This window comes from Roseomonas haemaphysalidis (assembly GCF_017355405.1).
In the GTDB taxonomy this organism is placed as follows: Bacteria; Pseudomonadota; Alphaproteobacteria; order Acetobacterales; family Acetobacteraceae; genus Pseudoroseomonas; species Pseudoroseomonas haemaphysalidis.
The window spans coordinates 2,287,363-2,517,085 of record NZ_CP061177.1; the positions used below are offsets into that span (position 1 = coordinate 2,287,363).

Here is a 229,723-nt window from a genome sequence, read left to right on the forward strand (position 1 = left end):
GACCTGCGGGCCCTGCGTGACGCGGGCGGCGACTGGATGGCTGGCCGCAGCGCTAACACACGCCAGCAGGTCCGCCGTTCGCTGCGGGCCTATGGCATGCCGGTGCTGCACCGGGCCGGCAGCGTGCCGGAAGCTTTGGACTGGCTGCAGGCACTGATCGCATTGCACACCGCCAGCTGGCAGGCGCGCGGCCGCCCTGGCGCCTTCGCGACGCCCTTTCTGCTGCGCTTCCATCAGGCACTGGTGGCAGCGGCCCTGCCACGTGGCGAGCTTGACCTGCTGCGCATCGCGGCCGAGGGGCAAGATATCGGCTATCTCTATAACTTTCGCCTGCGGGGCCACGTGTTGGCCTACCAGAGCGGCTTTCGGCCGGGTGGCGACGACGCGCAGCGCCGGCCGGGGCTGACCAGCCACGCGCTGGCGATCGCCCATGCGCTGGCGCGGGGCGACGACGTCTATGATTTCCTGGGCGGCGACGACCGCTACAAGCGCAGCCTGTCCGATGGCGCCTGTCCGCTGCACTGGGCGCAACTGGTGCCCCGTTGGTCGGCCTGGGGCATCGCCGCACGGCTTCGCGCGCGGCTGCACCACCACTGAAGCCAGAATCATTGCGTGAACCGCGCCACGACACGGGGGAGCAGGTCCTGTTCCGGCGGCGCCGGGGGCAGGGCGCGCATGCGGCGCACCGCCAGCGTGGCGAAGGGATCACGCCACCAGCGGGGGTTGTGCGATGCCGGTATCGCCTGCAACCAGTCCAGCGTCGCCTGATCCGCCTGCGGTGGCATGGCGGCAAAGCCACCCTGGTAGATGGCGCCCTTGACGGGATGCCATTGCAGCCGGCCGCGCGCCTGCTGCACCAGCCGGCGCAGCTGCCGCCGCGCGTCGCGCCAGCGCCACAGCCGCAGCGTCGGCGCGGTCCAGGTGGCGCGGGGTTCCACCACCATCCATTGGTGCTGCCAGTCGCCGCTTTGCGCATCGAGGTCATGCAGCACCAGCGAGCTGATCAGACCATCCCCGCGATAGAAGTTCAGCGGCAACCGGACATTCTGCCCGGCGATCCGGTCCAGAAAAGCGTCGCGCATCGCGAAGAGCGAGCCATGGATGGACGGGACTTCCAGCATCTGGTCACGCAGGTGGCGGGCACTGCGGCCACTGCTGGGCACCGCCGCCGCGGCATGCGCCAGGGGCGCGTTCCTCAGGGCCTGGAGCAACAGCGACAGCGCATCGGGCGCCACCGTGGCATAGGCATCGACGAACACATGCACCGGTGCCGCGACCCGCAGCCGATAGACATATTGGTTGAAGGCGTTGGACTTGTCCGCGTAGGCAATCTGGCAGACGCGGCCGCGCAACCCGGTTTCCCGCATCGCCGCCGTGGCGACCTCGGCCGAGCGATCCGTGCTGCCGTTGACGACCACCGTCACATCCATGCGAAGCCCACGCCCGGCCACCGCCAGCGCCCGCAGGCAGTCGCGCAGGTGCGCGGCCTCATTGTAGGCCGAAACGGCGACGGCCAGATCCAAGGCCGCCGTATCCGCTCCGGCCTGCTGGTGGCTCGCAGCCGCCATGCTCAGTTCTTCCATGTCAGCATCCCGGGCGGGGGCAACCCCGTCCGGCGGCTCCGATGTGTTGCGCCGCTCCCGCGCCGCGATCCGGACAGCACCGCGCGGCGCGAAGCCCGTCGTGCTGTCTGGCATCATGGTGTCAGGCGTCGACCGTGCGAGATTCGCGGACATGCTGGGGCGTGCTGCCGGCCTCGTTGGCCAGAAAGCCCTCCAGCACCAGAAGCTGCCAGATGGCCTGCGCATGGTCATGCCGGCCCGATGCATGGCGGTCCACCATGGCGGCCAGCCCGCCGGCGTCGAACAGCCCGGAATCCAGCATCGCGCCGCCCAGCAGGCGTTGCTTCACCAGCGGCGCCTGCGCCCGAAGCTGCGCGCCGATCGAGGCGGCGAAGCCCTGCTTCGGTCCATGGAGCACGCGCTCCGGCAGCAGCGGCGCCACCGCTTGGCGCAGGATATGCTTGCCTTCGCCGCCCTTCAGCTTCAGCGCCGTGGGCAGCGCCATGCCCCATTCCACCAGCGTGTGGTCCAAGATCGGCGGCCGCACTTCCAGCGACACCGCCATGCTGGTGCGGTCCACCTTGGTGAGGATGTCGCCCGGCAGCCAGGTGGCGAGGTCGGCATACTGCGCCTGCAGCAGGGTCTCGTCCGGGTCGCATTCGGCCATCAGTCCGGCGAAGCGGTCGCCGGGGTCGTAGTCGCCCAATTCGCTGCGCAGCGAGGCCGACAGCAGTGCGCGGCGGTTGTCCCGGTGCAGCTTGCAGACGGTGCGGTAGTAGCCCAGCGCGCTGTCCAGGCTGATCTCGGTCAGCGTGTGCTTGGCGCGCAGCCAGCGCGGCGCGGCATCGAGCTTCGGGTAGATGCGCGCCAGCGGCCCGAGCACATGCCGGCGGGCGGAGGCGGGCACATAGGCCCGCACCGCCTCGGCCATCTGGTGCCAGCGGTAGCGGCGATAGCCTGCGAAGACCTCGTCGCCGCCATCGCCGGACAGGGCCACCGTCACATGCTTGCGGGCCAGCGCGCAGACGGCCAGCGTGGGCACGGAGGAATGATCGCCGAACGGTTCGTGGAACAGGGCCACCTGGCTGCGCGCGGCATCCAGGTAATCGGGCTCCGAGGTTTCCGAGCGGTGCGTGGTGCCGAACATCGCGGCCATGCCGGCGGCGGCCGGACGTTCGTCCGACGTGCCGGGGAAGCCGATCGTGAAGCTCTGCATGGTGGAAGCGTTGCGGGCCGCGATGCCGGTGATAGCGCCGGAATCGACGCCACCCGACAGAAAGGAACCCAGCGGCACGTCCGACATCAGTCGCAGCCGCACCGATTCCTCCAGACGCGCGGACAGCTCCGCGGCGGCATCGGCGGCCGTCGCGGCGATGGTCGTGGTCGGCGGCTGCCAGTAGCGTGTCGGCCGGGGCAGGGTGGCGATGCCGGGGCGGCGCAGCATCAGGTGGTGGCCCGGCGGCAGCCGATGGATGCCGGCATAGATCGTATGCGGATCCGGCACGTAGCCGAGCGACAGAAAGTCCTCCAGCGCGCGGGGGTCGATGCGCCGTGCGATGCCGGGCAGCGTCAGCAGCGCACCTAGTTCCGACGCGAAGGCCACGGTGCCGTCCGGCAGCTGCGCATAGTGCAGCGGCTTCTCGCCCAGACGGTCACGCGCCAGGAACAGGGCGCCGGCGCTGCGGTCCCAGATGGCGAAGGCGAACATGCCGTTCATGCGCTGCAGGCAGCCCGGGCCCCATTCGCGCCAGGCATGCAGGATGGCCTCGGTGTCGGAGCGGGTGCGGAAGTGGTGTCCGGCGGCTTCCAGCTCGCGCCGCAGCACCTCGTGGTTGTAGATCTCGCCGTTGAAGGTGACGATCAGCTCGCCATCGGGGCTGGCCATCGGCTGCACGCCGCCGGCTAGATCGACGATCGCCAGCCGGCGGTGGCCGAGCGCCACGCCGGGCTCGGCATGCAAGCCCTCGCCATCCGGTCCGCGATGGTGCATCGCGTCCGTCATGCGGCGGAGCAGCGCCTGATCGGGGACCCGGGCACCGGAGAAGTGGAATAGTCCTGCCAGACCGCACATGCGATGCTTATCCTGCTGACATGCGCCGCCCGAGGGGCGCCGCTGCGGTGAGGTTCGGGGGAAGGGCGAATGAATGCTGCCTGACGGACGGGACGACGATCCCGGGGATGACCCCGCAACGCCGCGCTGGTCCTGGCCGGCCGCGGCGCTGGCGATCCTGCTGGCGTCGCTGCTGGGCTGGACGGCCTTCGCCGCCCTGCTGCGCTGGCTCCTGCGCTAGGCAGCGCCTCGTCATGCGCTGAAGGCCGGAACCGGGCTGGCCTTTTGCGACAAGCCCGGCCGGCCGGCGGCGAGCCAAGCCAGCGTCTCGGCCAGCCCGTCGCGCAACGTCACGGGCGGCGCCTCGGCCAGGCCCGCGATCGGGCTGGGGCGGCCGAGGGAGTCGCGGATCTCGCCGGCCCGTGGCGTGTCGTAGCGGATCCGCGCATCCTGGCCGCACAGCGCGGCAATGGTCTGCGCCAGCTGCAGCACCGAGGTGGGCTGACCCGTGCAGACATTGAACACCGGCGCCGCGGTGCTGGCGGCGGGCAGCGCGGCCAGCAGACGGCGCACCACGTCGCCCACGTAAACAAAGTCGCGCGTTTGGCCACCGTCGCCAAACACGACGACTTCGCGCCCGGCGGCCAGCCGGTCGCAGAAGATGGAGATCACGCCGGAATAGGGCGAACGCGGGTCCTGGCGGGGGCCATAGACATTGAAGAAGCGCAGGCCGGCCGTGCGAACGCCGTGCGTGTGCCCGGCAACACGGGCATGCTGCTCGCAACCCAGCTTGTCGGCTCCGTAGGCGGATAACGGACGGGTGGCCGTGGTGTCGGCCAGCGGCAGGTCCGTGGCATCGCCGTACACGGCGGCGGAGGACGCATAAACCACGGGCGCACCCTGGTGCCGGGCCGCGTCCAGCACCGCGACGGTGGCGGACAGGTTCACGCAATGCGTGCCATAGGGGTCCTGCACGCCGCGCTCCACCGAGGCCACGGCGGCCAGATGGAACACCGCGTCCACCCCGACCATCGCTTGACGCACGGTGTCGGGCCGCGCCACGTCGCCGATCATCAGCGAGGCGCCGGGGGCGAGGTTGGATTCGGACCCGGTCGACAGGTCATCGAGCACACGCACGCGGTCGCCGCGCGCCAGCAGTGCCACGCAAAGGTGGGATCCGATGAACCCGCATCCGCCGGTGACTAGAATGGTCGCCATGATCGTAAGGCCTTCCGACATCGTGCTCGACGGGTGAAAGAATATCCAAGTATCCGCCCGACACAAAGTGTAAAATTTGGCATAACGCACGTTTACATTTGAAGTATTAAAATTGAACTAGGTGTAAAATTCTCTGACTACAATGAAAATTCGAGTATATTCGTCAGATTATACTGTCAAAACGGGAGCGGCGCGATAGGATAACGCAGTGCGGCATGCCATTGCTCCCATGCGTGTTGCCGCTGTGACAGCAGGAGCGATGTGTTGACGTTCAGTGTTTCCGGCCCGGCCGATGGCCTCGTCCCGGTTCTGCTTCAATCTGGGCGAACTGGCACAACATACCATCCCAGCTGTTGCAATCTGATGACCATGCCAGCCCTTCAGGAGGGCTGCTGATGCTTTCCACTGATCTGGGCATCAGCGTCATCGTGCCGGTGTTCAATCGCGCCGACCTGCTGCCCGCGACACTGGACGCCATTCTCGGCCAGACGTTGCCGCCCCTGGAAGTGATCGTCGTTGACGATGGCTCCACCGACGCGACGCCCGCCGTGCTGCACCGCTATGAGCCCCGCATCCGCGTGCTGCGGGTGCCCAATGGCGGCGACTTGGCGGCACGCAACGCCGGCATGGCCCTGGCCCGCGGCCAGTTGCTGGCGTTTTGCGACAGCGACGACCTGTGGCAGCCGGACTATCTCGCCACCATGCAGCGGATGTGGGTCGAGGAACCGAGGTTGCGTTGCGCCTTTGGCGATTTCGTCGTGGTACGGGACGGTGTCTGGGAAAGCACCCGGAAGTTTGCCGCCGCGCCGGCGGGGTTCTGGGACGGCTTGCGGAGCGTGGCGCCGGACATGTCGGTATTCGATGCGCCGATCCAAGACCGGCTGCTGGATTTCCAGCCGTTCTTTCCATCCTGTCTCGTCGCGGACCGCCACTTCATGCTGTCGATCGGCGGCTGGGACGAATCGGTAGGCCGCCGTGTCGGTTCCGACTTCGCGACGGCCCTGCGGTTGGCAGAGCACGCACCCTTCGGTGTGATGCACCGGGCGCTGGTGGGTATCCGCAAACACGGCGGGAATTTCTCCGGCGACGTGCAGGCCATGAATCTGGGGGATGCCTGGATCCTCGACCACGTGCTGGCCACGCGGCCGGCCGCGGCCCGGCACGCCGCCGCCTTTCGCGCGAGCGCCGCGTCGCGGCGGCGCCAAGCACTGGATACTGCCTTTGCCCGTGGCGACTTCGCGGCAGTGCGCCAGATCGCGGCGCTGCTGCCGCCTCAGGGGCAATCCGCCCGTCTCCGCCTCAAGATACGGATCGCCGGCTGGCCGTCATGGCCCCGAAGGCTGGCGGGGCAGGGACTGGCGCTGCTCGGCACCCTGATATCGGCAACCCGTGGGCGAGCCGGCTGAGGCCGGCCCGCACATGATGCGCTAGCAACGCGGCCCGGCCGTTTTCGGCACGATGTTGAAGATCGGGTCGCGCCGATAGTCCTGCTGGCGGGTGAACGGTGCTCCGGCGCCAGACAGCCAGGCGTAAGCGTTGCGCGCTTCGGTGGTGCCGGTGAGGTCCACCAGGGCGGCAAGAGATTGCAAGGCTAACTGGGCGTAGTCGCCCTGCGTCTTGGCCCACCCGTCGCCATTCGACATGTCCTTGCGCCGGGTTGTCTGCCCGGTTTCGGCCCATGTCCGGAGTGGGCGGGTTTCATTGCTGTTCTCTTGGCTGGCAATCAGATATGCGGCGCCATCGCGTGGCGAGAAGCCTTTGCTGCCAGCAAGGAACCGGCCGGCCAGAAAGTTTTCCATCCAGCGCAGCACCGCCAATGCCTCGCCATTGCCGCGCCGTGCTGCGGCGGCCGCCGTGGAAGCGAAGTAATCCTGCTGCCACGGGGGCAGGGCTCCATTCGCGCCATAGACACCGGGGATACAGCCGTGCAGCTCACCCTGTTCCTGCGTCCACTTCGGAATGTTGCTGCGGATCCAGGCCCAGTTGCCAGCCGACGCCACGCGGAAGTATTCACGATTCGGATCATTGTCCGGTGCGGTCCAGGCCGCATTGTCCAGTTGACGAAGCGACCACGCCGCGCCGCGCACCTGATTGCCACGGACCACGTTGACCGACTCGCCGCCCGGCGTTTCGCGCACTGCCGGCCATTGCGAGATTACGCTCCATGCGGCCTGCGCCTGCAAACCATCAAGAAATGCCCGCCGCCCGGTTAGCAGGTAGGGCACGTAACCAAGGTCCGGCTGATGGGCACTATCGACCTCCCAGCCCGTATCCGAGGCGATGTTTTGCGTCAGCCCGCCCGGCGGCGGCCCGCCGCGCCCGTCCGTCCAAAGCCGGGGCCACCGCAGCGTGTCCAACCAGCCGCCAGGACCAGGACGGTTGCGACCGCCCGCCGCGGAGCCGCCGGCCGGGTCCCAGAAGTGCCACGGAACGCTGCCCGCCGCCTCTGCTTGGCCGATCGCATAGGCAGCGGCCCGGCGGTCTCCGGTCATCAGCCATACGGTCTGCGGCTGGGTTGCCGGGCCGATATCCCCCCGTCCCCCGGTCTGGTGCATGTTCTGAGTGATGCTGCGCGCGGTGAGCGGCGTTGCCCAGTTTCGATCAGCCATGACCCGGCTCATCTCGCCCAGCACGGCATCATCGACACCGGTCCGCAGATCATAGCGCGCGACGGCGCCGGCATCCGCCAGATAGGCAGCGTCGTGCAGCACGCGGGGCGCATTGCCCGCCGTCTGGCCACGCGCCACGGCCAGACGGCCCCAGGCGGTGTACTGCCAATGCCGCCCAATCTCGAAGCGCCCGGCTTCCTGCCCGTCGAGCAGGAAGGCGGCGGTGTAGCGGGCGGTTCCGCCCCCGTCGCGCATGGCGATATCGTTGCGCAGCCACGCGTCCATGCGCAGCGTGCCGTCCGAGTGTACCGCCACGTCCGCGACCAGCCGCAGCGATGACACGCGCCCAGCGACTTCTGACGGCACCGCCGCCTCGATCCGCCCCTGCACCGCAAGCGGCCCTGACTGCCAGGCGCGGCCACGCTCCAATGCTGCCGGCAGCAGCGGCATCAATTCCAGTCGCCAGCTGCGGTTGTTGTCGCCCGTGACCTGCACCGCCGCCTGTCGCTGAGCCCAGGCCGAGGCCGCCAGGGGCTGGGACTGCGAGGCTGGTCCCGCCGACAACAGCACGCCCGCCATCTGTCCATTTGCCAGGGCCGGTGCCGCAATCGCCACGCCGGCGGTCCGCACCGAGCCATCCGGGTGGGTGTTGCGAACGTCCACCTGCACCGGCAGGGATTGGCCGTCGGTCAGCCGCGCCTGCAGGGACCTGCCGGCCGGCAGGTCGCCGGGGCGGAATGCCTGCCCGAAAGTGGCGACGCTGCCAGCCGGTCCGCCGCCGCCTTCCAGCAGCAGCCCGACGATGTCGCCGGGGCGGCTGGGGCAGGGGAAGGACGGACGGTTGGCCGCCAGCGCGGCGCCTGGGCGCAGCAGGCCTGCCCCCAGGCCGGTGGCCGCCAGCCCAAAGGCGAAGGCCCGGCGGCCGAAAGCCGGTGCGCCGTCGTCGCGACCGGCGGTCATGCCGCTGTGCTCCGGCACAGTGTGGTGCAGATCCGGCTCATGGGTTCGGCGAAGCGGGGCATGGAATGGCTCTTTCGCGTCGACAGGTTGGCCGTGCGACCGGCAAACGGGCCAGGGACAGCACCTGTTCCTTGAATGGGGACAACGGGTGTCTCGGCCTCAGCGCCGGCGTCGCGATCCGGATGGAAGGTCACGGCGGGTCCGCCAGGATGCTACCGGGCGCCGTTCGGGCTGGCCCGCCGCCGCTTCCGCGGCAGCGACATCCACCCGGCGTGGCTGCATGCGCTGCCGCCAGGATGCGGCGGCGTTGGTGCGTGCGGAAGCCGGGCGGGGCGCCACGGCCTCGGCAATGCGTGCCACCACCGGCTTCTTAGGAACGGGCTGAGCCTCGGCTTCCGACTTCGAGGCATCGGTGGCCGCCACGTCGAAGGGCGAGACGAAAGGTAGCCCGTCCGGCAGCGCCGTCCAAAGCGCAAGCCAGGCGATGCCAACGATCATGGCCACGAAATACAGGCTATCCAACGTCGTCGTCCTTCGGTGACGGGGGAAGCATGGTGGTGATGGTCATGCGCGGACGCTTTGCCCAAGGGCCGGGCGCCTTCCGACGGAGGCGCGCTGGCGCCAGCCGCCGAGGGCTACCGCCGCCGCCGGCGTGAGGGTGGATGCGGGTTGCTGTGCCAGTTCGCGCTTGGCAATCACCAGCGCGGAGCCGATCACGACCAGCAAGGTCCAGTAATAGTCCCAGTAAGACAAAGACAGGAACGTGCCGCTGACCAAGTAAGCAACGATCGAGACCTGTCCCATGCGGCCCAGATCATGCGCCCAGCGGAGATCCTCGCGGTCCCGGGTGATGCGGGCGAGGCGGATGGCGCTGAACATGCCCGCCACCGTCAACCCGACCCAGACGAAGAACGTCGGAAACCCTTGCTCGCCTAGCAATTCAAACCAGATTGAGTGCACGGCGCGAGCCGGCCCGCCGGGGGCCACCGTATCGACCACGGCGCGGTTGTAGGGGCCGGTGAAACCGGACCCCACAAGCGGGCGCGCGGCGGCCAGCTTGGCCGAGATCTGCCAAAGCACGAGACGTTCGCTGGCGGATTCATCCTGCTGATAGCTGCCGATGCTTTCCATGCGGCCGCCCCAGTCACCGGGCATGAAGGCGATGGCCCCCGCCAGCCCCGCCACCATGACCACGGCCGATACCACCTTCTGCTTGCTGCGCAGCCACATCATGAAGGATACGGCCAGCAAGCCCAGCAAGGCGCCACGGGAATAGCTGCCGACGACGGCTAGCAGGGTCAGCACCATGGCCACAAGCAGGCCTTGGCGCACCAGCTTGTGGCTGGATTGCAGCCGCAGGTAGTGCATCAGTGGCAGGCTGACCAGCAGCGCTGCGGCAAGGTGGTTGTTGTCATTGATCATGGTCTGCTCGGGACCCCAAACGCGGTAGCTGCCCCCGTTCAGGATCGTGAAGCCGCCGCCGCGCACGCCGTAGTAGCCCAGCGAAATGACCATGACCCAGACCAGCGCATGCACCCGCCGGCGCTCGGTCAAAAGTGCCGCCGTCAGCATCAGACCGGTCAGAACCTTGATCACCTGGCTCCACTTGGCCCAGACGGCGTCGGGCATGCCCTGCGCGGTCAGGGACGTGATGGTGAAACATACCATCAGCGCCAGGACCAGGAGGTTGACCGGGTTGACCTGAATCCGCTTCGGTTCCCGGGCGATCAGGCAACCCAGCAGCGTCGCGGCGAAGACGGCCATGGCCCAGGGCATTTCCGACGCCGCGCCCCACACCAACCGGTGCGGATTCATGAAGGAAATCCAGGACCACAGCAGGATGCCGACAAACGGCCGGAAGATGACGATGGGCAGCAGCCCGACCATCGCCAGCATGAAGACGGCGTCACGCATCGGTCAGCGACCGCCGCGCAGGGTGGCGAGCAGCTTCACGGCGTCCGCCCGCTGCGGAAAAGCCGCGTTGCCGGCCAGCGCCGGCTCCAGCGCCGCAAGGGCCTCCTGCTTGGCGCCGGTGGCGTTGAGCGCGTAGGACAGGCGATAGGCGGCCGCGGGGTCGGGCGTGCCACGCTGAGCGGCGGCCTGCTTCAGCAAAGGCACGGCGGCGGCGGCATCGCCGGTGCGGGCCATGATCCAGCCCAGCGTATCGGCCGTTTCGGGGTTGGGCGACAGCACGTAGGCGCGTTCGGCCAGGGCGCGTGCATCCGGCAGCCCGCGCTCACCGGCGACCCAGGCCAGGTTGTTGACCACCGCGACATCCTGCGGCGCGAGCGCGATCGCGGCGCGCAACCGGCGTTCGGCATCCGCCAGGCGGTTGGCCTGGATGTCCAGGTCGGACATCACGATCAGCGCCGCGGTGTCATTGGGCGTGCGGCCCAGCCAGTCGTTTAGCACAGCGCCGCCTTCGGCCGGCTTGCCGGCGGTCCGCCAGGCAATGGCTTGGCGTATTGCCAGATCGCCGGACGGGGTTTCGCGATACGCCGTCACGTAGCGGCGGGCTGCATCCTCGGGACGCTTGGCGGACATCAGCAGGTCGCCGGGCAGGCTGCGGGACGCCGGCTGGGCGCTCGCCTGCTTGGACAGCCGGTCGGCCAGTGCCGACGCAGGCTCAAAACCCTGCGACTGCAGCACGACCGTGAGCAGGCTTTGCTGCAAGGCCGCGTCCGCGGGTTGCATGCGCAGGCCCTGCTGCAACAGCAGCTCAGCGCCCTTGGCATCGCCGTTGTGCACCAGGATGCTTGCCAGCTGCCGCCGGGCGACGATCGAATCCGGGGCTTCCGCCAGGGCCTGACGGCTGGCCGCTTCGGCCTCCGTCCACTGGCCGGCAGCAGCCTGCGCCTCGGCCCGCGCGATGGACAGGGCGGGGTTCATCTTGGCGCGCAGCGGCGCGCTGCTCAGCAGCTCCACGGCCTTGGGGGCTTCGTCGGCGCGCAGCAAGACGTTGGCCAGCGTCAGCGCCAGGGCGGGCTCGGCCGGGTTGGCCGCCTGCACTTCCTCCAAGGCCTTGCGCGCTTCAGCGGCGCGCGGCGCACCGGGCATCGCGGCGGCGGCGAGCTGCGCCATCGCTTCGGCGTGGTTCGGCTGTTGCTTCAGCACGGCGGACAGCAAGGCCTCGGCCTCAGCCGGCTTGTTTTCCATCGCCGCGACGCGGGCGAGGCCGACGCGCGCGGGGTTGGACGCCGGCGCGGCCTTCAACGCCGCCTCAAAGGCGGCACGGGCGGCCGGGAGGTCGCGCTGCATCATCTGCAGCGTGGCATCCAGCATCAGGCCGGCTTCATTGCCACGCTGCTCCGGGGGCAGCTTCGCGATCTCGGCCTTGGCGGTCGCGATATCACCACGGGACAAGGCAGCGAAGGCCAGGAGCTGGCGGTTTTCCGGACCCGTGGCGCCAAGCTGGATGGCACGGTTGGCGGCTTCCACCACGCCATCCGGATCACCGGCCGCCATGCGGGCGGCGGCGAGGCGGGTCTGGATGCCGGCATTGTCGGGGGCCAGCGCGGCAGCGGCCTTCAGCGTCTCCGCCGCATCGCGCGGGCGGCCCTGGCTGGTTTGCACGCGCGCCAGCAGGTCCAGGGCCTCGGCATCGGCGGTGCCGCGGGCCTTCAGGGTTTCCAGCGTCGCCGCCGCGTCATCCGGGCGGTTGGCGGACAGGGCAATGGCGGCCAGCAGCTTGGCGCCGCGTGGGTCGGTGGGCTGGCGTGCCACGTGGCGGCGCGCGGCATCTTCCGCCTGTGCCATCTGGCCCAGGCCCCGCTTGACCGTGGCTTGCACGAGGTAGCCGTCCGGGAAGTTGCCGAGTTGCGGGCCGAGCTTCTGCAGCTCGGCATCGGCCGCCTGCCAGTTCTCTGTGCGCGCCAGCAACAGGGCGTTCAGGTAGATGCCCGGGGTGCTGCCGGGGAGCACCTTCAGCGCCGCATCGATGTCGGCCCGCGCGGCGGCCTGCTGGTTTTGCTGCAACAGGGCTTCGCCGCGACGCAGCAGCGCCGCGACATTGCCGGGCGACTGGGCGATGACCTTGCCGAAGCTGGCAGTGGCGGCCGTCAGGTCACGACGCTCGAACTGCAGGCCACCCTTGCGCAACAGCGCTTCGGCGTTGTTCGGCTCGCGCGCCAGCACCCGGTCCAGCAGGGCCTCCGCGCCAGCGCGGTCGCCACCCACCAGTGCCACGCCGCTGGCTGCCAGCAAGGCATCGGTAGAACCGGGCGCCAGGCGCTCGGCCAGCGCGGCGGAGGCTGCGGCGGCATCCTTCTGGCCCAGCGCCAGCTGCGCCTGGGCGCGGACGGCGGCGCGCTGCGCGGCCTGGTCGGCCGGGGCTTCGATTTCCGGAAAGTCCCGCAACAGGGCCTCGTACCGGGCCGAGGCCAGAAAGCTGCGGTACAGCAGCGCATTGCCCGCCAAGGGGTTGAAACCCTGCTGCAGGGCGGCGCGGGCTTCCCGCTCGGCGAGGTCGATGTCGCCGATCTCCAGGCTGGTACGGGCCAGCGCCGCATGCGCCTCCGCCGAATCCGGCGTGGTGCGCACGACATTGCGCCATTCGGCCTGCGCCGCGCGGATGTCGCCCCGCGCCTCGGCGGCCTGGGCGGCCTCCATCGGCCCGGCGGCGATGGCGGGGGCCATCGGCAGGGCCAGCGCCAGCGCCAGCGCGCCGGACAGCATCAGCGGCGAACGGATGTGGCGAAGCATCGGGGGGGTGCGGCGCATGGGAGGTGTGTCCTGCTCAGCTCGTCTTGCCGGATACGGGATCGACTGCTTGATCCGCGGCGACCGGCGCTGCCACGGCCGGCTCCGGCGGGTTGTGGTTGGGCGACAGGCGATGCGTTTCCAGCAGGCCGTAGATGGTCGGCCGGCTGACGCCCAACAAGCGTGCCGCAGCAGCCAGGCTGCCGTTGCTGCGTGCCAGCGCCCGCTCAATGGTCGAGCGCTCGGCCCGCAGGCGGGCGGCACGCAGGTCCAGGTCGTTCTCGGCCGGTGCGTCCGGCGCGGTCAGTTCCAGATCGGTGGCCGAGATCGTCTGGCCCTCGGTCATCAGCGCGGCGCGACGGACCCTGTTGCCCAGCTCGCGCACGTTGCCCGGCCAGCGATACGCCGAGATCGCCTCGGCGGCGGAAGCATCCAGGCCGCGCAGCCGCCGGCCGAACTCGCGGGCGTAGCGGGCCAGGAACCAGCGGGCCAGCAGCAGCGAATCCTCGCCGCGCTCGCGCAGGGGGGGGATGCGGATGGTCAGCGAGTTCAGGCGATACAGCAGGTCGGCGCGGAAGCGCCCGGCCTCGGCCTGCTCTTCCAGCGGCTGGTTGGTCGCCGACACCACGCGCACGTCCACGCGAATCAGGCTGCGGCCGCCGATGCGCTCGATCACCTGTTCCTGCAGGAAGCGCAGCAGCTTGGCCTGCAACCCGGGCGGCAGGTCGCCGATCTCGTCCAGGAACAGGGTGCCGCCGTTGGCCGCCTCGATCTTGCCGACCACCTGCTTCACCGCGCCGGTGAAGGCGCCGCGCTCGTGGCCGAACAACTCGCTTTCCAGCAGCGGCTCGGGGATGGCGGCGCAGTTGATGGCGACAAAGGGCTTGCGGGCGCGCGGGCCCATGTCGTGCAGCGCGCGGGCCAGCGCCTCCTTGCCCGTGCCGCTTTCGCCCAGCAGCAGCACCGGCACCGTCACCTGGCTCAGCCGCTCCACGGTGTGGCAGATGCGCAGCATCGCCTCGTCGGCCGTGACGATGTCGCGGATCGGGCTGGGGCGCGGCATGGCGGCGAGGCGGAGGTTCTCCTCCTCCAGCGCGCGCAGGCGCAGGGCGCGGTCCACGATGGTGCGCAGCACGGCGAGGTCCACCGGCTTCTCGCAGAAGTCGTAGGCGCCGAGCGAGATTGCCCGCAGCGTGTTCTCGCGCTGGCCCTGGCCGCTGGCGACCACGATGGGCATGCCGGGGCACAGCTTGGTCAGCGCCGCGAGCGTCGCGAAGCCTTCCGTCACGCCTTCCGCGTCGGGCGGCAGGCCGAGGTCGAGCAGCGCCGCCGTGGGCTGCTCGGCGCGGGCCACCTGTTCGGCTTGTTTGCGGTCGCTGGCGAGCAAAACGCGGCAGTCGGGAAATGCCCAGCGATACTGGGCGCACAATCCAGCATCATCCTCGACGATCAGCAGCTTAGGGCGACTCATGGGTACACGGCTTCCGGGCAGGCCTGGGGGATGGCGGGAAAGGGGGCTGCTTTGGGGGATATGGCCTGGGGGGAGGCCGAGGAAACGGCTCCGTCCGGCGCCGTGGCGGGCGTGGACAGGGCAGGAAAGGTCAGGCGCATGGTCGTGCCCTGGCCGGGCCGGCTGAAGACCTCAAGGTCCGCCCCGGCACGGCGCAGCAGTTCACGGGCCTGCCAGGCCCCGATGCCGCTGCCCAGCGGTTTCTGCGTCGCCAGCGGGCGGAACAGTTGGTCGCGGACGAATTCTGCGGTCATGCCTATTCCTTGGTCGGCGATGTCGATCACCACGCGGTGCTGCCCATGGCGAACCCGTACCTGAACCGCCTGCCCGGGGGATGAGGCTTCGGCGGCATTGTTCAGCAGATGGGTCAGCGCGGCATCGAACGGCTCCGCACCCATCGCCACCCGCAGCGCCGGGCGGCCGTCGTCCTGCAGTTCCACGGCGCGGTCGGCCGTCAGTTGGCGCAGCCGCTGCAGCGGCTCGATGGCATCATCCGCCGCGGCCTCCTCTTCCGGCTGACGCAGCCGGGCGATCAAGGTGTTGATCCGCGTCGCGGAAGCGCGGACGGTCAGCAGCATGTCGCGCTGGAACTCCGGGTCATGAATATTGGCGTCGGCGTTGGACAACAACATGGTCAGCTGGCTGGCGACCGTTTTCACGTCATGGGCCACAAAGGCGAAGCGCTGCGCGTGGTCCTGCAATTGCTGCTGCTCGGCCAGCCGCTCCGCGCTGCGGCGTTCGGCCAGGAACATCGCCACCTCGCGGCCCAGGCTGCGCAGCAGGTCGAACACCTCGCCGTCCAGCGGCAGCGGCGCGCGGGGCGGGGCCAGCAGCACGATGCCCAGCAGGCCGTCGCGGTGGTGCATCAGCGGCACGGCCAGCCACAGCGGGCCGCAGGCGCCGCGCAGCGCGGCCGCCTCTTCGGGCGCCACCTCGGAAATCCAGTCGCCTTCGCGCAGCCGCTTCACCAAGGGGTGGGTGGCGGCCAGCGACAAGGGGGCTTCCGGGCTGTTCCAGGAGCCGGCCCATTCGAAGTCGCCGTTCACGGCGGCGGGCTCGCGCATCAGAAGCATGCCGGCGGGGCTGTCGGCCGGGTCTGCCACGGCGCGGATGGCGCGCAGCGGGGCGGTCAGTTCGGGCGCCGACAGGGTGGCGACGCAGCGCAGCCATTCCTGCCGGTAGTCGTAGCGGGCGGTGAAGAAGTGGTCGACCAGCGAGCGGCGCAGGCGCGAGCGGAAGGAGCGGGCGGTGGTGGCCAGCGCCAGCGCCACCACGGTGCCGGACCACAGCACCAGCTCGGCGGGCCGTGCCCAGTCCTCGCTCAGATGCTGCAGTGCCTCGCCCACCGCGCCGACGGCCAGCAGGAAGCTGCCGGCCACCAGCAGCGTCGCGCCATGGAACACCACCTGCCGCGATACTGGCGGGTTGCGCCGCCAGCGGCGGTCGCGCACCGCGCCCAGCGCCAGCAGCGGCATGACCAGGGCGGTCAGCACCGCCCGCGCATCGGCCAGGGCGGGGGAAGGGGCGCGGGTCAGCGCCGCGTGAGCGTAAAGAATGACGTCAAACGCGGCCAGGCCGCCGAGCGCGATGCAGGGCAGCACCACATGCCAGCGGGCGGCGTCATCCGCGTTGCGGTACAGGTTCTCGGCCAGCAGCATCACCAGCAGCACCAGCGTCAGCCGCGCCAGCACGGAAGGCGAGCCAAGCGCGGCGACGCTGAGCAGGCCGACCACGTCCGGAAACAAGGTGGACAACGCCAACAGCATCACCACCGCGCCGGCCAGCGCGAAGCGACGCAGCAGCGGCCAGGCGGCCGCCCCCCCGACGCGATGCCCCACGGCCACCAGCAGCGCGAAGCCGGTGCCGACGCGCAGGATCTCCAGCCCCCCCGAAAGCCCGCCTGTCGGGTCCGCCGGCGCCAGGGCGACCGAGGCGGCCCAGGCAGCGGCGACCAGGCAGGCCGCAGCCGGCCACAACGCCCGCCGGCCGCGACCGCTGACCAGGGCCATCAGGCCCCAGGCCAAGCACGCCGCGGCGCAGCCGGTGTACAGCAGCGGGGAGGCCGCGTCGGTCACCGCGCCCCTTCCTGCAACAGCACGACGCGCACGGTGGCCACCAGGATCAGCAGATCCAGGAACAGGCTGCGGCGCCGCACATAATAAAGGTCGTAGGCCAGCTTCATGCGGGCATCTTCCACGGAAGCGCCGTAGGGATAGTTAACCTGTGCCCAGCCGGTGATGCCAGGCTTCACGCAGGCGCGGTCATCGTAATGCGGGATGATCCGGCCCAGCTCGGCCACAAAGGCCGGGCGCTCGGGGCGGGGGCCCACGAAGGCCATGTCACCGCGCAGCACGTTGAGGATCTGCGGCAGCTCGTCGATCCGGGTCAGGCGCATGAAGCGGCCGAAGCGGGTGACGCGGGAGTCCCGCTTGGTGGCCCACTTGGCCACGCCGCCGACCTCGGCATCCACGACCATGCTGCGGAACTTGGTGAGCGTGAAGACCTTGCCGTTCAGCCCGACACGCTCCTGTCGGTAAAACACCGGCCCCTTGCTGTCCAGCTTCACGATCAGCGCGGCCACCAGCATCACCGGCAGTGTCACCAGCAGAAGGGCCAGAGACACCGTGATGTCGAACGCTCGGCGCAGGAAGGACTGCAGGCGGCCGTCCGAGCGCCCGGTGCGCTGCAGCCAGTCGGGTGCCAGCTGATCCGTGGCAACCCGGTTGTGGCGGCATTCCTGGAACTCGGCATCGTTCAGCAGGCGGATGCCGGCGGCGTCAAAAGCGCGCCGGGTCTGGTCGTCCTGCAGGGCGGCGGGGGCCACCACGGCCCAGATGCGACGGGCGCGCAGCTGTTCCGGATTGCGCAGCAGGGCCGCGGGGTCCTCGGACACCGGCAGGCGGGACACGTCGAAGACGCTGTTGCCGGCCTCGGGCTCCACATTGTTTCTGTCCGCGTCGGGCAGGATCAGGATGCGCCGGCGCATGAAGCCGCGCCGGAGCAGCAGGGTGAAGGCCAGACGCGTCACGATGACGGCGGCGATGCAGCCGAGCAGCATCTCCAGCAGAAAGCCGGGATACAGCGCACGGAGCGACGCGGGCGTCAGCAGCATCAGCGTCAGCCAGGTGGCCATCGCCAGCAGCAGCGCCGCAAGGCCGGTGCCGATCAGCAGCCGGCGCATGCCGGACAGCAGCTGCGGCTGGTAAAGCCCGCTGGCGCTGCACACCACGCCGGACGACAGCGCCAGCAGGCCCGCGACCAAGGCCGCGCGGCTGTGATCCACCGGATAGCCGGCCGGCATTCCGGCCGCCATCAGGAGATAGGCGGCCAGAAAGACCGCCAAAAATTCCGATAGATAGAGAAATACTAGTTCGGAACGAATGTTATGGCCGAACATGCTCGTCATCGCCGACCTCGTCTGCAGAGCCTCTGGGGCTTCGGTAACGCAGCGTTAGCACTAAAGGCCGGAGTTTTGGAAGGGATTCGTCAATAATTCTCATTTGCGTACTATGAAAATCTCAGTAATCAAGACGAAAAAAAATGCATAAATTGATGTAAATTTCCGTTCTGTCTGAAATGACAAACATTGAAAGCGTCATTTTTCATAACTGTTCTTCCAGCCAAGGTGTAAATTTCTCATTGCAGCTGGAGCGGCTTCTGTTAACGTCCGGGCCAGTAGCGGAGGCAGGTTCGCCGGCCAACCGGTGCGCTCCATCCCTCGACCCGATTGCGAAGCAGGACCCCGCCGATGACCGGTCGTTTCGTCAGAATATCGTCCAGCATCCTTTGTGTGCTGGCGCTGTCCGCATGTGCGGGCCAGCCAACCACGCCGCCGCCGGCGATCAGTGCCCCCGAGGCGGCGTCTGATTACCTGCTGGGCCCGGGCGACACGTTGAATGTGTTCGTGTACCGCGCGCCCGAGCTGAGCCAGAGCGACCTGCCGGTCCGCCCGGACGGCCGGATCTCCCTGCCGCTGGTGCCCGACATCGATGCCGCGGGCCTGACGCCCACCCGGCTGGCCCGGGTGATCGAGGGTCGCCTCAAGGAATATGTGCGCGACCCGAACGTCACCGTCATGGTGCGCTCCTTTGTCGGCCCGTCCAGCCGTCAGGTGCGGGTGATCGGCGAAGCCGCCCAGCCGATGTCGATGCCCTACCGCGATGGCCAGACCGTGCTGGACGTGATGATCGCCACCCGCGGCCTGACGCGCTACGCCTCCGGCAACCGCGCCGAGATCGTCCGCCGCACCAGCCCGAACGGGCCGGCGCAGGTGATCCCGGTGCGGCTGGCCGACCTGCTGCGTGACGGTGACATTTCCCAGGACATCCCGATGCAGCCGGGCGATACGCTGGTCATTCCGCAGGGTTGGTTCTGAGTCATGGATCTTCGCACTTTCTCTCGGCGGCAGCTCGCTGCCGGCTGGCGGCACCGCTGGAAGGCGCTGATGGTCGGCTGGCTGGTCTGCCTGCTCGGCTGGGCCGGTGTCTACACCATCCCGAATCAGTTCGATTCGAGCGCCCGGATCTACGCTGATGCCGACGCCATCCTGGGCACGCTGCTGAGAGGGATTGCGATCGACAGCTCGCCGGCCAGCCAGGTGGAGGTGCTGCAGCGGACGCTGCTGAGCGCCCCGAACCTGGAAAAGGTGATTGTCAACACGGAGCTGGACAAGCGCGTCAACGGCTCGACCGAGCGGTCGCAGCTGGTGGCGCGCTTGGCCAGGGAGATCCGTATCTCCCCGCAAACGCGCAACCTGTTCACCATCGAGTACCGTGACCGCGACCCGCGCGTGGCGCAGCAGGTGGTGCAGGCGACGCTGACCCTGTTCCTGGAAGCGGCCACCAACACCGACCGGCAGCAGATGGAAGGCGCGCGCTCCTTTATCCAGCAGCAGATCGCCTCCTACGAGGTGCAGCTGCGGCAGGCGGAGCGCCGCCGCGCCGATTTCCAGGCCCGCTACATCGACCTGCTGCCCAATGCGGCGCTGGGTGGTGCGTCCCGCCTGGAATCCGCCCGGTCCCGCCTGGTGCAGGTGCAGGGTGAGCTGGAAGACGCCCAGATGCGCCGCCGGATCACCCAGCAGCAGCTGGATGCCGCGCCGCCGCAGCTGGCTCAGCCGGAAGTCCGCATCGGTGGCGGCGGCGACCCGGCGGTGGAGGCCGCGCAGCGCAACCTGCGCGACCTGCAGCTGCGCTTCACCGACCAGCACCCCGACGTGATCGCGGCCCGCCGCGCCCTGGCCGCCGCCCGCAGCGGCGGTGGCGGTGGTGGCAGCAGCCGCGTCCTCGGCTCGTCCTCCGCGCCGCGCGCCAATCCCCTGTACGAGGAGCTGAAGGTGCGGCTGGTCGATGTCGACACGCATATCAGCTCGCTGCAGCGGCAGGAGCGGGCAGGGCGCGAAGAAGTCGAGCGGCTGGACGGCGTTGCCCGTGCCGAGCCGGAACTGCAGGCGCAGTTCCTGAACCTCGACCGCGACTACAACGTGCTGCGCAAGAATTACGAAGAGCTGCTGGCCCGTCGCGAGGCGCTGACCATCGCCGGCGCGGCGCGCGACAGCTCGGACCGCGTGCGGCTTGAGGTGATCGACCCGCCGACGCTGGCGACCCGCCCGGCCTCGCCCAACCGCCCGCTGCTGCTGACCGGCGTGCTGGTCGCAGGCCTCGGCGCCGGTGCCTTCATCGCGCTGGTGATGTCGCAGCTGGATCAGGGCTTCTACACGGCACAGGATCTGCGCAAGCTTGGCCTTCCCGTGCTAGGAAGCATCTCTGCCACCCGGCGTCCGCGCCAGACGGGGGCGGCCGTGGGCTTCGCCTTCGGTGTCGTGGCCCTGCTGGTGGCCTTCGGCGCGGTCATGGCCGGAATACCCGGTCTCGTCTTGAGGATGCTCGCATGAGCCTGCCCCGTGGTCGTGCCCATCTCGTCGAACGTGCCGTGGAGGCACTGGCCGAGACCGATGGCCGCCTTCCTCGTCCCATCGCGCCGGCGCCGCTGACCCCGGCGCCGGCGGCGCCTGCGGCACAGCCGCAAGGGGCACCGGCGGCAGCGGTGGCTGCCCCCGCGTCGGCCCCCGTTTCGGCCCCCGCTCAGGCGCGTGAGCCGGAGCAGCGGCCGGTCATCTCCACGGACACCTTGGTGTCCGCCGGCATGGTCGCGGCCCCCCTCGGCACGGTGCGCAGCCGGGTGATGGAGGAAATGAACCTGGTGCAGCAGCAGATCCTGCGCGCCATGGATGAGGCGGGCAATGGCCGCAACCGCGTGGTGCTGGTCAGCAGCGCCCGGCCGGGCGAAGGCAAGTCCTTTGTGTCGTTGAACGTGGCGGCCTGCATGGCCAGCAACAGCACCCGCAACGTGGTGCTGGTGGATGCCGATGGCCGCCGCGGCGCGATCAGCGAGGCGCTGGGCGCCGGCCAGGCGCCAGGCCTGTGCGGCCTGACCGCGGCGCCGCAGGAGCGCCGCGCGCCCCTGATGGCCACCGCCATCAAGCGCCTGTTCTTTCTGCCCTTCGGTCAGATCACGCCGGGCGCCGGCTCGCGTCCGTCCGGTGCGGCGCTGGCGGATGCCATCACCCGCATGGCACGGGCGATGCCCGACCATGTGATGGTCCTGGACACGCCCCCCAGCCTGTCCACCAGCGATGCCAACGCGCTGTCGGCCATTGCCGGCGTGGTGGTGGTGGTGGTCGATGCCGAGCGCACGCAGCGCAACGAGGTCGAGGCGGCGCTGGACATGATGGAAGCCTGCCCGTCGCTGCAGCTTCTGCTCAACCGCACCACGCTGACGGCGAATGACAGCTTCGGCGCCTATGGTGATTACGGTGCCGCTCATGCGGGCTGAACTGATGCGCGGCACGTCCCTGGCCGCCGCCGCCACCTGGCTCGCCCTGGCAAGCCCCGCGCATGCCCAGCCCCGGCCCCTGTCGGGCAGCGGCTCCTCGGGCCTCGGGTCGGGATCAATTAGCCGCCCGGGCATCCTGAGCGGCAGCGACGTGGCAGAAGGTGCCTCGGGCGGTGCCGATTCCAGCCCGGTCCGGCTGGGCGATTTCGGCCTGCCCTTCGGCTCTGCGGTCGATACTGGGGCGGATGCCGGGCAGCAGCGTGGCTGGAACATCGTGCCCAGCCTCGGCATCTCGCAGCTGGCGACCGACAACATCAACCAGACCCGGCGCAACAAGCAGGCCGAGTTCGTGACCTCGATCACGCCCGGGGTGCTGGTGACGATGGATACGGCGCGGGCGCAGGGCGTGGTCAGCTATGACCCGAGCTACCGCTACTATGCCAACGGCACCTCGCAATCCGGCGTCGATCACAACTTCAACGGTCAGGTGCTGCTGACCCTGGTGCCGGAATTCCTGTTCCTGGACCTGCGTGGCAGCGCGTCCCGGCAGGCGGCGGGTGGCGGCTACAACCAGGGTGGCGAGAACACCACCTCGCGCGACAACACCATCCAGACCACCAGCTTCCAGATCTCGCCCTATATCCTGCAGCGCTTCGGCGGCACCGCCAACCTGCAGCTCGGCTACGCGTTCCAGTCCGTGACGCAGGACAGCCGCGACAACACCGTCCTGCTGGGCCCGAACGGGCTGCCGTACTTCCAGGACCAGGACTTCACGGCGCATGAGTTCTACGCCGTGGTCCGCAGCGGCGAGGAGTTCGGCCGGCTGGCTTTGGAAGGCCGCCTGATCTCCACCGATTATATCGGCACCGGCGTGCTGGATGGCGCTTATCGCCGCACCGCCGCGGTGGAAGGGCGTTATGCCATCAACCGGTTCGTATCCGCCCTGGGTGAGATCGGCTTCGAGGAGCAGCGCTACTCGGGCCTGCCGCCGTTTGAATTGTCAGAAGCCATCTGGTCAGTCGGCACACGGCTGACCTTCTCCGAAGACAGCTGGGTGACGGTACGCTACGGGCACCATGACGGCTTCAACTCGGTGCAGGCCGAGGGCACCGTCGGGCTGGGCGTCCGCACCCGGCTTTACGGCAGCTACGGCGAGCGGATCGGCACGGGCGCGCAGCGCGCCGCCGACCTGTTGACCAACACCACGCTGGACGATCTCGGCAACCCGGTGGACCGCAACACGGGCGGCCCCATCGTGCAGCCTTTCGCCAACTCGCTGCTGGGCGTGCAAAGCAGCGTCATGCGCACGCGCACCGGCACCGCGACGATCAGCCAGGGCTGGGACCGCGACACCTTCAGCCTGACGCTGTTGCGCGAGGAGCGGACGCCGGTATCGGTCGATCCCGGCACCTTCACCGAGCCGACCAGCGGCAACTCCGCCAGCTTCACCTGGAGCCACTCGCTGAGCCCGTCGACCTCGACCAGCCTGTCGCTGCAATACGGCACCTACGAGTCCGCGCGCTTCGGCGATGGCAACGTGTATTCGGTGCAGGCCTCACTGTTCAGCGAGTTGAAGCCCGGGCTGGTGGGCTCGCTGCAGCTGATCAGCAGCAGCCGGTCCAACCAGGCATCCTTCGACCGCTCGCGCTTTGATCGGTTCGGGGACAACTCTTCCGGCCGCGCGCTGCAGAACACCATTATCGCCGGCCTGCGGCAGACTTTCTGAGAGGCGCCCGGATGCAGCTCGACCATTACGGGTTCCGCGAACCCCCGTTCCAGATGACGCCGGATGCGCGGCTGTTCTTCGACAGCAGCGTGCACCACAGGGCTTATGCGCACCTGATGTACGGCCTGGCGCAACGCGAAGGCTTCGTGGTCGTCACCGGCGAGGTTGGTGCCGGCAAGACCACGCTGGTCGAGCGGCTGTGTGGGGAACTCGACCCGGCCGGGTTCGTGATCGCCCGCATCGCCACCACCCAGGTGTCGGGCGACGACGTGCTGCGGCTGGTCGCCGATGCCTTCGGCGTGTCGCCGGACGGCAGCAAGGCGGCGCTGCTGCTCGGCATCACCCGCGCCTTGAGCGAAAGCGGCCGCCGCCACCTGCTGATCGTCGATGAGGCGCAGGCGCTGCCATTGTCGGCGTTGGAAGAACTGCGGATGATTTCCAACGTCACCACCAGCGGGCAGGCGCCGCTGCAAACCATCCTGCTCGGCCAGCCGCAGCTGCGGCGCATCATGGCCAGCCCCGACTTGGCGCAGCTCCGGCAGCGCGTGCTGGCGTCCTACCACCTGGGTGCCTTGTCGCGTGAGGAAACGCACGCCTATGTGGAGCACCGCATGCGCGCGGTGGGCTGGGACGGGTATCCGGCCTGGGGCGAGGGTGCGCTGGACATGGTGCATAGCCATTCCGGCGGCATCCCGCGCCGCATCAACCGCCTGTGCTCCCGCGTGCTGCTCGGCGGGGCGCTGGAAAGCGCCGAGGTGCTGACCGCCGAGGCGGTGGAGGCCACCGCCCTGGAGCTGGAAGACGACCTCGCCGGCCTGCCGGACGACAGCACCCCGCCCGCCCTGGCATCGCTCGCGATGGTGATGAACGAGGACACGATCGACGACCTCACCAACCGGGTGGAGGCGCTGGAGCGCCTGATGGCGCGGCGCGAGCGGGTGTTCAACCGCATGACGGAGCTGTTCGCCCTGGGCGAAAGGGCGCGCCGGTGATGCGCAATGCCATGAGCGTGGATGTCGAGGACTGGTTCCAGGTCCAGGCCTTCGCCAAGACCATCGCGCGGGCCGACTGGGATTCCCTTGAATCCCGCGTGGTGGCCAATACCGAGCGGGTGCTGGACCAGATGGCGGCGCAGAACACCCGCGCCACCTATTTCACGCTGGGCTGGGTGGCGGAGCGCCACCCCGCGCTGATCCGCCGCATCGTCGCCGAGGGGCATGAGCTGGCCAGCCACGGCCATGGGCATGAGCAGGTCAGCGCGATCGGCGAGGCTGCCTTTCGCGCCGACATCCGCCGGGCCAAGCAGGCGCTGGAAGATGCCGGCGGGGTGCGGGTGCGCGGCTACCGCGCGCCTACCTTTTCCATCAGCGCCACCGCGACCCCCTGGGCGCATCAGGTGCTGCAAGAGGAGGGGCACGACTACAGCTCCTCTGTTTTTCCGATCCGCCATGACCTTTACGGCTCGCCGGACGCGCCACGCGACCCGCATCGCCCGCACCCCGACGGTGTGGTGGAGATCCCCATGACGACGCTGCGCGCCCTGGGGCGCAATTTTCCCGTGTCCGGCGGCGGCTGGTTCCGGTTGATCCCCTACGCCGTGTTCCGCACCGCGTTGAAGCGCGTCAACGGTGCCGACCGGCGCCCCTGCGTGTTCTACTTCCACCCCTGGGAGGTCGATCCCGGCCAACCGCGGCTGGACCACGCCGGGCGGCTGTCGAAGTTCCGCCACTACACCGGGCTGGATACCATGCACCACCGTGTCGGCCAGCTGCTGCGCGACTTCTCCTGGGACCGCATGGACGAGGTCTTCGCCGGGGCCATCGGTCCCGAGCCGGCCCGCCAGGGAGTGGCGGCATGAGCCTGCGCCTGCGCCCGCTGGACGATGCCAGCGTTTCCGCCTGGGACGCCTTTGTGGCCAGCCAGCCGGAAGCCACCTTCTTTCACCGCGCTGCCTGGCGCGGCATCATCGAGCGGTCGTTCGGCCACAGCACGCACTACATGCTGGCGGAGCAGGACGGTGCCATTGTGGGCATTCTTCCGCTCGCGCGCATGCGCACGCGGCTGTTCGGCGACGCGCTGATCTCCACGCCCTTCTGCGTCTACGGGGGGCCCGTGGCCGTCGATGCCGCGGTTGCCACGGCGTTGGAGGAGCATGCGCGCGACCTGCTGAAGAAGACCGGCGCGGACCATCTGGAATTTCGCCAGCGCGATGCGGTCTATCCCGGTTGGCCGGAGCGGCCGCCGTTGCACTACACCTTCCGCAAAGCCATCACCGGCGATGCCGAGGCCGACATGAAGGCCATCCCACGCAAGCAGCGGGCGATGGTGCGCAAGGGCATCCAGAACGGCCTGACCTCGATCAGCAACAGCGACACGGACATGTTGCACCGGGTTTATGCCGAGAGCGTGCACAACCTCGGCACGCCGGTCTTCCCGCGCAAGTATTTCCGTGAACTGGCCCAGGCCTTCCCGGGCGAGCATGACGTCACCACCATCCTGCAGGGCGACACCCCCGTCGCCTCGGTGCTGAACTTCCACTTCCGCGACGAGGTGCTGCCCTATTACGGCGGCGGCACCACGCTGGCGCGCAAGGTGGCCGGCAATGACTTCATGTATTGGGAGGTCATGCGCAGGGCAGGGGCCGAGCGCGGCGCGCGCATCTATGATTTCGGTCGCAGCAAGTCCGGCACCGGCGCTTTTGACTTCAAGAAGAACTGGGGCTTCGAGGCAGCGCCGCTGCACTACAGCTATCAGCTGAAGCCCGGTGGCACGCTGTCCGAGCACAATCCATCGAACCCCAAGTACCAGATGATGATCAAGGCATGGCGCAAGCTGCCCCTGCCTGTCGCCAACCTTTTGGGCCCGCCGATCGTGCGCGGCCTGGGCTAAGGGCTATCGCCATGCGCCGCCTGTTGTTTCTGTGCCATCGTATTCCTTATCCGCCCGAGAAGGGTGAGAAGATCCGTGCCTGGCACATGATCGAACATCTGGCACGGGACTGGGAGGTCGATCTCGGCTGCCTGATCGACGACCCGGCGGACCTGCAGCACATGGCGGCGCTGCACGGCCCTTGCGCCGCGGTGCGGGCGGAGCAGACCGGGCCGCGCTGGCAGGTGGCAGCCCGGGCCTTGTTGCAGGCCCGCCCCGGCCAGCCGCTCACCACCGGCTGGTTCCACAACGCCAAGCTGCGCGCCTGGGTGGAACAGGGGCTGGAGGCCGGGCGCTACGACGCCGTCTTCGCGTATTCCGCCGCCATGGCGCCGTATCTCAGCAGCGCCGCCGCGCACCGGCCCGGCGTGCGGCGGGTGCTGGACATGGTGGATGTCGATTCCGAGAAGTGGCGGGCTTACGTGCCCAGTGCCAAGCCGCCGATGAAGCAGGTCTGGGCGCGCGAAGCCCGCACCTTGCTGGAGTTCGAGCGCCGCGCCGCGGTGGATTTCGACCGCTGCCTGTTCGTGTCGCACCAGGAAGCCGCGCGCTTCGCCGAGTTGGCGCCGGAAACCGCGCCGCACCTGGACTGGGTGGAGAACGGCGTCGACATGTCCGTGTTCGATGCGGAGCAACGCTATCCTTCGCCCTACCGGACCGAGGCGCCCGTCGCCGTCTTCACCGGCACGATGGACTACCGCCCGAATGTCGAGGCGGTGTGCTGGTTTGCCCGCGAGGTGCTGCCCAAGCTCCGCGCCACGCTGAACCCGGCGCCGGAATTCTTTATCGTCGGTGCCAACCCGTCGCCGGTGGTCAAGGCGCTGGGCGCGCTGGATGGCGTGACGGTGACGGGCTCGGTGCCCGACGTGCGGCCCTACCTGGTGCATGCCAGCGTGGCCGTGGCGCCGCTGCGGATTGCCCGCGGCATCCAGAACAAGGTGCTGGAGGCGATGGCCCTGGGCCGTCCGGTGGTCGCCTCGTCGCCCGCCTTCGAGGGCATCCATGCGACGCCGGGCCAGGATCTCCTGGTGGGCGATGGCACGGCGCGCACGGTGGCGCTGGTCAGCGAAGTGCTGGCGGGGGCGCACCCGGGTCTGGGTGAGCGCGCCAAGCGCGCCGTGCGGACCGGCCACGACTGGGGCGCGACGTTGAGCAAGCTGGACAGCATCCTGGCGCCGGGCACCGATGCGCCGGTCATTCCAGGCTTCGGGGCCGCCGCATGAGCATCGCCACGCAGTCTGCCGGCGCGTTGGCCAAACCCCGTCTGGCCGCCTGGCCCCTGGCGATGCTGGTGCTGGCCATCGGCCTTGCCGCCCTTGGCTACGCCTTCCGGCTGGAAGCCGTGACGGCGGTGCAGACCTGGGAATCCTCCACGGCCTACAACCACTGCTGGCTCGTGCTGCCGGTCGCATTGTGGCTGGGCTGGTCGCGCCGGCACCGGCTCATCGGCACTCTGCCGCGGCCGTCCCTGCTGGCGGCGATCGCCGCTGCCGGCCCCGCCCTGGCATGGCTGTTGGCCGAGCGCCTGGGAATCATGGAAGGCCGGCAGCTCGCGGCGCTGTCCATGGTACTGTGCCTCGTGGTGGCGGTGCTGGGCTGGCAGTTCGCCCGCGCCATGGCGGCGCCGCTGCTGTACCTGTTCTTTCTGGTGCCGTTCGGCGCTTTTCTGGTTCCGGCGCTTCAGCGGGTGACGGCGTGGTTCATCACCTCCGGCCTGCAGGTGCTGCAGATTCCCTACGTGGCCGACGACTTGGTGATCGAGATTCCCGCCGGCGCGTTTCTGGTGGCGGAAGCCTGTGCCGGCCTGCGCTTCATCATCGCGGCGCTGGCGTTTGGCGCGCTCTATGCGGTGGTGATGTTCCGCAGCCCGTCGCGCCGTCTCGTCGTGCTCGCGCTGGCGATCATCGTGCCGATCGTGGCCAACGGCTTTCGCGCGCTGGGCATCGTGCTGATGGGCCACTGGTTGGGTAGCGCCGAAGCCGCTGCGGCCGACCACGTGGTTTACGGCTGGGCCTTCTTCTCGCTGGTGATCCTGCTGCTGGTGGCGGCTGGCTTGCCGTTCCGCCAGGACGGCACGGTGCCGGCCGCGCCGCCGCCCGCGCCGTCCACCCGGCGGCCGGGCATGCCGATGCTGCTTGCGGCCGCCGTGCTGAGCTGCGTGCTGAGCCTGTCGGCGCCGGCGGTGGCGGCAGCGCTCGATCAGGCGGGCGGCACGGCGCCCATGGCGCTGCGGCCGCGCATCGTCATCCCGCCCGGCTGCAGCCCGATGGATGCGCAAGGCGTCTTGCGCTGTGGCGGTGGCACGTTGCAGGCGCAGCTGCTTGTGTTCCCCCAGCGCAGCACCTGGGGGCAGATTTCCGCCGCCCGCACGCGGCTGTCGGCGGCCGATGACGAGGCGCTGACCTATGGGGTGCATGGCGAGGGCATGGCCTGGCAGGTGCGGCAAACCCGCGATGCCGACACCACCACGGCCGTCGCCACCTGGCTGGACGGTGCGGCCGCCGGTGGCGGGCTGCGCAGCCGCATGCAGCAGGGCTGGAACAGCGTGACCGGCGCGGGCGGGCACCCGGTGGTGCTGGCCTTCGTGTGGCGCCCCACGCCGCCGCCGCAAAGCGTTGCGATGGGACAGCATGAGCGGCAGTGGCTGCGACAGGCCCTGGAAGCCCAGGCTGGCGGGGCGGCCGAACAGGCCGCCGAGCTATCGCGCCGCTGAATGCCATGCGCGACGGGTGGCATTCTGACAGGCGCCACCCGTCCCGTGGATGTGCTATCGCCTGACCGGAAACCCGTCTCGTGGCGATGAAGCGTCGAGAACCTCTTCGTAATGATGGATTAACGACGGTCCGCGATGGCGACGGGAACAGTCGGTAGTTTTTACGACTGTCCGCAAAGAAGCGCTCAATCCCTGACAAGTACCTGATTCATCTATCCCGCGCGGATTGGCACGGGAAATGCACAGGTGTTGTGCGGCCGGCCATCGGGTCGTCGTCCATGTTGTCAGAGGATCCCCCCATGCGCTTTTCCATGCTCGCCGCCGCGGCGGTTCTCGGCCTTGCCGGTGTGTCCGTGCAGGCCGAAGCCGCAGTGCTGTCCGCCCGGGTCTACGAGGGCAATGTCCTTCAGGCTTTGACCGGAACCAGCACCACGGGCGCGCTGACGCTGAATGGCGCTACCACGAACTTCAGTTCCATCTCGATCAACGCATTCGGAACTCCCTTTACTCCGGAGCCGTCGCTGATCGCGCAGAACACCACCATCTCGACCAACACTGGCTTCAGCAGCCCCACGACCATCAGGATCGAGCTGACGCAGACCGACCTGAGCAGCGCCAGCGCCCGCGCCGGCGGCCTGCTGGCGCAGTTCGTGACGACCTTCACGGCCAACATGCTGGTGAACGGCGCCAGCATCAGCGACATCACGCTCTCGACCTATGCCGACGCCACCAACGTCGCCTACGGCACCACCAACCTGCTGGCCACCACGACCTATGGCACGGGCTCCCCGGCGGCCACCCCGGCCATCATGCGCAATGTGGCGTTGGGCAACGCGCTGTTCTCGGAGACGCTGGTCATCTCCGCCACCTTCAACGCCGGCGCCGCCGGCTTGAACACCTCGACGCAGATCACCGCGTCGCCGGCCCCCGTGGCGGTGCCGGAGCCTGCGTCCATCGCCTTGTTCAGCACCGGCCTCCTCGCCGTCGGCATGCTGTCCCGCCGTCGCCGCCAGGGCTGATCCTGGCGCGAAGGGCAGAGCGGGGTCCAACACCTGCTCTGCCGCCGGGCCATCGAAGCCCAGCCGTCCCCCGGCTCCCCATCGATAGCCCGCGTGCCTGATGGCCGCCCCGCCCCCCGGCGGGGCGGCCTTTCTTTATCGCCCGGGCCGCCATGAAAAAGGGCCCGGAGAGCAATCCCCGGACCCTTTCAGCGGCGTGCGGCGCGAGCGGCGCGTTAGTGTGCGCTGCCCTTGGCATGGGGTTCGCCATCCGTCGGCCGGCCGTGCTGACCGGCGCCGAAGCGGCGGTGGGTCGCCTCGCGCATCCGCTGGAACACCACGTAGAGCATCGGGATCAGGAAGATGCCGATGGTGGAGGCGGCGATCATGCCGGCGAAGACCGGGGTGGACACCGCGCGCCGCGCCAGCATCGCCGCGCCCGATGCCCAGACCAGTGGGACCAGGCCGAGGATGAAGGCGATGGACGTCATCATCACGGCGCGGAACCGCAGCCGCGCGCCTTGCTCGGCGGCTTCCACGATGGAATGCCCGGCTTCACGCTGCTCCTTGGCGAACTCGATGATCAGAATGCCGTTCTTGGCGGCCAGCGCGATCAGCACCACCAACCCGATCTGGGCGTAGAGGTCCATCGACAGGCCCGACAGCCAGATGCCGCCCACCGCCGCCAGAACGCCGACGATGACCGACAGCAACACCGGGATGGGGATCACCCAGCTCTCATACAGCGCCACCAGGAACAGGAAGGCGAACAGCACGGCAAGCGCCAGAATATAAGCCGTCTGTCCCTGGGCCTGCCGTTCCTGATAGGCGGTGCCCGTCCATTCAAAGGTGTAGCCGGCCGGCAGGGTGTTGCGCGATACCTCCTCCATCGCCGCCAGTGCCGCGCCCGACGAGATGCCCGCGCCCGGATTGCCGTTGATCGTGATGGACCGGTAGTTGTTGTAGCGCGTGATGGTCTGCGGGCCGACCACGGTGCGGACGCTGGCGATGGCACGCAGCGGCACCATGGCGCCACGCGTGTTGCGGATCTGGATCTTCCACAGATCCTCCTCGCTCCGGCGGTCCTCCGCCTCGCCCTGCACCAGCACCTGCCAAGTGCGGCCATACAGGTTGAAGTTGTTCACGAAGGCGCTGCCCAGCGTCGCCTGCAGCGCGGAAAACACGTCCCCCATGCCGAGACCGAGCGCCTGCGCCTTGTCGCGGTCGATATCCAGGTAGAGCGAGGGCGCGCGGGCGGAGAAGGTGGAAAACACCTGGGCCAGCCGCGGGTCCTGGTTGGCGGCGCCGACCAGCCCCTGCATCACCTGGCCGATCGAGGCGGGGTCCGCGCCTTCCAGGCTTTCCAGCTGGTATTCGAAGCCGCCGCCGGTGGACAGGCCGATGATGGGCGGCAGGTTGATCGCGATGATCTGCGCGTTGCGGATCCCCGCGCTTTCCTGGAACACGCGGCCGATCAGCGCCTGCACGTTGTCGCCCGGGTTCGGCCGCTCCGAGAATTCCTTCAGCTGCACGAACATGGTGCCGGAGGAGGAGGAGGCGCCACCATCCAGCAGCGAGAAGCCGATGATGGAAACCGCATCGCGCACCTGCGGCATCTGCTTCAGCCGCTCTTCCATCTGCGCCACCACGGCGCTGGTGCGGGGCAGGGCGGCGCCGTCCGGCAGCTGGAAGGCGATGATAAAGGCGCCCTGGTCCTCAGACGGCAGGAAGCCGGCCGGTACGCGGCTGGCGATGGTGAAGGCGCCGAAGCCGAAGGCCGCCACCAGCACCAGCGCCACCAGGGACAGGCGCACCAGCCGCCGCACGAGGCCCGCATAGCCGTCGCGCACGTTGTCGATGCGGCGGCTCACCCAGCCCATGATGCCGCGCCGCTCGCCCTTGTGGCGCAGGAACAGCACGCACAGGGCGGGGGAAAGCGACAGCGCGTTGATGGCCGAGATCACCATGGCCACCGAGATGGTCACCGCGAACTGGCGGAACAGCACGCCCGACAGGCCGGGGATGAAGCCGATCGGCACGAAGACCGACAGCAGCACCAGGGTGATGGCGATGATCGGCGCGGTGATCTGCGCCATGGCCTTCTTGACGGCGGCGCCGGGGCTGATCTCCGGCTCTTCCTCCATCACGCGCTCGACGTTCTCGACCACCACGATGGCGTCGTCCACCACGATGCCGATGGCCAGCACCATGGCCAGCAGCGACACGGTGTTGGCCGAGTAGCCCATGACTAGCAGCACCGCGAAGGTGGTGATCAGGCTGACCGGCACGGCGATGATCGGGATCAGCGTGGCGCGGAGGGAGCCGAGGAACAGGAACACCACGACCGCGACGAGCACGAAGGCTTCCAGAAGGGTCTTGATGACCTCATGGATCGTGTCGTTGACGAAGATGGTGGTGTCGAACACCGGACGGACGTTCAGCCCGTGCGGCATGCGCGAGCGCACGCGGTCCAGCGTTGCGTCGACGCCCGCGGCCGTCTGCACGGCGTTGGCGCCGGGCGCGAGGTAGATGGCGAGGCCGACGCCATCCTGGCCGTTCAGGCGGGTCTTGGAGTCGAGGTTCTGCGCGCCGAGCTCGACGCGCGCCACGTCCCGCACCCGCAGCACGGAGCCGTCGGGGTTGGCGCGGATCAGGATGTTGCCGAACTGCTCGGGCGTGGACAGGCGGCCCTGGGTGCGGACGTTCATCTGCATCGCCTGGTCGTCCGGCACCGGCTGGGCGCCGATGCGGCCGGCCGGGGCCTGCACGTTCTGCGCCCGGATGGCGTTGGTGACGTCCGACGGCGCGAGGCCGAGGCTGACCAGCCGTTCCGTGTCGAACCAGATGCGCATGGCGTAGTTCTGGCGCGAGAACAGCGTGGCCGAGCCGACGCCCCGGGTGCGGGACAACTCGTCCAGCAGGTTGAGGGTGGCGTAGTTGGTCATGAACAGCGGGTCGAACTCGCCCGGCTGGTCGGGATACAGGAACAGCACCTGCAGGATGGCCGAGGACTGCTTGCGGACCTGGATGCCCTGCTGCTGCACCTCGGTCGGCATCAGCGACAGCGCGGCCTGCACGCGGTTGTTGACGTTGACGGTGTTGATGTCGGCGTTGGTGCCCAGCGTGAAGGAGACGTTCAGCGTGTAGCTGCCGTCGCTGCCGCTGTTGCTCTTCATGTAGATGGAGTTCTCGACGCCCACCACCTGAGCTTCGAGCGGCTGGGCGACGGCCTGCTCCACCACCTCGGCCGAGGCGCCGGGGTAGTTGGCCGTGACCTGCACCTGCGGCGGCACGATGTCGGGGAACTGCGAAACGGGAATGCGGGTCAGCGACAACGCGCCCGCGATCGTCATCACGATGGCGATGACGATCGCGAGGCGCGGGCGGTCGACGAAGATGGAAGAGATCATGGTTCAGCCACCCTGGCGGGCGGCGCCGCCCTGCGGCGAGGCGCCGGGGGCGGGCGAGGGCGGGGCGCTGGGACGCGGCGGCGTTGCCGCGGCGGGGGCCGCCGCACCGGCCGGCGCGGCTTGGCCGCCCGCCGCCGGGGCGTTGCCACCCGCGGGGGCCGGCGAAACCGGGGCGCCCGGGCGCACGCGCTGCAAGCCCTCGACGATCACCTGCTCGCCTTCCTTCAGCCCGTCGGCGATCACCGCCAGCTCCGGCGTTGACTGCGCGCCGATGCGGATGCCACGGCGCTCGGGCTTGTTCTCGGCGCCGATCACGTAAACGTAGTCGCCGCGCTGGTCGGTCATCACGGCGGCGCGCGGCACGGTGATCAGCTGCACGGGCTGCACCGCTTCCAGCACCACGGTGACGAACTGGTTGGCCACCAGCTCACGCCCGCCACCCTGGCCGGCGGGCAGCGGCGGGTTGGGCATGGTGCCGCGCAGGGCGATGCTGTCCGTGTCGCGGCCGACATCGATGTCGATGAAGCCCAGCTTGCCCGTCTGGCCGTACATGCGGCCGTTGCCCAGGCGCAGCTTCACGACCACGGCATCCATGCCGCCGCGATCGGCGTAACGGTCGCGCAGTTCCAACAGCGTCCGGTTCGGCACGGTGAAGGACACGTACATGGGGTCCTGGCTGACGATGGTGGCCAGCGCGCCGGAGGAGGGCGTGACCACGTTGCCCGGCGTCACCGCGGCGCGGCCGATGCGGCCGGCGACGGGAGCCCGGATCTCGGTGTAATCGAGATTGATCTGCGCCTGCCGCTCCTGGGCCTGAGCGGACAGCAGCTGCGCCTGGGCGGTGCGGGCGGCGGCGGTCGCCGTGTCCACGGTGGAACGCTGGCCGGCCACCGTGTTCAGCAGGGACTGGGCGCGCCCCAGGGTGATGTTGGCGTTCTGCAGCTGCGCCTGGGCCTCGGCCACGCCGGCACGGGCCTGCGCCAGCGTCGCCTCGAAGGGCGCACGCTCCAGCCGGAACAGCAGGTCGCCCTTCTGCACGTCGGCGCCTTCGTCGAACAGGCGTTCCTGCAGGAACGCCGTGACGCGGGACTGCAGCTCGACGCGATCCACCGCCTCGATACGCCCGATGAATTCGTTGGTTTCGGTCACTGCTCGCCGCGCGGCGGGGGCGACGCCGACTGCCGGAGGCGGGCCGCCGGGTGCCTGGGCGAAGGCAGCGCCGGCCGGTGCTGCCAGCAGTGCCAGAACACCAAGGCGGGCCGCCAGGGAGGCGGCCGCGCGACGGGGGGGGAACGGCATGCAGCCTCCAGGAAAATCGGTTGCCCACGGCGCCGCAGGCTTGAATATATACGTTCGCGTATGTATATAAATGCGATGGCTTGAGACGCAAGAGGCTAGATGGCGCGGCGCACAAAACAAGAGGCCGACGAAACCCGCGAGGCCTTGTTGAACGCCGCGGAGCTGGTGTTCCTGGAACGCGGCGTGGCGCGTGCGTCGCTCGATGAGATCGCCAGGGCCGCCGGCTGTTCGCGCGGGGCCGTGCACTGGCATTTCGGCGACAAGCTGGGGCTTTTCCTGGCGCTTGACGAGCGCCTGCTGCTTTTCCAGGACGAGGCCTGCGAGCTGCTGGCGGACAAGGATGATTGCCGCCTGCTGTCCTCCATGCGTGGCAACATCGTGGACGCGATGCTGCGCCTGGAACAGGACCCGCACCGCCGCCGCCTGCTGACCGTGATGCTGCAGCGCTGCGAATACGTGGACGAGATGGCGCCCGCGCTGGAACGCCGGCTGAAGGCCGACGCCACCATGCGCAGCGTCTTGCGCCGCCGCTTTGAAGCCGCCGTCGCGCATGGCGAGATGGCCTGCGCGTGGTCGCCGGAACAGGCGGCGACCTTTTTGCACAGCTTGATTGGCGGCCTGATCAACGACTGGCTGCGCGCCGATGGTGCCTTTTCCCTGTCACATGACATCGACCAGGCGCTTGAGGTCTTCTTCGCCTGCCTGGGCGTGGCGACGCCGCAGGCCGTGAGCACCCATGCCTGAGAGAATGTTCCGATGCCGCTGCGCTCCATGATGCCGCCCCGCCGCCTGCTGCCGGTTGCCGGGGTGCTGTTGCTGCTGCCGGCCCTGGCGGCCTGCGGCAGCTCCACCTCGGCTGGCGATCGTGTGCTGGGTGCCAAGGGCTCGGTGGTGGACTCCGTGCGCGGCTCCGCGGCGGGCGCCGACGTGCTGCGGCCGGAGCCGGGCAACATCTGGTCGGAAGGGCTGGAGCCGGCGCGGGTTCCGCCCGGCCGCTGAACCACGCAACTTCAAGCTATCGGGCCGCTGCGCGGCAGGGGGCGCCGCCTGGGTGCGGCCGCTGAGGGGAAGACTACCAATGATGAAGAGTGTCTCGGCGTCGGTGATGCTGGTGATGATGCTGGGTGGTGTGGCGCGGGGTCAGACGCTGCAGGACGCGTTGTCGGCGGCGTATGCCAACAACCCGACGCTGCAAACGTCGCGGGCGCAGCTGCGGGTGGTGGACGAGAACGTGCCGCAGGCGCTGGCGGGGTGGCGGCCGAGCGTGACGCTGTCGGGCAGCGCGGGGTACAACCAGGGCACGGCGCGGTCGCGGGGCATTTACGGCGACACGGACCGCCAGATTGGCAGCGGCACGGCGACGGTGACGCAGCCGCTGTACAACGGCGGCCGCACGGTGGCTGGCACGCGGCGGGCGGAGAACCAGGTGCTGGCGCAGCGGGCGCGGCTGCTCGCCACCGAGCAGCAGGTGCTGTCGGACACGGTGCAGGCCTATGTGGCGGTGATCCGCGACCAGGAAACGCTGCGGCTGAACGTCAACAACGTGCAGGTGCTGCAGCGGCAGCTGGATGCCACCAACGAACGCTTCCGGGTGGGCGAGATCACGCGCACCGACGTGGCGCAGGCGGAAAGCCGGCTGGCGGGCGCGCGGGCGACGCGGGCCAATGCGGAAGGCACGCTGCAAACCAGCCGGGCGACGTTTGCGCGGCTGGTGGGGGTGGCGCCGGAGCGGCTGGTGGCGCCGCAGCCGCTGGCAGCCCCGGTGCGCAGCGCGCGCGAGGCGGCGGAGCTGGCGTCGGTGAACGCGCCGGCGGTGGTGGCGACGCTGTTTGACGAGGCGGCGGGGCGCGAGCAGATCGACGTGCAGTTCGCGACCTTGCTGCCGCAGGTGTCGCTGCAGGCGCAGACCTACCGATCGGACAACACGCAGTCGCCGCACACGCGGGCGACGGGCGAGCAGATCACGGCGACGCTGTCGGTGCCGCTGTACCAGGGTGGCGCGGAATACGCGGCGGTGCGGCAGGCGCGGCAGGACGCGCAGCGGCTGCGGCAGGTGGTGGACGACCAGCGGCGGGCGGCGATGCAGCAGGCGACGCAGGCGTGGGAAACGCTGGTGGCGGCGCGGGCGCAGGTGGACAGCGTGCGATCGCAGATCCGGGCGGCGGAGATTGCGCTGGACGGGGTGCAGCGCGAGGCGGTGGTGGGCAGCCGGACGACGCTGGACGTGCTGAACGCGGAGCAGGAGCTGCTGAACGCGCGGGTGACGCTGGTGCAGGCGCTGGCCAACGTGGTGACCAACAGCTACGCGCTGGCCGGCGCCGTGGGGCGGCTGACCGCCAAGGACCTCGCCCTGCCCGTGCCCCTCTACGACATGGAGGCCTACTACCGCGCCGTCCGCAACAAATGGTTCGGCACCAGCGACCTCTCGCAGGTTAACAACCCTTCGGCACCCTGAGGATGGCCGGCGCCACGGCGCCGGCTTTTCGCCTGTCGCGAGAATATCGGGCGGGTCCATGAAAACCCGTGCCTTTTGTCGGATGATCGGTCAAAAGGCGGCCTCGCCGCTGATTGCCGGCCTGCGGATCGTCGTTGCCGGCTCCGGGTCAGCCAGACCCGGGGCCTGAACCACCGCTGTCGTGGACTTCGAAGGAACGTGCGAGTGGTCTCGATCCGTCACGGTTTTGCCTGGATGGCCATGGCCCAGGGCAGCCTGTTTGTTCTGCAGTTCGTCATCTCCATCCTGGTCGCGCGCCTGCTCGGCCCCTACGAGATGGGCATCTTCGCGATCGCGCTGTCCATTGTCGGCCTGCTGTCCATCATCCGGTCCTTCGGCCTTGGTTCCTATCTGATCCGTGCCCCGGAGCTGACCCGCTCCGTGGTCGCCACGGTATTCACCATCAATGCCGGCCTGGCCATCATGGTCGCCCTGGCCATCGTTGCCTTCAGCCTGCTGGGCGGCACCCTGCTCAAGGAACCCGGCGTGCGGGACCTCCTGATGGTCATGGCCATCATGCCGCTGCTCGGCATCTTCGATATGATCCCCTTCGCGGTCATCGAGCGGCGGGGCGATTTTCGGACGGTCGCGATCGTCAACATCGTCCGCTACAGCGTGGCGAACCTCAGCACCCTGGCCTTCGCCTATGCCGGGCACAGTTACATGAGCCTCGGCTACGGGCAGGTGATCGGCAGCGCCATCGCGGTGGTGCTGAACAACCTCGTTGTCCGGCGCTCGGTCTCGATCCGCCTTGGCCTGGAGAACTGGCGCGACGTCATGAAGTTCGGCACGCAGATGCTCACCATCTCGGCGATCGCCGGGCTGCAGGGGCGCATCGCGGACCTCGTCCTCGCCAAGGCGCTCGGCCTGGCCGCCTTCGGCATCTTTTCGCGCGCGAGCAGCCTGACCGGCGTGGTTTGGGAAAACTTCCAAGTGGTCGTGCTGCGCGTGCTGTTCACCGACTTTGCCGAGCAGCGGCGGCAGAAGCGCTCGCTGCGTCACAGCTACCTGCGGCTGACCGAAGTGCTGACCGGCCTGCTGTGGCCGGCCTTTATCGGCATCAGCGTGGTGTCGGGACCCCTGGTGATGGCCCTGTTCGGCCAGGACTGGCTGGGCGCGGTGGTGCCGCTGAGCATCCTGGCGGTTTCCACCGCCATCTTCGTTCTGATCATCATCGCCCAGGACATCTACATCGTCAGCAACGCGACGGCCCGGCAAACCCGGCTGGAGGTTATCCGGGCGCCCATCTCCCTGGCCCTCTTTTCGATCGGATGCCTGATCAGCCTGGAAGCCGCCGCCGCCATGAAGGTGGTGGAGGCGGTGGTGGTGGTCGCGATGTACCGCCGCGACCTGGAACGGATGACCGATACCTCCTGGTCGGACTACGTGCCCATCTACGGCCGCGGACTGCTGTTGACGGCCGCCGCCACCTTGCCCGCGGCGATGGTGATGACGGCCTATGGCTGGTCGCCCAGCACCCCTCTGGCCGCCGTGCTGGGCGGCGTGGCGGCCGGTGGCGTGGTGTGGTTCGCCGCGCTCTGGGCCCTGCGCCACCCGCTGTACGAGGAAGTGCAGCGGCTGCTGCGGCAAGTGCAGTCACGGCTGCGCCCGGCGCCGCCGCCGCCCGCCTGACCCTTAGTCCAGGTCGGTGGCGACCACGGCGGTGCTGTATTTGCGGACTTCCCGCATCCGGTGTTCGGGGTTCGCAATGCGGGCCGCGCGGACGAACTGCATCAGCGGCCTGATTTCCCGAGGGTCGCGGAGCCAGGCACGGACGGCGAACTGGACGCCCTGCCAGCGCATGCCGTTGGCGAGGTTGTTGGCCGCCATGCCCTTGTACTGGCGGATCAGTGCCCAGCGCAGCTGCTTGCGATAGGGGCGCAGGGCCGGGTGCACGAGGGCGGTTTCCTCGGCACGGGAAAACGCGCGGGTCAGTCTCGCCCGACTGGTCATCATGCTGCTGTGCTGGCGGCGCAGGGTGTAGAGCACCCGGTTGGAGGCGATGACCCGGCACAAGGTGGACAGCCGCACGATCAGCATCCAGTCCTCGCCGTAGCGAAGCTTTTCGTCAAAGCCGCCGACCTCCTTGATCGCCGCCTTTGGGGCCAGGATGCAGCCCAGGTGGCGCCACTGGTTGATCAGGCCATGGGTGGCGGCCGGGGCCGGCCAGGCGAACCAGCCATCGCCCAGCGCCTCACCATTGTCCAACGGCAAGGGGAAGGGGGTGTTGACCACGTCGCCCGGAAGCAGGTCCTCGAAAGAACCGACGACCATGTCGGCCTCGGTGGCCGGCGCCGATAGCCTGGCCGCCAGGCTGTCCGGCCGCCACATGTCGTCGGCGTCGAGAAAGCCGATCAGATTGCCCCGCGCCGCCCGGATGCCGGCATTCCGCGTCCCCGCAGGGCCGAGGTTCCGGTCGTTGTGCAGTACCCGGACCCGGGTATCCTCGGCTTCCAGGGCCTTCAGCACGTCCAGCGTCGGCGGGGACGAGGATTGGTCGTTGACCAGCAGCAGTTCCAGCACCGAGGCACCCTGCTGATCCAGGACGGAACGGGCCGCCGCGCGGATCATATCCGGGTCTGTGTTGTACACCGGGCACACGACGCTGACCTGCTTCAAAGAACCGTCCATCCTACCAAAAGCCTCGACCAAGCGCGGCGGTGCGCCGGCTCCGGCGCCGACCGCCCCGTCCTTAGACGATTCGCCCGCCACTCGATATGGAATCGGTGCCGCGAGCCGGAACCTCTAGAAACTGTGTTCCAGCACCACCTCGCCCAGCGCCAGGGATGCCGTCAGCCCGGGGCTTTCGATGCCGAACAGGTTGATCAGCCCCGGCTGCCCGTGGTCGCGCGGACCCTGGACCATGAAGTCCTGTCCCGGTTGCCCGGGACCCACGGTCTTGGGCCGGATGCCGCAGTAACCCGGCTGCAGGGCGCCGTTCGGCAAATCGGGCCAATAGCGCCGGATGGCGGCATAGAAGCCTTCGCCCCGCGCCGGGTCCACGTCGTAGTTCACGTGGTCCACCCATTCGACGTCTGGCCCGAACTTGGCCTGCCCGCCAAGGTCCAGGGTCAGGTGCGTCCCCAGGCCACCCGGCACCGGCACCGGGTAGATCAGCCGCGAAAACGGCGAGCGGCCGGACAGCACGAAGTAGTTGCCCTTGGCGTAGAAGGCGGGCGGCACCATGGCTTCCGGCAGCCCGGCCAGCCGGCGGGCCAGGGCAGGGGCATGCAGTCCGGCGGCGTTGACCAGCAGGGTGCAGCGCAGTTCCATGGGCTCGGCGCCACCGACCGAAAGCTCGGCGCCCCCGTCCGGCAGCAGGCGGCCGGACAGCACCGGGGCGTGGAACACGAAGGCCGCGCCCGCGTTCTCGGCATCGCCCTGCAAGGACAGCATGAAGGCGTGGCTGTCGACGATGCCGGTGGAGGGGGAATGCAGCGCGGCCGTGCAGGCCACGGCGGGTTCCATCTCCCTCGCCTCGGCGGCGGTGATCTCGCGCAGGTCGTCCACGCCATTGGCGGCGGCGCGAGCGCGGATGGAGGCGAGCTGCCCGGCCTCGGCCTCGTTGGTGGCGACGATCAGCTTGCCGCAGCGGCGGTGCGGGATGCCGCGCTCCTCGCAATAGGCGTAAAGGCGCTGCCGCCCCGCCACGCAGGAGCGGGCCATCAGGCTGCCCTTGGGGTAGTAGATGCCGGCATGGATGACCTCGCTGTTGCGCGACGAGGTTTCCGTGCCGATCCCCTCCGCCGCCTCCAGCACCAGCACCTCGCGCCCGGACAGGGCCAGGGCGCGCGCCGCCGCCAGCCCCACCACGCCGGCACCCACCACCACGCAATCCACCTGTTCCATCGACGCTCTCCCTGCGGCGGAGTCTGGGGCGCGCCACGGCGCGCATCAACCCCGCTGCAACAAGGCTTGACGCAGCGCGGCGGGGGCGCCACCCACCGCCGCATGGCCCCGCCCCCTTTGCTGATCCTCCAGGACACCAAGCTGAACTTCGGCACCACGCCGCTGCTGGCGGGGGCGACACTGTCCGTGTCCCCCGGCGAGCGGCTGGCGCTGATCGGCCGCAACGGTTCCGGCAAGTCCACCCTGCTGAAGATCGCCGCCGGCGAGGCGCAGGCCGATGGCGGCAGCCGCTTCGTGCAGCCCGGCGCCACCGTGCGCTACCTGCCGCAGGAGCCCGATCTGTCGGCCTATGCCAACGTGCTGGCCTATGTGGAATCCGGCCTGACGGCGGGCGACGAGTCCTACCGCGCGCACTACCTGCTGGAGCAGCTGGGCCTGACCGGCGAGGAGCTGCCCGCCAACCTGTCGGGCGGCGAGGCCCGCCGCGCGGCGCTGGCCCGCGCCCTGGCCCCGAGCCCGGACATCCTGCTGCTGGACGAGCCGACCAACCACCTCGACCTGCCGGCGATCGAGTGGCTGGAGCAGGAGATCGGCTCCATGCGCTCCGCGCTCGTGCTCATCAGCCATGACCGGCGCTTCCTGGAGCGGCTGACGCGCGAGATGGTCTGGCTCGACCGCGGCACCACCCGCCGCCTGGCCCGCGGCTTCGCGCATTTCGAGGCCTGGCGCGACGAGGTGCTGGAGCAGGAGGAAGTCGCCGCCCACAAGCTGGACCGGCAGATCGGGCGGGAAGAGGACTGGATGCGCTACGGCGTCACCGCCCGGCGCAAGCGCAACGTCCGCCGCGTGGCGGAGCTGGCGGGGCTGCGGCAGCAGCGGCGCGAGCGCAAGGCCGCCCAGGGCGGCGTGCGCATGGCCGCCAGCGAGAGCGAGGCTTCCGGCACCCTGGTCATCTCGGCCGAGGACGTGACCAAGGCCTATGGCGAGCGCGTCATCGTGGACACCTTCTCGACCCGCATCATCCGGGGCGACCGCGTTGGCATCGTCGGCCCCAACGGGGCGGGCAAGACCACGCTGCTGTCCATGCTGACCGGCATCCTGGCGCCCGATTCGGGCACCATCAAGCTCGGCACCAACCTGGAGATGGTGACGCTGGACCAGCGCCGCGCGGCGCTCGACCCCAACATGACCGTCGCCACCAGCCTGACCGGCGCGCGCGGCGACCAGGTCTGGGTGGGCGGCCAGCCGCGCCACGTGATCGGCTACATGAAGGACTTCCTGTTCGCGCCGGAACAGGCCCGCACGCCGGTCTCGGCGCTGTCGGGCGGCGAGCGGGGGCGGCTGCTGCTGGCCCGCGCCTTTGCCACGCCTTCCAACCTGCTGGTGCTGGACGAGCCGACCAACGACCTGGACCTGGAAACGCTGGATCTCTTGCAGGAGCAGATCGCCGAGTATTCCGGCACCGTCATCGTTGTCAGCCACGACCGTGACTTCCTGGACCGTGTGGCAACCGACGTGATCGCCTGGGAAGGCGAAGGGCGCTGGCAGGACTATGCCGGCGGCTATTCCGACATGGTCAACCAGCGCGGCCATGGCGTGCAGGCCCGGGCCGATGCCAGCGGCAAGCCGGCCGCGGGCGCGGGCAAGACGGCGCCCTCCGCCACGGCCGCGCCCGCCGCCGCCGCCCGCAAGCGCCTGTCCTTCAAGGACCAGCACGAGCTGGACACGCTGCCCGCCAAGATGAGGAAGCTGGAAGCCGAGGCCGCCAAGCTGAAGGACATCCTGGCCGACCCCGCGCTTTACAGCCGCGACCGCCCGCGCTTCGACAAGGCGACCGAGCTGCTGGCGCGAACCGAGACGGCGCTGGCGGAAGCCGAGGAACGCTGGCTCGAACTCGAGATGCTGCGCGAGGAAGCGTGAAAGGACGGATGCGATGACCAAGGAAGAGCTGACCGCCTGGGCCCTGGGCAACGGCTGGGTGATGATCGCCGGCAATCCCAGCCTGACCAAGCCCTCGGCACCGAAGGAGGCGATCGTCCGCCTGGTGCTGAAGGCCACCGTCGCCAACCTGGAGGTCAAGAAGCCCGCCGGGAAATGGGAAAAGGTCGGTGGCGAAAGCTACAACAAGATCATCCCGGACGAGCAGGACGGGCCACCGCATGGCCTGGGCTTCCAGCAGGTGCCCAGCATCTCCATGCTGATGCAGGAAAACCGGGACCGCATGGTCTTCGCCAAGTTCGGCGGCTGAGATACTCGGTCAGGCGCGCAGGCGACCATCAGGCGGAACGGCTTGCGCGGCCGGCCTGACGCCCGGGCCGGAAGCGCCCGGCGCCAGGGCGGCGCGGCAGGCCGTGCATCACTCCCGCCAGGGCTGGCGCTGCCACAGCGCGCGCAGCTTGGCGTCGTCGGCCAGGAAAAGCTCCTGCTGCGCCTCGCCGCTCATCACCCGCAGGGGCAGGGACAGCCGCGCGGCCTCCTTCACCCAGGCCGGGTCCGCCAGGGCCCCGGCGAAGGCGGCGCGGAAGCGGTCGCGCAACGCGGGCGGCATGTTGGGCGGGCCGATCACCCCGCGCACCGAGCCGGCCACCATGTCGATGCCCTGCTCGCGGAAGGTGGGCACGTCCGCGGCCTCGCTCCAGCGTTGCTCGTTCGCCTGGCCCAGCAGGCGCAGCGAGCCCTGGCGCAGCAGGCCGATGCCTTCGCTGACATTGAACGACCCGGCGGCGATGTCACCGGCCAGCACCGCCTGGATGATGGGCGGCGTGCCGGAGTAGGGGACGTGGGAAAAGCTGCAGCCCGTCGCTTCCTGCAAGGCCAGGATCAGCAGGTGGTCGTCCGTGCCGATGCCCGCGCTGCCGATGGCCAGCCGCCCGGGCTTGCCTTTCGCATCGGCCACCAGCTCCGGCAGGGTGCGGTACGGGGAGTTGGCGCGGACAAAGAGCCCGCCCGGGTCCTCCACCACGTTGGCGATGAAGGTCAGGTCCCGCACGCGGTAGCGCACCTGCCGCTCGATCGGCAGGGTAACGAGGTTCGGCGTCTGCGCCACGCCGATGGTGTAGCCGTCCGGCTCCGCCAGGGCGACGCTTTCGAACGCCAGCTGGCCGGAGGCGTTCGGGCGGTTGATCACCACCATGTTGGCATTGCCCAGGCGTGGCGCCACGAAGGGGATGATGGCGCGGGCATAGGTGTCCATGCCGCCGCCGGCGGGACCGGGGCAGATGATCTGGATCGGCCGCTCGGGCCAGGCCGCCCGCGCCGGGCGCGGGGCCGTGAATGACGGGCCGAGGGCGGCCGCCCCCAGCCATGCGAGGCTTCTCCGCCTGAGCATGCGCTGCTTCCTCCTGGCCCTTTCGCCGGGCCTTGGGGCGAGGCTATGCGGGATCGTTCCGGAAGCAAAGGCGGTGTCCGGCCCGGGGGTGGCTTGATGCGAAGCGGCGCCGGCCCCAGGCTGCGCCCATGGGAACACCATTGAGAATCGCCATCGCCGGGCTTGGTGCCGTCGGCATGACCCTGGCCCGGGCGCTGGACGCCGGCATCCCCGGCTGTGAACTGGTCGCCGTATCCGCGCGCGACCGCGAGGCCGCCGTTGGGCGTATCGCCAACCTGCGGCGCCCCGTGCCGGTGGTGGCCATCGCCGAGCTGGAGCCGCTGGCCGACCTGGTGGTGGAATGCGCCCCCGCGGCGCTGCTGCCGGAGATCGCCGCGCCGTTCCTGCGGACCGGCAAGACGGCGGTGGTGATCAGCGCCGGGGCATTGCTGTTCCATGACAGCCTGATCGGGCTGGCGCGGGAGCATGGTGGCCGCATCGTCGTGCCGACCGGCGCGCTGCTCGGGCTGGACGCGGTGCTGGCCGCCGCCGAGGGCACCATCCACAGCGTGCGCATGGTCACCCGCAAGCCGGTGCGCGGCCTGGTGGGCGCGCCCTACCTCACCGAGAACAACATCGACATCGAGCAGATCCGCGAGCCGCTGCGCATCTTCGAAGGCACGGCGCGGGAGGCGGCGGCGGGCTTTCCCGCCAACCTCAACGTGGCGGTGGCGCTGTCGCTGGCCGGCATCGGCGCGGACCGCACCCGGCTGGAGATCTGGGCCGACCCGGCGCTCGAGCGCAACACGCACAGCATCGCGGTGGACGCCGACTCCGCCCGCTTCACCATGACCATCGAGAACATCCCGAGCGAGAACCCCAAGACGGGGCGCATCACCGCGCTGTCCGTCGTGGCCTGCCTGCGCAAGATGGGTGCGGCCCTGCGGGTCGGCACCTGACTTGACCGGGGCGGCGGCCCGGCTGAAAGCAATGCCATCGTTTTCAGCATGAGGCCGCCGCCGATGTCCGACACCACCGCCCCCACGATGCGCGCGGCGCTCGCCGCCCTCGACAACGGCGGCGCGGCGGAGGAGGCGGCGGCCCTGCTGGCCAGCCCCGTCTTCGCCCGTGCCGCCGGCTTCGTGGCGCAGGACCACGAGCGCACCGTCGCCGACATCATCCGCCTGACCGAGATCGCTTCGCCTCCGTACGGCGAGGTCAACCGCGCCGCCGCCTTTGCGGAAGCGCTGCGTGGGCACGGGCTGCAGAACGTCGGCACGGATACCGAGGGCAATGTCACGGGCCTGCGCCCTGGCACGGACCCGGATGCCGGGCTGATCGTGCTGTGCTCGCACCTCGACACCGTGTTTCCCGCCGGTACCGATGTCACGGTGAAGCGGGAAGGGACCATCCTGCGCGCCCCCGGCGTGGGCGACGACACGCGCGGCCTGGCGGTGATGCTGGCCATCCTGCGCGCCTTGGATGCCGCTGGCATCCAGACCCGCGCTTCCATCCTGGCCATGGGCTCGGTGGGCGAGGAAGGCTCGGGCGACCTGCGCGGCGTGAAGGCCTTCTTCCGCGACGACCCGCGCCGCGGCAGGGTCGCGGCCTTCATGGCGCTGGACGGTCTGGACCCCTCGCGGTTGGTCACTGCGGCGGTGGGCAGCAAGCGCTACCGCGTCACCTTCAAGGGGCCGGGCGGGCATTCCTTCGCGGCCTTCGGCCTGGTCAACCCGGCCTTCGCCCTGGCGCGGGCGGCGGATGCCCTGTCGCGCATCCGCGTGCCGGCCAAGCCCAAGACCACCTTCTCCATTGGCCGCATGGGCGGCGGCAGTTCCATCAACGCCATTCCGGAGGAAGTCTGGATGGAGGTGGACCTGCGGTCCGCGTCACCCGAGGCGCTGGCGACCCTGGAAGCCCGCTTTCTGGCCATCCTCCCCCAGGCGGCGGATGACGAGAACGCGGCGCGCGACACCGGCGCCGGGCGTATCCAGGTGGATGCCAAGGTGATCGGCGACCGGCCGGCCGGCAGCACCGAGATGGGCAGCCGCATGGTGCGCTTGGCGCAGGCGGTCATGACGGGGCAGGGGCATGAGTTCCACGCCGAATCCTCCTCCACCGACAGCAACATCGCGATGAGCCTGGGCCTGCCCGCCATCACCGTGGGGTCCGGCTGTGCCGGCGGCCGCGCGCATTCGCTGGAGGAGTGGATCGACGTGGAGCCCCGCGCCAGCGCCCATGGCATCGCGACCGCGATGGGCACGCTGCTGGCGCTGGCGGGGGTGGAAGCCTCAGCCGGCTGAGGGGTAGTGGATCGAGAGAATCTCGATCTCCTCGACGCCGCTGGGCAGGCGCAGCTTCACGGCATCGCCCACCCGGCCGCGCAGCAATGCCCGCGCGACAGGTGAAATCCAGGACACCCGCCCACGCTCCATGTCGGCTTCGTCCACGCCGACAATGGTGACCGTCACCTCCGAATCGTCCTCGCGGGCATAGGTGACGGTGGCACCGAAAAACACCTGGTCACGGCGTGGCTGGGCGGCGGCGTCCACCACCTCCGCCTTGTCCAGGCGCTTGCGGATGTAGCGAACCCGGCGGTCGATTTCGCGGAGCCGGCGCTTGCCGTACTGGTAGTCGGCGTTCTCGCTGCGATCGCCCAGGCCGGCCGCCCAGGATACGATCTCCACCACCTTGGGGCGTTCCCCCTGCCACAGGGCATCCAGTTCCGCGCGCAGGGCGGCGTGGCCGGCGGGCGTCATGTAGAAAGGCGTCCCGGCCGGCAGCCCGGACAGGCTGGCGTCGTCGTCATCATCGTCGTCCGTGTCGGCCATGCCCGCGATTGTGTCCTTGGTGTCACGCTCTGTTGCATGAGAGTCAATTTTCTCTCGTCTGATGCAAAATACAGCGGTAGGTTTGGGGTATGGAGAGAAACTCCTCAATGCCCTTCCGCGTCCGTGCCGTTGCCTGCCTTGTGGCGCAACGGTTTGTCCTGCCCCGCCCCCCTCCGTGTCAAAGCCGCGAAGGCCTGCGAGGCTGCGAATCCACCTCGGTGCCGCCGGTGCTCCGCTGAGCGTATTGCCATGACGCGCGAGTTCCGTTTGAACCTAGTGGTCCGGCGCCTGAGCCATGCGGTGCCGCTGGTGCTGCTGTCCGTTGCCGTCCTCATGCTTGGCGAGCATTTCATCGAGTCCGAATGGGATGAGGCCCGGCTGTCCCGACTGGAACAGGGGCTGACGACCCAGCAGGACATGCTGGACCTGCTGCAACAGGACATCGCCAGCGGTTCGGCGGAAGCAGCCCGCCATGCCTCCCTCCAGGAGGGACTGCGCAGCCTGCGCGGGCTCGCGGACCAGGAAGCCGAGATCCGCCCGTATCATCGCATCCTGACCACGGCGATCGCGTCGCCCGACGTTGCGGCGCCGGGAACGCCGCTGCGTGGCGAACTGGTGGCGGCCGGCCTGCAGGAACTGGGCACCACCCTGACGCGGGAGATCACCGAGCAGCGGCAGCGGACACGGCTTCTGCACCGCGCCAGCAGCCTCATCATCCTGGTGACCGGTGCGACCGGCGTGGTGCTGCTGATGGTGCGCCTGCGCCGGACCCGGCAGCAGATGTCGGCGTTGACGCGGCGTGCCGCGCAGGCGCTTGCCCGGATCTCGGCCGTCTATAAGGCAGCGCCGGTCGGCATGGCGTTGCTGGACCCGGAGCTGCGCGTGGTGGATGCCAATTCTATTCTGGTTGGCATGGCCGGCAGGCCGATCCAGTTCGGCACCGAGCTGACCCAGGCCATGCCGGAACTGGCGGAAGCCCTGGTGCCGCTGTTGCGCACCGCCATGGAGCATGGCGATGGCGTGCCCGGCCAGGAACTCGTGGTGGACTCCCAGCATCCCGGCGAAGCGCGGCACTATGTGGTCACGGCCGAGCCGGTGACCGACGGCGGGCAGGCGATGCTGTCGCTGGTGGTGGTGGACGTGACCGACCGGGTGGCCGCGGAAACCTGGCGGGGCGAGGCGGTGGCCGAGCTGAACCACCGCGTCAAGAACGCCCTGGCCACGGTGCAGGCCCTGGCGGCACAGACGCTGCGGGGCGCCGGCGACGACCCGCACCGTTTCGCGGCGGATTTCAGCGCCCGGCTCGGCGCGCTGTCCCGTTCGCACGAATTGATCGCGGCTAGCGGCTGGAACGGCACCACCGTGGAGCAGACCGTCCACGCCGCGTTGGGCCCCTGGCTGCCGTCCGGCCGCGTGGCGGTGATGGGGCCGGCGGGGCTGCCGTTGCGTGCGGCGCAGGTGCAGGCCCTGGTGATCGCGCTGGCGGAGCTGGCGGGCAATGCCGTCCGCCACGGGGCGCTGTCCGCCGGTGGCGGCCGGGTCGCATTGTCGTGGGACATGGGCGCGGACGGCATGGTCCGCCTCAACTGGCAGGAACGCGGTGGACCCGGCCTGCCGGCCGCGCCGCCCCGCCGCGGCTTTGGGCTGCGTTTCCTGGAGCGCGGCCTGCCGCACGACCTGGGGCCGGAAGCCCGCGCCGTCATGCGGTTCGACAGTGCCGGGCTGATCTATGAAGTCCGGTTTCCACTGCAACTGAGCGGCCGTGCCGAGCTGGCACGCGCCTCCGGCGCCGCCGCCTGACCCTCATCCACGCATGAAAAAGGGGAGGCGGTTTCCCGCCTCCCCCGGAGTCCCACCCAACGGGTGACGGATCAATCCGCCACCTCGGGTTCCTTCTCGCTTTCGTCGCCATCGGGCTTGGGCAGGGCGGTCAGCACCGCTTCCTGCATGTCGAACGTCAGCTCGCCATCCTTCAGGCCGACCTTGACCGAACCGCCCTTCACCAGCTTGCCGAACAGCAGCTCCTCGGCCAGCGGCTTCTTGACGTATTCCTGGATGACGCGCGCCAGCGGGCGGGCGCCATACAGAGGGTCGTAGCCCTTCTCGGCCAGCCATTCCTTGGCGGCGGAAGACAGCTCGATGGTCACGTTGCGATCCGCGAGCTGGGCTTCCAGCTGCATCACGAACTTCTCGACCACGTTGCCGACGATCTCCTGCGTCAGGCCGGAGAAGGGTACCACGGCATCCAGGCGGTTGCGGAACTCGGGCGTGAACAGCCGCTTCACGGCCTCCTCGTCCTCGCCCTTGCGGACCTGCTGGCCGAAGCCGATGCCGGGCTTGGCCATGTCCGCGGCACCCGCGTTGGTGGTCATAATCAGGATCACGTTGCGGAAGTCGACCGTCTTGCCGTTGTGATCGGTCAGCTTCCCGTGGTCCATCACCTGCAACAGGATGTTGTAGAGCTCCTGGTGCGCCTTCTCGATCTCATCGAGCAGCAGCACGGCATGAGGATGCTGGTCGATGCTGTCGGTCAGCAACCCGCCCTGGTCGAAGCCCACATAGCCCGGCGGGGCGCCGATCAGCCGGCTGATGCTGTGCCGCTCCATGTACTCCGACATGTCGAAGCGGATCAGCTCGATGCCCAGCGTCTTGGCCAGCTGCTTGGCCACCTCGGTCTTGCCGACGCCGGTGGGGCCGCTGAACAGGTAGTTGCCGATTGGCTTCTCCGGGTCGCGCAGGCCGGCCCGGGCCAGCTTGATCGCGGCGGACAGCGCCTCGATCGCCTTGTCCTGGCCGAACACCATGGACTTCAGGTCGCGCTCCAGCGTGCGGAGCGTTTCCTTGTCGTCCGACGACACGGACTTGGGTGGGATGCGGGCGATCTTCGCCACGATCTCCTCCACGTCCTTCAGCGTCACGGTCTTGCGGCGCTTGTTCTCCGGCAAGAGCATCCGGCTCGCGCCCACCTCGTCGATCACGTCAATCGCCTTGTCGGGCAGCTTGCGGTCGTGGATGTACTTGGAGGACAGTTCCACCGCCGCCCGGATCGCCTCAGGCGTGTACTTGACCTTGTGATGCTTCTCGTAGTTCGTCTTGAGGCCGGTCAGGATCTTCACCGCATCCTCGACCGTCGGCTCGTTGACGTCGATCTTCTGGAAGCGGCGGACCAGGGCGCGGTCCTTCTCGAAGTGCTGGCGGTATTCCTTGTAGGTGGTGGAACCGACGCAACGCAGCGTGCCCTGGGCCAGCGCCGGCTTCAGCAGGTTCGAGGCATCCATCGCGCCGCCCGACGTCGCGCCAGCACCGATCACGGTGTGGATCTCGTCGATGAACAGGATGGAGCCGGGCTGCTGCTCCAGCTCGTTGACCACGGCCTTCAGCCGCTCCTCGAAGTCACCGCGGTAGCGGGTACCGGCCAGCAGCGCGCCCATGTCGAGCGCGAAGATGGTGGACTTCAGCAGCACCTCGGGCACGTCGCCCTCGATGATCCGCTTGGCCAGGCCCTCGGCAATGGCGGTCTTGCCGACGCCGGGATCGCCCACGTAGAGCGGGTTGTTCTTGGTGCGGCGGCACAGGATCTGGATGGTCCGCTCGATCTCCTGATCGCGGCCGATCAGCGGGTCGATCTTGCCGGCCTGCGCCTTCTTGTTCAGGTTCACGCAGTAGTTCGACAGCGCGTCCTGACCCCGGCGGGCCTGCGGCTTCTCCTCCTTCTCCACGCCCGGCTCCTCTGGAGGGGTATTGGGCGCCTGGCCTGTGACAGGCCGGTTGGCGCTGCGCCCGGGCGCCTTGGCGATGCCGTGGCTAATGAAGTTGACCGCGTCCAGCCGCGTCATGTCCTGCAACTGCAGGAAATAGACAGCATGGCTTTCGCGCTCGCTGAACAGGGCGACGAGGACATTGGCCCCCGACACCTCGTCGCGGCCCGAGGACTGCACGTGGATGGCCGCGCGCTGCACGACGCGCTGGAAGCCGGCCGTCGGCTTCGGCTCGCCGGTGCGCTCCGTGACCAGCCCGGCGAGGTCCTTGTCCAGGAACTCCGCCAGATCGCGCTTCAGCTTGTCCTGGTCGACGCCGCAGGCGCGCAGCACGGTGGCGGCGTCGGTGTCGTCCACAAGGGCGAGGAGAAGATGTTCGAGCGTCGCGTATTCGTGCCGGCGGTCGTTGGCGAGGGCCAGCGCACGATGGAGCGTCTGCTCTAGGTTGCGGGACAGCATGGTGACGCTCCCCTTCAGGATACGGCGCCGGCGACCTCGCCGCCGGGACCGTAAATCAGGATCAGGATACCCCGAGGATAAGCCTGATGTGGTTCCGTTCTCTTGCTTTCACGACCCCCCCAAGACGATTTCCGGGGGATAAGTCGTGATGTTCGACAAGCCACAGCGGTGCGGAATGACTGTGGCTCATGATCTGAGCCGGACGCTCAGTCCTTTTCAATGGTGCATTGCAGGGGATGCTGGTTCTGGCGCGCCAGATCCATCACCTGCGTCACCTTGGTTTCGGCCACCTCGTAGGTGAAGACGCCACAAACCCCGACGCCCCGCCGGTGGACGTGCAGCATGATGCGGGTCGCTTCTTCCCGGTTCTTCTGGAAGAAGCGCTCCAGGACATGCACCACGAACTCCATGGGCGTGTAGTCGTCGTTGAGCATCAGCACCTTGTACATGGCGGGCTTGCGCGTCTTGGGCCGCGCCTTGACCACCACGTTGGTGCCGGTGTCATCCCCGTTGCCGCCGCCCGGAGGGGCGTCGACGCCGTTGCCTCCGCCAGGGTTGCCGGGGCCGCCGGGGGGTTCGGGAGCCGGTCCACTCGCCGGCCACAGGTCCGCCGCCGCGCCGGACCCCATGGGCCCGCGCCGATACCGGACCTGGCGCTCGTCCTGATCGGTCATTGTGCCTTCGCCAACCTGCCGCTTACGCGCTTCGCCAAAATCAGCCGTCTTTCGTCGTAGAGGAAACAGCGTCCAGAGCCTTGGTCCTGGAGGATGAACCTGGTGAATGGACCCGATGCCCGCCCTCGGTACCACGATATCGGAGCGGACCGGGGAAGGTGAAGGGTGGAACGGGAATGGCGCCGAGAAAAGCGCCCTTCTCCATCGTTACATGCCATTTGGGGTGCCCGTGGCCGCAGGAAAAGGCACCGCAGCGCATGACGGGCCGGCAACCAGGGCAGGGAAGGGCGGCCAGACGCACAAAGGCCCGGCGACGCCAAAGCGTGCCGGGCCTGGGGCCGGTGGCGGGCCACCGGGACAGGGTCGCCGCCGGTTGCCCGGCGGCGCGCCCGTCACATGCGGATGGCGGGCTTGGTCATCTTCTCCATCGCCAGCGTCCAGCGGGCGGCGATCGGCGCCGAAGCCTGCTCGGCCAGCTTGAAGGCGGCCTCGTTCAGCTTGGTGGTCTCGCTGACCGACTTCTCCATGGCGGACTTCAAGAAGGCGGTGTTCAGCTCCGCCGCTTCCTTGACGCTGCGGACCGAGGACAGCGCCTTGGCATTCTCGATCGACTGCTCGCCAAAGCCCTGCATCATGCTGAAGGCCTGGCGGCTGAGGTCCTGCAGGCCAGCCATGTAGGTCTGCGTCGCCTTGGTGAAGGCCTCGACGTTGCCGCGGCCGAACTCGGCCACGTCCTCGGCACCCTTCTGCATGGTGTCGGCGGTCTGGGTCATCTGGTCCATGGGGGTCTTCTCCAAAGTGTTCAGGGTATTGGCGGCGCCGGTCTCGATAGCCTTCTCGACCTGCGCAGCATTCTGCTCGGCCACCTTGCGCACCGTCTCGGCGGCGAGAGTCGTGGCCTTGCCCGCCAGTTTCGTCACATTGGTCGTGCCAGCCATGGGATGGTCCTCACCTGCTTCCGGGTCCGCCTGCGGGATCTTGTCCCTCGGCAGCGTCATGTCGGCCGCAGGCAGAAGGCTGGAACCGTCCTGTTGCACCGCAGCAAGGCAGCGTATGCCGCTGTTCCGTTGCGCAAGTCCAGCAAAATTTTGCGCCGCACCATTTCTGTTCGGTCACAGACCGATCCTGCGCTGTCCGTTGTGGCGACGGCGTCGCAGGGCCGCATGGTAAGTCCCTGCCTTGCAAGCGCGTTCCCGTTCAGTTCACGGTGACAAGATCGTGTTACCATCGGTAGTGTTACGGCTCCGGTTCTTCGGGGGATGAACCGGGATGGATACGATCGGGGGATGGGGTATGCGTGTGGTTCTGGCCATGGGGATGGCCGCGCGCGGCTTGCTGCGCAATGGCACGGGGCGGGCAGTTAGCCCCCGTGCGGCGGGTTCGCGCCAATGGCGCCTCGCCCTGGCCGGCCTGGCCGGAGCCGCGACGCTGGCGGGCCTGCTGCCTGGCGTGGCACAGGCGCAGATCGGCAGCGCCCGCTACGCCTCGGTGGTGATGGAGCCGCGCACGGGCAACCTGCTGTCGTCCACCAATCCGGACGAGCCGCGCCACCCTGCCTCGCTCACTAAGATGATGACCCTGTACATGCTGTTCGACGCCATGCGCGCCGGGCACATTTCACCGGAGTCGCGGCTGGTGATGACGCCCACCGCCGCCGCCAAGCCGCCGTCCAAGCTGGGGTTGCGGGTCGGCTACAGCCTGTCGGTGGAGCAGGGCATCTATGCCCTGGTCACGAAGTCGGCCAACGACATCGCCTCGCTGATCGGCGAAACGCTGGGCGGTGGCGACGAGGACCGCTTCGCACGGATGATGACGCTGCGGGCGCGTGCCATCGGCATGACCAACACCACCTTCCGCAACGCCTCCGGCCTGCCGGACATCGAGCAGGTGACCACGGCCCGGGACATGGCGACGCTGGGCCGCCGGCTGCAACAGGACTTCCCCGAGCGCTACCACTATTTCGGCACCCGCAACGTGGTGGTCAGCGGCTCCACCCTGCGCAATCACAACCGCATGCTGGACAGCTACGAAGGCGTGGACGGCATCAAGACCGGCTACATCGACGCCTCGGGCTTCAACATCGTCACCAGCGCGCGGCGCGACAACGTGCGGCTGATCGTGTCCGTGTTCGGCGGCAATTCCTGGACCGAGCGTGACCGCCACGCCGCGGTGCTGCTGGACCAGGGCTTCGCGCAGATGGGCGTGGGCGGCAGCGGCCGCACCGTGATGGCGAGCGCCCCCAGCCTGGTGCCAGCCGCCGCAGCCGCCGGGGCCATCGCGGCGCGGCGCGGCCGTGGCACGCCGAGCCTGGTGGCGCGGGCCGAGGCGGCGCCGGTGGCGCAGCGCGGCGGCAGTGCCCGCCTGGTTTCCACCGCCGCGCCGGTGCTGAACCCGGCGGCCGGCCGCGCCGCCGCGCGCGGCACCGGTGGCCGCGTGACCGCCCGTGCCGAGCCCGCCGCGCCCGCCCGCGGCACCGCCAGCCGCCGCGTGCGCGTGGTGGTGGAGCAGGGGGATGGCGGCCCGGTGCGCGCCACCCTGCGCCGCCCCGCCCGCCCGGCCGCGCAGCCGGCGCGCAGCAACCGGCGCTGACCCGGCGCCCGGCGGGCCGCCGCCGGGCGACACACTTCCTCACCGGATGGTGCCCGGCGGGACATGCGGCCGTTACATCGGCATCCCAGCTTTCGTGCATGCGGCGACTGGCCGCGGCAACAGATCTGGAATCCTGGCAATGAAACGCATGCTCACCCTCGGACTGATCGGCGCCTCGCTCGCCGCCGCCGCGTTGCCGGCGCTGGCCCAGCCGGCGCCCGGCCGGGGTCCCGACCGCATGCAGGCCCGCATCTTCCAGCAGGCCGACAGCAACCACGACAATCGCCTGACCGAAGATGAGGCCATGGCCTATCTCGCGGCACGCTTCGCCGAGGCCGATGCCGACCACGATGGCGCCCTGACCCCGGAGGAGGTGGGGACCTATTTGCGCGCTCAATGGGAAGCCGCCCGTCCCGGCCCCGCGGCCGGCCGTGAACGCCGCACCCCGCCGCCACACATGCAGCGCATGATGGCCGACCGTCAGGCCCGGATCTTCCGCATGGCCGATGCCAACCGCGACGGCCGCGTGACGCTGGATGAGGCGAGGCCGCTGGCCGCCATGTTCTTCCGCGCCGCCGACAGCAACGGGGACGGGGCGCTGGAGATGTCGGAGCTGCGCCGTCCGGCACCGCGCCCGCCTGGTGAGCGCCGCGGCCCGCCGCCGCCGCCGGCCGCGCAGCCCGCTCCGGCGCGCTGACCCCTGTCACGCGGGCGCCGAACGGCGCCCGCGTGCGTGCGACCTGGCCCGATGAGGACCAGCAAAACGCTCAAGCGATGATGAGGACCCCGATGGTGGGCGCGACAGGGATTGAACCTGTGACCCTTCGCGTGTGAAGCGAATGCTCTACCGCTGAGCTACGCGCCCATCGGGGTGGGGCGGGAAATACGGTCAGGCCCACGACCTGTCAAGCGGCTCCGCGCCATTGTTTCGCACGCATCTCAACCGCCTCCGGCCGCGTTGAGGAACCATGTCCTTTTCCGCCCGCATGGCGCTCTGCCTTGCCGCCCTCGCCGCCTGTTCCGCCCCCGCCGTGGCCGAGCCGCTGCGGGCGATCTACAGCATCCGCGGCGGCGGCCTGCAGGTGATGCAGGTGGAGGCGGTGTTCGAGCTGGATCAGCCGGCCCGTTACTCCATCCGAGCGCAATGGCGCACCACCGGCATGGCGCGGCTGTTCGGCGGCGCGGAATTCAGCGGCGGCACCGAAGGCCGCTTTGTGGGAGGTGAAGCCCGTCCCACGCGTTACGCTGTGGAGGGCACGTGGCGTGGCGAGCGGCGGCAGACGGTGCTGGATTACCCCGGCGGCCAGCCGGTGCTGCGGGTCCGCCTGCCGCCTGACAATGACGGGCGCGAGCCGGTTTCCGAAGCCATGATGCGCGGCACCATCGACCAGTTCAGCGCCGTCGCCCAGTTGTCCCGCATGATCGCCACGAACGGGCGCTGCGACGGCCAGGCCGGCATCTACGAGGGGGTGCGGGTGGTGCGCATGCAGGCACGCACCGCCGGGCGCGACCGCATCTTTCCCTGGAGCACCGCCTGGACCGGCGAGGCCACGCGATGCAGCTTCACCGGCCAGCAGGTGGCGGGCTTCAAGGCCGATGACGACGCGCGGGTGCGCGAGCCGCAGGAAGGCACGGCCTGGATGGCGTCGCCGCGCCCCGGCGCGCCGCCCATCCCGGTGCGGGTCGAGGTGCCGAGCCGGTTGTTCGGCAGCCTGACCGTCTACCTCATGGAGGTGGACGGCGTTGCCGCCAATGCGCTGGCCAGCAACGCCGGCAGCTCGGACGCGCGTTCCGCCACGGGCGCGCCACCCGCGGCGTCGCGCGCGCCATAGCCCCAGGCGACGAATACCGCCGGCATGCCAGCGCCGGCGGCGGCCGCCATGTCGTTGTGGTGGTCGCCGATCATCACCGACCGCTCCGGGGCGCCGCCTGCCAGCCGCAGCGTCGCCAGCAGGTGGGCCGGGTCGGGCTTGCGGGTCGGGAAGCTGTCGCCGCCGCCCACCGCCGCGAACCGCCCCAGTAGCCCCAGCGCTTCCAGCAGCAGCCGCGCCGCGGCTTCCGGCTTGTTGGTGCAGACGGCTAGGCGCCAGCCCGATGCCTGCAGCGCGTCCAGCACCGCAGGAATGCCCTCGAATGGCCGGGTGTGGATGGCGGCGCTGGCTTCGTAGTCGGCCAGAAATTCCGGGTAGGCGGTGGTGTCCGGCTGCTGCCCATGCGCGGCAAAGGCGCGCAGCAGCAGCGTTGGCACGCCATCGCCGATGAAGCCGGTCACCTGTGCCAAGCTGAAGCCGGGCAGGGCGCGCGCCGCCATCAGGCGGTTCAGCGCGGCATGGATGTCGGGCACGCTGTCCACCAGGGTGCCGTCGAGGTCGAAGATCGCGGTGGGTTGCATGACTTCGGAATGCCATGTTTCGGCGGGCAACGCGATGTGACACCTATCAACCCTTGCGGGAAGGTCGGTCGCATTGGCACATGGGGGCCATGCAAGCTGCCGCCATCCTCCTCGCCGCCGGACTCGGCACCCGCATGCGCTCGGCCCAGCCGAAGGCGATGCACAAGCTGGCCGGACGGCCGATGCTCAACCACCTGATCGCCGCCTGCGAGGGCGTGTTCGACAAGGTGGTGGTCGTCGTCGGTCCGGACATGCCGCAGCTGGAGCGCGCCGCCGCCCCGCATGCCACCGTCGTGCAGGCCGAGCGCCTGGGCACCGGCCATGCCGCCCTGCAGGCCGCGCCGCTGCTGGACGGCTTCCAGGGCGACGTGGCGGTGCTCTACGCCGACAACCCCCTGATCACCGCCGATACGCTGCGCCGCCTGCGCGAAGCGCGCCAGGAGGCCGGGCTGGCCCTGCTGGCGATGCGTCCGGCCGACCCGGCGAAATATGGCCGCGTGCTGCAGGACCCCGCGGGCAACGTGCTCAGCATCGTCGAGTTCGCCGACGCGGACGATGCGCAGCGCGCGGTGGGGCTGTGCAATGCCGGCGTGCTGTGCGCGCCCGCGGGCGACCTGTTCCGCTGGCTGCGAGCCGTGCGCAACGACAACAAGGCCGGCGAATACTACCTGACCGACTTGGTGCCCCTGGCCAATGCCGATGGCGCGCGGGTGCGGGCCGTCGAGGCCCCCGAGGCCGAGCTGCGGGGCATCAACAGCCGCCTGGAGCTGGCGGATGCCGAGGCCGAGGTGCAGGCCCGCCTGCGGCGCGAGGCGATGCTGGGCGGCGCCACGCTGGTGCAGCCCGGCAGCGTCGTCTTCAGCTTCGACACGATGCTGGGCCGCGATGTGCTGATCGAGCCGCACGTGGTCTTCGGCCCGGGCGTGCGGGTGGAGGATGGCGCGACCATCCGCGCCTTCACCCATCTGGAGGGCTGCGTGCTGCGCCAGGGCGCGGTGGTCGGCCCCCATGCGCGGCTGCGGCCGGGGGCGGAGATCGGGCCCGATGCCCACGTGGGCAACTTCGTCGAGGTCAAGAACACCGTGCTGGGGGCAGGGGCCAAGGTCGGCCACCTGACCTATCTCGGCGATGCCGAGGTGGGGGCGGGCAGCAATGTCGGCGCCGGCACCATCACCTGCAACTACGATGGCTACGCGAAGGCGCGCACCCGGATCGGCGCAGGCGTCTTCGTGGGTTCGGCCAGCGTGCTGGTGGCGCCCGTGGCGCTGGGGGACGGCGCCTTCACGGCGGCGGGCTCGGTGATCACGGCGGATGTGGCGCCGGACGCCATGGCCTTCGGGCGTGCGAGACAATCGGACAAACCTGGTGCGGCCGCGGCCTTCCGCGCCGCGCGGCAAGGAAAGAAAAGCTGATGTGCGGCATCGTCGGTGTTGTGGGGCGCGAGGATGCCGCCCCGCGTCTGCTGGAAGGCCTGCGGCGACTGGAATACCGGGGCTATGACAGCGCCGGCATCGCCACCCTGGTGGATGGGCAGATCGAGCGCCGCCGCGCCGAGGGCAAGCTGGTGAACCTGGCGAACGTGCTGGCGCAGCAGCCGCTGGCCGGCACCATCGGCATCGGCCACACCCGCTGGGCGACGCATGGCGCGCCGACCGAGCGGAACGCCCACCCGCACGGCACCGCCCGCGTGTCCGTGGTGCACAACGGCATCATCGAGAACCATGCCGAGCTGCGCGCCGAGCTGGAAGCCGGCGGCACCGCCTTCGAGACGGAAACCGACACCGAAACCGTCGCCAAGCTGATGGACCACCACCTGGCCGCCGGCGCCACGCCCGAGCAGGCGACCAGCGCCACGCTGAAGCGCCTGCACGGCGCCTTTGGCCTGGCGATGGTCTTCGCGCACCACCCGCGCAAGATGATCGCCGCCCGGCGCGGCAGCCCGTTGGCCGTGGGCTTCGGCGAGGGCGAGATGTTCGTCGGTTCCGACGCGCTGGCGCTGTCCCCCATGACCCGGCGCATCGCCTACATGGAAGAAGGCGACTGGGCGGTGATCGGCGATGCGGGCGCCGACTTCTTTGATGCCGATGACCGGCCGGTCGAGCGGGTGGTCAAGCTTACCGCCTTTACCGGCGCTTCCGTCGGCAAGGGCAACTATCGCCACTTCATGGAAAAGGAGCTGCACGAGCACCCGATCGTGCTGGGCGACACGCTGCGCCAGTACATCGACCCCGCCAGCCGCGCCGCCGCCCTGCCGGCGCTGCCCTTCGACCCGGCGACGGTGCCGCGCCTGACCATGTCCGCCTGCGGCTCCGCCTATCTGGCGGCGCAGGTCGGGCGCTACTGGATCGAGCAGATCGCGCGCATTCCGGTGGACTCCGACATCGCCAGCGAGCTGCGCTACCGCGAGCCGGTGCTGCCGGAAGGCGGCGCCGCGTTGTTTGTCAGCCAGTCGGGCGAGACGGCGGATACGCTGGCGGCGCTGCGGCTGCTGCGCTCGCTGGGCCAGAAGGTGCTGTCCATCGTCAATGTCGACGAAAGCAGCATGGCGCGGGAAAGCGACGGCGCCGTGCTGACGGTGGCGGGGCCGGAGATCGGCGTCGCCTCCACCAAGGCCTTCACGGCGCAGCTCGCCGTGCTGGCCTGCCTGGCGCTGGGCTTCGGCCGCGCGCGTGGCGTGCTGGACGGCGCCGAGGAAGCCCGCCTGACCGCCGCCCTGCTGGAAGTGCCCGGCCATGCCGCGGCGCTGCTGGAAGACAGCACGGAGGTGTTGGAGCTGGCGCGCGAGGTGGTGCAGGCCCGCGACGTGCTGTTCCTGGGCCGTGGCAGCCTGTACCCCATCGCGTTGGAAGGCGCGCTGAAGCTGAAGGAGCTGAGCTACATCCATGCCGAGGGCTATGCCGCCGGCGAGATGAAGCACGGCCCGATCGCGCTGATCGACGCCTCCGTGCCGGTGATCGCGCTCTGCCCCAGCGGTCCGTTGTTCGAGAAGACGGCGTCCAACCTGCAGGAAGCCGCGGCCCGCGGTGGCCGCATCATGGCGTTCACCGATGCCGAGGGCGCGCCGGCGCTGCGGCGCTTCGCGGAGCGGGTGGTGGTGCTGCCGACGGTGGACCCGTTCGTGGCGCCGATCCTGCACGCCATCCCGGTGCAGCTGCTGGCTTACCATGTCGCCATCCTGAAGGGCACCGACGTGGACCAGCCGCGCAACCTGGCCAAGGCCGTGACAGTCGAGTAGCGGCCCCGCTTCCGCCCCCGGACGCGAAAGGGGCAGGCGGCTCGCGCCGCCTGCCCCTTTCAGCAGACCGAGGCGGACATTTGCCCGCCTGCCGGGCTAGATCCGGCCCATCAGCACCAGGATGAGCAGGATGATCAGGATCAGGCCCAGGCCGCCGGACGGGCCGTAGCCCCAGCCGGAGCTGTAGCCCCAGCGCGGCAGCGCGCCGATGACCAGCAGGATCACGATGATCAGCAGAATGGTGCCCATGGCGCCCTCTCTCAATTGGCCGCCGGCAACCCGTGCGGCTTGAAGCCCCGGCCATGCCGGTTGCTGTTCGTGAACGCCAAGCATGGCAGTAATGTTGCGCCTCGCCCCCATTTATCCTCACGCTCCAGCCTGCGCCGGATCGGGCAACCGGCTTGACGCTGCCCCGGCGGGGGTCATCTCTGCCGCCAAAGATGTTTGAACGGAGCCGCCTGTCATGAGCGCCTATGATTTCGACCTTTTCGTCATCGGCGGCGGCTCCGGCGGCGTGCGCTGCGCCCGCATCGCGGCCACCCATGGCGCCCGCGTCGGCGTGGCGGAGGAGCGGTTCTGGGGCGGCACCTGCGTCAATGTCGGGTGTGTGCCCAAGAAGATCATGGTCCAGGCCGCCGAATACGGCATCTGGGCCGAGGAAGCCGGCGCCTTTGGCTGGGACATCAGCCGGAATGCGCATCACTGGCCGGTGCTGAAGCAGGCGCGCGATGCGGAGGTCACCCGGCTGTCCGGCATCTACGGCCGATTGCTGGGCAATGCCGGGGTCACCAGCTTCGACGCGCGCGCGACCTTTGTGGATGCCCACACGCTGGATGTCGGCGGCAAGCGGGTGACGGCGGAGCGGATCGTCATCGCCACCGGCGGCCATGCGCTGCGGCCCGAGATCCCCGGTGCCGAACTGGGCATGATCTCGGACGACCTGTTCACGCTGGAGGAGATGCCCAGGCGCATCGCCGTGGTCGGGGGCGGCTACATCGCCCTGGAGTTCGCCAGCCTGCTGAATGGCCTGGGCGCCCAGGTGGAACTGCTGTACCGCCAGCCGCTGCCACTGCGCGGCTTCGATCAGGACGTCCGCGAGGCGATGCGCGACGCGCTGGACGCGCGCGGCATCGTCCAGCACATCGGCCACGAGGTCACCGGGCTGGAGAAGGTGGCGGAGGGGCTGCGCGTTTCCACCACGGGCGGTGCCACCTGCATGGTGGACGCGGTGATGTTCGCCACCGGCCGCAAGCCCAACACCCAGGGCCTGAACCTGGAAGCCGCGGGCATCGCCCCCGGTCGCCTGGGCGCCATTCCCGTGGACGGCCAGCAGGCCACCCAGCAGCCGCACATCTTCGCGGTGGGCGACGTCACGGACCAGATGAACCTGACGCCGGTGGCCACCGCCCAGGGCCATGCGCTGGCCGACACGCTGTTCGGCGGCCAGGCCCGCACCGTCAGTCTGGCCAACGTGCCCACCGCCGTCTTCACGGTGCCGCCCGCCGCCACCGTTGGCCTGACGGAGGAGGAGGCCATGCTGGGCGGCCCGATCGACATCTACCTGACGCGCTTCACGCCCATGCGCCATACCATCAGCAAGCAGCCCCGCCGCACCCTGATGAAGCTGGTGGTGGCGCGGGACACGCAGCGGGTGGTCGGCGCCCACATGATCGGGGACGACGCGGCGGAGATGATGCAGGGCATCGCCGTCGCCATGGTCGCCGGCGCGACTAAGCAGGATTTCGACCGCACCATCGGCATCCATCCGACGGCGGCGGAGGAATTCGTCACGCTGCGCAGCATGACGCGTCAGGTGGGGTAACCGGCATGCACCGCATCGACCCGGAGATGGCCGCCTTCAACGCGATGATGGAAGAGCGAGCCCTCGCTCTGCCGCCGATTCGCCTCGGTCTGCCGTTCGACGAGCCGCGCCGGATCAATGACACGCTCAACCTCGGCCTCGGCGGCGGGCCGGCGATGGCGGAAAGCCGCGACATCTGGCTGCCGGTGCGTGGCCGGCGCATCCAGTGCCGGCTGCACCGTCCGGTGGGCAAGGCGGGGCCGCTGCCGGTGCTGGTCTACCTGCATGGCGGCGGCTGGGTCTGGAACAGCATCGACACCCACGACCGCACGATGCGCGAATATGCCGCGGCCTCGGGCTGCGCCGTGCTGGGACCGGACTACGCGCTGAGCCCGGAAGCACGCTACCCCCAGGCGCTGGAGGAATGCGTCGGCGTGGCGCGGGCGGTGGCCCTGCGCGGCGCCGAATGGGGGCTGGACCCCGCGCGCATCGTGCTGGGCGGTGATTCGGCGGGGGCCAACCTGGCACTTGGCGCCGCCCTGATGCTGCGGGAGGTCACGCCGGCGCTGGCGTTGCGCGGGCTGCTGCTCGGCTACGGCGTCTATGACAGCGACTTCGAAACCCCGTCCTACCGCGAATTCGCCGAAGGCTACGGCCTGACGCGGGAGCGGATGATGTTCTACTGGGATTGCTACGCGCCCAACGCCGCCGACCGCGTCAGCCCTTTCGTCGCGCCGCTGCGCGCCGACCTGCGCGGCCTGCCGCCCGTGCATATGACCCACACGGAGCTGGACGTGCTGGCCAGCGAGAATCTGGCCATGGAAACCGCGCTGCGTGCCGCCGGCGTGGCCGTCAGTGCCGAGCACTTCCCCGGCACCGTGCATGGCTTTCTGCGCGCTGCCGGGCATGTCGGCGCCGCCGACCGCGCCATCGCGGCCAGCGGGCGGTGGCTGGCGGCTCAGGCGGGCCTGACGCCCCAGGAGTAAGGCATGCTCCCCTTCATGAAGCCGGTCAGGTTGCTGCGATAGGCCGTGCGGATGAAGAACTGGCCAAGCGGGATGGTGGCGACATCGTCCTGCGCCTTTCTGTTCACCGCGTCGGCGATGCGCAGCTGGGACTCCGCGTCGGGGGCGTCCAGCCAGGTCTGGATGAGTTCCTCCATCTCCGGGCTGGTGTACCAGCCGAACCAGCCGTTCGCCCCCGGTCCCTTGACCAGCGAGGACACCGCCGGGTTGGCATAGCCCATGGCCGACCCATAGGTGTGGAAGATGCTCCAGCCACCCTTCTCCACCGTCTCGCGCGAGGCGCGGCGCTGCACCACCGTGCCCCAGTCGCTTTCGATCAGGTCCACGTTGAAGCCCACGCGCTTCAGCACGTCGGCAGTCAGCTGGCCATGCGGGCCGATCAGCGGGAAGTCGGTCGGGTTGATGATCACCACCTTCTCGCCGTTGTAGCCAGATGCCGCCAGGGCGGCCCTGGCGCGGTCCAGGCTGCGCGGTGCGGCGTTGAGGGGCGACAGGTTCTCGGTGCCGTAAGGCGTGCCGCAGGGGAACAGGCTGTGGCATTCACGCCAGGCGGAGCGGTCCTCGCCCAAAGTCACGCCCATGTAGTCGGGCTGGTTGACCGCCAGCGCCACGGCCTGCCGGACCTTGGGGTTGTTGAACGGCGGCGTCAGGTGGTTCAGCCGCATCAGGCTCATGAACCCGGTGGTCGCGAGGTTGTCGATCTTGACGCTGCGGTTGCGCGCCAGTGTCGGGATCAGGTCGGCCAGCGGCTGGTCCACCCAGTCCACCTCGCCGTTCGACAGCGCGGCGACGGCGGTGGCGGGGTCTGGCAGGATGTTCCACTCGACGCGATTGAAATGCGCCACCTTGCCGCCGCTGGTCCAGTCCGCCGCGCCTTCGCGGGGCTGATACTGGTCGAACTTGGCATAGACGGCGCGGCTGCCGGCGACGAACTCGTCTTTCAAGAAGCGGAACGGGCCGGAGCCGGTGACCTCGGCGATCTGCGTGTTGGCATCCGTCCTCGCCAGCCGCTCCGGCATGATGAAGGCGACGTTGGCATCCGGCTTGGCCAGGGCATCCAGCAGCAGCGGGAAGGGCTTGGTGAGCTTGATCTCGACCGTGCGGTCATCCGCCGCGCGCCAGCTGTCCACCACCTTGGCCAGGATCTGCCCGAAGGGGTCGCGCTTGGACCAGCGTTCCAGGCTGGCCGCGGCATCCTGCGCCCGCACCGGCTCGCCGTCATGAAAGCGCAGGCCGGGGCGCAGCGTGATCCGCCAGGTCCGCTTGTCGTCGGACACCGAATGGCCCTCGGCCATCTGCGGCTGCGGGCGCTGCTGGGCATCGACGCCGTAGAGTGTGTCGTAGACGTGGTAGCCATGCATCTGGGTGACGATGGCCGAGGTCCAGATGGGGTCCAGCGCCGTGAGGTTGGCCTGCGGCACGAAGCGCAGGGTGGAGGCGCGGGCCGGCTGGGCCAGGGATGGGCGGGCAAGGGCGAGGCCCCCCAGCGCGGCCCCCTGCAAAAGCGTGCGGCGGTGCATCGGTCGTCTCCCATGCCCCTGGTCCGGGGCTTCGGCGGAAGACTAGGCAGCCGCGCACGGCATGGTCAACGCGGCAGCGGCGGCTCCTGCCAGGGCGCCGGCGGGTCGTCGTCTTCCGACCGGCCACGCCGCATGCGGCCCTTGGACAGTTCGCTGACCACGCCGTGCAGGGTGCGGATCTCCTGCGTCGTCACCTCGCCCCGGTTGAACCAGTGGCGCAGGTTGCGCACCATGCCGGCCCGCTTGGGGTGGTTGTCCAGGAAGCCGGAGGCGTCGAGCTCCCGCACCAGCCGGTCCAGGAAGTTGTCAAGCTCGCCCTTGGTGGCCACGCCCGTCTCGTTGGTCATCAGCCGGCGGGGCGGGGTCCTGTCCTCGGCGGCATTCCACCATTCATAGGCTAGGATCATCACCGCCTGGGCGAGGTTCAGCGACATGTGCGCCGGGTTCAGCGGATAGCGCACCAGCGTGTCGGCATGCGCCAGATCCTCCGCCTCCAACCCGGCCCGCTCGGGGCCGAACAGGATGGCGGCGCGGTGGCCATCGCCACGGCAGATGCGCACCAGCTCGTCGGCGGCGCCGCGCGCGGTGTGGACCGGGATGACCACGTGGCGGGGCCGGGGGCAGGTGGCCAGGACCCTGTGGCAGTCGGCCACGGCATCGGCCACCGTGGCATGCACGGTCGCGGCATCCAGGATGCGGTCGGCGCCGGAGGAAGCGTACCAGGCGCGTTCCTGCGGCCAGCCGTCGCGTGGGGCGACCAGCCGCAGGTGGAACAGCCCGCCATTGGCCATGGCGCGCGCGGCGGTGCCGACATTCTCGGCCAGCTGCGGACGGACCAGGACGATGATCGGGCTTTCGCCCGGCAGGGGCGCCAGCTCGGCGCCGCCGTCGCGGCCGGTCATGGATACGAGGCTATCGGAAACATGCGCCCCCGATAGCCGCCCGGCGCGGTGGCGGAAAGGGCCTAGCGCGCGCGTGCCAGAAAGGCGCGGAGCTGCGCGATCTCCTTTTCCTGGGCGGCGATGATCTCCTCGGCCATCTTGCGCATGGCGGGGTCGCGGCCGTGCTGCAGCTCGATGCGGGCCATGTCGATCGCGCCCTGGTGGTGCGGGATCATGCCGGCGGCGAAGTCGCGGTCGGTGTTCCCGGTGTAGGGAATATCCATGGCGCCGTGCATGCGGGTCATGGCCTCCTTGAACGCCTGGGTGGAGGGCGAGGCGGATGCGGCCGGGGCACTGCCGTGGCCGGCATGCTGCGCCAGCGCGGCGGTGCCGGACAGCGAAACGGCCAGGGCGGCGGCGAGGGCGATGCGTGACATGCTATGGTTCCTGCGGGATGGTGCCGGGGCAGATGGGACCTTCCCTTGGTGGCAAGGCAAGGGGTCCACCTGTTGCGCGGCCCCCGCCACCCCACATGCGACCGCGCAGACGTGCCGCCACCCAAGGACACCGACCCCGCATGAGCACCCGTGCCGCCCCGGCCACTGCCGCCCCGTCACGTCCTGGCACCCGCGCGCCATGGCGGGATCGACAGGGTGCCTTTTCCCCCTTCAAGGCCACGGTGCTCGCGGCGCTTTGCCTGCCGGCCCTGTGGCTGGCTTATCAGGCGGCGGCCGGGACCCTGGGCGGGCGCCCGCTGATGGAAGCGATCCATCAGACCGGACTGTGGGGCACGCGCATCCTGCTGCTATCGCTGCTGGTGTCCCCCCTGCGGCAACTGCTGCGGGAGCCGCGCGTGATGCTGGTGCGCCGCATGGTGGGCGTGGCGGCCATGACCTACATCCTGGGCCACTTCACGCTCTACATCGCCGACCAGGGCTTCGACCTGGTGAAGGTGGCGACCGAGATCGTGCTGCGCTTCTACCTGACGATCGGCTTCGTGGCGCTGGCCGGGCTGGTGGCGCTGGGCATCACCTCGACGGACGGCTGGGTGAAGCGGATGGGCGGGCGCCGCTGGCAGCTGCTGCACCGCGCGGCCTATGCCATCGCGCTGCTGGCCATGGTCCACTTCATTCTGCAAACCAAGCTGGACGTGACGGAGGCGATGCTGACCTCCGGGCTGTTCCTGTGGCTGATGCTGTACCGCCTCGCCGGCAGCAAGGGCTCGGCACCGCCGTTGTGGCAGCTCGCGCTGCTGGTGCCCGCGGCGGCGGTGGGCACGGCGTTGATCGAGGCCTCGTGGTACGGGCTGTTCACCGGCATCCCGGCGCTGCCGGTCTTGCAAGCCAACCTGGACGTCGAGTTCGGCCTGCGCCCGGCCTTGTGGGTCGGCATCGTCGCCGCCGGCATGGTCCTGGTGGGCGCCTTTGGCCGCTGGCGGCAGTCCCGCAAGCGGCCGGCGCGGCGGGCCGTGGCCTAGGCGCGCCGCCAGGTGGTGCCGCCGGCGCCATCCTCCAGCACGATACCCTGGGCGGTGAGATCGGCGCGGATACGGTCGGCTTCCGCCCAGTCCTTCGCCGCCCGGGCCGCCAGGCGCGCGGCGATGGCGGCCTCGATGGCGGCGTTGCCGTCCGCCGCGCCGCCCTGGCGCCACGCCTTGGCATCCCCGGCCAGCAGGCCCAGCACGCCGGCGGCCTGGCGCAGCGCCGCCGCCGCCTGGCCCGATTGCGGCGCCCAGTCACGCCCGATCCGCCCCAGCACCGCCTTGTCCGAGCCGCCGACGGTGGCGACGTTTTCCAGCGTCCGCAGGTCGCGCAGGCGCGCCACGGCCAGCGGGGTGTTCAGGTCATCCGCCAGGGGGGCCATGGCCCATTCCGCCATCTCCGCCACCAGCGCGTCGTCCGCTTCCGGCACCGGCAGGTCGCGCGCCAGCAGGGCATAGAAGTCGTCCAGCTCGCCCCGGGCCTCGTCCAGCCGCTCGGCAGTGTAGTCCAGCGCGGAGCGGTAGTGGGTCTTCAGCAGCAGCAGGCGGAAGGCCTCCCCGGCCCAGGCGCCGCGTTGCAGGATGTCGCGCACCGTCAGGAAATTGCCGAGCGACTTGGACATCTTCTCGCCGTCCACCAGCAGCATGCCGTTGTGCAGCCAGAAGCGCGCGAAGCCGCTGCCCGGAAAGGCGCAGGCGGATTGCGCTAGCTCGTTCTCGTGGTGCGGGAAGATCAGGTCGTGACCGCCGCCGTGGATGTCGAATTCCGGGCCGAGGTAGCGCCAGGACATGGCCGAGCATTCGATGTGCCAGCCGGGCCGGCCGCGGCCCCAGGGGCTGTCCCAGCCCGGGGTGGCGTCGTCGGACGGCTTCCACAGCACGAAGTCGCCGGGGTCACGCTTGTAGGGCGCGACCTCCACGCGGGCACCGGCCAGCATCTCGTCCGGCGTGCGCCCGGACAGCGCGCCGTAGGACGGGTAGCTGGATACGGCGAACAGCACATGCCCCTCGGCCTCATAGGCGTGGCCGTTGCCAATCAGCTTCTCGATGATGGCAATCATCGGCGCGATGTTGTCGGTCGCGCGCGGCTCTTCGTCCGGCGGCAGGCAGCCCAGCGCCACCATGTCGGCATGGAAGCCGGCGGTGGTGCGGGCGGTGATGGCGCCGATGCTTTCGCCGCTTTCCGCGGCACGCGCGTTGATCTTGTCGTCCACGTCCGTGATGTTGCGGACATAGGTGACGCGGGGAAACCGGCCGCGCAGCAGGCGTGCCAGCACGTCGAACACCACCACGGGCCGCGCATTGCCCAGATGCGCGAGATCATAGACCGTCGGCCCGCACACGTAGAGGCGCACATGCTCGGGGTCGATCGGCGCGAAGGCCTCACGCCGGCGGGTGGCGCTGTTGTGGAAGGCGAGTTCGGTCATCCAGTCGGGGCCTGTCGGGTGGTTCGAGGGGCGGGAAGGGCGCGCATCCTAGCCGCCCGGCCCCGCCCCGCCCAGGGTGCAATCCGCGTCAGGCCGCCGCGATGCGCTCCACGGTCACCGCCGGGCGCCCGCCGCCGACCTCCACCACCTCGCCCTCCACGGCGCCGGTCAGCGCCACCGCCAGCGGCGCGGTATAGGCCAGCAGGCCCTTGGCCGGGTCGGCCTCGTCCTCGCCGACGATGCGGTAGGTGACGCTGCCGCCATCGCGCCGCAGCGTCACCCTGGCACCGAACACCACCTCGCGCGGCGCGGCTCCCGGCGGCGGGACCAGCTGGGCGGTGGCGTGGCGGGCGCGCCAGTAGCGCAGGTCCCGCGCCAGGCGGGCATGGTCCGGGTGGTCCGCGCCGGTTTCTGCCAGCGCGGCTTCCAGGCGGGCGACCTCGGCATCGATGCTGCGCAGGCCCTCCCGCGTCACCAGGTTGGGCGCGGTGCTGACCGGGCGTTCCGGCAGTTGCGCGGCGGCGGCCTCGGCCGATTCCTCGGACACGAACGCACGGCTCATGGGCGTTACTCCTGCTCTGCTGAGGTAACGCGGGAAGGCAGCTCGCGTGACTGCAATAGCAGTTCTGTCTGGCGCCCCTCGCGGTTCTGCGCTTCAAATCAAGCGAGAGCGGCGCAAGCCGCCGGACAGGCTGATGAGGATCCGACCGTGAAGATCGAGCGACTTCGCGCCTTCATGACGCGCGACAAGGACCGCCCGCGCGTGCTGCTGGCCATCGACACCGACCAGGGCATCACGGGTTGGGGCGAGTGCTACAACCACGGCCCGGACCGGGCGCTGCTGCCGCTTCTGGAATACTACGCCACCTTTCTCGCCGGCCGCGACCCACGGCGGGTGGAATACCTGACGCATTACCTGATGCAGCAAAGCCGGTTTCCGCCCGGCGCGCTGGGGCTGGCGGCGATCTCCGCGATCGACCATTGCCTGTGGGATATCTCGGCCAAGGCGCTAGGCGTGCCGGTGTACATGCTGCTGGGCGGCGCGGTGCGCGACCGCGTGCGGGTGTATGCCGGCGTCTACACCGCGCCCGACCCCATCCAGGCGCGCGACGAGATGGATGCCCTGCAGGGCGGCTGGGGCTTCGATGCCTTCAAGCTCAGTCCCTACCGCATCGACATGCACGCCAACCGCTGGGGCGAGGTGGTGCGGACGAGCGCCGAATACTTCCGCATGCTGCGCGAAACGGTGGACAGCCGCTACGACATCGCCTTCGACGCGCACGCGAAGATCTTCGAGCCGCGCCAGGCGGCGCAGCTGGGCAACGCCCTGGCGCCCTATGATCCGTTGTTCTTCGAGGAGCCGATCCGCCCGGAGAACTTCGATGCCTGGGGGCAACTGCACAGCGAGCTGCATTGCACCCTGGCCACCGGGGAATCCTATTTCAGCCGGCATGAGTTTTTGCGGCTGTTGCAGGTGCGTGGCTGCGACATCGTGCAGCCGGACGTCTGCGTGGTCGGCGGCATCAGCGAGATGCGGCGCATCGCCACGCTGGCCGAGGCGCATTTCGTGTCCATCGCGCCGCACAACCCGATGGGCCCCCTGGCCACAGCCGTGAATCTGCATTTCAGCGCCGCCTGCACGAACTTCCGGATCCTCGAATACCGGTTGCCCAACGGCGCCAACTACGTGTTCGAGGGCGGCGGCTCCGCCGCGCCGATCAAGACGCCGCAGGGCGAGGCCCGCTACGTGCTGGACCCCTACCTGCCGAAGGCTGGCTACCTCGAGCTGCGGCCGGACCGGCCCGGCTGGGGGGTCGAGATCGACGAGGATTGGTTAAAGACGGACCGCTACATTCATTGGGAGCGGAAGGTTACCACCAAGCCCGATGGTTCGACCGCCTATGTCTGACCAGGGCGATGTGCCGGCCCTGCTGTATGTCGCGATCGGCCCCCGGCTGGTGCCCCATGTGGCGGATGCGGCGGCGATGGTGCTGGAAGCCCTGCCCGGCGTGTCGCTGCCGGCGGCGGTGCAATACGCGTGGTTTCATCCGCGATTGCCGCTGCTGTACGCGGCCTACAGCAACCGTGCCGTGCCCGGGGGCGATGACACCCATGGCGTGGCAGCCTTTCGGATCGACCCGCGCGACGGCACCCTGGCGCCCTTCGGCCCGCCGGTGCCGCTGGGCAACCGTCCGATCCATGTGACGCTGGACCCGCAGGGCCATTGGCTGCTCCTGACCTGCAACAGCCCCGCCCAGGTGGTCGTGCACCGCCTGCAACCGGACGGCGCCATCGGTCCTGCGGTGGTTCAGGGGGCCGACCTGCGCCTGGGGTCTTATCCGCATCAGGCCCGGGTGCTGCCCGGGGGTGGGCAGGTGGTCGTGAGCTGCCGGGGCAGCGATGCCACGGCGGACCGCCCCGCAGACCCGGGTGCGCTGGTGCTGCTGGATCTCGCGGACGGGCGCCTGACCTGGCGGCAGGCTGTCACGGAAGGCGATGGGCTGCTGTTCGGCCCCCGGCACGTGGACCTGCACCCCACCCGGCCCTGGATGTATGTGTCGCTGGAGCGGGGCAACCGCCTGCTGGCTTATGGGCCGGGCGCCCCCGCCGCCTTTGCCGCCGCTGACACCGTGCCGGATGGGGCAGGGCGGCTGGCGCCCGAGCAATACGCGGGGGCGGTGCATCTCCACCCCGGTGGCCGGCATGTCTATGTCGCCAACCGCTCGGACGGCACCGTGCCATTCCAGGGCACCATGGTGCATGGCGAGGGACAGAACAGCATTGCCTGCTTCGCCATCGATCCGGATACCGGCGTGCCCGGCCTGCGGGAGGTGGTCGATACGCGTGGCATCCATTGCCGCAGCTTCGCGATCCATCCGGGCGGCGGCATGCTGGTGGCCGGCAGCGTCGCGCCCTTGGCGGTGCGACGGGACAATGCCGTCCAGGCGGTCGCGGCGGGGCTTTCCGTTTTCGCGGTGTCGGGCGAAGGCTGCCTGAGCTTTCAGCGCAAATATGACACCGCGCCAGAGGCCGGGGCGGTGTTCTGGTGCGGCTTCCGGCCCACGGAATGATCCACCGCGCAAAACAGAAAAAGGCCTCACTGGGAGTGAGGCCTCTGCTGAGCGCAATGGCTGGGGAACCTGGATTCGAACCAAGACTGCCCGAGTCAGAGTCGGGAGTTCTACCGTTAAACTATTCCCCAACGGCGCGGACGGGCAGATAGCAGCGGGTCGGGGTGGACGCAAGCCACCCGGCGCACCATTTCTTCGCTGACGGCAAAATCACTTGCCCCATGGCTCTCCAGGCCGGATCATTGCACCCCCCGGTTCCATGCATGGCGTTCCATCGCTTGGTACTCCGGATCAAACGACCATGTCAGAACCCTCAGCACCCAGCGCCTGTTCCGCATTCCCCCTGTATCAGCCACCCCTGGTGGCAGGCGTTCCTGCGGGTGCCTTCGCGGCCATAGACCTCGGCACCAACAATTGCCGCCTCCTGGTCGGCACCCCCACCGCGTCCGGCACCATCAAGGTCGTGGACAGCTACAGCCGCGTGGTCCGGCTCGGGGAAGGGCTGGGCGCCAGTGGCCGACTGTCTGTGGATGCGATGGAACGCGCCGGCCAGGCCTTGCAGGCCTGCGCGCAGAAGCTGTCCCGCCGGCCGCTGCGCCGCATCCTCGCCGTCGCGACCGAGGCCTGCCGGCAGGCGGCGAACGGCGCGGAATTCATTGCCCGGGCGCGGGATATCACCGGTCTGCCGCTGCGCATCATCCCCGCGCGCGAGGAAGCCGAACTGGCCATGGAATCTTGCGTGCCGCTGCTCGGGCCACAGGACCGGCGCGCGCTGTTGTTCGACATCGGCGGCGGCAGCACCGAGATCGCCTGGATCCGCGGCGACAACGGGCAGGCCTCGCTGATCGGCTATGTTTCGCTGCCGCTGGGCGTGGTCACTCTGGCGGAACGCGCCAACCTGTGCTGCTTCACGCCGGAAGGCTTCGACACCGTGGTGAACGAGGTGGCCGAGGCACTGACCCGCTTCGACCGGGTGCATTGCATCGGCCAGGAAATGCGGGCGGGCGGCGTGCGGCTGATGGGCACCAGCGGCACCGTCACCACCCTGGCGGGCGTCGCGCTGGCCTTGCCGCGGTATTCGCGGCCTATGGTGGATGGCCGGATCCTGGATTGCGCCGATGCCGACCAGGCATTGCGCGATCTGTTCATGCTCGGCCGTGAGGGGCTGCGCCTGCACCCCTGCGTGGGCCCGGAGCGGGCGGACTTCGTGTTGCCGGGTTGCGCCATCTACGCCGCCATCCGCCGGGTCTGGCCGTCCTCCTGCGTCACGGTGGCCGATCGCGGGCTGCGCGAAGGCATGCTGCAGCGTATGATGCGGGAAGAAAGCACCCGTGCGCGGCGCCCGCCGGCGCCCGCGCGCCACGCCAGCCAGCCATATTCCTGAGGTATTCCTGTCTTGAAGCCGCCGATCGAGGGCGGGCGTGGCCTGTCCACCCGCCTGCGCACCGCCAAGGGACGCACCACCGCCAGCCAGAAGTGGCTGGAGCGGCAGCTGAACGATCCCTACGTCCGCGCGGCGCGGGCGGCCGGGTGGCGATCGCGTGCCGCCTTCAAGATTATCGAGCTGGACGAGAAGTATTCGCTGTTCAAACCCGGACAGCGGGTGGTCGATCTCGGCGCCGCGCCGGGCGGCTGGACCCAGGTGGCGGTGCAACGCGTGGGCGGGGCGGGCAAGGTCGTCGGGCTCGACCTCCTGCCCATGGATGAGATCGTCGGCGCCACGCTGCTGCAGGGCGATTTCGAGGACGTGGCGGTGGAGCAGGAGGTCCTGCGCGTGCTGGACGGCCCAGCGGACCTTGTGCTGTCCGACATGGCGCCCAACACCACCGGGCACAACGCCACGGACCACCTGCGCATCCTCGGGCTGATCGACCTGGCGCTGGACTTCGCGTCCAAGGTGCTGGTGCCGGGCGGCGGCTTTGTCGCCAAGGCTTTCCAGGGCGGCACGGAGCGCGACCTGCTGAACCGCATGAAGCGCGACTTCGCTTCCGTGAAGCACGCCAAGCCGCCGGCCAGCCGCAAGGGCAGCGCGGAGATGTACGTGGTGGCGCAGGGGTTCCGCGGCGGAAGCAGGTGAGCCACGCGCGGGTGGCAGAAGCCTGGCGCTTGCCCAAGGCGGGGTATCGGGGGTAGGACGCACCGCCAAGGCAGCGGAACGCGCCGCGAAAGGTTTCCCGCCATGGCAAATGATTCTCTCCCCCCGCAGCGCCCCCAGGGGCATTCCATCATCGCCGAGGCCTATGCCTTCGACGACGTGCTGCTGGTCCCCGCCTATTCCACCGTGCTGCCGGCCCAGGCCGACGTGCGGACGCGCTTCACGCGCGAGATCTCCCTGAACATCCCGCTGGTTGCCGCCGCGATGGACACGGTCTCCGAAGGGCCGATGGCCATCGCCATGGCGCAGGCCGGCGGCATCGCGGTGATCCACAAGAACCTGGGCGCCGAGCAGCAGGCCGCCGCCGTGCGCCAGGTCAAGAAGTTCGAAAGCGGCATGGTGGTGAACCCCGTCACCATCCACCCCGACCAGACGCTGGCCGAGGCGCAGGCGCTGATGGCCGCGCATCGCATCAGCGGCATTCCCGTGGTGGAGCGCGACAGCAAGCGGCTGGTCGGCATCCTGACCTACCGCGACGTGCGCTTCGCGACCGACCCCAACGTGCGCGTTTATGAGCTGATGACGCGGGAAAACCTCGTCACCGTCACCAGCGACGTGTCCCCCGCCAAGGCCCGCGAGCTGCTGCACAAGCACCGCATCGAGAAGCTGCTGGTGGTGGACGACCAGTACCGCTGCATCGGGCTGATCACCGTCAAGGACATGGACAAGGCGACGGCCAACCCGAACGCCGCCAAGGATTCCATGGGCCGGCTGCGCGCCGCCGCCGCCACCGGCACGGGCGAGGACGGCATCCGCCGCGCCGAGCTGCTGATCGAGGCCGAGGTGGACGTGGTGGTGGTCGACACCGCCCACGGCCATTCGGCCGGTGTCATGAAGGTGATCGAGCGGGTCAAGCGCCTGTCCAACACCGTGCAGGTGATCGCCGGCAACGTGGCCACGCCGGAAGCGGTGCGGGCCCTGGCCGAGGCGGGCGCGGACGCGGTGAAGGTCGGCATCGGTCCCGGCTCCATCTGCACCACGCGCATTGTCGCCGGTGTCGGCGTGCCGCAGCTCACGGCGGTGATGGAATGCTCGGCCGCGGCGCATGAGGCCGGCGTGCCGGCCATCGCCGACGGCGGCATCCGCTCTTCCGGCGATCTCGCCAAGGCCATCGCGGCGGGCGCCGACTGCGCCATGATGGGCAGCATGTTCGCCGGCACGGATGAGGCGCCGGGCGAGGTATTCCTGTACCAGGGCCGTTCCTACAAGGCGTATCGCGGCATGGGCTCGATCGGCGCCATGGCGCGGGGCTCGGCCGACCGCTACTTCCAGGCCGAGGTGCAGGACCAACTCAAGCTGGTGCCGGAAGGGATCGAGGGCCGTGTTGGCTATAAGGGTCCGGTCGGCAACGTCATCCACCAGATGGTGGGCGGGCTGAAGTCGGCCATGGGCTACACCGGCAACGCCACCATCCCGGACATGCAGCGCAACTGCACCTTCCGCCGTATCACCGGCGCCGGGCTGCGCGAGTCGCATGTGCACGACGTGGCCATCACGCGCGAAGCACCGAACTACCGCCAGGAAGGCTGAGCAGACCTTGACCCCATCCGCCCGCATCGCCGCCGTCATCGCCCTGGTGGCGGATGTCGATGCCACGCCGCGCCGCCCGGCCGATGCCACGGCCAACGACTTCTTCCGGGGCCGCCGCTACATCGGCAGCGGTGATCGGCGCGCGGTGGCGGAGCGGGCCTGGGGCGTGCTGCGCCAGCGGCTGCGCCTGAACTGGCACCTGCAGCAGGTCGGCCTGCCGCTGGAGCCGCGCCACCTGGTGATGGCGCATCTGGTGCTGGCCGAGGGCTGGACGCTGGACGGCGTGGACCAGGGCTATGCCGGCGGGCGCTTCAATCCGCCGCCGCTGGACCCGGGCGAGCGCCGCGCGGTGGCGGCGCTGGCCGGCCGCCAGCTTGCCTCCTCCGACATGCCGGAGGCGATCCGGCTGAACCTGCCGGACTGGGCGCTGGAACCGTTCCGCATCCGCTTCGGCACCGAACTGGCGGCCGAGGCGGAGGCGATGGACAGCGCCGCGCCGCTGGACCTGCGCGCCAACCTGCTGCGCACCACGCGCGAGGGCGCCGCCGCCGCCCTGGCGGCCGAGGGCATCCCGACCGAGGTGACCCCCTGGTCGCCCTGGGGCCTGCGCATGCCCGACCGGCGTCCGATCCTGGCCAGCAAGGCCTTCGCGGATGGGCTGGTGGAGATCCAGGACGAGGGCAGCCAACTGATCGCGTTGCTGACCGGCGCCAAGCCCGGCATGCGGGTGGCGGATTACTGCGCCGGCGCGGCGGGCAAGACGCTGGCCGTCGCCGCCACCATGGGCAACAAGGGCCGCATCGTCGCCTGCGACGTTTCGAACACCCGGTTGGAAGGCGCCGTGAAGCGCCTGCGCCGCGCCGGGGTGGACAACGCCGAGCGGCACCTGCTGGAGCCGGGAGATCGTTGGGTGAAGCGCCGCGCCGGGCAGTTCGACCGCGTGCTGGTGGATGCGCCCTGCACCGGGACCGGCACGTGGCGGCGCAATCCGGATGCCCGGCTGCGCACCACGCCGCGCGACGTGCGGGAGCTGGCGGACAAGCAGCGCGAGATCCTGGACACCACCGCGCCGCTGGTGGGCAAGGGGGGACGGCTGATCTACGCGACCTGCTCCCTGCTGCCGGAAGAAAACGTGGCCCAGGTGGACAATTTTTTGGTCCGGCACCCGGAATTCGAGACGGTGCCCTTTCTTCAGGCGTGGCAGGAGGCGACCGATTCCCCGCCGCCGCCCGTGGAAGGCAATTGGATGCAGTTGTCGCCGCATCGGCACGGCACGGATGGTTTCTTCGCAGCCGTGTTGCAACGTCGCGCCTGAGTCCAAAAAAGCGTGATGGGTGCGCCACATCTGTGGCGCATTTGTCACTGTGCCCCGGCACTTGCTGCTGCGACCCCACCAGGGGCCACGGCGTGGTTGACGCTTAGGGTCCTTGCCGGTTTTCTTTGCATCTAGAGTGGGTTGCGAGGATTTTCTGGCATGGGCCGCGACCGGTCATGAATACGATTACGCGGGCGCAGCTCGCCGAGGCGATTTACGCCCAGGTCGGACTCTCCCGCAACGAGAGTGCCGAGTTGCTGGAGGACGTGCTGGAGCGAGTGTCCGCGGCCCTGGAAGCAGGGCGGGCGGTCAAGATTTCCGCGTTCGGGACGTTCACCGTGCGGCAGAAAGGCCTTCGTGTCGGCCGCAATCCGAAGACCGGGGTGGAGGTGCCGATCATGCCCCGCCGCGTTCTGTCTTTCCGGCCCAGCCAGGTATTGAAGGCACGCCTGAACGGCGAAGCGGTGCCGGCCCACGATGATTGACGAGATGCTGCCCGGCGAGGAGATCGAGCCTACCGTCGATGCCGTCGGCCGGCCGCGCAAGGCGCCCACTGCCTTTCGCACGATCAGCGAAGTGGCCGAGGACCTGAACATCCCGCAGCACGTGCTGCGGTTCTGGGAAACCAAGTTTCCCCAGTTGAAGCCGCTGAAGCGTGGCGGCGGCCGGCGCTATTACCGGCCCGAGGACATCGCGCTGCTGCGCCGGATCGGCGACCTTCTCTACACCCAGGGCTACACCATCAAGGGCGTGCAGCGCCTGTTGCGCGAAGGTGGTCTGGACGCCGCCGAGGCGCAGGAAGCCGAGTCGGACACCGCGAACCAGGATATCGCGCCGGAGCCGCCGACGGAGCCCGGCCGCGCCGCGCTGTTGGCCGCGCTGGCCGAGCTGGAGGAGCTCGCCGCCGAACTGCGCGCCCTGGCGCAGCCCGGCATCTAGAGCATTGCCTTTCCCCGTCGCGGGGGCTTGAGGATGGGGAAGGGCGGTGCTATGCCCCCGTCCATCGGAATGTGGCGCAGCCTGGTAGCGCACTTGTCTGGGGGACAAGGGGTCGTGGGTTCGAATCCCGCCATTCCGACCATCTCTCCCCCCTCCTGATATCTCTGACTGGCGACGACTTGGCCGCATGCTGCGGGGTTGCTGTCGCTTGTGCCGAACGGCAGGCTGGTCCCGACGCGTGACCGGAGAGCCGCATGCCCCTGACATCCTGGAGTCTCCGCCGGCGGGCGCTGCTGGCCTCACCACTGGCCGCCCTGCTGCCTGCCGCGCAGGGCCGGGCGGCGACCGCGCCGCTCCGGGTGTATTATTCCGACGACGTCACGCAGATCCTCACCAACCTCGCGCCCTGGCGCCCCAACCGCGAAACGCTGAACGAGGCGATGTTCGCGGCTTCGCTGGACGAGGCGGTGGATGCCGGTGCCGACCACTACGTGGTGCAGCCCGGCGTCGCGTGGCTGCCCTGGTGGAAAAGCACCATCGAGCCCGCGGATGCGCATTACCGTTGGTTCTACGAAACCTATGGCGGGCGCCCCAGTGCCTTTGGCCGCTACATGATGCAGGGCGGCGACGTGCTGGCCAGCTACCTGGCGCAAGCCCGCAAGCGCCGCGTGCCGTTGACGGCGTCCATCCGCCTGAACGACCAGCACGCGGTCTTTTTCGCGGGCGCAACGCCGGAACAATGGCGCTCCTTTCACGACGACCCGCGATACGACGCGGCGCCGCTGCGCGGGCTGGAATCGATACCCCGCGCGCAGTTCGAGCATCCCGAATGGCGCATCGATCCGTCGCCGCCCGACTACACCAATCGCCGCGCCTGGCGGGGGCGGTTGTGGAACTGGGCGGTGCCCGCGGTGGTCGAGTACCGTGCCGCCATCCTGGAGGAACTGGTCCGCACCTATCCGATCGACGGGCTGGAGCTGGACTACATGCGCTTTCCGCTGTTCTTCCGCGACGATGCACCGCGGGCGCAGCGCGCGGCCGTGATGCAGGCGTTCCTGGCGCGCATCCGTGCCGCGCTGGACCGGCACGGCCGGCCGCAAAGCGGCGCCCCGCGGGCGGCCCTGGCGCTGCGCCTGCCGCTACGGCTGGCCGGCTGGGCCGATCTCGGGCTGTCGCCCGACATGCTGCGGCGCGTGGGCGTGGACCGGGTCACCTTGTCCGCCCATACCTTCACCAGCCAGGACCTCGACTTCGCCGCCACCCGGCAGGCGCTGGACGGGTTGCAGGTAACGCTGGAACTGGGCCAGGGCAAGCACGTGCGGCTGAACGGCCTGCGCCCGCGCGAGCAGCGCGCACCGGACGAAGAGCCGATGCTGCTGTGCCAGCCGGATGACTTTCTCAGCACCGCCCGGCTGGCGGCGGAACACGGCATGGCCGGCGTGTCGTTCTTCAACTTCGTATACTACCGGCAAAATGCCGCTCTGCCCGCCGCCTTCCGCACGGACCGCGAGCCGCCCTGGCCGGTGGTGCGGCAGGTCAAGCAGCCGGCGGCGGCGCCCCAGAGATACGGCTCCTGGTTTCTCGCGGTGGCCTATGCCGATGGCATTCCCGAGCAGTCCCTGCCGCAGGACCTGCGCGCGGATACCGCGAGCGTGCCGTTGCGAATGAACGTCGGTGCCGCCCCCGGTTCGCGCGGCGCGTGGCTGCGGCTGGCGATCGCTGACCGTCGCAGTGGCGGGGCGCCGGCGCCGGATGCCCAGTGGCGTGTGTCGTTGAACGGCCAGGCATTGCCGCGCGCGAACACGGACGCCGCCATCGGCCTGCCGGACGAGGATGGCGGCGCGCCGTTCCAGCTATGGCAGGTACCACCCGGAGTGGCGACGCTGGGGAAGAATGCCCTGGCGGTCCGTCAGTTCAGCGGCCCGGCCACGCGCCTTTGGGTGGCCGAGCTGTTCACCTGACGGCTCAGGCCAGCATGCGGGTGTCGCCGTCCACCGCGATCGCCTGTCCCGAGATGGTGCGGCCGCGCGGACTGCACAGAAACAGGATCTGGTCCGCGATCTGCTGTGGCGTGATGTAGTCCTTGATGGAAACGTAGGAGAACGCGGCCTTCTCGACCTCGGCGAAGGGCATGCCGCGCTGTTGTGCCTTGGCTTCCAGCACCCGCCGCTGCCGGTCGCCCGCCACCAGCCCGGGCAGGATGGCATTGACGCGGATGCCCGCATCGCCCAGCTCGATCGCCAGTGATTTGGTGAAGCCGATCACGCCCCACTTCGCCGCGGAATAGGGGCTGCGCAGGGCAAAGCCGAATCGCCCGGCGACCGACGACATGTTGACGATGGAGGGATTGCTGCTGGCCCGCAGGTGCGGCACCGCCAAGCGTGCGCAGTTGAACTGGCTGGTCAGGCAGACGGACAGGCAGCGGTCCCAGTCTTCCGGCGCGATGTCCTCCACGCGGCCGGTGGGCCCGGCGATGCCGGCATTGTTCACCAGCACGTCCAGCCCGCCGAGATGCGCCACCGCATCGGAAACCAGGGTAGCGACCTGCCCGCGGTCGGCAACGTCGGCCGGGAGATGGCCCACGCCGGCGGGGAGGGTGGCCAGACTGTCCTCGTCCACGTCGCAGGTGAAGACGCGGGCGCCTTCCGCCAGGAATGCCTCGACGATTCCACGGCCGATGCCGTTGGCGCCGGCCGTCACCAGCACGCGCAGCCCTTCGATACCTAGATCCATGGTGGACGTTTCCTTGCCTGTGCCTCTGCCGGCAGGATGCCGCGGGCGATGCTGAAGTATGCCACCTGGTCGATATCGGACGCGATGGCTGCCAGCGCGTCGGCATGGCGGCGCAATGCCGTGCCGTTGCTCGGTCGTTCGGAACTGGCATGCAGGCCCGTCGCGGATCAATGCCATGGGCAGGGCAGAAACCGACGCGGTGGCGAGTTGCGGTGGCGTGCGTTGCAGCGGGGCTGGCGGCCAAGCGCGCTTTTGCCGAGGGTGCGGCGGTCCACCAGAGGCGGGCCCGCGACCGCCGGGCTCATGCCAGGGCCAGCATAGACAGGGTCTCGGGGCTACACCATGATATCCCTGATCCCAGAACGCAGTAACAGGCGCCGCAAAGGTGCCGGATGGAAACGTATGTGACCGAGTCTCCCTCCAAACTGCCTGTGCAGCAGCTGGCAAGCGGTGCCGCCCGCCAGCCTTTGCAGCCGCCAACGCGGCGGGCTTTCGCGGCGACCGTGTGGCGAACCGCCAGCAGGAAAGGCTGAACAAGCATGGCCACCAAGCGCAAAGTCATCATCACCTGCGCCGTGACGGGGGCGATCCACACCCCCTCCATGTCGCCCTACCTGCCGGTGACGCCGGAGGAGATCACGGAAGCCGCCATCGGCGCCGCAGAGGCCGGGGCCGCCATCGTCCACCTGCATGCCCGCGACCCCGAGACCGGCCAGCCCGAACAGTCGCCGGAAGCCTTCGCGAAGTTCCTGCCGGTCATCAAGCAGCGTTCCAATGTCGTGGTGAACCTGACCACCGGTGGCGCGCCGACCATGAGCATCCAGGAGCGCGTGCGGCCGGCCGCGACCTTCAAGCCGGAAGTCGCCTCGCTGAACCTTGGCTCCATGAACTTCGGCCTGTTCGGCATGCTGAACCGCTTCAAGGACCTGAAGCACCAGTGGGAGCGGGACTACCTTGGCAACAAGGACATCATCTTCCGCAACAGCTTCGGCGATATCGAGCACATCCTGACCACCTGCGCCGGCAACGACACGCGGTTTGAGTTCGAGTGCTACGACACTGCGCATCTCTACAACCTCAAATATTTCCACGATCAGGGGCTGGTTCGCGCGCCGCTGTTCATCCAGACCGTGTTCGGCCTGCAAGGCGGCATCGGCAACCACCCGGAGGACGTGCTGCACATGAAGCGCACCGCCGACCGGTTGTTCGGCGACAGCTACCAGTGGTCGGTGCTCGGTGCCGGACGCAACCAGCTCAACATCGCCGCCATGGCGGCGGCGATGGGCGGCAACGTCCGCGTCGGGCTGGAAGACAGCCTGTGGTCCGGCCCCGGCCGGCTGGCGCAAACGAATGCCGAGCAGGTGCGCGCCGCGCGGCAGATCATCGAGGGGCTGGGGCTGGAGGTCGCGACGCCGGACGAGGCCCGTGCGATGCTGCAGCTCAAGGGCGGCGACAAGGTCGGCTTCTAGGGCGGCGGGGGCGGCGGCGCGACAACCTCACCGCCCCGCCCACGTTACAACGGGCGTGAACATCGCACCGCCACACCCCGACACCTGGATCAAGGTCCTGCCGCAAGGACTGTATTGCGAGCCCGGGGACTTCTTTATCGACCCCCAGGCCGGGGTGCACCGCGCCATCATCAGCCACGGCCATTCAGACCACGCGCGCCCCTACCACGACGCCGTGCTCGGCACCGCCGAAACGCTGGCCATCATGACCGCCCGGCTGGGCGAGGGCAGGGCGGGCAACACCCAGCAGGTACTGGCCTATGACCGCCCGATCGAGCACAACGGCGTCCGCGTCACCCTGGTGCCGGCCGGCCACGTGCTCGGTTCGGCGCAGGTGGTGCTGGACTGGCGGGGCAGCCGCATCGTCGTGTCCGGCGACTACAAGCGGCAGGCCGACCCCACCTGCCTGCCGTTCCAGCCGGTGCCCTGCGACGTCTTCGTGACGGAGGCGACCTTCGCCTTGCCGGTGTTCCAGCACCCGCCGGCGCGGGCGGAGATGCAGAGGCTGCTGGCCAGCGTGGCACTGTTTCCGGAACGCGCGCACCTTGTCGGCTGCTACGCGCTGGGCAAGTGCCAGCGGCTGATCTCGGAGCTGCGGCAGATCGGCTACGAGAAGCCGATCTATCTGCACGGCGCCCAGGCCTCCATGTGCGCGCTGTACGAACGCTTCGGCATCGGGCTCGGCGAGTTGCGGCCGGTGCCGCGCCCGGCCAAGCGGGGCGAGACGGTGCTGCCGGGCGAGATCGTGCTGGCGCCCCCGAGCGCCGAGGCCAACCCCTGGATGCGCCGGCTGGCGGACCCGGTGACGGCGGTGGCCTCGGGCTGGATGCGGGTGCGGCAGCGGGCCAAGGCACGTGGGGTGGAGCTGCCGCTGGTGGTCAGCGACCACGCCGACTGGCCGGACCTGCTGAACACCATCGAGGAGGTGGGCGCCCCCGAGGTCTGGGTGACGCATGGGCGGGAAGACGCCCTGACCCACGCGCTGGGCCTGCGCGGCGTGCGCGGCCGGGCCCTGCATCTGCTGGGCCGCGAGGAAGACGAGGTGGAAGCCGACGTGGCGGCCGAGGAGCCCGCCGCATGAGCCTGCCCGCCTTCGCCGACCTGCTGGAGCGGCTGATCTTCACCCCCGGCCGCAACGCCAAGCTGGCCCTGCTGAAGCGCTGGTTCGCCACCCAGCCGGACCCGGACCGTGGCGTCGGCCTCGCCGCCATCGCCGGCGAGCTGTCTTTCACGCTGGCGAAGCCCTCCATCATCCGCCAGCTCGCCGCCGGCCGCACCGACCCCGAACTGCTGGCAATGAGCCACGACTACGTAGGCGACCTGGCCGAGACGGTGGCGCTGCTCTGGCCCGAGCCGAAGCCCCGCCCCAACCGCCCGCCGCCGGACCTGTCCGAGGTGGTGGAAACGCTGGAGCTGGCAGCCAAGTCCGAGATTCCGCAGATCATCGCGGAATGGCTGGATGTGCTGGATTCCGGCGGGCGGCTGGCGCTGATCAAGCTGGTGACCGGCGGGCTGCGCGTCGGCGTCTCCGCCCGTCTGGCGCGGCAGGCGCTGGCGGACTGGTCGAACACCCCGGTGGAGGAGATCGAGGAGGTCTGGCACGGCATTCCCGTGCCTTACCTGCCGCTGTTCGCCTGGCTGGAAGGCCGGGCGCCCCGGCCGGACCCCAAGGACGCGCCGGTGTTCCGCCCGCCCATGCTGGCACAGCCGCTGGAAGCGCCGGACATCGCGGCGCTGGACCACACCGCCTATCGCGCCGAATGGAAGTGGGACGGCGTGCGCGTGCAGGTTTCGGCCGGCCCGGGGGGCTGCAAGCTGTGGTCGCGCACCGGCGAGGATTATTCCGCCGCCTTTCCCGAGATCGTCGATGCCATGGACTTCCATGCCGTGCTGGACGGCGAGCTGCTGGTGATGCGCGACGGCGAGGTCGCGCCCTTCGCGGATTTGCAGCAGCGTCTGAACCGCAAGGTGGTCGGCCCGAAGTTCCTGAAGGAATTTCCCGCCGGCCTGCGCCTTTACGACATCCTGTTCGAGAATGGCGAGGACCTGCGGACCATGCCTTTCGACCAGCGGCGCGACCGCCTGGAAGCCTGGTTTCTCCGCACCGAACCCCGGTTGATGGACCTGTCCACGCAGGTCGCCTTCACCTCGCTGGAGCAGCTGTCCCTGTTGCGCGATGGCGCGCGGGCGGCGGGCATCGAGGGGCTGATGCTGAAGCGCGGCGACAGCCCCTATGTGGCGGGCCGGCCCAAGGGGCTGTGGTGGAAGTGGAAGCGCGCGCCGCTCAGCGTCGATGCCGTGCTGATGTATGCCCAGCGCGGCCACGGCAAGCGCAGCAGCAGCTATTCGGACTACACCTTCGGCCTGTGGCGGGAGGACGGGGAGTTGGTGCCGGTCGGCAAGGCCTATTCCGGCTATACCGACCAGGAGCTGGTGTGGCTGGACCGCTGGATCCGCAACCACACCACCGGCCGCTTCGGCCCGGTGCGTGAGGTGGCCAAGGAACTGGTGCTGGAGATCGTCTTCGACGCCGCGCAGCTGTCCGGCCGGCACAAATCCGGTGTCGCCATGCGCTTTCCGCGCATTGCCCGGTTGCGGGCGGACAAGCCGGCGGCCGAGGCGGACCGCCTGGAAACGCTGATGGCGATGGTGGAAAACCGGGCCGAAGCCGAATCTTAACTGTTCTTCATCCAGCACGCTGTAACCTTGGCTGTTAGCGGGGCGTTGCCTGTCGCAGAACCGCGTCGGTCGCGGGCACAAGGAACATCGCCATGCTGAAATGGGCCCTCATCTGCCTCGTCATCTCCATCATCGCCGGCGCGCTCGGCTTCCGGGGCGTGTCCTCGGCGGCAGGCACGGCGGCGAAGGTGCTGTTCGGTATCTTCCTGATCCTGTTCATCGTGTTCCTGATCATGGCCTTCACCGCCGGCCAGATGGTCCTTTGACCATCGCACAGGCTGGTTGACGCGCGGGCGCAACTGGCCTATCTCGCGGGCCTCGGCGGCGGTCACGTCGCCGGGGTGCCGTGGATATGGCGGTCTTAGCTCAGTTGGTAGAGCGCCACGTTGTGGTCGTGGATGTCACGGGTTCGAGTCCCGTAGGTCGCCCATTCCTCGCTTATCTCCGCAGCCGGTCGAGCAGCATCAGCGCCCCGCCTGCCAGCAATCCCCAGAATGCCGCCCCGATCCCGAGCACCGTCACGCCTGATGCCGTGGCAACAAATGTGGCCATGGCCGCCAGCCGGTCCCGTTCGCTAGCCGCCGCCGAAGTGATGGCACCCCCCAGGGTACCCAGCAGGGCCAGCCCCGCCACCGTCTGGATCAGCAGCGGCGGTGCCGCGGCGATGAACGCCGCCGCCAGCCCCGCACCGAGCCCGAGCACCACGTAAGCCCCGCCCGACGCCACGGATGCCACCCAGCGCCGTGCCGGGTCCGGATGAGCATCCTTTCCGGCGCACAACGCGGCGGTGATGGCGGCCAGGTTGATCGGATGCGCGCCGAAGGGCGCGATCAGCAGGCTGGTGACGCCGGTCGCGGTGAAGATGGCGCCGGGCTCCGGGCGGTAGCCATGGGCATGCATGACCGCGAGGCCCGGCACGTTCTGCGATGCCATGGTCACCAGGAACAGCGGCATCGCCAGTCCCACCGTGGCGCCGATGCTGAAGCGGGGCATGACGAATTCCGGCCAGGCCATGGCCGGCGCCGACAGCCCGCCCGGCATGGGCACCGCCAGAAACAGCACCACCGCCGCGGCCAGCACCGCCACCGGAACCGCGTACAGGCGGGCAAAGCGCCAAGCCAGCGCCCAGGCCCCCACCACCGGCAGCGCCAGCCACGGCATGGCGGCGCTGGCCCGCACCGGTGCGAGGCAGATTTCGAACAGGATGCCCGCCAGCATCGCGCTGGCCAGCGGCGTCGGGATGGCGGCGACGGCGCGTCCGAACGGCTTCCACAATCCGGCCACCAGGATCAATGCCGCCGCGATCACGAAGGCGCCGGTGGCCGTGGCGAACCCACCGTCCAGCGCGCCGGTGGCGGCCAGCAGCGCGGAGCCCGGGGTGGACCAGGCCAGGGTGATCGGCATGCGCCAGCGCAGGCTCAGCACGGCGGCAAGCAGGCCCTGCGCCAGGCACAGCATCAGCAAGCCGCCCGCGGCCTGGGCCGGCGTCGCGCCCACCACGGCGTAGCCATGCAGCACCAGCGCGAAGGTGGAAGAAAAGCCGACCACGGCGGCCAGCAGCCCGGCGACGATCGGCTGCAAAAGGCCGGGCGAGCCCGGTTTCGGTGTTTCGGGCATCGCGCATCACTCCGGTCCGGCGGGCGGGCGGATCGTAGCGTCATGCGCCAGGGGATCAACCGCCGGCCCGGGCGCTTGAACCCGGGGGCAGGCGGGGCAATCTCCGGTATCATGCGCAGCATCCCACCCGTGCCCGAACGTTCGCTCCTGTCTCTGGCAGGCAACCGCACCCTGCGCCGCGCCGGCGGCTTCGCGTTGCTGGGATGTTCGCTGTGGCTGGTGTCTCTGCTGGCGATGGTGCGCTCCGTCTTCGGGTGGTTTCAGTGAACGGCTTCACGCCGCTGCGTGGCCTGCTGCTGGCGTTGCTGGCGCTGCCGCTGCCCTTCGCATTGCTGTTCAACCTGATCGGCGGCGCGCAGCGGCCGATCCTGGGCGTGCTGCTCGGCCTCGCCGGCGTGGTGCTGGCGCTGCGCGCGTTGCGGCGTGGCCGGCCGAAGCACGCCGCCATCCTGGTCGGCGTCGGCACCGCGCTGCTGGCGGCGCTGGCTTGCAACGCGCCGGCGCTGGCCGCGCTGGTGTTCGGCGGCATGGCCTTTTTCGGCACGCGCCTGCTGTATGAGGGCGTGCCGGAAGCGCCAGCCGAGATGCCCGCCCGCCCGGATCCATTGGCGGTGCCGCGCTCCCGCCTCGCGACGCTGGCCAGCGCGCCGCCCCGGCTGCGCCCCGCCGTGGTGTCGTTGAACGAGCTGCTGGGCGAGCTGGACCAGCGGGCCGACCCGCTGCCGGAAGCCCGCCGCTTTCTGGTGGTGCAGCTGGATGGCCTGGAGCGCATCGCCCAGAAGCTGCGCGACGGCGCCGTGCCGCCCGCCGCCCTCGACGATCTGGTCGAGGAGATGGCGAGCGCCAGCGCCGCCCTGCGGGGCCGGTTGCGCGCCGAGCAGCAGGATGCGCTGGAAATTCAGGTCAAGGTCCTGTCCGACCGCCTGCGCCAGGAGGGTTTCGCTTGAGCGACGAACTGACCGTCACCCCGTCCGAGGCCCGCATCCGCTCGCTGGCCGGGCAGATCGACCTGTCCGACCCCGGCAGCATCCTGCGCTTCGGCACTGAGGCGCAGAACCGGGCCGCCAATGCCGCCGATGCCATGCTGGGCGCTGCCCGCAACCCCGCGACCGGCGAGGCCGGCACGGTGCTGTCCGGATTGTTGCAGACACTGCGCGGCTTCGATGTTGCCAAGCTGTCGCAGCAGCCGGGTCTCGTCGGGCGCCTTCTGGGGCGCGGCAAGGCCGAGGCCTCGGCCCTGGTCACCCGGTATGAAAGCGTGCGCGGGCAGGTGGAGGCGATCGGCGACAAGCTGGACACGCACCGCACCGGGCTGATGGAGGACGTGGAGCGGCTGGAGCGGCTCTACGGCGCCACGCTGGAATGGTTCCATTCCCTGGCCGAATACATCGCGGCCGGTGAAGCCGTGCTGGCGCGGACCGATGCCGAAACCATCCCCGCCGCCATCCGGGTGACAGAAGCCGGCACCGATGGCCTGGCGCCGCAGAAGTTGGCCGACCTGCGCGCCACCCGCGACGCCCTGGACCGCCGGGTGCACGACCTGCGGCTGACACGGCAGGTCGCCATGCAGGCTCTGCCTTCCATCCGGTTGATCCAGGAAAACGACCGGGCCCTGTCGGCCAAGATCCAGTCGGTGCTGGCCAACACCGTGCCGCTGTGGCGCACCCAGCTGGCCCAGGCGCTGGCCATCCAGCGCATGCGCGATGCCGGCGCCGCCATCCGCGGCGCGACCGACCTGACCAACCAGCTCCTGGTCGCCAATGCCGAAACGCTGCGCATGGCCAATGCCGAGGCGCGCACGGAGGTGGAACGCGGCGTGTTCGACATCGCCGCCGTGAAGCAGGCCAACGCGGCCCTGGTGGCGACACTGGAGGACACCCTGCGCATTGCCACGGAAGGCCGCGAGGCCCGCCGTGGCGCGACCCAGGAGCTGGCGCTGGCCGAGCAGCAGATCCGCAACGCCCTGGCGGAAACCAAGGCGCGGCTGCGCTAGGCCGCCAGCGCCGCCGCCCATTCGCGCTGCTGCGCCAGCCCCGCCGAGGCACCGCCGCAGACCACCACCAGCACGCGGCCGAAGCGGGCCAGGCGGGCGGGCTCGCCATAGGCGATGGCCAGCGCGGCCCCGCAGGCCGGCTCCACCAGAATGCGGTGGTCGTCCAGAAAGCGCTCGCAGGCCGCCAGCGCCGCGGCATCCGTCACCACCACGCTTTCGACCGGGTGTTCGCGGGTCAGCGCGAAGGCCCGCTCGCAAACCATCTTGGCGCCGAGCGTGGTGGCGATGCTGGTGATCGCCGGCAATTCCACGCGCCGGCCTGCCGCGACGGACTGCGCGAGCGACGCGGCTCCTGCGGTTTCCGCAGCGATCACCGGCACGGTGCCCAGGCCGTTGCGCTGCAGCCCCTCGACCACACCGCACATCAGCCCGCCGCCGCCCACGGACAGCACCACGGCGTCGAAGCCCTGGCCCGCGCGCACCACCTCGTCCACCAGTGACGCATGGCCGTGCCACAGCAGCGGGTCGTCGAACGGGTGGATAAAGGCGGTGCCGTCGTCACGCAGGGACTGCGCGTGCGCGTTGGCTTCCATCCAGGTGGCGCCGTGCACGATGACCTCGGCATCCTCCTGGCGGATTAACGCCTTGGCGGTGTCGGTGGTGCTTTCCGGCACCACCACCGTCACCGGCACGCCGAGCCTGCGCCCGGCATAGGCCACCGCGATGCCGGCATTGCCGCCGGACGACGACAGGAACCGCCGCTTGCCGGCGCGCGCATGGTGCTCGCAGGCATGGCCGATGCCACGGATCTTGAACGAACCCGAAGGCTGCATCGCGTCCAGCTTCAGCCAGACCTGACGCCCGGTCGCCTGCCCGAGCGGGCGGGATTCGAGCAGCGGCGTGTCGATGTGCAGCGGCATCAGTCGAGGATCCGGATCACCGCCTCGATCTCCACCGGCACGTTGGAGGGCAGCGAACCCATGCCGACGGCGGAACGGGCGTGGCGGCCGTTCTCGCCCAGGGCGGCGAACAGCAGTTTGGAACAGGCATCGATCACCTGCGGCTGCTGGCCGAACTCCGGCACCGCATTGACCATGCCGAACACCTTCAGGAATTCCACCTTCTCCAGGCTGCCGGCGGCCTCCTTCGCCACGGCCAGGATGTGCAGGGCGCAGAGCTCGGCGGCCTTCTGCGCGTCCTCGATGCTCATGTCGCCGCCCACCTTGCCGGTGGTCAGCGATCCGTCCGCGTGGCGCGGCACCTGGCCGGAGATATAGGCGATGTCGCCGGCGCGGCGGAACGGCACGTAGGCGAACAGCGGCTTGCCCAGCACCGGCAGGGCGTGTCCCAGCGCGGCCAGGCGGTCCTCGGCGGCGCTCACAGCGTGCGCCCACGGGCGGCGACATCCACGAAGCCGAGGAAGGCGCCGTCCTTCACCGTGGCCACCCGGTCGTGCAGGTTGCTGACGGGGCAGACGTGGTTGGGCACCACGCGCAGCCGCTCACCGATCGCGGGCTTCTTGGCGCAGGCGGTCAGGTCCACCATGCCATGCTCCTCGCTGATGCGGTCGATGCGCGCGTCCGGGTATTCCAGGATGTGCCCGTAGCCGAGCTGCTGGCCGCCCGGCATGATGTCGGCGGCGAAGGTCTTGCTGCCGGCGTCGATGATGGCGCGGTCGTCCTCGGGGCGGCTGATCACGGTGACATGCACGGTCAGCGCGCAATCCTCCCAGCCGGCGGCGCCGGCTGCGACCATCATGCGGTCGTTGTAGACATAGGTGCCGACGCGGAGTTCGTTGACGGGCGCCATCTCATGCGTGTGCACCGCCTTGGGGCTGCCGCCACCGGACAGCACGGCGGGCTCCAGCCCCTCCGCCCGCAGCTTCGGCAGGGCTTCCGCGATGAAGGCGGCCGAGGCCGCGCTGGTCGGGTAGGTCATCAGCCCGTCGAAGCGCAGGCCGGGGGTGGCGGCGGCCTGCTTGGCCAGGGCCACGGCGGCATCCACCGTCACCACGCCGCTGCGCTTGTTGCCGCTGTCGAACTCGATGACCACGCCGATCTCGTGGCCGTGCCGCGCCGCGCGGGCCAGCGTCTCGATGCCGGCGCTGCTGTCGACATTAACGCGCATCTTCACACGGGCGGCCAGCGCCGCCAGCCGCTCGGCCTTGGCCTCGCCGATGATCGGGTAGCTGATGAAGATGTCGTCAATGCCAGCATCGGCCATCACCTCGGCCTCGCCCAGCTTCTGGCAGGTGATGCCGCGCGCACCCTGTTCGAGCTGGCGGTGCGCCAGGGCGGGCAGCTTGTGGGTCTTGATGTGCGGCCGCAGCGCGATGCCATGCGCGTCGGCATAGGCCTGCATCCGGGCGATGTTGGCCTCGGCGATGCCGAGATCGACCACGGGGACCGGGGTTTCGAGGGAAGCGATGTCCAAGGCTGCCTACTCCTGCCGCGCATACTGCGCCCGGTCGATGCCGTGGCGCGTCAGCTTGTCATAGAAGGTCTTGCGGGGAATGCCGAGAGCCTGGAGCGTCGCGCGGACGTCGCCACCGTTGGCCTGGAGCGCGGCGCGGATGAGAGTGCCCTCGAAGCGCTCCACCCGCTCGGGCAGGGTGCCGTCGCCGGTATCGGGCAGGGACGCCTCTTCGGGCGCTTCCAGCCCCAGCACGAAGCGTTCCGCGAAATGCGACAGTTCCCGCACGTTGCCGGGCCAGGGGTGGGACAGGAGGTGGCGCTCCACCGCCGCCGTCAACGGTGGCGTCGGGCGGCGGAAGCGGGCCGCCGCGCGCTTCAGGAAATGCGCGAACAGCAGCGGGATGTCGCCTCGCCGCTCGCGCAGGGGCGGAATGCAGACCGTGACGACGTTGAGGCGATAGAACAGGTCCTCGCGGAAGCGCCCGGCGCTGGCGGCCTCGCCCAGGTCCACCTTGCTGGCGGCCACCACCCGCAGGTCGAGCTGCCGCACCTCGTTGGTGCCCAGCGGCGCCACCTCGCGCGTTTCCAGCACCCGCAGGAGCTTGACCTGCAGGGCAGGGGCCATGCTCTCGATCTCGTCCAGAAACAGCGTGCCGCCGCTGGCGTGCTCGATCCGCCCCACGCGCTTCTTCTGCGCGCCGGTAAAGGCGCCGGGCTCGTGGCCGAACAACTCGCTCTCGATCACCGCCTCCGGCAGCGCGCCGCAATTCAGGGCCACGAAGGGGCGGGTGGCGCGGCGGCTCCAGCGGTGCAGCGCGGCAGAAACCACTTCCTTGCCCGCGCCCGTCTCGCCCACCACCAGCACGTCCACGTCGGCATCCGCCACGTGGCGCAGGGTGCGGCGCAGGCGCTGCATGGCCGGCGTTTCGCCCAGCAGCAGGCCATCCGTGTCGCCGCTGCGGGTGGCTTCGCGCAGCCGCCGGTTTTCCAGCACGAGGCGCCGCTTCTCCAGGCCGCGCCGCACGCTGGCCAGCAGCGCCTCGGGTGCGTAGGGCTTGGGGATGAAGTCGTAGGCGCCTTCCTGGATGGCGGCGACGGCCATGGCAATGTCGCCATGGCCGGTGACCAGGATCACCGGCAGGTCGGCATCGCGTTCCCGCAGGCGGCGGAACAGCGTCAGCCCGTCCATGCCCGGCATTCGCACGTCGCTGACCACCACGCCGTCGAACTCCGCGTCCAGCCGTGCCAGGGCCTCGGCCCCCGACCCCAGCGGCAGCGGCTCCAGCCCGGCCAGCTCCAGCGTCTGGGCATTGGCAGCGCGGAGATCGGGGTCGTCGTCCACGAAGGCCACGCGGTTCAGGGTCATGGCTGCGCCTCCGGCAGGATGATGGTGAAGCCGGTGCCGCCCCCGGGCGGCGCGGACGCCTCGATGCGGCCGCCGGCCTCGGTGACGATGTCGTTGCAGATCACCAGCCCGAGGCCGAGGCCCTGCGGCTTGCTGGTGGTGAAGGGCAGGAACAACGCGACGCGGATGGCCTCGGGGATGCCTGGGCCATTGTCCCGCACCTCGATCCGCACCTCGCCGCCGGTGGCCAGGACGGACAGGTGGATCTGGCCGTCATCCTGGTCTTCCAGCGCGTCCAGAGCGTTCTGGATCAGGTTGACCAGCACCTGCTCCAGCCGCACCTGATGCCCGATGATCCAGGCATCGTGGAAGGGGGGACCGCGGTGCAGCGGCACGCCTTGCTGGTCCAGCCGGGCGCGCAACAGCAGGGCCGCCCCTTCCACCGCCGCCGCCACCCGCACCGGGCCAAGGGGACCGGCCCCCTTGCGGGAAAAGGCGCGGAGCTCATCGGTGATGCCGCCGATGCGCTGGCACAAGCGGCCGATGGTTTCCAGGTTGCCGCGGGCCTTGGCGGTGTCCCCCCGGTCCAGAAAGGTGCCGGCGTTCTCGGCATAGCTGCGGATGGCGGCGACCGGCTGGTTGATCTCATGCGCCACGCCCGCCGCAACCTGCCCCAGCGTCGCCAGCCGGTTGGCCTGCTGCAACGTGTCCCGCGCCTCCGCCAGCCGCGCTTCCGTTTGTTCCCGCCCGGCGATCTCGGCGGTCAGCTCGGCGGTGCGGGCGGCGACGCGGTCTTCCAGTTCGGCGCGTGCGGCCTCCTGCGCTGCGGCGCGGCGGCGGGTGCGGCCGGCGCGTTGCAGCAGAAAGCCGCCAAAACCGAACATCAGCAGGGACAAGCCCAGCACGGCATGCCGCCGGTCCGCCTCGGCCGCGGCCAGCGTCGCCTCGGCCGGGACCAGCATGAACAGGCGCCAGGGAGCGGCGGGGACTGGCACCTCCACGCGCAGCATCGCCACGGCGCGGCCGGAGTTCTCCGCGTCCAGCAACACGGTACCGGGGTCCCGGCCGATGGGATTGGAGCGCAGCGGCAACGGCGTCAGCGGCGCATCGCCATATTGCAGGCTGTCGCGGATGGCCGTCAGGTCCTCGTCCGGCAGCGGCTCCAGCGTGCGGAAGCGCCAGGCGGGGCGGTTGGTCACCAGCACCACGCCCTGCGGGTCCGCGACATAGACCGGGCGCTGAGGGTCGCGCCACGCGTCCTCGACCGCGCCGAACTCCACCTTCACCACCACGACGCCGAGCGGCGCCGTGGCGGGACCCAGGCGGCGGGAGATGTAGAGGCCGGGGCGCCGGCTGACATTGCCCAGCGCGTAATGTTCGCCCGCGCCCGCCGCCAGCCCCTCCTGGAAGTACTGGCGGAACCGGTAGTCGTTGCCGACGAAGCTGGTGTCGTCCCGCCAGTTGCTGGCGGCCACGGTCATGCCGACGCTGTCGATCAGGTAGATCACGTCGGCGCCGGTGCCGTCCCGCAACCGCTCCAGCTTGCGGCTGGTGGCCAGGAGCCGGGCCGGGTCGGGATGCTGCAGGGCATCGCGCAGGTCGGGGTCGGCAGCCAGCACGAAGGGCAGGGAGCGCTGCTTTTCCAGCTCGGTCCGCAGCAGCGCGGCGTTCAGGTTCGCCGTCGCGCGGGCCTGGTCTTCCAGCGCATGGCCGGCGTCATGCCGCGCGGCCAGCCCCGCGGCCCAGCCCAGCAGCACGGCCACCATCACGGCCAGCAGGCCCAGCGCCAGCCAGGCCGCCGCGCGCCGGTCGGCACGCAGGTGGCGGGGGGAGCGGGCGGCATCCGGCATGCGTGCGGAATACCACACCACGGCATTCCGTCGCGAGCGGGAATCCGCACAAAGAGGGTGACTGGAAGTCTTGGGTCTTATGTCTTTTCCATGTTTTGCGGCGCCCAAGCCTTTGGCACGGCGCTTGCCAAAGAGGCAGCAACGGCTGCAACGGCGGGCAATCCCGGCGTCTGTCGCGCATGCAACGCCTGGAGATCCAGGCAGACCGGAGGAAACAAACATGGCGAGCCTCGCCCCCCCGATGCCCAGCGGGACGCCCCCCCGCAAGAAGCCGATCTACGCCCACCTGTATTTCCAGGTGCTGGTCGCCATCGCCCTCGGCATCGCGCTCGGCCACTTCTGGCCGGCCGAGGGCACCGCGATGAAGCCGCTGGGCGATGCCTTCATCAAGCTGGTGAAGATGATCATCGCCCCCGTCATCTTCCTGACCGTGGCCACCGGCATCGCCGGCATGAGCGACCTGACCAAGGTGGGCCGCGTCGCCGGCAAGGCGATGCTGTACTTCCTGTGCTTTTCCACCCTGGCGCTGGTCGTCGGCCTGGTGGTCGGCAACCTGCTGCAGCCGGGCTATGGGCTGCACATCAACCCTGCGACGCTGGATACCAAGGCCGTGCAGGGCTACGCCGCGCAGGCGCATGAGCAGACCGTCACCGGCTTTCTCATGAACATCATCCCGAACACCATCGTGGGCGCCTTCGCCTCGGGCGACATCCTGCAGGTGCTGTTCTTCGCGGTGCTGTTCGGCATCGCGCTCGCCATGGTGGGCGACCGCGGCAAGCCCGTGCTGAACTTCCTGCACGCCCTGACGGCGCCGATCTTCACGCTGGTCGGCATCCTGATGAAGGCCGCGCCCATCGGCGCCTTCGGCGCCATGGCCTTCACCATCGGCCGCTACGGCATCTCCTCGGTCGCCAACCTCGCCTTCCTGGTCGGCACCTTCTACATCACGGCGCTGATCTTCGTGCTGGTCGTGCTGGGCGCCGTCGCGCGCTACAACGGCTTCTCGATCATCGCGCTGATCAAGTACATCAAGGAGGAGCTGCTGCTCGTCCTCGGCACCTCCTCGTCCGAGGCCGCGCTGCCGACCCTGATGGAGAAGATGGAGCGCGCGGGCTGCAAGAAGTCCGTGGTCGGGCTGGTGATCCCGACCGGCTACAGCTTCAACCTGGACGGCACCAACATCTACATGACCCTGGCCGCCCTGTTCATCGCCCAGGCGACTGACACGCCGCTCGGCTTCGGCGACCAGATCCTGCTGCTGCTGGTGGCGATGCTGTCCTCCAAGGGTGCAGCCGGCATCACCGGCGCGGGCTTCATCACCCTGGCCGCCACCCTGTCCGTCGTGCCGGCCGTGCCGGTGGCCGGCATGGCGCTGATCCTGGGCATCGACCGCTTCATGTCCGAGTGCCGCGCGCTGACCAACCTGGTCGGCAACGCGGTGGCCACCGTGGTGGTGGCGCGCTGGGAAGGCGAGCTGGACCGCACGCGTCTGGACGCCGCGATGGCCGGCCACCCGATGTCGGACCCGACCGGTTCCGCCGTTCCGGCCGCCGCAGAATAACGCGTCCTCCAGGCGCGGAAACGGAGAGCGGGCCCGTCGGGGCCCGCCCTTTTTCGTTTCCGCGCCCGGTGCCGCCCAGTGGAACAATGACCGAACGGTGAAATAACCGCTTGCGGGATTGGCGCCAAAGCCAGAGGCTTTCCATCCTGACACGGCATGGAGGCTTTCGCGGCATGGCACGTTGGCGGGTAGGCGTGGATTCAGGCGGCACATTCACGGATGTCTGCCTGTTTGACGAGGACAGCGGCCGGGTCGAGGTCTGGAAGGTGTCCTCCACGCCCGATGACCCGTCCCGCGGCATCGCGCAGGGGGTCGAGGAAGGCATGCGCCGCGTGGCGCCCGAGGCCGGCGACAAGCCCGGCGCCCCGGTCAGCTATTTCGGCCATGGCACCACGGTTGCCACCAACGCGCTGATCCAGCATCGTGGCGTCCGCACCGGGCTGGTGACGACGGACGGCTTCCGCGACCTGCTGGAGATCGGCCGCCAGAAGCGCCCCGACCTTTACGACATGCAGGCGGACAAGCCCCCCGTGCTGGTGGCGCGCGACCTGCGCCAGGAGGTGCCCGAGCGGGTGCGGCACGACGGCACGGTGGAAACCGCGCTGGACGAGGCCGCCATGCGCGCCGCCGCCGTTGCCTTGCGGGAGGCGGGGGTCAAGGCCGTCGCGGTTTCGTTTCTCTACGGCTTCATCCGGCCCGAGCACGAGCAGCGCGCCGTCGAGATCCTGCGCGAGGAGATGCCGGAGGCTTTCATCAGCGCCGGCCATGAGATCGCGCCCGAGTTCCGCGAATACGAGCGGCTCTCCACCGTCGTGCTGAACGCCTATCTTGGCCCGGTGATGCGGCGCTACATCGAGAACCTCGTGCCGCGCCTGGAAGGGCTGGGCATGACGGCCACGCCGCACCTGACGCAGTCCAACGGCGGCGTCATCAGCTTCGCCGCCGCCGCCGGCCTGCCGGTGCGCACCGTGCTGTCCGGCCCGTCCACCGGCGTGGTCGGCGCGCAGGTGATCGGCAAGCTGGCCGGGTTCGAGGACCTGATCACCTTCGACATGGGCGGCACCTCCACCGACGTCGCGCTGTTGCAGGGTGGCCAGTGCCGGCTGACCAGCGAGGCGGTGGTGCACGGCTACCCGATCAAGGCGCCGATGCTGGACATCCACACCGTGGGCGCCGGCGGCGGCTCCATCGCGCATGTCGATGCCGGCGGGCTGCTGAAGGTGGGGCCGCGCTCCTGCGGCGCCTTCCCCGGCCCGGTCTGCTACGACAAGGGCAGCACCGAGCCCGCCACCACCGACGCCAACGTGGTGCTCCAGACCCTGAACCCCACCCACCTGTTGGGCGGCCGCATGGCGATCCGCCAGGATCTGGCGAAGCAGGCGGTGGGGCGGCTGGCGGAACAGCTTGGCCTTGGGCTGATGGAAACGGCGCAGGGCATCCTGTCCGTCGTCACCGCCAACATGGCGCGCGCCATCCGCGTCATTTCCGTGCAGCGCGGGCATGACCCGCGCGACTTCACGCTGATGGCCTTCGGCGGCGGCGGCCCGCTCTACGCGGCACGGCTGGCCAAGGAACTGGACATGAAGCGCGTGCTGGTGCCGCGCAACCCGGGCATCCTTTGCGCCATGGGCCTGCTGCTGACCGACCTGCGCGCCGACTTCGCCGCCACCAAGCTCTTGCCGCTGGCCCCTGCCTCCGTACCCGAGATTGCCGAGGGCTTCGACACGCTCGCCGCCCGCGCCGAGGACTGGTTCGCGCACGAGGAGATCGCCGCTGGCAACCGGCAGCTCACCCGCACCGCCGACATGCGCTACAAGGGCCAGAACTACGAGCTGGCCGTGGCGCTGCCCGATGGCCCGGTGACGGAAGCCACGCTGGATGCCCTGGCCAGCGGCTTTGCCGATCTGCACCGCCAGCGCTACGGCTTCGTGGCGGAGGGCGAGCTGGTGCAGGTCGTCACCCTGCGGCTGGAAGCCACCGGGTTTGTGCAGAAGGCGACGCTGACCCGCCACCCCGAGGCTGGCCCCGATGCCACCGCCGCCCGCATCGGCGAGCGCCCCGTCTGGTTCCCCGAGGCCGGCGACTTCGTGCCGACGCCGATCTACAGCCGCGACGAGTTGAAGCCCGGCAACCGCTTCGCCGGCCCCGCCATCGTCGAGCAGATGGACACCACCACCGTGGTGCCGCCTGGCATGACGGCGTGCGTCGACCCCTATCTCAACCTGATCCTGGAGGTCGCGGCATGAGCCACGCCGTCGCGCACGCCACGCCCGCCGCGCTGGACCCGATCACCATCGAGGTCATCGGCGCCGCGCTTTCCTCGATCGTCGAGGAAACGGGGGAAGCGCTGATCCGTGCCAGCTATTCCACCAACATCAAGGAACGGCGCGACTGTTCCACCGCGTTGTTCAACGCCGCCGGGCAGACGCTGTGCCAGGCGGAGCATATCCCGATCCACCTCGGCAGCTTCATCGGCATCATCCCGCAGATCATGGCGAAGCACCGCGTTGAGGAGATGCGGCCCGGCGATGTCTTCGTCGGCAACGACGCCTATGAGGGCGGCGGCACCCACCTGCCGGACATCGTGTTGGCCGAGCCGATCTTCGTGGAAGGGCGGCTGGCCGCCTGGACCGTCAACCTCGCGCACCATTCCGACTTCGCCGACCGCGGCCACGCGCATATCTACCAGGAAGGCCTGCGCATCCCGCCCGTGCGGCTGTACCGCGCGGGCGTTTTGCAGGACGACATCCAGGACCTGATCCTGCTGAACTGCCAGGTGCCGCATGAGCGGCTGTCCGACCTGCGCGCCCAGATGGCGGCCAACCGCGTGGGCGTGCTGCGCTTCCAGGGGCTCTGCGCCAAATATGGCGTGGACACCGTGCTCGGTGCCGCCGACGCGCTGCTGGACTATGCCGAGCGCAAGATGCGCGCCGGCATCGCCGCCCTGCCGGACGGCACCTGGCGCTTCGAGGATGTGTTCGACCCCATCGACCTGTCCGAAACCTTGCCGATGGCGGTGACCGTCACCATCGCCGGCGACGGCATGACGCTGGACTTCGAGGCGACCGACCAGCGCCGCGCCGGCATCAACATGACCTACACGGCGCTGCTGGCCACCGTCTACTACATGGTCAAGTCGATCGTGGACCCGACCATCCTGCCCAATGCCGGGCTGGCGCGGCCGCTGACCATCACCGCCCGCCGCGGCAGCATCCTGAACTGCGAGCACCCGGCCGCGGTGAACGGCCGCATGGCCGCCTGCCAGCGGGTGGCGGACCTGATCCTCGGCGCCATCGCCCAGGCGGCGCCGGAGCGTGTCACGGCCTGCTCCAACTCCGTTTGCACCGTTGCCAGCTTCATCGGCCAGCGCAAGGAGGACGGCGAGCTCTGGGTTTACCTGGAAACCATGGGCGGCGGCAGCGGCGCCCGGCCTGACAAGGACGGGCTGGACGGCGTGCATGTCCACAACACCAACACCTCCAACCTGCCGGTCGAGGCGCTGGAGATCGAATACCCGCTGACGCTGCTGCGCTACGAGCTGATCCAGGATTCCGGCGGCACCGGCCAGCATCGCGGTGGCATGGGGTTGCGCCGCGTCTACCGCGCCGACGAGGATTGCCTGGTGCGGGTGGACATCGGCCGGTTGCGCTCGGAATCCTGGGGCTTGCAGGGCGGCGGGGCGGGCGCGCGCGGCGCCGTCGAATGCGGCCCGGGCGTGACCTTCACCGGCAGCGGCGCGGCGCTCAAGGCCGGCCAGTGGTTCGCCATCGTCAGCCCCGGTGCCGGCGCCTATGGCCCCGCCAGCGCCCGCCCGCCGGAAGCCGTGGCGCGCGACGTGGCGGAGGGCGTGATCAGCGCCGCCGCCGCCCGGGACGCCTATCATCATCAAGCCTGAGCCAAAGGAGACCACGCCCATGCCTCCCGTGACTCTGCCCCGCCGTTCCCTGCTGGCCGGTGCCGCCGCGCTGCCCTTCCTGCGCGTGCCCGGCGCCCGCGCCGCCACGCCGGGGGTGCTGACCTTCGGGCTGTCTTCTTTTCCGCCCACCATCCAGCCCTGGGCCAACAGCGGCACGGCGGCGGCGACCATGAAGCTGCTGATGTACCGCGGCCTTTGCTCCTATGCCGACGACGGCGCGCTGCGTGGCGAGCTGGCGGAAAGCTGGGCGCGGGACGGCACCACCGCCTGGACCTTCAAGCTGCGCGACGCGAAGTTCCAGAACGGCCAGAAGGTGACGGCGGCCGACGTGAAGTGGACGATCGAGCAGATCGCCGATCCGAAATCCACCGCCTTCTTCCGTGCCGAGATGCAGAACATCGAGGCGGTGGAAACGCCCGACGACCGCACCGTGCGGATCGTCACCAAGGTGCCGGTGGCCACGCTGCCCAACCTCATGGCCAGCTATCACCTGCCGATCATCTTTCGCGGCTCGGAGCGCAACGCGCCGGTCGGTGCCGGGCCCTTCGTCCTGAAGGGACAGGAGCGGGGCACCTCGCTCGACTTCGAGGCCAATCCGAATTTCTACAAGCCCGGGCTGCCGCGCCTGAAGGGCATCCGCGTCGTGGCTTACCCGGACGAGAACCTGCGCACGGCGGCGCTGCAGTCCGGCGACCTCGACCTGATCGAATACGTGCCCTGGCAGGCGATGGACGCCATCAGCGCCAACCCGCAGCTGTCGCTGGACACCGTGGACGGCGCCTTCATGTTCCTGGTCTTCAACGGCGGCAAGCCGCCCTTCAACGACCCGCGCGTGCGCCGCGCGGTGGCGCATGCCATCCGGCGCGACGACTTGGTGAAGGCGGCCTTCTTCGGGCGCGGTTCCGGTCTTTTCCAGTTGCCGATCGCCCAGGCGAGCCCCTTCTACAATCCGGAATACAAGGACGCCTGGAAGTACGATCCGGAGCTGTCCAGGAAACTGCTGGCCGAGGCCGGCGCGGCGGGCGTGCCGGTTTCGCTGCTGTCCACCGCGCAATACGGCATGCACAAGGACACGGCGGAGGTGGTGCAGAACCACTTGGCTGCCGTCGGCATGAACGTGACGCTGAGCCTGCCGGACTGGGGCACGCGCGTATCCATCGGCAACCGTGGGCAATACGACTTCGCGGTGATGGGCACGGCGGCGGACAGCAACGACCCCGACGGCATCGCCAATTTCATCGACGGCAGCCTGTCGCCCTCCTACGTCCGCAGCTACGGCTTGAAGACCGAGCGCATCACGGAGCTGCTGGCGGCCGGGCGCGCCGAGTTCGACGAGGCCAAGCGCCGCGCGATCTACAAGGAGATGGAGGGCGTGGCGATCGAGCAGGCGCCCATCGTCGGCCTCACCTGGCGCAGCCAGGGCTATGCCATGAAAAAGACGGTCAGCGGCTTCAAGAACCTGCCCGGGGCGCTGACCTTCTATTCCGGCCTGACCTTCGAGACAGCCTCCCTTGCGTGACCTCGCGGGGAAGGTGGTGATGGTGTCCGGTGCCGCGCGCGGCATCGGGCGGGCCATCGCCGAACGGCTGCAGGCGGCGGGGTGCACCGTCAGCGCCGGGGTGCGGGACCTTTCTCGCGCGCCGGCGGGCGCGGCGGGCTTTCTGTATGACGCCACCACGCCCCGCAGCGCCGCCGCCTGGGCCGAGGGCACGGTGGCACGCTTCGGCCGCGTCGATGCGCTGGTCAACGCCGCCGGCATCAATCCGCGCGCTACGCTGCTGGAGGGGCCGGACGAAGCCTTCCAGGATCTCTGGTCCGTCAACGCCATGGGGCCGATCCTGGCGGTGCGTGCCGCCTGGCCGCACCTGAAGGCGAGCGGGCAGGGGCGGGTGATCAATGTCGCCTCGCTGTCCGGCAAGCGGATCCGCAACGACAACCTCGGCTATGCCATGAGCAAGTTCGCCGTCATGGCACTGACGCAGGAGGTGCGGCGGCTGGGCTGGGAGCACGGCATCCGTGCCACGGCGCTCTGCCCCGGCTTCGTGGATACTGACATGACCTCGCATGTCACCTCCCTGCCGCGCGACCGCATGACCCGCCCTGAGGACTTGGCATTGCTGGCCGAGATGCTGCTGCGCTTGCCCAACACCGCCAGCGTCGCCGAGCTCCTGGTGAATTGCCGGCACGAGGACACGCTGTGAAGCTGGCCCGCCTGCGCGACACCGACCGGCCGCCGCTCCACCTGACGCTGGATGGCGCCCCGGTCGCGGGCCTGGAGGGCGACACGGTGCTGACTGCCCTGCTGGCCGGCGGCGCCGGCCACCTGCGGGCCAGCGAGTTCGGCGACGGCCCGCGCGCCGGCTTCTGCCTGATGGGCGCCTGCCAGGACTGCTGGGTTTCGGTGGAGGGTCTCGGCCGGGTCCGGGCCTGTGCCACCCTGGCGCGGGACGGCATGAAGGTCATGCGCGGATGAAGGTGGCGGTGGTCGGTGCCGGCCCGGCCGGCGTGCGGGCGGTGACGGCGCTGCTGGAGGCCGGGCTCCGCCCCGTCTGGCTGGACGAGGCAGTGGAGGGCGGCGGCCGCATCTACCAGCGCCCGCCCGCGGGGCTGCGGCGCGACGCGCGCCAGCTCTACGGTTTCGAGGCCAAGCGGGCCACCGCGCTGCATGCCGCCTTTGACATCGCCCGGGCACGGGCCGACTGGCGGCCGGAAACGCTGGTCTGGAACATCCGCCCCGGCGCGCGGCAGTTGAACACGCTCGGCGCCGGGCGGCAGGGCGTGGTGGACTACGACTCCGCCATCCTGTGCACCGGCGCCATGGACCGCGTGCTGCCGGTGCCGGGCTGGACCCTGCCGGGCGTCACCACCATGGGCGGCGCGCAGATCGCCCTGAAGTCGCAGGGCTGCGGCATCGGCCGGCGGGTGGCCTTTCTGGGCAGCGGTCCGCTGCTGTGGCTGGTGGCCTATCAATACGCCAGGGCGGGGGCCGAGGTGGCGGCCGTGCTGGACACCACGCCCTTCGCCACCAAGGCCGCCGCCGCCCCCGGCCTGCTGCGCGGGCCCGCCACCTTCGCCAAGGGGCTCTACTACATCGCCTGGCTGCGGGCGCATCGCGTCCGGATCGCCGAAGGTGTCACGCCGCTGGCGATCGAAGGTCAGGACACGGTGGCCGGCATTCGCTGGCGCGATGCGCGGGGGCGTGAGCACCAAGTGGAATGCGATGCCGTGGGCATGGGTTGGGGGCTGAAGCCGGAAGCGCAGCTCGCGGACCTCGCCGGCATCCCCTTCGATTTCGACCCCCAGCAGCACGGCTGGGCCCCCCGGCGGGACGCTGCCGGGCGCACACCCGTCCCGGACCTTTATCTCGCGGGCGACGGCAGCGGCATCGGCGGCGCGGAGGTGGCGGAACTCGGTGGCCAGCGCGCGGCCCTGGCGTTGCTGCAGGATGCCGGGCATGCCGTGGACACGACGGTGCTGGACGCCAAGCTGCGCAACCTGGCCCGTTTCCGTGCCGCTCTCGAAAGCGCCTTTCCCTTTCCGGCGCATCTGGCGGCCGGGATGCCCGACGACGCCATCTTCTGCCGGTGCGAGAACCTGACGGCCGGCGCGTTGCGCGCCACCACTGACGGCCCGGCGCTGGGCGCGCCGGAACTGAACCGCGCCAAGGCCATCAGCCGCGCCGGCATGGGCCGTTGCCAGGGCCGCGTTTGTGGCGCCGCCGCGGCCGAGATCCTCGCTGCCAAGCTGGGCTGCTCCGTGGCGGAGGTTGGGCGGCTGCGCGGGCAGGCGCCGGTCAAGCCGATCCCGCTGGGGGCGGCGCCATGAGCTTCGACGTCCTGGTGCTCGGGGCCGGGGGCGCCGGCTGCTCGGCGGCGCTGCACCTGGCGCGGCGGGGCGCAAAGGTGGCGCTGCTGGAACGCGGGCTGGTGGGCGGCCAGGCCTCCGGCGTCAACTACGGCGGGGTGCGGCAGCAGGGGCGCCACCCGGCGGAATTGCCGATCGCCCGCCGCTCGCGCGAGCTCTGGGGCCGCATGAAGCATCTGGCCGGCACGGAAGCGGAGTTCACCGTCACCGGCCACCTGAAGCTGGCCCGCTCGGCGGCGGAGGAGGCGGTGCTCGTCGCCTATCTCGACGTGGCGCGGGAGCATGGGCTGGGGCTGCGCATGGTCGGCCGCAACGCGATCCGCGCTGATTATCCGTGGCTGGGGCCGACGGTGGTGGCGGGCTCCATGTCGCCGGAAGACGGCTCGGCCAACCCCCGGCTGCTGGCACCCGCCCTGGCCCGCGCGGCGCGGCAGGCCGGCGCCAGCATTCACGAGCGGTGCGAGGTGCTGGAGATGGCGCATGACGGCGCGCTGTTCCACCTCGGCACGGCGGGCGGCGGCCGGTTCTCCGCCCCGGTTCTGCTGAATGTCGCGGGCTTCTGGGGCGGCCGGGTGGCGGCGGCCTTTGGCGAGCCGGTGCCGGTGGTCCCGCTCAGCCCCAACATGTTTGTCACCGAGCCGCTGCCCTACATGATCGAGCCGAACCTCGGCGTGGTCGGTGGCAATGTCTACCTGCGCCAGATTCCGCGTGGCAACGTGGTGATCGGCGGCGGCCATGGGGAAAGCGACCCGGGGCCGCCGGGCGCCATCCCCTGGTCCCGCCCGGTCGCGGAGGTGACCATGGCCACCGCCGCCCTGGCCATCGAGCTGGTGCCGCACCTGGCTGGCGCGCAGGTGATCCGGTCCTGGAGCGGCATCGACGGGCAGATGCCCGACAGCATCCCGGTGATCGGCCCCAGCGCCACCACGCCGGGGCTGTTCCACGCCTTCGGCTTCTCGGGCGCGGGCTTCCAGCTTGGCCCGGCAATCGGTGCCATTCTGAGCGAACTGGTGCTGGACGGGCAAACGGACGTGCCGCTGGAGCCCTTCCGCATCACCCGCTTCGCGCAGGCCGTCTGATCCGCTATCCGGCGGCGGATGTACGATGCCGCCTTTCTCGACCGCCTGCGGTGCCTGCTGGCCGCCGCCCTGCCACGCTGGGGACTGCCGGCCGACGCGCCGCTCTCGTTGCTGAACGTGTCGGAGAACGCCACCTTCATCGCCGGTGAAGCGCTGGTGTTGCGGGTCTATCGCGACGGCTACCACACGCCCGCGGAGATGCGGTCGGAGCTGGACTGGATCGCGGCGCTGCGCGCGGCAGGCGTCGTCCACACGCCCGCCCCGGTCCCGGCGCTGGACGGCACGCTGCTGCAGGCCCTGCCGGACGGCGCGGTGCTGCGGCACGCCGTCGCCTTTGCCCACATGCCGGGCGTGGACCCGGCCGGCGACCTGCCGGCGCGCTTCCGCCAGCTTGGCGGCATCACCGCGCGGCTGCATGCCCATGCGCGCGGCTGGTCGCCGCCGGAAGGCTTCCGGCGCAAGCGGTGGGATGCCTCGACCATGCTGGGCGACCAGGGCCACTGGGGTCCCTGGCGCGCCGCGATCGGGCTTGATGCGGCGGGCGAGGCGGTGCTGGCGGCCGTCGCGAGCCGGTTGGGCGATGAGCTGGACGCCTTCGGGGATGGCCCGGACCGCTTCGGGCTGGTGCATGCCGATCTGCGCCTGACCAACCTTCTGGCGGATGGCGCCCGCCTGGGCGTCATTGACTTCGACGATTGCGGCTTTTGCTGGCATCTCTACGATTTCGCCGCCGCCGTCAGCTTCATGGAACACGACCCGGCGGTGCCGCGGCTGATGGCGGAATGGATCGCCGGCTATCGTGCCGTGGCGCCGCTGGCGGAGCGCGACACCGCCATGCTGCCCCGCTTCATCATGCTGCGGCGCATGCTGCTGACCGCCTGGATCGCCTCGCATGCCGAAACGCCGACGGCACAGGCCCTGGGCGCGGATTACACCCATGGCACGGTGACGATGGGCCGGCGCTTCCTGGCTGGCACGGGCGTTGCTTCCGGGTAGGCTGACCTTGTGTCGCCAGGAGTCCTCAGCTTGCAGACCTCGCCCACCGTCCGCCTCGCCGCCGATATCGGCGGCACCTTCACCGATGTGGTCCTGGACGTCGGCGGCGCCCGCCGCACCCGCAAGGTGCTGACCACGCCCGCGGCGCCGGAGGATGGCGTGCTCGACGGCATCGGGCTGGTGCTGGGCGATGCCGGGCTGCAGTTTTCCGACATCGACGTCTTCGTGCACGGCACGACGCTGGCCACCAACGCCATCATCGAGCGCCGGGGCGCCCGCACGGCCTTGATCGCGACCGAGGGCTTCCGCGACGTCATCGAGATCGGCACCGAAAGCCGCTACGACCAGTACGATCTTTCCATCGAGAAACCGAAGCCGCTGGTGCCGCGCGCCCTGCGCTTCACGGTGCCCGAGCGGGTGGATGCCGATGGCGCCGTGCGGCTGCCGCTGGATGAGGCCGCCGTCGCCGCCCTGGCGCCACGGCTGGCGGAAGCGGGCGTGCAGTCCGTCGCCTTCGCTTTTCTGCACGCCTATGCCAATCCGGCCCACGAACAGCGCGCCGCGGCGGTGCTGCGGGGGTTGATGCCGGACCTCGCCATCACCCTGGCGCACGAGGTCTGCCCGGAGGTGCGGGAATACGAGCGCACCTCCACCGCCGTGGCCAACGCCTATGTGCAGCCGCTGATGGAAGGCTATCTCGGCCGCATGGCGGCGGCGCTGCAGGCCCGGCAATATCGGGGCGCGACCTACCTGGTCACCTCGGGCGGCGGGCTGACAGCGCTGGAAACGGCGCAGAAGTTCCCGGTGCGGCTGGTGGAATCCGGCCCGGCGGGCGGCGCCATCTTCGCCGCCCAGGTCGCCTTGCGGGCGGACGAGCAGCGCGTGCTGTCCTTCGACATGGGCGGCACCACCGCCAAGGTCTGCCTGATCGAGCAAGGGGAGCCCGCGACGGCGCGCTTCTTCGAGGTGGACCGTACCGCGCGCTTCATGAAAGGCTCCGGCCTGCCGCTGAAGATACCGGTGATCGAGATGGTGGAGATCGGCGCCGGCGGCGGCTCCATCGCGCAGGTGGATGCCATGCAGCGGGTGACGGTGGGGCCGGAAAGCGCCTCCTCCGTACCTGGCCCAGCCTGCTACGGGCGCGGCGGCACCCGCCCGGCGGTGACGGATGCCGACGTGGCGATGGGGCTGATCGAGCCGCAAGGCTTCGCCGGCGGCAGCATGACGCTGCGGGCCGACCTGTCGCTGGACGCGCTGGGGCGGGAGATTGGCGGCAAGCTGGGGCTTTCGCCCGAGATGTCGGCCTATGCGGTGTATGAGATGGTTTGCGAGAACATGGCCAGCGCCGCTCGCGTGCATGCGGCGGAGCGCGGCGCGGTGATCGCACAGCACACCATGATCGCCTTCGGTGGCGCGGCGCCGCTGCATGCGGCACGGGTGGCCGAGAAGGTCGGCGTTGCCCGCGTGCTGGTGCCGCCCAATGCCGGGGTCGGCTCGGCGGTGGGCTTTCTCGCCGCGCCGGTGGCCTATGAGATCGTGCGCTCCCGCCACGCGCGGATCGATGGAAGCTTCGACGGGGCAGGGGTCTCGGCATTGTTCGAGGAAATGGCCGCCAGCGCCCGCGCGCTGGTCGAGCCCGGCGCGCGCGGTGCCGCGCTGTTCGAGCGGCGGATGGGCTTCATGCGCTATGTCGGCCAGGGGCACGAGATCACCGTGCCGCTGCCGAACCGCGCGCTGACGGCGGACGACGTGCCGGAGCTGCGCCGCGTCTTCGAGGCGGAATACGCCGCGCAGTTCGCCCGCATCATCCCGGCGGCGGCGATCGAGGTACTGAACTGGTCGGTGCTGGTTTCGACCACCGTGGAAAAGCCCGCCATCGCCCCCGCCGTGCCGCCAGGCCCGGCACCGCAGGCCAGTGGGCGCCGCAGGGTGTTCGACGGGCGTAGCGAGACGCATCTGGACGTGCCGGTCTTTCAGCGCGCCGCCATGGCGCCCGGCGCCGTCATCCCCGGCCCGCTGGTGATCGCGGAGGACGAGACGACCACCTTCGTCTCCGCCACCTTCGATGCGCATATCGACGGCGCGGGCTGCATCGTCATGGAAAGGAAGGCGGCATGAGCGCGCAACCCGGCCTGATCGACCTGCAGATCATGTGGAACCGCCTGATCGCCGTGGTGGGCGAGCAGGCGCAGGTGCTGATCCGCACCGCCTTCAGCCCCATCGTGCGCGAATGCGGCGACATCTCCGCCGGCATCTTCGACCTCCAGGGGCGGATGCTGGCCCAGGCCGTCACCGGCACGCCCGGCCACGTCAACTCGATGGCCGAGGCGGTGAAGCACTTCATCCGCCACTTCCCGCTGGACACGATGCGGGAAGGCGACGCCTTCATCACCAACGACCCCTGGATGGGCACGGGGCATCTCAACGACTTCGTCATCACCACGCCCGCCTTTCACGACGGCAAGCTGGTGGGGCTGTTCTCCTGCACCAGCCACCTGATGGATATCGGCGGCCTGGGCAATGGCCCCGAGGCCAGCGACGTCTTCATGGAGGGGCTCTACATCCCCATGCTGAAGCTGATCGACCGGGGCACGGTGAACGAGACGCTGATGGCGATGATCCGCGCCAACACGCGCCTGCCCGTCGATACGGAGGGCGACACCTATTCGCTGGCTGCCTGCAATGACGTGGGGGTGCGCGCCCTGTCCGCCATGATGGCGGAATTCGGCATCACCAGCCTGGAACCCCTGGCCGACTACATCATCGAGCGTTCGCGCGAGGCCGTGCTGGCCGAGATCGCCAAGTTGCCAAAGGGCAGCTGGACGCACAGCATGACCATCGACGGCTACGACCACCCGCTGACGCTGCAGGCGACGCTGACCATCACGGACAGCAACATCCATGTGGACTACACGGGCACCTCCGCCGCCGTGGCGCGGGGCATCAACGTGCCGCTGGCCTATACCACCGCCTATACCTGCTTCGGCATCGGTTGCGTCGTGGCGGCGGAGATCCCGAACAATGCCGGCTCGCTGGCGCCGCTCACCGTCTCGGCGCCCGTCGGTGCCATCCTGAACGCCGAGAAGCCGGCGCCGGTCTCCGCGCGCCACATCATCGGGCAGATGCTGCCGGACATGGTGTTCGGCTGCCTGCGGCAGGCATTGCCCGACCGCGTGCCGGCGGAAGGGACCTCCTGCATCTGGAACATCGTGGTGCGCGGCGCGCGGCCGGCAGGCCATGGCCCCAACCACGGCTACGCCATGACCATCACCACCAACGGCGGCACCGGCGCGCGGCCGCGGCAGGACGGGCTATCGGCCACCGCCTATCCCTCGGGCGTCGCCGGCACGCCGGTCGAGATCGCGGAGATCCAGTCGCCGCTGATGTTCTGGCGCAAGGAGCTGCGGGCGGATTCTGGCGGCGCCGGGCGCACGCGCGGCGGCCTGGGCCAGGTCATGGAGATCGAGAACCGCGACAACGCGCCCTTTGAGCTGCTGGCGGCGTTCGACCGCATCCAGTTCCCGCCGCGCGGCCGGGATGGCGGCGGGGACGGCGCTGCGGGCTATGTCGGGCTTGGCTCCGGCGCGGCGTTGCGCGGCAAGGGGCTGCAGGTCATCCCGCCGGGGGAGCGGCTGGTGGTGCTGACGCCCGGCGGTGGCGGCCTCGGCGAGCCGGCGGCGCGGGACAGGGGCCGGGTTTCGGCGGACCTGCGGGACGGGCTGATTTCAGCCGAGACCGCCGCCCGCCATGGCAGTATCGCGGCGGAATAAAGGCGCGAAAGATAAAGTAAAAGTCACGTTCCGATGGCGTGGGTTCTGCGTGGCCTCAACGTAGAGCTTGGCTGGAAACAATAGATAACAACTCCATCCAAGACGCCACGTTATGGCGCTGGTACGGATCAGGCGACGCCGGCCCCATTTCCGGGAAGCCGGCGCAGCTGACCGCAAGGAGATGCCATGAGGAAGTTCGTGATGCTCGGCGCCGGCCTGATGCTGATGGGCGCCACCGGCGTGGCCCTGGCACAGACGGCCGCACCGCCGCCCCCCGCCCCCCAGGCGCAGGCCGACACCCCGCCGCCGCCGCCCCCCGGCGGCCCAGGCATGCGCGGCGCGGGTGGCCCCGGCATGCGCGGGCCGATGGGCGGTCCGGGCCCGTTCCACGGTGGCCCGCCGCCGTCGCGCGCCGCGTCCTTCCATATCGAGAAGGGTGACACGGAGCTGCATGTGCGCTGCGCCGAGAACGAGCCGATGCAGGCTTGCGTGAACGCGGCATCCGCATTGCTCGACAAGGTGAGCGCGAGCCAGCCGCGCTGAACGGCGGGGCCCGGGGCGCGGCCACGTGCCCCGGGAGTTACTCGGCGGGCAGGGCGCCCTTGGGCATCTCGTCCCGCCGGGCATAGCGCTGTGCCAGCGCGGCGCAGGCGAAGAGCTGGATCTGGTGGAACAGCATCAGCGGCAGCACCAGCAGCCCCACGGGGTGGCCGGGAAACAGGATGCTGGCCATCGGCACGCCGCTCGCCAGGCTTTTCTTGGACCCGCAGAAAACGATCACGATCTCGTCCGCCTTGCCGAAGCCAAGCCGTCTCGCGGCCAGCATGGTGACGCTCAGGACGATGCCCAGGATCGCCATATCCGCCAGGGCGACCACCAGCAGGCTGGCCGGGTCTACCTGGTGCCAGATGCCGGACACCACGCCCTCGCTGAAGGCCGCATACACCACCAGCAGGATGGAGCCGCGGTCCACCACCGAGGTCAGCAGCTTGTGCCGGCTGATGAAGCCGCCGATCAAGGGGCGTGCCGCCTGGCCGACCAGAAACGGCAGCAGCAGGTGCAGCCCGATGTCGCGCAGCGCATCCGTGCTGAAGCCGGCGCCCTTGGTTTGCAGCAGCAGCGCCACCAGAGCCGGTGTCAGCACCATGCCCAGGAGGTTGGACACCGACGCGCAGCACAGCGCCGCCGGCACATTGCCGCGCGCCACGGATGTGAAGGCGATCGAGGACTGCACCGTGGACGGCAGCACGCACAGGAACAGCAGGCCGAGCGACAGGCCCGGCCCGATCCAGCGCCCCAGAAGAGCGGTGGCCAGCAGGCCGAGCAAGGGAAACAGCACAAAGGTGCTGCCGAGCACCAGGGCCTGCAGGCGCCAATGCAACAGGCCCTCGACCACCGCCTTGGGCGCCAGCTTGGCGCCGTAGATGAAGAACAGCAGCGCCACGGCGACCGAGGCCAGTGCGCCCACTCCTTCCGCCGCCGTGCCGCGTGCCGGCAGCAACGCCGCCAGCGCCACGGTGGCGACGAGCATCAGCAGAAAACGGTCGATCGGTAGCCGGCGAAGCAGGCGCATGGTGCAGGAACCTTCGTGGTTGCCGCTTCCATACGCCCCACTGCTCTTATTCATGAAGCGTATGTTTCCGATATGAGTCATCGCGATCCATGATAACCATTCGTCATGGTGCACCCCGATCTGCTCCGATCGTTTCTGGCGGTGGCGGAAACGCGCAGCTTCACGGAAGCCGCGCGGCGGCTCGGGTTGCGGCAATCCACTGTCAGCCAGCATGTCCGCCGGCTGGAAGACCAGGTCCGCCGCAGCCTGTTTGCCCGCGACACCCATTCCGTGGCGCTGACGCCGGATGGCGATGCGCTGTGCGGCTTCGCGCGCCGCATCCTGGATGCGCAGGACCGCATGGAGCGGCACCTCGCTGGTTCCTCGCTGCGCGGGCGGATCCGGCTCGGGGCGTCGGAGGACTTCGCCTATTCCCGGCTGCCCGAGGTGCTCGCGGAATTCGGCCTGGCGCACGACGGCGTCGACCTCGAACTGACGGTGGGGCTGAGCGGGCTGCTGTACGAACGCTATGACGCGGGCGAGCTGGATGTGATCCTGGTGAAGCGGCGCGGCACCGACCCGCGCGGCGAAAGCGCCTGGCAGGAGCCGCTGGCCTGGATCGGCCGCCCCGGCCTCCGGCCCGACCCGGCGCTACCGCTGCCACTGGTGCTGTTTCCGCCGCCCAGCATCACCCGCGCCCATTGCCTGGATGCCCTGCAACGCGCCGGGCGCGCATGGCGGGTGGCCTGCACCAGCGGCAGCCTCAGCGGGTTGCGGGCGGCGGCGCTGGCCGGATTGGGGGTGACGGCCCATTCGGCGCGGCTGGTGCCGCCGGGGCTCGCGCCGCTGCCGCCATCCCGCCACCTGCCGGCGCTGGGCGAGATCGAGTTCGTCGTGATCGGTCCCGGACCGCAGCACCGCCCGGCCCGGGCCCTGATGGATGCCATCCTGGAGAATGCCGGGCGGCTGCGGGCCGAGGGCTAGCAGGGCAGGGGGTGGCACCCCATCTTGCCGCCCATGCCCACCGCGATCCGCGTGGCGCGCGCGCCGGACGGCGCGCTGCACTACGCCATTCCCTGCCGGCCCGAACAGTTGCCCGCCGTCGCGCCCCGCGACCTCAGCCTGGGCTGGGATGTCGCCCGTGCCGCCGCGAGCGCCGAACACTGGGGGCCGCACCGTACCCTGCGCTTTCTGGACGACGGCGCCCCTGGCCCGGTGCTGACCCTCGCCGATGCCGATGCCGCCTGCTGGGCCGAGGCGGTGGACCGGCTGGCCGACCTGCAAACGCTGCCCGGCCTGGCGCTCTGCCTTCGCCTGCTGGCGCTGATCGAGCTGCTGGGGCGGGCGCGCTGGATGACCGGGCTTTTCGCGATCGGCGCCGACGGGATCGAGTTGCACCCCGCTTTGCTGGCCGCCGCTGCCACGCAGGGGCTGGACGCGGCGGGGCGGTTCGACGAAACCGAGATGAAGCGGCTATTGTCGCGTCGTATCGCCGGGGTCGCGGCGGGCAGGGGGGTGGACGCGGGCTGATCCGTGCCACGGCCAGGCCCGTGGCGCGTTCCGGTCCCATCCGCCGGCCCCGGAGCGTGCCATGAAACCCCTCGCTTTCTCTATGCTGCTGCTACTGGGTGCCTGTGCTGGTGCCGGCGCCGGCCCCGCCGGTGCGCCCCGCTCCGGCGAGCAGCGCCAGCAGGACGCGACCAACGCCGCCTGCCGCCAGGATGCCGAGCGTGCCATGCGCTATCGCGACCGTGGCCAGCTGATGCGCACCGACGAGGCCGAGGCGCGAATCGGTGCGGGTGCCTTCACGGACACCGTGGCGGGCTCGATGAGCACCCAGCGCCTGTCGTCACGCTTCGAGCAAAGCCGGCTGGTCGAGGATTGCGTGCGCGGCGCCAATGCCGCCGCCGCGGCGCCGACGCCCGCCGCCGCCCCGGCGCCCGCGGTGGCCGATCCGGCGCCCGCGCCGGCACCCGCCCCGCCGGCAAGGCGCGCGCGGGTCCGCTGAGCTGCCATCCTTCGCGGCGTTCGGGGCGCTTGGCCGCGCCCTGGCGACGCGCAACGCCCGCATCTTTTTTGGCGGCAGCATGGTGGCCTGGACGGGGCTGTGGATGCACCGCATCGCCGTCGGCTGGCTGGCCTGGGAGCTGACCCACAGCGCCTTCTGGGTCGGCATCGTCGCCTTCAGCGACCTGGCGCCGGCGGCGCTGATCAGCCCGGTGGCGGGTGCCGTGGCGGACCGGCTGGACCGGGTGCGGCTTACCACGGTGGCGCAGGGCGTCATCGCCTGCGAGGCGGCGACGGTCGCCACCCTGGTGGCGACGGGGCAGATGCGTTTGGAATACCTGGTGGCGCTGGAGCTTGCCAGCGGCACGGCCGCCAGCTTCCTGCAGCCGGCACGGCAAACCCTGCTGTCCGGCATCGTGCCCAGGGCGGACCTGCCGGCGGCGGTGGCCTGCAATTCCCTGGTGTTCAACGTTGCCCGCTTTATCGGCCCCGCCTTGGCGGGGCTGGTGATCGCGGGCTTCGGCGTGGCGCCCGCCGTCGCCTGCAATGCGGCGGCCTATACGCTGGCCCTGATCAGCATGCACTTCATGCGGGTGGACCCGGCGCACCGGCGTGGCCACCCCTCGACCGGCAGCCTTTGGGGCGAGGTGCGGGAAGGCCTGGATTACGTCCGGCGCCACCCGGGCCTGGGGCCCTTGCTCGGCTATGCGGCGATGATCGGCGTGCTGCTGCGCTGCGTGCAGGAACTGTTGCCGCCCTTCGTGGAACGGAACTTCGCGCGCGAAGCGGAATCGCTCGCCTTGCTGACCGCCAGCTTCGGCGTCGGCGCGCTGGTGTCAGGCGTTTGGCTCACGGCGCGCGGGCGGCTGCAGGGCGCCACGCGGATCTCCATCATGTCGGGGCTGGCACAGGCCATCGCCATCGCCGGCTTCGCCGCCACGGGGTGGTTTCCGTTCGGCGTGCTGTGCGCCACCCTGATCGGCGCCAGCGCGTCCTTGCACGGCATCTCCACCCAGCAGCTGGCGCAAACGGCGGCACGGCCGGAGATGCGCGGCCGGGTGCTGTCGTTGTGGGGCATGATCACCCGCGCCTGCCCGGCGCTCGGCGCGCTGATCCTGGGTGCTGCGGGGGAGGCCTTCGGGCTGCGCCTTCCGGTAATGGTCATGGTCGCGCTGGCGCTTCTGGTGTTTGCCTGGGGGCTGTCGCGCATCAAGCATATCGAGGCGTCGCTGGAGGTACCGCCCGGCTGAAGCCGGTCGGCTTGCGGGTGGGTGCCCCGCAGCCTAGAAGCAGGCACCCACGTCACCACCCAGGGAGCGCAGTGCGCCATGAGCAAGATCACCCGCCACGAAAGCAACCCGGTCCTGTCCAACGCGGTGGAATACCACGGCTTCGTGTTTCTGGCCGGCGTCACGGCGCAGGACCTGTCCAAGGACGTCACGGACCAGACCAAGCAGGTGCTGGCGAAGATCGACGAGCTGCTGGAAAACCACGGCACCGACAAGACCCGCCTGCTGCAGGCCCAGGTCTGGCTCAAGGACATCCGCGACCGCGACGCGCTGAACGCGGTGTGGACCCAGTGGCTGCCGGAGGGCGGCGCCCCGGTGCGCGCCTGCGTGGAAGCCAACATGGCCGACCCGCGCCATCTGGTGGAGATCATGATCACCGCCTGCCGGTGATTGCCTGCTAGACTTTCAATTTTATGGTTCACGAAACGGTGTGGCTGGGGAACCTGGCCACGCCGTTTTTGTTTCTCGACGACGATTCCGGCCCTGTGGCAGATACATCGCAACACTGTTGCATTTCGTGCCGCAAGCCGATGTTATAGGATTAACATCACATTAATCACTGCCGTGTGATGCTGGAACTGCCGAATCACAGTGCATTTCCGGCTGAAACACGCATTCGCATTGTCGTCACCTGAAACCCTTTGCTACCGCCTTGTTCACCGAAGCCGGCAACGGCCCGGTGGGGGCTACTAGGCGCGAGGGGGTTTCATGCGGTTTTCGACCACGGCTCTGACTTTGGCTGTTCTTCTGGGTACCGCCGGTTTGGTGCCCCAGGTGGCGGATGCCGCCCCGACCAGCCGTGGTGGCCGTGAAACCGCGAAGCAGCAGCGTGCGATCCCGGTGGAGCAGAGCGCCGCCCTCAGCAGCAAGCCCACCACCGACAAGCCCGCGATGCGCATGTCTGCGGCGGCCGGCCTGGCGGCGCGCGCCGCCACCTATTCCGGTGGTCCGATCTCCTGCGTCCCTTATGTCCGCCAGGTGACCGGCATGGACATCATCGGCAACGCCCACACCTGGTGGGCCAGTGCCGCTGGCTCCTACGCCCGTGGCTCCCGTCCGGAGCGGGGCGCGGTGATGGCCTTCCGGTCCTCGGGCGGCATGCGCCTGGGCCATGTGGCGGTCGTGTCCCGCATCGTCAGCGCCCGCGAGGTCCTGATCGACCACGCCAACTGGGAAGGCCCCGGCATCCGCAAGGGCACCGTCATCCGGGGCGCTTCGGTGGTCGACGTCTCGGACCGCAACGACTGGAGCGCGGTGCGCGTGCAGGTGGGCCGCAGCGACGAGGCCTATGGCCGCGTGTACCCGACCTACGGCTTCATCTATAACCGCCCCGACAACGGCCAGCGCATGATGACCGCCAGCGCCGGCGGCTTCGAGGAGCTGGCCGAGGCGCCGGCCTCGCCGCACGCCGCCCATCTGGCCGAGGTGTCCGCCGACCTCGCGCTCGGCAGCGCCCGCCGCTAAGCGCGGACCAGCCCCCATCGTCCGCCGCGAAGGGCGGCCCAGGCATCGCCCGGGCCGCCCTTCGCGCATTCAGGCAGCGGCAATGGCCGCGTTCATCGCCCGCACGCCGGCGCCGGCGCCCTCGGGGTGGTTCCACACCGCGCTGACCACGGCCAGGAAGTCAGCGCCCGCGCGCACCAGCGGCCCGCAGTTTTCGGGATTGATGCCGCCGATCGCCACACAGGGGACCTCGAAGATCGAGGACCACCATTCCAGCACCTCCACATCCGCCAGCTCCGTCACCGCCTTGGTGCTGGTGGGAAAGAAGGCGCCGAAGGCCACGTAGTCGGCCCCCAGCTCGCCCGCGCGCATCGCCAGGTGGCGGCTGTTCTGGCAGCTGATGCCGAGCATGCCATTGCCCAGCAGCTTGCGCGCGGCCGCGTGGTCGCCATCCTCCTGGCCCAGATGGGCGCCGTCGCAGCCGGTTTGCGCCGCCAGCTCCGCCCGGTCGTTCAGAAGAAAGGCCACATCGCGCGATTGCGCGACCGGCCGCAGCACGTCGATCGCGCGCCTCACCGCGTCGTCGTCCACGTCCTTCAATCGCAGCTGCAGCGCCGCGACGTCGCCCGCATCCAGCGCGCGGGCAAGGGTGTCGGCGAAGGCGCGGGGCTCCAGCGCCGGCGGCGTGACCAGGTAAAGGCGGCAGCCTTCCTCACGGGCGGGCATGGCTCAGGCCCGGTCCGGGCGGCGGTTCGGCGTCATGCGGCAGGGCCCTTCTGGCTGCGGATTGCTGCGGCGGTCTAGCGGAGGGGTTTAACGGTGTCACCCGCCAGCCAAGCCCGGAGCCGGCCGGTGCCGAAGGCGCTGCTTGCCCGCCAGCCCCGCAGGTCCAGCGCCGGGGGCGGTGCGGGCATCAGCAGGGCCCGCAGTTCCGCCGCCACGCTGCGCACGCTGTTCCAGGCCGGGCATTGCGCGGACAGCACCACAACGGGGGCGCCGGCCCGCAGCGCTTCCAGCGCGTGGCCCGGGGCGGCGCCGCAATCGACCACGGGGATGCAATCCACCGGAATGCCGGTGCTGCCGGCCGCCAGCATGGCCAGCTGCAGGTCCGGCGCCAGAACGGCGGCGGCCTCCCGCGCCGTCACCAGCGGCAGCGGCCGGTCAGGCGCGAGCATCGGCGCCGCCACGACCAGGGCGGCGGCGAGCTGCGCGGCATCATGCACCAGCAGGGCCGGTGCCCAGGTCTGGAGGGCTGCGGCACTGGTCGCAGACGACGATTTCACGCATCATCCTTGTTCGGGCACCTGGCGGGGTGCCGGTGGCGTTGACCCTGGCCGTAGCGCGCGCGTAAAGCCTGGGGCAATGCAGGACATCGCGAGACCGCGCAGGGCCGGCTGGGCCGGCGCGGCAAACTTGGTTTCCACGGTCCCGCGCCGCAGCGCCGGGACCATGACGAGGACGGCGGCATGAGCGACGCGGTAAGCGAGGCTGCGGCACGGCTGGAACGCGCGGTCGGCCGCCTGGCCGAAGCGGCGGGCCGTCCACGCCCGGTGGAGGGCGTGCCCGCCGCGCGCGTGGCCGAACTGGCCGGGCGGCTGGACGGCACGGTGCTGCGCCTGCGCGCCGCGCTGGCCGAGCTGGACGACGCCGATGCCGACACCGATTCGGAAGATGGCCTGCCGCCGGGCCCCGGGGTGACGGAACCGGACGTGCCGCCTGAGCCGGCGGCACCGGTATCGCCGCCGGAGCCCCCTGCGGATGCGGTTGCGGACGAGGATGGCTTGCCCGCCACGCCGCAGCCCACCCCCCACACCGACCAGGAGCGCTGATTTTGGGTCAGGTCACGGTCCGCATCGGCGGCTACACGCATCCCGTTTCCTGCGAGGACGGCCAGGAAGGCCACCTGATCGCATTGGCGGCGGAGGTGGACCGCCGCGTCGGCTCGATCCGTGCCATGGGCGGGCAGTTCGGTGAAAGCCGGCTGTTGCTCTTGGCCTCCCTGCTGCTGGCGGATGAACTGCACGACCTGCGGGTGGAACTCTCCCACGCCCGCGCCGGCCAGCCGGGGGGCGCCGCCACCGATCCCAAGCTGGCCGAGCGGCTGGCACGCGTGGCCGAGAAGATCGAGGCCATTGCGGACGGGCTGGAGCGACCCTAATTACTGCTGCGGAGCTGCCCGGTTCGTCAGGCTTCATATCCCCGGGGCCAATAAGCACCCTCCGGGAGCTGGCTCTGGCCGGGCCTTGGTCCGGCTACCTGGCGCCCACCTGTTTAAGCAGGTCTCAGGAGGATAAACCCGCCAACGGCCAGGGTGGCTCCACCTCCTTTCATGAGTAATCCGGAAGACTTGGCGCGTGCCAAGGCGGCCCTGCGCCGCTCGGCAGCGGCAGCGCGCGGAGCACTCGTGCAGCCCGGTGCCGGCGCGGCGCTGGCGGCGGTGGTGCTCCGTCACTGCGCCCCACCGGCCGGGGCCGTTGTCGCCGGCTTCTGGCCTATAGGCGACGAGATCGACATCCGGCCCCTGATGCTGGCCTTGCAGGATGCCGGACACACCCTGGCCCTGCCGGTCACGCCACCGCGTGGCCAGCCACTCGTTTTCCGCCGCTGGCGGTTCGGTGCGCCGCTTGTCCCGGGCCGTTTCGGCACCTCCGTTCCGCCGGATGACGCGCCGGTCGTAGTCCCCGCCGCCCTGCTGGTGCCGTTGCTGGCGTTCGATGCGGCGGGCCGGCGGCTCGGCTATGGCGGCGGCTACTACGACCGCACGCTGGCGGGGCTGCCCGGCGCCTGGGCACTGGGCGTTGCCTTTGCCGGGCAGCAGGTGGCAAAGGTGCCTGCCGGCGCGCACGACGTGCCGCTGCACGGCATCGCCACCGAAGCCGGCTTCCTCCGCACCGAACCATAGGTCTCTGCCTCTTGCGCATTCTGTTTCTCGGCGATGTCGTGGGCCGTGCCGGCCGCGATGCGGTCACTGGCGAACTGCCCGCCTTGCGTGCGGCGTTGAAAGCTGACCTCGTGGTCGTGAACGTCGAGAATGCCAGCCATGGCTTCGGCGTCAGCCCCGACATGGTGCGCGCCTTTCTCGCGGCTGGCGCGGATGTGCTGACGCTCGGCAACCACAGCTGGGACCGCAAGGAGATCGTTGGGTTCATCGATGGCGAGCCGCGGCTGATCCGCCCGCTCAACTACCCGCCCGGCACGCCGGGGCGTGGCAGCACGGTGGTGGACGTGCCCGGTGGCCGCAAGGCGCTGGTGGTCAACGCCATGGGGCGGCTGTTCATGGAGCCCTTGGACGACCCGTTCCGCGCGGTGCAGGGTGCCCTGGCGGCGCACCGCCTTGGTGCCGGCGGCGGCGTGCAGGCCGTGCTGGTGGATATCCACGCCGAGGCGAGCAGCGAGAAGATGGCCATGGCGCACAGCTTTGACGGCCGCGCCAGCCTGGTGATCGGCACCCATACCCATGTGCCCAGCGGCGATTACCGCATTCTGGAAGGCGGCACGGCCTACATGACCGATGCCGGCATGTGCGGCGATTACGACAGCGTCATCGGCATGCAGAAGGGCCCGGCCTCGCTGCGCTTCTGGAAGAAGGTTCCGGGGGAAAAGCTGGCGCCCGCCGAGGGGCCCGCCAGCTTGTCCGGCCTGTTCGTCGAAACCGACGATGCCACGGGCCTGGCGTTGCGGCTGGCGCCGGTCCGGCTGGGCGGCAAGCTTTCGCAAGCCATGCCAGATTTCTGACCGGGCCACCGCTGTCACCGATTCGTCATCTGGACGTAAGATGACGGACACGTCATTCGGATAGCCGCTGCTCGTCGTCCTCAGGATCCAGAGCAGCATGTCCTTCAGCATTACCGGCACCACCTTGTACCGCACCAACACCGGCCTGACTGCCGCCGGCGGCGCCGAGGTCTCGGCTTATGATGCCACCCGCAAACTGGTGTTCATCCTGGGGCCGGATGGCGTGGATGCTCTGGACGCCGCTTCCGGCGCGTTGCGCTTCAGCCTGCCTGGCACCGCCGCCGGCATCACCAGCAGCATCGGTGGCACCAGCGTCGCCGTGAAGGGTGACCAGCTCGCGGTGGCCTACGAGGGCGCCACCAATGGCCTTCCGGGCCAGGTGGCGCTGTACAAGCTCGACGCCGCCGGAACCGGCGCCACGCTGGCGCAGACCATCCAGGTGGGCGCCACGCCGGATCAGATCGTCTTCACCCCCGATGGCGGCAAGCTGCTGGTGACGATCGAGGGCCAGCCCTCCGATTACGACACCGCCCAGGTGCCGGCCGGCACGCTGCGCGACGCGCCCGGCGGTCTTGCCATCGTCGATACCGCCACCTTCGCCACCACCTTCGCCGGCTTCGATACCTTCGACGCGGCGGCGCTGCGCGACGCCGGCGTCCGCATCAAGGCCGGCGCCACGGCGGCCGAGGATCTGGAGCCGGAATACACCACCATCTCCGCGGACGGCACCAAGGCCTATGTGACGCTGCAGGAAAACAACGCCATTGCCGTGCTGAATATCGCGACCGGCACCTTCACCGATGTCTTCGCGCTGGGCGCCAAGGACCACTCGATCGCGGGCTACGGCATGGACCCGTCGGACCGCGACGGCGGCGTGAACATCCGCCAAGTGCCGGTCAAGGGCCTCTACATGCCGGACGGCATCGCCAACTTCGAGGTCAACGGCAAGACCTACCTGGTCACCGCCAATGAAGGCGACGCGCGTGAATACGGCGCCTATAGCGATACGGCCCGGATCGGCAGCCTGACGCTGGACGAGGCGAGCTTCGGCGGTGCCGCCGCCGTGGCCGCGCTGAAGGCCAACACGGCGCTCGGCCGGCTGACGGTGTCCAAGGTGGATGGCGACGTCGATGGCGATGGCGACATCGATGTCCTTTACGCCCTTGGCGGCCGCAGCATGTCCATCTGGGAAGTGGGCGAGGATGGCCTGAAGCAGGTCTATGACTCCGGCGACCTGATGGAGCGCATCCTGGCGCGCGACTTCCCCGCGCTGCTGGATGACGGCCGCTCGGACGACAAGGGGCCGGAGCCGGAAAGCGTCACCCTCGGTCGGGTGGACGGCAAGCTCTATGCCTTCGTGGCGCTGGAGCGTTCGGACTCCGTAATGGCCTTCCGCATCGACGCGCCGGATGCCGTGTCCTATGCCGGGCTGGTGCAAACCGGCGACGCCCCGGAGGTTGTGACCTTCGTGCCGGCAGCGGATGCGCCCGCCGGCATCGGCGGCCCCATGCTGATCGCACCCAGCGAGGGCGACGGCATCACCACCGGCATTCGCCTGAACTTCCCCATCCTGGGGTCCGAGGCCGCGGAGGTGCTGCGCGGCACCGCGGGCAATGACGCCATCGCGGCGGGCGGCGGCGATGATCTGATCTTCGGCTCGCGCGGGCAGGACATCGTGCAGGGTGGCGAGGGGCGCGACACGCTGCGCTTCGATGACCTGTCGCTGGGCAATGCCACCCTTGGGCGCGATGCGGGCGGCGCTGCCGTCAGCCTGTCCTGGGCCGACGCCGCCAGCACCACGACCTTCGCCGGCATCGAGGCGGTGAAGCTGGTGGACAGCACCATCGCCTTCACGGGCGACAGCGCCGGCGCACAGGTGGCCGGCCTGTACCGCGCCCTGCTGGGGCGTGAGGCGGATGCCGCCGGGTTGTCATTCTGGGCTGACCGGCTGGAGGAAGGCGGGCTGGCCGACGTCGCTGGCGGGATGCTGGCGTCCGGCGAAAGCAAGGCGGCGCTGGCCGGCCTGGACACCGGCGCGGTGGTCGGGCGGTTGTACGAGACCGTGCTCGGCCGCGTCGCTTCCGATGCCGAGCTGGGCTTCTGGCGCGCCCCGGCACAGGCGGACCTCGCGGGCGTTGCCGCCGCGATCGCCGGCTCGGCCGAGGCGAAGACGGACCCGACCGGCGCGGCGGCGGCCGGCATTGCCACGGTGGATGCCGAGATGGCCTGGATCGCCCACAGCTTCCAGGGCCTGCTGGGCCGTGCGCCGGAGCTGGCCGGTCTGGCTTCTTTCGATGGCCGGATGGATGCGGGCCTCAGCGAAGCCGGGCTGGTGAGCGCGATCGCGGCCTCGCAGGAATTCGGCATCCGCACCGCCGGGCTGTCGGACGCCGGCTACGTCGCCTGGCTGTACGAGGGCGTGCTGGGCCGGACGGGCGATGCCGAGGGGGCGGCCTTGCATGCCGCCAACCTGCAGGGCGGCATGACGCGCGACGCGCTGGCCTACGACTTCCTGGCCTCGGCGGAAGCGGCGGGCCACCTGAACGGCATCCTGTCGGACGGCGTTTCCATCCTGTGACGCTCCGGGCGCGGCGGGGAACGGCCCCGCCGCGCCGGGTTCAATACAGCACCCGGCCGATCTCGGGCGCGCGTTCCTTGTCGTAGTAATCGGCGGCGATCAGCCCCTTGGTGTGCACTTCCAGCAGTTCCCCGCCGGTCGGCACCGCGGTGGCGCGGCTGTCCTGCTTCCAGATGCGCGAGCGCAGGATGGCCCGTGCGCATTGCATGTAGACCTCCCGCACCTCCACCAGCATCACCGTGGCGGGTGCCTGGTCCTGCACGGTGTAGCGCTCCCGCAGCCCCGGGTCGGTGGTCAGGCGGGCCTGGCCGCCGATGCGCAGCGTTTCTCCCACGCCGGGGACCAGGAACAACAGGGCCACGGCCGGGTTGTCCAGCACGTCGCGCAGCGCGTCCAACCGGTTGTTGCCGCGGCGGTCGGGGAGGGCGAGCGTCCGCTCGTCCAGCACGTCGATGAAGCCGGGCGCATCGCCGCGCGGCGTGCAATGCGGGCCGCGCGCGCCGAAGGTCGCCAGCACGCAGAACGGGCTGCCGGCGATAAAGGCCGCGGTGCGCGGGTCGATCCGGTCGGCGACCTTGTTGAGCACCAGTTCGCTGGGCGCCTTGTAGGCGGCGGCGAGCTGCTCCGGCGTGGTCACGGCATGCGGGTCTGTCATGGGCGGGCGTCCCCCGGGGTTGCGGCCAGCGGCCCGGCCATGCGGGCCAGCACATCGTCGCGCCACAACCGGCGATGGACAACCACCATCGCCACGTGGCCCGCCACCAGCGCCAGCAGCGTCCAGGCAAGAACCCCGTGCGCGGCATTGGCGGGCGCCACCATCCAGCCGACCGGCCCGCCGGAGAAGGGCGCGAACAGCGGGATGCCGAAGGGCGAGAAGCCCCGCCCCGATCCGGCGGCCCGGAGCAGGGCCAGGCACGGCACCACCAGCATCAACCCATACAGCGCGGCATGGCCGAGCATCGCGAGGCGCCCCACCGTGCTGCCGCCATGCGGTGGCCGGCGGCCGGCATTGGCCAGCCCCCAGGCGCCGCGCAGCAGGACCAGCAGCAGCAGCAGCGTGCCCATCGGCGCGTGGCTGCCGACCATGAAGGCGGTGACCGGCGAGCGGCCGACCAGAAGGCGCACCCCCATGCCGGCGAACTGCCAGGCGAACAGCCCCGCCATGCCCCAGTGCAGCAGGCGGCTGATCAGGCCAAACCGGGCAGGGGTGTCGAGCCAGTACGAGTGCGCCACGCGGTCCTCCCGACGGTTACCGTGCTGTCATGTGCGAAGCGGCGGCGGAAGCCAAGCGCGAAAGCCTCGCAATCGCAAAATGGACGGCTGCGCCCGCTTGCGGGCGCGCCGGGGATGGCCGCCTCTCGCATCGGCGGGCGGGCGGCGGTATAGGACCGGCACCGCCCGGAACAACACGAGAATACCCGGAGAATCAGCGCGTGGCCGGCCATAGCCAGTTCAAGAACATCATGCACCGCAAGGGCGCGCAGGACGCCAAGCGCGCCCGCGCCTTTGCCAAGCTGATCCGCGAGATCACCGTCAGCGCCCGCCAGGGCCTGCCGGACCCCGCCTTCAACCCGCGCCTGCGCTCGGCCGTGCAGGCCGCGCGGGTGGCGAACATGACCAAGGACACCATCGACCGCGCCATCAAGAAGGCGTCCGGCGCCGGCGGCGGCGAGGACTACGTGGAAGTGCGCTACGAGGGCTACGGCCCTGCAGGCGTCGCCATCATCGTGGAAGCGCTGACCGACAACCGCAACCGTACCGCCTCCGACATCCGCTCCGCCTTTTCCAAGTTCGGCGGCGCGATGGGCGAAAGCAATTCGGTGGCGTTTCAGTTCGAGCGCAACGGCGTCGTGCGCTACCCCGCCGGGGTAGCGGACGCCGACGCCATGCTGGAAGCCGCCATCGAGGCGGGTGCCGAGGATGTGGCGAGCGGCGAGGACGGCCACGAGGTCCGCACCGGGATCGAGGACCTGTTTTCCGTGCGCGACGCGCTGGAAGAGAAGTTCGGCCCGGCCGAAAGCGCCAAGCTGGAATGGCGGCCCAACGTCACCGTGGACCTGGACGAGGAAAAGGCGCGCAGCGTGTTGAAGCTGATCGACGTGCTGGACGAGCATGACGACGTGCAGGCCGTGACCGCCAATTTCGAGGTCTCGGACGCCGTGGCCGAAGCCCTGGCGGACTGACGGGGGCCGATTGATGAAGTCTGTCCGGTTGCTCGGACTCGATCCCGGCCTCCAGCATACCGGATGGGGGATGGTGGAAAGCACGGGCAACCGGCTGCGCCACATCGCGGACGGCGTCGTTTCCACCGACGCCGACCTGCCGCTGGCCGAGCGGCTTTGCCAGATCCACCGGGCGCTGAACACGCTCATGGACCTTTGGAAGCCGGACGAGGCGGCGGTGGAACATACCTACGTCAACAAGAACCCGGCCTCGGCGCTGAAGCTGGGGCAGGCGCGGGGCGTGGTGCTGCTGGCCCCCGCCCTGGCTGGGCTGCCCGTCTCGGAATACCAGGCGATGGAAGTGAAGCGCGCCGTGGTCGGCACCGGCCATGCCGACAAGACCCAGGTCGCCGACATGGTGCGGCGCCTGCTGCCCGGCGCCACACTGCGCCGCGCCGATGCCTCGGATGCACTGGCCGTCGCCATCTGCCACGCCCACCACCGCTCCAGCCGCATCGCGCTGGCGCGCGGATACGCGCCGGCATGATCGGCAAGCTGACTGGCAAGCTCGATTCCTCCTTCGAGGGCGGCTGCATCTTCGACGTCAACGGCGTGGGCTACTTGGTCGCCTGCTCGTCGCGCGCGTTGCAGGCCCTCCCGGCACCGCCCGCCATCGCATCGCTGCTGATCGAGACCTCGGTGCGGGAAGATGCCATCACCCTTTACGGCTTCGCCGACGCCGCCGAGCGGGACTGGTTCCGCCTGCTCACCGGCATCCAGAGCGTCGGGCCCAAGGTGGCGCTGAACCTGCTGTCCGCGCTGTCCCCGGCCGACATGGCGCGTGCCATCCTGGCGGGCGACAAGGGCTCGCTCACCCGCGCCGCCGGGGTCGGGCCGAAGCTGGCGATCCGCCTGATCTCGGAACTGCAGGCCAAGGTCGGCGCCATGCCGATCGGCCCGGCCTTCGCGCCCACGGCCGGCGCCCTGCCGCTGCCGGCCAATTCCGTGGTGGCCGAGACGGTGTCCGTGCTGCTGAACCTGGGCTGGCGGCGGCCGGAGGCGCAGGCCGTGGTCGCGCGCGTGGCGGACCGGCTGGGCGAGGGGGTGGCGCTGGAGCAACTGATCCGTGAAAGCCTGAAGGAACTGGCGCCCCGATGAGCGAGCGCATCTCCGACCCGCACCGCACGGACGAGGACGCCGCCGAGGCGACGCTGCGCCCGCAGACGCTGGACGACTTCACCGGCCAGAAGGCGCTGCGGGAAAACCTGTCCGTCTTCATCCAGGCCGCCCGCACGCGGGCCGAGGCGCTGGACCATGTGCTGCTGCATGGCCCGCCGGGCCTGGGCAAGACCACGCTGGCGCAGATCGTGGCGCGCGAGCTGGGCGTCGGCTTTCGCGCCACCTCCGGCCCGGTGCTGCAGCGGGCCGGGGATCTGGCCGCCATCCTGACCAACCTGCAGCCGCGCGACGTGCTGTTCGTGGACGAGATCCACCGCCTGCAGCCGGCGATCGAAGAAACCCTCTACCCGGCGATGGAGGATTTCCAGCTCGACCTCATCATCGGCGAGGGGCCGGCGGCGCGGACCGTGCGCATCGACCTGCCGCCCTTCACGCTGGTCGGCGCCACCACCCGGGCCGGTTTGCTGGCCACGCCGCTGCGTGATCGCTTCGGAATTCCCCTCCGCCTACAATTTTATACACCCGAGGAATTGCTGCTGATCGTGCGCCGTGGCGCACAGAAGCTGAACTTCGCGCTCAGCGATGCCGGGGCGGAGGAGATCGCCAACCGCTCGCGCGGCACGCCGCGCATCGCCGGCCGGCTCTTGCGCCGGGTGCGGGACTTCGCGCTGGTGGCGGGCACCGAGGCGTCCCGCGCCTTCGCCGACGACAGCCTGCGCAAGCTGGAAGTGGATGCCCGCGGCCTGGATTCGCAGGACCGCCGGTACCTGCGCCGCATCGCGGAGTTCCATGGCGGCGGCCCGGTGGGCGTGGAAACCCTGGCTGCCGCGCTGTCCGAAGGCCGGGACACGCTGGAGGAGGTGGTGGAGCCCTACCTGATCCAGGAAGGCTTCGTGATGCGCACGCCGCGCGGCCGCGTGCTGGGCGAGCCGGGGTGGCGCCACCTGGGAATGACCCCGCCGCAGGGCAGCCAGGCCGACCTGCTGGGCGGCTTCTGATGCCCGCCCATACCTGGCCCATCCGGGTGTATTTCGAGGATACGGATGCGGGCGGCATCGTGTACCACGCCAATTACCTGCGCTGGGCGGAACGGGCCCGGACGGAATCGTTGCGTGCCATAGGTTTGCCGCATCAGCTTATGATAGAACGTCACGCTTCGTTGCTGGTGGTGCGCCGCATCGAAGTGGAGTATGCGGCCCCCGCGCGCCTCGACGACTCCCTGGTCGTGGAGACGCGGGTGCTGGCGGTGCGCGGCGCCTCGCTCGACCTCGACCAGCAGGTGCTGGACGCGGACAGCAAGGCGGTCCGGGCGGTGCTGAAGGTCGGGCTGGTGTGCGTGCGTGCCGAGGGCCTGCGTCCGGCGCCGTTGCCGGAGCCCTGGCGGAGCCGCCTGCGTGACGCGTTGAACTGAAAAGGGTGCCCGGGGGGGCGCCCATCGAAGGAGAATGCCGTGGGTGGCAGCGTGAATGCGGCGGATCTCGGCCAGGTGGCGCACGACCTGTCGCTGTGGGGCCTGTTCCTGCAGGCGGACTGGGTGGTCAAGCTGGTCATGCTCGGCCTGCTGCTGGCCAGCGTCTGGGTGTGGGCGGTGGTGTTCGAGAAGGTGACCACGCTGCGCCGCGTCAACCGCGCCGCCGATGCGTTCGAGGACAAGTTCTGGTCCGGCGGCAGCCTCGACACCCTGTTCCAAACGGAAGGCGAGCGCCCCAGCCACCCGATGGCCGCCGTGTTCGGCGCCGCCATGCGCGAATGGGAGCGCTCCTCCACCCGCCCCGCCGATGCCCCCGTCCATGCCGCAGGCATGCAGCAGCGTGCCGAGCGCGCCATGAACGTCGCCGTCCAGCGGGAAATGGACGGGCTGGAGCGCTGGATGGTGTTTCTGGCTTCCGTCGGTTCGGTCGGGCCCTTTGTCGGCCTGTTCGGCACCGTGTGGGGCATCATGAATTCGTTCAGCGCCATCGCCGGCATGAACAACACCAACCTCGCCGTGGTGGCGCCGGGCATCGCGGAAGCGCTGTTCGCCACGGCCATCGGCTTGGTGGCCGCCATTCCGGCGGTGCTGGCCTACAACAAGATCACCACCGACCTGTCGCGCTTCGCCGGCCGGCTGGAAGGCTTCTCCACAGAGTTCTCCGCCATCCTGTCCCGCCAGGCCGAGGAGCGCGTCTGAGCCATGGCGATGTCCACCGGCGGCGGAAAAGGGCGCGGGCGCTACCGCGCCATGGCCGAGATCAACGTGACGCCGCTGGTGGACGTCATGCTGGTGCTGCTGATCATCTTCATGGTCGCGGCGCCGCTGATGACCTCCGGCGTGCCGATCGACCTGCCCAAGACCAATGCCAGCGCGCTGAACCAGGATTCCGAGCCCCTCACCATCTCGGTGAACGCCGAGGGGCGGATCTTCATCCAAGAGGCCGAGGTGCCGATGGAGAACCTGGTCACGCAGTTGCAGGCCATCCTGCGCGAGCAGCCGCAGGGCGCGCCGGAACGCCGGATCTTCGTGCGCGGCGACCGGGGCATCAACTACGGGCGCGTCATGGAAGTGATGGGCACCATCTCGTCCGCCGGCTTCACCAAGGTGGCGCTGCTGGCCGAGCAGCCGGCCGGCCAGCCCGCCGGCAACCGCGCCGCCGCCCCCGTGGCCACGCGCCCCGCGACGCCCGCCACCCCCGCCCCGGCACAGACGCCGCGGCGCTGACAGGATCAACGCGCCTGCCATGGCCCGTCCCGGCCTTTCCTTGACCAGGTTACAGAAGTGGGGCGCCGTTTCGGCGGCGCTGCACCTGGCGATCTTTCTTGCCCTGCTGATCGGGCTGCCGAAGCCCAAGCTGGAAGAGCCGCAGGAGCAGTCCATCACCGTGGAGCTGATGCCGGCGGACAACCCTCAGCTCGCCAATGCGCCCACGCCGCTGCCCTTGCCCGCGCCGCCGGCCCCCACGCCGGAAACGGGTGATGTGGTGACCACGCCGGACCTGCCGCAGTCGGCGACGCCCACCCCGCCGCCGCCCCCTCCGCCGCCGCCGCCCGCGCCGGTGCAGGCGCCGAGCCCGCCCACGCCGACCCCGCCGGCCCCGACGCCGCCGGCCCCGGCCGCCACGCCGACCCCGCCGCCGCCCGCGCCGGCTCCGCCCACGCCCACCCCGCCGGCCCCCACGCCGCCGACGCCCGCGCGGCCGGTGCAAACGCCGCCGCCTGCGCCGACGCCAGCCCCCGTGCCGGCCCAGCAGGCGCAGGCGCCCAGCCCGCCGTTGCCGACCCCGCCGCCGCCCGCGCCGCCACCACCGGCCCCGCCCGCGCCGCCGCAGCCGACGCAGCAGGCCGCGGCACCCACGCCGCCGACCCCGGCACGGCCGACGCCGCAGCCTGCCGCGCCGGCGCCGCCCGCGCCGCCCCGGCCTGAGCCCGCGCGCCCGTCACCAACGCCCACCCCGCCGCAGCCCAGCCAGCAGGCGGGCACCGGGCAAACGCCGCCGGTGGCCCGCCCGGCCGAGCGCAGCAACAGCGTGCAGAACACGCTGGACCGTCTGCGTGCCGCGCAGCAGCAAAGCGCGCCGCCGCAGGGGCGCCCGAGCACGGCGGCTGGCCGCCCGGCGGCGGGCGGTGGCTCGCCCACCGGCAACGCGCAGCTCAGCCAGGGCGAGATCCGCGGTGTCGCCGACAAGATCAGTGAATGCTGGTCGGTCGATGCGGGCATGCAGGGTCTCGACCAGATGGTCGTTGAGTTGCAGGTCGTGGTGGACGATGGCGGAGTGATCCGCTCTGTCCGTTCCCCGCGAGGCGTTCCAACCGAGCCGCGTGCGCGTGCGTTGTACGACATGTCCCGCCGTGCGCTTCTGGACCCGAAATGCAACCCGCTGCCTGTTCCGAGCGAAAAGCTGCAGGCCATTCGCACTTCCATCTTCCGCTTCAGTCCGAGGGGCTTGATCCGATGAGCAACCCGACCTTTTCCCGTCGTTTCGCTTTGCTGGGTGGCGCCGGCCTGCTGGCCGCACCGGCGATCCTGTCTCGGCCTGCCCTGGCCCAGGGTGCGGCGCCTTCGACCGGCGGACAGCAGTACATCGACATCACGCGCGCGCGCACCAACCCGATCCCCATCGCGCTGCCCGACTTCACGGGGGCCGGCGGCGGCGCGCAGCTCGGGGCCAATATCACGCGGGTGATCGCCAACAACCTGAGCAATTCCGGGCTGTTCCGCGTGGTCGACCGCGCCGCCTACCTCCCGGGTGGCGACCCTTCCGGCACGCCGCAATTCGCTAATTGGCGGATCACCGGCTCGCAGGCGCTGGTCACCGGCCGAGCCGAGCCGCAGGGCGACCGCGCGCGCATCGAGTTCCGCCTGTGGGATGTGAACGCCGGCGAGCAGCTGCAGGGCACCGCCTATACCGCCGCCGCCGCCAACTGGCGCCAGATCGCCCACGTCATCTCGGACGTGATCTACGAGCGCATGCTGGGCGAGAAGGGCTACTTCGACACCCGCATCGTCTACGTCGCTGAAAGCGGGCCGCGCGACCGCCGCACCCGTCGCCTGGCCATCATGGACCAGGACGGCGAGAACACGCGCTATCTGACCGATGGCAGCGCCCAGGCGCTGTCGCCGCGTTTCCACCCGAACGCGCGGCAGATCGCGTTCATGTCCTATGCCAACAACAACCCGCGGGTGTTCCTGTTTAACCTGGACAGCGGCCGGCAGGAGGTGCTGGGCAATTTCCAGGGCATGACCCTGTCGCCGCGCTTCAGCCCAGACGGCCGCAACGTGGTGCTGTCCTCCACCCGTGGCGGTGACGCCAACATCTTCGTGGTGGACCTCGCGTCGCGCCGGGAACGCCAGCTGACCTCGGGGGGCGGGCTGGACGTGTCGCCCTGCTACTCGCCGGACGGCTCGCAGATCGTCTTCAACTCGGATCGTGGCGGCGACCAGCAGCTCTATGTCATGGACGCCGGCGGCGGCGGCGCGCGGCGCATCTCCTTCGGCAATGGCCGCTACGCGACGCCCGTCTGGTCGCCGCGCGGGGACCTGATCGCCTTCACGCGCATCGGCGGCGGGCGCTTCGCCATCGGCGTCATGCGGCCCGACGGCTCGGGCGAGCGCATCCTGTCCGAGGGCTGGCAGATGGAAAGCCCGAGCTTCGCGCCCAATGGCCGCGTGCTGACCTATTACCGCGAAAGCCGGGCCAGCGATTCGCGTGGCGGCGGATATTCGTCGCGCCTGTCGATGATCGACATCGCGGGCTTCAACGAGCGCCAGATCTCGACGCCGACCGATGCCAGCGACCCGAACTGGTCGCCGTTGCTGTCGTCCTGAAGGGGGCCTGGATGCGGCGGCGGCACGCAAAAAGAACGTCAAATGCAACCAATCGCTACCGTAGCGGTTAGCTGCCTTGACCTTGCCTTTTTACAGGCGTAACCGCCGCGCCAATCCGCCCCGGACATAGGACGATTCCGATGATCAACACCAAGCTCCTGGCTGCTCTCGCAGCCGCCGCGCTGCTTTCCGCCTGCGCCAGCGAAGACACATCCGGGGCCGCGACGGGCGCCGGCGCCGGTTCTGCCGGTGGCATGGGCTTCGGGTCCGGCATGGCCGGCAGCGTCCGCCCGGGCAGCCAGGAAGACCTGGTGGCCAATGTCGGCGACCGCGTCTTCTTCGCCACCGACCGTTCCACCGTGTCGGCCGACCAGCGCCCGGTGCTGGAGCGCCAGGCCGCTTGGCTGGCGCAGTACCCGCAGGTCCAGGTCACGCTGGAAGGCCATGCCGACGAGCGTGGCACGCGCGAATACAACCTGGCCCTGGGCCAGCGCCGCGCCAACTCGGCGCGCGACGTGCTGGTGGCCACCGGCGTGTCGGGCAGCCGCCTGAACGTCATCTCCTATGGCAAGGACCGCCCCGCCGCCCTCGGCTCCACCGAGGACGCCTGGGCGCAGAACCGCCGCGCCGTCACGGTGGTGCGCTGAGCTTCCACTCGGTCTTGCATTGACGCAAGGCTGATGGGCTGAAATGAGAAGCGGCGGCCCCCCGGGGCCGCCGTTTTCACGTCCGGCGCATCGCGCCCGGGCTGCATGCAAGGATGGACCGATGCTCCGCAAGCTTCTTCTCGCCGCGCCGCTGCTGCCCATGTTGATGGCCGCGCCCGCCATGGCGCAGATGGATAGCCGCGAAGGCATCGCGCTGCAGAACCAGATCCTGCAGCTTCGCAACGAGCTGGAACAGGTGCGCCGCAGCGGCGGGGGGGGGAGCTACGTGGCGCCGCCCGCCTCGTCCGGCCGCGGTGCCGGTGGGGGATCGCCGGAACTGACCGGGCAGTTGCTGGACCGCGTGAACCAGCAAGACGAGGAAATCCGCCGCCTGCGTGGCCGCGCGGACGAGGCCGAGTATCGCAGCCGCAGCTTGCAGCAGCAGGTGGAGAAGCTGCAGGGCGACATGGATTTCCGCCTACAGCAGCTCGAGGGCGGCGGCGGCGGGCGGGCGCCCGCGGCAGCGGCGCCGGCATCGCCCTCCGCGGCGCCCGCCGCGCCGCCGGCCGCGGCCGCTCCGCGCACGGCGGAGCGCGCGCTGTCGGATGGCCAGGCCGCCTTGAACCGGCGTGACTACGCGGCCGCGGAGGCAGCGGCGCGCGAAGTCGCCACGGGCCGCGGCGCCCGGGCGCAGGATGGCCAGGTGCTGCTGGGCGATGCCCTGCTGGGCAAGCGCGATTTCTCCAACGCGGCCATTGCCTATGATGATGCCTACAAGCGCAACCGGCAGTCCGGCCGTGCGCCGGAAGCCCTGATCGGATTGGCGAACTCCTTTATCGGCCTCAATGCCAAGCGCGAGGCATGCGACACGCTGGACAACCTGCGCAGCGAGTTTCCCCGGCTGTCCGGCAGCGTGGCGGAGCGCGCCGCCCAGGCCCGCCAGCGCGGCGGCTGCCGCTGACGCCTGAACGGTTCGCGGCGCTGATGGCGCCGCTGGGACCGTTTGGCGACCGCCCGCACCTGGCCGTGGGTGTGTCCGGTGGCCCGCATTCCCTGGCGCTGGCCATGCTGACGCGGGATTGGGCAGGGGCCAGGGGTGGGCGCCTGACCGCTCTGGTGGTCGATCACGGCCTGCGCCCCGGCAGTGCGGCCGAGGCGCGCGAGGCCGCCACGCTCTTGGAACGGCGTCACATCACGTCCGAAGTGCTGACCCTGCGGCTGGGGGTCGGGAATGCCGTGCAGCGACGCGCGCGGGATGGCCGGCTTCAGGTGCTGCTTCAACGCTGCGGCGCGTTGGGGGCACCCTGGTTGCTGCTGGGGCAGCATCGCGGCGATCAGGCGGAAACGGTGCTGTTCCGGGCGGTGCGCGGCAGCGGTGCCGCCGGGCTGGCTGGGGTGCCATCCTGCCGGCCGGCGGAAGAAGCGCTCATCCTGCGCCCCCTGCTGACCGTGGCCCCGGCGGAACTCGAAGCCTATCTGAAAGTGAACGGGCTGGTTCCCTTTCGCGACCCTTCCAACACGGATCCCCGTTTCACGCGGGCGCGGTTGCGTGACGCCCTGCGGGATGCAGACGGTGACGGCCCCGGCACGCGGGCGCTCGGCGAGGCAGGTCAGGCTTTCGCTGCGCGACGGTCGCGGCAGGAGCGGGCGGTTGTCGAGCGGCTCGCCGTGGCCCTGGCCTGGCAACCGGGCGGGTGGGCGAGGGTCGATGCTGCTGCGCTGGGCTCGGATGCCACCGCCGTGCTGGCCTTGTCCGGCCTGTTGCGGCTGATCGGTGGTGCCGTGCATGCCCCGGCGGCCGGCGCCGTGCGGTCGCTGCTGCGGCGCGGGGGCGGCACCCTGCATGGCGTGGTTTGGCACCAGGGCATTCTGTGCCGCGAGCCGGCCGCCTGCGCCCCGCCGGTGCCAGCCGTGCCCGGCGCGGCATGGGATGGCCGCTGGCGGGTCGAGGATTGTCCGCCCGGCTGCATGCTGGGGGCACTGGGTGTTTTCCCGGCGCTGCGGGACCGGGTGCCGGCGCGGGTTCTCGCCGCATCGCCGGCCTTGTGGCGGGACGGGGCGGTGCTGGCGGTGCCCACTCTGGGCTTCGGGGCCCCGGCTGTCCTTCGCCCGCTGCTGCCCGGCGGGCCGGTCGGCAGGATTCTGCGTGCCGAGGCGAGGATCGGCGGCACGACATGGTTTCAGAACGGTCCCTGACGCCCTATCTTGATGTCACGCTGGCACTGCTGGCGAACGTATGGGAACCGCACGGTGAATAATTTCGGCCGCAACCTGGCGCTGTGGGTGATCGTGGCGCTGCTGCTCGTGGCGCTGTTCAATCTGTTTCAGCCCAATTCCTCCACCCGCCAGACCGGTCAGCAGGTCGCCTACAGCGACTTCCTGAACGAGGTGAATGGCGGCCGCGTCCGGGATGTCACCATCACCGGCCGCACCCTGACCGGCCAGCTTTCGGATGGCCGCAGCTTCACGACCTACACGCCGGAAGACCCGACCCTGGTCAGCAAGATGACCGAGAAGGGTGTCCGCGTCGTGGCGCGGCCGGAGGAAAGCGACGTCAACCCGCTGTTCCATTACCTGCTCAGCTGGTTCCCGATGCTGCTGCTGATCGGCGTCTGGGTGTTCTTCATGCGCCAGATGCAAGGCGGCGGCGGTCGGGCCATGGGCTTCGGCAAGTCCAAGGCCAAGCTGCTGACCGAGAAGCAGGGCCGCGTGACCTTCGAGGACGTGGCCGGCATCGAGGAAGCCAAGGGCGAGCTGGAAGAGATCGTGGACTTCCTGCGTGACCCGCAGAAGTTCCAGCGCCTCGGCGGCAAGATCCCCAAGGGCGTGCTGCTGGTCGGTCCCCCGGGCACCGGCAAGACGTTGCTGGCCCGCGCCATCGCGGGTGAGGCCAACGTGCCGTTCTTCACCATCTCGGGCTCCGACTTCGTGGAGATGTTTGTGGGCGTCGGCGCCAGCCGCGTGCGCGACATGTTCGAGCAGGGCAAGAAGAACGCGCCGTGCATCATCTTCATCGATGAGATCGACGCCGTGGGCCGCCATCGTGGCGCGGGCCTGGGCGGCGGCAACGACGAGCGCGAGCAGACCCTCAACCAGATGCTGGTCGAGATGGACGGCTTCGAGGCGAACGAGGGCGTCATCCTGATCGCCGCCACCAACCGCCCGGACGTGCTGGACCCCGCGCTGCTGCGCCCGGGCCGCTTCGACCGCCAGGTGGTGGTGCCGAATCCGGACGTGCAGGGCCGCGAGAAGATCCTGCGGGTGCACATGCGCAAGGTTCCGCTGGCGTCCGATGTGGACCCCAAGACCATCGCGCGCGGCACCCCGGGCTTCTCGGGCGCCGATCTGGCGAACCTCGTCAATGAGGCGGCGCTGCTGGCCGCTCGTACCGGGCGCCGCACGGTCGGCATGCATGAGTTCGAGCAGGCCAAGGACAAGGTCATGATGGGCGCCGAGCGCCGGTCGCTGGTCATGTCCGACGATGAGAAGCAAATGACGGCCTACCACGAGGCCGGCCACGCTCTGGTGGCGCTGCACGAGCCGGAATGCGACCCGGTGCACAAGGCGACCATCATCCCGCGTGGCCGCGCCCTGGGTCTGGTGATGTCCCTGCCGGCCGGTGACCGCTATTCCAAGCACAAGTCCAAGCTGAAGGCGGAACTCGCCATGGCAATGGGCGGCCGCGTCGCCGAGGAGCTGATCTTCGGCCCCGACAAGGTGTCCAACGGCGCCAGCGGCGACATCAAGATGGCGACCAACCAGTCGCGCATGATGATCACCGAGTGGGGCATGAGCGAGAAGCTCGGCATGATCGCCTATGGCGACAACAGCCAGGAGGTGTTCCTCGGTCATTCCGTGACGCAGGCGAAGAACGTGTCGGAAGCCACGGCGCGGGAGATCGACGGCGAGGTGCGGGCCATGATCGACGAGGCCTATGCCCGCGCCAAGCACACGCTGCAGGTTCATATCGAGGAACTGCACGCGGTGGCCAAGGGCCTGCTGGAGCATGAAACCCTGTCCGGCGACGAGATCCGTCTCGTGATGAAGGGCGAGCCGGTGATCCGCAACCGGCCGGACGAGCCGACGTCCTCGGGCCGTGGCAGCGTCCCCAGCTCGGGGCGGCCCCAGGCACCCCGGCCCGGCGGCCTGAACCCGTCGCCGCAGCCGGGCACCTGACAGGCGTTTCGTTCCGCGCAAATTGCGCTAAAGGAAAAGGGCTCCGGAAACGGAGCCCTTTTTCATGTCCGCCCGTCCTGAAGCTGGAGTTTCCCCATGGCTGAACGCTGGCTGGAGCCGTTGGCGCTGTTGCATGGCCCGGCGGCGTTCCACGCCGTCCGTGCCGGGCTGGCGATGCCATTGGCAGGCGGTCCCTCCGCCTTTTCCCTGCTGCGGCTGATCGAGGATGGGGTGGAACAGGGTATCCGCCCCGCCGGGGACCTGCCTGAGCCGTGGGACGCGCTGCTGCCCACCCTGACCCGGCGGCCCCTGCCATTCGCCGGATTGCCGCAGGACCGGCCTCTGGTGATGGGGATCCTGAACGCGACGCCGGACAGTTTTTCCGACGGCGGCACGCATTTCAACAGCGACGCCGCCATCGCCGCCGGGCATGCCATGCTGGAGCAGGGGGCGGACATCCTGGACATCGGTGGCGAAAGCACCCGGCCCGGGGCCGCGCCGGTGACGGCGGAGGAAGAGATCGCCCGCGTGCTGCCCATCGTGCGCCGGCTGGCGACGGCCGCCGTGGTCAGCGTCGACACGCGCCACGCCGCCACCATGCGCGCCGTGCTGGATGCGGGGGCCGAGATCATCAACGACATCTCCGCCCTGCGGCAGGACAACCGCTCGGTCCGGGCCGTGCAGGAAGCCCGCGCGCCGGTGGTGCTGATGCACATGCCGGCGCTGGACCTCAAGCGCATGCACGAGCAGACGACCTATGGCGACGTGGTGCTGGATGTCGCCCGCTTTCTGCGCCAGCGGGTGGAAACGGCGGAAGCGCTCGGCATACCGCGCGGGCGCATCGCCGTGGACCCTGGCATCGGCTTCGGCAAGACGCGGGAACAGGACCTGCTGCTGTTGAACCGCCTGCCGCTGCTGGCCGGAATCGGCTGCCGGGTCCTGGTCGGGGCATCGCGCAAGCGGCTGGTCGGCTGGGTGACTGGCGTGGAGGCACCGGCCGATCGCGTGGCCGGCAGCGTGGCTGTCGCGCTCGCGGCGGCGGCGGCGGGGGCCAGCATTCTGCGGGTGCACGATGTGGCGGAAACCGTGCGGGCCCTGGCCATGTGGCGGGCCTGCGCCGACGGCGCGCTGCCGCAGCCGGCGGAAGCCGCATGAAGCCGCCGCGCCACAGGGACCGCTTGGCCAAATCGCGCGGCTTGGCTAGACCCAAGCCAGCAAAGCAAGGATTGCCCCGCATGACCGATGCCGTACGCCGCCTGTTCGGCACCGATGGCATTCGCGGCGTCGCCAACAAGGCGCCGATGGATGCGCTGACCGCGCTGCGCCTGGGCCAGGCGGCGGGGCGCTTCTTTTCCCGTGGCGCCCACCGGCACCGCGTGGTGATCGGCAAGGACACCCGCATCTCCGGCTACATGCTGGAGCCCGCGTTGACCGCCGGCTTCATCGGCGCGGGCATGGACGTGGTGCTGGTCGGCCCGCTGCCGACGCCGGCCATCGCGCTGTTGACGCGCAGCCTGCGGGCGGATCTGGGCGTCATGATCTCCGCCAGCCACAACCCGTTCGAGGACAACGGCATCAAGCTTTTCGGCCCCGACGGGCTGAAGCTGTCGGATGCCGAGGAGATGGAGATCGAGGCGCTGATGGCCGGCGAGGTCACAGGTCTCGCCACCCCCGCGCGCCTGGGCCGCGCCAGCCGGCTGGAAGACGCCCCGGGCCGCTACATCGAGGCTGTGAAGGCCAGCTTTCCGAAGCGCCTCAGCCTGGCCGGCCTGCGCATCGTCGTCGATTGCGCGCATGGCGCCGCCTATAAGGTGGCGCCCACGGTGTTGTGGGAACTGGGGGCCGAGGTGGTGTCCATCGGCGTGGCGCCCGATGGCATCAACATCAACAAGGAATGCGGCTCCACCTCGCCGGGCAAGCTGGCGCAGGTGGTGCAGGAGCGGCGGGCCGACCTGGGCATCGCCCTGGATGGCGATGCCGACCGGCTGGCGCTGGTCGACGAGCGCGGCCAGATGATCGATGGCGACCAGATCCTGGCCACCATCGCGGAGTCCTGGGCGGCGCAGGGGCGGCTGGCCGGCGGTGGCGTCGTGGCCACCGTGATGTCCAACCTCGGCCTGGAACGCTTTTTGGAAGGACACGGGCTGAAGCTGCTGCGCACCAAGGTGGGCGACCGCTACGTGTCCGAGCTGATGCGCGAAACCGGCTGCAACCTCGGCGGCGAGCAGTCCGGCCACATGATCATGAGCGAATTCGGCACGACGGGTGACGGCCTGGTCGCGGCGCTGCAGGTGCTGGCCGAGCTGGTGGAGCGCAAGCAGCCGGCGAGCGAGGCCTGCCGCCGCTTCACGCCCTTGCCGCAGCGGCTGGTCAATGTTCGCTACAACGGTGCCAATCCGTTGAACGACCCGAGTGTGACGGAAGCGATCGCCGAGGCGGAGGCCCGCCTGGGCAGCCGTGGCCGCGTGCTGATCCGCCCCAGCGGCACCGAGCCGTTGATCCGCGTGATGGCCGAGGCGGAGGAAGAACGGATGGTGGAGGAGACCGTGGAATCCCTCGCCTCGCTGATCCGTGCGCGCGCCGCCGCGCTGATGGTGCGCGCCTGATGCACGGGCGGGTGCTGGTGGTCGCCGGCTCCGATTCGGGGGGCGGCGCCGGCATCCAGGCGGATATCAAGGCCTGCGCGGCGATGGACGCCTATGCGATGACCGCCGTGACGGCGCTCACCGCGCAGGACACGCTGGGGGTGCATGGCGTGCATCCGGTGCCGGGGGACTTCATCCGGCAGCAGATCCGCCTGTGCCTGGACGACATCGGTGCCGATACGGTCAAGACCGGCATGCTTGGCGATGCCGCGACCATTGACGTGGTGTGCGACGCCCTGGCCGGAAACGCGGCCGCCATCCCCCTGGTGGCCGACCCCGTGATGGTGGCCAAGGGCGGCAGCAATCTGCTGGCGCCCGATGCGGTGCAGACCATGATCCGCCGCCTGCTGCCGCGTGCCGCCCTGCTGACGCCCAACATTCCGGAAGCGGCGGTGCTGTCCGGGCTTTCCGTTTCCAATCTCGATGAGATGCGCGCCGCCGCCGCCGTGCTGCTGCGGATGGGCGCGCGGGCGGTGCTGTTGAAGGGCGGCCATCTGGACGGCGCGCGCCTGCTGGACCTGCTGGCGACGCCGGCGGACGAGGTGGTATTCGAAAGCGTTCGCATCGACAGCCGCCACACCCATGGCACCGGCTGCACGCTGGCCTCGGCCATCGCTGCCGGGCTGGCGCAGGGGATGGAGTTGCGGGATGCCGTCGCCCGGGCACGGAACTTCGTGCAGTTGGCGCTGCGCCAGGCACCGGGGCTGGGGCAGGGGCACGGGCCGCTGAACCACGGCGTCACGATCGACCCGGCGCGCATCGCTGCCCTCACGGATCGCGCGGCTGTCATGCCATAAGCGTGGCTATGCGTGACGCGCGGCTCGGGCAAGCTGTCCTTCTTGCAATGCAGCATGAGGAGCAGGCACGGTGGCCGGTGACAGCAGGATGCGTTTGGCAACCTTCACGGTGGATGCCTTCGCCGATCAGGTCTTTGCCGGCAATCCCGCCATCGTCGTCCCGTTGGAGCGCTGGCTGCCGGATGCGCTGATGCAGGCCATGGCGGCCGAGCACAACGTCAGCGAAACCGCCTTCTTCGTGCCCGACGGTCCGGGCCAGTGGCACCTGCGGTGGTTCACCCCCCAGGTCGAGGTGCCGTTGTGCGGCCATGCCACGCTGGCCACCGCCTTTGTGCTGGCAACGGAGCTCGGCGTCACGGCGCCGCTGCGCTTCCGCACCGCATCGGGCCTGCTGGGCGTGACGCGGGACGACGATCGCTTCGTGCTGGATTTTCCGGCCAATCCGCCGCAGCGCGCCCGCTGTCCCCCGCCGGGCCTGGCTGCCGCGTTGGGCGCCGTGCCGCGCGAGGTGTGGCGGGCGCGCGACTGGATCTGCCTGTTCGACAGCGCGGAAACGGTACGGCGCCTCCGCCCCGACCACAGCCGCATCGCCGTGCTTCCGGATGGTGACTCCCGCGTCATCGCCACGGCGGCGGGCGATGACGGGCGGCACGATGTCGTGTCCCGCTATTTCGCCGCCAAGGTCGGCGTGGACGAGGACCCGGTGACGGGGGCCGCGCATGTTCAGCTGGTGCCCTTCTGGGCAAGCCGGCTCGGGCGCACCGCGCTGGTGTGCCATCAGGCCAGCCGCCGCGGCGGCACCCTGTGGTGCGGGCTGGAGGGTGATCGCGTGCGCATGGGTGGGCATGCCGTGCTTTACGCCCGGGGCGAGGTGCTCTTGCCGGCCTCCCGCTTGCTCCATGCGTCCGTGACCGCGTAACCCTGCCGCGACCAAAGAGGCCCGACCCATGCTCGACCCGATGCCGCAAGCCCGCCCGGCCAACCCGATGTTCTCGTCCGGCCCCTGCGCCAAGCGCCCCGGCTGGTCGCTGTCGGCCTTGGAAGGGGCACTGTTGGGGCGCAGCCACCGGGCGCCGCCCCTGAAGGCGCGCCTGGCCGAGGTGATCGAGCGATCGCGGGCCGTGCTGCAAATGCCGCAGGGGTGGCGCCTGGGCATCGTGCCGGCCTCCGACACGGGCGCGGTGGAGATGGCGTTGTGGTCGTTGCTGGGGCCGCGCGGCGTGGACGTGCTGGCCTGGGAAAGCTTTTCCGGCGAATGGGCCACCGACATCACGACCCAGCTGCGTTTGCCGGACGTGCGGCTGCTGAAGGCACCCTATGGGGCGTTGCCGGATCTGTCGCAGGTGTCGTGGGACCGCGACGTGGTGTTCGTGTGGAATGGCACCACCAGCGGCGTGCGGCTGCCGGATGCGCATTGGATCGCGGATGACCGGCAGGGGCTGGCCATCTGCGACGCCACCTCCGCCGCCTTTGCCATGGAACTGCCCTGGGACAAGCTGGATGTGGTCACGTGGTCCTGGCAGAAAGTGCTGGGCGGCGAGGCGGCACACGGCATGCTCGCGCTGTCTCCGCGCGCGGTGGAACGCCTGGAAAGCAACACACCGTCCTGGCCCTTGCCGAAGATCTTCCGCCTGACCAAGGGCGGCAAGCTGATCGAGGGCATCTTCCAGGGCGACACCATCAACACCCCATCGATGTTGTGCGTCGAGGATGCGCTGGACGGTTTGCGCTGGGCCGAAGGCATTGGCGGCCTGCCGGCGCTGGTGGCCCGGTCGGAAGCCAACCTCGCCGCCATCGCCACGTGGTTGGACGGTCACGACCAGCTGGCCTTTCTGGCGGAGCGGGCCGATACGCGGTCCTGCACATCGATCTGCCTGCGGATCACCGCGCCCTGGTTCACGGGGCTGACGGCGGAAGGGCAGGGCGCGGCCGCCAAGGTGCTGTCCAGCCTGCTGGAGCGGGAAGGGGTGGGGCTGGACACGGCGCCATATCGCGATGCTCCGCCAGGCCTGCGGATCTGGGGCGGCGCCACGGTGGAAACCAGGGATATCCAGGCTCTTCTGCCATGGATCGATTGGGCGCTGGCCGAGGTGTCTGCGCAGTTTGCGCCTGCCTGAACGGCAGGATCTTCTTCTGAATCTCTCGGAACAGAAGAAATCCTTCTGCCTGGTCCGATCCGCAGGCCGAGTTCGGTAAGAACACCTGACGCATTGCACGTAGCCTTTCCAGACGGGACATCCGGTGTGGAGTGGCACGATGCAGTCTTCCAGGGCGGTGGGCGATGCGGGTTGGGGCAGTGGCCGCTGGGGCGTCGTGTTCCTGTTTCTTGCCGCGCCGCTGCTGTTCGCCGGCAACATGGTGGGGGCCCGCTGGCTGGCCGGCAGCGTTCCGCCCGTGACGCTGGCCACCGGGCGCTGGCTGGTGGCGGCCTTGCTGCTGCTGCCGGTGGCGCTCCCCTACCTGCGCAAGCACGGCATGTCCCACGTATCGAAGAAGCTTCTGCTGCTGGTGGTGCTGCTGGGGGGCGTGCTCAGCGTGGCGCCGCAATATGGGGCGGCCAGCTATACCTCCGCCGGCAACATCGCCCTGCTGGCCGCCATGACGCCGCTGCTGGTGGCCATGATCGAGCGGGCCGTCTGGGGCATCCGCCTGCGTCCCGCCATGCTGGCCGGCATCGGCTGCGCGTTCAGCGGCATCGCCGTGGCAACGTTCCGGGGTGACCTGGGGGCGTTGCTGCGCTTGCAGGTCAACCCTGGCGACCTGCTGATGATGGCGGCCATCCTGGCTTGGTCGGGCTACACGGCGCTGTTGCGTCACCGGCCCGTGGCGCTGCCGCCCATGGTCTTGTTGTGGGTGGTGGCCGCCGGCGGTGCCGCGTGCCTGTCACCGATGGCGCTGCTGGAATGGACGCAGGCCGGCGTGCCCGCGCTGGGTGCGCAGGCCTTCTGGGGCATGCTGTTTCTGGGGCTGGTGGCCGGTGTCGGCGCCTATGGCGCGTACGGCCGTGTGGTGACCCTGGTCGGCGCGGGGCGTGCCAGCATGTCGATGTACCTGGTCCCGGCCTACGCCCTCGGCCTGGGCGCCTTGCTGCTGGGCGAGCAGCTTCAGCCTTATCATGCGGTGTCGATGGCCCTGGTGCTGGGTGGCGTGGCGCTGGGCACCGTGTCGCCGGCGAAGACACGCCGGGCCTGAACGCGAAACAGGCGACGGAAGCGCGCGGGCCATGGCCCGCTCGCCTCGTCGCCTGCCTTGCCATCTGGTGGAGATGGAGGGGTCCGCGGGCCCCCAATGGTCCCGGGGGTGGGGGCGTCGCTTCGGGGCCGAGATTATGCGGCGGTTACAATCAAGTCCAGCCGCCATCCACGACGAACTCCTGCGCCGAACACATGCGCGACGCAGCCGAAGCCAGGAACAGCGCCATCTCCGCGATGTCCTCGGGCTGCACCCGTCCGGCCAGGGCCTGCCCGGCGTCGATGGCCTTTTCGGCCTCCGGCGTCACCCAATGGGTCAGCTGCCGTTCCGTCATCACCCAGCCTGGCACCAGGGTGTTCACCCGGATGTTGTCCTTGCCGTAGTCGGTGGCCAGGCTGCGGGTCAGGCCCTGCACGGAAGCCTTGGCCATCGTATAGGCCGCCATGCCGCCCTGCTTGAGCTTCCAGCTCACCGAGCCGAAGTTGACGATGGAGCCGCCGCCCGCCCGTTGCATCTGCGGCAACACGGCCTGGGCCGCGAACAGCATGGGTCGCTGGTTGATGGCGATGCGGTCGTCATAGAACTCCGGCGTCACCTCCTCCAGCTTGTGCCGCTGGTCGTTGGCGGCGTTGTTCAGCAGCACGGTGATGTCGCCATGCGCGGCGCGCGCCTGCTCCACCGCAGCGCGCAGGGCCGCGATGTCTCGGATGTCGCAGGGGATGAAGAGGGGTGCATTGGGCAGGCGCGCGGCCAGGGCCTCGCTCGGCTCGCGGGCGATGTCCACGAAGGCCACCTTGCTGCCCTGCCGGGCGAAGGCTTCGGTCAGCGAGGCACCGATGCCGCTGCCGCCGCCGGTGATGAAGACGCTCCGTCCCGAAAGGTCGGGGTAGGTGGCTTTCGGCTGCATTCTGGGCGTTCCTGCTGCTGCGTGGCCGGTTTGGTCCCGGCCTTGCGCTGAGGCTAACTCAAAGCGGCTGGCACTGGTATCCCCGCCGTCCGCAGCCCGGCGGTCCCGTGCGGCCGCAGCGGGCCGAGGTCGATGGAACGCAGCAGGGTGGCCCGGGCGGTACGCAGATGGGCGCGGCACTTGGCGTCGATCGCCCTCAGGTCACGCGAGCGCAGCGCCGCGATGTAATCCAGGTGCTCCTGGATTGCCACGATGTTGCGCTCCTTCTCGTCCGCCTTGTTCCACTGGTAGTGATAATGGAAGATGATCGAGATGACGTCGTAGAAGTCCAGGATGAAGCGGTTGCTGGACGCCTGGTGGATCAGCCGGTGCAGCCGCTCGTCCAGGCGGGAAAAGTCGCTGAACCGGTCGTCGATCTCGTCCAGCAGGCGGTGGTGCTGCCGCTCGATCTCGTCCAGCAGGGCCCAGGCGGGAGCGTCATCGGCCAGCCCGACGAAGTGGCGGGCGGAGCGCAGCTCGAACAGCTCGCGGATCTCATAGATCTCGGCAGCGAAGGCAGGGGTGACGCCCTTGAACACCCAGCCGCTGTTGGGATGTCGTTCCAGGAGACCGAAGCGGCTGAAGTGAGTTAGATATTCGCGGATGGCGGTGGTCGATGTCCCGAACTGCCGTGCCAGTTCCGAAGCGTTGATCGTTTGGCCCGGCTGGCAGTCGCCTTGCAGCACCCATTGCATGAAGCGGCGCTCGACCAGCTCGGCCACCGTTTCGGTCTGCGGCTCCGGAAAGTAATCGGCGGCCTCGGGCGCCCGCAGCAGGAAGCGCCGTGCGCCGCTGGTTCGCACCAACCCATTGGCCGCCAGCGTCGCCAGCACGGCACGGACGGTGGTGCGGCTGACTTCCAGGGCTTCCGCCAGCTCGGCTTCCGAGAATGGCCATTCACCCGGGGCGCGGTGCGCCAGCAAGGACAGGCAGCGGTTGAAGGCCCGCTTGTATACGGTGTTGGTTTTCATGCGCGTTTGGCCCGCTGCTCCCGCCGGCATTGAACAGCGGGCGCGCCGCGGCGTCCATGGCCGTTCTTTGTCCACGAAGAACTGATTGACAGGACCGGATCGCGTGGTCCTTTATGCTTAAGCCGACAAGAGCGACAAAGAGCAAGCGGAGAGGACGTGACCAGGATTCCCCCATCGTACCGCCACGTCTGCGCGGTTGGCGCCGCATGAGCGGACGCATCATCCAGTTCGGCACCAGCCGCTTCCTGCAGGCGCATGTCGATCTGTTCGTGCATGAGGCGCGCGAGCAGGGGCAGCAGGCCGGGCCGATCACTGTCGTGCAGGCATCGGGTTCAGCCGCGCGGGCCGGGCGCGTGGCCGCTTTCGGTGCGCCGGGTGGCTATCCGGTCATCATCCGCGGCATGCAGAGCGGCGTGCCGGTCGAGCGCCAGGTTTCCGTCACCAGCATTGATCGCGGTCTGTCCGCAATCCGCGACTGGGATACCCTGGTGCGCCTGTTTGTCGAGGACGCCAGCTACGTCGTGTCCAACATGGGTGACACGGGCTACGATATCGCCGAATCGGACCGCGGGCCGGCGCTGCTGTCCGGCACCGTTCCCGCCAGCTTTCCCGGCAAGCTGACCGCGCTGCTGCACCACCGCTGGAAGGCGGGTGGCCACATGTTGACGGTGTTGCCTTGCGAGCTGATCAATCGCAACGGCCATGTGTTGCAACAGGCTGTGCTGGATCTCGCGGCGGAGGCCGGTGCGGCCGATGCGTTCCTGACCTGGCTGCGGGACGGCGTGATCTGGGCGGACACGCTGGTGGACCGCATCGTGTCCGAGCCGCTGGAGCCGATTGGCGCCGTGGCGGAGCCTTACGCCATCTGGGTGATCGAGCGCCGCCCCGGGCTGGTGCCGCCCTGCCACCACCCCAGCATCGTGCTGGCCGACGATCTGCAACCCTTCGAGCGGCTGAAGCTGCATATCCTGAACCTGGGCCACACCGTGCTGGCCGATATCTGGCAGCGCGAAGCCCGCCCGGCGGGGGAAACAGTGCGCGAGATCCTGGCCGACCCCGCCATCCGCGCCCGCCTGGATGTGCTGTACGCCAACGAGGTGCTGCCCGGCTTCGCGGCGCGGGGCATGGCGGCCGAGGCCGCGCCCTATGTGGCGGCGACCATGGACCGCTTCCTGAACCCCTTCCTCGACCATCGCATCGCCGATATCGCGCAGAACCACCCGACCAAGGTGGCGCGCCGCATCGGCGCATTTCTGGAATGGTCCGGCCGCGCCGGTGCCAGCCCGGTGCTCGATGGCGTGGTGGCCGGCGCATGACCTACCAGTTCGATTTCTCCGCGCTCGTTCCCTACTGGTCGCTTTTTCTGGAAGGCGTCTGGCTGACGCTGCAGCTTTCGGCCGTATCCACCGTCCTCGGCTTTGTCGGCGGCGCGTTGTGCGCCATTGCCCGCGCCGATGGGCCGCCCTGGCTGCAACGCATCGTCGGCGGCTATGTCGAGGTGATCCGCAACACGCCGCTGCTGGTGCAGATCTTCCTGGTGTATTTCGGCATTGCCGTGCTGGGCATACGGATCGACGCGAACCTGGCCGCCGTGCTAGCGCTCGTCGTCAACGTGGTCGCCTACACCTGCGAGATCATGCGTGCGGGCATCGAGAGCATCCACAAGGCGCAGGTGGAAGCCGCCGATTGCCTGGGGCTGAACCGCCGCCAGACCTACTGGCACGTGATCCTGCGCCCGGCGATCGAGCGAGTCTATCCCGCGCTCGTCAGCCAGTATGTGCTGCTGATGCTGGCCTCCTCCATCACCTCGCAGATCTCGGCGGAGGAGCTGACGGCAGTGGCCAACCGCATCCAGTCCGACACCTTCCGCTCCTTCGAAACCTACATCGTGGTTGGCCTGCTCTACATCGCGCTGTCCTTTGTCGTGCGGGGTGCCTTCTGGGCGTTCGGCATGCTGGTCTTCACCCGCCGCCGCAAGCTCGGCACGGCGCTGTAAGGGGAGGGGAAAGCATGCCGACCTTTGGCCTCGGCCACGTCTGGTTCCTGATCATCGCCGCCGGGTGGACGCTGGCGCTTTCCGCCATCGCCTTTATCGGCGGCGGTCTCCTCGGCTTCGTCATCGCGCTGATGAAGGTGTCGGACAACAAGCTGCTGCGTGGCATCGCCTCGGCCTATGTGCAGATCGTGCAGGGCACGCCGCTGCTGATCCTGCTGTTCCTGATCTATTTCGGCGTGGCGATCCTGGGCTTCAACAACGTCCCCGCGCTGCTCGCGGCGGGTGCCGGCCTGACCATCTACGCCTCGGGGTTTCTTGGCGAGATCTGGCGCGGCTGCATCGAAAGCGTGCCGAAGACCCAGTGGGAGGCCGCCGAGTGCTTGGCGATGACCCGTTGGCAGCGCATGACCCGCGTCATCCTGCCGCAGGCGGCGCGCATCGCGACCGCGCCCACGGTCGGGTTCCTGGTGCAGATCGTCAAGAACACCTCGCTGGCGTCCGTGGTCGGCTTCGTCGAGCTGTCGCAGGCCGGCAAGCTGATCAACAACTCGACGTTCCAGCCCTTCATCGTCTTCATCACCGTCGCGGTGATCTACTTCCTCATCTGCTACCCGCTCTCGGTCTGGAGCCGTGGGCTGGAAAGGAGGCTCAATGTCGGCCGTCGTTAAGCTCAGCAACGTCCACAAGAGCTTCGGTCCGCTCAAGGTGCTGGACGGTGTGTCCTTCGAGGTCGCGCGCGGCGAGGTCGTTGCCGTGATCGGCCAGTCCGGCTCGGGCAAGTCCACCGCGCTGCGCTGCATCAACGCTCTGGAAACCATCGAGCAGGGCTCGATCGAGGTTTGCGGCCACCAGGTGGACAGCGACAAGCTGGACAAGCGCGCGCTGCGCCAGGACGTCGGCATCGTCTTCCAGAGCTACAACCTGTTTCCGCACCTGACCGCGGAGCAGAACATCATGCTGGCGCCGACCTGCGTGAAGAAGGTGGGCAAGAAGGAAGCGCGGGAGCTGGCGCATGGCGTGCTGGCGCAGGTGGGGCTGGCCGAGAAGGCCGACCACTACCCCGAGCAGCTTTCCGGCGGCCAGCAGCAGCGCGTGGCCATCGCCCGCTCGCTCGCCATGCAGCCCAAGGTGATGCTGTTCGACGAGGTGACCTCCGCGCTCGACCCGCAGCTGACGGGGGAAGTGCTGAAGGTGATGGAGGACCTGGCGCGCGGCGGCATGACCATGATCCTGGTGACGCATGAGATGGGCTTCGCGCGCAAGGTGGCGACCAACGTGATCTACATGCGGCAGGGCAAGGTCTGGGAAACGCTCCCTGGCCACGAGCTGACCAGTCCCCGGACTCCCGAGCTGCGCGATTTCATCGGCAGCGAACTCTAAAAACCAGAAGAGGAACACCAGAATGAACCGCAGGACCCTGTTCGGCGCCGGCGCCGGCCTGATCGCCGCCTCCACCCTCGGCCGCCCGGCCTTTGCCCAGGTGCCGGATGCCATCAAGACGCGCGGCAAGCTGATGGTCGCGCTCGACCTCGGCTCGCCGCCCTTCGGCATGACCGATGCCTCCATGCAGCCCACCGGTTCGGACGTCGAGGCCGCGCGGCTGCTGGCCGCCGACTGGAAGCTGCCGCTGGAGATCGTGCAGGTCACCAGCCCCAACCGCGTGCCGTTCCTGCTGACCGGCAAGGCCGACATGGTGATGGCCAGCTTCAGCGTGACCGACGAGCGCAAGCGCGTCATTGACTTCTCCAAGCCCTATGGCGTCATCCAGATCGTCGTCGCCGGCAAGAAGGGCGTGGCGCTGCCGGACTACGCGGCGCTGTCGGGCAAGCGCGTCGGCACCACCCGCGGCAGCTCCAACGACGCCGCCTTCACGGCACTGAACACCGGTGCGCAGATCGTGCGCTTCGACGACGACGCGACGCTGATCACCGCGCTGGTGTCCGGCCAGATCGACATCATGGCGACCTCGCCGCAGATCATGGCGACCGCCAACACCCGCGCCGGCAACAGCCCGTTCGAGGTCAAGATCGTGGTCCGCACCAATCCCTACGCGGTTGGCATCCGCAAGGGCGAGACGGCGCTGCAGACCGCGTTGAACGAATGGATCGACGCCAACATGGCGAACGGCAAGCTGCGCGAGATCTACAAGAAGTACAACGGCGTCGACCTGCCCGAGCAGATGCCGGCGTAATGCTTCCGGCCCGCCCTCCAGGCGGGCCGGCCCTTATCCGACTGACCGAGAGACATGACCATGAAGGTGCTGATCTGCGACGAACCCGGCAAGCTGTCGGTGATCGACCGCCCCGAGCCGAAGCCGGCCGCGGGGGAGGTGCTGGTGCGCATCAAGCGTGTCGGCATCTGCGGCACCGACTTCCATATCTTCGGTGGCAAGCACCCGTTCCTAGAATACCCGCGGGTGATGGGGCATGAGCTGTCCGGCACCATCGAGTCCGCGCCCGAAGGCAGCGGGCTGCGCGCCGGCCAGAACTGCTACATCGTGCCTTATCTGAGCTGCGGCCATTGCGTGGCCTGCCGCAAGGGCATCACCAACGCCTGCCAGAACATCAGCGTGCTCGGCGTCCACAAGGACGGCGGCATGGCGGAGCTGCTGTGCGTGCCCGCCGGCAACGTCATCCCGGTCGGCGACACGCCGCTGGAGGACGCGGCGATGATCGAGTTCCTGGCGATCGGCGCGCATGGCGTGAAGCGCGGCGGCATCGGCGCACAGGACCGCGTGCTGGTGGTGGGCTCCGGCCCCATCGGCATGTCGGCCATCATCTTCGCCAAGGCGCGCGGCGCGCATGTCACCGTCATGGACATGCGCGAGGACCGGCTGGCCTTCACGCAGGACCAGCTCGGCGCCGACGCGCTGCTGCTGGCCAATGCGGAGGCCGAGGCCAAGGCGGCTGCCGCCACCCAGGGCGACTTCTTCGATGCCGTGATCGACTGCACCGGCAACACCGCCGCCATGCAGCGCGGCTTCGGCTTCGTGGGCCATGGCGGGCGCTACGTGCTGGTGTCCGTGGTGCGGGAGAACATCACCTTTTCCGACCCCGAGTTCCACAAGCGCGAAACCACGCTCTTCGCCAGCCGCAACGCGCAGGCGGACGACTTCGCCGAGGTCGTGACACAGATGCAGGCGGGCCGCGTGCCGACCAAGGCGCTGAACACGCATCGCGGCCCGTTGACCTCCGGCCCCGAGCTGTTCCGCGAATGGGCGCGCCCCGAGGCCGGTGTCATCAAGGCCATTCTGGAAGTATGACCGCGCCCCGCACGCTGCGCCTGCACGATGCCGACAACGTCGTCGTCGCCATCGATGCCATTCCCGCCGGCACGATGCTGCCCTTCGGCCTGCTGGTGACGGAGCGGGTGCCCAAGGGGCACAAGCTCTCGACGGCCGGCATCGGGCAGGGGCAGCCGGTGCGGAAGTTCGGCCAGATCATTGGCTTCGCCGGGCGGGACATCCTGCCTGGTTCCTGGGTGCACGAGCACAACGTCGCCATCCAGGACTTCGAGCGGGACTATGCCTTCGCGCAGGAGGTGCGGGACGACCAGCACCTGCGCGACGGCGAGTTGCCGGCGCATTTCCAGGGCTTCCACCGCGCCGACGGCCGGGTGGGCACGCGCAACTACATCGGCATCCTGTCATCGGTGAACTGCTCGGCCACCGTGATCGACTTCATCGCCGATGAGATCGCCCGCTCGGGCATTCTGGCCGAATACCCGAACATCGACGGCGTGGTGCCTTTTACCCATGGCACCGGCTGCGGCATGGGCAGCAAGGGCGAGGAGTTCGACCTGCTGGCCCGCACCCAGTGGGGCTATGCCAGCCATCCCAACTTCGCCGCCGTGCTGGTGGTTGGGCTGGGCTGCGAGGTGTTCCAGATCCCGCGCCTGAAGGACGCCTATGGCATCGTGGAAGGCGAGCACTTCCAGAGCCTGACGATTCAGGAAAGCGGCGGCACGCGGCGGGCCATCGATATCGGCGTCGGCAAGATCCGCGAGATGCTGCCCTTCGCCAATCGCAGCGTCCGCAGCACCGCTCCCGCCTCGGCGCTGACGCTGGCGCTGCAATGCGGCGGCTCGGACGGCTATTCCGGGCTGACCGCCAATCCGGCGCTGGGCGCGGCCGCCGACCTGCTGGTACGCCAGAGCGGCACCGCCATCCTGTCCGAAACGCCGGAGATCTTCGGCGCCGAGCACCTGCTGACGCGGCGGGCGGAGAGCGTGGAGGTCGGCCGCAAGATCGTCGACCTGATCGCCTGGTGGAAGGACTATGCCGCGCGCGCCGGGGGGGAGCTGAACAACAACCCATCGCCGGGCAACAAGGCGGGCGGCCTGACCACCATCCTGGAGAAGTCCTTGGGCGCGGCCGCCAAGGGCGGCACCGCCACGTTGCGCGGCGTGTATCGTTATGCCGAGCGGATCGACCGCACCGGCTTCGTGTTCATGGATACGCCGGGATATGATCCGGTGGCCGCCACGGGGCAGGTGGCCGGCGGCGCCAACCTGCTGTGCTTCACCACCGGGCGCGGCTCCGCCTATGGCTGCAAGCCGACACCCTCGGTCAAGCTGGCGACCAACTCCGACCTTTACCGGCGGATGCAGGACGACATGGACATCGACTGCGGGGATATCCTCGACGGCGTGAGCGTTGCGCAGAAGGGCGAGGAGATCTTCGGCCGTCTGCTTTCCATCGCATCCGGCGAGCGGTCCAAGTCCGAACTGCTCGGCTATGGCCGCAATGAGTTCGTGCCCTGGCAGCTCGGCGCCACCATGTAGCTCAGCCGGGCAGGCAGCGGGTCACGTCGTCATGGCCGCGCGCCAGCATCGGCTTGGTGCCCTCGGGGCAGGCGGACTGCACGCGGCTGGCGGCCGGCAGGCCGCGGTCCCACCCCGGGGCGGGCAGTCCAAAGCCGGAACCGGCGGCCGTGCGGCGGCCCCCGGCGTTGCACCGGCCGGGGGCGCCGCGCACCGGCGCACCGCCATTCGGGCACAGCCAGCGCCGCAATTCCTCGATCTGCGCAGAGCTGGGGCGCCGGTACTCGGCAGCCAGCGTGGGCGTGGCGGCGAGCAGGAGCAGCATGATCAGGGCGGTGCCACGCATCATGGGCGGCATATGGCACGTGGGGCCCCGCGCCGTAACCCGTGACAGGAAACAGAATGTTGCGGGCCTTGAACCGCCCCTCAGTCATGGCAACATCACCCGCATGGATCAGCAGTTCCGTCAGCGCCCCGTCATCGACATGACCCCGGAGGGTGAGTTCCGCGGTCCACAGGCACGTCCCACCAGCTTCACGGACAAGGTCATGGCCCGCGTTGGCGGTGTCGCGGCGCTTGTCGCGCTGGTGGCGGGCGGCGTGGTGGTGGCGGGCATCGCCATCGCGTTCTTCGCGATCGCCTTGCCGATCGCGGTTCTTGCCGGCGCCGTCGCGTTCGGCAGCCTGTGGTGGCGCATGAAGCGAGCCGGGCGGCAAGGCCATGCCTTTTCGTCCATGATGCGGCGCTGAACCGGCCGCCACCCGCCTTCACGGTCGACCCGAGCCGGCTCTACGACGTCGGCGACCAGGGCGAGGTGCATGTCGCACCACTGGAACAGGAAACGCGCCCCTCCGGGCGCGTTTGGCGTTGGTGGATCGCTGCTGTCGCGCTCAATGCGGCCGGGGCCGCCAGCACCGTGCTGGCTTTCGTTCTGGGCGGCCGGCCGGCAGGTGCGGCCATGGGCCTCGTGATGATCGGCACCGCGCCCTTGCTGGGCGTGGCGCCGGCCCTGGTCTGGTCGCAGCGCCGCCGTCTGCACCAGCGGGTGGAGCGCCGGCCCGCCCGCTTTCGCTAGGCGCGGCCGCCGGAGCGCTGCCGGAAGGCCAGGGCCTCCGCCATGTGGGCGCGGGCGATCGTCGCCTCGCCCGCCAGATCGGCGATGGTCCGGGCCACGCGAAAGCACCGCGTGAAGCCACGGTTGGACAAGCCAAGCTGGGTCGCGGCCCGTTCCGCCAGGGCCAGGGTGTCCGGCGCCGCCGCCGCCGTCAGCCCGTCCAGCGTCGCCTCGGCATTGATGCCGCCGCGCTGGTGCTGCGCATGCCGCGCCGCCGCGACCCGTGCCGCCACCACCACGCTGGTTTCGCCCCGCGGCGCGCGCGCCAGTTCTCCCGGTGCGATGGGCGCCATGCCGATGGTCAGGTCCACTCGGTCCATCAGCGGGCCGGAGATGCGCTGCTGGTACTGCTCGCCGCAGCGGGGCGCCTGACCGCATTCGCGTGGGCCGTCGCCCAAATGGCCGCAGCGGCAGGGGTTCATCGCCGCCACCAGCTGGACGCGGGCGGGATAGGTGATGTGCGCCGCGGCCCGGCTGATGGAGCAGACGCCCGATTCCAAAGGTTGCCGCAAGGCTTCCAGCGCCGGGCGCGGGAATTCCGGCCATTCGTCCAGAAACAGCACCCCGCGATGCGCCAGGCTGATCTCGCCCGGCTTGGCCCCCGGCCCGCCGCCCACCAGCGCCGCCTGGCTTGCGGAATGGTGCGGGTCGCGGAATGGCGGGCGGGCGGAGATGCGGCCCTGTTCGATCAGTCCCGCCACGCTGCGGACCAGGCTCACCTCCAGCGCCTCCTGCGGCGTCAGGTCCGGCAGCAGTCCGGGCAGGCGGGCAGCCAGCATCGACTTCCCCGCGCCGGGCGGGCCGATCAGCAGGATGTTGTGCTGCCCGGCAGCGGCGATCTCGATAGCCCGCTTGGCGCTTTCCTGGCCCTTCACCTCGGACAGGCAGGGGCCGGTGGGGGGCTCCGACAGCAGGGCGGGGGGCTTGGGCGGGTCAAGCAGCTGCCGGCCGGTGAGGTGGGCGATGAATTGCCGCAGGTCGGCGGCGGCCAGGATCTCGATGTCGCCCGCCCAGGCGGCCTCGGCGCCCTGCGCACCGGGGCAGATCAGCCCCAGCCCCCGCGCGGCGGCCCCCAGTGCCGCGGGCAGGATGCCGGCGACGGGCCCGACGGTGCCATCCAGCGCCAGCTCGCCCAAGGCGGCGAAGCCGGCCAGTTCCTCGCGCGGCAGCACTTCCATCGCCGCCAGCACGGCCAGGGCGATGGGAAGGTCGAAATGCGAACCTTCTTTCTGGATGTTGGCGGGGGCGAGGTTCACCAGCACGCGCTTGGGCGGCAGGGCCAGCCCCAGCCCGGTCAGCGCGGCACGCACCCGCTCGCGGCTTTCCGCCACGGCCTTGTCCGGCAGACCGACCACCATGAAGGCGGGCAGGCCGGTGGAGATCTGCACCTGCACCTCGACCGGTACGGTTTCGATGCCGGAAAAGGCGAAGGTTGCCAAGCGCGCGATGGTCATGGGAAAGGGATCAACGCCCCCAGGCGGTCAGAAAGCGTTCCAGCAGCCCGCCGATCACCTCGACGTTGTAGCCGCCTTCCTGCACCAGCACGGTCGGCAGGTTGAGCGCCGCCAGCTTCTCCGCCGCGCGGGCGAAGCCATCGGCCGTGACGCCCAGAAAGCTCAATGGCTCGTGCTCCGAGGCATCGAAGCCCAGCGGGACCACCAGTGCATCGGGGCGGAAAAGCCGCACCCGCTGCAGCCCCGTGTCGATGGCGGCGAGCCAGGCGTCGTCCGCGCTGCCCTGGCGCAGGGGCAGGTTGGCGTTGCAGCCGGAGCCGTCCCCCGCGCCGGTTTCCCCGGCATGGCCGACATACCACGGATAATAGCCCGAAGGATCGCCGTGCACGGAGACGGTCAGGACATCGCCGCGGTCCCAGAAGATGCCCTGCGTGCCGTTGCCATGGTGCGCGTCGATGTCGAAGACCGCGACGCGGGCGGCGCCGGCGTCCCGCAGCCGCTGCGCGGCGAGGGCGCTGTTGTTGATGTAGCAATGCCCGCCCGCCCGCGCTGCATAGGCATGGTGGCCCGGCGGGCGGCACAATGCGTAGGCGGTGCCGCCCTGCGCCACCGCGTCGGCCGCGGCCAGCGCCGCGCCGGCGGCACCCGCGGCGGCTTCCCAGGTGCCGTCGCCTATGGGGCAGGCGGTGTCGGCCGTGTACCAGCCGACGCGGCCGATGATGGATTCGGGGCACACCGCCCCCTGGGCCAGCATCTCGGGTGTGGGATGCATGTTGGCGACAGCCTCGGGGCCCCGTTCCCGCAATCCGTTCCAGCCGCGCGAGGCGCTTTCCAGAAAATCGACGTAGCCGGCGTCATGCACCGCCAGCAGCGCCGCCCGCGTCGCGGCGGGCGGCTCGGCCGGTGGCAGGCCCAGCCGGTGCAGCGCGGACAGCAGCGCGCCCGCCCGCTCCGGCACCTCGAAGTTCGCGCGGACTTGGCCGCGCTGGAGAAAGAAGCGCGGCGTATGCCGCAGCTGGGCGGGGTGGGCGAAGCTCTGCATGGCCATGACGCTAAGATGAAGGGGCGGGCTTGTCGATCCGGTGCAACGAAGGCTAGCGTTCGGGCCAGGGGATTTTTCCAACGGAGACCGACGTATGTCCATGTCGCGACGCGGCCTGATGGCTGGCGCTGCCGCCTTGCCGGTGCTCTGGCGGATCGAGGATGCCATCGCCCAGGGCGTGCAGCCCAGGCGCGGCGGCACGCTGAACAGCATCGTCAATCCGGAACCCCCGATCCTTCATGTGGGGATCAACAACCAGGCGCCGACGCTGATCGTCGGCGGCAAGATCTTCCAGGGCCTGCTCCGCTACGACAGCAAGCTCTCCCCCATGCCGGAGCTCGCGAAGAGCTGGGAGGTGAGCGCCGATGGATTGGAATACACCTTCCACCTGCAGCAGAACGTGAAGTTCCACGACGGCGTGCCGATGACCGCGGACGACGTGGTGTTCTCCATCATGAAGTTCCACATGGAGGTTTCGCCCCGCGCGCGGGGCGTCTTCGCCCGCATCAAGGAAGGCATCGCGGTCGACCCCACGACGGTGAAGTTCGTGCTGTCGGCACCGTTCGAGCCGTTTTTACTGATGTTCGACAACACGGTCTCGGCCATCGTGCCGAAGCACCTGTTCGAGGGCACCGACTTCCGCCAGTCGCCGGCGGTGGCCAAGCCGGTCGGCACCGGGCCGTTCCGGCTCGCCGAATGGCAGCGGGGCAACTTCATCCGGCTGGAGCGCTTCGAGGATTACTGGAAGCCGGGGCAGCCCTATCTGGATGCCATCATCTACCGCGTCGTGCCCGACAGCCAGAGCCGCCGTCTGGCCCTGGAAAGCGGCCAGGTGCAGCTGACCCAGTCCAACGACATCGAGCCCTTCGACGTGCCGCAGATGCGCGCGCGCCCGAACCTGGAGGTGCAGACCACCGGCTGGGAATACTTCGGCCCGCTGATGTGGATGGACTTCAATCACCGCGTGAAGCCGCTGGACGACGTGCGGGTGCGCCGTGCCCTGACCATGGCGGTGAATCGCGACTTCATCGCGCAGCGTCTGTGGTTCGGCATCGGCAAGCCCGCGACCGGCCCGTTCCACAGCGCCACGCGGTTCTACGACGGCACCGCCAAGGTGCCGGGCTACGACCTCAATGCCGCCAAGGCGTTGCTGGATGAGGCGGGGCTGAAGCCGAACGGGCAGGGCGTGCGCTTCAGCATCAAGCATCTGAGCCTGCCGTACGGCGAGGTCTTCACCCGGTTGGGCGAATTCCTGAAGCAATCCTTCCGGCAGGTGGGCGTGGACCTGCAACTGGAAAGCGTCGATGTGGGCACCTGGTCGCAGCGCACCGCCAACTGGGACTTCGATACCACCATCAACTACCTGTACCAATATGGCGACCCGACGCTGGGCGTGGAGCGTTCCTACGTTTCCACCAACATCAAGAAGATCCTGTTCTCCAACGTCGCGGGTTATGCGAACCCCGAGGTGGACAAGCTCTTCGAGCAGGGGCGCGATGCCGCTGACCCGGCAATGCGACAGCAGGCCTTCTCGGCCGTGCAGAAGATCCTGGTGGCCGACATGCCGCTGCTGTGGCTGATGGAAATGTCCTTCCCCACGATCTACGACCGGAAGCTGAACAAGGTGATCACTTCCGGCTCCGGCGTGCATGCCAGCTTCGACGACGTGTTCCTGGCCTGATCGCCGGCGCATGGAACTGTCGCGCTTTCCTGCCTACCTAGCGGGGCGCCTGGTCAAGGCGGCGATCGTGGTGCTCGCGATCGTCGTCTGCAACTTCCTCCTGATCCACGCCGCGCCGGGGGATCCGGCCAGCATCATCGCGGGCCAGTCCGGCGCGGCGGATGCCCGCTTTCTGGAGCAGCTTCGGGCGCAGTTCGGGCTGGACCAGCCGCTGTATGTGCAGCTCTGGCTATACCTGAAGGGCGTGCTGACGCTGGACCTCGGCTTCAGCCACCGCCAGCAGGCCAGCGTCGCCTCGCTGGTGTGGGACCGGCTGCCGGCGACGCTGCTGCTGACGGGCGCCGCCTTTGTTTTCGCGATCGTGCTGGGCGTGACCATGGGCGCGCTGGCGGCGCGGCGGGTGGGCCGCTGGTCGGACAGCGTCATCACCGTGCTGGCGCTGGCCTTCTACGCCACGCCGCTGTTCTGGGTGGGGCTGATGCTGGTGCTGCTGTTCAGCGTCACGCTGGAATGGCTGCCCTCCTTCGGCATGATGTCGGTGGGTGTCGAGCTGTCGGGCATCGGCAAGGTGCTGGACGTGGCCAAGCACCTGCTGTTGCCGGCGCTGACGCTGGGGCTATTCTACGTGGCGGTTTATGCGCGGCTGTCGCGTGCCACCATGCTGGAGGTGGCGGACCAGGACTTCGTGAAAACCGCGCGCGCCAAGGGCGTGCCGGAAGGGCGCATCCTGCGGCGCCATGTGCTGCGCAACGCCATGCTGCCGGTCATCACCTTCGCCGGCATCCAGGCGGGGCAGCTGGTGGGCGGATCCATCCTGGTCGAGACGGTGTTCGCCTGGCCCGGCATCGGCCGCCTTGCCTTTGAGGCGCTTTTGGCCCGCGACTATCAGGTGCTGATGGGCGTGTTCTTCTGCACCAGCGTCATGGTGGTGCTGTTCAACCTGATCACGGACCTGCTCTACGCCGTGGTCGATCCGCGTGTGGAGGTGTCGTGATGCGCGGCTTCGCACGCAACTTCGCCCGCAACCGCGGTGCGGTGGTGGGGCTGGTTATTCTGCTGCTGGTCGTCATCCTCGCCATCGGCGCCCCCTGGTTCTATCCCGGCAGCCCCTGGGACATGGCGGGCATGCCCTTTGCCCCACCGGGCGAGATGGACATGCTGCTCGGCTCTGACAGCCTGGGCCGGGACGTGGCGGCCGGCATCGCGCATGGCGCGCGGGTGTCTCTGCTGGTCGGTGCCGTGTCCACCGTGGTGGCGCTGGTCATCGGCATCGGGCTCGGCGCGCTGGCCGGCTACCTGGGCGGCTGGGTGGACGACGTGGTGATGCGCTTCACCGAGTTCTTCCAGACCATCCCCTCCTTCGTGCTGGCCATCCTGCTGGTGGCGATCTTCACGCCGACCATCTGGTCCATCGTCTTCGCCATCGCCGTGGTGTCCTGGCCGCCGGTGGCCCGCGTGGTGCGCGCGGAGTTCCTGTCGCTGCGGTCGCGGGAGTTCGTGCAGGCGTCCGAGGTGCTGGGCAAGTCGCGGCTTTCCATCGTCTTCGGGGATATCCTGCCCAACGCGCTGTCGCCCATCGTCGTGCTGTCGTCGCTGATGGTGGCGTCCGCGATCCTGCTGGAATCCGCTCTGTCCTTTCTGGGTCTGGGCGATCCGAACCTGATGTCCTGGGGCTTCCTGATCGGCTCCGGCCGCAGCGTCATCCGCATCGCCTGGTGGATGAGCGTGTTCCCCGGCATCGCCATCTTCCTCACCGTGCTGTCGCTCAACCTGGTGGGCGAAGGGTTGTCGGACGCGCTGAACCCGCGCTTGGCCCGCGCCCGTGGAGGCAAGCCATGACCCGCCTGCTGACGGTTGAGAACCTTTCGGTCGCGCTGCCCCAGGGCGCCGACCGGCCCCATGCGGTGGAAAACCTGTCGCTGCATCTGGTTGCCGGGGAAATCCTTTGCATCGTGGGTGAGAGCGGCTCGGGCAAGTCGATCACCGCCAACACCGTGATGGGCCTGCTGCCGAAGCAGCTTCCCGTGACATCCGGGCGCATCACCTTCGAGGGCGAGGAGATCCTGGCGCTGTCCGACGAGGCGCTGCGTTCCCGCCGCGGCCGCCGCATGGCGATGGTGTTCCAGGAGCCGATGACGGCGCTGAACCCGCTGATGCGGGTGGGCGACCAGATCGCGGAAGCCCTGCAGGTGCACGGCAAGGGCGCCGAGGCGGCGAGGCGCGTGCCGGAACTGCTGGCGGCGGTGAACCTGCCCGACCCGGCGAGCATCGCCAAGAGCTACCCCTTCCGCCTGTCCGGCGGCCAGCGGCAGCGCGTGATGATCGCCATGGCGCTGGCGCTGGAGCCCGCGCTGCTGATCGCCGATGAGCCGACCACCGCGCTTGACGTCACGACGCAGATGCAGATCCTGCGGCTGATGCGCAAAATCCAGTCGCGCCAGGGCATGGGGGTGATGTTTATCACCCATGACTTCGGCGTGGTGGCCGAGATCGCGGACCGCGTGGTGGTGATGCAGCATGGCCGCATCGTCGAGCAGGGCACGGCGCAACAGGTGCTGAACGCGCCGCAGCACCCCTACACCAAGGCGCTGATCGCCGCCGTGCCGCATGGCGACGCCGCGGCGCGGCCAGAGGTATCGAAGACGCCGGTGCTGGAGATGCGCGGCATCGAGAAGACCTATTCCCGCGGCGGCTGGATCGGCCCGCGCGCGACGGTGCGCGCCATCCACAGCGCCGATTTCACGCTCTACAAGGGCGAGACGCTGGGGCTGGTCGGTGAATCCGGCTCCGGCAAATCCACGCTGGCCCGCTGCGTGGTGCGGCTGGTGGAGCCGGAAAAGGGCGAGATCATCTTCGCCGGCGAGGACCTCCGCCCGCTGTCCCGCGCCGGGTGGCTGCCCTACCGCAAGCGCATCCAGATGGTGTTCCAGGACCCCTACGCCTCGCTGAACCCGCGCCGCAAGGTGGGCGACGCGATCGCCGAGGGCCCGATCACCCATGGCGTCGATCCCGCCGAGGCGCGTGCCCGCGCGGTGGAGTTGCTGCGGCTGGTGCAGCTCGACCCTTCGGCCATCGAGCGATACCCGCACGAGTTCAGCGGCGGGCAGCGCCAGCGCATCGGGCTGGCGCGTGCGCTGGCGATGCAGCCGGAACTGCTGATCGCCGACGAGCCGGTATCCGCGCTCGACGTCTCGGTGCAGGCTCAGGTGCTGGCGCTGCTGGCGGATATCCGCAAGCGGCTGGGCCTGACCATGCTGTTCATCACCCACGACCTGCGGGTGGCGGCGCAGATCTGCGACCGCATCGCCGTCATGCAACGTGGTGCCATCGTGGAGCTCGGGACCACCGAGCAGGTCTTCGGCGCGCCGAAGCACGCCTATACCCGCGCGCTGCTGGACAGCATCCCCGGCCAGGGATGGACCCCGCCCGCGCTTTCTGCCTGAAGGATTGATCATGCCTGCTCTCGACCCCGGCGTCCGCCGCGCGATCTTCGATGCCGTGAAGGCGCTGGAAGGCGAATCCAACGCGGCGCTGGAGCGTCTGGTGCGCTGCCCCTCCACCCTTGGCAACGAGGCCTCGGCGCTGGACGAGATGGCGCGGAACTACGAGGCGCTGGGGCTGACCGCCCTGCGCATCCCCACCGTGCCGGCGAAGCTGCAGGACGTGCCGGGCTTCTCGCCGCCGCTGATCTCCTACGAGGGGCGCGACAACGTCGCCGCCGTGCACAAGCCGCGCGAGGCCAAGGGTCGCAGCCTTGTGCTGCAGGGCCATGTGGACGTGGTGCCGGAGGGCGCCGCCGACCTTTGGGCCACGCCGCCCTATGAGCCCAGCACCCGCGATGGCCGCATGTACGGCCGCGGCGTGGGCGACATGAAGGCCGGCGACATCAGCAATGTCATGGCCTTTCGCGCGCTGCAGATGGCCGGGCTTCAGCCGGCCGCCGAGGTGCAGTTCCATTCGGTGATCGAGGAGGAATGCACCGGCAACGGCGCGCTGGCCTGCATGATGGCGTTGCCGAAATGCGACGCCGCCATCATCCCCGAGCCGGGGCCTGGCTTCGATGCCATCTATTCCGTGGAGGTGGGCGTCGTCTGGGCCTGGGTCACGCTGACCGGCCGCCCCACCCATGTCCGCAACATGCACGAGGGCATCAACGCCATCGAGGGCGTCTACCTGATCTCCCGCATGTTCAAGGACTACGAGGGGGAGATGAACAAGGCTGAGAACGTCCACCCGTCCTTCTTCGGCGTGAATCACCCGGTCAACGTCAACCTCGGCACGCTGGAAGGCGGCGAGTGGAACAGCTCGGTGCCCACGCGCGCGCGCATCGGCATGCGGGTGGGCGTCATGCTGGGCCGCACGGCACAGGACGTGAAACGGGATATCGAGGCGCTGGTCGAGCGTGCCCGGCAGGATGAGCGGCTGCGCGGCACCCAGTTGAAGCTGGAGTTCAAGGGCTTCATGGCCGACCCCTGCGAGTTCGACATGCAGTCGCCCATCGCGCTGCTGACCAAGAAGCATTTCGCCGAGGCCTCGGGCCGGGAACTGCGGGAATACAAAGTCTCGGCCCTCACCGACGGGCGCTTCTTCACGCTGTACCAGGGCACGCCGGTGGCCTGCTTCGGGCCGGAGGCGGATAGTATCCACGGCATTGATGAAAGCGTCAGCCTGGATGGCTTTCACGCCACCACCAGTGCCATCGCGCTGTCCATGGCCGAGTGGTGCGGGGTCGAGAAGGCATGAGCAACCTTCCCGTCTCGGGCGCCCGGCTGTGGGACAGTCTGATGGAGATGGCGCGCATCGGCGGCACCCCCAAGGGCGGCTGCAACCGGCAGACCCTGACGGAGCTGGACGGCGCCGGCCGCGCCCTGCTGCGGCGCTGGGCGGAGGAGGCGGGCTGCACCCTCAGCGTCGACCGCGTTGGCAACATGGCGCTGCGAAGGGAAGGGCGGGACCCGTCGCGGCCGGCCGTGGCGATCGGCAGCCATCTGGACACCCAGCCGACAGGTGGCAAGTTCGACGGCGTGCTGGGCGTGCTGGCGGGGCTTGAGGTGCTGCGCGCGCTGCATGATGCGCGCATCGAGACGGAGGCGCCGATTGTCCTGGTCAACTGGACCAACGAGGAGGGAGCCCGCTTCTCGCCGCCGATGATGGGCAGCGGCGTGGCCATGGGCCTGTTCACGGAGGAGGAGGTCCTGGCCAAGCGGGACCCCGCGGGCGCGGTGTTCGGCGAGGAACTGCGCCGCATCGGCTGGCAGGGTGAGGCCGACCCCGCCGGGCTGCAATCGCTCGGCGCCTATTTCGAGTTGCATATCGAGCAGGGTCCGCTGCTGGAGCGCGAAGGCATCCCGGTCGGCGTGGTGGACCGGGCTTTGGCGCAGGCCTGGTTCGACGTGACGGTGACGGGCGAGGATTTCCACGCCGGCGGCGCCATGGCACCCCGCCGCGACGCGCTGGTGGCGGCGTCGCTGCTGGTGCAGGCGGTGGAGGAGATCGCCATCGCCGAGGCTGGCCGCGGCACGGTGGGGCGCCTGACGCTACGGCCGGACAGCCGCAATGTCGTACCCTCCGAGGCGTGGTTCAGCGTGGACTTCCGCCATGGCGACGAGGCCGCGCTGGCCCGCATGGGCGCCGCGCTGCGTGCCCGTGCCGCCGAGGTGGCCGCCGCCCGCAAGGTCAGGGCGGAGGTGGCCGACTTCTGGCACTGCCCGCTGACCCCTTTCGACCCCACGCTGGTGGCCGCCCTGGAAACCGCCGCCCGCGGGCGGGGCCTGAACTATCAGGTGATGCCCACCGGCATCGGCCATGACGCGGTTTATGTTGCCCGCCGCGTTCCCACCGCCATGATCTTCGTGCCCTGCGAAGGCGGCATCAGCCACAACGAGGCCGAATCCATCACCCCCGCCTGGGCCGAGGCGGGACTGGTGGTGCTGGCCGACGCCGTGCTGGCGACCGCCGGCCGTGCCCAACCGGAGTAACCGCATGCGCATCGCCATCGGCGGCTTTCTGCACGAAAGCCATTCCTTCGCTCCCGTCGCCACGGGGTGGGAGGAATTCCGCACCCCGGGCGGCTTTCCCGCCTATCACCGTGGCGCGGGGCTGTTCGATGTCCTGCGTCCGACGTCCGCCCCCGCGGCCGGTGCGCTGTCGGTGGCGGAGCCGGAGGGCATCGAGCTGGTGCCGCTGTCCTGGTGCTTCGCCAATCCGGCCGGGCCGGTGACGGAAGAAGCCTTCGAGCGGATCGCCGCCTGCCTGGTGGCGGACCTTGCCGTCGCGGTCGATGCCGGCGGGCTGGATGGCGTGTACCTCGACCTGCACGGCGCCATGGTGGCCGAGCAATTCCCGGATGCCGAAGGCGAGCTGTTGCGCCGGGTCCGTGCCGTTGTCGGGCCGGATGTGCCGATCACCACAAGCCTCGACCCGCATGCCAACGTCACGGCGCTGATGGCGGAAAAGGCGGATGCGCTGGTGCCGTTCCGCACCTATCCGCATGTGGACATGAAGGCCGCCGGAGCGCGGGCCATGGAACTGCTGATCGCGCGCATCCGCCGCGGCACGCCCTGGCCGCGCGCCTTCCGGCAGGTGGACTACTGGACCCCGCTGACCATGCAATGCACCATGGTCTCGCCCATGGCCGACGTGCTGGCGGAGCGTGCCCGGCTGGCCGCCGGCAGCGGCGTGGTGGAACTGGGCTTCTGCTTCGGCTTTCCCTATGCCGATTTCCCCGGATGCGGCATGGCGATCACCTGCTACGCCGAGGATCAGGCTGCCGCCGATGCGGCCGCCGAAGGGCTGAAAGCGTATCTGGATGCGCATGAGGCCGATTTCGCGGGCGGCGCCATTCCGGCGGCCGAGGGTGTGGCGCAGGCCGTGGCCCGGGCCGGCGCCGGCGGCCCGGTCGTGCTGGCCGACACGCAGGACAATCCCGGTGGTGGCGGTCATGGCGACACCACCGGCCTGCTGGCGGAGCTGATCCGCCAGAACGCACCCGCCACGCTTGGCATCATCAATGACGCGGCCAGCGCCGCTGCCTGCCATGCGGCGGGGCAGGGTGCCGAGATCGCGCTGTCCCTGGGCGGCAGGTCCGACGGCACGCCGATCGAGGTGCGGGCCAAGGTGCTGCGACTGACCGATGGCCGCTTCACCTGCACGGGGCCGATGAGCGCGGGCAACCCCGCCGACCTTGGCCCCACGGCCTTGATTGGCATCGGCCCGGTCAAGGTGATCGTTGTCACGCGCAAGATGCAGGCGCACGACCAGGCGCTGTTCCGCCACATCGGCATCGAGCCGGCGGGCGAGCCGATCCTGGCGCTGAAGTCCAGCGTGCATTTTCGGGCCGATTTCCAGCCCATCGCGCGGGAGGTAATCGTGGTGGCGGCGCCGGGCCCGGTGCTGGCCGATCCGTCCGGCTTTCCGTTCCAGCATCTGCGGCCCGGCATCCGCACCCGCCCCATGGGCTGAACGCCGCATGCTGCCGATGTTCAGCCATGTCACCCTGGGCACCGGCGACTATGCGGCGTCGGTGCGCTTTTACCGCGCGCTGCTGGCACCGCTTGGCTTGGAATGTTTCGAGGACGACACCGCGTCCGGCTGGGCGGGTTGGAAGCGGCCGGGGCAGGCCGCCGAATTCTATATCTGCCCGCCCTTCAACGGCGCGCCCGCCACGGCGGGCAACGGCACCATGGTGGCCTTTCTGGCGCCGGACCCGGACACGGTGGATGCGGCTTATGCCGCAGGCATTGCCGCCGGCGGAACCGATGACGGTCCGCCGGGACCGCGCCCAATCTATAACGATGCGTATTACGGGGCCTACCTCCGCGACCCGGACGGCAACAAGGTCGCGCTATGCCGGCGCGGGGATATCATGATACCACCGGCCGCTCCGTAGCCCAGCCGCGCGGCCCTATCGTCTCCATGCCGGCTCTGCTACGGCTTGCCACAAGCTGGCGATCTGTTTGCCGGCATGAAACGGAACAGATGATTTTCAATGGGCAAGTCGCTGTCCGCCTACCTAGATCTCCTGCGCTTCCTCGCTGCAATGATCGTATTCCTGGGTCACTTGGCAGGAGCTCGCTTTACGGCAGGGATCTTCTGGCAACTTTCCAATTACATGGATGAGGCCGTCACAATCTTCTTTGTGATCTCCGGCTTCGTTATCGGTTATGTCGTTCTTGGGCGGGGTGAGGATCGAGACGGGTTTGTCGTCGCCCGCGTCAGCCGCATCGTGTCCGTGGCCATTCCCGCGCTCATCGCGACAGCCTTTCTGGATGCAGCCGGACAGGCAATCCGGCCAGAACTTTATTCGGCTGACTGGGGGTTCTCGAATGAGCACCCTTTTTTACAGTATCTTGGGTCTCTGCTTTTTTTGAATCGGATCTGGCATCTCAATCTCGATGTGGGATCGAATTTACCGTATTGGTCACTAAATTACGAAGTCTGGTACTATATCCTTTTTGGCGTTGCCGCCTTTGCTCGCAGCGCAACACGCTGGATCGGGGTACCCATAGCGGCCGCCATCTGCGGGCCAGAGATCCTGGTCTTGTTCCCCGTATGGCTTTTCGGCGTCGGCGCTTACGCCATTGTTGCATCCAATCGGATTGGCCCGCGCACCGGGATGGCATTGTTCGCCATGAGTATCGTGGCTTTCATCACATATGATGTTGCCGGTGGTCGCGCCGCACTTGGTTTGCCGTTGATCCCCGGCTTGGTGAATCGCGCTGACGCTTTGCACGACTATGTCGTCGGCATCTTGTTCACCGCCAATCTGATCGGCTTCGCGGCCTCTGCGCCGGTACTTGGGCGCTTTATTCTGCCGATATCCCGCCCAGTGCGCTGGGCCGCTGGCGCTACCTTTACGATCTATCTTTTCCACCTACCGGTGGCGCAGTTTTTGACCACCATCCTGCCCTGGCCCCCCACCAGCTGGGCGACCAGGATCATCCTCCTCTGCGGCTCGACGATCATCCTCTTCTTGATCGCTGAAGTCACCGAACGGCGGAAGGATGATTGGCGGCCTGTGGGAGTGGCCGTGCTGTCACTCATTCGGGGCAGACGAGCCGCCAGCCCCCGAGCCGATGCTCCCTAAACGACGCCCCCGCTAACCCGCCGCCATCAGCGCCCGCACGGCATCGGGGCGTGGCATGGGTGCCACGGCGCCATAGCCGGTGGTAGCCAGGGCGGCGGCGGCATTGGCGTAGAGCGCCGCATCCTCCGCCGCATCGCCAGCCAGAAGACGGGCCAGGAAGTTGCCGGCAAAGGTGTCGCCCGCGCCGGTCGCGTCCACTGCCTTGACCTGGCGGCCAGGAATGCGCGTGCGGCCATCCCGTGTGGCGACCATGGAGCCCTCCTTGCCGAGCTTCAGCAACACCAGCGGTGCCAGCTTCAGGTAGAAGTCGGCAATGGCGTCCGGGTCCTTCAACCCGGTCAGCTCGGTGGCGTCGTCCAGGCTGGGCAGGGCGATGTCCGCTTCGGCGATGGCGGCGTGCATGATTGCGGCCGCGCGCTTCACCGGCCACAGCGCCTTTCGCAGGTTGGTGTCGTAGGACACCTTCACGCCTGATCGCTTTGCCACGTCGATGGCATGGAAGCAGGCGTCGCAGGCGCTGGTCGAGATCGCTTGGCTGATTCCCGACAGGTGCAGGATTCGGGCGCTGCGGAAGGCCTCCACCGGCACGTCATCCGGCGTGTAATGCGCGGCTGCGCTGCCTTTGCGATAGAAGGTGAACTCATGGCCGTTCTCGCCATGGCTGACGAAATACACCGCAGTCGGCAGTCCGGGCTTGCGGACCACCGTGGCGGTGTCGACGCCCTCCGTTGCCCACAGCTTCATGAAGTTCTCGCCCGGTGCGTCCTGCCCGATGGCGGTGAGGTAGCCCACCTGCGCACCCGCCCGGGCGGCGGCGATGGCGGCATTGGACGTGTCGCCCCCATGGCCTTCCAGGAACAGTGGCCGCCCCTGGTCGTCCTTGGCGTTCTGGTTGAATTCCAGCATCGGCTCGCCGATGCACAGCAGCTCCACCGTCATGCCTGGACGATGCCCAGGGCCTCGCGCGCCGCAGCTTCCAGGGCGCCGCGGTTGCCGGCGGCAATGGCGGACTCGTCCACCAGCTTGCCGCCAATGCCAACGAAGGACGCGCCGGCCGCGATGTAGTCGCCGGCGTTGCGGGCATCGACGCCGCCGGTGGGGCAGAACACCACGTCCGGGAACACCGACTTCAGCGCCTTGATATGTGCCGGGCCGCCAGCCGAGCTGGCCGGGAAGATCTTCACGACGTCGGCGCCCGCCGCCCGTGCGGCGCGCACCTCGGTCGGCGTGAAGGCGCCCATCATCACACAGGCCTCGGCCGCGCGGGCGGGGGCGACCAGCGCCGGCTCCACCCAGGGCGACACCACGAACCGCGCGCCCGCCCGCAGGCTTGCCTCGGCCGCCGCGGCATCCGGGACGGTGCCGACGCCCACCAGCAACGACGGGTCGGCCGCCACGTCCCGGATGACCGACAGGGCGTCCGGGATGGTCAGGGTGATCTCAAAGATGGTGATGCCAGCGCCCTTCAACCATTCCACCGCAGTGGCGGCGCGGGCGGCGGTGCTGGTGCGGATCACCGGCACGATGCGCGCGGCGCGGAAGGTTTCGATCAACGGGTGCTGTGCCACGGGTTCATCCTGCCAAGGGTCTGCCTTGGCGCCGAAGCTAGCGCCCGCTGCCCGCCGCGTGAAGCTGTCAGCCGGCGGCTTCCAGACGCGCCGCCGTGTGTTCCAGGCTCCGCGCAGCCGCACCGGCATGCACCAGCTCGACCGACACACCGGACAAGGCCGAGCCATAAGCCCCCAGGCTGCCTTCGAGCTGCGCCGTCGCCTTGCCCAGTGACGCCACTTCGGCCCGGAACTCGCGCACGGCGGCCGCCTGTGCCTCCAACGCATCCTGGAGGCGGCGGAATGCCAGACGCATCCGGTCCTGCGGCATCTGGGGGAACGGAAGGACGGCGCTGCTGTCGGTCATGGGCGGTGCCTGCCTGCAATGGTTAAGTGATCGTTACGCACTCCTACGGCAATGCAGAAATTTAGACAAAGTTTATTTTAAGAGATTTTTTACAAAATGCCCGCCTTGCCGGCCCTTGCCATCCGGCCTAGACCGCCCGCCCCCTGACACCACCCGGGCCTACCGCCATGCAAGACGTGATCGGCATCGATTTCGGCACGACCAACAGCGTCATCGCCCGCCGCATGCCGGACGGCGAAACCGTGGGGCTGCGCTACGCCGCCGGGCAGGGCATGGTCGAGACCTTTCGCTCCGTGCTGTGCTTCTGGGCCGAGGAAAGCGGCGCCAGCCGCGGCCGCCTGCAGCACGCCGCGGGGCCGGACGCGATCGAGGCCTATCTGGATGATCCGCTGGGCGCCCGGCTGATCATGTCCATGAAAAGCTACCTGGCCAGCCGGTCCTTCGTGGAAACGCGGGTCTTCAACAGGCCCTTCGCGCTGGAGGACCTGATCTCCACCTTTCTGCGCGCGCTGGTGGCGGGGGCGGCGGGCATGCCGGCGGGCGATGCCACGCGGGTGGTGGCGGGGCGGCCCGTGCGCTTCGTGGGCGACAACGCCGACGACACCCTGGCCGAAACCCGGCTGCGCGCCGCGTTCGGCGCGGCGGGCTTCCAGCAGGTGCAGATGGCCCTGGAGCCGGAAGCGGCCGGTCATCGCTTCGCCAGCACGCTGCAAGGGGCGGCCAATGTCCTGGTCGGCGACTTCGGCGGCGGTACGAGCGACTTTTCCATCCTGCGATTTGAGCCCGGCGCCCGCCGCAAGGTGGAGCCGCTGGGCCATGCCGGTGTGGGCATCGCCGGCGATGCCTTCGACTTCCGCATCATCGACAATGTCATCTCGCCACTCCTGGGCAAGGGCGGCAGCTACAAGGTGATGGACACCGAGCTGCCGGTGCCGCCGGCGTTTTTCACCAGCTTCGCCCGCTGGCACCAGTTGTCGCTGATGCGGGCCCCCAAGACACTGCGCGAAATCAACGAGGTGGCGCGGATGGCGCTGGAGCCGGAGCGGCTACAGAACCTGATCCGCTTGGTGGAAGACGAGGCCGGCTACGCTTTGTACCAGTCGGTCTCGGCCGCCAAGGCCGCGCTGAGCCAGGGCGAGCAGGCTGTGCTGCGCTTCAGCCACCGTGGCTTCGAAGTGGATGCGCCGGTCCGCCGCACCGATTTCGAGACCTGGATCTCGCCGGAGCTGACCCGCCTGTCCGCCACCATCGATCGCGCCCTGGCCGATGCCATGCTGACGCCGGACAAGGTGGATCGGGTGTTCCTGACGGGCGGCACGTCGCTCGTGCCCGCCGTGCGGCGCCTGTTCGACGACCGCTTCGGTGCCGAACGGGTCACCGGCGGCGGCGAGTTCGTGTCCGTGGCGGAGGGGCTGGCCTTGATCGGCGCCGACTAGGCGACGTGCCGGCGGCGAGCCGGCCAGCGCACCGCCCGGGGCGCGGGGCAGATTGCCACCATCCCTGGCGCGGCCTGCGCGATCAGCATCGCAACGACTAGCAGGGTTTCACCGACGCCCCAGGGCCGGACCGCCGCCAGGCCGAGGGCAGCCAGAACCAGCGCTGCGGCCAGCGACCGCTCAAGGCCCAGGCCCTCCGCCCGCGAAGCGGTGCCGCCCAGCAGGCCCTGCCACGTGGCGCGGCCATCGCGCCAGGCGTTGCGCATGCCGCCCTGGGCCAGGGGCAGCAGGCCCGGCAACCCCAGCGCCAACAGCACGGGCAGGGGCTGCGCCCAATCCTCGTCCCACAAAGCCAGGGCGACCAGCACCAGGGAAACAAGCACGCCCGCCAGCGCCGCCGCGTCGGCCAGCAGTGGCAGGATGGCGCGGGACAGCTCGCGACGCTGCGCGCCGGTCAGGCTGCGATCCCGGGGCGACAGCAACAGGCCGGGGCGCGCGCGCAACGCCGCTGTCAGGCCCGCCACCTGGCGATGCCTACGGGATGCCACATCGTCGGCGCTGCCGGACGGGGCGTCCTGCCCCATCGGCGCAGTCATCCGGGCGGTATCCCAGCCCTGGCGCATCAGGGTCACGTTGAGCTCGGCGTCGGGCGATAAGCTGGATTGGTTCCAACCGCCGGCACCGCGCAGCGCTTCCACACGAAACAGCGTCAGCTCGTCCGGCACCGGCATCGTCGCATCGGCCAGCACAGCCCCGGCTGGTAGCAACGGCGACCGCACCGTGCCGACGCCGTTGCGGGCCAGCGCAGGCACCGCGCCCCTCAGCCAGCCGGGACGCACAACCTGGCCCGCCTTCAGGACGCCGACCACCGCGGCGTCGCCCGCCGTCTCGCCCAATGCGAAGTTCAGCGCGCCGGCGCGAAAGCCGGGATAGGTTCCAAGGTGGAAGAAACGGAACTGCGGGCCCAGCAGGGCACAGTATTCCGCCGCCGCCTCCCAGCAGCCGGGGTCGGCGGTGTGGGTATCGACCACCAGAACCTCCAGGGCGGGGTAGTCCAGCGCCCCAACCGATTCCAGCGTGCGGCGCACCGCTTCCGGCGCCGCATCGCGCAGCGGCAGATGCAGGGACACCTTCGGCCACGGGCGCGACTGGTCGGCGCTGGTGGCGGCACGGGGGCGAAATGCGGTGGCGTTCAAGGTGGGCCTCCGGCGGCTGGTGGCAACGCCTGTGTCGGCCCGCATCGCGGCTGCCTGCGGTCGGCTTGATGGCAGCAATGGGGCTTTTCGCGCCGCAACAAGGCAGCGCTGCGTGACCGCGCCCTTCAAGGCGGCTAGAAGGCCAGCTTCCCCGAACCGTTGGAGCGTCCATGACCGTTGTTTTGGAAGTGGGCATCATCCTGCTGCTGGTGCTCCTGAACGGCACTTTCTCCATGAGCGAGCTGGCGATCGTGTCCTCGCGCCGGGGCAAGCTGCTGGCCATGGTCAAGGCCGAGAAGCCCGGCGCGGCGGCGGCCCTGGCATTGTCGGAGGACCCCAGCCGCTTTCTGCCGACCGTGCAGGTCGGTATCACCCTGGTCGGCATCTTCGCGGGTGCCTATGCCGGGTCGGGCATGGCCAACCGCCTGGCCGAGGTGCTGACGCTGATCCCGGGCTTCGCCGCCTATGCCAGCCAGGTGGCGCTGTTCATCGTGGTGCTGATCATCACCTACCTGTCGCTGATCCTGGGCGAGCTGGTGCCCAAGCAGTTCGCCCTGCGGAACCCGGAGGGCGTGGCCTGCCTGGTGGCGCGGCCGATGACGGCGCTGTCGCGCGTGGCGGCGCCCATGGTGTGGCTCTTGTCGCACTCCTCCGCACTGGTTCTGAAGCTCCTCGGCGCCTCGGCCCCCGTGGAGTCGAGCGTGACGGAAGAGGAGGTGAAGGCCGTGGTGGCGGAGGGCGCCCAGGCCGGAGCCCTGGAGCATGAGGAGCGCCACATGATCGAGCGCGTGCTGCGGCTGGCCGACAAGCCCGTGCGCGCGCTGATGACACCGCGCAACGAAGTGGACTGGATCGACCGTGCCGCCACCCCGGCCGAGATCGCCACCCGCCTGCGTGCCAGCAACGTGACGCGCTTCATCGTCGCGGAAGGACGGATCGACAACGTGGTGGGCGTGGTCGCCACCAAGGACCTGCTCGACCAGCTGCTGGAAGAGGGGGGCGAGCTGTCGGTGGCCACCGCGATGCGTCAGCCCATGGTGCTGCCCGACAACCTGTCGGCGCTGGATGCGCTGGAGCGGCTGCGCAGCGACCGCATCGGCCTGGCGCTGGTGATGGACGAATATGGCAGCTTCGAGGGTGTCGTCACCGCCTCGGACCTCCTGGAGGCGATCGTGGGCGAGCTGGGCGGCGATCCCGTGCCGGCCACCGGCGGTGGCGCGGTGCAGCGGCATGACGGCAGCCTGCTGCTGGACGGCATGATGGCGAGCGACGAGGCACGCGACCGGCTGGACCTGCCGGAACTCCCCGGCAAGGGCGGATACCATACGGTGGCAGGGCTGATGCTGGCGCTGTTGCAGCGCGTGCCGCGCGAAGGCGACCGGATCGTCTGGGGCGGCTGGCGCTTCGAGATCGTCGACATGGACGGGCGCCGGGTCGACAAGGTGCTGGCGCACCGGGAAGAAGCCACGGGGGCCTGAGCCCCCGTGGAGTCGGGCGGGCTTAAAGCCCGGCCTGGCTGACGAACTTGGTGTTCAGGTAGGCCTCGATGGCCTCCGAGCCGCCCTCGGAACCATAGCCGCTGTCCTTCATGCCGCCGAAGGGCACTTCCGGCAGGGCGAGGCCCAGGTGGTTGATGGTCATCATGCCGCTCTCGACCTCGTTGGCGATGGCGTTCGCCGTCTTGGCCGAGCGGGTGAAGGCATAGGAGGCGAGGCCGAAGGGCAGGCGGTTGGCTTCCTCCACCACCTCGTCGAAGTCGCGGAACGGCATCATCAGCGCCAACGGGCCGAAGGGCTCCTCGTTCATGGCGCGCATCTCGCGCGTCATGCCGCTGATCACCGTCGGCTCGAAGAAGTAGCCCTTGTTGCCGATGCGGTTACCGCCGGTGCGGACGTCGGCGCCGCGCTGGCGGGCATCGGCGATCAGCTCCTCCATCGCGGGGATGCGGCGCTCATTGGCCAGGGGGCCCATCTGCACGCCGTCCTCGACGCCATTGCCCACCTTCAGCGCCTTGGCATGCTTGGTGAAGCTGTCGACGAACTGGTCGAACACCTTCTCCTGCACCAGAAAGCGGGTGGGGGACACGCAGACCTGCCCCGCGTTGCGGAACTTGCTGCCGGCCAGCGTCTTGCTGGCGAGTTCCACGTCGGCGTCGTCGAACACGATGGCCGGCGCGTGGCCGCCCAGCTCCATGGTCGCGCGCTTCATGTACTTGCCCGCCATTTCCGCCAGGTGCTTGCCCACGGGGGTGGAGCCCGTGAAAGTCACCTTGCGGATGATCGGGTGCGGGATGAGGTAGGAGGAAATCTCAGCCGGCACGCCGTAGACGAGGCCGATGACGCCCTTGGGCACGCCGGCATCCACGAAGGCGCGGATCAGCTCGGCCGGCGAGGCCGGGGTCTCCTCCGGCGCCTTGACGATGATGGAGCAGCCGGTCGCCAGCGCTGCCGACAGCTTGCGGACGATCTGGTTGATCGGGAAGTTCCAGGGCGTGAAGGCGGCGACGGGGCCGACCGGCTCCTTGATCACCAGCTGGTACACGCCGGGGGCACGGGCAGGCACGATCCGGCCGTAGGCGCGGCGGGCTTCCTCGGCGAACCAGTCGATGGTGTCGGCACCGCCAAGGATCTCCATCTTGGCCTCGGCCAGGGGCTTGCCCTGTTCCATGGTCATGATGCGGGCGATCTCGCCGGCGCGCTCGCGCAGGATGTCGGCGGCCTTGCGCATCAGCTTGGAGCGGTCGAAGGCCGACACGCGCTTCCAGGTGTTGAAGCCGCGCGCGGCCGCCTCCAGCGCCTCGTCCAGATCGGACTCGGTGGCGTGGGGGACGGTGCCGATCTGTTCCTCGGTCGCCGGGTTGATGATGGGCATGGTGCGGTTGCCGCTCGCCGGGCGCCACTGGCCGTCGATATGCAGCAGGACATTATGGTCCATTGTCGCTTCTCCTGGTTTCCGTTGGCGGGAACATGGAACCGGAGGGCGCAAAAGACCACCCCGCCGCGAACAGCTTTCGCGGCGGGGCGGGGTCAGATCAGTGCGAGGTCAGCGCCGCGACGCCCGGCAGCGTCTTGCCTTCCAGCCATTCCAGGAAGGCGCCGCCGGCCGAGGAGACGTAGCTCAGCTTGTCGATGACGCCCGCGTGGCGCAGCGCCGAGACAGTGTCGCCGCCGCCGCCGATGGACACCAGCTTGCCGGCCTCGGTCAGCGCCGCCGCGGCCTGCGCCACCGCGACGGTGGCCTTGTCGAAGGGCACGATCTCGAAGGCGCCGAAGGGGCCGTTCCACACCAGGGTCTTGGCGTTTTCCAGCTTGTCCTCGACCACCGCGACGGTGCGCGGCCCGACGTCCAGCGCCATCATTTCCGCCGGTACGTCATCAAGGCCCACCACCTTGTTCGGTGCATTGGCGGCAAAGGCCTCGGACACCACCAGGTCTTCCGGCAGCAGGATCTCGCAGCCATTGGCAGAGGCCTCCGCCATGATGGTGCGGGCGGTCTCGTGCATCTCCGCTTCCTGCAGCGACTTGCCGACGGACTTGCCCTGGGCCGCCAGAAAGGTGTTGGCCATGGCGCCGCCGATGACGAGCACATCCACCTTCTTGGTCAGGTTGCCCAGCAAGTCCAGTTTGGTGGAGACCTTGGCGCCGCCAACGATGGCGACCACAGGGCGCTGCGGGTTGCCCAGCGCCGCGTCCAGCGCTTCCAGCTCCGCCTGCATCAGCCGGCCGGCATAGGCCGGCAGCTTGTGCGCCACGCCCTCGGTGCTGGCATGGGCGCGGTGCGCGGCGGAAAACGCGTCGTTGACATAGATATCCGCCAGCTTGGCAAGGCCCTCGACCAGCGCCGGGTCGTTCTTTTCCTCGCCGGCGTGATACCGGGTGTTTTCCAGCAGCAGCACGCCGCCGTCCTTGAGCGCGGCGACGGCGGCCTCGGCATCCGGGCCGACGCAGTCATCGGCGAAGGCGACGGGCTGGCCCAGCGCGTCCGACAACGCCTCGCCCATCGGGCGCAGCGACATCTCGGGCACGCGCTTGCCCTTGGGCCGGTCGAAATGCGAGCAGACGATGACCTTGGCGCCCTTGTCCGCCAGTTCGCGGATGGTGGGCACCAGGCGGTCGATGCGCGTGCGGTCGGTGATCTTGCCGTCCCGCACGGGCAGGTTCAGGTCGGCGCGCAGCAGGACCCGCTTTCCGGCGGGGTCGAGCTGATCCAGGGTCCGGAAAGCGGCCATGCTACGCGCGCCTTCTCAGAGCTTGCCGAGGTAGGCGGCGGTGTCCGACATGCGGTTGGAGAAGCCCCACTCGTTGTCGTACCAGCTCATCACCCGCACCAGCCCGCCATCGACCACCTGGGTCTGCGTGGCGTCGAAGGTCGAGGAATGCGGGTCGTGGTTGAAGTCGATCGAGACCAGCGGCGCGGTGTTGTAGCCCAGGATGCCCTTCAGGGGGCCGTTCTCGGCGGCTTCCTTCATCACCGCGTTGATCGCCTCCTTGGTCAGGCCCTCGGTCCGCTCCGGCACGAAGTCCAGGCTGACGAGGGAGACGTTCGGGGTTGGGATGCGGATGGCGGTGCCGTCCAGCTTGCCCTTCAGCTCCGGCATCACCAGGCCCACGGCCTTGGCGGCACCCGTCGAGGTCGGGATGGCGGAGACGGCGGCGGCGCGGGCGCGGTGCAGGTCCTTGTGCAGCGTGTCCACGGTGTTCTGGTCACCCGTATAGGCGTGGATGGTGACCATGTAGCCGCGCAGGATGCCGAACTTCTCGTGCAGGATCTTGGCGACCGGCGCAAGGCAGTTGGTGGTGCAGGAGGCGTTGGACACGATCTTGTCCTCGGCCGTCAGCGTCTCGTGGTTGACGCCGTAGACGATGGTCTTGTCCGAGTTCTCGCCGGGGGCCGAAATCAGCACCTTGCGGGCGCCGGTGCCGAGCAGCACGGAAGCCTTCTCGCGCGCCGTGAAGATGCCGGTGCACTCGGCGGCGATGTCCACGCCCTGCCACTGCAGCTTGGTCGGGTCGCGCTCGGCCGTCACCTTGATCGGGCCCCAGGTCTTGCCATGGGCCTTGATGGTGATGCTGTCGCCCTCGACGATCACCTCGCCGGGGAAGCGGCCGTGCACGCTGTCGTAGCGGAACAGGTGGGCATTGGCCTCGACGGAACCGAGGTCGTTGATGGCGACGAACTCGACGTCGTCGCGCGCGCTTTCGCAGGCGGCGCGCAGCACCAGGCGCCCGATGCGACCGAACCCGTTGATTGCGACTTTCACTGCCATGGTCTTGTCTCTCCCGTTTACGAAAACTGCTGTCGGATCAGGCCAGCTTGCGGCGGACCGCAGCCACGGCCGCCTCGGCGGTGATGCCGAAATGCTTGAACAGGTCATCGGCGGGCGCGGAGGCGCCGAAGCCGGTCATGCCGATGAAGGTGCCGTCGTTGCCCAGCCAGCGGTCCCAGCCGAAGCCCAGCGCGGCCTCGATGCCGAAGCGCGGCGCATCGCCCAGCACCTGCTGGCGGTAGCCGTCGTCCTGCAAGGCGAAGAGCTCCCAGCAGGGCAGGGACACCACGGCGGTGGGGATGCCTTCCGCCTCCAGCGTTTCGCGCGCCTGCATGGCGAGATGCACCTCGGAGCCGGTGGCGACCAGGGTGGCGCGGCGCATGGCGGAGGCCTCGGCCAGCACGTAGCCGCCGCGGGCGGACTTGTTCTCGCCCGCCTCGGCGCGCAGCGCCGGCAGGTTCTGGCGGGACAGCGCCAGCACGGCCGGGCCATCGGCCCGGGCCACGGCCAGTTCCCAGCACTCGGCAGTTTCCATGGCATCCGCCGGGCGGAACACGTGCAGGTGGGGAATGACGCGCAGGCTGGCCAGGGTTTCCACCGGCTGGTGGGTCGGGCCGTCCTCGCCAAGCCCGATGCTGTCATGCGTCAGCACATGGATCACCCGCTGCCGCATCAGCGCGGCGAGGCGGATGGAGGGGCGCATGTAGTCGGCGAAGACCAGAAAGGTGCCGGAATAGGGAATGACGCCGCCATGCAGCGCCAGACCGTTCATCGCGGCGGCCATGCCGTGTTCGCGGATGCCCCAGTGCACGTAGCGGCCGGCGAGGTTCTGCACCGAGAACACCGGGATGCCGCGCACATTGGTGTTGTTGGAGCCGGTGAGGTCGGCGGAGCCGCCCATCATCTCCGGGATCGCTGGCACCAGGGCCTCCAGCGCGCGCTGCGAGGCGATGCGCGTGGCGATCTTGGGCATCTCCTCGGCCAGCTTGGCGCGGTGCGCGACGCCGGCCTCGTGCCAGCCGTCCGGCAGCTTGCCAGCCATGGCGCGTTCGAACTCGGCCTTCTGCGGGTGCTTGGCCAAGCGCTTCAGCCAGGAGCGGCGGCTGCCGGCGGAGCGGCGGCCGGCGGCTTCCCAGGGGGTCTTGATCTCTTCCGGGATCTCAAAGGGGGCCGCGGTCCAGCCCAGCGCATCCTTGGCCGCCTGCAACTCGACACCGCCCAGCGCCGCGCCGTGCACGCCGGAGGTGCCGGCCTTGCTGGGGGCCGAGAAGCCGATGATGGTCTTGCAGGCGATCAGCGTCGGCTTGCCGGAGCGGGTGGCGGCGTCCAGCGCGCGGGCCACGGCCTCCTGGTCATGGCCATCCACCCGGCGCACCGCCCAGCCATAGGACTGGAAGCGGCGCAGCACGTCGTCCGACGAAGTGATGGTGACGTCGCCGTCGATGGAGATGCCGTTGTCGTCCCACAGCACCGTCAGCTTGTTCAGCCGGAAGTGGCCGGCGATGGAGGCGGCCTCGTGGCTGATGCCCTCCATCAGGCAGCCGTCACCGGCGATCACCCAGGTGCGGTGGTCCACCAGCGACTTGCCGAAGCGGGCCGACAGGTGCCGCTCCGCCATCGCCATGCCGACCGCATTGGCCAGGCCCTGGCCCAGCGGGCCGGTGGTGGTCTCGATCGCCGGGTGCTCGCCGTATTCCGGGTGGCCGGCGGCGACGGAATGCAGCTGGCGGAAGTTGCGCAGGTCCTCGGTGCCGATCCCGGCATGGCCGGTCAGGTGCAGCAGGGCGTAGAGCAGCATGGAGCCGTGGCCGGCCGACAGCACGAAGCGGTCACGGTCCGCCCAGCGCGGGTCGGCGGCGTCGTACTTCAGATACTTGGTGAACAGCACCGTTGCCGCGTCCGCGATGCCCATGGGCATGCCGGGGTGGCCCGACTTCGCCTTCTCCACCGCATCCATCGCCAGCACGCGGATGGCGTCGGCCATGCGGCGCCCTTCCGTGAGCGGCAGCGCCAGGATGCGCTGCTGCGCGGCAATGGCCGGGTTGACGGACGGATCGACGGCGGGTGCAATGCTGGCCAAGGGACCAAGACCTCCGGTACGGCTGACGCGGCTATAATGGCCGCGTCGCAATGCGGCAACCCGGCATCCGGCCCGGCCTTACCGCTTGCGGCCGCGCAGCATGCGCCCCAGCGAAGCAAGAGGCGCCATCGCCAGCCGCAGGCCGAAGCCGGGATCGTAGCCGCCGCGCTTTGGCTTGCGCGCGGGCTGGCGTTGCGGGGGCGGCTTGCTGGCCCAGGGCCTCACCAGGCGCGGGGCGGGCGGCGGCGCGTCTTGCCGTGCGGGCGCCAGCCCCCAGGACTGGGCGATGCGCCAGGTGGATGAGATACCCACGTCAAGAATGAAGTCCGACGCCGTGCCCATGCGCGACACGCGCCGCCCGCCGGGCCCGGCGTGCGGTGCCGCGATCGGCGTGCCGTGCCGGAGGCCTGCAATGCTTCGCGACTCCACTACCGCCCGCCCGGCGGCGTCGCGCCACACGCGGTGGGGGTGGCCATCGGCGATGCCGGTTTCCGGGGCCGTGCCGTCCAGCCCGTGCAGCGCGGTCCATTGTTTTTCCAGCTCCAGCGCATTGGCCGGCACCACCGTCTCGTCCGCGTCGCCCTGCCAGATGGCGACGCGGGGCCAGGGGCCGTCGCCGCCCGCGGCCTGGCGCGCCAGCGCGGCCCAGTCGGCACCGCTGCGCCGGCGGGCATGGAACATGGCATTCAGGGCCTCGCCCACGCTGCGCGCGGCGCCGAACGGCACGCCCGCGATGATGGCGCCGGCGGCAAATCGCCCGGGCCGCACCGCCAGCAGCGCCGCCGCCATGGCACCGCCCGCCGAAAGCCCCGTGACGAAAACCCGCGCCGGGTCCAGCGCGTGCCGCCCGATCATGCAGTCGATCATGGCGTCGATGGACGCGAGCTCGCCGCCCTGCGGCGCCACGTCCGCGGGCTGAAACCAGTTGAAGCAGAGGTTGCGGTTGTTGCCTTGCTGCTGCTCGGGAAACAGAACCGCGAAGCCGCGCCGCCGGGCCAGCGCCGACCAACCGGTGCCGTGGTCGTAGAGCGCGGCGTTTTGCTTGCAGCCGTGCAGCACCACCACCAGCGGCGCGCCCGCCGGCAGCGCGGGTGGCGCATAGGCCAGCATCCGCAAATCGCCCGGGTTGCGGCCGAAGCCCTCGACAATCTGCAGCAGCGTCCGGGGACGCGGCGGGCTGGGCGCCCGGCCGAGCAGCCGGGACCAGCGGCGCTGGTAGCGCGTCAGATCGGCGAGGCTGGTGGCGAACATGGCGATCCTTCCGGCACGCGCATGCTGCGGTGCAACATGGAAGGAACCTGACCCGCACCGCGAAGTTGCGTCGCGCGGCGCTGCCGATAGACTTGCAGCTCCGCCGAACAAGGAGCCGACTGATGGCGCATGCCCTGGATACGTCCCGCGGCCCCGCGATCCTGCGCAACGCCGTGCTCGACACGGAGGCCCTGCGGCAGGCGCGCGTCGACCTCGCGGCCTGCTTCCGCATGGCGTCGCGGCTTGGCATGCATGAGGGCATCTGCAACCACCTTTCGGCGATGGTGCCGGGGCGGGACGACCTGTTCCTGGTCAATCCCTACGGGCTGGCATTCTCGGAGGTCACCGCCTCCAGCCTGCTGGTCTGCGACTTCGAGGGCAACGTGGTCGCCGGCGACGGCCAGCCGGAAGCCACCGCCTTCTATATCCATGCCCGTCTGCACAAGCGGCACCCCCGGGCCCAGGCGGCGTTCCACACCCATATGCCCAACGCCACGGCGCTGGCGATGCTGGAAGGACCGCCGCTGGCCTGGGCCGGCCAGACGGCACTGAAATTCTACGGCCGCACCGCCGTCGACGAAGACTACAACGGCTTGGCGCTGGACGCGCGGGAAGGCGACCGGATCGCCGCCGCGATGGGCGATGCCGACATCGTCTTCATGAAGAACCACGGCGTCATGGTGGTCGGCCCCAGCATCGCCGAAGCCTGGGACGACCTTTACTACCTGGAACGCGCGGCCGAAGCGCAGCGCCTGGCGCTGTCCACCGGCCGGCCGTTGAAGCCAGTGCCGCCGGACGTGGCGCAACACACCTATGCGCAGATGCGCGACGGCGATGCCGAAAGCGCTCGTCTGCATCTGGAAAGCGTCAAGCGCATCCTGGCACGACATGAGCCCGACTACCTGGACTGACCGCGAAAGCGATGTGCCGGTTTGCTTTGGCCGCCCCTGCACCTCTGGCGGTGGCCGGTGACCCGGCCCATAGCGTCCCATGAGCATCGAACCTCTCGACGACGTTGCCACCCGTCCTGTCCTGCGCCTGACTCCCGGCCGGGACCGGCGGGTCAAGGGCGGGCATCCTTGGGCCTATTCCAACGAGGTGGCGATGACGCCCGCGCTGCGCGCTCTGCCGCCCGGTGCCCCGATACGCCTGGAAGGCGATGACGGGGTCAGGCATGGCACGTGGCTGTTCAACCCGCACAGCCTGATCGCCGCCCGGCGTCTGTCGGCGGACCCCGGCGTGGCGTTGGACGAGGCCTATTTTCGGGCGCGCCTGGCGGAATGCATCGCGCTGCGCGACCGTTTGGTGGGTGCTCCCTTCTACCGCATGGTGCATGCGGAGGCCGACGGGCTGCCGGGCCTGGTGATCGACCGATATGGTGACGCGGTGACTCTCCAGGCCAATACCGCGGCCATGGACCGCGCCATGCCGCTGCTGGTCGCGGCGCTGCGGGCGTTGATCGACCCCCGGGTGATCGTCGCCCGCAACGATTCGGCGGTGCGCGGGCTGGAGGGACTGCCGGAACAATCGGGGCTGCTGTGGGGAGAGGACGCCACGGCACGGGTCCGGGAAGGTGGGCTCGAGTTCTCGATCGACCTGTTGTCCGGCCAGAAGACCGGCTGGTTCTTTGACCAGCGTGACAACCGCGCCCGCGTTGCCGCGATGTGCCAGGGCGCGAGCATGCTGGATGCCTTTTGCCACACGGGTGGCTTCGGGCTCCTCGCCGCCCAGGCCGGCGCCACCGCCGTGACCTTGCTGGACCGCAGCGAACCCGCGCTGGCCCTGGCCATGGACACGGCCCGCCGCCATGGCTTTGGCGACCGCGTATCCGCCCAGAAGGGCGATGCCATGGAGGCGATGGAAGCGATGGTCGGCGCCGGCAAGCGCTTCGATGTCGTGGTGGCGGACCCGCCGGCCTTCGCCAAGGCCCGCAAGGACCACCCGGCGGCGATGCGGGGCTATGCCAAACTGGCGCGTCTGGCGGCGATGCTGGTTGCGCCGGGCGGGGTGTTGTTCATCGCCTCATGCTCGCATCACGTATCGCCGGGTGAGTTCACGGATGCGGTTGCTTCCGGCATCGCCCGCACCCGGCGGCAGGCACGGCTGCTGGCGACCACGAGCGCCGGGATGGACCACCCCGTGCATCCGCTGCTGCCGGAAAGCGCCTACCTCAAGGGCTTGCTACTGCAATTCAAGGAATAAACTTTATAATCAGTTGCTTGCACGACGATGCTGCCAAGCGCAAAGAGCGATGCTGTTCGGCAAGATCGTCGCGCAAGCGGCTGTTCGTTGAGCGTCAGGCGGCCACCCAGCCACCATCCAGCGACAGTGTTGCGCCCGTCAGGCTGCCCGTGTCCGGGCCGCACAGATACAAGGCCATCCGGGCCACCTCGGACACCTCCACCCAGCGCTTGCTCGGCTGCTTGGCCAGCAGGTGGTCCCGCAGCGCTACCTCTTCCGACACGCCCTTGGTCTGGGCAATGGTGCTGACCTGTACCTCGGCAAGCGGGGTGCGTACGAAGCCGGGGCAGATGGCATTGCAGGTCACGCCGGTCTGGGCCAGCTCCAGCGCCGTCACCTTGGTCATGCCGACCACGCCATGCTTGGCCGCCACGTAGGCCACCTTCTCCGGCGAGGCGACGAGCCCGTGCGCGGAGGCCACATTGATGATGCGCCCCCAGTTGCGCGCCTTCATGCCGGGCAGCACCGCCTTGGTGCCATGGAACACCGCCGACAGGTTGATGGCGATCACCGCGTCCCACTTCTCGTCCGGGAAGTCCTGCAGCGGGCTGGTGAACTGGATGCCGGCGTTGTTCACCAGGATGTCCACCTGTCCCATCAGGCTTTCCGCCTCGGCGATCATCGCCCGCATCTCGACCGGCTTGGACAGGTCCGCGGCGGAATGGTGCGGCTCGGTGCCGTCGCCCGCCTCGGCCACCGCTCGCTTGGCGGCGGCGATGTCGTCCGGCTTGCCGAAGCCGTTCAGCATGACCGTGGCACCCGCGCCCGCCAGCATGGTCGCGATGCCCAGGCCGATGCCGCTGGTCGAGCCGGTAATGATGGCCGTCCGGCCGGAAAGCGTCTTGTCCATGGTGTGCCGCGAATCCCTCATTGCCAACGATCCAGAACGCCCAGGATGCGCCGCATGGGGGAGGATGGGAAATCCGCGCCCCCAAAGGCGCCCGCCGCCTGGGCGATGGCTTCCGCCATGCTGCCGCGTGGCAGCGGCAACGACGCCAGTTCCGTGCCGCTCATGCGCCGGACCAGCGCGGTGGACAGCAATGCTGCGGTTTCCGCCGCGCCATCGGCCAGCAGGGCGAAGCCGAGCAAGCGGCCGCCGCGGTCGGCCAAGATCCTGGCCATCCCGCCGCCGGGCAACGCCAGACGCGCGACGTGCGGCTGGCCACCGGCCGCGCGCAGCTCCGCTTCCGTGGGGCCGACCTGCACGAGGGCAGGGTGCGTTGCCACCACGTCCGGCGCAGGTTCCGGCTCATCGGCCCGCTGCCGGCCTCGCAGCATGGCTTCCGCCACGATGGCGGCATGATGGCCTGGCGACGCCGCCCTGCCGGTGACGGAGCCGGCCGCCCAGACGCGGCCGTTGCTGACGCTGCGGAGGTCGTAGCGCAGCGTCAGCTTGCCGTCGGCAACGTCGATCCGCCCGGCCGCGAGGTCCAGCGGTGCCAGCCGTGGCATGGCGCCGGTCGCGATCACCAGGGCCGTGCCGGCAAGCCGTGCCCCGCCCTGCAACAGCAGGGCGACCCCGCCCGCTTCCGGCTCCACGCCCACCAGCGTGGCATTCTCGTGCAGTTCCACGCCGCTGGCGCGCAAGGCGTCTCGCAGGCGGGACACCAGTTCGATCTCATGGCCCGGAAGGATGTTAGGCTCGGTCTGCACCAAGCTGACGCGGTCGCCCGCCAGGGCGTGCAGCTGCGCCAGTGCCACGGCCTCCGCTCCGCCGCCCAGCACCAGCAGGTGGCCCTGCGGGCCCGTGTCGGCCGCGCCATCGGGCGTCATCCAGGGCACGGCGGCCAGCCCGGCGAGGTCGGGCAGCAACGGCGTGCGGCCGGCGGCGATTACCGCCTGCTGGAAGGCATGGCTGCGGCCGGCGGCCTCGATCCGGTCCGGGGCGATGAAATGCGCGCTGGCCGGCACGACGCTGAGGCCGCGCGCCTGCAACGGTGCCAGCGCCGCGGCATCGCCCCGCTCGAACAGCACGGTGCGGCGCCCGGCCTGCAGGGCGGCTTCGGCCACCGCGCGGCCGGACGGGCCGCCGCCGATGATCGCCACGTCCCAGGTTGCGCTGCGATCGGCCATGCGAGTCTCGTCTCCTGTCGGGGGCGCGGGTTATGGCGCCGTGGTGCCGCGGCAGCCAGCCATGGCCACCGATTCTGCTGTGCGAGGCCGGAAAATGGGGGCGTTGGCAGGCGGTTGCGAGCCCTGGCGCGTCTGCGTGGTTGACGCGGCGGCACCGCGCTACCTATACGTGCCCACCTTCGCCGGGCGGCCCTTTGGACAGGGGTGGTCCGGCTTCGCTGTTTCGCGCCGGGCGTGGCCTGGACGACGTGGCGCTGGACCTCGACTTTTTTGACGGAGTAACGCTCGTGAAGCGTACGTATCAGCCCTCGAAGCTCGTTCGGAAGCGCCGCCATGGTTTCCGCAGCCGCATGGAAACGGTGGGTGGCCGCAACGTGCTGAACAACCGCCGCGCCAAGGGCCGCAAGAAGCTCTCCGCCTGAGCCGAACATGGCCTCGCCGCCTCGCTTGAAGCGGCGGCGCGAGTTCCTCCGCGTCGCCGGCAAGGGCAACCGCGCCGCGCGGCCGGGTCTGGTTCTGCAGGCCCTGCCGGGTACGGCGGGGCCTTTGCGCGTTGGGTTCACCTGCACCAAGAAGCTCGGCAACGCCGTGGTGCGCAACCGCGCCAAGCGCCGGCTGCGCGAAGCCGCGCGGCTGCTGCTCGCGGACAGCGGGCCGGAAGGCTGGAACCTGGTGCTGATCGGGCGCGAGGCCACCGGCAAGCGGCCGTTTCCCCAATTGCTGGGGGACGTGCGGGGGCTGTTGAAGCAGCTAGGCGTGAAGCCGTGAACCGCTTGAAGGGGCGGCGGCCGCAGGCCATCGTCCTGAAGGCCGCGGTTCGCACCTACCAATATACGTTGCGGGGGGTGATCGGCAGCCATTGCCGGTTCTATCCGCATTGCAGCGCCTATGCGATCGAGGCGCTGGAGACTCATGGCGCGGCACGCGGCTCCTGGCTCACCGCCCGGCGTCTGCTCCGTTGCCATCCCTGGCATCCTGGGGGATACGACCCCGTGCCGCTGCCGCCGCCCCCTGCCGGGGCCGACGGGCCAGCGACCCCGAACTGCCCGACGCCCGATGTTTCCAACGGTGCGGCGGCTCACCAGAAGGCCTGACGGCACCGCTCCGATGGACCAGAAGCGACTTCTCGCGGCGATCGCGCTCTCGATCGGCATCCTGCTCGCCTTCGACCTCTGGAAGCGGGAAACCACGCCCGCGCCCGAGCCGGCGCCCGCCGTGGCGGTGCAGCAGACCACGCCCAGCACTCCCGCCACCCCCGGCGTAACCCCGGCCGCCCCCGGCAGCGCCGATGCGGCGGTGGCCGCGGCCACCAGCCGCCCCGCGCCGGAGCGGCTCCGCATCGACAGCCCCCGGCTGTCCGGCAGCATCAACCTGCGTGGCGCGCGGCTCGACGACCTGATCCTGAAGGATTACCGCGAAACCACGGACCGTACCTCGCCCAACGTGCGCCTGTTCGCGCCGCGGGATGAGGCGCAGCCGTATTACGCGCAGTGGGGCTGGTCCTCGGGCGATGGCCGCACACGCGTGCCGGATGCCGAAACGGACTGGACGGCCCAGGGTGGCCCGCTGGCCCCCGGCACGCCGGTGACGCTGAGCTGGGACAACGGCCAGGGCCAGCAGTTCCAGATTGTGCTGACGCTGGACGAGAACTTCATGTTCCAGGCCGACCAGCGCGTGATCAACAGCGGCACCGAGGCCGCCTCCGTGCTGCCCTGGACGCGCATCCGCCGTGAGTCCACGCCACAGGTGGCAGGCTTTTACATCCTGCACGAAGGCTATGTCGGCGTGCTGGGCGGCCGCCTGCACGAGACCACCTACAAGTCCGCCAAGAGCGAGACGACGCCGCTGCAGCAGGACACCAACGGTGGCTGGGCCGGCTTCACGGACAAGTACTGGCTGGCCGCCATCAACCCGGTGGACGCCGCCCAGACCATGAAGGCGACGTGGCGGCATGTGGCCGAGGGTGGGCAGGACCGCTGGCAGGTGGACTTCGCCGCCCCGGCTCCGCAGGCCGTCGCGCCGGGCGCCACGGCGTCCATCGGCACCCGGGTCTTCGCCGGCGCCAAGGAAGTGCATCTGCTGGACAGCTACCGCGACCGGCTGGGCGTGACCGATTTCGACAAGGCGATCGATTTCGGCATGTTCTACTTCCTGACCAAGCCGTTCTTCTATGCGCTGGACTGGCTGTTCAAGCTGTTCGGCAACTTCGGCGTGGCCATCCTGATCTTCACGGTGTTCCTGAAGGCGCTGTTCTTTCCGTTGGCCAACAAGGCCTACAAGTCGATGGCCCGCATGAAGATGCTGGCGCCGAAGATGACGGAGGTGCGGGAGCGCTACAAGGACGACCCGGGCAAAGCCCAGGCCGAGATGATGGCGCTGTACAAGACGGAGAAGGTGAACCCCGCCTCCGGCTGCCTGCCCATCCTGATCCAGATCCCGGTGTTCTTCGCGCTCTACAAGGTGCTGTTCGTCACCATCGAGATGCGGCACGCGCCGTTCTTCGGCTGGATCCATGACCTTTCGGCGCCGGACCCGACCAACATCTTCACGCTGTTCGGGGCCATTCCGTGGGATCCGCCGCACCTGCTGCACATGCCGGTGTGGGCGATCATCATGGGCATCACGATGTTCCTGCAGCAGAAGCTGAACCCGGCGCCGCCCGACCCGATCCAGGCCAAGATCTTCCAGTGGATGCCGGTGATCTTCACCTTCATGCTGGCCAGCTTCCCGGCCGGCCTGGTGATCTACTGGTCCTGGAACAACCTGCTTTCCATCGCGCAGCAGGCCTATATCGGCCGTGACGAGCGGCGCGCTCGGGCGGCCGAGCAGAAGCTGGCGAAGGCGAAGCGATGACCGGTCTGGCCGACGCGCGGGACGATGACGAGCGCGCGCAGGCGCTGGAGGAGGGGCGGCTGCTGTTTTGCCGCCCCTGCAACTTCTTCTACGCCGCGCAGTCGATCGATCAGTTGCCGGAGGCCAACCTGCCGGAGGTGGCCTTCTGTGGCCGCTCCAACGTCGGCAAGTCGTCGCTGACCAACGCGCTGACGGGGCAGAATGCGCTGGCCCGCGTGTCCCACACGCCGGGGCGCACCAAGCAGCTCAACTTCTTCAACCTGGGCGACCGGCTCGTGCTGGTGGACATGCCGGGCTACGGCTACGCCCAGGCGGCCAAGAGCGTGAAGGAGGACTGGCAGGGGTTGATGTTCAACTTCCTCCGCGGCCGCCCGACGCTGCGCCGCGTGGTGCTGCTGCTGGATGCCCGGATCGAGACCAAGGCGTCCGACCACGCCGCCATGAAGCTGCTGACGGATGCCGCCGTCACCTTTCAGATCGTGCTGACCAAGGCCGACGACGTGAAGCCTGGCCCACTGGCCCGGCGGCAGGACGACGTGCAGGCACTGGTCAAGAAGTATACCGCCGCCCACCCCATGGTGATCACCACCAGCAGCCAGGACGGCACCGGCATGCCGGAACTGAGGGCGGAGCTGGCGGCGCTCGCCGCCGACTGAGCGGCAGGACGCGCCCGGAAAGAGGCGCAACCACAGGGACGAACGACCATCATGACCTATCCTAGCCTTCGCGCAGTGCTCTGCGCCTCCGTCCTGTTTCCCCTCAGCGTGGCGCCAGTCCTGGCGCAAGACGCGTTGCGGGTTGGCCTGGCCGCCAACATCACCTCGCTGGACCCGCAGTTCCATGTGGTCGGCTCCAACAGCGCCCTGGCCCGCAACGTCTTCGACGGGCTGGTGAACCAGGATGACCGGCAACAGCTGGTGGCGGGCCTGGCGAGCGTGTGGAAGCCGGTGGACGACACCACCTGGGAGTTCAAGCTGCGCTCCGGCGTGCGCTTCCATGACGGTTCGCCCATGGAGGCGGAGGATATCGCGGCCAGCCTGCGCCGCGTGCCGACCGTGCGGAACAGCCCGTCCTCGTTCCTGCCCTACGTGCGGCCGATCTCGGCGGTGGAGGTGGTGGACGCCCAGACCATCCGCATCCGCACCACGGAACCCTATCCGCTGCTGCCCAACGCGCTCAGCCGCATCGCCATCCTGCCGCGCAGCCTGGAGCGTGCCGAAACGGCCGACTTCAACAGCGGCAAGGCGATGATCGGCACCGGCCCCTTCCGCTTCGCGTCCTACACCCCCGGCGACCGGCTCGAGCTGGAGGCGGCGGTGCCGGGCGAAGGCGCGTGGCGCAGGGTCACGTTCCGTTTCATTCCCACCAATGCCAGCCGCGTGGCCGCGCTGCTGTCCAACGACGTGGACGTGATCGAGGGAGTGCCGACCACCGACATCGCCAAGTTGCGGTCCGATGGCAAGATCACCCTGTCCTCTGTCGCGTCCAACCGGGTCATGTACCTGCACCTGGACCATGAGCGGGAACAGTCTCCCTTTGTGCGCGGGCGCAATGGCGAGGCCATCCCCAACGCGCTGCGCGACCCGCGCGTGCGGCAGGCTCTGTCCCTGGCACTGGACCGCCGCGCCATTGTGGCGCGGGTGATGGATGGGGAAGGGACGCCCGCCGGGCAATTGGTGCCGGAAGGGTATTTCGGCTTTGTGCCCGGCCTCGCCGCGCCTGCCTTCGATGCCGCCGGTGCCCGCCGCCTGCTGGCCGAGGCGGGGTTGCCCAATGGCTTCCAGATGACGCTGCACGCCACCAACGACCGCTACCCCAATGACGACAAGGTGGCGCAGGTGCTGGCGCAGCTATGGACCCGCGTGGGCATCCAGACCAAGGTCGAGGCGCAGCCAGGCAACATCTTTTTCGCCCGCGCCAGCAACCGCGAATACAGCGTGATCATGGGCGGCGCCGCGGCCGAGACGGGCGAGGCTTCCTCCGTGTTGCGGCCGTTGCTGGCCACCTTCAACCCCGAGAAGGGCGATGGCTCGGGCAACCGTGGCCGCTATTCCAACCCGGAATTCGATCGCCTGCTGGCCGAGGCCCTGCGCACGGTGGACGACCGCAAGCGCGAGGCCCTGCTGCGCCAGGCGACGGAGCTGGCCATCAAGGACAACGGGGTGATCCCGATCTTCTTCCTGGCCAACAGCTGGGCCAGCCGCCCGGGCTTCAACTACCGCCCCCGCACCGATGGCTGGACGCTGGCCATCAACGCCACCCGCTAGGACCCCGGCCATGGCCCTGCCCATCATCATCGACTGCGACCCCGGCGTGGATGACGCCATCGCCCTGCTGCTGGCGCTGGCTTCGCCGGAGCTGGAGGTGCGGGCGGTGACCACGGTGGCCGGCAACGTGCCGGGCGACCGCACGGCGGAGAACGCCCGCCGCGTGCTGGCCCTGGCCGGGCGCGGTGACGTGCCGGTGCATGCCGGCTGCGTCGGGCCGATCCTCGGCCCGGTGATGCGCGGCAAGTACAGCGGCGCGGGCGGGCTGGGCGGCACGCTGCTGCCGGAAGCCGAGGCACCCCTGGCCGCTGGCCACGCCGTGGACGTGCTGACCGCCGAGCTGTCCGCCGCCGCGCGGGCCGGAACGCCGGTCACGGTCTGCACGCTCGGACCCTTCACCAACCTCGCCGTGGCGCTGGCGCGCGACCCGTCGCTGGCGCAGGGCATCAAGCAGATCGTGTCCATGGCGGGGGCCTTCGTGGCCGGCGGCAATCGCACGCCCACCGCCGAATTCAACGTGCTGGCGGACCCGCACGCGGCCGAGATCGTCCTGCGTTGCGGCGCCCCCGTGGTGCTGGCGCCGCTGGACGTGACCTTCCAGGCGCTCGCCACCCCCGCCCGCGTGGCCGCCTTTCGCGCCATGCCGGGGCGGGTTGTACAGACGGCGGCCGAACTGATCACCTTCTACGATCGCAACGACCCGGATCGCTACGGCGAGCCCGGCGGCCCGCTGCACGACCCCTGCGTGGTCGCCTACCTGCTGAAGCCCGAGCTGTTCGGCGCCCGCGCCGCCAATGTCTCGGTCGAGCTGACGGAGGGCAAGTGCTATGGCCAGACGGTGGGCGACTTCTTCAACACCACGGACCGGCCGCGCAACGCCACGGTGCTGTCCCGCCTCGATGCGCCGGGCTTCTTCGACCTGCTGTGGAGCCGCCTGGCCTCCTACGCTTGACCCCTGTGGCCCCGCATCCTAGACGCGGCGCGGAACGATGCCTGCCCGGGAAGGAGCCGTCATGAACGCCGAAGCAGCCCGCAGCCAGATGGAGCTTCTCGCCGAAGCCCTGCCGCTGCTGAAGCGCTATGACGACCAGACCATTGTCGTGAAGTACGGCGGCCATGCCATGGGCCAGGAGGAAGCGGCCGACCGCTTCGGCCGCGACATCGCGCTGCTGGAGCAGGTGGGCATCAACCCCGTCGTGGTGCATGGCGGCGGCCCGCAGATCAACGCCATGCTGAAGCGCCTGAACGTGCAGTCCGAATTCATCAACGGGCTGCGCGTGACGGATGCCCACGTCGTGGACGTGGTCGAGATGGTGCTGTCCGGCACCGTCAACAAGCAGGTGGCGGACTGCATCACCCGCGCCGGAGCCATCGCCGTCGGCATCTCGGGCAAGGATGGCGGCCTGATCCGCGCCAAGAAGCTGACCCGCACCTATCGCGACCCGGACAGCAACATCGAGAAGGTGCTGGACCTCGGCTTCGTGGGCGAGCCGGAGCGGGTGGACCCGCATGTGCTGGAGCTGCTGATCGGCGCGCAGATCGTGCCCGTCGTGGCACCCGTGGGTGTCGGCGAAGACGGCCAGACCTACAACATCAACGCCGACACCGCGGCTGGCGCCATCGCCGGCGCGCTGAACGCCTCCCGCCTGCTGATGCTGACGGACGTGGCCGGCGTGCTGGGCGAGGACAAGCAGCTCATCCCGGAGATGACGGTGGCCGAGGCCCGCGCCGGCATCGCCGCCGGCTGGATCTCGGGCGGCATGATCCCGAAGATCGAGACCTGCATCTACGCCATCGAGCAGGGCGTGAAGGGCGCGGTCATCGTCGATGGCCGGGTGCCGCACGCGGTGCTGATCGAGTTGTTCACCGAAGGCGGCGCGGGCACCCTCATCCGCCCGTAACCGCCCGCGCCGGGCCGTTGTTGACAGCGGCCCGGCCCCACCCGATACCGGCGCGGACCTTTTTTCGCGCCGATCGGGATGCCGCCGCATGGACAACGCCACCCTCGCCACCACCATCGAGGGCCTCTGGGCCCGCCGCACGGAGATCTCGCCGGCGACGCAGGGTGCCGAGCGCGAGGTGATCGAGCTGGCGCTGGAGATGCTGGATTCCGGCAAGGCCCGCGTGGCGGAGCCGGACGGGCAGGGTGGCTGGAAGGTCAACCAGTGGCTGAAGCAGGCGGTCCTGCTGTCCTTCCGCCTGGAAGACAGCGCGCCGATGGAGGTCGGCCTCGGCGCCTATGACAAGGTGCCGCTGAAGTTCGCGGATTGGGGCGAGAACCGCTTCCGGGAAGCCGGCTTCCGCGCCGTGCCGGGCGCCGTGGTGCGCCGCTCGGCCTTCATCGCCAAGGGCGTGGTGCTGATGCCCTCCTTCGTGAATCTCGGCGCCTATGTCGACGAGAACACGATGGTCGATACCTGGGCGACGATCGGCTCCTGCGCCCAGATCGGCAAGAACTGCCACATCTCGGGCGGTGCCGGCATCGGCGGCGTGCTGGAGCCGCTGCAGGCCAACCCGGTGGTGATCGGCGACAACTGCTTTGTCGGCGCACGGTCCGAGGTGGCCGAGGGCGTGATCGTGGGCGAGGGCTCCGTCCTGTCCATGGGCGTCTTCCTCGGCGCCTCCACCAAGATCATCGATCGCGCGACGGGCGAGGTCTTCATGGGCCATGTGCCGCCCTATTCCGTGGTGGTGCCCGGCTCGCTGCCGGGCAAGCCGCTGCCGGACGGCACGCCGGGCCCATCGCTGTACTGCGCCGTCATCGTCAAACGCGTGGACGCGCAAACCCGCAGCAAGACCAGCATCAACGAGCTGCTGCGGGACTGACCATGGATCCCTTGCCGCTGCTGCAGGAGCTGATCCGCTGCCCCAGCGTCACGCCGGCCGATGCCGGCGCGATGGCGGTGCTGGAGCGTGCCTTGGCACCGTTGGGCTTCACCTGCACGCGGCTGCGCTTCGGCGAGATCGAGAACCTCTTCGCGCGGCGTGGCACGGCCGGTCCGCATCTCTGCTTCGCCGGGCATACCGACGTGGTGCCGCCCGGCGACCTGGCCGGCTGGACCGCCGACCCCTTCGGCGCCGAGGTGAGGGACGGCACGGTCTATGGCCGCGGCGCGGTGGACATGAAGGGCGGCATCGCCGCCTGGATCGCCGCCATCGCCAGCCTGCCGCCGGACCTGCCCGGCAGCCTGTCGCTGCTGATCACCGGCGACGAGGAGGGCCCGGCAACCGACGGCACCGTGCGCGTGCTGGAATGGATGGACGCCAACGGTCAGGTGCCGGACTGCTGCATCGTCGGCGAGCCGACCAGCAAGGCGGTGCTGGGCGACACCATCAAGATCGGCCGCCGCGGCAGCATGAACGTTTCCATCACGCTGCATGGCGTGCAGGGCCACAGCGCCTACCCGCAGCGGGCCGACAACCCCATCCACCGGCTGGTGCGCGTGCTGCACACCCTGACGGCAACGCCGCTGGACGAGGGTAGCGAGTGGTTCGAGGCGACGACCCTGCAGGTCACGTCCTTTGACGTCAACAATCCGGCCACCAACGTCATCCCTCCGGTCGCGCGCGCCCGGCTCAACATCCGCTTCAACGACTTGCACAGCAGTGCCAGCCTCGCCGCCCGCATCCGTGCGGTGCTGGAAGCGGAAGGGGCGCGGTTTGAGCTGGAGGTTTCCTGCTCGGGCGAGTCGTTTCTGACGGAGCCGGGGCCTTTCGTGGCCGCGCTGCAATCCGCCACCCGCGCGGCGGCGGGCGTAGAGCCGGCGCTGGATACCGGCGGCGGCACATCGGATGCCCGGTTCATTGCCCGGTACTGCCCCGTGGCGGAGCTGGGCGCGGTTGGCAGCACCATGCACAAGGCCGACGAAGCAACGCCCGTGGACGAGCTTCGGGCGCTCTCCCGACTCTACGCGGCGGTCATCCAGGCGCTGCTGCGACCGGTGGCGACCTGACACCCCGCCTGCCGGACGCAGCGGAGCGGGCGGAACTGCGGTCCGGCCTGCGGGGCGCCCTGATGCTGGCGCGGGGACGGGCCATGGGCATCGCATTGATGCCGATCACCGCGGGCTCGGCGGGGCGGTCCTTCTGGGCTGCGGCGCTGTGCCTCCCCTTGTTTCTGGTGCTGCGGCTGCTGCTGGGCGAACAGGCGCTGACAGGGCGGCTGGTCGTGGCGGAGTTGATCGGCTTCGTGGCCGGCTGGGCCGCCTATGCGCTGGCCACCCTGCCGCTGGCCACCTCCTGTGGTCGCCAGGCGCTTTGGCCGCGCTTCGTGGCAACCTGGAACTGGGTCAGCCTGGTGCAGTACGGCATCATCCTGGTGCTATCGCTCGTGGTGAACGAACTGCCCGGATGGTTGGGGCAGGGCGTTCAGCTCGCGGGCCTGGGCTATGCACTGTGGCTGCAATGGTTCGCCACCGGGCTGGCCTTGCAGGTGGCGGGCCGCCATGCCGCGGGCTTCGTGCTACTCGACCTGTTCATGGGCCTGCTGTTGTCCTCGGTCGTGACCAGCCTTGCCGGATGAAGCCGGGCGTCACCGGCCCGCGAAGCGGCATCGCGGCGGCGAGGTTGCGGCAATGCTTTGGCTGCTCGGGACAAGTCCATATCGTGTAGCGGATGCGGCATCAGGCTGCCGGGGCAGGTCCTGACGGGACAGCCTGCCCGGAGATGTTTCTGCCATTGCATGAAAATTCATTGCATATCATGGCATATGGCACCCGGTGGTTTCGCTTGCCGTTTGACTGATCTACCCTGGTGCCGGGACCGTGGCGCCGACCGGACCGGCAACGGCCGCGTGACGACCTATGCGATAGGCGGGGCCAAAATGGCACGTCATTGCTTTCCTGCGGCGGAGGAGCCGGCGGCATGAGTGCGCGTATCCTGGTGGTGGACGACATCGCCGCCAACCTGCGACTGCTGGAGGCGCGGCTTAACGCCGAGTATTACGAGGTCGCCCTTGCCGCGTCGGGGCCGGAAGCCCTGGCGCGCGCCGTCGACTGGATGCCCGACATCATCCTGCTGGACGTGATGATGCCGGGCATGGATGGCTACGAGGTCTGCCGGCGGCTCAAGGCCAACCCCGCGACCGCGCATATTTCCGTGGTGATGATCACCGCCCTGGTGGACCCGGCCGAACGGGTGCGGGGGCTGGAAGCGGGGGCCGACGACTTTCTGTCCAAGCCGGTGGACCACCAGACCCTGTTTGCCCGCCTGCGTGCCCTGTTGCGCATGAAGCAGGTGCTCGATGCCTTCCGCGTGCGGGCCGAGACGGCACGGGACCTCGGCTTCGCGCCGGAACCTCAGCCTTCCGCGAACGTTGCCGGGTCGGAGGCCTTGCTGGTGACCGAGGACGTGAACGAGGCGGAGCTGATGGCCAGCGTGCTGTCAGGCGATGGCATCCAGATCCAGCTGGCGTCCGATGCGCCGACGGCATGGCGGATGCTGGCCGATGGCGGCTTCGACCTGGCGCTGCTCAGCCTGTCGATGGATGACGGCGGCGGCCTGCGGTTCGCGTCCCGGCTGCGGGCGCAGGCCCCCACGCGGGACCTTCCCGTGCTGCTGATCGCCGACGCAGACCAGAAGGCGCAGATCCTGCGTGGCTTCGACCTGGGCGCCAACGACCACGTGCTGCGGCCCGTGGACCCGAACGAGCTGCGGGCGCGGGCGCGCAACCAGATCCGCCGCAAGCGCTACCAGGAACGTCTGCAGGCGGAGCTGAACCGCTCGCTGGAGATGGCGGTGACGGACGGCCTTACCGGGCTGCGCAATCGCCGCTACATCACCCGTCACCTGGAAGGCCTGCTGCGCGCGGGCAGCGTCGCCCTGCTGATGCTGGACGTCGACCGCTTCAAGGCGGTCAACGATACCTTCGGCCACGCTTCCGGCGACATCGTGCTGAAGGAAGTGGCCGCGCGGATGCGCCAGCACCTGCGCGCGGTGGACGTGGTGGCACGCTTTGGCGGCGAGGAATTCGTGGTGTCCATGGCCAATGCATCGGAAGACGAGGCGATGCAGGTGGCGGAGCGGCTGCGGTTGTCGCTGCTGGAGCAGCCCGTGATGCTGTCGGCCGACCGGATGTTGAGCATCACCGCCAGCATCGGCGTCGCGCTGAGCCGGCCGGCGGACACGCTGGACGACCTGACCTCGGCGGCTGACGCCGCGCTGTACCGCGCCAAGGCCAATGGCCGGAATCGCGCGGAGCTGGCCCTGCCGGAAGACTGGCGCCGCAGCGCCGCCGCCCCGACCCCGACATAAGGAAAGGGCCGCACCCGGGGGTGCGGCCCTTGATCCTCAACCTGTTGTCCCGCCGGGGCGGGAAAGCGGCTTACTTGATCTTGGATTCGCGGAAGGCGACGTGCTTGCGCGCGACGGGGTCGTACTTCTTGAACTCCAGCTTGTTGGTCGTGGAGCGGGTGTTCTTCTTGGTCACGTAGAAGTAGCCGGTGTCAGCGGTGCTGACGAGCTTGATGAGAATGGTGTTGGACTTGGCCATGACAATCTTCCGTGGTCGCCCCGACGCGGGTGCAGTGTCGCGGCGCGATATGCGCTGCTCTAGACCGGGCGATACGGAGCCGCATTCCCGGGTACCATGAGGTTGCGGAACCTATACCGCCCGCCGTTCCAGTCAAGCAAATCCTGCTTCTGGCCCACTATTTCAGGGCGATAGCGCGACCGCGTAGAGCCGTGGCTGGTCGATCAGTACGCGGGCCACCTCCGAATCCAGCTCCCGCTCCTCGGCGGGCGGGCAGGTGCCGCGCAGGCTGGCCACCTCGCTGGCCGGCACCGGCGCGCGGGCGGCGTGGGCGCGGGCCAGCACCGCCGCGCGGGGTGGCCGGCCGGCTGCCAGCTGCGCCAGCTCGTTCTGTGCCTCGTCCTGTCCCAGGCTGGTGCAGATCGCCGGCTGCACGCCCAGCCCCTGGACCGGCCAGCCGAGCGGGGCCAGCACGCGCGACCAAGAGATCAGCACCTCCGCCCCGTTGGACAGCGGGATGACGATCTGGATCAGTCCCTTGCCCAGCGTGGAACTGCCGACGACGACCCCCCGGCCACGGTCCGACAGCGCGGCGGCCACGATCTCGGCGGAGGAAGCCGTCCGGCCATCGACCAGCACCACCAACGGGCGGCCCTGCGTCAGGTCATTGCCGCCGGCGTCCCACGCCCGCACGGAGTCGGGATGCCGCCCCAGGCTGCTGGCGATGCGGCCGCCCGCCAGAAAAGCATCGGCCACCGTCATCGCCTGGTGCAGCACGCCGCCGCGATTGCCACGCAGGTCCAGCACCGTGCCGCGCGGTGGCTGCGGCTGCGCGAAGGCATCCTGCACCGTCCGGGTCAGCGCGTCCGTGGTATTGGCGGCGAAGCCGCTGAGGCGGAGCCAGAGGATGCCGTCCCGCTGCTCCGCGCGCACCGTCTGGCGCGGCTCGTCGCTGCGCCGAAGGTTGACCGCCAGCCGCTGGCTGCCGCGGCGGACGATCAACGCGACCGCGCTGCCGGCCGGACCCTCCAGCAGTTCCGCGGCTTCGTTGATGCGACGGGGCGACACGGCCTCGCCATCGATGGACAGCAGCTCGTCGCCGGCCCGCAGGCCGGCGCGCGCCGCCGGACCGTCGGCCACCAGCCCCGCGACCACCACGCCACGGCGCCCGGCGACGAGCCGCAGCCCCAGCGACGACTGGCCGACCCGCCGGTCGCGCACCTGCAACGCTTCCGGTGCCGTGACGTAGCGGCTGTAGGGGTCCAGGTGGTTGAACAGTTCCTCGAAGCCGGATTGCAGCATCCGCTCCACCCCGGCCTGTCTCAGCACGGGGGAGGCGGCCCAGGCCACCTCGTAGAAGCCGGTCAGCGTGGCAGCCAGGGCGTCCGCGGCGGGCTGCTCCAGCCGTGCGATCCGGCGGGGCGGCCCGAGCTGCTGGGGCACGGCAGGGTTCAGGACCGGTGCCTCGGCCAGCAGGCGGTCGTCTTGGCTCAGCCGCAGGGCACCGCTGCGGACATCCGCGCCCAACCGCACGTCGATCGCCCCGAGGCCACGCAGCGACCACAACGCCATGTCGGCCGGCGCGGCGGATTCCAGATGGCGCTCCAGGATGGCGTCAAAGGCCTGTTGCAGGACCGGAAGCACCAGCGAGCGGGGAAAGGCGTCCTGTGCCCGCGCCGGAAGAGCCGACAGCAGCACCAGCAGGACAAGCGAAGCCCCCCGCGCCAGCCGGGCCACGTGGGAAGCGATCAGCCGCGCCGGGCGGATCGCGGCGGAACCTGCAACAGGATGTGGAACACCAGCCCACCGGTCAGCGGCGCCGCATCGGCCAGGCGGACCTCGACGGCCTGCCCCAGGCTGAACGCCAGTCGCGTGTTGCGGCCGGAGAGCCGTTTCTCGGCCTCCTCGTGAGTCCATCGATCGTCCGGCAGGGATGACAAGGGCACGATTCCGCTCGCACCGTTCTCCTCCACGGTGACGAACAGACCGAAGCGTGTCACCCCCGAAATACGCGCGGCGAACATGCCGCCGATGCGTGTCGCCATCAGGCTTGTGACATAGCGGTCCACCGCATCGCGTTCCGCCGCCGCGGCGCGCCGCTCCGCGCGGGTGATGCGTTCGCCAAGCGCTTCGAACTCGGCCGCGTCGGCGGGGGGGATGTGCTCCGGGCCCAGGCGCAGGCCCGCGATCAGGGCGCGATGCACCAGCAGGTCGGCATAGCGCCGGATGGGACTGGTGAAATGCGCGTAGCGCGGCAGGGCCAATCCGAAATGCCCGATGTTGATGGGGCTGTAGGCCGCCTGGGACTGGCCGCGCAGCACCGCTTCATGGACCAGCCGCGCTTCCGGCATGTCCTTGGTCTTGTCCAGCACGGCGGCGAAGTGGCGGGGCCGCAGCTCCCCGGCCGCCGGCAGGTCCAGGTCGAAAGTATCGAGGAACTGCCTCAATCCTTCCAGTTTCTCGTCGGACGGCCGGTCGTGCACGCGGTACATGCAGGGCTGCCCGGTTTGTTCCAGCGTTTCCGCCGCGCAGACATTGGCGGCCACCATGAATTCCTCGATCAGCCGGTGCGCATCCAGCCGCTGGCGGGGCACCACGTCCCGCACCTGGCCGGCATCGTCCAGCAGCACCCGGCGCTCCGGAAGATCCAGCTCCAGCGTGCCTCGGGTTTCCCGCGCCGCCAGCAAGGCGGCGAAGGCGCCGAAGAGGGGGGCGACCGTTTCAGCCATCTCACCGGCGTCGCGCGAGGCCTGCACCTGTTCGTAGGTCAGCCGCGCGGCGGAGCGCATCAGACCCCGCCCGAAGCGGTGCGAGATTTTGTAGCCGCCGGCGTCGAATCGCATGTCGACGAACAGGCAGCCGCGGTTCTCGCCGGGCTTCAGGCTGCACCAGCCGTTGGACAGCGCTTCCGGCAGCATCGGCACCACGCGGTCGGGGAAGTAGACGCTGTTGCCCCGCAGCCGGGCCTGATCGTCCAGCGCGCTGCCCGCCGGCACGTAGTGGGCGACATCGGCGATGGCGACGACCACCCGCCACCCGGTTCCCTCGGCTTCCGCCCACACGGCATCGTCGAAGTCCCGGGCATCCTCACCATCGATGGTCACCAGCGGGATCGCGCGCAGGTCCTCGCGGCCTTGCAGATCCACCGGGCCGGCAGCGGCGGCCTCGGTCAGGGCCTCGGGCGGGAAGGTGTCGGGGATGCCGTGCTGGTGGATGCACAGCATGGACACCGCGCGCGGCGCGTCCATCGGCCCCAGCCGCTCCACCACCCGCACCGGGCGCAGGCCGAGGCCGAGGTGGTTGATCGGCTCCGCCAAAACCAGCTCGCCGGCTTGCGCGCCGCCTTCCTCGCCGGCGGGGACGCTCCATTCCGACTTGTGGCGCTTGTCCACCGGCAGCACGCGGCCGTCGCGGAACACGCCCAGCACGCGGGCGGCGGTGGGGCTCGCCAGGCGCTTGAAGGTGCGGCCGTCATACTTGCCGGCACCCATCGGCCGCAGCCGGGCCAGCACGCGCTCGCCGGGCGCCAGGGCAGGTTGGCCCGGGCGCTCCGGGCGCATGTAGATCAACGGCGCGCGGCCCTCGCCCTCCCAGTCCACCGGCCGGGCGAGCGGATCGCCATCGGGGTCGATGCCGAAGACCTCCACGGCCGCGATCTCGGGCAGCTTGCCGGCGTCCCGCGCCCGGCGGCGGCCAGACCGGGCCACGACGCCTTCGGCTTCCAGCTGCCGCAGCAGCTCCCGCAGCGCAGGGCGCTGGTCCACGTCGAGGCCGAAATGGCGGACGATGTCGCTTTTGCCGACATCGCCCGGCGCGTCGCGCAGGAAGCGCCGCAACTGGTCGCGCGTCGGCAGCGGCGCGCCGGCGCCGCTGCCTTCCCCGTCGCCGGTCAGGCCTTCACCTTTGCGGTCTTGGCCGGCGCCTTTTTGGCGGCGGGCTTCTTGGCGGCGGGCGCCTTCTTAGCGGCCGCGGCCTTGGGGGCTGCTGCCTTTTTGGCCTTCGGGGCTGCCTCGGCCGCCGTTGCGGCGGCGGCCTTCTTGGCAGGCGCCTTCTTGGCCGCGCCCTTCTTGCCCTTGGGCGGCAGCTTCTTGCCCTTTTCCGCCAGCAGCGCCACCGCTTCGTCCAGCGTGATGTCCTCCATCGCCAGGTTGCGCGGCAGGCTGGCGACAAAGCCGTTGTGCTGCGCGAAGGGGCCGAAGCGACCCTTCTTCACCTCCACCGGCTCGCCGTCCTTGGGGTGCGGACCCATGGAACGGACGCGCGCGGCGGCATCGGCCAGCAGAGACACGGCACGGTTGATGCCGATGCTCAGGACATCGTCGTCCTTATCGATCGACTTGAAGATGCTGCCCATCTTCACGTAGGGGCCGAAGCGCCCGATGGCGGCGGTGATCTCATCGCCGCTTTCGGGATGCAGGCCGATGACGCGGGGCAGGGACAGCAAGGCGAGCCCCCGCTCCAGGGTCAGGGTTTCCGGGTCCATGCCGCGTGCCAGGCTGGTGCGGCGTGGCTTGATGGGCTTGCCCTTGGCATCCGTGCCGCCCTCGCCAAGCTGCACGTAGACGCCGTAGGGGCCGCGGCGCACCGTGACCTCCTGCCCGCTGACCGGGTCGGTGCCCAGGTCGCGCTGGCCGCCGGCCAGGCCACCGCCTTCGCCGTCCGCCTCGCCGCCCGGTACCATCAGCGGGCGGGTGTAGCGGCATTCCGGATAGTTCGAGCAGCCGATAAAGGCACCGTTGCGGCCCAGGCGCAGGCCCAGGCGGCCGTTGTGGCAGTTCGGGCAGGTGCGGGGATTGCCGCCATCGGCCGGCTTCGGAAAGAAGTGCGGACCCAGCTCCTCGTCCAGCGCGTCGATCACGGCGGTGATCGTCAGGTCCTTGGTAGCGCCGACGGCCGCGTTGAACTCATCCCAGAAGACGCGCATCACCTCGCGCCAGTCGGCGCGGCCGCCGGAGATGTCGTCCAGCTGTTCCTCGAGCCCGGCGGTGAAATGCGGGTCCACGTAGCGCTCGAAGAACGACACCAGGAAGGTGGTGACCAGCCGCCCCCGGTCTTCCGGCATGAAGCGGCGCTTGTCGATCTTCACGTATTCGCGGTCCTGCAAGGTCTGCAGGATGGAGGCGTAGGTGGAAGGGCGCCCGATGCCGAGCTCCTCCATCTTCTTGACCAGCGAGGCCTCGGAAAAGCGTGGCGGCGGCTGGGTGAAGTGCTGGTCGGCCTGGGCGGCGGTCAGCTTGGCGGGGTCCTGCTCGCGCATCGGCGGCAGGGTGCGGCCTTCCTCGTCGTCGCCCACCGCGTCGTCCACGTCCTCGCGGTACAGCTTCAGGAAGCCGTCAAAGGCGATCACGCTGCCGGTGGCGCGCAGCTTCGACTTGCCGCCCGCGTCCACCAGGTCGACGGCCGTCTGGTCCAGCTCGGCGGACTGCATCTGGCTGGCGACGGCGCGCTTCCACACCAGCTCGTACAGCCGGCGCTGGTCGGGGTTCAGGAAGCGCGCGACATCCTCCGGCCGGCGGGTCACGTCGGTCGGGCGAATCGCCTCGTGCGCTTCCTGGGCGTTCTTGGCCTTGGAGGAATATTCGCGCGGCGCGGCCGGGATGTAGTCGGGGCCGAAGCTGTCCTTCACATGGTCACGGATGGCGACCATCGCCTCGCGCGCCATCTGCACGCCGTCGGTGCGCATGTAGGTGATCAGGCCCACCGTCTCGCCCTGCATCTCCACGCCTTCGTAGAGCTGCTGCGCCAGGCGCATGGTCTGCTGCGCACCGAAGCCGAGCTTGCGCGACGATTCCTGCTGCAGCGTGGAGGTGGTGAAGGGCGGCGGCGGGTTGCGGCGGACGCGCTTCTTTTCGACGCTGCCGACGCTGAACTGGCCACCCTCCACCAGCCCCCTGGCCCGCATCGCCGCCGCCTCGTCGCCGAGGTCGAACTGGTCGAGCTTCTTGCCTTCCAGATGCGTCAGCCGGGCATGAAACGGGGCGCCGTTGACGGTGAGGAACTTGCCCTCGACGGTCCAGTACTCGCGGGCCCGGAAAGCCTCGATCTCCGCCTCGCGCTCGCAGATCAGACGCAGGGCAACCGACTGCACGCGGCCGGCCGAGCGGCTGCCCGGCAGCTTGCGCCACAGCACCGGCGACAGCGTGAAGCCCACCAGGTAGTCGAGCGCGCGCCGGGCCATGTAGGCCTCGATCAACGGCGTATCGAGGTCGCGCGGATGGGCCAGCGCGTATTGCACGGCGCGCTTGGTGATCTCGTTGAAGGTGATGCGGTGGACCTCGACGCCCTTCAGCGCACCCTTCTGCCGCAGCATCTCCTGCACGTGCCAGGAGATCGCCTCGCCCTCGCGGTCCGGATCGGTGGCGAGGAACAGGCGCTTGGCCCCCTTCATCGCCTTGGCGATGGCGCCGACCTGCTTCTCCCCCCGGTCCTCGGAGGACCAGTCCATGGCGAAGTTCTCGTCCGGCCGCACACTGCCGTCCTTGGCGGGCAGGTCCCGCACATGGCCGAAGCTGGCCAGGACGGTGAAGTCCGCGCCCAGGTACTTGTTGATGGTCTTCGCCTTGGCCGGCGATTCGACGACGACGACGTCGGTCATGGCAGGTGTCGCGTGCTTTCTTCTGGCCACGAAAAGGGCGGGCCGAACCCAGATGGGAATAGCGTCAGCTGCTGCGGACCACGCGGTTGCCGGGGAGGGTTTCGATCCGTCCCTCCAACTCCAGATCCAGCAGGATCGCCTGCATCGCAGCAGGCGAGAGGTGGCAGCGCCGGAGCAACTCGTCAACCGTAACCGGACTGTCGCCTATGAAATCAAGCAGTTGTCCGTGATCGCCGGCGGTCGTGCGGGGCGGTTCCGGCGCCGGGGACGGGGTTGGGGTGTAGCTTGGGCGGAACAGCGGCGCGGCGTGCGGGGCTTCCGGCAGGTGGTCCAGCACATCGCTCACGCTGCCGGTCAGATGCGCGCCCTGGCGGATCAGGTCGTTGGAGCCGGCGCAGCGCGGGTCCAGCGGGCTGCCGGGCACGGCGAAGACCTCGCGCCCGGCTTCCAGGGCCAGCCGCGCCGTCATCAGGGTGCCCGAGCGATACGCGGCCTCCACCACCACGACTCCGAGGCTGAGACCGGCGATGATCCGGTTGCGGCGCGGAAAATGACGGGCGATGGGCGCCGTGCCGATCGGCGCTTCCGCCACCACCGCGCCCTGTTCGGCCAGCGCGCCTTGCAGGGCGGCATGTTCCATCGGGTACGCGACATCGATCCCGCCCGGCACCACGCCGACGCTTTGCCCCGCCCGCAACGCGCCCTCATGCGCCGCGCCATCGATGCCGCGCGCCAGTCCGGAGGTGACGACGATGCCCTGCTCCGCCAGGGCCTCCGCCAGCTCGCCGGCCATGCGACGGCCGAGCGCGGAAGCGTTGCGCGCACCGACCACGGCCACCTGCCGGGCGTGCAGGCAGTCCGGGTCGCCGATCACCGCCAAGAGCGGCGGTGCGTCGTCCAGCAGCGCCAGCAAGGGCGGGTAGCCTTCGGTGCCCCAGACCAGAAAGCGGCCGCCCATGGCATCCAGCCGCTCCAGCTCCCGCTCCGCCTCGGCGGCGGAACAGGGGGCGAAGGGCGTTGCGCGGCGGGCGGCATGCGCGGGCAGCGCGTCCAGCGCCGCCACGGCGGTGCCATGCTGCGCCATCAGGCGGCGCCACGTCATCGGCCCTATGCCCTCGGTGCGCGACAGCCGCAGCAGCGCGAGCACCTCGGCGTGGTTCACTTGCCCTGGCCGATTCGCGGCTCGGTGCCGGCGAGCAGCCGGCGGATGTTGTCCTGGTGCCGCCAGATGATGATCGCGACCACCACCAGCAGAAAGCCCGCCAGCCTCCAGTCACCCGCCAGCAGCGCGATCACCGGCGCGCAGGCGCATGCCGTGAGGGCGGAGGCGGAGGAGATCCTGGTGAGCTTGGCCATGCCGAACCAGATCAGGGCGCACAGGATGCCGATCCACCAGCTCGCGGCCAGCAGCACGCCGGCGCCGGTCGCCACGCCCTTGCCGCCCTTGAAGCCGAGCCAAACGGGAAAGACGTGCCCGAGCAGCGCGGCGATGCCCGCCACCAGACCGGCGTCCCGGCCCCACAGCGCCGCCAGCGACAGCACCGGCACCGCGCCCTTCAACGCATCCAGCAGCAGCGTCGCCGCCGCCACCTTCTTGTTGCCGGTGCGCAGGACGTTGGTGGCGCCGATGTTGCCGCTGCCGATGGAGCGGATGTCGCCCAGCCCCGCCGCGCGGGTCAGCAGCAACCCGTAGGGGACGGAGCCGGACAGATAGCCGATGACGGCGGCGGCGATCAGGTACCCGTTCATCCGAACACCCGCCTGCCGGCCTTCCAGGTGCCCAGCACGCGGCCTTCCAGCGGCCTGCCATCGAAGGGTGAGTTCTGTGCCTTGCCCGGCAGCTTGCCGGCTTCGACCTTCCAGCCCCGCTCCGGATCGAACAGCACCAGGTCGGCCGGGGCACCGCGGGCCAGGCGGCCGGTGTCCAGGCCCAGCAGCGTCGCGGGCTTCTGCGTCAGCAGCGCCAGCGCCTGCGGCAGCGACAGATCACCGCCATGCACGCGCGCGAGGGTGACGCCCAGCAGCGTCGCCAGCCCGGCGCCGCCGGCCTCGGCCTGGGCGAAGGGCAGGCGCTTGTCGTCGGCGTCGCGCGGCTGGTGGTCGGAAGCGATGGCGTCGATGGTGCCGTCCTGCAGCGCCGCCACCACGGCCAAGCGGTCCTCTTCCCGCCGCAGCGGGGGGGACAGCTTGGCATAGGTGCGGAAGTCGCCGATCGCCGTTTCATTGAGGTCGAAATAGGGGGGCGCGGTGTCGCAGGTGACGGAAAGCCCCTCGTCCTTGGCTTGCCGGATCAGCGCCAGGGCACCGGCGGTGGAGACATGGGCGAAATGCACGTGGCCACGCGTGATGCGCGCCAAAGCGATGTCGCGCGCCACCATCATCGCCTCGGCGGCGGCGGGGATGCCCGGCAGGCCCATGCGGCTGGCCATCTCGCCTTCCGTCGCCACGCCGCCGCGGGCAAGGTCGGGCTCCTCCGGGTGCTGCACGACGAAGGAGCCGAAGGCCCGGGCATAGGACAAGGCCAGGCGCATCACCCGGGCACTGCCGATGGCATGCGTGCCGTCCGTGAAGGCCACGGCGCCCGCTTCCTTGAGCAGCCCGAACTCGGACAGCTCCTTGCCCGCGCATTTCTTGGTCGCGGCGCCGTAGGGCAGGACGGACAGGCTGCCGCCGGCCTCGCCGCGCTGCCACACGAAGCGCAGCAGGGCGGGGTCGTCCAGCGGCGTGTCCGTGTCGGGCAGGGCGCAAAGGGTCGTGATGCCGCCCGCCGCCGCTGCCTCGGCCGCGCTGTCGATGGTTTCGCGGTATTCGTTGCCGGGCTCGCCGAGGCTGGCGCGCAGGTCGACCAGGCCTGGGGCCAGCACGGCGCCGCCGCAATCGACCACCGTGGCGCCGTCCGGCACGCCCAGCGAGCCGCCGTGGTCGGCGATCACGCCGCGGCTGATCAGCAGCCCGCCTGGCGAATCGAGGCCGGAAGCCGGGTCCACCAGCCGGGCATTGGTGAACAGGGTGTCGGGGATGAAGGAGGAGGGCATCATGGCCGGGCGTTCCGCCGCAGGTTGCGGGACAGGATGTCGAGCACCGCCATGCGCACGGCGACGCCCATCTCCACCTGCTCGCCGATGACGCTGCGGACGGGGTCGTCCGCCACGGCGCTGTCGATCTCGACGCCGCGGTTCATCGGGCCGGGGTGCATGACGATGGCATCGGGCTTGGCCACGGACAGCTTGGCGGCGTCCAGCCCGAAGAAGCGGAAGTATTCGCGCGCCGAGGGGACCAGCCCGCCGGACATGCGTTCCTTCTGGAGCCGGAGCATCATCACCACGTCGGCGTCGCGCAGGCCGGATTTCATGTCGTGGAACACTTCCACGCCCATGCGCTCCACCTCGGCCGGCAGCAGGGTCGGCGGGCCGACCACCCGCACCCGGCAGTTCATGGCGCTGAGCAGGTGGATGTTGGAGCGCGCGACCCGGCTGTGCAGCACGTCGCCGCAGATGGCGACCGTCAGGTTCTCCAGCGCGCCCTTGCGGCGGCGGATGGTCAGTGCGTCCAGCAGCGCCTGGGTGGGGTGCTCGTGCGTGCCGTCGCCGGCGTTGATCACCGCCGCGTCCACCTTCTGGCTCAGCAGCGCGGGGGCGCCGGACTGCGCATGGCGCACCACCAGCAGGTCGCAATGCATGGCGTTCAGGGTGGAGGCGGTGTCGAGCAGCGTCTCGCCCTTGTTCACGCTGGACTGGCTGACGGACATGTTGATCACGTCCGCGCCCAGCCGCTTGCCCGCGAGCTCAAAGGAGGTGCGGGTGCGGGTGCTGTCCTCGAAGAACAGGTTGATGAGGGTGCGGCCGCGGAGCTGGTCCCGCTGCGTCTTGCCGCTGCGGTTCAGCAGGGCGTAGGACTCGGCCAGATCCAGCAGATCGGCGATATATGGCGGCTCCAGCCCTTGCAGGGCGAGGAGATGCCGGTGCGGATAAGCGACCATGGCGTGGATCAGTCCGGCTAGAGGCGGGGGACCATAACGGGGGCGCCGCCCGGCCGGAAGGGGCGCCGTTCAGCGTGCGCTGGCATCCAGTGCCGCCTGCAGCATGTAGGCGGCGGCGGCGGCGTCCACGACCTTGGCCCGCTTGGCCCGGGTCAGGTCCGCCTCGCGGATCAGCATGCGGTTGACGGCGGACGAGGACAGCCGCTCGTCCCACAGCGCACAGGGCAGGCCCGTGGCTTCCGAGATGGCTGTGGCCCAGTCCTTGGCCGATTGCGCGGCGGGACCGAAGGAGCCGTCCATGCCCAGCGGCAGGCCCACCACCAGCCCGCCGGCCCCTTCCTTGCGCGCGATGGCCGAGATCTCGGCGGCATTCACCGCCAGCTTGGCGCGCGCGACGCCCTTGTACGGGCTGGCCAGCATGAGCGTGACATCGGATAGGGCCACGCCGATGGTCCGCTGCCCGGGGTCGATGCCGATCAGGCGCTGGTCGCGGCTCAGGGCAGCGCGGAGGTCGCTCAGGTTGAACAAGGGCATGGCGGTGGTTATGGTCCGCGCCCGTTCGCGTGCCAACACGGACGGACCGATCACGACCGGAAGATAGAAAGAATGTCGCTCGACACCGCCACTGTCCGGCGCGTCGCGTCGCTCGCCCGCATCAGGGTCGAGGACGAGGAGCTGCCGCGCCTGCAGGCCGAACTCAACGGAATCCTGGGCTGGATCGAGCAGCTGCAAGCCGTCAACACCGACGGCGTCGAGCCCATGGCCGGCGGCGGCACACAGGCGCTGCGCCTGCGCGAGGACAAGGTGACCGACGGCGGCATCCAGCAAGAGGTCCTGGCCAATGCGCCGGACCATGCGGACGTGTTCTTCAGCGTGCCCAAGGTGGTGGAGTGAGCGCCGTGACCAGCCTGACCGACCTGACCCTGGCCGCCGCCCGCGCGGGCCTGGACAAGCGCGACTTCAGTGCCGCCGAGTTGACCGATGCGCACCTCAAGGGCATCGAGGCGCTGAACCCGCGCCTGAACGCCTTTATCACCGTCACGGCCGAGGTCGCGCGCGAGCAGGCGAAGGCGGCCGACCAGGCCCTCGGCAAGGGGGAGGGCCGGGCGCTCACCGGCATCCCCCTGGCCATCAAGGATCTGTTCTGCACCGCCGGCACGCGCACCACGGCGGCCAGCAAGATCCTCGGCAACTTCGTGCCGCCCTATGAAAGCACGGTGACCGCCAACCTGCTGCGGGATGGCGCGGTGTTCCTGGGCAAGGCAAACCTGGACGAGTTCGCCATGGGCTCCTCCAACGCCACCTCCGCCTTTGGTGGGGTGGAGAACCCCTGGAAGCGCGCGGGCGACGACACGGTGCTGGTGCCCGGCGGCTCCTCCGGCGGCTCGGCCGCGGCGGTGGCGGCCCGTTTGGCGCTGGGCGCCACGGCCACCGACACGGGCGGTTCCATCCGCCAGCCGGCCGCCTTCTGCGGCATCGCGGGCATCAAGCCGACCTATGGGCGCGTGTCGCGCTTCGGCACCGTCGCCTTCGCCTCCTCGCTGGACCAGGCGGGGCCGGTGGCGCGCACCGTGGAGGACTGCGCCATCCTGCTCCGCTCCATGGCCGGCTTCGACCCACGCGACGCGACCAGCGCGGATGTCGCCGTGCCCGACTTCGCGAGCGCCTGCGCGCGCGGCGTAAAGGGCCTGCGCATCGGCATTCCGCGCGAGTTCCGCTTGCCGGGCATGCCCGCCGAGATCGAGGCGTTGTGGCAGCAGGGCATTGCCTGGCTGCGCGACGCTGGCGCGGAAACGGTGGAGATCAGCCTGCCGCACACGCAATACGCGTTGCCCACCTATTACATCGTGGCACCGGCCGAGGCGTCCTCGAACCTCGCGCGCTATGATGGCGTGCGCTTCGGGCTGCGCGAGGAAGGGGCTGACCTCAAGGACCTGTACGAACGCACCCGCCGCGCCGGCTTCGGCGACGAGGTGCGGCGGCGTATCCTGATCGGCACCTACGTGCTCAGCGCCGGCTATTACGACGCGTATTACCTGAAGGCGCAGAAGATCCGCGCGCTGATCAAGCGCGACTTCGACGAGGCCTGGGGCAAGGTGGACGCCATCCTGACGCCCGCCACGCCTTCCGCCGCCTTTGGCCGCGATGAGAAGCAGGACGACCCGGTGGCGATGTATCTGAATGACGTCTTCACGGTGACCGCGAACCTCGCCGGCATCCCGGGCATGTCCGTGCCTGCCGGTCTGGACAGCAAGGGCCTGCCGCTGGGATTGCAGGTGCTGGGCAAGTCCTTTGACGAGGAAACCGTTTTCGCCGTCGGCCACGCCATCGAGCGCGCCGCGATGTTTACCGCCACCCCCGCCCTGAAGGCTGCGGCATGAGCTACACCATCGAAGGTGCGACCGGCACCTGGGAAGTCGTGATCGGGCTGGAAGTGCACGCCCAGGTGACGTCCAACGCCAAGCTGTTCAGCGGTGCGGCCACCGAGTTTGGCGCCGAGCCGAACAGCCAGGTCAGCTTCGTCGATGCCGGCTTTCCCGGCATGCTGCCCGTCATCAATGGCGAGTGCGTGGCGCAGGCGGTGCGGACCGGGCTGGGGCTGAACGCGCAGGTCAACCTGTGGTCGCGCTTTGATCGCAAGAACTACTTCTATGCCGACCTGCCGCAGGGCTACCAGATCAGCCAGTTTGAATTTCCCATTATTGGCACTGGCAAGATCGAGATCACGCTGTCCGATGGCAGCGTCAAGGAGATCGGTATCACCCGGCTGCACCTGGAGCAGGATGCCGGCAAGTCGCTGCACGACCAGCACCCGACCAAGAGCTATATCGACCTCAACCGCTCTGGCGTGGCGCTGATGGAGATCGTCTCCGAACCCGACCTGCGCTCGCCGGAGGAGGCGGGCGCATACCTGACCAAGCTGCGGCAGATCCTGCGCTACCTCGGCACCTGTGACGGCAACATGGAACAGGGCTCGCTGCGCGCCGATGTCAACGTGTCCGTCCGCAAAGCGGGCGAGGGGTTCCGCACCCGTTGCGAGGTGAAGAACGTCAACTCCATTCGCTACGTCATGCAGGCCGTGGAGGCCGAGGCGCAACGGCAGGTCGAGGTCTGGGAAGCCGGCGAAGAGGTCGTGCAGGAAACGCGCCTGTTCGACACGACGCGCGGCGTGACCCGCTCCATGCGCTCCAAGGAAGACGCGCATGACTACCGCTATTTCCCCGACCCGGACCTGCCGCCGCTAGTGCTGGAGCAGAGCTGGGTGGACGGGCTGAAGGCCGCGCTGCCGGAACTGCCGGACGCACGCCGCGCCCGCTACGTCGGGGATTTCGGCCTGACGCCTTATGACGCGCACGTGCTGACTCTGGAAAAGGAGACGGCGGCCTTCTACGAGACCGTCGCCGCCGGCCGCGACCCGAAGATCGCCGCCAACTGGCTGACCGGCGATTTCTTTGCCGGCCTGAACCGCACCGGCCATGGCATCGGCGACTCGCCAGTCACTGCGGCGCATCTTGGTGAACTGCTGGACCTGATCAAGGATGGCACGCTGTCCGGCAAGCTGGCGAAGGAGGTGCTGGAGGCGATGTTTGAAACCAGCAAGGCCCCATCCGTGCTGGTCGAGGAACGCGGCCTGAAGCAGGTGACCGATACCGGTGCGATCGAGGCGATGATCGATGAGGTCATGGCGAAGAACGCCGACAAGGTGGCCGAATACCGTAGCGGCAAGGACAAGCTGTTCGGCTTCTTTGTTGGCCAGACGATGAAGGCGATGCAGGGCAAGGGGAACCCGGCCCTGGTGAACGACCTGCTGAAGCGCAAGCTGGCCTGACTTCCGCAATCGGGCACGTCGTGCGACGCTTCCGTTCTGCCTTCTCGGAACGGAAGCGTCACGATGATCACCCTGCACACCTACAACACGCCGAACGGTCGCAAGATCAGCGTTGCCTTGGAAGAAATGGGTCTGCCCTACGAGGTGAATGTCGTCGACATCACCAAGGGCGCCCAGTTCGATCCGGCGTTCCTCGCCATCGCCCCCAACAACAAGATCCCCGCCATTGTGGATTCGGATGGTCCTGACGGGCAGCCGATCAGCGTATTCGAGTCCGGAGCTATCCTGCTGTACCTCGCAGCCAAGAGCGGCAAGGGAATGCCATCCGGGCTGCGGGGGCAGACCGCGGTGCATGAATGGCTGATGTGGCAGATGGCGGGATTTGGCCCCATGCTCGGGCAGGTGCACTTCTTCCTCGGCCAGCCGGAGGGCCCGGCCCGAGACTTCGGGCTGGAACGCTATGGCAAGGAAACGCGCCGGCTTTATGGCGTCCTGGACAAGCAGCTGACGGGACGGGATTTCGTCGCGACCGACGGCGAGCCCAGCATCGCCGACTATGCGATCATCGGCTGGGTCTGGCGGCATGAGCGGCATCAGGTCGACTTGGCCGGCTTCCCGGCGGTGGCTGCCTGGTATGAACGGATGATGGCCCGGCCGGCCGTGGCGCGTGGATTTACGGTCAAGCTGGGTTGAAAGGCGGGCTTTGCCATTTGACGGCAGGCGTGCTCGCCGCTAGAAGCACGCCTGCATACGTCGTGTAACTTCAAAGCCCTGCGGAGGGGTGGCCGAGTGGCCGAAGGCGGCGGTTTGCTAAACCGTTAAAGGGAGATAATCCCTTTCGTGGGTTCGAATCCCATCCCCTCCGCCATCTTTTCCCTGAACTAACTGATCAGTCCCAGGTCTCACTCCATGTCGCTTGGCATGGAGCTTCTGGCGTTTTGTCGAGGCAGCACGATCCGGTGCCGTGCCGACTGCCCTGCTCGACCAGTCAATATCGCCGAAACGTACCGTCCTCGACGCGTCTGCCTCTGAGTTGGGGCAGGTCGGGAGCGCTGGCGAGCACCGTCTCGAGCGGCTTGCAATCGCGCATTGGGCTCTTTGTAGCCTGTTTGGTGACAAGCGCCGACACCCCGCAGCATGATCCCGACATTGTAACTTCATGCAAGGTAGCTCAACGAGCAGTTGAAACACATTTTCGTGTGTGACATCACGTTCTTGTGATTTCGCCCCCCCCAGACGGCCCTCAAAGCCCGGCGAAAGATGCGTGCCTGAGTTTTCGATCAGACTCGAAATGTTCAGTTCAGCAAGGATTGTACGGGTGTCAGCCATGTCCCAAGCCGTAACGCATGTCGCCTTTCAAAATGCCGGCAAAGAATATCTTGGAGCAGGCATCGCAACATTCGGTCAGGTATTTGCCCGTAACGAACTGTCTGCGGGTTCAAACCTGACTGCGAAAATTGACGGCAAGGTTTACGCTGTCCAGGTTGACGTGAAGTCAACTTATGAAGACGGCTCCGTCAAAATGGCGGTCCTGTCGGTCGAGCGCCCGGGCCTGAATGCCCACAGCAGCGTCGACGCTGTTCTGCAGACGACCCCGGTGGCCGCTCCCGCACCCGCCATTGATCTCGCTGCGGCGCTCAAGCAGCACGACTTCACGGTCGACCTCACCGTCGGCGGCCGCCCCACCCATGTGGACGTCCTCAGTGCGCTGAAGGCGGCGCTGGCGGATGGCTCCGCGACCTATTGGCAGAACGGCCCCTTGGCCAGCCAGGCGCGGGTGGAGATCGATTTGCCCGGCTCGCAGCGGATGGTCTTCGATGTCACCGCTTTCAAGGGCGGTGGCCTGGCCGTGGAGGCGCAGTTCAACAACGACGGCGCCATGGGCAGCAGCGGCGGCCGCGTTGCTTATGACCTGGTGGCCAAGCTGGACGGCCAGATGGTGTCGCATGAAGCCGTCAACCAGGGCCAATACCAGAACTGGCACCAAAGCTTCAGCACCACGGACCACGACGGTGGCCAGGGGCTGGGCAGCGCCGATGAGGGTTGGCTGAACATCCGCCAAGACATCGCGCACCTGCAGGCTACCGGCGCGGTGGCGCATTACGACCTCTCGGTCGGTATCGCGGATTCCCTGCTGTCCAGCTGGGAGGCGAGCTACAAGTCCGCTGGCTGGGACGATCCTCTCAGCACCCGTGACGTCACACAGTACATGCCCGGCACCGGCGGGCGCGGGGACATCGGCTTCACCACGGTGGGCAATACCGCTTGGCTCATGTCACAGGACATCCGCGCCGCCACCTATGCCTTGGGGCAGGCTGAGGCTGCGGGTTCGGTGCCGTGGAACCTGTATGACAGCGCGAACAAAAGCTGGCTGAGTGCGCAGGACTACCCGCATCTCTGGACCGACGGCCGTGGCGGCACCGGCACCCCGGGCAACGCGGCCTCCCGCGGCCTGACCCAGCAGATTGATGGTGGAACCGGTTGGACCCCGGATTCGGCGCACCAGCCCGACCTGTCCTACGTGCCCTACCTGCTCACCGGCGAACGCTGGATGCTGGACAACCTGCAGGCCCAGGCGGCCTGGAACGTGCTTAACACCTGGAGCGACACGCGGGGCGAGGACGGCTTCATCGTGGTCAATGGCGGCCAGGTGCGGCATTCCGCCTGGGCGCTGCGGCAGATCGACGAGGCCGCCTGGGCCAGCCCGGACGGCAGCGCCGAGAAGAGCTACTTCACCGCCGTGTCCAAGGCCAACTGGGCCTGGCTGGTCGACCAGATCCCCGCCTGGACCGCCGCCCAGGGCGAGGCGCATGGCTGGGTGCCGGGTAATTACGGCACTGCCAATGCGCTGCCGCCGTGGCAGCAGGACTACTTCGCCTCCACCGCCATTGCCGCCGCCTCGCACGGCAATGCCGATGCGCTGACCTTTCTGCAGTGGCAATCGAACTTCCTGGTCGGCCGCTTCACGCATGAGGCACAGGGCTTCGCCGAACACGATGGCGCCGCCTACCTGATCGCGATCGGGGATCCTGCCACCGGCAAGCCGCTGCAGACCTGGGGCGAGATCGGTGCCCAGATGGTGGCCTGGAACTGGTCCAACGGCAGTGGCTGGTCCCACTCTCAGGGCGACTACGCGCAGTTGGCGATGGCGACCCTGGCGGGCATCGCCCACCTGACCGGCTCGCCCGAGGCCACTGCCGCTTATCGCGCCCTGATGGCCGACGCACCGCCCTTCACCGGCAGCACGGATTTCGCGCGGGACCCGACTTTCGCCATCGCGGCGCCTGACGGCGGGGTGGCCCATCCCGCACCTCTGCCCGGCGCTTCGCTGCCGCCCATCGTTGCGGTACCCTCGGTCGGTCTCAACACGACGGTTGGCAGCGGCGCCGACAGCCTGGTCATCAAGGTGTCGGAGCAGGCCTGGAACGGCGACGCGCAGTTCACCGTCAAGGTGGACGGCAAGCAGGTGGGCGACGTCTTCACCGCCAAGGCCGACCACGCCGCCGGCATCTCCGACACCTTCACCCTGAAGGGCAACTGGGGTGCGGGCGCTCACAAAGTCGAGGTCAGCTACATCAACGATGCCTGGAACGGCAACCTGGCGGAGGACCGCAACCTCTACCTCGACAGCGTCACCTATAACGGCAAGGCCGTGCCCGCCAGCACCGTCGACCTGCTGTCGGGCGGCGTGGCCAAGCTGGATGTTCCGGTGACCGCCGCGGCTGGCACCAGCAAGACGATCGGCAGCGGCGCCGACAGCCTGGTCATCAAGGTGTCGGAGCAGGCCTGGAACGGCGATGCGCAGTTCACCGTCAAGGTGGACGGCAAGCAGGTGGGCGACATCTTCACCGCCAAGGCCGACCACGCCGCCGGCATCTCCGACACCTTCACCCTGAAGGGCAACTGGGGTGCGGATGCCCACAAGGTCGAGGTCAGCTACATCAACGATGCCTGGAACGGCAACCTGGCGGAGGACCGCAACCTCTACCTCGACAGCGTCACCTATAACGGCAAGGCCGTGCCTGCGAGCACCGTCGACCTGCTGTCGGGCGGCGTGGCCAAGCTGGATGTTCCGGTGACCGCCGCGGCTGGCACCAGCAAGACGATCGGCAGCGGCGCCGACAGCCTGGTCATCAAGGTGTCGGAGCAGGCCTGGAACGGCGACGCGCAGTTCACCGTCAAGGTGGACGGCAAGCAGGTGGGCGACGTCTTCACCGCCAAGGCCGACCACGCCGCCGGCATCTCCGACACCTTCACCCTGAAGGGCAACTGGGGTGCGGGCGCTCACAAAGTCGAGGTCAGCTACATCAACGATGCCTGGAACGGCAACCTGGCGGAGGACCGCAACCTCTACCTCGACAGCGTCACCTATAACGGCAAGGCCGTGCCCGCCAGCACCGTCGACCTGCTGTCGGGCGGCGTGGCCAAGCTGGATGTTCCGGTGACCGCCGCGGCTGGCACCAGCAAGACGATCGGCAGCGGCGCCGACAGCCTGGTCATCAAGGTGTCCGAGCAGGCGTGGAACGGCGACGCGCAGTTCACCGTCAAGGTGGACGGCAAGCAGGTGGGCGACGTCTTCACCGCCAAGGCCGACCACGCCGCCGGCATCTCCGACACCTTCACCCTGAAGGGCAACTGGGGTGCGGGCGCGCACAAGGTCGAGGTCAGCTACATCAACGACGCCTGGAACGGCAATCTGGCCGAGGACCGCAACCTCTACCTCGACAGCGTCACCTACAACGGCAAGGCCGTGCCCGCGAGCACCGTCGACCTGCTGTCGGGCGGCGTGGCCAAGCTGGATGTTCCGGTGACCGCCGCGGCTGGCACCAGCAAGACGATCGGCAGCGGTGCCGACAGCCTGGTCATCAAGGTGTCCGAGCAGGCGTGGAACGGCGACGCGCAGTTTACCGTCAAAGTGGACGGCAAGCAGGTGGGCGACATCTTCACCGCCAAGGCCGACCACGCCGCCGGCATCTCCGACACCTTCACCCTGAAGGGCAACTGGGGTGCGGGCGCGCACAAGGTCGAGGTCAGCTACATCAACGACGCCTGGAACGGCAATCTGGCGGAGGACCGCAACCTCTACCTCGACAGCGTCACCTATAATGGCAAGGCCGTGCCCGCCAGCACCATCGACATGCTGTCGGGCGGGGCGGTCACGCTTGATCTCCCGCAATCGCTGATCACGGGCGATGCCTTCGCCAACACGCTCAAGGGCACGGAGTTCTCCGACCACCTCAAGGGGCTCGGCGGCAACGACATCCTGGTGGGCGGCGGCGGTGCCGATATCCTGGAAGGCGGAGCCGGGGCCGATGCGTTCCGCTTTATCAAGCCATCCCATGGTGGTGACTTCATCCTGGACTTCGTGCCTCATCAGGACTTCATCGAGATCTCGGCCGGCGGTTTTGGCGGCGGGCTTGCGGCTTCGATGAACCTTGCCTCGGCGGGCCGCTTCGTGGCCAACGACACGGGCCATGCCACGGCGGCGGCCGGCACCGGTCAGTTCATCTACGAGATGGATGCCGCCAAGCTCTGGTGGGACGCGGATGGCACGGGGCCTGGCGCGGCGACCGAGGTCGCCACCTTCACGGCAGGCACCGTGCTGACCGCCAGCGACATCCATCTGATCGGGTAAGCCAACGGAGCGATACAGGGGAGGGGGTGGCGCTCTTTCGTCACACGTCGTGATGAATAAGGCCCCCCCGATTTGCCGGCCGGACTCATATGCTTTTTGCGAAGGAGACTGGAGCGGCCCGCGGTGTTCACGGCCTGGACATCGGACATGGGGCGGGGCGGTCGCCGGTTGCGGCGGCCGCCTTTTCCATGGTGTTGTCGCAGGCGGCACCGTCCGGGGTGCCGGCTGCGGGCGGAGAGTAGGATGGGGCGATATGCCAGCGACTTCCGGGGTGAGCGGCATGTCTTCCGGGATCTTCCGGACCTGCTGGCCAAGGCATCCCCGCGCCGCTCGGGTGATGAGCTGGCAGGGCTGGCTGCGGACAGCGATGCGCAGCGGGTCGCCGCCCGCGCCGTGCTCGCCGACCTGCCGCTGACCCGGTTTCTTGAAGAACCGCTGATCGCCTATGAAGCGGACGAGGTCACGCGGCTGATCATGGACAGCCATGACGCAGCGGCCTTTTCCGCTATCGGCCACCTGACGGTCGGCGGTCTGCGTGACTGGCTGCTTTCCTATGACGCCACGGCCGATGTCATCGCCGCGCTGTCTCCTGGCCTGACGCCGGAAATGGTGGCCGCCGTATCCAAACTGATGCGCAACCAGGACCTGATCTCGGTGGCTAGCCGGTGCCGCGTCGTCACGGCATTCCGCAGCACCATCGGCCTACCTGGGCGGCTGGGCACCCGCCTTCAACCGAACCATCCGGCCGACGACCTTCGTGGCATTGCCGCCGCCACCCTCGACGGCCTCTTGTACGGGTGCGGCGACGCGGTGATCGGCATCAACCCCGCCACCGACAACATGCCCAACTGCATCGCATTGCTGGAGATGCTCGACGGGCTGCGGCAGCGGCACGACATCCCGACACAGACCTGCGTGCTGACCCACGTCACCAATGCCATCCGTATCATCGAGCGTGGCGCACCGGTGGACCTGGTGTTCCAGTCGGTCGCCGGTACGGAGGCAGCCAATGCGGGCTTCGGCGTATCGCTTTCGGTGCTGCGGGAAGCCCATGATGCGGCACGGTCCCTGCGCCGTGGCACGGTCGGCGACAACGTGATGTATTTCGAAACCGGCCAGGGGGCGGCGTTGTCCGCCGATGCGCATCACGGCCTGGACCAGCAGACTGTCGAAACCCGGGCCTATGCCGTTGCTCGTGCTTTCTCGCCGTTGCTGGTCAACACGGTGGTTGGCTTTATCGGGCCGGAATACCTGTTCGACGGCAAGCAGATCATCCGTGCGGGCCTGGAGGATCATTGCTGCGCGAAGCTGCTCGGTGTGCCGATGGGGGTCGACGTCTGCTACACCAATCATGCGGAAGCGGACCAGGATGACATGGATACGCTGATGACGCTGCTTGCCGTTGCCGGCTCCAATTTCCTGATCACGGTACCTGGCGCCGACGACGTGATGCTCAACTACCAGAGCGGATCGTTCCACGACGCGTTGTATCTCCGCTCCACCTTGGGCCTGCGTGCCGCGCCTGAGTTCGAGAGCTGGCTGCAGGGCATGGAGATGACCGATGCGGCCGGCCGCATCCGCCCGTTGCCACCGCAGCACGGTGCGGTGCGGCGGCTGTTGCCGGACCCGCTGGCATGACGGCCAAGCCACCGGCTTCGGACCCCTGGCGTAGCCTGCGCCAGACGACACCGGCCCGCATCGGGCTTGGCCGGGTGGGGGATGCGCCGCCCGTCGCGGCGATGCTGGACTTCCAGCTTGCCCACGCCCGGGCACGTGATGCTGTGCATGCGGCGCTGGATGTCGATGCGCTGTCCTCCCGACTCGGTGACCCGAAGCCGATCATCGTGCGGAGCCGGGCCACCGACCGCGGCACGTATCTGCGCCGCCCGGATCTCGGGCGGAGGCTGGACGATGCCAGCCTTCCGCTGCTGCCACCGGGCGGATGGGACGCGGTGTTCGTGTTGGCGGATGGCTTGTCCGCCCGGGCGGTGCAGGCACAGGGACCGGCGTTGCTGGATGCGGTGCTGCCGATGCTGCAAGGCTGGCGTGTCGCGCCGCCCGTCATCGCAACCCAGGGGCGGGTGGCACTGGGCGACGAGATCGGCGATGCCCTGGGGGCGGAGCTCTGCGTGGTGCTGATTGGCGAGCGGCCGGGACTGAGCGTCGCGGACAGTCTGGGTGTTTACATGACCCATGCGCCGCGCGTGGGGCGCCGCGACTCCGAACGGAATTGCATTTCCAACATCCATGGCGCTGGCGGGCTGTCGCATGCCGCCGCGGCCACCAAGCTGGCTTGGCTCATGACAGAGGCGCGGCGGCGCAAGCTGACCGGCGTCGGCTTGAAGGACGATGCTCCCGGCCTCGCCGTCGCCGGACCGGCGGAGCTGATGCCCCCGGCCAGCGACGGTTAGCCCGCGACGTCGCGCAACACGCGCAGCACGTCATTGCCGTAGCGCTCCAGCTTGGTGTTGCCCACGCCGGGAATGGTACCGAGCTGGTCCAGGGTAGCAGGCTGCTCCGCGGCGATCTCGGCCAGGGTACGGTCCTGGAAGATGACGTAGGCCGGTACGCCCTGGGCCAGCGCGGTCTTCTTGCGCCAATCGCGCAAAGCCGCGAAGCGCGGGTCGGAGGGGATCTCACCGCCGGACCGCGTGCGCAGGCTGCCCCTGGCGGGCGCCGAAACCAGCTCCTCTCGCAGCATCACCGGCTGCTCGCCTTTCAGGATGGGCCTCGCGGCATCGGTGGGCACCAGCTCACCGTGGTTTTCCACGGCCACGTCCAGCGCCCCCTGCGCCACAAGCTGGCGTGCCACGCCGCGCCACGCCGCTTCCGACAGCTCCCGCCCGACACCGAAGGTGGGAAGCTGGTCGTGCCCGAACTGCGCGACCTTGTCGGTGCTTTTGCCCAGCAGCACGTCCACCACGTGGCCCAGGCCAAAACGCCGCCCGGTGCGAAGCACCGCCGACAGCATCTTCTGCGCGGGCACGGTACCATCGAACAGCTTTGGGGGCGCCAGGCAGATGTCGCATGCCCCGCAGGGCTCCGGCGCCGCTTCGCCAAAGCAGCGCAGCAGGATCTGCCGTCGGCAGGAGGATGCCTCGGCGATGCCGACCATGGCTTCCAGCCGCTGGCGCTCCACGCGCTTCTGCTCGTCCGTGGCGCCGCTTTCGCCGATCCGGTGACGGGCCAGCGCGATGTCGCCGGCGCCGTACAGCAGCAGTGCCTGGGCCGGCAACCCGTCGCGGCCGGCGCGGCCGATCTCCTGGTACCAGCTTTCCGGGCTCTTCGGCAGGTCGGTATGGGCCACGTAGCGCACGTCGGGCCGGTCGATGCCCATGCCGAAGGCAATGGTCGCTGCCATCACGACGGCATCGCCGCGCGCGAAGCGGCGGTGGGCGTCGCGCTTCGCGGCCGGGTCCATGCCGGCGTGGAACACCAGCCCGTCCAGCCCGTCCTGCTTCAGCCATTCCGCCGTCTGCTCCGCCTTCCGGCGAGTGCCGCAATAGATCAGGCCAGCCCCGGTTCCATCCGAAGCGCCCTTGATGAAGCGGCGCAACTGGCTGCGCTCATGGTCCCGTGGCAGGGCGCCGATGCGGATGTTGGGCCGGTCGAAGCTGGCGCGGAACAGCGGGCTGTCTTCCAGGCCAAGCTGGCGCTGGATGTCCTGCACCGTGCGCGGGTCCGCCGTCGCGGTGAGCGCCAAACGCGGAATGCGCGGGAAGCGCTGCGCCAGAACGGGCAGCGCGCGGTATTCCGGCCGGAAGTGATGCCCCCACTGGCTGACGCAATGCGCCTCGTCGATCGCGAACAGGGCGAGGGGGGTCTCGTCCAGGCGCGCCAGGGTGCCTTCGGTCGTCAGGCGCTCCGGCGACACGTACAACAGCTTGAGGTCGCCGTTGTCGAGGTCGCGCCAAACCGCGCGCGCTTCATCCGGGGGCAGCTCGGAATGCAGGGCGGCCGCCTTGATGTCCTGCTGCCTGAGCGCCGCGACCTGGTCTTCCATCAAGGCGATCAGGGGCGAGATCACGACGCCAAGGCCGGGCCGGCACAAGGCGGGGATTTGGAAGCAAAGGCTCTTGCCGCCGCCCGTCGGCATCAGCACGACGCCAGAACCGCCGGCGGCGGCGTGGCGGACCACATCCTCCTGCAGGCCACGGAAGCCGGTATGGCCGAAGACTCGATGCAGGACCTCGAGCGGGTCGCCGTAGGAACTCATGCCGCGAGGTCTTAGCGCGCCGCGACGCACGCGCCCACGCGAAATAGCTGGCTGCCGCCATGCGGAACTGAGGCGGATCGTCGTGTTGCAACTTCCGCATCAAGCCACCACCCAATGCGGCTTCGCATACCTGCCATCGCAAGGCCGTCGCGACATTGCCGTGAGCTGCGCAATTCGTAACAATCCCGATGCGCTTTCCGCGCAACCCCGCAGCGACTAACCCATTACGACGCTGACAAAATCATACGGGGTTTCTGTAACGATATTACGTCATCCCTGAATGACTAGTGATATTTTGATCGAGTTACGATTCGAATCTCGAACAGGGATTGCAGGAACTTGGCGGATGGGTTCATCGCACGTTGGGCGCAGTTGGGCCAACACGGCTCAAGGTGCAGATCAATTAAAGTGAAAATGTTTAATCGATCTGTAGAGCGTTGACGTAAAAAGATTTTCGGTCTAGCGACCGACCAATGATGTTGCTGCAGTATCGAGCCGGTTGCCGAGGCAGCCTCGCTGATCCGCAAGGGTCCCGCGAAGCGGCCGTACGCAGCAATCTGGTCCGAAACGGGCCACCCACGGTTTCATTTCTCCGCTGGCCGCCGCGCCGTGGGGCTGACGTATAAAGGATGCAACGCAATGGCAGTTCAGAACGCCCCGGATCAACTGGTCGGCATTTTCCGTGACACCGTGGTCGCCCTGGTTCGCCGCGATGGCCATGACCTTTCCGCTCGCCAGCTGGGCGTGTTTCTGACGGTCTATCTGGGCGAGGGCCCGCACACGGTGCGGGGACTGGCCGCGACGCTGAACGTGTCGAAGCCCGCCATCACGCGGGCCCTGGACCGGCTTGGCGAACTGGATCTCGCCAAGCGCAAGACGGACCCGCAGGATCGCCGCAGCGTGCTGGTGCAGCGCACGCCCAAGGGAAGTGCTTTCCTGCGCGATATCCGTTCCGTCATGACGGAAGCTGAGACGGCGTCCCGCACGGTTGCGCCCGCCGCGCCGGCCAATACAGAAAGCGCGACCCGGCGCGCTGTCTAAGCACGCCGGCTGCACCAGACTGTTGGCTGCCCGGCACGAGCGAGCCGGGCGGCTTTTCGTCTGGCCTACGGCGAACAGGTTTTGGCGCGATCTCGTTGCTTGAACTCGGCAATACCTGGCACCGAACCGTTCGCGAGTGATTGAGAGGGGGTCGCCACCTGCCTGTTATGGGCATAGGCTGTCGCCGACCCCTTCATCATCGTGACGGAGAAGCCCCCCATGCCGGATTCTCTTCCTCCTGATTCCAGCCGAATGAAATTCGGCATCGGCCAGCCCGTCCCCCGCAACGAGGACCCGGTCCTGTTGCAGGGCCACGGGCGCTATACCGACGATCTGCAGCTGCCCGGGCAGCTTTGGTGCGTCATCGTCCGCAGCCCGTATGGGCACGGCCTTCTGCGTGGCATCGACACGACGCCGGCGCTGGAAACGCCCGGGGTGGTGGCCGTCTACACCGGTGCCGACATGCAGGCGGCCGGATACGGCACGCTGCATTGCATGATGCCGGCGCCGGGCCTGACGGACATCCAGCGCCCCGTGCTGGCGACCGACAAGGTGCGCTTCGTCGGCGACCCGATCGCCTTTGTGGTGGCCGAAACCCGCGATGCCGCCAAGGATGGCGCCGAGGCCGTGCTGGTGGACATCGACCCGCTGCCGGCGGTGACGGATGCCACCGATGCCCTGGCCCCGGGTGCGCCGCAGCTTTACGACCACATTCCCGGCAACCTGGTGCAGGACTTCCACTTCGGCGACAGCGACAAGGTGGCCGAGGCCTTCAGGAACGCCGCCCATGCCGTGAAGTTGGATCTGCGCAGCAACCGCATCGTCGTATGCGCGATGGAGCCGCGCAGCGCCGTGGCCGAATACGATGCCGCCGGGGATCGCTACACACTGCATGTCGGCAGCCAGGGCGTGTTCGGCATGCGCGCCAGCATCGCCAAGGAGCTCCTGAAGGTCCCGGTCGAGAAGCTGCGCATCCTGACCGGCAATGTCGGCGGTAGCTTCGGCATGAAGGCCGGCGCCTATCCGGAATATCTCTGCCTACTGCATGCCGCGAAGATGCTCGGGCGCCCGGTGAAGTGGACGGATGCTCGCACCGACAGCTTCCTGTCCGACTACCATGGCCGTGACCATGAGGTGACCGCCGAACTGGCGCTGGACGCCGATGGCAAGTTCCTGGCCGTGCGGCTGACCGCCGCCGCCAACATCGGGGCGTATCTCAGCAGCGTGGGCCCGCTGATGGGCACCTCCGGCTTCATGCGCAACGTGCAAAGCAACTACGCCACGCCGCTGATCGAGGTGTCCACCAAGAGCGCGGTGACCAATACCTCCCCGGTCACGGCTTATCGCGGTGCCGGCCGGCCAGAAGGCAATTACTTCATGGAGCGGCTGATCGAGGCTGCGGGTGCCCAGATGGGCATCGACCCGATCGAGCTGCGCCGGCGCAACCACATCAAGCCGGACCAGTTCCCCTTCTCCGCCATCACGGGCAGCAAGTACGACGGCGGCGAATTCAGCGCCGTGATGGACAAAGCCCTGGCAGCCGCGGACTGGGATGGCTTCGCCGCCCGCAAGGCAGCCAGCACCGCGGCGGGCAAGCTGCGTGGCCGCGGCATCGGCAACTTCCTGGAATGCACGGCGCCGCCGAGCAAGGAAATGGGCGGCATCCGCTTTGGCGAGGATGGCAGCGTCACCATCATCACCGGCACGCTGGACTACGGGCAGGGGCACTGGACGCCCTTCGCGCAGGTGCTGCACCAGACCCTGGGCGTGCCGTTCGACCGCATCCGGCTGGTGCAGGGCGACTCCGACAAGCTGATCGCCGGCGGCGGCACCGGTGGCTCCAAGTCGCTGATGGCGTCCGGCGCCGCGATCGTGGAAGCCTCGGCCAAGGTGGTGGACAAGGCCCGCGTCGCCGCGGCCCACATGCTGGAAGCGGCGGAAGCGGATATCGAGTTCGACCCCCATGCCGAGGGCGGCGCGCGCTTCAGCATCGCCGGAACCGACCGGGGCATCGACATCATGTCGCTGGCGGCGCAGTTGCGCGGGGCGCGCGACCTGCCGCCCGAGGTGCCGGACACGCTGGACGTGGACCATATCTTCGAGGCCGCGCCCATGGCCTTCCCGAACGGCTGCCACATCGTGGAGCTGGAGGTGGACCCGGATACGGGCGTGGTGCACATCGACCGCTATGTCACCGTCAACGACTTCGGCGTCCTGGTGAACCCGATGCTGGTGGCGGGCCAGGCGCATGGCGGCATTGCCCAGGGCATCGGGCAGGCGCTGATGGAGCGCACCAACTACAGCGAGGACGGGCAGTTCCTGTCCGGCTCCTATTCCGACTACGCGGTGCCGCGGGCGGTGGACGTGCCGAGCTTCGAGTTCATCAGCCACGGCGTCCCGGCCAAGACCAACCCGCTCGGCGTCAAGGGCTGTGGCGAGGCGGGTTGCGCCGGTTCGTTGCCGGCGGTGATGAACGCCCTGGTCGATGCCCTGTCCGAGCGCGGCGTCAAGCATATCGACATGCCCGCGACACCCGAGGTGGTGTGGCGCGCGATCCATGAGGCTGCCTGAACCATGCCAAACGCTCCCACCGGCTTCGCCCACGGGCTGACCCTGACGCAGGCCAGCACCATGATCGACGTGGCGCTGGCCAAGGGCCGCGAACTGGGGCTGGCGCCGCTGACGGTCGTGGTGCTGGACCAGGCCGCGCAGCCCAAGGCCCTGGCCCGCGAGGACGGTGCCAGCCTGCTGCGGCCCGAGATCGCGACCGGCAAGGCCTATGGCGCCATGGCCCTGGGCTTTGGCGGGCGGGAGCTGGCGCGCCGGTCCAGCAAGATGCCGGGCTTCATGAATGCCTTTTCCGACCTGTGCGGCGGCCGCGCCGTGCCGGTGCCGGGCGGCGTGCTGGTGCGCGATACCAACGGCACCGTGCTGGGGGCGGTGGGTGTTTCGGGCGATGCGTCGGACAAGGACGAGATCTGCGCCGTGGCCGGCATCGAGGCGGCGGGGCTGGTCGCCGACACTGGCGACCCGGAATAACCCGCAGCCCCTTGCCGGCACCCCCGCCGCGTGGGATGCCGGCCTGATGCTTCGCAAACTCTACGACCTCGTGCTCCGGCTGGCCGGCCACCGCCATGCCGGGCGCTGGCTTGGCGTGGTTTCCTTCGCCGAAAGCAGCATGTTTCCCGTGCCGCCGGACGCCATGCTGGTTCCGATGTGCCTGGCGCGGCCGGAGCGCGCATGGCGCTACGCCACCATCTGCACGGTCGCTTCCGTGCTGGGCGGAATGCTGGGCTACGCCATCGGATTCTTTTTCTTCGAGGCGGTGGCGCAGCCCATCCTGGCGGCCTACGGCCATGCCGAGGCATTGCAAAGCTTCCGGGAATGGTTCGCCCGCTGGGGCGCCGCCGTCATCCTGATCAAGGGGCTGACGCCGATCCCGTTCAAGATCGTCACCATCGGTGCCGGCGCCGCTGCCTTCGATCCGTGGATGTTCCTGCTTACCAGCGTCGTGACCCGTGGCGCGCGGTTCTTTCTGGTGGCCGCCCTGCTGCGCAGCTACGGCACGCCCGTGCGCGACTTCATCGAGCGGCGGCTGACGCTGATCACCACCGCCGCGGCGGTGGCGATCCTGTTGGGCGTGGCGGCGCTCCGCTTTCTTTAAAGCGCCTGGGCGGCCTTCAGCACGTCCTGCGCGTGCCCCGGCACCTTCACCTTGCGCCAGATGCGCGCCACCCTGCCTTCGGCATCGACCAGGAACGTGGCGCGGTCCATGCCCATGTATTTGCGGCCGTACATGGATTTCTCGACCCAGGTGCCATAGGCCCCGGCCACCGTCTTCTCGGCATCGGATGCCAGCGGAAAGGTCAGCTCGTACTTCTCGGCGAATTTCTCGATCGGCTTGATCGGGTCGGGAGATATGCCCACCACGTCGATCCCGATGCCACCCAGGGCGGGCAGCGCTTCCTGGAAATCGCAGGCTTCCCGGGTGCAGCCCGAGGTATCGGCCTTGGGATAGAAATACAGCACGAACGGCTTGCCGCGCATCGCCGCGAGGGACACGGTGCGGCCACCGCTGGCCGGTAGATCGAATGCCGGTGCCGGCATGCCTTCCTCGACGCTCATGCAATCCCCCCATGGTCGAGCCGGCCCAGATGCCGCTCGAACAATTCGCGCACCTCTGCGGCACGCGCCTGCATCTGTGCCTGCCAGTCGGCGAGGTCAACGGCCGGGCGGTCCAGCAGCGGGCCGGTGGTGCGCAGCAGCAGGGCGGTGGTGGCGGCCGGCAGCCCGTCCCGCCGCCAGCGGCCGACGGTCAGCCGCAGCAGCCCCAGCGTCGTGCGCCACAACAGGTCGGCGGCGACCAGCGCGTCCGCATCCGCCCGGGGCAGGATGCCGGCCTTGCCGAGGCCGGCCAAAGCATGCCGCGTGGTCGGGGCCAGGATGGCGGGGCGGCGCTTGGCGTGCGCCAGCTGCAGGGCTTGCGTGATGAACTCCACCTCGATCAGCCCGCCCGGCATGGCCTTGATGTCGAGCGGCCCTTCGGCCGGCAGGTCGCGCAGCATGCGGCCGCGCATGGCCACCGCGTCGGCCACCGCGCCTGGCCCGGCATGGCGGACGAGGGCGGCCTTGACCGTGCTGGCGATCCGCCGCCGCAGCCCGGGCGGGCCCGCCACGCAGCGCGCGCGCGTCAGGGCCATCCGCTCCCAGGTCCAGGCGTCGTCCATGTGGTAGCGCTCGAAGGACGACAGCGAGGTCGCGACCGGCCCTTTGTTGCCGCTGGGGCGCAGGCGCATGTCGGCTTCGTAGAGCTTGCCTTCGGCGCCGGGGGCGGTGATGGCGCCGATCATCGCCTGGGCAAGCCGCCCGAAATAGGTGCTGACGGGCAGGGAGCGTGGCCCGCCACGGCTTTCCGTCTGGTCTGCCGGATGGTCGTAGATCAGCACGAGGTCGAGGTCGGAGCCCGGCAGCATTTCCTGCCCGCCCAGCTTGCCCAGCGCCACCACCGCCAGCGCGCCGCCCTTGACCTTGCCGAAGCGCTTGGCGAAGTCCTCCGTGACGTGCGGCAACAGCGCGGCGATGGCGCTGTCGGCCAGGTCGCTGCGCGCGCGCCCGGCGGCATCGGCATCGACGATGCCTTCCAGCGCGGCGGCATCGATCTCGAACTTGCCTTCGGTCACCAGGCGGCGCGCGCTTTCCAGCGCCTCCTCCATGTGCCGGGCCGCGCCCACCAGGGCGGGCAGGGCGGTGCTGGCCCCATCCAGCGCATGGCCGGCGAGCAGCCCGTCCAGCGAGGCGGGGACCAGGGCGAGGTGATCCGCCAGAGCCGGCGCCGCGCCCAGGATGACCGCCACGCGCGACAGCAGCGCCGGGTTGCGCTGGAACAGCGACAGCACCTGCACCCCGGCCTGCAACCGTGTCAGCACCGCGTCGAACCGCCCCAGCGCCACGTCGGGCTCTCGCTGGCTGGCGAAGGCGGCCAGGATCGGCGGCAACAGGGCGCGCACCAGCGTCCGGGCGCGTTCGCCGCGGGTGGCACGGGTCTGGCCGCGCAGCCAGCCGCGGATGATGCCGTCCACCTGGGCCGGGTTGGCGAAGCCCATGCTCGCAAGGGCGCGCAGCGTGTCGGGGTCGGCTTCGTCACCGTCGAAAGCCAGGCGGCTGTCGGGGGTGGGCGTGGCGGGGCTGTCCGGCAGGCTGGCGCCGTTCTCGAAGAGCTGCAGGTAATGACGCTCGACCCGCGAAAGGTGACGGGTCAGCGTTTCCGCGAAGGCCTCCGCATCGGGAAACCCCATGAAGCTGGCGATGCGCGCGAGGCCTTGCGCATCCTCCGGCAGTTGTTGGGTTTGCCGGTCGTCGACCATTTGCAGGCGGTGCTCGACGTCCCGGAGAAAGATATAGGCGTCGGCCAGATCGGCCGCCGCGCGGCGCTCGATCCGTCCGGCGGCGGCCAGGGCGGCCAGGGCGCCCAGCGTCGTCGGGTCGCGCAGCCCGGGGTCGCGCCCGGCCCAGATCAACTGCTGCACCTGGGCCGTGAATTCGACCTCGCGGATGCCGCCGCGCCCGAGCTTCACGTTGTGCCCGGCCACGCCCACCACGGCGCTGGCACCCCGGGCACCATGCGTGGCATGGATCTGCCGCTTGATGTTGTGGATGTCCGCCATCATCGCGAAGTCCAGGTGACGACGCCACACGAAGGGGCGGATCTCGGCCAGAAAGGCATCGCCCGCCGCGCGGTCGCCACCCACCGGGCGGGCCTTGATCATCGCTGCTCGCTCCCAGTTCTGGCCCATCGATTCGTAGTAGCTGATGGCCGTGGGCAGGCTGACGGCCAGGGGCGTCGCCGCCGGGTCGGGGCGCAGGCGCAGATCGGTGCGGAAAACATAGCCATCGGCCGTGCGTTCCTCCATCAAGCGCACGAGGTCGCGGGCGATGCGGACGTAAAGCGCGCCGGCGTTCTCGGGATGGTTGACGGCTGCTTCCGGGTCATAGAGGACCATCAGATCGATGTCGGAGGAGTAGTTCAGCTCGCGTGCGCCCAGCTTCCCCATGCCCAGGACGATCAGCCCCGAGCCACGCGCGACAGCCTTCGGGTCCCGCGTGCCGGGCTTCGCGAGCCGCAGCTCGCCACGTGCCGCCGCCTGGCGCAGTAGATGCGCGCAGGCATAGTCGATGGTCGCTTCCGCGAGCGTGGACAGCGCGCCCGTCACGCCATCCAGCGCCCATTGCCCCGTCAGGTCGGCGCAGGCGATGATCAGCGCCGCCTGCCGCTTGGCCTGCCGCAGCAGCGAGGCGACCGCGTTGCGGGGCGCTTCCGCGTCCGCGCGGCTCAGCGGATCGAGCGCTATCGCCAGGGCGGCATCGGCGCCCCGCGTCGCGAAGCGCAGCAGCGTCGCGCTTTCGCGCTCCGCCAGGGCGGCGAGGTAGGGACTGTGCCCCGCCAGCGATTCCAGCAATGCCTTGCCGCCCGCGCTGGCGGCGAAGGCCCGTTCCGGCCGCCCGCGCGCCGAGAAGTCCTCCAGGCATCGGACGGCCGCTTCCTGGTCGAAGGCGGGCGGCAGGCGGGTGAAATCCGGGGCGGCGTCGGGCATGACGGAGCCAGTCCATGCCGGGGCTGAGCGGTCAAGTGCTTCGTGTGGCGGGGCGTGCCTGCAGCATCGTGCTGCGGCTGGCCATGGCGCTGCTGCTGATCGCCGGGCTGGGGGTCGCCGCGCTGTCCTGGCGCTTGGCGGAAGGGCCGATGCATGTGCCCATGCTCAACCGCGCGGTGTCGGGGCTGATCGCCCGCGCCGGGCTGGAGCAGAATGTCGAGATCGCCGACATCGTGCTGAACTGGGGCGGGTTCCGCCACGGCACCGCCGCGCCGCTGGGCATTCGCGTGTCCGGGCTGAAGGTGCGGGACGAGGCAGGGGCGGTACGCCACCAGCTGCCCGATATCGCGGTTTCGCTGTCGTTGCCGCAGCTGCTGACCGGCACGGTGGCCCCGACCGAGGTCACCTTGCGGGACCCGGACATCGTGCTGGAGCGGGACCAGGACGGCGATGTGTCCCTGGCGATGGGCCGGCATTCCGGTGCCGAGGAGGCACAGGGTGGGTCGGGCGAGCTGCTTGGCCAGCTGCTTGGCAAGGATGATGAGAACGGCCTGTTCAGCGCGCTGCGCTCGGTGGTGATCACGGGCGGGCGGGTGGCCATCCTGGACCGCCAGCTGCACCTGACGTGGCAGTTGCGGGATGTCGGCATTGCCCTGCGCCGCACGGCCCGCGACGGCGTGGAAGGCGAGGGCGAGGCGCAGCTCGTCCTGCCCGGGCCCGGCGCCACGGTGCCGGTGCGCATTTCCGCGCGGGCCAGTGGCCAGGGCCCCCGGGTGGAGGGCACCTTGTCCATGCCGGCCCTGGAGCCGGCGCGCCTGGCCGGGTTGATGCCGGCACTGGCGCCGCTGGGGCTGATCGACACCTCGGTTTCGCTGGACATCCAGGGCGCGCTGGATGGCACGTCGCGCACCCCGCCGCAGTTGCGCGTCGCCCTGAAGGCCGGCGCCGGCAGCGTGACGTTCCAGCCGGGACGGCGCATCGGTTTCGCGGGTCTGGAACTGCTGGCCACCGGCGCGCCGGACATGCTGACCCTGGAAAAGCTGTCCCTGTCGCTGCCGCCGCTCCCCGCGGGGCCGGGCGGGCGCCCGACGGCCAGCCCGGTGATCTCGGCAACCGGCCAGGCGTCCCTGCGGGGCGGGCGGTGGCGTGGCGAGGCGGCGCTCAGCCTGAACCGGCTCGACCTCAACAATCTGACCACCTACTGGCCCCCCGACCTCAGCCCGCATGCGCGGGACTGGTTGAAGGAAAACCTGACCGCCGGCGTCGCCAGCGCCGGGCGCTTCGCCCTCGCTGCCGAGTCGGCCGAAGACCTGAGTGACCTCGCGGTGACGCGCATGGATGGCACCGTGCGCATCGATGGCGCCACCGTGCACTGGCTGCGCCCGGTGCCGCCGGTCGAGAACGTGTCCGGTTCTGTCCGGCTCGGACTGAAGGAGATCGTGATCCGCGCGGAGGGCGGGCGGCAGTCCGGCTCGGCGCTGACGGTGTCCGACACCCAGGTGCGGCTCTACGATCTCGATACCAGCGCCGAGAAGATGCAGATCCAGGGCCGCATCCGTGGCCCGGTGGCGGACACGGTGGCACTGTTGCGCCACCCGCGTCTGCGGCTGTTCGAGAAGCGCCCGCTGGAGTTGAACAAGCCCGGCGGACAGATCGACGCCACCTTGCAGATGGGCTTTCCGTTGCTGGTAGACCTGCCGGACGATGCCATCCGCGTCGATGTCCGCGCCAAGCTCTCGGCCTTGCAGTTGGCCGACGTCGTCGCGGGGCAGGACCTGGACCGCGGGACCGCTGATCTGACCGTGGACAACAGCCGCCTGCGGGCCACCGGCAATGCCCGCATCGGCGGCATCCAGGCGGCGCTGGCCGTGGAGATGGGCTTCCGCCCCGGGCCGCCGGGGCAGACGGTCGAGCGCATCCAGGCCAATGCCCGCACCGACATGGCCGCGTTGAAGCGGTTCGGGCTGGACCTTGAGGGTCTGGCCGATGGACCGGTGACGGTCGAGGCGGTGATGGAAAAGCCGCGCGTGGGGGACACCCGCGTCACCCTCCGGGGCGACCTGCGCGACACCCGCCTGAGCTTGTCTCCCCTGGCCTGGGCAAAGCCACCCGGCCAGCCCGGCACCGCGCGGGCACAACTGCGCATCGGTGGCGAAGCCCTCAAGGGGCTGGAAGGGCTGGTGGTCGAGGCACCGCAGCTTTCGCTGCGCGGCAGCGGGACGTTCGTGGGCAGCGACCGGCTGGAACAGCTGACCATCGCCGACGCGGCCATCGGGCGCACCCGGTTGTCCGGCGACGTGCGGCCGCCGGCACGCGATGGCGCCGCATGGACTTTGCGCCTGCGCGGCCCCGTGCTGGACCTGCAACCCGCGCTGGAAGCCGACGACAAGACCAATCGCGCCGAGCCGCCATCCGACCTGCCGCCGGCGGCCGACATCGTCGTTTATGGGGCATTCGATCGAGTGCTGCTGGGCGGGCAACGGTTCCTGACGGGGCTGCAGGGGCAGATCCGTGCCGATGGCGGTGGCGTGCTTCGCCAGGGCCGGGTGTCCGCCCGGGTGGCCGGCACCGCGCCCTTCGACGTCATGGTGACACCGCGCGGCGCCGGGCGGGACTTGCGATTGACGTCGGACGATGCCGGCGCGCTGCTGGCGGCCTTTGACGTGCTGGACCAGCTGCGTGGCGGCAAGCTGCTGGTCAACGGCCACTGGGCCAACAACCGTGCCGATTCCATCCTGTCCGGCACCGCTGAGCTGGACGGCTTCCAGGTGCTGGAAGGCCAGGCGATCGGCAAACTGCTGCAGGCGCTGACCGTGTATGGGGTGTTCGAGGCCGTGCAGGGCCCCGGTCTGGCCTTCAGCCGCTTGGTCGCGCCCTTTTCCCTGTCCCCGACCGCATTGACGGTGCGGGAAGCGCAGGCCTTCTCGGCCTCGCTGGGACTGACGGCGAACGGCACTCTGAACCGCAGCAACCGGACTTTGGATTTCGAGGGCACCATCGTGCCCGCCTATGTGCTGAACAGCCTGCTCGGCCGCCTGCCCCTGATCGGCCGGCTGTTCAGCGCCGAAAAGGGCGGCGGATTGTTTGCCGCCCGCTACGGCGTCACCGGACCGGTCGACAACCCGCACATCGCGGTCAATCCGCTGTCGATGCTCACGCCGGGCTTTCTGCGCGGCCTGTTCGGCAGCGGCCAGCCCGCGGCGCCCTGAAGCGCCACGGGCGCCGCTTCAGCCGGCCGGCCGGACCAGCACGTGCCGCTTGCGGCCCGCCGATAGCTTGGCCGCGCCGTCCCGCAGATCCGCTTCTGTCACGGCATGCGCCTCGTCCGACACGGCGGCGTCGTTCAGCCGCAGGCCGTTCTGCCGGATCAGCCGGCGTGCCTCGCCCTTGCTGGCGGCGAAGCCGGCCTGCACCGCGAGGTCGATCACCGCCGCCGGCAGCACGGCCTCGATGCCCGGCAGGCTTTCCGCAGCCTGGCCTTCCTCGAAGGCCCGGCGAGCGGTTTCCGCCGCCTGGGTGGCATTGTCGCGGCCGTGCAGCAGCGCCGTGGCCTCGGTCGCCAGCACCTTCTTGGCTTCGTTGATCTCGGCGCCGCCCAGCGCGGCCAGCCGGCGGACCTCGTCCATCGGCAGCTCCGTGAACAGGCCCAGAAAGCGGCCGACGTCGGCGTCCTCGGTGTTGCGCCAGAACTGCCAGTAGTCGTAGGGCGACAGCCGCTCGGCGTTCAGCCACACCGCGCCGGAGGCCGTCTTGCCCATCTTGGTGCCGGAGGCGGTGGTCAGCAGCGGCGTGGTGACGCCGAACACTTCCGCCGCATCGGCGCGGCGGTTCAGCTCGACGCCCATGATGATGTTGCCCCACTGGTCCGACCCGCCCATCTGCAGGCCAACGCCGTGGCGGCGCTGCAGCTCCAGGAAGTCATAGGACTGCAGCAGCATGTAGTTGAATTCCAGGAACGACAGCGA

Annotated in this window: 200 protein-coding genes, 5 tRNA genes and 1 other RNA gene (2 of these 206 running past the window's edge); 137 read left to right on the plus strand and 69 right to left on the minus strand. The window is 69.6% G+C overall.

Features of this window, described 5'->3' with window-relative positions; genetic code table 11:
• On the plus strand, positions 1-597 hold the 3' portion of the coding sequence (locus IAI59_RS10585) for a GNAT family N-acetyltransferase (RefSeq protein WP_207416523.1). Its footprint begins 411 nt before the window's first position; the window shows 597 of its 1,008 coding nt (coding positions 412-1,008); the start codon falls outside the window, past its left edge; its stop codon occupies positions 595-597.
• An 8-nt stretch (positions 598-605) separates the two neighbouring features.
• On the opposite strand, the gene IAI59_RS10590 is transcribed toward IAI59_RS10585, so the two are convergent.
• Positions 606-1,583 (minus strand): glycosyltransferase, encoded by a 978-nt coding sequence (locus tag IAI59_RS10590; RefSeq protein ID WP_207443790.1) that lies wholly within the window; start codon positions 1,581-1,583, stop codon positions 606-608.
• 121 nt (positions 1,584-1,704) lie between these two features.
• Positions 1,705-3,633, minus strand: a complete 1,929-nt coding sequence (asnB, locus tag IAI59_RS10595) for an asparagine synthase (glutamine-hydrolyzing) (protein ID WP_207416525.1) — start codon at positions 3,631-3,633, stop codon at positions 1,705-1,707.
• A 73-nt stretch (positions 3,634-3,706) separates the two neighbouring features.
• Here asnB and IAI59_RS10600 point away from each other — a divergent pair, with 73 nt between their 5' ends.
• On the plus strand, positions 3,707-3,853 hold the full coding sequence (locus IAI59_RS10600; RefSeq protein ID WP_207416526.1) for a hypothetical protein: 147 nt from the start codon (positions 3,707-3,709) through the stop codon (positions 3,851-3,853).
• 11 nt (positions 3,854-3,864) lie between these two features.
• Here the strand turns inward: IAI59_RS10600 and IAI59_RS10605 are convergent, their stop codons facing one another.
• A complete protein-coding gene (locus IAI59_RS10605; RefSeq protein WP_237180574.1) occupies positions 3,865-4,851 on the minus strand; it encodes an NAD-dependent epimerase/dehydratase family protein in 987 nt (328 codons plus the stop codon).
• 374 nt (positions 4,852-5,225) lie between these two features.
• Between IAI59_RS10605 and IAI59_RS10610 the strand changes: the two genes are divergently transcribed.
• The gene (locus IAI59_RS10610) at positions 5,226-6,236 is read left to right on the plus strand and encodes a glycosyltransferase family 2 protein (protein WP_207416530.1); all 1,011 of its coding nucleotides are present in this window, start codon (positions 5,226-5,228) and stop codon (positions 6,234-6,236) included.
• 21 nt (positions 6,237-6,257) lie between these two features.
• On the opposite strand, the gene IAI59_RS10615 is transcribed toward IAI59_RS10610, so the two are convergent.
• The 7 genes from IAI59_RS10615 to IAI59_RS10645 all read right to left on the minus strand — a co-directional run bounded on the left by IAI59_RS10615 (position 6,258) and on the right by IAI59_RS10645 (position 17,950).
• On the minus strand, positions 6,258-8,399 hold the full coding sequence (locus IAI59_RS10615) for an RIFT barrel domain-containing protein (RefSeq protein WP_207416532.1): 2,142 nt from the start codon (positions 8,397-8,399) through the stop codon (positions 6,258-6,260).
• Positions 8,400-8,558: 159 nt separating this feature from the next.
• On the minus strand, positions 8,559-8,921 hold the full coding sequence (locus tag IAI59_RS10620) for a hypothetical protein (RefSeq protein WP_207416534.1): 363 nt from the start codon (positions 8,919-8,921) through the stop codon (positions 8,559-8,561).
• A 42-nt stretch (positions 8,922-8,963) separates the two neighbouring features.
• The gene (locus tag IAI59_RS10625) at positions 8,964-10,313 is read right to left on the minus strand and encodes a putative O-glycosylation ligase, exosortase A system-associated (RefSeq protein WP_207416536.1); all 1,350 of its coding nucleotides are present in this window, start codon (positions 10,311-10,313) and stop codon (positions 8,964-8,966) included.
• A 3-nt stretch (positions 10,314-10,316) separates the two neighbouring features.
• A complete protein-coding gene (gene prsT / locus IAI59_RS10630) occupies positions 10,317-13,118 on the minus strand; it encodes an XrtA/PEP-CTERM system TPR-repeat protein PrsT (RefSeq protein WP_207416538.1) in 2,802 nt (933 codons plus the stop codon).
• Between the two features lie 16 nt (positions 13,119-13,134).
• Positions 13,135-14,568 carry a PEP-CTERM-box response regulator transcription factor gene (gene prsR / locus IAI59_RS10635; RefSeq protein ID WP_207416540.1) on the minus strand — a complete coding sequence of 478 codons (1,434 nt, stop codon included), beginning with the start codon at positions 14,566-14,568 and terminating at the stop codon, positions 13,135-13,137.
• Complete coding sequence (gene prsK, locus IAI59_RS10640; RefSeq protein WP_207416541.1) at positions 14,565-16,682, minus strand: XrtA/PEP-CTERM system histidine kinase PrsK; 2,118 nt, start codon at positions 16,680-16,682, stop codon at positions 14,565-14,567. Before prsK ends, prsR begins: the two co-directional genes overlap by 4 nt.
• A complete protein-coding gene (locus tag IAI59_RS10645) occupies positions 16,679-17,950 on the minus strand; it encodes a sugar transferase (RefSeq protein WP_207416542.1) in 1,272 nt (423 codons plus the stop codon). Before IAI59_RS10645 ends, prsK begins: the two co-directional genes overlap by 4 nt.
• A 405-nt stretch (positions 17,951-18,355) precedes the next feature.
• On the opposite strand from IAI59_RS10645, the gene IAI59_RS10650 reads away from it, so the two are divergent.
• From IAI59_RS10650 to IAI59_RS10695, 10 genes are all read left to right on the plus strand, one after another.
• A complete protein-coding gene (locus IAI59_RS10650) occupies positions 18,356-18,982 on the plus strand; it encodes an XrtA/PEP-CTERM system exopolysaccharide export protein (protein WP_207416543.1) in 627 nt (208 codons plus the stop codon).
• Between the two features lie 3 nt (positions 18,983-18,985).
• Positions 18,986-20,500 carry an XrtA system polysaccharide chain length determinant gene (locus IAI59_RS10655; protein ID WP_207416544.1) on the plus strand — a complete coding sequence of 505 codons (1,515 nt, stop codon included), beginning with the start codon at positions 18,986-18,988 and terminating at the stop codon, positions 20,498-20,500.
• Complete coding sequence (locus IAI59_RS10660; protein ID WP_207416545.1) at positions 20,497-21,441, plus strand: P-loop NTPase family protein; 945 nt, start codon at positions 20,497-20,499, stop codon at positions 21,439-21,441. Before IAI59_RS10655 ends, IAI59_RS10660 begins: the two co-directional genes overlap by 4 nt.
• A gap of 4 nt (positions 21,442-21,445) precedes the next feature.
• A complete protein-coding gene (locus IAI59_RS10665) occupies positions 21,446-23,167 on the plus strand; it encodes a TIGR03016 family PEP-CTERM system-associated outer membrane protein (protein WP_207443792.1) in 1,722 nt (573 codons plus the stop codon).
• Between the two features lie 11 nt (positions 23,168-23,178).
• Positions 23,179-24,159 carry an ExeA family protein gene (locus IAI59_RS10670; RefSeq protein ID WP_207416549.1) on the plus strand — a complete coding sequence of 327 codons (981 nt, stop codon included), beginning with the start codon at positions 23,179-23,181 and terminating at the stop codon, positions 24,157-24,159.
• Positions 24,159-25,025, plus strand: coding sequence for an XrtA system polysaccharide deacetylase (locus tag IAI59_RS10675; RefSeq protein ID WP_207416551.1), 867 nt, complete (start codon positions 24,159-24,161; stop codon positions 25,023-25,025). Before IAI59_RS10670 ends, IAI59_RS10675 begins: the two co-directional genes overlap by 1 nt.
• A complete protein-coding gene (locus tag IAI59_RS10680; RefSeq protein ID WP_207416553.1) occupies positions 25,022-26,056 on the plus strand; it encodes a FemAB family XrtA/PEP-CTERM system-associated protein in 1,035 nt (344 codons plus the stop codon). The genes IAI59_RS10675 and IAI59_RS10680 overlap by 4 nt, the downstream gene beginning before the upstream one ends.
• 11 nt (positions 26,057-26,067) lie before the next feature.
• Entirely contained in the window at positions 26,068-27,318 is a 1,251-nt protein-coding gene (locus IAI59_RS10685) for a TIGR03087 family PEP-CTERM/XrtA system glycosyltransferase (protein ID WP_207416555.1), read from the plus strand.
• Complete coding sequence (gene xrtA / locus IAI59_RS10690; protein ID WP_207416559.1) at positions 27,315-28,808, plus strand: exosortase A; 1,494 nt, start codon at positions 27,315-27,317, stop codon at positions 28,806-28,808. The genes IAI59_RS10685 and xrtA overlap by 4 nt, the downstream gene beginning before the upstream one ends.
• A gap of 299 nt (positions 28,809-29,107) precedes the next feature.
• A complete protein-coding gene (locus IAI59_RS10695; protein WP_207416561.1) occupies positions 29,108-29,827 on the plus strand; it encodes a PEP-CTERM sorting domain-containing protein in 720 nt (239 codons plus the stop codon).
• Between the two features lie 215 nt (positions 29,828-30,042).
• On the opposite strand, the gene IAI59_RS10700 is transcribed toward IAI59_RS10695, so the two are convergent.
• Positions 30,043-33,216: an efflux RND transporter permease subunit gene (locus IAI59_RS10700; RefSeq protein WP_207416564.1), complete on the minus strand. Its 3,174-nt coding sequence runs from the start codon at positions 33,214-33,216 to the stop codon at positions 30,043-30,045.
• Positions 33,217-33,219: 3 nt separating this feature from the next.
• Positions 33,220-34,515 carry an efflux RND transporter periplasmic adaptor subunit gene (locus IAI59_RS10705; protein WP_207416565.1) on the minus strand — a complete coding sequence of 432 codons (1,296 nt, stop codon included), beginning with the start codon at positions 34,513-34,515 and terminating at the stop codon, positions 33,220-33,222.
• A gap of 99 nt (positions 34,516-34,614) precedes the next feature.
• Between IAI59_RS10705 and IAI59_RS10710 the strand changes: the two genes are divergently transcribed.
• From IAI59_RS10710 to IAI59_RS10725, 4 genes are all read left to right on the plus strand, one after another.
• Complete coding sequence (locus tag IAI59_RS10710) at positions 34,615-35,259, plus strand: TetR family transcriptional regulator (RefSeq protein ID WP_207416566.1); 645 nt, start codon at positions 34,615-34,617, stop codon at positions 35,257-35,259.
• Between the two features lie 12 nt (positions 35,260-35,271).
• On the plus strand, positions 35,272-35,514 hold the full coding sequence (locus IAI59_RS10715) for a hypothetical protein (protein ID WP_207416567.1): 243 nt from the start codon (positions 35,272-35,274) through the stop codon (positions 35,512-35,514).
• A gap of 79 nt (positions 35,515-35,593) precedes the next feature.
• Complete coding sequence (locus IAI59_RS10720) at positions 35,594-36,970, plus strand: TolC family outer membrane protein (protein ID WP_237181108.1); 1,377 nt, start codon at positions 35,594-35,596, stop codon at positions 36,968-36,970.
• Between the two features lie 204 nt (positions 36,971-37,174).
• Complete coding sequence (locus tag IAI59_RS10725) at positions 37,175-38,641, plus strand: oligosaccharide flippase family protein (RefSeq protein ID WP_207417416.1); 1,467 nt, start codon at positions 37,175-37,177, stop codon at positions 38,639-38,641.
• Positions 38,642-38,644: 3 nt separating this feature from the next.
• On the opposite strand, the gene IAI59_RS10730 is transcribed toward IAI59_RS10725, so the two are convergent.
• The gene (locus IAI59_RS10730; protein WP_207417414.1) at positions 38,645-39,640 is read right to left on the minus strand and encodes a glycosyltransferase family 2 protein; all 996 of its coding nucleotides are present in this window, start codon (positions 39,638-39,640) and stop codon (positions 38,645-38,647) included.
• Between the two features lie 114 nt (positions 39,641-39,754).
• Positions 39,755-40,858 carry an NAD(P)/FAD-dependent oxidoreductase gene (locus IAI59_RS10735; protein WP_207417413.1) on the minus strand — a complete coding sequence of 368 codons (1,104 nt, stop codon included), beginning with the start codon at positions 40,856-40,858 and terminating at the stop codon, positions 39,755-39,757.
• A gap of 102 nt (positions 40,859-40,960) precedes the next feature.
• On the opposite strand from IAI59_RS10735, the gene IAI59_RS10740 reads away from it, so the two are divergent.
• Both IAI59_RS10740 and IAI59_RS10745 read left to right on the plus strand, forming a co-directional pair.
• Positions 40,961-42,778, plus strand: coding sequence for an ATP-binding cassette domain-containing protein (locus IAI59_RS10740; RefSeq protein WP_207417455.1), 1,818 nt, complete (start codon positions 40,961-40,963; stop codon positions 42,776-42,778).
• A 13-nt stretch (positions 42,779-42,791) separates the two neighbouring features.
• A complete protein-coding gene (locus tag IAI59_RS10745; protein ID WP_207417412.1) occupies positions 42,792-43,106 on the plus strand; it encodes a hypothetical protein in 315 nt (104 codons plus the stop codon).
• A 108-nt stretch (positions 43,107-43,214) separates the two neighbouring features.
• Here IAI59_RS10745 and IAI59_RS10750 read toward each other — a convergent pair whose 3' ends face one another.
• Positions 43,215-44,186 carry a Bug family tripartite tricarboxylate transporter substrate binding protein gene (locus tag IAI59_RS10750; RefSeq protein WP_207417411.1) on the minus strand — a complete coding sequence of 324 codons (972 nt, stop codon included), beginning with the start codon at positions 44,184-44,186 and terminating at the stop codon, positions 43,215-43,217.
• Between the two features lie 140 nt (positions 44,187-44,326).
• Between IAI59_RS10750 and IAI59_RS10755 the strand changes: the two genes are divergently transcribed.
• Both IAI59_RS10755 and IAI59_RS10760 read left to right on the plus strand, forming a co-directional pair.
• Entirely contained in the window at positions 44,327-45,124 is a 798-nt protein-coding gene (locus IAI59_RS10755) for an aspartate dehydrogenase (protein ID WP_237180703.1), read from the plus strand.
• A gap of 63 nt (positions 45,125-45,187) precedes the next feature.
• Positions 45,188-46,468, plus strand: coding sequence for a M20/M25/M40 family metallo-hydrolase (locus IAI59_RS10760; protein WP_207417409.1), 1,281 nt, complete (start codon positions 45,188-45,190; stop codon positions 46,466-46,468).
• Here IAI59_RS10760 and greB read toward each other — a convergent pair.
• Positions 46,457-46,996, minus strand: a complete 540-nt coding sequence (greB, locus tag IAI59_RS10765) for a transcription elongation factor GreB (RefSeq protein ID WP_207417408.1) — start codon at positions 46,994-46,996, stop codon at positions 46,457-46,459. The two genes, IAI59_RS10760 and greB, sit on opposite strands and share 12 nt — an antisense overlap.
• 249 nt (positions 46,997-47,245) lie before the next feature.
• On the opposite strand from greB, the gene IAI59_RS10770 reads away from it, so the two are divergent.
• Entirely contained in the window at positions 47,246-48,796 is a 1,551-nt protein-coding gene (locus IAI59_RS10770; protein WP_207417406.1) for a sensor histidine kinase, read from the plus strand.
• A gap of 71 nt (positions 48,797-48,867) precedes the next feature.
• Here IAI59_RS10770 and clpA read toward each other — a convergent pair whose 3' ends face one another.
• From clpA to IAI59_RS10785, 3 genes are all read right to left on the minus strand, one after another.
• Positions 48,868-51,213, minus strand: coding sequence for an ATP-dependent Clp protease ATP-binding subunit ClpA (clpA, locus tag IAI59_RS10775; protein WP_207417405.1), 2,346 nt, complete (start codon positions 51,211-51,213; stop codon positions 48,868-48,870).
• A 206-nt stretch (positions 51,214-51,419) separates the two neighbouring features.
• Positions 51,420-51,887, minus strand: coding sequence for an ATP-dependent Clp protease adapter ClpS (gene clpS, locus IAI59_RS23035; RefSeq protein ID WP_237180702.1), 468 nt, complete (start codon positions 51,885-51,887; stop codon positions 51,420-51,422).
• A gap of 392 nt (positions 51,888-52,279) precedes the next feature.
• A complete protein-coding gene (locus IAI59_RS10785) occupies positions 52,280-52,825 on the minus strand; it encodes a phasin family protein (RefSeq protein ID WP_207417404.1) in 546 nt (181 codons plus the stop codon).
• 355 nt (positions 52,826-53,180) lie between these two features.
• Between IAI59_RS10785 and IAI59_RS10790 the strand changes: the two genes are divergently transcribed.
• Together IAI59_RS10790 and IAI59_RS10795 are read left to right on the plus strand one after the other, a co-directional pair.
• Positions 53,181-54,476, plus strand: a complete 1,296-nt coding sequence (locus IAI59_RS10790) for a D-alanyl-D-alanine carboxypeptidase family protein (RefSeq protein WP_237180701.1) — start codon at positions 53,181-53,183, stop codon at positions 54,474-54,476.
• A gap of 148 nt (positions 54,477-54,624) precedes the next feature.
• A complete protein-coding gene (locus IAI59_RS10795; protein WP_207443794.1) occupies positions 54,625-55,173 on the plus strand; it encodes an EF-hand domain-containing protein in 549 nt (182 codons plus the stop codon).
• A gap of 93 nt (positions 55,174-55,266) precedes the next feature.
• Here IAI59_RS10795 and IAI59_RS10800 read toward each other — a convergent pair.
• A tRNA-Val gene (locus tag IAI59_RS10800) sits at positions 55,267-55,341 on the minus strand.
• A 103-nt stretch (positions 55,342-55,444) separates the two neighbouring features.
• On the opposite strand from IAI59_RS10800, the gene IAI59_RS10805 reads away from it, so the two are divergent.
• The gene (locus IAI59_RS10805) at positions 55,445-56,308 is read left to right on the plus strand and encodes a DUF3108 domain-containing protein (protein WP_207417402.1); all 864 of its coding nucleotides are present in this window, start codon (positions 55,445-55,447) and stop codon (positions 56,306-56,308) included.
• Here IAI59_RS10805 and gph read toward each other — a convergent pair.
• Entirely contained in the window at positions 56,197-56,868 is a 672-nt protein-coding gene (gene gph / locus IAI59_RS10810) for a phosphoglycolate phosphatase (RefSeq protein WP_207417401.1), read from the minus strand. The two genes, IAI59_RS10805 and gph, sit on opposite strands and share 112 nt — an antisense overlap.
• Positions 56,869-56,948: 80 nt before the next feature.
• Between gph and glmU the strand changes: the two genes are divergently transcribed.
• On the plus strand, positions 56,949-58,280 hold the full coding sequence (gene glmU, locus IAI59_RS10815) for a bifunctional UDP-N-acetylglucosamine diphosphorylase/glucosamine-1-phosphate N-acetyltransferase GlmU (RefSeq protein ID WP_207417400.1): 1,332 nt from the start codon (positions 56,949-56,951) through the stop codon (positions 58,278-58,280).
• The gene (gene glmS / locus IAI59_RS10820; protein WP_207417399.1) at positions 58,280-60,103 is read left to right on the plus strand and encodes a glutamine--fructose-6-phosphate transaminase (isomerizing); all 1,824 of its coding nucleotides are present in this window, start codon (positions 58,280-58,282) and stop codon (positions 60,101-60,103) included. The genes glmU and glmS overlap by 1 nt, the downstream gene beginning before the upstream one ends.
• A 96-nt stretch (positions 60,104-60,199) precedes the next feature.
• Here the strand turns inward: glmS and IAI59_RS10825 are convergent, their stop codons facing one another.
• The gene (locus tag IAI59_RS10825; RefSeq protein WP_207417398.1) at positions 60,200-60,352 is read right to left on the minus strand and encodes a DUF3309 family protein; all 153 of its coding nucleotides are present in this window, start codon (positions 60,350-60,352) and stop codon (positions 60,200-60,202) included.
• Positions 60,353-60,566: 214 nt separating this feature from the next.
• On the opposite strand from IAI59_RS10825, the gene gorA reads away from it, so the two are divergent.
• Together gorA and IAI59_RS10835 are read left to right on the plus strand one after the other, a co-directional pair.
• Positions 60,567-61,925: a glutathione-disulfide reductase gene (gene gorA, locus IAI59_RS10830; RefSeq protein WP_207417397.1), complete on the plus strand. Its 1,359-nt coding sequence runs from the start codon at positions 60,567-60,569 to the stop codon at positions 61,923-61,925.
• A 5-nt stretch (positions 61,926-61,930) separates the two neighbouring features.
• Complete coding sequence (locus IAI59_RS10835) at positions 61,931-62,890, plus strand: alpha/beta hydrolase fold domain-containing protein (protein ID WP_207417396.1); 960 nt, start codon at positions 61,931-61,933, stop codon at positions 62,888-62,890.
• On the opposite strand, the gene IAI59_RS10840 is transcribed toward IAI59_RS10835, so the two are convergent.
• The 3 genes from IAI59_RS10840 to copM form a co-directional block, all read right to left on the minus strand.
• Positions 62,863-64,449, minus strand: coding sequence for an ABC transporter substrate-binding protein (locus IAI59_RS10840; protein ID WP_207417395.1), 1,587 nt, complete (start codon positions 64,447-64,449; stop codon positions 62,863-62,865). The two genes, IAI59_RS10835 and IAI59_RS10840, sit on opposite strands and share 28 nt — an antisense overlap.
• A gap of 65 nt (positions 64,450-64,514) precedes the next feature.
• Positions 64,515-65,351: an RNA methyltransferase gene (locus IAI59_RS10845; protein ID WP_207417394.1), complete on the minus strand. Its 837-nt coding sequence runs from the start codon at positions 65,349-65,351 to the stop codon at positions 64,515-64,517.
• Between the two features lie 62 nt (positions 65,352-65,413).
• Entirely contained in the window at positions 65,414-65,767 is a 354-nt protein-coding gene (gene copM / locus IAI59_RS10850; protein ID WP_207417393.1) for a CopM family metallochaperone, read from the minus strand.
• 140 nt (positions 65,768-65,907) lie between these two features.
• On the opposite strand from copM, the gene IAI59_RS10855 reads away from it, so the two are divergent.
• The gene (locus tag IAI59_RS10855; protein WP_207417392.1) at positions 65,908-66,807 is read left to right on the plus strand and encodes a protein-methionine-sulfoxide reductase heme-binding subunit MsrQ; all 900 of its coding nucleotides are present in this window, start codon (positions 65,908-65,910) and stop codon (positions 66,805-66,807) included.
• Here IAI59_RS10855 and cysS read toward each other — a convergent pair.
• Both cysS and IAI59_RS10865 read right to left on the minus strand, forming a co-directional pair.
• Entirely contained in the window at positions 66,804-68,237 is a 1,434-nt protein-coding gene (gene cysS / locus IAI59_RS10860) for a cysteine--tRNA ligase (protein WP_207417391.1), read from the minus strand. The two genes, IAI59_RS10855 and cysS, sit on opposite strands and share 4 nt — an antisense overlap.
• Before the next feature lie 88 nt (positions 68,238-68,325).
• A complete protein-coding gene (locus IAI59_RS10865) occupies positions 68,326-68,799 on the minus strand; it encodes a GreA/GreB family elongation factor (protein WP_207417389.1) in 474 nt (157 codons plus the stop codon).
• 147 nt (positions 68,800-68,946) lie between these two features.
• On the opposite strand from IAI59_RS10865, the gene IAI59_RS10870 reads away from it, so the two are divergent.
• Both IAI59_RS10870 and IAI59_RS10875 read left to right on the plus strand, forming a co-directional pair.
• On the plus strand, positions 68,947-70,146 hold the full coding sequence (locus IAI59_RS10870; RefSeq protein ID WP_207417388.1) for a mandelate racemase/muconate lactonizing enzyme family protein: 1,200 nt from the start codon (positions 68,947-68,949) through the stop codon (positions 70,144-70,146).
• Positions 70,139-71,308, plus strand: coding sequence for a lactonase family protein (locus IAI59_RS10875; protein ID WP_207417387.1), 1,170 nt, complete (start codon positions 70,139-70,141; stop codon positions 71,306-71,308). Before IAI59_RS10870 ends, IAI59_RS10875 begins: the two co-directional genes overlap by 8 nt.
• Positions 71,309-71,365: 57 nt before the next feature.
• Here IAI59_RS10875 and IAI59_RS10880 read toward each other — a convergent pair.
• Positions 71,366-71,439: transfer RNA gene (locus IAI59_RS10880), tRNA-Gln, on the minus strand.
• Between the two features lie 230 nt (positions 71,440-71,669).
• On the opposite strand from IAI59_RS10880, the gene IAI59_RS10885 reads away from it, so the two are divergent.
• The 8 genes from IAI59_RS10885 to IAI59_RS10920 all read left to right on the plus strand — a co-directional run bounded on the left by IAI59_RS10885 (position 71,670) and on the right by IAI59_RS10920 (position 79,208).
• A complete protein-coding gene (locus tag IAI59_RS10885) occupies positions 71,670-72,692 on the plus strand; it encodes a Ppx/GppA phosphatase family protein (protein WP_237181109.1) in 1,023 nt (340 codons plus the stop codon).
• A 12-nt stretch (positions 72,693-72,704) separates the two neighbouring features.
• Positions 72,705-73,385: an RlmE family RNA methyltransferase gene (locus IAI59_RS10890; protein WP_207417386.1), complete on the plus strand. Its 681-nt coding sequence runs from the start codon at positions 72,705-72,707 to the stop codon at positions 73,383-73,385.
• A 102-nt stretch (positions 73,386-73,487) separates the two neighbouring features.
• On the plus strand, positions 73,488-74,993 hold the full coding sequence (gene guaB / locus IAI59_RS10895) for an IMP dehydrogenase (protein ID WP_207417385.1): 1,506 nt from the start codon (positions 73,488-73,490) through the stop codon (positions 74,991-74,993).
• Positions 74,994-75,000: 7 nt separating this feature from the next.
• Positions 75,001-76,308 carry an RsmB/NOP family class I SAM-dependent RNA methyltransferase gene (locus IAI59_RS10900; protein WP_207417384.1) on the plus strand — a complete coding sequence of 436 codons (1,308 nt, stop codon included), beginning with the start codon at positions 75,001-75,003 and terminating at the stop codon, positions 76,306-76,308.
• A gap of 176 nt (positions 76,309-76,484) precedes the next feature.
• Positions 76,485-76,793, plus strand: coding sequence for an integration host factor subunit alpha (locus IAI59_RS10905; protein WP_207417383.1), 309 nt, complete (start codon positions 76,485-76,487; stop codon positions 76,791-76,793).
• Positions 76,786-77,247, plus strand: a complete 462-nt coding sequence (locus IAI59_RS10910) for a MerR family transcriptional regulator (protein ID WP_207417381.1) — start codon at positions 76,786-76,788, stop codon at positions 77,245-77,247. The genes IAI59_RS10905 and IAI59_RS10910 overlap by 8 nt, the downstream gene beginning before the upstream one ends.
• 65 nt (positions 77,248-77,312) lie before the next feature.
• A tRNA-Pro gene (locus IAI59_RS10915) sits at positions 77,313-77,389 on the plus strand.
• Positions 77,390-77,501: 112 nt separating this feature from the next.
• Positions 77,502-79,208 (plus strand): hypothetical protein, encoded by a 1,707-nt coding sequence (locus IAI59_RS10920; RefSeq protein WP_207417379.1) that lies wholly within the window; start codon positions 77,502-77,504, stop codon positions 79,206-79,208.
• Between the two features lie 4 nt (positions 79,209-79,212).
• Here the strand turns inward: IAI59_RS10920 and IAI59_RS10925 are convergent, their stop codons facing one another.
• Positions 79,213-79,980, minus strand: coding sequence for an SDR family oxidoreductase (locus IAI59_RS10925; RefSeq protein ID WP_207417377.1), 768 nt, complete (start codon positions 79,978-79,980; stop codon positions 79,213-79,215).
• Positions 79,981-80,519: 539 nt separating this feature from the next.
• Here IAI59_RS10925 and kce point away from each other — a divergent pair.
• The 5 genes from kce (at position 80,520) to IAI59_RS10950 (ending at position 84,595) form a co-directional block, all read left to right on the plus strand.
• Positions 80,520-81,449, plus strand: coding sequence for a 3,5-dioxohexanoate:acetyl-CoA acetone transferase (kce, locus tag IAI59_RS10930; protein WP_207417375.1), 930 nt, complete (start codon positions 80,520-80,522; stop codon positions 81,447-81,449).
• Between the two features lie 61 nt (positions 81,450-81,510).
• Positions 81,511-82,569, plus strand: a complete 1,059-nt coding sequence (locus tag IAI59_RS10935) for a ligase-associated DNA damage response exonuclease (protein ID WP_419556591.1) — start codon at positions 81,511-81,513, stop codon at positions 82,567-82,569.
• Positions 82,566-84,167, plus strand: coding sequence for a cisplatin damage response ATP-dependent DNA ligase (locus IAI59_RS10940; protein ID WP_207417373.1), 1,602 nt, complete (start codon positions 82,566-82,568; stop codon positions 84,165-84,167). Before IAI59_RS10935 ends, IAI59_RS10940 begins: the two co-directional genes overlap by 4 nt.
• 92 nt (positions 84,168-84,259) lie before the next feature.
• Positions 84,260-84,433 (plus strand): DUF1328 domain-containing protein, encoded by a 174-nt coding sequence (locus IAI59_RS10945; RefSeq protein WP_207417372.1) that lies wholly within the window; start codon positions 84,260-84,262, stop codon positions 84,431-84,433.
• 89 nt (positions 84,434-84,522) lie between these two features.
• A tRNA-His gene (locus IAI59_RS10950) sits at positions 84,523-84,595 on the plus strand.
• A gap of 10 nt (positions 84,596-84,605) precedes the next feature.
• Here IAI59_RS10950 and IAI59_RS10955 read toward each other — a convergent pair.
• Positions 84,606-85,784: a benzoate/H(+) symporter BenE family transporter gene (locus IAI59_RS10955; RefSeq protein ID WP_207417371.1), complete on the minus strand. Its 1,179-nt coding sequence runs from the start codon at positions 85,782-85,784 to the stop codon at positions 84,606-84,608.
• A gap of 129 nt (positions 85,785-85,913) precedes the next feature.
• Here IAI59_RS10955 and IAI59_RS10960 point away from each other — a divergent pair, with 129 nt between their 5' ends.
• Genes IAI59_RS10960 through IAI59_RS10970 form a run of 3 tightly spaced genes read left to right on the plus strand, consistent with a single transcriptional unit; the run spans position 85,914 to position 87,777 of the window.
• Positions 85,914-86,051 carry a hypothetical protein gene (locus tag IAI59_RS10960; protein WP_207417370.1) on the plus strand — a complete coding sequence of 46 codons (138 nt, stop codon included), beginning with the start codon at positions 85,914-85,916 and terminating at the stop codon, positions 86,049-86,051.
• A complete protein-coding gene (locus tag IAI59_RS10965; protein WP_207417369.1) occupies positions 86,048-86,731 on the plus strand; it encodes a hypothetical protein in 684 nt (227 codons plus the stop codon). Before IAI59_RS10960 ends, IAI59_RS10965 begins: the two co-directional genes overlap by 4 nt.
• Entirely contained in the window at positions 86,728-87,777 is a 1,050-nt protein-coding gene (locus IAI59_RS10970) for a toxic anion resistance protein (protein ID WP_207417368.1), read from the plus strand. The genes IAI59_RS10965 and IAI59_RS10970 overlap by 4 nt, the downstream gene beginning before the upstream one ends.
• Here the strand turns inward: IAI59_RS10970 and IAI59_RS10975 are convergent.
• The 5 genes from IAI59_RS10975 to IAI59_RS10995 are packed head-to-tail and all read right to left on the minus strand — an operon-like array spanning position 87,774 to position 93,404.
• Positions 87,774-88,697: a pyridoxal-phosphate dependent enzyme gene (locus tag IAI59_RS10975; RefSeq protein ID WP_207417367.1), complete on the minus strand. Its 924-nt coding sequence runs from the start codon at positions 88,695-88,697 to the stop codon at positions 87,774-87,776. The genes IAI59_RS10970 and IAI59_RS10975 overlap by 4 nt on opposite strands.
• Positions 88,697-89,158, minus strand: coding sequence for a RidA family protein (locus IAI59_RS10980; RefSeq protein WP_207417366.1), 462 nt, complete (start codon positions 89,156-89,158; stop codon positions 88,697-88,699). Before IAI59_RS10980 ends, IAI59_RS10975 begins: the two co-directional genes overlap by 1 nt.
• Complete coding sequence (locus IAI59_RS10985; RefSeq protein ID WP_207417365.1) at positions 89,155-90,210, minus strand: alanine racemase; 1,056 nt, start codon at positions 90,208-90,210, stop codon at positions 89,155-89,157. Before IAI59_RS10985 ends, IAI59_RS10980 begins: the two co-directional genes overlap by 4 nt.
• Positions 90,211-90,216: 6 nt before the next feature.
• Positions 90,217-91,557 (minus strand): sigma-54-dependent transcriptional regulator, encoded by a 1,341-nt coding sequence (locus IAI59_RS10990; RefSeq protein ID WP_207417364.1) that lies wholly within the window; start codon positions 91,555-91,557, stop codon positions 90,217-90,219.
• Positions 91,554-93,404, minus strand: coding sequence for a sensor histidine kinase (locus IAI59_RS10995; RefSeq protein ID WP_237181111.1), 1,851 nt, complete (start codon positions 93,402-93,404; stop codon positions 91,554-91,556). The genes IAI59_RS10990 and IAI59_RS10995 overlap by 4 nt, the downstream gene beginning before the upstream one ends.
• Before the next feature lie 202 nt (positions 93,405-93,606).
• Between IAI59_RS10995 and IAI59_RS11000 the strand changes: the two genes are divergently transcribed.
• The 12 genes from IAI59_RS11000 to IAI59_RS11055 all read left to right on the plus strand — a co-directional run bounded on the left by IAI59_RS11000 (position 93,607) and on the right by IAI59_RS11055 (position 109,115).
• Positions 93,607-94,947: a dicarboxylate/amino acid:cation symporter gene (locus tag IAI59_RS11000; RefSeq protein WP_419556471.1), complete on the plus strand. Its 1,341-nt coding sequence runs from the start codon at positions 93,607-93,609 to the stop codon at positions 94,945-94,947.
• A gap of 173 nt (positions 94,948-95,120) precedes the next feature.
• Positions 95,121-97,193 (plus strand): hydantoinase/oxoprolinase family protein, encoded by a 2,073-nt coding sequence (locus IAI59_RS11005; RefSeq protein WP_207417363.1) that lies wholly within the window; start codon positions 95,121-95,123, stop codon positions 97,191-97,193.
• Positions 97,190-98,842 (plus strand): hydantoinase B/oxoprolinase family protein, encoded by a 1,653-nt coding sequence (locus IAI59_RS11010; RefSeq protein WP_207417362.1) that lies wholly within the window; start codon positions 97,190-97,192, stop codon positions 98,840-98,842. The genes IAI59_RS11005 and IAI59_RS11010 overlap by 4 nt, the downstream gene beginning before the upstream one ends.
• Before the next feature lie 19 nt (positions 98,843-98,861).
• The gene (locus tag IAI59_RS11015; RefSeq protein WP_207417361.1) at positions 98,862-100,382 is read left to right on the plus strand and encodes an ABC transporter substrate-binding protein; all 1,521 of its coding nucleotides are present in this window, start codon (positions 98,862-98,864) and stop codon (positions 100,380-100,382) included.
• The gene (locus IAI59_RS11020) at positions 100,375-101,064 is read left to right on the plus strand and encodes an SDR family NAD(P)-dependent oxidoreductase (protein ID WP_207417360.1); all 690 of its coding nucleotides are present in this window, start codon (positions 100,375-100,377) and stop codon (positions 101,062-101,064) included. Before IAI59_RS11015 ends, IAI59_RS11020 begins: the two co-directional genes overlap by 8 nt.
• The gene (locus tag IAI59_RS11025) at positions 101,061-101,336 is read left to right on the plus strand and encodes a (2Fe-2S)-binding protein (RefSeq protein ID WP_207417358.1); all 276 of its coding nucleotides are present in this window, start codon (positions 101,061-101,063) and stop codon (positions 101,334-101,336) included. Before IAI59_RS11020 ends, IAI59_RS11025 begins: the two co-directional genes overlap by 4 nt.
• Positions 101,333-102,688, plus strand: a complete 1,356-nt coding sequence (locus IAI59_RS11030) for an NAD(P)/FAD-dependent oxidoreductase (RefSeq protein WP_207417356.1) — start codon at positions 101,333-101,335, stop codon at positions 102,686-102,688. The genes IAI59_RS11025 and IAI59_RS11030 overlap by 4 nt, the downstream gene beginning before the upstream one ends.
• A complete protein-coding gene (locus IAI59_RS11035; RefSeq protein WP_207417355.1) occupies positions 102,685-103,806 on the plus strand; it encodes an NAD(P)/FAD-dependent oxidoreductase in 1,122 nt (373 codons plus the stop codon). Before IAI59_RS11030 ends, IAI59_RS11035 begins: the two co-directional genes overlap by 4 nt.
• Positions 103,807-103,824: 18 nt before the next feature.
• Positions 103,825-104,802 carry a phosphotransferase enzyme family protein gene (locus IAI59_RS11040; protein ID WP_207417354.1) on the plus strand — a complete coding sequence of 326 codons (978 nt, stop codon included), beginning with the start codon at positions 103,825-103,827 and terminating at the stop codon, positions 104,800-104,802.
• 30 nt (positions 104,803-104,832) lie between these two features.
• On the plus strand, positions 104,833-106,920 hold the full coding sequence (locus IAI59_RS11045; protein ID WP_207417353.1) for a hydantoinase/oxoprolinase family protein: 2,088 nt from the start codon (positions 104,833-104,835) through the stop codon (positions 106,918-106,920).
• A complete protein-coding gene (locus IAI59_RS11050) occupies positions 106,917-108,572 on the plus strand; it encodes a hydantoinase B/oxoprolinase family protein (protein WP_207417352.1) in 1,656 nt (551 codons plus the stop codon). Before IAI59_RS11045 ends, IAI59_RS11050 begins: the two co-directional genes overlap by 4 nt.
• 186 nt (positions 108,573-108,758) lie before the next feature.
• Complete coding sequence (locus IAI59_RS11055) at positions 108,759-109,115, plus strand: hypothetical protein (protein WP_207417351.1); 357 nt, start codon at positions 108,759-108,761, stop codon at positions 109,113-109,115.
• Between the two features lie 37 nt (positions 109,116-109,152).
• On the opposite strand, the gene IAI59_RS11060 is transcribed toward IAI59_RS11055, so the two are convergent.
• Positions 109,153-110,145, minus strand: a complete 993-nt coding sequence (locus tag IAI59_RS11060; protein ID WP_207417350.1) for a bile acid:sodium symporter family protein — start codon at positions 110,143-110,145, stop codon at positions 109,153-109,155.
• Between the two features lie 105 nt (positions 110,146-110,250).
• On the opposite strand from IAI59_RS11060, the gene IAI59_RS11065 reads away from it, so the two are divergent.
• The 6 genes from IAI59_RS11065 (at position 110,251) to IAI59_RS11090 (ending at position 114,884) form a co-directional block, all read left to right on the plus strand.
• Complete coding sequence (locus IAI59_RS11065) at positions 110,251-111,108, plus strand: LysR family transcriptional regulator (protein ID WP_207417349.1); 858 nt, start codon at positions 110,251-110,253, stop codon at positions 111,106-111,108.
• Positions 111,109-111,141: 33 nt separating this feature from the next.
• Entirely contained in the window at positions 111,142-111,654 is a 513-nt protein-coding gene (locus IAI59_RS11070) for a hypothetical protein (protein ID WP_207417347.1), read from the plus strand.
• A gap of 61 nt (positions 111,655-111,715) precedes the next feature.
• Complete coding sequence (locus IAI59_RS11075) at positions 111,716-112,132, plus strand: hypothetical protein (protein WP_207417346.1); 417 nt, start codon at positions 111,716-111,718, stop codon at positions 112,130-112,132.
• Position 112,133: 1 nt separating this feature from the next.
• On the plus strand, positions 112,134-113,381 hold the full coding sequence (locus IAI59_RS11080) for an MFS transporter (protein ID WP_272874646.1): 1,248 nt from the start codon (positions 112,134-112,136) through the stop codon (positions 113,379-113,381).
• A 78-nt stretch (positions 113,382-113,459) separates the two neighbouring features.
• Complete coding sequence (locus IAI59_RS11085) at positions 113,460-113,810, plus strand: RidA family protein (RefSeq protein ID WP_207417344.1); 351 nt, start codon at positions 113,460-113,462, stop codon at positions 113,808-113,810.
• Positions 113,811-114,194: 384 nt separating this feature from the next.
• Positions 114,195-114,884 carry a CHAP domain-containing protein gene (locus IAI59_RS11090; protein ID WP_237181112.1) on the plus strand — a complete coding sequence of 230 codons (690 nt, stop codon included), beginning with the start codon at positions 114,195-114,197 and terminating at the stop codon, positions 114,882-114,884.
• Positions 114,885-114,953: 69 nt separating this feature from the next.
• Here IAI59_RS11090 and thiE read toward each other — a convergent pair whose 3' ends face one another.
• On the minus strand, positions 114,954-115,589 hold the full coding sequence (thiE, locus tag IAI59_RS11095; RefSeq protein ID WP_207417342.1) for a thiamine phosphate synthase: 636 nt from the start codon (positions 115,587-115,589) through the stop codon (positions 114,954-114,956).
• A 74-nt stretch (positions 115,590-115,663) separates the two neighbouring features.
• Positions 115,664-116,146 carry a hypothetical protein gene (locus IAI59_RS11100; protein WP_207417341.1) on the minus strand — a complete coding sequence of 161 codons (483 nt, stop codon included), beginning with the start codon at positions 116,144-116,146 and terminating at the stop codon, positions 115,664-115,666.
• Between the two features lie 183 nt (positions 116,147-116,329).
• On the opposite strand from IAI59_RS11100, the gene IAI59_RS11105 reads away from it, so the two are divergent.
• The 6 genes from IAI59_RS11105 to IAI59_RS11130 all read left to right on the plus strand — a co-directional run bounded on the left by IAI59_RS11105 (position 116,330) and on the right by IAI59_RS11130 (position 121,176).
• The gene (locus IAI59_RS11105) at positions 116,330-116,692 is read left to right on the plus strand and encodes a hypothetical protein (RefSeq protein ID WP_207417339.1); all 363 of its coding nucleotides are present in this window, start codon (positions 116,330-116,332) and stop codon (positions 116,690-116,692) included.
• Between the two features lie 2 nt (positions 116,693-116,694).
• Positions 116,695-117,021, plus strand: coding sequence for a cell division protein ZapA (gene zapA, locus IAI59_RS11110; protein WP_207417337.1), 327 nt, complete (start codon positions 116,695-116,697; stop codon positions 117,019-117,021).
• An 8-nt stretch (positions 117,022-117,029) separates the two neighbouring features.
• Positions 117,030-117,185, plus strand: a non-coding RNA gene (gene ssrS, locus IAI59_RS11115) — 6S RNA.
• A gap of 7 nt (positions 117,186-117,192) precedes the next feature.
• Positions 117,193-117,765: a 5-formyltetrahydrofolate cyclo-ligase gene (locus IAI59_RS11120; RefSeq protein WP_207417336.1), complete on the plus strand. Its 573-nt coding sequence runs from the start codon at positions 117,193-117,195 to the stop codon at positions 117,763-117,765.
• A gap of 11 nt (positions 117,766-117,776) precedes the next feature.
• Positions 117,777-118,598 (plus strand): TIGR00282 family metallophosphoesterase, encoded by an 822-nt coding sequence (locus IAI59_RS11125; RefSeq protein ID WP_207417335.1) that lies wholly within the window; start codon positions 117,777-117,779, stop codon positions 118,596-118,598.
• A 97-nt stretch (positions 118,599-118,695) separates the two neighbouring features.
• Positions 118,696-121,176, plus strand: coding sequence for a choice-of-anchor I family protein (locus tag IAI59_RS11130; RefSeq protein WP_207417334.1), 2,481 nt, complete (start codon positions 118,696-118,698; stop codon positions 121,174-121,176).
• Positions 121,177-121,216: 40 nt separating this feature from the next.
• Here IAI59_RS11130 and IAI59_RS11135 read toward each other — a convergent pair whose 3' ends face one another.
• The gene (locus IAI59_RS11135; protein WP_207417333.1) at positions 121,217-121,831 is read right to left on the minus strand and encodes an MSMEG_1061 family FMN-dependent PPOX-type flavoprotein; all 615 of its coding nucleotides are present in this window, start codon (positions 121,829-121,831) and stop codon (positions 121,217-121,219) included.
• Positions 121,828-122,409 (minus strand): cytochrome b, encoded by a 582-nt coding sequence (locus IAI59_RS11140; RefSeq protein ID WP_237181113.1) that lies wholly within the window; start codon positions 122,407-122,409, stop codon positions 121,828-121,830. Before IAI59_RS11140 ends, IAI59_RS11135 begins: the two co-directional genes overlap by 4 nt.
• 200 nt (positions 122,410-122,609) lie before the next feature.
• Here IAI59_RS11140 and IAI59_RS11145 point away from each other — a divergent pair, with 200 nt between their 5' ends.
• The 19 genes from IAI59_RS11145 (at position 122,610) to IAI59_RS11235 (ending at position 141,276) form a co-directional block, all read left to right on the plus strand.
• Positions 122,610-123,359: a YebC/PmpR family DNA-binding transcriptional regulator gene (locus IAI59_RS11145; RefSeq protein WP_207417332.1), complete on the plus strand. Its 750-nt coding sequence runs from the start codon at positions 122,610-122,612 to the stop codon at positions 123,357-123,359.
• Between the two features lie 13 nt (positions 123,360-123,372).
• Entirely contained in the window at positions 123,373-123,885 is a 513-nt protein-coding gene (gene ruvC / locus IAI59_RS11150; protein ID WP_207417331.1) for a crossover junction endodeoxyribonuclease RuvC, read from the plus strand.
• Positions 123,882-124,496, plus strand: a complete 615-nt coding sequence (gene ruvA / locus IAI59_RS11155) for a Holliday junction branch migration protein RuvA (protein ID WP_207417329.1) — start codon at positions 123,882-123,884, stop codon at positions 124,494-124,496. The genes ruvC and ruvA overlap by 4 nt, the downstream gene beginning before the upstream one ends.
• Positions 124,493-125,515, plus strand: a complete 1,023-nt coding sequence (gene ruvB, locus IAI59_RS11160; RefSeq protein WP_207417327.1) for a Holliday junction branch migration DNA helicase RuvB — start codon at positions 124,493-124,495, stop codon at positions 125,513-125,515. Before ruvA ends, ruvB begins: the two co-directional genes overlap by 4 nt.
• Positions 125,515-125,928 carry a tol-pal system-associated acyl-CoA thioesterase gene (gene ybgC, locus IAI59_RS11165; protein WP_207417324.1) on the plus strand — a complete coding sequence of 138 codons (414 nt, stop codon included), beginning with the start codon at positions 125,515-125,517 and terminating at the stop codon, positions 125,926-125,928. The genes ruvB and ybgC overlap by 1 nt, the downstream gene beginning before the upstream one ends.
• A 39-nt stretch (positions 125,929-125,967) precedes the next feature.
• Positions 125,968-126,687: a protein TolQ gene (tolQ, locus tag IAI59_RS11170; protein ID WP_207417322.1), complete on the plus strand. Its 720-nt coding sequence runs from the start codon at positions 125,968-125,970 to the stop codon at positions 126,685-126,687.
• Positions 126,688-126,690: 3 nt separating this feature from the next.
• Positions 126,691-127,215, plus strand: a complete 525-nt coding sequence (gene tolR, locus IAI59_RS11175; protein ID WP_207417320.1) for a protein TolR — start codon at positions 126,691-126,693, stop codon at positions 127,213-127,215.
• 40 nt (positions 127,216-127,255) lie between these two features.
• Entirely contained in the window at positions 127,256-128,449 is a 1,194-nt protein-coding gene (locus IAI59_RS11180) for a hypothetical protein (RefSeq protein ID WP_207443798.1), read from the plus strand.
• The gene (gene tolB, locus IAI59_RS11185; protein WP_207417318.1) at positions 128,446-129,819 is read left to right on the plus strand and encodes a Tol-Pal system beta propeller repeat protein TolB; all 1,374 of its coding nucleotides are present in this window, start codon (positions 128,446-128,448) and stop codon (positions 129,817-129,819) included. The genes IAI59_RS11180 and tolB overlap by 4 nt, the downstream gene beginning before the upstream one ends.
• Positions 129,820-129,962: 143 nt before the next feature.
• Positions 129,963-130,466 carry a peptidoglycan-associated lipoprotein Pal gene (gene pal, locus IAI59_RS11190; protein ID WP_207417447.1) on the plus strand — a complete coding sequence of 168 codons (504 nt, stop codon included), beginning with the start codon at positions 129,963-129,965 and terminating at the stop codon, positions 130,464-130,466.
• Positions 130,467-130,587: 121 nt separating this feature from the next.
• Positions 130,588-131,427 carry a tol-pal system YbgF family protein gene (locus IAI59_RS11195; protein ID WP_207417317.1) on the plus strand — a complete coding sequence of 280 codons (840 nt, stop codon included), beginning with the start codon at positions 130,588-130,590 and terminating at the stop codon, positions 131,425-131,427.
• 23 nt (positions 131,428-131,450) lie between these two features.
• Entirely contained in the window at positions 131,451-132,662 is a 1,212-nt protein-coding gene (tilS, locus tag IAI59_RS11200) for a tRNA lysidine(34) synthetase TilS (RefSeq protein ID WP_207417316.1), read from the plus strand.
• Positions 132,663-132,716: 54 nt separating this feature from the next.
• Positions 132,717-134,642 carry an ATP-dependent zinc metalloprotease FtsH gene (ftsH, locus tag IAI59_RS11205; protein WP_272877387.1) on the plus strand — a complete coding sequence of 642 codons (1,926 nt, stop codon included), beginning with the start codon at positions 132,717-132,719 and terminating at the stop codon, positions 134,640-134,642.
• Positions 134,643-134,738: 96 nt separating this feature from the next.
• On the plus strand, positions 134,739-135,797 hold the full coding sequence (gene folP / locus IAI59_RS11210) for a dihydropteroate synthase (protein WP_207417313.1): 1,059 nt from the start codon (positions 134,739-134,741) through the stop codon (positions 135,795-135,797).
• Positions 135,798-135,877: 80 nt separating this feature from the next.
• Positions 135,878-137,248, plus strand: a complete 1,371-nt coding sequence (gene glmM, locus IAI59_RS11215) for a phosphoglucosamine mutase (RefSeq protein ID WP_207417311.1) — start codon at positions 135,878-135,880, stop codon at positions 137,246-137,248.
• Positions 137,248-138,084, plus strand: coding sequence for a bifunctional hydroxymethylpyrimidine kinase/phosphomethylpyrimidine kinase (thiD, locus tag IAI59_RS11220; protein WP_207417309.1), 837 nt, complete (start codon positions 137,248-137,250; stop codon positions 138,082-138,084). Before glmM ends, thiD begins: the two co-directional genes overlap by 1 nt.
• Positions 138,085-138,172: 88 nt before the next feature.
• Entirely contained in the window at positions 138,173-139,003 is an 831-nt protein-coding gene (locus tag IAI59_RS11225) for a PhzF family phenazine biosynthesis protein (RefSeq protein ID WP_207417306.1), read from the plus strand.
• 28 nt (positions 139,004-139,031) lie between these two features.
• Positions 139,032-140,201, plus strand: a complete 1,170-nt coding sequence (locus IAI59_RS11230; protein ID WP_207417305.1) for a phosphoserine transaminase — start codon at positions 139,032-139,034, stop codon at positions 140,199-140,201.
• Between the two features lie 139 nt (positions 140,202-140,340).
• Positions 140,341-141,276 carry a DMT family transporter gene (locus IAI59_RS11235; protein ID WP_207417304.1) on the plus strand — a complete coding sequence of 312 codons (936 nt, stop codon included), beginning with the start codon at positions 140,341-140,343 and terminating at the stop codon, positions 141,274-141,276.
• 151 nt (positions 141,277-141,427) lie between these two features.
• Here the strand turns inward: IAI59_RS11235 and IAI59_RS11240 are convergent, their stop codons facing one another.
• The gene (locus IAI59_RS11240) at positions 141,428-142,183 is read right to left on the minus strand and encodes an SDR family NAD(P)-dependent oxidoreductase (protein WP_207417303.1); all 756 of its coding nucleotides are present in this window, start codon (positions 142,181-142,183) and stop codon (positions 141,428-141,430) included.
• 53 nt (positions 142,184-142,236) lie between these two features.
• Positions 142,237-143,193: a GntR family transcriptional regulator gene (locus IAI59_RS11245; RefSeq protein ID WP_207417302.1), complete on the minus strand. Its 957-nt coding sequence runs from the start codon at positions 143,191-143,193 to the stop codon at positions 142,237-142,239.
• A 206-nt stretch (positions 143,194-143,399) separates the two neighbouring features.
• On the opposite strand from IAI59_RS11245, the gene IAI59_RS11250 reads away from it, so the two are divergent.
• From IAI59_RS11250 to IAI59_RS11280, 7 genes are read left to right on the plus strand one after another with little or no spacing between them, the layout of a single operon-like run.
• The gene (locus IAI59_RS11250) at positions 143,400-144,509 is read left to right on the plus strand and encodes a mannitol dehydrogenase family protein (protein ID WP_207417301.1); all 1,110 of its coding nucleotides are present in this window, start codon (positions 143,400-143,402) and stop codon (positions 144,507-144,509) included.
• Positions 144,506-145,189 carry an amino acid ABC transporter permease gene (locus tag IAI59_RS11255; protein WP_207417300.1) on the plus strand — a complete coding sequence of 228 codons (684 nt, stop codon included), beginning with the start codon at positions 144,506-144,508 and terminating at the stop codon, positions 145,187-145,189. The genes IAI59_RS11250 and IAI59_RS11255 overlap by 4 nt, the downstream gene beginning before the upstream one ends.
• A 14-nt stretch (positions 145,190-145,203) precedes the next feature.
• Positions 145,204-145,857, plus strand: coding sequence for an amino acid ABC transporter permease (locus IAI59_RS11260; RefSeq protein ID WP_207417299.1), 654 nt, complete (start codon positions 145,204-145,206; stop codon positions 145,855-145,857).
• A complete protein-coding gene (locus IAI59_RS11265; RefSeq protein WP_207417298.1) occupies positions 145,841-146,569 on the plus strand; it encodes an amino acid ABC transporter ATP-binding protein in 729 nt (242 codons plus the stop codon). Before IAI59_RS11260 ends, IAI59_RS11265 begins: the two co-directional genes overlap by 17 nt.
• 22 nt (positions 146,570-146,591) lie before the next feature.
• On the plus strand, positions 146,592-147,380 hold the full coding sequence (locus tag IAI59_RS11270; protein WP_207417295.1) for a transporter substrate-binding domain-containing protein: 789 nt from the start codon (positions 146,592-146,594) through the stop codon (positions 147,378-147,380).
• A gap of 54 nt (positions 147,381-147,434) precedes the next feature.
• A complete protein-coding gene (locus IAI59_RS11275; protein WP_237180698.1) occupies positions 147,435-148,451 on the plus strand; it encodes a zinc-binding alcohol dehydrogenase family protein in 1,017 nt (338 codons plus the stop codon).
• A complete protein-coding gene (locus IAI59_RS11280; RefSeq protein WP_207417293.1) occupies positions 148,448-149,971 on the plus strand; it encodes a UxaA family hydrolase in 1,524 nt (507 codons plus the stop codon). The genes IAI59_RS11275 and IAI59_RS11280 overlap by 4 nt, the downstream gene beginning before the upstream one ends.
• 1 nt (position 149,972) lies before the next feature.
• On the opposite strand, the gene IAI59_RS11285 is transcribed toward IAI59_RS11280, so the two are convergent.
• Complete coding sequence (locus tag IAI59_RS11285) at positions 149,973-150,275, minus strand: hypothetical protein (protein WP_237180697.1); 303 nt, start codon at positions 150,273-150,275, stop codon at positions 149,973-149,975.
• Here IAI59_RS11285 and IAI59_RS11290 point away from each other — a divergent pair.
• Positions 150,274-150,699 carry a hypothetical protein gene (locus tag IAI59_RS11290; RefSeq protein WP_237180696.1) on the plus strand — a complete coding sequence of 142 codons (426 nt, stop codon included), beginning with the start codon at positions 150,274-150,276 and terminating at the stop codon, positions 150,697-150,699. The two genes, IAI59_RS11285 and IAI59_RS11290, sit on opposite strands and share 2 nt — an antisense overlap.
• Positions 150,700-151,021: 322 nt before the next feature.
• Here the strand turns inward: IAI59_RS11290 and IAI59_RS11295 are convergent, their stop codons facing one another.
• Together IAI59_RS11295 and IAI59_RS11300 are read right to left on the minus strand one after the other, a co-directional pair.
• Complete coding sequence (locus IAI59_RS11295; protein WP_207417290.1) at positions 151,022-152,518, minus strand: YifB family Mg chelatase-like AAA ATPase; 1,497 nt, start codon at positions 152,516-152,518, stop codon at positions 151,022-151,024.
• Between the two features lie 10 nt (positions 152,519-152,528).
• Positions 152,529-153,566: a histone deacetylase family protein gene (locus IAI59_RS11300; RefSeq protein WP_336512601.1), complete on the minus strand. Its 1,038-nt coding sequence runs from the start codon at positions 153,564-153,566 to the stop codon at positions 152,529-152,531.
• Positions 153,567-153,654: 88 nt separating this feature from the next.
• Between IAI59_RS11300 and IAI59_RS11305 the strand changes: the two genes are divergently transcribed.
• The 9 genes from IAI59_RS11305 (at position 153,655) to IAI59_RS11345 (ending at position 164,326) form a co-directional block, all read left to right on the plus strand.
• Positions 153,655-155,241, plus strand: coding sequence for an ABC transporter substrate-binding protein (locus IAI59_RS11305; protein WP_237180695.1), 1,587 nt, complete (start codon positions 153,655-153,657; stop codon positions 155,239-155,241).
• Positions 155,242-155,251: 10 nt separating this feature from the next.
• On the plus strand, positions 155,252-156,235 hold the full coding sequence (locus IAI59_RS11310) for an ABC transporter permease (RefSeq protein ID WP_207417286.1): 984 nt from the start codon (positions 155,252-155,254) through the stop codon (positions 156,233-156,235).
• Complete coding sequence (locus IAI59_RS11315) at positions 156,235-157,080, plus strand: ABC transporter permease (protein WP_207417280.1); 846 nt, start codon at positions 156,235-156,237, stop codon at positions 157,078-157,080. Before IAI59_RS11310 ends, IAI59_RS11315 begins: the two co-directional genes overlap by 1 nt.
• Positions 157,077-158,684, plus strand: a complete 1,608-nt coding sequence (locus tag IAI59_RS11320; protein WP_207417277.1) for an ABC transporter ATP-binding protein — start codon at positions 157,077-157,079, stop codon at positions 158,682-158,684. The genes IAI59_RS11315 and IAI59_RS11320 overlap by 4 nt, the downstream gene beginning before the upstream one ends.
• A gap of 10 nt (positions 158,685-158,694) precedes the next feature.
• Positions 158,695-159,984 (plus strand): ArgE/DapE family deacylase, encoded by a 1,290-nt coding sequence (locus IAI59_RS11325; RefSeq protein ID WP_207417276.1) that lies wholly within the window; start codon positions 158,695-158,697, stop codon positions 159,982-159,984.
• Positions 159,981-161,219, plus strand: coding sequence for a Zn-dependent hydrolase (locus IAI59_RS11330; protein ID WP_207417275.1), 1,239 nt, complete (start codon positions 159,981-159,983; stop codon positions 161,217-161,219). Before IAI59_RS11325 ends, IAI59_RS11330 begins: the two co-directional genes overlap by 4 nt.
• Positions 161,220-161,223: 4 nt before the next feature.
• Positions 161,224-162,702 (plus strand): M81 family metallopeptidase, encoded by a 1,479-nt coding sequence (locus IAI59_RS11335; protein ID WP_207417274.1) that lies wholly within the window; start codon positions 161,224-161,226, stop codon positions 162,700-162,702.
• A gap of 7 nt (positions 162,703-162,709) precedes the next feature.
• Positions 162,710-163,129 carry a VOC family protein gene (locus IAI59_RS11340; RefSeq protein ID WP_237180694.1) on the plus strand — a complete coding sequence of 140 codons (420 nt, stop codon included), beginning with the start codon at positions 162,710-162,712 and terminating at the stop codon, positions 163,127-163,129.
• Positions 163,130-163,228: 99 nt separating this feature from the next.
• Positions 163,229-164,326, plus strand: a complete 1,098-nt coding sequence (locus tag IAI59_RS11345; RefSeq protein ID WP_207417273.1) for an acyltransferase family protein — start codon at positions 163,229-163,231, stop codon at positions 164,324-164,326.
• A gap of 12 nt (positions 164,327-164,338) precedes the next feature.
• Here the strand turns inward: IAI59_RS11345 and IAI59_RS11350 are convergent, their stop codons facing one another.
• The 3 genes from IAI59_RS11350 to IAI59_RS11360 all read right to left on the minus strand — a co-directional run bounded on the left by IAI59_RS11350 (position 164,339) and on the right by IAI59_RS11360 (position 166,240).
• Positions 164,339-165,265, minus strand: a complete 927-nt coding sequence (locus tag IAI59_RS11350; RefSeq protein ID WP_207417272.1) for a sugar kinase — start codon at positions 165,263-165,265, stop codon at positions 164,339-164,341.
• Complete coding sequence (locus IAI59_RS11355; protein ID WP_207417271.1) at positions 165,262-165,894, minus strand: bifunctional 4-hydroxy-2-oxoglutarate aldolase/2-dehydro-3-deoxy-phosphogluconate aldolase; 633 nt, start codon at positions 165,892-165,894, stop codon at positions 165,262-165,264. The genes IAI59_RS11350 and IAI59_RS11355 overlap by 4 nt, the downstream gene beginning before the upstream one ends.
• Before the next feature lie 67 nt (positions 165,895-165,961).
• On the minus strand, positions 165,962-166,240 hold the full coding sequence (locus IAI59_RS11360; RefSeq protein WP_207417269.1) for a hypothetical protein: 279 nt from the start codon (positions 166,238-166,240) through the stop codon (positions 165,962-165,964).
• A gap of 167 nt (positions 166,241-166,407) precedes the next feature.
• Here IAI59_RS11360 and IAI59_RS11365 point away from each other — a divergent pair, with 167 nt between their 5' ends.
• Entirely contained in the window at positions 166,408-167,676 is a 1,269-nt protein-coding gene (locus IAI59_RS11365) for an Hsp70 family protein (protein ID WP_207417268.1), read from the plus strand.
• Here the strand turns inward: IAI59_RS11365 and IAI59_RS11370 are convergent.
• Positions 167,673-168,872: a glycosyltransferase gene (locus tag IAI59_RS11370; RefSeq protein ID WP_207417267.1), complete on the minus strand. Its 1,200-nt coding sequence runs from the start codon at positions 168,870-168,872 to the stop codon at positions 167,673-167,675. The two genes, IAI59_RS11365 and IAI59_RS11370, sit on opposite strands and share 4 nt — an antisense overlap.
• A gap of 170 nt (positions 168,873-169,042) precedes the next feature.
• Here IAI59_RS11370 and IAI59_RS11375 point away from each other — a divergent pair, with 170 nt between their 5' ends.
• Complete coding sequence (locus tag IAI59_RS11375; protein WP_207417266.1) at positions 169,043-170,350, plus strand: hemolysin family protein; 1,308 nt, start codon at positions 169,043-169,045, stop codon at positions 170,348-170,350.
• 22 nt (positions 170,351-170,372) lie between these two features.
• Here IAI59_RS11375 and IAI59_RS11380 read toward each other — a convergent pair whose 3' ends face one another.
• The 5 genes from IAI59_RS11380 to IAI59_RS11400 form a co-directional block, all read right to left on the minus strand.
• Complete coding sequence (locus tag IAI59_RS11380) at positions 170,373-171,806, minus strand: NAD-dependent succinate-semialdehyde dehydrogenase (protein WP_207417265.1); 1,434 nt, start codon at positions 171,804-171,806, stop codon at positions 170,373-170,375.
• Between the two features lie 97 nt (positions 171,807-171,903).
• Entirely contained in the window at positions 171,904-173,100 is a 1,197-nt protein-coding gene (locus IAI59_RS11385; RefSeq protein ID WP_207417264.1) for a phosphoglycerate kinase, read from the minus strand.
• A gap of 15 nt (positions 173,101-173,115) precedes the next feature.
• Entirely contained in the window at positions 173,116-174,138 is a 1,023-nt protein-coding gene (gene gap, locus IAI59_RS11390; RefSeq protein ID WP_207417263.1) for a type I glyceraldehyde-3-phosphate dehydrogenase, read from the minus strand.
• Positions 174,139-174,175: 37 nt separating this feature from the next.
• Positions 174,176-176,218 (minus strand): transketolase, encoded by a 2,043-nt coding sequence (gene tkt, locus IAI59_RS11395; RefSeq protein WP_207417261.1) that lies wholly within the window; start codon positions 176,216-176,218, stop codon positions 174,176-174,178.
• A gap of 78 nt (positions 176,219-176,296) precedes the next feature.
• On the minus strand, positions 176,297-177,469 hold the full coding sequence (locus IAI59_RS11400; protein ID WP_207417260.1) for an extracellular catalytic domain type 1 short-chain-length polyhydroxyalkanoate depolymerase: 1,173 nt from the start codon (positions 177,467-177,469) through the stop codon (positions 176,297-176,299).
• Between the two features lie 122 nt (positions 177,470-177,591).
• Here IAI59_RS11400 and IAI59_RS11405 point away from each other — a divergent pair, with 122 nt between their 5' ends.
• Both IAI59_RS11405 and IAI59_RS11410 read left to right on the plus strand, forming a co-directional pair.
• On the plus strand, positions 177,592-178,380 hold the full coding sequence (locus IAI59_RS11405; RefSeq protein WP_207417259.1) for an aldolase: 789 nt from the start codon (positions 177,592-177,594) through the stop codon (positions 178,378-178,380).
• A gap of 79 nt (positions 178,381-178,459) precedes the next feature.
• On the plus strand, positions 178,460-179,671 hold the full coding sequence (locus IAI59_RS11410; protein ID WP_207417258.1) for a class I SAM-dependent rRNA methyltransferase: 1,212 nt from the start codon (positions 178,460-178,462) through the stop codon (positions 179,669-179,671).
• A gap of 94 nt (positions 179,672-179,765) precedes the next feature.
• Here IAI59_RS11410 and IAI59_RS11415 read toward each other — a convergent pair whose 3' ends face one another.
• Both IAI59_RS11415 and IAI59_RS11420 read right to left on the minus strand, forming a co-directional pair.
• A complete protein-coding gene (locus IAI59_RS11415) occupies positions 179,766-180,560 on the minus strand; it encodes a 3-hydroxybutyrate dehydrogenase (protein WP_207417257.1) in 795 nt (264 codons plus the stop codon).
• 17 nt (positions 180,561-180,577) lie between these two features.
• The gene (locus IAI59_RS11420) at positions 180,578-181,783 is read right to left on the minus strand and encodes an FAD-dependent oxidoreductase (RefSeq protein WP_207417256.1); all 1,206 of its coding nucleotides are present in this window, start codon (positions 181,781-181,783) and stop codon (positions 180,578-180,580) included.
• 287 nt (positions 181,784-182,070) lie between these two features.
• On the opposite strand from IAI59_RS11420, the gene rpmH reads away from it, so the two are divergent.
• The 12 genes from rpmH to IAI59_RS11480 all read left to right on the plus strand — a co-directional run bounded on the left by rpmH (position 182,071) and on the right by IAI59_RS11480 (position 193,155).
• Positions 182,071-182,205 carry a 50S ribosomal protein L34 gene (gene rpmH, locus IAI59_RS11425; RefSeq protein WP_207417442.1) on the plus strand — a complete coding sequence of 45 codons (135 nt, stop codon included), beginning with the start codon at positions 182,071-182,073 and terminating at the stop codon, positions 182,203-182,205.
• Between the two features lie 7 nt (positions 182,206-182,212).
• Complete coding sequence (gene rnpA, locus IAI59_RS11430) at positions 182,213-182,551, plus strand: ribonuclease P protein component (RefSeq protein ID WP_207417255.1); 339 nt, start codon at positions 182,213-182,215, stop codon at positions 182,549-182,551.
• Positions 182,548-182,877, plus strand: a complete 330-nt coding sequence (yidD, locus tag IAI59_RS11435) for a membrane protein insertion efficiency factor YidD (protein ID WP_408887613.1) — start codon at positions 182,548-182,550, stop codon at positions 182,875-182,877. The genes rnpA and yidD overlap by 4 nt, the downstream gene beginning before the upstream one ends.
• A gap of 13 nt (positions 182,878-182,890) precedes the next feature.
• The gene (gene yidC / locus IAI59_RS11440; RefSeq protein WP_207417253.1) at positions 182,891-184,636 is read left to right on the plus strand and encodes a membrane protein insertase YidC; all 1,746 of its coding nucleotides are present in this window, start codon (positions 182,891-182,893) and stop codon (positions 184,634-184,636) included.
• Positions 184,633-185,292, plus strand: coding sequence for a ribosome biogenesis GTP-binding protein YihA/YsxC (yihA, locus tag IAI59_RS11445; RefSeq protein WP_207417251.1), 660 nt, complete (start codon positions 184,633-184,635; stop codon positions 185,290-185,292). The genes yidC and yihA overlap by 4 nt, the downstream gene beginning before the upstream one ends.
• A 51-nt stretch (positions 185,293-185,343) precedes the next feature.
• Positions 185,344-186,903: an ABC transporter substrate-binding protein gene (locus tag IAI59_RS11450; RefSeq protein WP_207417250.1), complete on the plus strand. Its 1,560-nt coding sequence runs from the start codon at positions 185,344-185,346 to the stop codon at positions 186,901-186,903.
• Positions 186,904-186,913: 10 nt separating this feature from the next.
• A complete protein-coding gene (locus IAI59_RS11455) occupies positions 186,914-187,855 on the plus strand; it encodes a nucleoside hydrolase (protein WP_207417249.1) in 942 nt (313 codons plus the stop codon).
• A 61-nt stretch (positions 187,856-187,916) separates the two neighbouring features.
• Positions 187,917-188,804 carry an acetylglutamate kinase gene (argB, locus tag IAI59_RS11460; protein ID WP_207417248.1) on the plus strand — a complete coding sequence of 296 codons (888 nt, stop codon included), beginning with the start codon at positions 187,917-187,919 and terminating at the stop codon, positions 188,802-188,804.
• 88 nt (positions 188,805-188,892) lie between these two features.
• Positions 188,893-189,729 carry a 2,3,4,5-tetrahydropyridine-2,6-dicarboxylate N-succinyltransferase gene (dapD, locus tag IAI59_RS11465; RefSeq protein ID WP_207417247.1) on the plus strand — a complete coding sequence of 279 codons (837 nt, stop codon included), beginning with the start codon at positions 188,893-188,895 and terminating at the stop codon, positions 189,727-189,729.
• A 2-nt stretch (positions 189,730-189,731) separates the two neighbouring features.
• Complete coding sequence (gene dapE, locus IAI59_RS11470) at positions 189,732-190,856, plus strand: succinyl-diaminopimelate desuccinylase (protein ID WP_207417246.1); 1,125 nt, start codon at positions 189,732-189,734, stop codon at positions 190,854-190,856.
• A 98-nt stretch (positions 190,857-190,954) separates the two neighbouring features.
• Positions 190,955-191,425 (plus strand): hypothetical protein, encoded by a 471-nt coding sequence (locus IAI59_RS11475; protein WP_207417244.1) that lies wholly within the window; start codon positions 190,955-190,957, stop codon positions 191,423-191,425.
• 341 nt (positions 191,426-191,766) lie between these two features.
• Entirely contained in the window at positions 191,767-193,155 is a 1,389-nt protein-coding gene (locus IAI59_RS11480; RefSeq protein ID WP_207417242.1) for a PleD family two-component system response regulator, read from the plus strand.
• A 70-nt stretch (positions 193,156-193,225) separates the two neighbouring features.
• Here IAI59_RS11480 and rpmG read toward each other — a convergent pair whose 3' ends face one another.
• The 9 genes from rpmG to ruvX form a co-directional block, all read right to left on the minus strand.
• The gene (gene rpmG / locus IAI59_RS11485) at positions 193,226-193,393 is read right to left on the minus strand and encodes a 50S ribosomal protein L33 (RefSeq protein ID WP_207417240.1); all 168 of its coding nucleotides are present in this window, start codon (positions 193,391-193,393) and stop codon (positions 193,226-193,228) included.
• Positions 193,394-193,555: 162 nt separating this feature from the next.
• Positions 193,556-195,109, minus strand: coding sequence for a S41 family peptidase (locus IAI59_RS11490; protein ID WP_207417239.1), 1,554 nt, complete (start codon positions 195,107-195,109; stop codon positions 193,556-193,558).
• An 11-nt stretch (positions 195,110-195,120) separates the two neighbouring features.
• The gene (gene rnr, locus IAI59_RS11495; RefSeq protein WP_207417440.1) at positions 195,121-197,265 is read right to left on the minus strand and encodes a ribonuclease R; all 2,145 of its coding nucleotides are present in this window, start codon (positions 197,263-197,265) and stop codon (positions 195,121-195,123) included.
• Positions 197,262-199,967, minus strand: coding sequence for a type I DNA topoisomerase (gene topA / locus IAI59_RS11500; protein ID WP_207417238.1), 2,706 nt, complete (start codon positions 199,965-199,967; stop codon positions 197,262-197,264). Before topA ends, rnr begins: the two co-directional genes overlap by 4 nt.
• Positions 199,968-200,031: 64 nt before the next feature.
• The gene (dprA, locus tag IAI59_RS11505; RefSeq protein ID WP_237181114.1) at positions 200,032-201,129 is read right to left on the minus strand and encodes a DNA-processing protein DprA; all 1,098 of its coding nucleotides are present in this window, start codon (positions 201,127-201,129) and stop codon (positions 200,032-200,034) included.
• Positions 201,126-201,716, minus strand: coding sequence for a glycerol-3-phosphate 1-O-acyltransferase PlsY (gene plsY, locus IAI59_RS11510; RefSeq protein WP_207417237.1), 591 nt, complete (start codon positions 201,714-201,716; stop codon positions 201,126-201,128). The genes dprA and plsY overlap by 4 nt, the downstream gene beginning before the upstream one ends.
• Entirely contained in the window at positions 201,713-203,002 is a 1,290-nt protein-coding gene (locus IAI59_RS11515; protein WP_237180715.1) for a dihydroorotase, read from the minus strand. The genes plsY and IAI59_RS11515 overlap by 4 nt, the downstream gene beginning before the upstream one ends.
• A complete protein-coding gene (locus tag IAI59_RS11520) occupies positions 203,002-203,946 on the minus strand; it encodes an aspartate carbamoyltransferase catalytic subunit (protein ID WP_207417236.1) in 945 nt (314 codons plus the stop codon). Before IAI59_RS11520 ends, IAI59_RS11515 begins: the two co-directional genes overlap by 1 nt.
• A gap of 69 nt (positions 203,947-204,015) precedes the next feature.
• Positions 204,016-204,480, minus strand: a complete 465-nt coding sequence (ruvX, locus tag IAI59_RS11525; RefSeq protein WP_207417235.1) for a Holliday junction resolvase RuvX — start codon at positions 204,478-204,480, stop codon at positions 204,016-204,018.
• A gap of 72 nt (positions 204,481-204,552) precedes the next feature.
• Here ruvX and gatC point away from each other — a divergent pair, with 72 nt between their 5' ends.
• The 8 genes from gatC to eutC all read left to right on the plus strand — a co-directional run bounded on the left by gatC (position 204,553) and on the right by eutC (position 215,821).
• On the plus strand, positions 204,553-204,840 hold the full coding sequence (gene gatC, locus IAI59_RS11530; protein WP_207417234.1) for an Asp-tRNA(Asn)/Glu-tRNA(Gln) amidotransferase subunit GatC: 288 nt from the start codon (positions 204,553-204,555) through the stop codon (positions 204,838-204,840).
• 5 nt (positions 204,841-204,845) lie between these two features.
• On the plus strand, positions 204,846-206,327 hold the full coding sequence (gene gatA, locus IAI59_RS11535) for an Asp-tRNA(Asn)/Glu-tRNA(Gln) amidotransferase subunit GatA (protein WP_207417436.1): 1,482 nt from the start codon (positions 204,846-204,848) through the stop codon (positions 206,325-206,327).
• Positions 206,324-207,775, plus strand: coding sequence for an Asp-tRNA(Asn)/Glu-tRNA(Gln) amidotransferase subunit GatB (gene gatB / locus IAI59_RS11540; RefSeq protein ID WP_207417232.1), 1,452 nt, complete (start codon positions 206,324-206,326; stop codon positions 207,773-207,775). Before gatA ends, gatB begins: the two co-directional genes overlap by 4 nt.
• 63 nt (positions 207,776-207,838) lie before the next feature.
• A complete protein-coding gene (locus IAI59_RS11545; RefSeq protein WP_207417229.1) occupies positions 207,839-208,468 on the plus strand; it encodes a glutathione S-transferase family protein in 630 nt (209 codons plus the stop codon).
• Between the two features lie 82 nt (positions 208,469-208,550).
• Positions 208,551-208,643, plus strand: a tRNA-Ser gene (locus IAI59_RS11550).
• A gap of 654 nt (positions 208,644-209,297) precedes the next feature.
• The gene (locus IAI59_RS11555; RefSeq protein WP_207443800.1) at positions 209,298-213,410 is read left to right on the plus strand and encodes a carbohydrate-binding domain-containing protein; all 4,113 of its coding nucleotides are present in this window, start codon (positions 209,298-209,300) and stop codon (positions 213,408-213,410) included.
• 243 nt (positions 213,411-213,653) lie between these two features.
• Positions 213,654-215,048, plus strand: coding sequence for an ethanolamine ammonia-lyase subunit EutB (locus IAI59_RS11560; RefSeq protein ID WP_207417225.1), 1,395 nt, complete (start codon positions 213,654-213,656; stop codon positions 215,046-215,048).
• Positions 215,045-215,821, plus strand: a complete 777-nt coding sequence (gene eutC / locus IAI59_RS11565) for an ethanolamine ammonia-lyase subunit EutC (RefSeq protein WP_207417223.1) — start codon at positions 215,045-215,047, stop codon at positions 215,819-215,821. The genes IAI59_RS11560 and eutC overlap by 4 nt, the downstream gene beginning before the upstream one ends.
• On the opposite strand, the gene recQ is transcribed toward eutC, so the two are convergent.
• Complete coding sequence (recQ, locus tag IAI59_RS11570; protein WP_207417221.1) at positions 215,818-217,626, minus strand: DNA helicase RecQ; 1,809 nt, start codon at positions 217,624-217,626, stop codon at positions 215,818-215,820. The two genes, eutC and recQ, sit on opposite strands and share 4 nt — an antisense overlap.
• A gap of 639 nt (positions 217,627-218,265) precedes the next feature.
• Between recQ and IAI59_RS11575 the strand changes: the two genes are divergently transcribed.
• The 4 genes from IAI59_RS11575 (at position 218,266) to IAI59_RS11590 (ending at position 222,331) form a co-directional block, all read left to right on the plus strand.
• Entirely contained in the window at positions 218,266-218,667 is a 402-nt protein-coding gene (locus IAI59_RS11575; RefSeq protein ID WP_207417433.1) for a MarR family transcriptional regulator, read from the plus strand.
• A gap of 219 nt (positions 218,668-218,886) precedes the next feature.
• Positions 218,887-221,238, plus strand: coding sequence for a xanthine dehydrogenase family protein molybdopterin-binding subunit (locus IAI59_RS11580; protein ID WP_207417220.1), 2,352 nt, complete (start codon positions 218,887-218,889; stop codon positions 221,236-221,238).
• Positions 221,239-221,241: 3 nt separating this feature from the next.
• Positions 221,242-221,706 (plus strand): GlcG/HbpS family heme-binding protein, encoded by a 465-nt coding sequence (locus IAI59_RS11585; protein ID WP_207417219.1) that lies wholly within the window; start codon positions 221,242-221,244, stop codon positions 221,704-221,706.
• 46 nt (positions 221,707-221,752) lie between these two features.
• Positions 221,753-222,331 carry a YqaA family protein gene (locus IAI59_RS11590; protein ID WP_207417218.1) on the plus strand — a complete coding sequence of 193 codons (579 nt, stop codon included), beginning with the start codon at positions 221,753-221,755 and terminating at the stop codon, positions 222,329-222,331.
• Here the strand turns inward: IAI59_RS11590 and IAI59_RS11595 are convergent.
• Both IAI59_RS11595 and IAI59_RS11600 read right to left on the minus strand, forming a co-directional pair.
• Positions 222,328-222,792: a peroxiredoxin gene (locus IAI59_RS11595; protein WP_207417217.1), complete on the minus strand. Its 465-nt coding sequence runs from the start codon at positions 222,790-222,792 to the stop codon at positions 222,328-222,330. The two genes, IAI59_RS11590 and IAI59_RS11595, sit on opposite strands and share 4 nt — an antisense overlap.
• Positions 222,789-225,758 (minus strand): bifunctional [glutamine synthetase] adenylyltransferase/[glutamine synthetase]-adenylyl-L-tyrosine phosphorylase, encoded by a 2,970-nt coding sequence (locus tag IAI59_RS11600; protein ID WP_207417216.1) that lies wholly within the window; start codon positions 225,756-225,758, stop codon positions 222,789-222,791. The genes IAI59_RS11595 and IAI59_RS11600 overlap by 4 nt, the downstream gene beginning before the upstream one ends.
• 14 nt (positions 225,759-225,772) lie before the next feature.
• On the opposite strand from IAI59_RS11600, the gene IAI59_RS11605 reads away from it, so the two are divergent.
• Positions 225,773-228,967: a DUF3971 domain-containing protein gene (locus IAI59_RS11605; protein ID WP_237180692.1), complete on the plus strand. Its 3,195-nt coding sequence runs from the start codon at positions 225,773-225,775 to the stop codon at positions 228,965-228,967.
• Between the two features lie 18 nt (positions 228,968-228,985).
• On the opposite strand, the gene tyrS is transcribed toward IAI59_RS11605, so the two are convergent.
• Positions 228,986-229,723, minus strand: partial view of a tyrosine--tRNA ligase gene (gene tyrS / locus IAI59_RS11610; protein WP_207417215.1) — the 3' portion only. 489 nt of this gene lie beyond the right edge of the window; only the last 738 of its 1,227 coding nucleotides appear in the window; its start codon lies beyond the right edge, outside the window; its stop codon occupies positions 228,986-228,988.

Coding starts and splice junctions, on each gene's coding strand:
- IAI59_RS10760 (WP_207417409.1), top strand. CDS start 45,188: ATGTCCGACACCACCGCCCCCACGATGCGCGCGGCGCTCGCCGCCCTC.
- rpmG (WP_207417240.1), bottom strand. CDS start 193,393: ATGGCCAAGTCCAACACCATTCTCATCAAGCTCGTCAGCACCGCTGAC.
- IAI59_RS10660 (WP_207416545.1), top strand. CDS start 20,497: ATGAGCCTGCCCCGTGGTCGTGCCCATCTCGTCGAACGTGCCGTGGAG.
- IAI59_RS11010 (WP_207417362.1), top strand. CDS start 97,190: ATGAGCCACGCCGTCGCGCACGCCACGCCCGCCGCGCTGGACCCGATC.
- copM (WP_207417393.1), bottom strand. CDS start 65,767: ATGTCACGCATCGCCCTCGCCGCCGCCCTGGCCGTTTCGCTGTCCGGC.
- gph (WP_207417401.1), bottom strand. CDS start 56,868: ATGCAACCCACCGCGATCTTCGACCTCGACGGCACCCTGGTGGACAGC.
- IAI59_RS10945 (WP_207417372.1), top strand. CDS start 84,260: ATGCTGAAATGGGCCCTCATCTGCCTCGTCATCTCCATCATCGCCGGC.
- IAI59_RS11040 (WP_207417354.1), top strand. CDS start 103,825: ATGTACGATGCCGCCTTTCTCGACCGCCTGCGGTGCCTGCTGGCCGCC.
- IAI59_RS10910 (WP_207417381.1), top strand. CDS start 76,786: ATGATTGACGAGATGCTGCCCGGCGAGGAGATCGAGCCTACCGTCGAT.
- IAI59_RS10770 (WP_207417406.1), top strand. CDS start 47,246: ATGACGCGCGAGTTCCGTTTGAACCTAGTGGTCCGGCGCCTGAGCCAT.
- IAI59_RS10730 (WP_207417414.1), bottom strand. CDS start 39,640: ATGGACGGTTCTTTGAAGCAGGTCAGCGTCGTGTGCCCGGTGTACAAC.
- IAI59_RS10905 (WP_207417383.1), top strand. CDS start 76,485: ATGAATACGATTACGCGGGCGCAGCTCGCCGAGGCGATTTACGCCCAG.
- IAI59_RS10750 (WP_207417411.1), bottom strand. CDS start 44,186: ATGCTCAGGCGGAGAAGCCTCGCATGGCTGGGGGCGGCCGCCCTCGGC.
- ruvC (WP_207417331.1), top strand. CDS start 123,373: ATGAAGTCTGTCCGGTTGCTCGGACTCGATCCCGGCCTCCAGCATACC.
- IAI59_RS11580 (WP_207417220.1), top strand. CDS start 218,887: ATGCCGGATTCTCTTCCTCCTGATTCCAGCCGAATGAAATTCGGCATC.
- IAI59_RS10670 (WP_207416549.1), top strand. CDS start 23,179: ATGCAGCTCGACCATTACGGGTTCCGCGAACCCCCGTTCCAGATGACG.
- IAI59_RS11130 (WP_207417334.1), top strand. CDS start 118,696: ATGTCCTTCAGCATTACCGGCACCACCTTGTACCGCACCAACACCGGC.
- IAI59_RS10625 (WP_207416536.1), bottom strand. CDS start 10,313: ATGCGTGACGCCGTCTTCATGCTGGCGATGGTCGGGCTGCTGCCCATC.
- IAI59_RS11380 (WP_207417265.1), bottom strand. CDS start 171,806: ATGGACCATAATGTCCTGCTGCATATCGACGGCCAGTGGCGCCCGGCG.
- IAI59_RS10590 (WP_207443790.1), bottom strand. CDS start 1,583: ATGGAAGAACTGAGCATGGCGGCTGCGAGCCACCAGCAGGCCGGAGCG.
- IAI59_RS11325 (WP_207417276.1), top strand. CDS start 158,695: ATGCCTGCTCTCGACCCCGGCGTCCGCCGCGCGATCTTCGATGCCGTG.
- IAI59_RS11605 (WP_237180692.1), top strand. CDS start 225,773: ATGCCGGGGCTGAGCGGTCAAGTGCTTCGTGTGGCGGGGCGTGCCTGC.
- IAI59_RS10735 (WP_207417413.1), bottom strand. CDS start 40,858: ATGGAACAGGTGGATTGCGTGGTGGTGGGTGCCGGCGTGGTGGGGCTG.
- IAI59_RS10855 (WP_207417392.1), top strand. CDS start 65,908: ATGAGCACCCGTGCCGCCCCGGCCACTGCCGCCCCGTCACGTCCTGGC.
- IAI59_RS11455 (WP_207417249.1), top strand. CDS start 186,914: ATGGCCCTGCCCATCATCATCGACTGCGACCCCGGCGTGGATGACGCC.
- IAI59_RS11555 (WP_207443800.1), top strand. CDS start 209,298: ATGGCGGTCCTGTCGGTCGAGCGCCCGGGCCTGAATGCCCACAGCAGC.
- IAI59_RS11070 (WP_207417347.1), top strand. CDS start 111,142: ATGCCCACCGCGATCCGCGTGGCGCGCGCGCCGGACGGCGCGCTGCAC.
- IAI59_RS11305 (WP_237180695.1), top strand. CDS start 153,655: ATGTCCATGTCGCGACGCGGCCTGATGGCTGGCGCTGCCGCCTTGCCG.
- IAI59_RS10600 (WP_207416526.1), top strand. CDS start 3,707: ATGCTGCCTGACGGACGGGACGACGATCCCGGGGATGACCCCGCAACG.
- IAI59_RS10705 (WP_207416565.1), bottom strand. CDS start 34,515: ATGCCGTTCCCCCCCCGTCGCGCGGCCGCCTCCCTGGCGGCCCGCCTT.
- IAI59_RS11345 (WP_207417273.1), top strand. CDS start 163,229: ATGGGCAAGTCGCTGTCCGCCTACCTAGATCTCCTGCGCTTCCTCGCT.
- IAI59_RS11050 (WP_207417352.1), top strand. CDS start 106,917: ATGAGCGCGCAACCCGGCCTGATCGACCTGCAGATCATGTGGAACCGC.
- IAI59_RS11075 (WP_207417346.1), top strand. CDS start 111,716: ATGAAACCCCTCGCTTTCTCTATGCTGCTGCTACTGGGTGCCTGTGCT.
- IAI59_RS11420 (WP_207417256.1), bottom strand. CDS start 181,783: ATGGCCGATCGCAGCGCAACCTGGGACGTGGCGATCATCGGCGGCGGC.
- IAI59_RS11520 (WP_207417236.1), bottom strand. CDS start 203,946: ATGGTCGCTTATCCGCACCGGCATCTCCTCGCCCTGCAAGGGCTGGAG.
- IAI59_RS11315 (WP_207417280.1), top strand. CDS start 156,235: ATGCGCGGCTTCGCACGCAACTTCGCCCGCAACCGCGGTGCGGTGGTG.
- IAI59_RS10605 (WP_237180574.1), bottom strand. CDS start 4,851: ATGTCGGAAGGCCTTACGATCATGGCGACCATTCTAGTCACCGGCGGA.
- clpA (WP_207417405.1), bottom strand. CDS start 51,213: ATGCTGTCCCGCAACCTAGAGCAGACGCTCCATCGTGCGCTGGCCCTC.
- IAI59_RS10975 (WP_207417367.1), bottom strand. CDS start 88,697: ATGCCGCTGCACATCGACACGCCGCTGCTCGAATCCCGCCCGCTCGGG.
- thiD (WP_207417309.1), top strand. CDS start 137,248: ATGCACGGGCGGGTGCTGGTGGTCGCCGGCTCCGATTCGGGGGGCGGC.
- IAI59_RS11005 (WP_207417363.1), top strand. CDS start 95,121: ATGGCACGTTGGCGGGTAGGCGTGGATTCAGGCGGCACATTCACGGAT.
- IAI59_RS11475 (WP_207417244.1), top strand. CDS start 190,955: ATGCCGATCACCGCGGGCTCGGCGGGGCGGTCCTTCTGGGCTGCGGCG.
- asnB (WP_207416525.1), bottom strand. CDS start 3,633: ATGTGCGGTCTGGCAGGACTATTCCACTTCTCCGGTGCCCGGGTCCCC.
- IAI59_RS10835 (WP_207417396.1), top strand. CDS start 61,931: ATGCACCGCATCGACCCGGAGATGGCCGCCTTCAACGCGATGATGGAA.
- IAI59_RS11375 (WP_207417266.1), top strand. CDS start 169,043: ATGACCGTTGTTTTGGAAGTGGGCATCATCCTGCTGCTGGTGCTCCTG.
- yihA (WP_207417251.1), top strand. CDS start 184,633: ATGACCGGTCTGGCCGACGCGCGGGACGATGACGAGCGCGCGCAGGCG.
- IAI59_RS10675 (WP_207416551.1), top strand. CDS start 24,159: ATGCGCAATGCCATGAGCGTGGATGTCGAGGACTGGTTCCAGGTCCAG.
- IAI59_RS10940 (WP_207417373.1), top strand. CDS start 82,566: ATGAGCCTGCCCGCCTTCGCCGACCTGCTGGAGCGGCTGATCTTCACC.
- IAI59_RS11595 (WP_207417217.1), bottom strand. CDS start 222,792: ATGAGCGTCGAGGAAGGCATGCCGGCACCGGCATTCGATCTACCGGCC.
- IAI59_RS11260 (WP_207417299.1), top strand. CDS start 145,204: ATGCCGACCTTTGGCCTCGGCCACGTCTGGTTCCTGATCATCGCCGCC.
- kce (WP_207417375.1), top strand. CDS start 80,520: ATGGCCACCAAGCGCAAAGTCATCATCACCTGCGCCGTGACGGGGGCG.
- IAI59_RS11280 (WP_207417293.1), top strand. CDS start 148,448: ATGACCGCGCCCCGCACGCTGCGCCTGCACGATGCCGACAACGTCGTC.
- IAI59_RS11055 (WP_207417351.1), top strand. CDS start 108,759: ATGAGGAAGTTCGTGATGCTCGGCGCCGGCCTGATGCTGATGGGCGCC.
- IAI59_RS11480 (WP_207417242.1), top strand. CDS start 191,767: ATGAGTGCGCGTATCCTGGTGGTGGACGACATCGCCGCCAACCTGCGA.
- thiE (WP_207417342.1), bottom strand. CDS start 115,589: ATGCCCGCCCGTGAGGAAGGCTGCCGCCTTTACCTGGTCACGCCGCCG.
- dapE (WP_207417246.1), top strand. CDS start 189,732: ATGGATCCCTTGCCGCTGCTGCAGGAGCTGATCCGCTGCCCCAGCGTC.
- prsR (WP_207416540.1), bottom strand. CDS start 14,568: ATGAGTCGCCCTAAGCTGCTGATCGTCGAGGATGATGCTGGATTGTGC.
- IAI59_RS11195 (WP_207417317.1), top strand. CDS start 130,588: ATGCTCCGCAAGCTTCTTCTCGCCGCGCCGCTGCTGCCCATGTTGATG.
- IAI59_RS10695 (WP_207416561.1), top strand. CDS start 29,108: ATGCGCTTTTCCATGCTCGCCGCCGCGGCGGTTCTCGGCCTTGCCGGT.
- IAI59_RS11340 (WP_237180694.1), top strand. CDS start 162,710: ATGCTGCCGATGTTCAGCCATGTCACCCTGGGCACCGGCGACTATGCG.
- IAI59_RS10740 (WP_207417455.1), top strand. CDS start 40,961: ATGGCCCCGCCCCCTTTGCTGATCCTCCAGGACACCAAGCTGAACTTC.
- tolR (WP_207417320.1), top strand. CDS start 126,691: ATGGCGATGTCCACCGGCGGCGGAAAAGGGCGCGGGCGCTACCGCGCC.
- IAI59_RS11255 (WP_207417300.1), top strand. CDS start 144,506: ATGACCTACCAGTTCGATTTCTCCGCGCTCGTTCCCTACTGGTCGCTT.
- ybgC (WP_207417324.1), top strand. CDS start 125,515: ATGCCCGCCCATACCTGGCCCATCCGGGTGTATTTCGAGGATACGGAT.
- IAI59_RS10650 (WP_207416543.1), top strand. CDS start 18,356: ATGACCGGTCGTTTCGTCAGAATATCGTCCAGCATCCTTTGTGTGCTG.
- IAI59_RS11560 (WP_207417225.1), top strand. CDS start 213,654: ATGGGGCGATATGCCAGCGACTTCCGGGGTGAGCGGCATGTCTTCCGG.
- IAI59_RS10655 (WP_207416544.1), top strand. CDS start 18,986: ATGGATCTTCGCACTTTCTCTCGGCGGCAGCTCGCTGCCGGCTGGCGG.
- IAI59_RS11365 (WP_207417268.1), top strand. CDS start 166,408: ATGCAAGACGTGATCGGCATCGATTTCGGCACGACCAACAGCGTCATC.
- glmM (WP_207417311.1), top strand. CDS start 135,878: ATGACCGATGCCGTACGCCGCCTGTTCGGCACCGATGGCATTCGCGGC.
- xrtA (WP_207416559.1), top strand. CDS start 27,315: ATGAGCATCGCCACGCAGTCTGCCGGCGCGTTGGCCAAACCCCGTCTG.
- gatC (WP_207417234.1), top strand. CDS start 204,553: ATGTCGCTCGACACCGCCACTGTCCGGCGCGTCGCGTCGCTCGCCCGC.
- IAI59_RS11300 (WP_336512601.1), bottom strand. CDS start 153,566: ATGGCCATGCAGAGCTTCGCCCACCCCGCCCAGCTGCGGCATACGCCG.
- IAI59_RS10805 (WP_207417402.1), top strand. CDS start 55,445: ATGTCCTTTTCCGCCCGCATGGCGCTCTGCCTTGCCGCCCTCGCCGCC.
- IAI59_RS10955 (WP_207417371.1), bottom strand. CDS start 85,784: ATGCCCGAAACACCGAAACCGGGCTCGCCCGGCCTTTTGCAGCCGATC.
- IAI59_RS10845 (WP_207417394.1), bottom strand. CDS start 65,351: ATGACCGGCCGCGACGGCGGCGCCGAGCTGGCGCCCCTGCCGGGCGAA.
- IAI59_RS11515 (WP_237180715.1), bottom strand. CDS start 203,002: ATGCCCTCCTCCTTCATCCCCGACACCCTGTTCACCAATGCCCGGCTG.
- yidC (WP_207417253.1), top strand. CDS start 182,891: ATGGACCAGAAGCGACTTCTCGCGGCGATCGCGCTCTCGATCGGCATC.
- IAI59_RS11015 (WP_207417361.1), top strand. CDS start 98,862: ATGCCTCCCGTGACTCTGCCCCGCCGTTCCCTGCTGGCCGGTGCCGCC.
- argB (WP_207417248.1), top strand. CDS start 187,917: ATGAACGCCGAAGCAGCCCGCAGCCAGATGGAGCTTCTCGCCGAAGCC.
- IAI59_RS11250 (WP_207417301.1), top strand. CDS start 143,400: ATGAGCGGACGCATCATCCAGTTCGGCACCAGCCGCTTCCTGCAGGCG.
- IAI59_RS10665 (WP_207443792.1), top strand. CDS start 21,446: ATGCGCGGCACGTCCCTGGCCGCCGCCGCCACCTGGCTCGCCCTGGCA.
- IAI59_RS11060 (WP_207417350.1), bottom strand. CDS start 110,145: ATGCGCCTGCTTCGCCGGCTACCGATCGACCGTTTTCTGCTGATGCTC.
- IAI59_RS10790 (WP_237180701.1), top strand. CDS start 53,181: ATGCGTGTGGTTCTGGCCATGGGGATGGCCGCGCGCGGCTTGCTGCGC.
- IAI59_RS11545 (WP_207417229.1), top strand. CDS start 207,839: ATGATCACCCTGCACACCTACAACACGCCGAACGGTCGCAAGATCAGC.
- IAI59_RS11230 (WP_207417305.1), top strand. CDS start 139,032: ATGCTCGACCCGATGCCGCAAGCCCGCCCGGCCAACCCGATGTTCTCG.
- glmS (WP_207417399.1), top strand. CDS start 58,280: ATGTGCGGCATCGTCGGTGTTGTGGGGCGCGAGGATGCCGCCCCGCGT.
- gorA (WP_207417397.1), top strand. CDS start 60,567: ATGAGCGCCTATGATTTCGACCTTTTCGTCATCGGCGGCGGCTCCGGC.
- gap (WP_207417263.1), bottom strand. CDS start 174,138: ATGGCAGTGAAAGTCGCAATCAACGGGTTCGGTCGCATCGGGCGCCTG.
- IAI59_RS11360 (WP_207417269.1), bottom strand. CDS start 166,240: ATGACCGACAGCAGCGCCGTCCTTCCGTTCCCCCAGATGCCGCAGGAC.
- IAI59_RS11295 (WP_207417290.1), bottom strand. CDS start 152,518: ATGACCATCGCGCGCTTGGCAACCTTCGCCTTTTCCGGCATCGAAACC.
- IAI59_RS10925 (WP_207417377.1), bottom strand. CDS start 79,980: ATGGATCTAGGTATCGAAGGGCTGCGCGTGCTGGTGACGGCCGGCGCC.
- IAI59_RS10920 (WP_207417379.1), top strand. CDS start 77,502: ATGCCCCTGACATCCTGGAGTCTCCGCCGGCGGGCGCTGCTGGCCTCA.
- recQ (WP_207417221.1), bottom strand. CDS start 217,626: ATGAGTTCCTACGGCGACCCGCTCGAGGTCCTGCATCGAGTCTTCGGC.
- tolB (WP_207417318.1), top strand. CDS start 128,446: ATGAGCAACCCGACCTTTTCCCGTCGTTTCGCTTTGCTGGGTGGCGCC.
- plsY (WP_207417237.1), bottom strand. CDS start 201,716: ATGAACGGGTACCTGATCGCCGCCGCCGTCATCGGCTATCTGTCCGGC.
- IAI59_RS11575 (WP_207417433.1), top strand. CDS start 218,266: ATGGCAGTTCAGAACGCCCCGGATCAACTGGTCGGCATTTTCCGTGAC.
- IAI59_RS10610 (WP_207416530.1), top strand. CDS start 5,226: ATGCTTTCCACTGATCTGGGCATCAGCGTCATCGTGCCGGTGTTCAAT.
- IAI59_RS10825 (WP_207417398.1), bottom strand. CDS start 60,352: ATGGGCACCATTCTGCTGATCATCGTGATCCTGCTGGTCATCGGCGCG.
- IAI59_RS11225 (WP_207417306.1), top strand. CDS start 138,173: ATGCGTTTGGCAACCTTCACGGTGGATGCCTTCGCCGATCAGGTCTTT.
- IAI59_RS11335 (WP_207417274.1), top strand. CDS start 161,224: ATGCGCATCGCCATCGGCGGCTTTCTGCACGAAAGCCATTCCTTCGCT.
- clpS (WP_237180702.1), bottom strand. CDS start 51,887: ATGACCGATCAGGACGAGCGCCAGGTCCGGTATCGGCGCGGGCCCATG.
- IAI59_RS11240 (WP_207417303.1), bottom strand. CDS start 142,183: ATGCAGCCGAAAGCCACCTACCCCGACCTTTCGGGACGGAGCGTCTTC.
- IAI59_RS11235 (WP_207417304.1), top strand. CDS start 140,341: ATGCAGTCTTCCAGGGCGGTGGGCGATGCGGGTTGGGGCAGTGGCCGC.
- IAI59_RS11350 (WP_207417272.1), bottom strand. CDS start 165,265: ATGACGGTGGAGCTGCTGTGCATCGGCGAGCCGATGCTGGAATTCAAC.
- IAI59_RS10840 (WP_207417395.1), bottom strand. CDS start 64,449: ATGCACCGCCGCACGCTTTTGCAGGGGGCCGCGCTGGGGGGCCTCGCC.
- IAI59_RS11590 (WP_207417218.1), top strand. CDS start 221,753: ATGCTTCGCAAACTCTACGACCTCGTGCTCCGGCTGGCCGGCCACCGC.
- IAI59_RS11120 (WP_207417336.1), top strand. CDS start 117,193: ATGAGTAATCCGGAAGACTTGGCGCGTGCCAAGGCGGCCCTGCGCCGC.
- IAI59_RS11065 (WP_207417349.1), top strand. CDS start 110,251: ATGGTGCACCCCGATCTGCTCCGATCGTTTCTGGCGGTGGCGGAAACG.
- IAI59_RS11400 (WP_207417260.1), bottom strand. CDS start 177,469: ATGTTCGCCACCAGCCTCGCCGATCTGACGCGCTACCAGCGCCGCTGG.
- ruvB (WP_207417327.1), top strand. CDS start 124,493: ATGAGCGAGCGCATCTCCGACCCGCACCGCACGGACGAGGACGCCGCC.
- IAI59_RS10715 (WP_207416567.1), top strand. CDS start 35,272: ATGCCGCTGCGCTCCATGATGCCGCCCCGCCGCCTGCTGCCGGTTGCC.
- IAI59_RS11275 (WP_237180698.1), top strand. CDS start 147,435: ATGACCATGAAGGTGCTGATCTGCGACGAACCCGGCAAGCTGTCGGTG.
- IAI59_RS11290 (WP_237180696.1), top strand. CDS start 150,274: ATGATCAGGGCGGTGCCACGCATCATGGGCGGCATATGGCACGTGGGG.
- IAI59_RS10720 (WP_237181108.1), top strand. CDS start 35,594: ATGATGAAGAGTGTCTCGGCGTCGGTGATGCTGGTGATGATGCTGGGT.
- IAI59_RS10875 (WP_207417387.1), top strand. CDS start 70,139: ATGTCTGACCAGGGCGATGTGCCGGCCCTGCTGTATGTCGCGATCGGC.
- IAI59_RS10685 (WP_207416555.1), top strand. CDS start 26,068: ATGCGCCGCCTGTTGTTTCTGTGCCATCGTATTCCTTATCCGCCCGAG.
- IAI59_RS11105 (WP_207417339.1), top strand. CDS start 116,330: ATGAGCGACGCGGTAAGCGAGGCTGCGGCACGGCTGGAACGCGCGGTC.
- prsT (WP_207416538.1), bottom strand. CDS start 13,118: ATGCGCCGCACCCCCCCGATGCTTCGCCACATCCGTTCGCCGCTGATG.
- IAI59_RS11405 (WP_207417259.1), top strand. CDS start 177,592: ATGGCGCATGCCCTGGATACGTCCCGCGGCCCCGCGATCCTGCGCAAC.
- IAI59_RS11415 (WP_207417257.1), bottom strand. CDS start 180,560: ATGGACAAGACGCTTTCCGGCCGGACGGCCATCATTACCGGCTCGACC.
- IAI59_RS11320 (WP_207417277.1), top strand. CDS start 157,077: ATGACCCGCCTGCTGACGGTTGAGAACCTTTCGGTCGCGCTGCCCCAG.
- IAI59_RS10990 (WP_207417364.1), bottom strand. CDS start 91,557: ATGACCCTGAACCGCGTGGCCTTCGTGGACGACGACCCCGATCTCCGC.
- IAI59_RS11450 (WP_207417250.1), top strand. CDS start 185,344: ATGACCTATCCTAGCCTTCGCGCAGTGCTCTGCGCCTCCGTCCTGTTT.
- IAI59_RS11310 (WP_207417286.1), top strand. CDS start 155,252: ATGGAACTGTCGCGCTTTCCTGCCTACCTAGCGGGGCGCCTGGTCAAG.
- topA (WP_207417238.1), bottom strand. CDS start 199,967: ATGACCGACGTCGTCGTCGTCGAATCGCCGGCCAAGGCGAAGACCATC.
- greB (WP_207417408.1), bottom strand. CDS start 46,996: ATGGCCGACACGGACGACGATGATGACGACGACGCCAGCCTGTCCGGG.
- glmU (WP_207417400.1), top strand. CDS start 56,949: ATGGGGGCCATGCAAGCTGCCGCCATCCTCCTCGCCGCCGGACTCGGC.
- IAI59_RS10865 (WP_207417389.1), bottom strand. CDS start 68,799: ATGAGCCGTGCGTTCGTGTCCGAGGAATCGGCCGAGGCCGCCGCCGCG.
- dapD (WP_207417247.1), top strand. CDS start 188,893: ATGGACAACGCCACCCTCGCCACCACCATCGAGGGCCTCTGGGCCCGC.
- IAI59_RS11285 (WP_237180697.1), bottom strand. CDS start 150,275: ATGCTGCTCCTGCTCGCCGCCACGCCCACGCTGGCTGCCGAGTACCGG.
- IAI59_RS10680 (WP_207416553.1), top strand. CDS start 25,022: ATGAGCCTGCGCCTGCGCCCGCTGGACGATGCCAGCGTTTCCGCCTGG.
- folP (WP_207417313.1), top strand. CDS start 134,739: ATGGCTGAACGCTGGCTGGAGCCGTTGGCGCTGTTGCATGGCCCGGCG.
- IAI59_RS11270 (WP_207417295.1), top strand. CDS start 146,592: ATGAACCGCAGGACCCTGTTCGGCGCCGGCGCCGGCCTGATCGCCGCC.
- IAI59_RS11600 (WP_207417216.1), bottom strand. CDS start 225,758: ATGCCCGACGCCGCCCCGGATTTCACCCGCCTGCCGCCCGCCTTCGAC.
- IAI59_RS10615 (WP_207416532.1), bottom strand. CDS start 8,399: ATGACCGCCGGTCGCGACGACGGCGCACCGGCTTTCGGCCGCCGGGCC.
- guaB (WP_207417385.1), top strand. CDS start 73,488: ATGGCAAATGATTCTCTCCCCCCGCAGCGCCCCCAGGGGCATTCCATC.
- IAI59_RS11385 (WP_207417264.1), bottom strand. CDS start 173,100: ATGGCCGCTTTCCGGACCCTGGATCAGCTCGACCCCGCCGGAAAGCGG.
- IAI59_RS10795 (WP_207443794.1), top strand. CDS start 54,625: ATGCTCACCCTCGGACTGATCGGCGCCTCGCTCGCCGCCGCCGCGTTG.
- tilS (WP_207417316.1), top strand. CDS start 131,451: ATGGCGCCGCTGGGACCGTTTGGCGACCGCCCGCACCTGGCCGTGGGT.
- rnpA (WP_207417255.1), top strand. CDS start 182,213: ATGGCCTCGCCGCCTCGCTTGAAGCGGCGGCGCGAGTTCCTCCGCGTC.
- IAI59_RS10710 (WP_207416566.1), top strand. CDS start 34,615: ATGGCGCGGCGCACAAAACAAGAGGCCGACGAAACCCGCGAGGCCTTG.
- IAI59_RS11330 (WP_207417275.1), top strand. CDS start 159,981: ATGAGCAACCTTCCCGTCTCGGGCGCCCGGCTGTGGGACAGTCTGATG.
- gatB (WP_207417232.1), top strand. CDS start 206,324: ATGAGCTACACCATCGAAGGTGCGACCGGCACCTGGGAAGTCGTGATC.
- ruvX (WP_207417235.1), bottom strand. CDS start 204,480: ATGCCCTTGTTCAACCTGAGCGACCTCCGCGCTGCCCTGAGCCGCGAC.
- IAI59_RS11135 (WP_207417333.1), bottom strand. CDS start 121,831: ATGACAGACCCGCATGCCGTGACCACGCCGGAGCAGCTCGCCGCCGCC.
- IAI59_RS11265 (WP_207417298.1), top strand. CDS start 145,841: ATGTCGGCCGTCGTTAAGCTCAGCAACGTCCACAAGAGCTTCGGTCCG.
- IAI59_RS11410 (WP_207417258.1), top strand. CDS start 178,460: ATGAGCATCGAACCTCTCGACGACGTTGCCACCCGTCCTGTCCTGCGC.
- eutC (WP_207417223.1), top strand. CDS start 215,045: ATGACGGCCAAGCCACCGGCTTCGGACCCCTGGCGTAGCCTGCGCCAG.
- IAI59_RS11035 (WP_207417355.1), top strand. CDS start 102,685: ATGAGCTTCGACGTCCTGGTGCTCGGGGCCGGGGGCGCCGGCTGCTCG.
- IAI59_RS10745 (WP_207417412.1), top strand. CDS start 42,792: ATGACCAAGGAAGAGCTGACCGCCTGGGCCCTGGGCAACGGCTGGGTG.
- cysS (WP_207417391.1), bottom strand. CDS start 68,237: ATGACCGAACTCGCCTTCCACAACAGCGCCACCCGCCGGCGTGAGGCC.
- IAI59_RS11585 (WP_207417219.1), top strand. CDS start 221,242: ATGCCAAACGCTCCCACCGGCTTCGCCCACGGGCTGACCCTGACGCAG.
- IAI59_RS11245 (WP_207417302.1), bottom strand. CDS start 143,193: ATGAAAACCAACACCGTATACAAGCGGGCCTTCAACCGCTGCCTGTCC.
- IAI59_RS10700 (WP_207416564.1), bottom strand. CDS start 33,216: ATGATCTCTTCCATCTTCGTCGACCGCCCGCGCCTCGCGATCGTCATC.
- IAI59_RS11000 (WP_419556471.1), top strand. CDS start 93,607: ATGGCGAGCCTCGCCCCCCCGATGCCCAGCGGGACGCCCCCCCGCAAG.
- IAI59_RS11085 (WP_207417344.1), top strand. CDS start 113,460: ATGAGCAAGATCACCCGCCACGAAAGCAACCCGGTCCTGTCCAACGCG.
- IAI59_RS11030 (WP_207417356.1), top strand. CDS start 101,333: ATGAAGGTGGCGGTGGTCGGTGCCGGCCCGGCCGGCGTGCGGGCGGTG.
- IAI59_RS10785 (WP_207417404.1), bottom strand. CDS start 52,825: ATGGCTGGCACGACCAATGTGACGAAACTGGCGGGCAAGGCCACGACT.
- ruvA (WP_207417329.1), top strand. CDS start 123,882: ATGATCGGCAAGCTGACTGGCAAGCTCGATTCCTCCTTCGAGGGCGGC.